188 protein-coding genes, 3 tRNA genes and 1 riboswitch (2 of these 192 only partly in view) are annotated in these 230,686 nt (G+C 49.5%); of the genes, 67 read left to right on the top strand and 124 right to left on the bottom strand.

Features of this window, described 5'->3' with window-relative positions:
* The 3 genes in view from era to ybeY are tightly spaced (at most 16 nt apart) and all read right to left on the bottom strand, a layout consistent with a single transcriptional unit that may run on beyond the window.
* On the bottom strand, positions 1–468 hold the 5' portion of the coding sequence (gene era, locus P304_RS0101240) for a GTPase Era (RefSeq protein ID WP_201766896.1). Its footprint begins 435 nt before the window's first position; 468 of the gene's 903 nt are visible here — the first part of the coding sequence; the start codon lies at positions 466–468; the stop codon falls past the left edge of the window.
* 16 nt (positions 469–484) lie between these two features.
* Positions 485–1,804 carry a hemolysin family protein gene (locus P304_RS0101235; protein ID WP_027389062.1) on the bottom strand — a complete coding sequence of 440 codons (1,320 nt, stop codon included), beginning with the start codon at positions 1,802–1,804 and terminating at the stop codon, positions 485–487.
* Between the two features lie 2 nt (positions 1,805–1,806).
* Positions 1,807–2,274 carry an rRNA maturation RNase YbeY gene (gene ybeY, locus P304_RS13380; protein ID WP_051321296.1) on the bottom strand — a complete coding sequence of 156 codons (468 nt, stop codon included), beginning with the start codon at positions 2,272–2,274 and terminating at the stop codon, positions 1,807–1,809.
* 93 nt (positions 2,275–2,367) lie between these two features.
* Between ybeY and P304_RS0101225 the strand changes: the two genes are divergently transcribed.
* Positions 2,368–3,126, top strand: coding sequence for an SDR family oxidoreductase (locus P304_RS0101225; RefSeq protein ID WP_027389061.1), 759 nt, complete (start codon positions 2,368–2,370; stop codon positions 3,124–3,126).
* Positions 3,127–3,134: 8 nt separating this feature from the next.
* Here P304_RS0101225 and hisIE read toward each other — a convergent pair whose 3' ends face one another.
* Complete coding sequence (hisIE, locus tag P304_RS0101220) at positions 3,135–3,788, bottom strand: bifunctional phosphoribosyl-AMP cyclohydrolase/phosphoribosyl-ATP diphosphatase HisIE (RefSeq protein WP_034763490.1); 654 nt, start codon at positions 3,786–3,788, stop codon at positions 3,135–3,137.
* A 180-nt stretch (positions 3,789–3,968) separates the two neighbouring features.
* Here hisIE and P304_RS0101215 point away from each other — a divergent pair, with 180 nt between their 5' ends.
* Positions 3,969–4,634: a Bax inhibitor-1/YccA family protein gene (locus P304_RS0101215; RefSeq protein ID WP_027389059.1), complete on the top strand. Its 666-nt coding sequence runs from the start codon at positions 3,969–3,971 to the stop codon at positions 4,632–4,634.
* Between the two features lie 212 nt (positions 4,635–4,846).
* The gene (locus P304_RS15840; protein WP_051321295.1) at positions 4,847–6,259 is read left to right on the top strand and encodes a L,D-transpeptidase Cds6 family protein; all 1,413 of its coding nucleotides are present in this window, start codon (positions 4,847–4,849) and stop codon (positions 6,257–6,259) included.
* Between the two features lie 67 nt (positions 6,260–6,326).
* On the opposite strand, the gene P304_RS0101205 is transcribed toward P304_RS15840, so the two are convergent.
* From P304_RS0101205 to P304_RS0101125, 17 genes are all read right to left on the bottom strand, one after another.
* Positions 6,327–7,709: a thioredoxin domain-containing protein gene (locus P304_RS0101205; protein WP_027389058.1), complete on the bottom strand. Its 1,383-nt coding sequence runs from the start codon at positions 7,707–7,709 to the stop codon at positions 6,327–6,329.
* 3 nt (positions 7,710–7,712) lie between these two features.
* Complete coding sequence (locus P304_RS0101200; protein WP_027389057.1) at positions 7,713–8,054, bottom strand: YraN family protein; 342 nt, start codon at positions 8,052–8,054, stop codon at positions 7,713–7,715.
* Complete coding sequence (locus P304_RS0101195) at positions 8,051–9,235, bottom strand: two-component system sensor histidine kinase NtrB (RefSeq protein ID WP_027389056.1); 1,185 nt, start codon at positions 9,233–9,235, stop codon at positions 8,051–8,053. Before P304_RS0101195 ends, P304_RS0101200 begins: the two co-directional genes overlap by 4 nt.
* Complete coding sequence (locus tag P304_RS0101190; RefSeq protein ID WP_027389055.1) at positions 9,232–12,258, bottom strand: tetratricopeptide repeat protein; 3,027 nt, start codon at positions 12,256–12,258, stop codon at positions 9,232–9,234. The genes P304_RS0101195 and P304_RS0101190 overlap by 4 nt, the downstream gene beginning before the upstream one ends.
* Before the next feature lie 152 nt (positions 12,259–12,410).
* Positions 12,411–15,860 (bottom strand): pyruvate carboxylase, encoded by a 3,450-nt coding sequence (locus P304_RS0101185; protein WP_027389054.1) that lies wholly within the window; start codon positions 15,858–15,860, stop codon positions 12,411–12,413.
* A gap of 171 nt (positions 15,861–16,031) precedes the next feature.
* Positions 16,032–16,802, bottom strand: a complete 771-nt coding sequence (locus tag P304_RS0101180; RefSeq protein ID WP_027389053.1) for a prepilin peptidase — start codon at positions 16,800–16,802, stop codon at positions 16,032–16,034.
* The gene (locus tag P304_RS0101175; protein ID WP_034763486.1) at positions 16,799–17,260 is read right to left on the bottom strand and encodes a hypothetical protein; all 462 of its coding nucleotides are present in this window, start codon (positions 17,258–17,260) and stop codon (positions 16,799–16,801) included. Before P304_RS0101175 ends, P304_RS0101180 begins: the two co-directional genes overlap by 4 nt.
* A gap of 59 nt (positions 17,261–17,319) precedes the next feature.
* The gene (trxA, locus tag P304_RS0101170; RefSeq protein ID WP_027389051.1) at positions 17,320–17,649 is read right to left on the bottom strand and encodes a thioredoxin; all 330 of its coding nucleotides are present in this window, start codon (positions 17,647–17,649) and stop codon (positions 17,320–17,322) included.
* 104 nt (positions 17,650–17,753) lie between these two features.
* Positions 17,754–18,722, bottom strand: a complete 969-nt coding sequence (locus tag P304_RS0101165) for a class II fructose-bisphosphate aldolase (RefSeq protein ID WP_027389050.1) — start codon at positions 18,720–18,722, stop codon at positions 17,754–17,756.
* Positions 18,723–18,819: 97 nt separating this feature from the next.
* Positions 18,820–20,118, bottom strand: coding sequence for a M48 family metalloprotease (locus P304_RS0101160; RefSeq protein WP_027389049.1), 1,299 nt, complete (start codon positions 20,116–20,118; stop codon positions 18,820–18,822).
* 19 nt (positions 20,119–20,137) lie between these two features.
* Entirely contained in the window at positions 20,138–20,782 is a 645-nt protein-coding gene (gene can / locus P304_RS0101155; RefSeq protein WP_027389048.1) for a carbonate dehydratase, read from the bottom strand.
* Positions 20,783–20,970: 188 nt separating this feature from the next.
* Complete coding sequence (locus P304_RS0101150) at positions 20,971–21,276, bottom strand: type II toxin-antitoxin system RelE/ParE family toxin (protein ID WP_027389047.1); 306 nt, start codon at positions 21,274–21,276, stop codon at positions 20,971–20,973.
* The gene (locus P304_RS0101145; protein WP_027389046.1) at positions 21,264–21,551 is read right to left on the bottom strand and encodes a CopG family ribbon-helix-helix protein; all 288 of its coding nucleotides are present in this window, start codon (positions 21,549–21,551) and stop codon (positions 21,264–21,266) included. Before P304_RS0101145 ends, P304_RS0101150 begins: the two co-directional genes overlap by 13 nt.
* 254 nt (positions 21,552–21,805) lie before the next feature.
* Positions 21,806–23,227: an efflux transporter outer membrane subunit gene (locus P304_RS0101140; RefSeq protein ID WP_027389045.1), complete on the bottom strand. Its 1,422-nt coding sequence runs from the start codon at positions 23,225–23,227 to the stop codon at positions 21,806–21,808.
* Position 23,228: 1 nt separating this feature from the next.
* Entirely contained in the window at positions 23,229–26,306 is a 3,078-nt protein-coding gene (locus P304_RS0101135) for an efflux RND transporter permease subunit (protein ID WP_027389044.1), read from the bottom strand.
* Positions 26,307–26,309: 3 nt separating this feature from the next.
* Complete coding sequence (locus P304_RS0101130; RefSeq protein WP_034763481.1) at positions 26,310–27,386, bottom strand: efflux RND transporter periplasmic adaptor subunit; 1,077 nt, start codon at positions 27,384–27,386, stop codon at positions 26,310–26,312.
* A 38-nt stretch (positions 27,387–27,424) separates the two neighbouring features.
* A complete protein-coding gene (locus P304_RS0101125; RefSeq protein ID WP_027389042.1) occupies positions 27,425–27,994 on the bottom strand; it encodes a TetR/AcrR family transcriptional regulator in 570 nt (189 codons plus the stop codon).
* A gap of 332 nt (positions 27,995–28,326) precedes the next feature.
* Here P304_RS0101125 and P304_RS15835 point away from each other — a divergent pair, with 332 nt between their 5' ends.
* From P304_RS15835 to P304_RS0101105, 4 genes are all read left to right on the top strand, one after another.
* Entirely contained in the window at positions 28,327–30,297 is a 1,971-nt protein-coding gene (locus P304_RS15835) for an ATP-binding protein (protein WP_084417466.1), read from the top strand.
* A complete protein-coding gene (locus tag P304_RS0101115; protein ID WP_027389041.1) occupies positions 30,294–31,658 on the top strand; it encodes a sigma-54-dependent transcriptional regulator in 1,365 nt (454 codons plus the stop codon). The genes P304_RS15835 and P304_RS0101115 overlap by 4 nt, the downstream gene beginning before the upstream one ends.
* Before the next feature lie 335 nt (positions 31,659–31,993).
* Positions 31,994–34,813: an OmcA/MtrC family decaheme c-type cytochrome gene (locus P304_RS0101110; RefSeq protein WP_027389040.1), complete on the top strand. Its 2,820-nt coding sequence runs from the start codon at positions 31,994–31,996 to the stop codon at positions 34,811–34,813.
* A gap of 83 nt (positions 34,814–34,896) precedes the next feature.
* Positions 34,897–36,276, top strand: a complete 1,380-nt coding sequence (locus P304_RS0101105) for an Ig domain-containing protein (RefSeq protein ID WP_027389039.1) — start codon at positions 34,897–34,899, stop codon at positions 36,274–36,276.
* Between the two features lie 61 nt (positions 36,277–36,337).
* Here P304_RS0101105 and P304_RS0101100 read toward each other — a convergent pair whose 3' ends face one another.
* Complete coding sequence (locus tag P304_RS0101100) at positions 36,338–38,935, bottom strand: PEP/pyruvate-binding domain-containing protein (RefSeq protein ID WP_027389038.1); 2,598 nt, start codon at positions 38,933–38,935, stop codon at positions 36,338–36,340.
* A gap of 115 nt (positions 38,936–39,050) precedes the next feature.
* Between P304_RS0101100 and amrB the strand changes: the two genes are divergently transcribed.
* The 3 genes from amrB to amrS are packed head-to-tail and all read left to right on the top strand — an operon-like array spanning position 39,051 to position 41,438.
* Positions 39,051–39,875 carry an AmmeMemoRadiSam system protein B gene (gene amrB, locus P304_RS17195; RefSeq protein WP_027389037.1) on the top strand — a complete coding sequence of 275 codons (825 nt, stop codon included), beginning with the start codon at positions 39,051–39,053 and terminating at the stop codon, positions 39,873–39,875.
* A complete protein-coding gene (gene amrA / locus P304_RS17190; protein WP_027389036.1) occupies positions 39,868–40,422 on the top strand; it encodes an AmmeMemoRadiSam system protein A in 555 nt (184 codons plus the stop codon). The genes amrB and amrA overlap by 8 nt, the downstream gene beginning before the upstream one ends.
* Positions 40,407–41,438 carry an AmmeMemoRadiSam system radical SAM enzyme gene (gene amrS / locus P304_RS13365; RefSeq protein WP_051321293.1) on the top strand — a complete coding sequence of 344 codons (1,032 nt, stop codon included), beginning with the start codon at positions 40,407–40,409 and terminating at the stop codon, positions 41,436–41,438. The genes amrA and amrS overlap by 16 nt, the downstream gene beginning before the upstream one ends.
* 8 nt (positions 41,439–41,446) lie before the next feature.
* Here amrS and P304_RS15830 read toward each other — a convergent pair whose 3' ends face one another.
* The 9 genes from P304_RS15830 to P304_RS0101035 form a co-directional block, all read right to left on the bottom strand.
* Positions 41,447–43,816 (bottom strand): putative bifunctional diguanylate cyclase/phosphodiesterase, encoded by a 2,370-nt coding sequence (locus P304_RS15830; RefSeq protein WP_051321292.1) that lies wholly within the window; start codon positions 43,814–43,816, stop codon positions 41,447–41,449.
* Positions 43,813–44,898 carry a substrate-binding domain-containing protein gene (locus tag P304_RS13355; RefSeq protein ID WP_160164992.1) on the bottom strand — a complete coding sequence of 362 codons (1,086 nt, stop codon included), beginning with the start codon at positions 44,896–44,898 and terminating at the stop codon, positions 43,813–43,815. The genes P304_RS15830 and P304_RS13355 overlap by 4 nt, the downstream gene beginning before the upstream one ends.
* A 230-nt stretch (positions 44,899–45,128) precedes the next feature.
* Positions 45,129–46,292 (bottom strand): murein transglycosylase domain-containing protein, encoded by a 1,164-nt coding sequence (locus tag P304_RS0101070; protein WP_034763476.1) that lies wholly within the window; start codon positions 46,290–46,292, stop codon positions 45,129–45,131.
* Between the two features lie 134 nt (positions 46,293–46,426).
* Positions 46,427–46,678 (bottom strand): ribbon-helix-helix domain-containing protein, encoded by a 252-nt coding sequence (locus P304_RS0101065; RefSeq protein ID WP_027389034.1) that lies wholly within the window; start codon positions 46,676–46,678, stop codon positions 46,427–46,429.
* A 239-nt stretch (positions 46,679–46,917) separates the two neighbouring features.
* Positions 46,918–47,238 carry a HigA family addiction module antitoxin gene (locus P304_RS0101060; RefSeq protein WP_027389033.1) on the bottom strand — a complete coding sequence of 107 codons (321 nt, stop codon included), beginning with the start codon at positions 47,236–47,238 and terminating at the stop codon, positions 46,918–46,920.
* Positions 47,239–47,255: 17 nt separating this feature from the next.
* Complete coding sequence (locus P304_RS0101055; protein WP_027389032.1) at positions 47,256–47,537, bottom strand: type II toxin-antitoxin system RelE/ParE family toxin; 282 nt, start codon at positions 47,535–47,537, stop codon at positions 47,256–47,258.
* 590 nt (positions 47,538–48,127) lie between these two features.
* Positions 48,128–49,096 (bottom strand): DNA-processing protein DprA, encoded by a 969-nt coding sequence (locus tag P304_RS0101045; RefSeq protein ID WP_027389030.1) that lies wholly within the window; start codon positions 49,094–49,096, stop codon positions 48,128–48,130.
* Positions 49,093–49,329 carry a hypothetical protein gene (locus P304_RS16995; protein ID WP_027389029.1) on the bottom strand — a complete coding sequence of 79 codons (237 nt, stop codon included), beginning with the start codon at positions 49,327–49,329 and terminating at the stop codon, positions 49,093–49,095. The genes P304_RS0101045 and P304_RS16995 overlap by 4 nt, the downstream gene beginning before the upstream one ends.
* The gene (locus P304_RS0101035; RefSeq protein ID WP_027389028.1) at positions 49,326–49,988 is read right to left on the bottom strand and encodes a hypothetical protein; all 663 of its coding nucleotides are present in this window, start codon (positions 49,986–49,988) and stop codon (positions 49,326–49,328) included. The genes P304_RS16995 and P304_RS0101035 overlap by 4 nt, the downstream gene beginning before the upstream one ends.
* A gap of 324 nt (positions 49,989–50,312) precedes the next feature.
* Between P304_RS0101035 and P304_RS0101030 the strand changes: the two genes are divergently transcribed.
* Positions 50,313–51,218, top strand: a complete 906-nt coding sequence (locus tag P304_RS0101030) for a tyrosine-type recombinase/integrase (RefSeq protein ID WP_027389027.1) — start codon at positions 50,313–50,315, stop codon at positions 51,216–51,218.
* Complete coding sequence (locus P304_RS0101025; protein ID WP_027389026.1) at positions 51,218–52,306, top strand: IS91 family transposase; 1,089 nt, start codon at positions 51,218–51,220, stop codon at positions 52,304–52,306. The genes P304_RS0101030 and P304_RS0101025 overlap by 1 nt, the downstream gene beginning before the upstream one ends.
* A gap of 305 nt (positions 52,307–52,611) precedes the next feature.
* On the opposite strand, the gene P304_RS15825 is transcribed toward P304_RS0101025, so the two are convergent.
* Positions 52,612–55,593, bottom strand: coding sequence for an N-6 DNA methylase (locus tag P304_RS15825; RefSeq protein ID WP_051321290.1), 2,982 nt, complete (start codon positions 55,591–55,593; stop codon positions 52,612–52,614).
* A 112-nt stretch (positions 55,594–55,705) separates the two neighbouring features.
* Positions 55,706–56,212 (bottom strand): GNAT family N-acetyltransferase, encoded by a 507-nt coding sequence (locus P304_RS0101015; protein WP_027389025.1) that lies wholly within the window; start codon positions 56,210–56,212, stop codon positions 55,706–55,708.
* Positions 56,213–56,409: 197 nt separating this feature from the next.
* Between P304_RS0101015 and P304_RS13345 the strand changes: the two genes are divergently transcribed.
* The gene (locus P304_RS13345; RefSeq protein ID WP_084417462.1) at positions 56,410–56,643 is read left to right on the top strand and encodes a phage integrase N-terminal SAM-like domain-containing protein; all 234 of its coding nucleotides are present in this window, start codon (positions 56,410–56,412) and stop codon (positions 56,641–56,643) included.
* 235 nt (positions 56,644–56,878) lie between these two features.
* Here P304_RS13345 and P304_RS0101005 read toward each other — a convergent pair whose 3' ends face one another.
* The 9 genes from P304_RS0101005 to P304_RS13340 form a co-directional block, all read right to left on the bottom strand.
* A complete protein-coding gene (locus tag P304_RS0101005) occupies positions 56,879–57,187 on the bottom strand; it encodes a type II toxin-antitoxin system RelE/ParE family toxin (RefSeq protein ID WP_027389024.1) in 309 nt (102 codons plus the stop codon).
* Entirely contained in the window at positions 57,175–57,432 is a 258-nt protein-coding gene (locus P304_RS0101000; RefSeq protein WP_027389023.1) for a type II toxin-antitoxin system Phd/YefM family antitoxin, read from the bottom strand. The genes P304_RS0101005 and P304_RS0101000 overlap by 13 nt, the downstream gene beginning before the upstream one ends.
* 436 nt (positions 57,433–57,868) lie before the next feature.
* Positions 57,869–58,639 carry a tRNA pseudouridine(38-40) synthase TruA gene (truA, locus tag P304_RS0100995; protein ID WP_027389022.1) on the bottom strand — a complete coding sequence of 257 codons (771 nt, stop codon included), beginning with the start codon at positions 58,637–58,639 and terminating at the stop codon, positions 57,869–57,871.
* On the bottom strand, positions 58,640–60,331 hold the full coding sequence (gene recN, locus P304_RS0100990; RefSeq protein ID WP_027389021.1) for a DNA repair protein RecN: 1,692 nt from the start codon (positions 60,329–60,331) through the stop codon (positions 58,640–58,642).
* A 4-nt stretch (positions 60,332–60,335) separates the two neighbouring features.
* Complete coding sequence (locus tag P304_RS0100985) at positions 60,336–61,193, bottom strand: NAD(+)/NADH kinase (RefSeq protein ID WP_027389020.1); 858 nt, start codon at positions 61,191–61,193, stop codon at positions 60,336–60,338.
* Entirely contained in the window at positions 61,190–61,675 is a 486-nt protein-coding gene (gene ispF, locus P304_RS0100980) for a 2-C-methyl-D-erythritol 2,4-cyclodiphosphate synthase (RefSeq protein ID WP_027389019.1), read from the bottom strand. The genes P304_RS0100985 and ispF overlap by 4 nt, the downstream gene beginning before the upstream one ends.
* Positions 61,676–61,684: 9 nt before the next feature.
* Positions 61,685–63,142 carry an RNA-binding domain-containing protein gene (locus P304_RS0100975; protein ID WP_027389018.1) on the bottom strand — a complete coding sequence of 486 codons (1,458 nt, stop codon included), beginning with the start codon at positions 63,140–63,142 and terminating at the stop codon, positions 61,685–61,687.
* 22 nt (positions 63,143–63,164) lie between these two features.
* Complete coding sequence (locus P304_RS0100970; RefSeq protein ID WP_034763473.1) at positions 63,165–65,318, bottom strand: CHASE2 domain-containing protein; 2,154 nt, start codon at positions 65,316–65,318, stop codon at positions 63,165–63,167.
* Positions 65,319–65,329: 11 nt separating this feature from the next.
* Positions 65,330–65,599, bottom strand: coding sequence for an ArsR/SmtB family transcription factor (locus tag P304_RS13340; RefSeq protein WP_051321289.1), 270 nt, complete (start codon positions 65,597–65,599; stop codon positions 65,330–65,332).
* Between the two features lie 229 nt (positions 65,600–65,828).
* On the opposite strand from P304_RS13340, the gene dnaG reads away from it, so the two are divergent.
* The 7 genes from dnaG to P304_RS0100930 all read left to right on the top strand — a co-directional run bounded on the left by dnaG (position 65,829) and on the right by P304_RS0100930 (position 76,511).
* Positions 65,829–67,664 carry a DNA primase gene (gene dnaG / locus P304_RS15820; protein WP_051321288.1) on the top strand — a complete coding sequence of 612 codons (1,836 nt, stop codon included), beginning with the start codon at positions 65,829–65,831 and terminating at the stop codon, positions 67,662–67,664.
* Positions 67,665–69,554, top strand: coding sequence for an RNA polymerase sigma factor RpoD (gene rpoD, locus P304_RS0100955; RefSeq protein ID WP_201766895.1), 1,890 nt, complete (start codon positions 67,665–67,667; stop codon positions 69,552–69,554). It abuts the gene before it with no gap.
* Between the two features lie 68 nt (positions 69,555–69,622).
* Entirely contained in the window at positions 69,623–71,317 is a 1,695-nt protein-coding gene (locus P304_RS0100950; RefSeq protein WP_027389015.1) for an FG-GAP repeat domain-containing protein, read from the top strand.
* A gap of 34 nt (positions 71,318–71,351) precedes the next feature.
* A complete protein-coding gene (locus P304_RS0100945; RefSeq protein ID WP_027389014.1) occupies positions 71,352–72,503 on the top strand; it encodes a pyridoxal-phosphate-dependent aminotransferase family protein in 1,152 nt (383 codons plus the stop codon).
* Positions 72,500–74,071, top strand: a complete 1,572-nt coding sequence (locus P304_RS0100940; protein ID WP_027389013.1) for an NAD(P)-dependent oxidoreductase — start codon at positions 72,500–72,502, stop codon at positions 74,069–74,071. Before P304_RS0100945 ends, P304_RS0100940 begins: the two co-directional genes overlap by 4 nt.
* On the top strand, positions 74,055–75,206 hold the full coding sequence (locus P304_RS0100935; RefSeq protein ID WP_027389012.1) for an ATP phosphoribosyltransferase regulatory subunit: 1,152 nt from the start codon (positions 74,055–74,057) through the stop codon (positions 75,204–75,206). Before P304_RS0100940 ends, P304_RS0100935 begins: the two co-directional genes overlap by 17 nt.
* Before the next feature lie 18 nt (positions 75,207–75,224).
* Complete coding sequence (locus P304_RS0100930; protein ID WP_027389011.1) at positions 75,225–76,511, top strand: adenylosuccinate synthase; 1,287 nt, start codon at positions 75,225–75,227, stop codon at positions 76,509–76,511.
* Between the two features lie 105 nt (positions 76,512–76,616).
* On the opposite strand, the gene P304_RS0100925 is transcribed toward P304_RS0100930, so the two are convergent.
* The 8 genes from P304_RS0100925 to P304_RS0100895 form a co-directional block, all read right to left on the bottom strand.
* Entirely contained in the window at positions 76,617–77,465 is an 849-nt protein-coding gene (locus P304_RS0100925; RefSeq protein WP_027389010.1) for a hypothetical protein, read from the bottom strand.
* Positions 77,452–78,924 (bottom strand): FapA family protein, encoded by a 1,473-nt coding sequence (locus tag P304_RS0100920; RefSeq protein ID WP_160164991.1) that lies wholly within the window; start codon positions 78,922–78,924, stop codon positions 77,452–77,454. Before P304_RS0100920 ends, P304_RS0100925 begins: the two co-directional genes overlap by 14 nt.
* 409 nt (positions 78,925–79,333) lie before the next feature.
* Positions 79,334–81,019: a thiol reductant ABC exporter subunit CydD gene (gene cydD, locus P304_RS13330; RefSeq protein WP_051321287.1), complete on the bottom strand. Its 1,686-nt coding sequence runs from the start codon at positions 81,017–81,019 to the stop codon at positions 79,334–79,336.
* 79 nt (positions 81,020–81,098) lie between these two features.
* Positions 81,099–81,362, bottom strand: coding sequence for a Txe/YoeB family addiction module toxin (locus P304_RS16460; RefSeq protein WP_084417458.1), 264 nt, complete (start codon positions 81,360–81,362; stop codon positions 81,099–81,101).
* Positions 81,355–81,609: a type II toxin-antitoxin system Phd/YefM family antitoxin gene (locus P304_RS0100910; protein ID WP_027389008.1), complete on the bottom strand. Its 255-nt coding sequence runs from the start codon at positions 81,607–81,609 to the stop codon at positions 81,355–81,357. The genes P304_RS16460 and P304_RS0100910 overlap by 8 nt, the downstream gene beginning before the upstream one ends.
* A 134-nt stretch (positions 81,610–81,743) precedes the next feature.
* Positions 81,744–82,058 carry an addiction module antidote protein gene (locus P304_RS0100905; protein ID WP_027389007.1) on the bottom strand — a complete coding sequence of 105 codons (315 nt, stop codon included), beginning with the start codon at positions 82,056–82,058 and terminating at the stop codon, positions 81,744–81,746.
* A gap of 168 nt (positions 82,059–82,226) precedes the next feature.
* Positions 82,227–82,439 (bottom strand): DUF3892 domain-containing protein, encoded by a 213-nt coding sequence (locus tag P304_RS0100900; RefSeq protein WP_027389006.1) that lies wholly within the window; start codon positions 82,437–82,439, stop codon positions 82,227–82,229.
* 163 nt (positions 82,440–82,602) lie between these two features.
* Positions 82,603–83,334 (bottom strand): hypothetical protein, encoded by a 732-nt coding sequence (locus tag P304_RS0100895; protein WP_027389005.1) that lies wholly within the window; start codon positions 83,332–83,334, stop codon positions 82,603–82,605.
* Positions 83,335–83,779: 445 nt separating this feature from the next.
* Here P304_RS0100895 and tyrS point away from each other — a divergent pair, with 445 nt between their 5' ends.
* From tyrS to uvrC, 4 genes are read left to right on the top strand one after another with little or no spacing between them, the layout of a single operon-like run.
* Complete coding sequence (tyrS, locus tag P304_RS0100890) at positions 83,780–84,985, top strand: tyrosine--tRNA ligase (protein WP_027389004.1); 1,206 nt, start codon at positions 83,780–83,782, stop codon at positions 84,983–84,985.
* A gap of 9 nt (positions 84,986–84,994) precedes the next feature.
* Positions 84,995–86,269 (top strand): dihydroorotase, encoded by a 1,275-nt coding sequence (locus P304_RS0100885; RefSeq protein WP_027389003.1) that lies wholly within the window; start codon positions 84,995–84,997, stop codon positions 86,267–86,269.
* Positions 86,259–87,830, top strand: a complete 1,572-nt coding sequence (locus P304_RS0100880) for a tetratricopeptide repeat protein (protein WP_027389002.1) — start codon at positions 86,259–86,261, stop codon at positions 87,828–87,830. Before P304_RS0100885 ends, P304_RS0100880 begins: the two co-directional genes overlap by 11 nt.
* Before the next feature lie 12 nt (positions 87,831–87,842).
* Positions 87,843–89,612, top strand: coding sequence for an excinuclease ABC subunit UvrC (gene uvrC, locus P304_RS0100875; RefSeq protein ID WP_160164990.1), 1,770 nt, complete (start codon positions 87,843–87,845; stop codon positions 89,610–89,612).
* A gap of 75 nt (positions 89,613–89,687) precedes the next feature.
* Here uvrC and P304_RS0100870 read toward each other — a convergent pair.
* Positions 89,688–89,764 (bottom strand) — tRNA-Ile (locus P304_RS0100870).
* Between the two features lie 237 nt (positions 89,765–90,001).
* Between P304_RS0100870 and hisF the strand changes: the two genes are divergently transcribed.
* The 10 genes from hisF to P304_RS0100815 all read left to right on the top strand — a co-directional run bounded on the left by hisF (position 90,002) and on the right by P304_RS0100815 (position 99,784).
* A complete protein-coding gene (gene hisF / locus P304_RS0100860; RefSeq protein ID WP_027389000.1) occupies positions 90,002–90,787 on the top strand; it encodes an imidazole glycerol phosphate synthase subunit HisF in 786 nt (261 codons plus the stop codon).
* Positions 90,784–91,692, top strand: coding sequence for a tRNA modification radical SAM protein MnmL/YtqA (gene mnmL / locus P304_RS13325; protein WP_051321286.1), 909 nt, complete (start codon positions 90,784–90,786; stop codon positions 91,690–91,692). Before hisF ends, mnmL begins: the two co-directional genes overlap by 4 nt.
* Before the next feature lie 64 nt (positions 91,693–91,756).
* On the top strand, positions 91,757–93,370 hold the full coding sequence (locus P304_RS15815) for a sensor histidine kinase (RefSeq protein WP_027388999.1): 1,614 nt from the start codon (positions 91,757–91,759) through the stop codon (positions 93,368–93,370).
* Positions 93,367–94,311, top strand: a complete 945-nt coding sequence (locus P304_RS0100845; RefSeq protein ID WP_027388998.1) for a sensor histidine kinase — start codon at positions 93,367–93,369, stop codon at positions 94,309–94,311. Before P304_RS15815 ends, P304_RS0100845 begins: the two co-directional genes overlap by 4 nt.
* Positions 94,308–94,760 carry a response regulator gene (locus tag P304_RS0100840; protein WP_027388997.1) on the top strand — a complete coding sequence of 151 codons (453 nt, stop codon included), beginning with the start codon at positions 94,308–94,310 and terminating at the stop codon, positions 94,758–94,760. The genes P304_RS0100845 and P304_RS0100840 overlap by 4 nt, the downstream gene beginning before the upstream one ends.
* Positions 94,757–96,325: a response regulator gene (locus P304_RS15810; protein WP_027388996.1), complete on the top strand. Its 1,569-nt coding sequence runs from the start codon at positions 94,757–94,759 to the stop codon at positions 96,323–96,325. Before P304_RS0100840 ends, P304_RS15810 begins: the two co-directional genes overlap by 4 nt.
* Before the next feature lie 24 nt (positions 96,326–96,349).
* Positions 96,350–97,372, top strand: coding sequence for an NAD-dependent epimerase (locus tag P304_RS0100830; protein ID WP_027388995.1), 1,023 nt, complete (start codon positions 96,350–96,352; stop codon positions 97,370–97,372).
* 112 nt (positions 97,373–97,484) lie between these two features.
* Positions 97,485–98,219 carry a flagellin gene (locus P304_RS0100825; RefSeq protein ID WP_027388994.1) on the top strand — a complete coding sequence of 245 codons (735 nt, stop codon included), beginning with the start codon at positions 97,485–97,487 and terminating at the stop codon, positions 98,217–98,219.
* Between the two features lie 55 nt (positions 98,220–98,274).
* Positions 98,275–98,360 (top strand) — tRNA-Leu (locus tag P304_RS0100820).
* Positions 98,361–98,437: 77 nt separating this feature from the next.
* On the top strand, positions 98,438–99,784 hold the full coding sequence (locus P304_RS0100815; RefSeq protein WP_027388993.1) for an MFS transporter: 1,347 nt from the start codon (positions 98,438–98,440) through the stop codon (positions 99,782–99,784).
* On the opposite strand, the gene P304_RS13310 is transcribed toward P304_RS0100815, so the two are convergent.
* The 6 genes from P304_RS13310 to P304_RS0100785 are packed head-to-tail and all read right to left on the bottom strand — an operon-like array spanning position 99,720 to position 107,052.
* Positions 99,720–100,544 carry an NADH-quinone oxidoreductase subunit B family protein gene (locus P304_RS13310; protein WP_051321285.1) on the bottom strand — a complete coding sequence of 275 codons (825 nt, stop codon included), beginning with the start codon at positions 100,542–100,544 and terminating at the stop codon, positions 99,720–99,722. The two genes, P304_RS0100815 and P304_RS13310, sit on opposite strands and share 65 nt — an antisense overlap.
* 14 nt (positions 100,545–100,558) lie before the next feature.
* The gene (locus P304_RS0100805; RefSeq protein ID WP_027388992.1) at positions 100,559–102,085 is read right to left on the bottom strand and encodes a hydrogenase large subunit; all 1,527 of its coding nucleotides are present in this window, start codon (positions 102,083–102,085) and stop codon (positions 100,559–100,561) included.
* Entirely contained in the window at positions 102,082–103,521 is a 1,440-nt protein-coding gene (locus P304_RS0100800) for a proton-conducting transporter transmembrane domain-containing protein (RefSeq protein ID WP_027388991.1), read from the bottom strand. Before P304_RS0100800 ends, P304_RS0100805 begins: the two co-directional genes overlap by 4 nt.
* Position 103,522: 1 nt before the next feature.
* Positions 103,523–104,161, bottom strand: coding sequence for a hydrogenase (locus P304_RS0100795; RefSeq protein ID WP_027388990.1), 639 nt, complete (start codon positions 104,159–104,161; stop codon positions 103,523–103,525).
* A gap of 3 nt (positions 104,162–104,164) precedes the next feature.
* On the bottom strand, positions 104,165–105,082 hold the full coding sequence (locus P304_RS0100790) for a respiratory chain complex I subunit 1 family protein (RefSeq protein ID WP_034763466.1): 918 nt from the start codon (positions 105,080–105,082) through the stop codon (positions 104,165–104,167).
* Positions 105,079–107,052 (bottom strand): proton-conducting transporter transmembrane domain-containing protein, encoded by a 1,974-nt coding sequence (locus P304_RS0100785; RefSeq protein ID WP_034763463.1) that lies wholly within the window; start codon positions 107,050–107,052, stop codon positions 105,079–105,081. The genes P304_RS0100790 and P304_RS0100785 overlap by 4 nt, the downstream gene beginning before the upstream one ends.
* Positions 107,053–107,290: 238 nt before the next feature.
* Between P304_RS0100785 and P304_RS13305 the strand changes: the two genes are divergently transcribed.
* The 3 genes from P304_RS13305 to P304_RS0100770 all read left to right on the top strand — a co-directional run bounded on the left by P304_RS13305 (position 107,291) and on the right by P304_RS0100770 (position 110,994).
* Positions 107,291–108,163: a phospholipase A gene (locus P304_RS13305; RefSeq protein WP_160164989.1), complete on the top strand. Its 873-nt coding sequence runs from the start codon at positions 107,291–107,293 to the stop codon at positions 108,161–108,163.
* A gap of 20 nt (positions 108,164–108,183) precedes the next feature.
* Positions 108,184–109,896, top strand: a complete 1,713-nt coding sequence (locus tag P304_RS0100775; RefSeq protein ID WP_027388987.1) for a histidine kinase — start codon at positions 108,184–108,186, stop codon at positions 109,894–109,896.
* A gap of 108 nt (positions 109,897–110,004) precedes the next feature.
* Entirely contained in the window at positions 110,005–110,994 is a 990-nt protein-coding gene (locus P304_RS0100770) for an NAD(P)H-quinone oxidoreductase (protein WP_027388986.1), read from the top strand.
* Between the two features lie 67 nt (positions 110,995–111,061).
* Here P304_RS0100770 and P304_RS0100765 read toward each other — a convergent pair whose 3' ends face one another.
* On the bottom strand, positions 111,062–112,483 hold the full coding sequence (locus P304_RS0100765; protein ID WP_027388985.1) for an aldehyde dehydrogenase family protein: 1,422 nt from the start codon (positions 112,481–112,483) through the stop codon (positions 111,062–111,064).
* A gap of 260 nt (positions 112,484–112,743) precedes the next feature.
* Between P304_RS0100765 and P304_RS0100760 the strand changes: the two genes are divergently transcribed.
* Positions 112,744–113,100, top strand: a complete 357-nt coding sequence (locus tag P304_RS0100760; RefSeq protein ID WP_027388984.1) for a hypothetical protein — start codon at positions 112,744–112,746, stop codon at positions 113,098–113,100.
* Positions 113,101–113,258: 158 nt separating this feature from the next.
* On the opposite strand, the gene amt is transcribed toward P304_RS0100760, so the two are convergent.
* Positions 113,259–114,497, bottom strand: a complete 1,239-nt coding sequence (amt, locus tag P304_RS0100755; protein ID WP_027388983.1) for an ammonium transporter — start codon at positions 114,495–114,497, stop codon at positions 113,259–113,261.
* A gap of 250 nt (positions 114,498–114,747) precedes the next feature.
* Between amt and P304_RS15805 the strand changes: the two genes are divergently transcribed.
* Positions 114,748–116,247 carry a sigma-54 interaction domain-containing protein gene (locus tag P304_RS15805; protein WP_051321283.1) on the top strand — a complete coding sequence of 500 codons (1,500 nt, stop codon included), beginning with the start codon at positions 114,748–114,750 and terminating at the stop codon, positions 116,245–116,247.
* A gap of 10 nt (positions 116,248–116,257) precedes the next feature.
* Here the strand turns inward: P304_RS15805 and thiH are convergent, their stop codons facing one another.
* Genes thiH through thiC form a run of 4 tightly spaced genes read right to left on the bottom strand, consistent with a single transcriptional unit; the run spans position 116,258 to position 119,659 of the window.
* Positions 116,258–117,367 (bottom strand): 2-iminoacetate synthase ThiH, encoded by a 1,110-nt coding sequence (gene thiH / locus P304_RS0100745; protein WP_027388982.1) that lies wholly within the window; start codon positions 117,365–117,367, stop codon positions 116,258–116,260.
* Between the two features lie 3 nt (positions 117,368–117,370).
* Positions 117,371–118,147, bottom strand: coding sequence for a thiazole synthase (locus tag P304_RS0100740; RefSeq protein ID WP_027388981.1), 777 nt, complete (start codon positions 118,145–118,147; stop codon positions 117,371–117,373).
* A gap of 3 nt (positions 118,148–118,150) precedes the next feature.
* Positions 118,151–118,348, bottom strand: a complete 198-nt coding sequence (thiS, locus tag P304_RS0100735; RefSeq protein ID WP_027388980.1) for a sulfur carrier protein ThiS — start codon at positions 118,346–118,348, stop codon at positions 118,151–118,153.
* Between the two features lie 3 nt (positions 118,349–118,351).
* Complete coding sequence (gene thiC, locus P304_RS0100730) at positions 118,352–119,659, bottom strand: phosphomethylpyrimidine synthase ThiC (protein ID WP_034763460.1); 1,308 nt, start codon at positions 119,657–119,659, stop codon at positions 118,352–118,354.
* A gap of 50 nt (positions 119,660–119,709) precedes the next feature.
* A riboswitch (TPP riboswitch) is annotated at positions 119,710–119,799 on the bottom strand.
* 378 nt (positions 119,800–120,177) lie between these two features.
* Here thiC and P304_RS17555 point away from each other — a divergent pair.
* From P304_RS17555 to P304_RS0100720, 3 genes are all read left to right on the top strand, one after another.
* On the top strand, positions 120,178–120,348 hold the full coding sequence (locus tag P304_RS17555) for a 4Fe-4S binding protein (RefSeq protein WP_084417456.1): 171 nt from the start codon (positions 120,178–120,180) through the stop codon (positions 120,346–120,348).
* Between the two features lie 81 nt (positions 120,349–120,429).
* Positions 120,430–121,029: a DUF445 domain-containing protein gene (locus P304_RS0100725; RefSeq protein WP_027388978.1), complete on the top strand. Its 600-nt coding sequence runs from the start codon at positions 120,430–120,432 to the stop codon at positions 121,027–121,029.
* Positions 121,030–121,039: 10 nt separating this feature from the next.
* Positions 121,040–122,011, top strand: coding sequence for a vitamin K epoxide reductase family protein (locus P304_RS0100720; RefSeq protein WP_027388977.1), 972 nt, complete (start codon positions 121,040–121,042; stop codon positions 122,009–122,011).
* Positions 122,012–122,060: 49 nt separating this feature from the next.
* Here P304_RS0100720 and P304_RS13295 read toward each other — a convergent pair whose 3' ends face one another.
* Positions 122,061–123,485, bottom strand: coding sequence for a M23 family metallopeptidase (locus P304_RS13295; RefSeq protein ID WP_051321282.1), 1,425 nt, complete (start codon positions 123,483–123,485; stop codon positions 122,061–122,063).
* A gap of 18 nt (positions 123,486–123,503) precedes the next feature.
* A complete protein-coding gene (locus P304_RS0100710; RefSeq protein ID WP_027388976.1) occupies positions 123,504–124,460 on the bottom strand; it encodes an acetyl-CoA carboxylase carboxyltransferase subunit alpha in 957 nt (318 codons plus the stop codon).
* A gap of 158 nt (positions 124,461–124,618) precedes the next feature.
* On the opposite strand from P304_RS0100710, the gene P304_RS15800 reads away from it, so the two are divergent.
* Positions 124,619–125,635, top strand: coding sequence for a UbiX family flavin prenyltransferase (locus P304_RS15800; protein WP_051321281.1), 1,017 nt, complete (start codon positions 124,619–124,621; stop codon positions 125,633–125,635).
* Here the strand turns inward: P304_RS15800 and P304_RS0100700 are convergent.
* Positions 125,615–127,384 (bottom strand): hypothetical protein, encoded by a 1,770-nt coding sequence (locus tag P304_RS0100700; protein ID WP_027388975.1) that lies wholly within the window; start codon positions 127,382–127,384, stop codon positions 125,615–125,617. The genes P304_RS15800 and P304_RS0100700 overlap by 21 nt on opposite strands.
* A complete protein-coding gene (locus P304_RS0100695) occupies positions 127,377–129,158 on the bottom strand; it encodes a flagellar assembly protein A (protein WP_027388974.1) in 1,782 nt (593 codons plus the stop codon). Before P304_RS0100695 ends, P304_RS0100700 begins: the two co-directional genes overlap by 8 nt.
* 202 nt (positions 129,159–129,360) lie before the next feature.
* Here P304_RS0100695 and P304_RS0100690 point away from each other — a divergent pair, with 202 nt between their 5' ends.
* The 3 genes from P304_RS0100690 (at position 129,361) to P304_RS0100680 (ending at position 132,043) form a co-directional block, all read left to right on the top strand.
* Positions 129,361–130,140 carry a TIGR00282 family metallophosphoesterase gene (locus tag P304_RS0100690; RefSeq protein ID WP_027388973.1) on the top strand — a complete coding sequence of 260 codons (780 nt, stop codon included), beginning with the start codon at positions 129,361–129,363 and terminating at the stop codon, positions 130,138–130,140.
* The gene (locus P304_RS0100685; RefSeq protein WP_034763458.1) at positions 130,125–130,754 is read left to right on the top strand and encodes a ribonuclease HII; all 630 of its coding nucleotides are present in this window, start codon (positions 130,125–130,127) and stop codon (positions 130,752–130,754) included. Before P304_RS0100690 ends, P304_RS0100685 begins: the two co-directional genes overlap by 16 nt.
* Positions 130,755–130,825: 71 nt before the next feature.
* Positions 130,826–132,043: a BamA/TamA family outer membrane protein gene (locus P304_RS0100680; protein WP_160164988.1), complete on the top strand. Its 1,218-nt coding sequence runs from the start codon at positions 130,826–130,828 to the stop codon at positions 132,041–132,043.
* Positions 132,044–132,054: 11 nt separating this feature from the next.
* Here P304_RS0100680 and P304_RS0100675 read toward each other — a convergent pair whose 3' ends face one another.
* From P304_RS0100675 to tkt, 4 genes are read right to left on the bottom strand one after another with little or no spacing between them, the layout of a single operon-like run.
* Positions 132,055–134,202 (bottom strand): sensor histidine kinase, encoded by a 2,148-nt coding sequence (locus tag P304_RS0100675; RefSeq protein ID WP_027388970.1) that lies wholly within the window; start codon positions 134,200–134,202, stop codon positions 132,055–132,057.
* 9 nt (positions 134,203–134,211) lie between these two features.
* Positions 134,212–134,766 (bottom strand): DUF4390 domain-containing protein, encoded by a 555-nt coding sequence (locus P304_RS0100670; protein ID WP_027388969.1) that lies wholly within the window; start codon positions 134,764–134,766, stop codon positions 134,212–134,214.
* On the bottom strand, positions 134,763–135,488 hold the full coding sequence (locus P304_RS15795; protein WP_051321280.1) for a 7-carboxy-7-deazaguanine synthase QueE: 726 nt from the start codon (positions 135,486–135,488) through the stop codon (positions 134,763–134,765). Before P304_RS15795 ends, P304_RS0100670 begins: the two co-directional genes overlap by 4 nt.
* A 3-nt stretch (positions 135,489–135,491) precedes the next feature.
* On the bottom strand, positions 135,492–137,489 hold the full coding sequence (tkt, locus tag P304_RS0100660; RefSeq protein ID WP_051321279.1) for a transketolase: 1,998 nt from the start codon (positions 137,487–137,489) through the stop codon (positions 135,492–135,494).
* A gap of 186 nt (positions 137,490–137,675) precedes the next feature.
* Here tkt and P304_RS0100655 point away from each other — a divergent pair, with 186 nt between their 5' ends.
* On the top strand, positions 137,676–138,842 hold the full coding sequence (locus P304_RS0100655) for a methyl-accepting chemotaxis protein (protein ID WP_027388967.1): 1,167 nt from the start codon (positions 137,676–137,678) through the stop codon (positions 138,840–138,842).
* A 29-nt stretch (positions 138,843–138,871) separates the two neighbouring features.
* Here the strand turns inward: P304_RS0100655 and P304_RS0100650 are convergent, their stop codons facing one another.
* The 31 genes from P304_RS0100650 to P304_RS0100495 form a co-directional block, all read right to left on the bottom strand.
* Positions 138,872–139,894, bottom strand: a complete 1,023-nt coding sequence (locus P304_RS0100650) for a DUF354 domain-containing protein (protein WP_201766894.1) — start codon at positions 139,892–139,894, stop codon at positions 138,872–138,874.
* 32 nt (positions 139,895–139,926) lie between these two features.
* A complete protein-coding gene (locus P304_RS0100645) occupies positions 139,927–141,030 on the bottom strand; it encodes a radical SAM protein (RefSeq protein WP_084417453.1) in 1,104 nt (367 codons plus the stop codon).
* A gap of 48 nt (positions 141,031–141,078) precedes the next feature.
* Entirely contained in the window at positions 141,079–142,053 is a 975-nt protein-coding gene (locus P304_RS0100640) for a GDP-mannose 4,6-dehydratase (protein WP_051321278.1), read from the bottom strand.
* The gene (locus P304_RS15790) at positions 142,016–143,143 is read right to left on the bottom strand and encodes a glycosyltransferase family 2 protein (protein ID WP_027388963.1); all 1,128 of its coding nucleotides are present in this window, start codon (positions 143,141–143,143) and stop codon (positions 142,016–142,018) included. The genes P304_RS0100640 and P304_RS15790 overlap by 38 nt, the downstream gene beginning before the upstream one ends.
* Positions 143,136–144,350, bottom strand: coding sequence for a radical SAM protein (locus P304_RS0100630; protein WP_027388962.1), 1,215 nt, complete (start codon positions 144,348–144,350; stop codon positions 143,136–143,138). Before P304_RS0100630 ends, P304_RS15790 begins: the two co-directional genes overlap by 8 nt.
* A gap of 58 nt (positions 144,351–144,408) precedes the next feature.
* Entirely contained in the window at positions 144,409–145,536 is a 1,128-nt protein-coding gene (locus P304_RS0100625; RefSeq protein WP_027388961.1) for an FkbM family methyltransferase, read from the bottom strand.
* Positions 145,520–146,464: a glycosyltransferase family 2 protein gene (locus tag P304_RS15785; protein ID WP_051321277.1), complete on the bottom strand. Its 945-nt coding sequence runs from the start codon at positions 146,462–146,464 to the stop codon at positions 145,520–145,522. Before P304_RS15785 ends, P304_RS0100625 begins: the two co-directional genes overlap by 17 nt.
* Entirely contained in the window at positions 146,457–147,482 is a 1,026-nt protein-coding gene (locus P304_RS0100615; protein ID WP_027388960.1) for a 6-hydroxymethylpterin diphosphokinase MptE-like protein, read from the bottom strand. The genes P304_RS15785 and P304_RS0100615 overlap by 8 nt, the downstream gene beginning before the upstream one ends.
* A complete protein-coding gene (locus P304_RS0100610) occupies positions 147,479–148,225 on the bottom strand; it encodes an acylneuraminate cytidylyltransferase family protein (protein WP_027388959.1) in 747 nt (248 codons plus the stop codon). Before P304_RS0100610 ends, P304_RS0100615 begins: the two co-directional genes overlap by 4 nt.
* Positions 148,212–149,342, bottom strand: a complete 1,131-nt coding sequence (locus P304_RS0100605) for an AroB-related putative sugar phosphate phospholyase (cyclizing) (RefSeq protein WP_160164986.1) — start codon at positions 149,340–149,342, stop codon at positions 148,212–148,214. Before P304_RS0100605 ends, P304_RS0100610 begins: the two co-directional genes overlap by 14 nt.
* Positions 149,311–150,039, bottom strand: coding sequence for an SDR family NAD(P)-dependent oxidoreductase (locus P304_RS0100600; protein WP_051321276.1), 729 nt, complete (start codon positions 150,037–150,039; stop codon positions 149,311–149,313). The genes P304_RS0100605 and P304_RS0100600 overlap by 32 nt, the downstream gene beginning before the upstream one ends.
* Positions 150,029–150,961 carry an NAD(P)-dependent oxidoreductase gene (locus tag P304_RS0100595; protein WP_027388956.1) on the bottom strand — a complete coding sequence of 311 codons (933 nt, stop codon included), beginning with the start codon at positions 150,959–150,961 and terminating at the stop codon, positions 150,029–150,031. Before P304_RS0100595 ends, P304_RS0100600 begins: the two co-directional genes overlap by 11 nt.
* Positions 150,958–151,959, bottom strand: a complete 1,002-nt coding sequence (locus P304_RS0100590; protein WP_027388955.1) for a Gfo/Idh/MocA family protein — start codon at positions 151,957–151,959, stop codon at positions 150,958–150,960. Before P304_RS0100590 ends, P304_RS0100595 begins: the two co-directional genes overlap by 4 nt.
* Before the next feature lie 69 nt (positions 151,960–152,028).
* Positions 152,029–153,612 (bottom strand): AAA family ATPase, encoded by a 1,584-nt coding sequence (locus tag P304_RS0100585; RefSeq protein WP_027388954.1) that lies wholly within the window; start codon positions 153,610–153,612, stop codon positions 152,029–152,031.
* Between the two features lie 78 nt (positions 153,613–153,690).
* Positions 153,691–154,284: a D-sedoheptulose-7-phosphate isomerase gene (locus P304_RS0100580; protein WP_027388953.1), complete on the bottom strand. Its 594-nt coding sequence runs from the start codon at positions 154,282–154,284 to the stop codon at positions 153,691–153,693.
* A gap of 80 nt (positions 154,285–154,364) precedes the next feature.
* Positions 154,365–155,489 (bottom strand): glycosyltransferase family 2 protein, encoded by a 1,125-nt coding sequence (locus P304_RS13270; protein ID WP_051321275.1) that lies wholly within the window; start codon positions 155,487–155,489, stop codon positions 154,365–154,367.
* Positions 155,486–156,205, bottom strand: coding sequence for a 6-hydroxymethylpterin diphosphokinase MptE-like protein (locus P304_RS0100570; protein WP_027388952.1), 720 nt, complete (start codon positions 156,203–156,205; stop codon positions 155,486–155,488). Before P304_RS0100570 ends, P304_RS13270 begins: the two co-directional genes overlap by 4 nt.
* Positions 156,202–156,936, bottom strand: a complete 735-nt coding sequence (locus tag P304_RS13265; RefSeq protein WP_051321274.1) for an FkbM family methyltransferase — start codon at positions 156,934–156,936, stop codon at positions 156,202–156,204. Before P304_RS13265 ends, P304_RS0100570 begins: the two co-directional genes overlap by 4 nt.
* 12 nt (positions 156,937–156,948) lie before the next feature.
* Positions 156,949–157,968, bottom strand: a complete 1,020-nt coding sequence (locus tag P304_RS15780) for a GSCFA domain-containing protein (RefSeq protein WP_027388951.1) — start codon at positions 157,966–157,968, stop codon at positions 156,949–156,951.
* Between the two features lie 256 nt (positions 157,969–158,224).
* Positions 158,225–160,219 (bottom strand): FkbM family methyltransferase, encoded by a 1,995-nt coding sequence (locus tag P304_RS0100555; protein ID WP_027388950.1) that lies wholly within the window; start codon positions 160,217–160,219, stop codon positions 158,225–158,227.
* Between the two features lie 32 nt (positions 160,220–160,251).
* The gene (locus P304_RS15775) at positions 160,252–163,038 is read right to left on the bottom strand and encodes a S8 family serine peptidase (RefSeq protein WP_160164985.1); all 2,787 of its coding nucleotides are present in this window, start codon (positions 163,036–163,038) and stop codon (positions 160,252–160,254) included.
* 107 nt (positions 163,039–163,145) lie between these two features.
* Complete coding sequence (locus P304_RS0100545; RefSeq protein ID WP_027388949.1) at positions 163,146–163,925, bottom strand: FkbM family methyltransferase; 780 nt, start codon at positions 163,923–163,925, stop codon at positions 163,146–163,148.
* 25 nt (positions 163,926–163,950) lie between these two features.
* Positions 163,951–165,939 (bottom strand): radical SAM protein, encoded by a 1,989-nt coding sequence (locus P304_RS0100540; RefSeq protein WP_027388948.1) that lies wholly within the window; start codon positions 165,937–165,939, stop codon positions 163,951–163,953.
* Positions 165,936–167,348 (bottom strand): B12-binding domain-containing radical SAM protein, encoded by a 1,413-nt coding sequence (locus P304_RS0100535; RefSeq protein WP_027388947.1) that lies wholly within the window; start codon positions 167,346–167,348, stop codon positions 165,936–165,938. The genes P304_RS0100540 and P304_RS0100535 overlap by 4 nt, the downstream gene beginning before the upstream one ends.
* 20 nt (positions 167,349–167,368) lie before the next feature.
* Positions 167,369–170,971 carry a glycosyltransferase family protein gene (locus tag P304_RS0100530; RefSeq protein ID WP_027388946.1) on the bottom strand — a complete coding sequence of 1,201 codons (3,603 nt, stop codon included), beginning with the start codon at positions 170,969–170,971 and terminating at the stop codon, positions 167,369–167,371.
* On the bottom strand, positions 170,959–171,486 hold the full coding sequence (locus P304_RS13250) for a NanQ anomerase/TabA/YiaL family protein (protein ID WP_051321272.1): 528 nt from the start codon (positions 171,484–171,486) through the stop codon (positions 170,959–170,961). Before P304_RS13250 ends, P304_RS0100530 begins: the two co-directional genes overlap by 13 nt.
* Before the next feature lie 12 nt (positions 171,487–171,498).
* Positions 171,499–171,897: a hypothetical protein gene (locus tag P304_RS17185; RefSeq protein ID WP_236613284.1), complete on the bottom strand. Its 399-nt coding sequence runs from the start codon at positions 171,895–171,897 to the stop codon at positions 171,499–171,501.
* A 35-nt stretch (positions 171,898–171,932) separates the two neighbouring features.
* Positions 171,933–172,508 carry a GNAT family N-acetyltransferase gene (locus P304_RS13240; RefSeq protein WP_051321271.1) on the bottom strand — a complete coding sequence of 192 codons (576 nt, stop codon included), beginning with the start codon at positions 172,506–172,508 and terminating at the stop codon, positions 171,933–171,935.
* A 1-nt stretch (position 172,509) separates the two neighbouring features.
* Entirely contained in the window at positions 172,510–173,838 is a 1,329-nt protein-coding gene (locus P304_RS0100505) for a glutamate-1-semialdehyde 2,1-aminomutase (protein ID WP_027388945.1), read from the bottom strand.
* A 5-nt stretch (positions 173,839–173,843) separates the two neighbouring features.
* A complete protein-coding gene (locus P304_RS13235; protein ID WP_034763454.1) occupies positions 173,844–174,557 on the bottom strand; it encodes a cytidylyltransferase domain-containing protein in 714 nt (237 codons plus the stop codon).
* The gene (locus P304_RS0100495) at positions 174,554–175,546 is read right to left on the bottom strand and encodes a Gfo/Idh/MocA family protein (protein WP_027388944.1); all 993 of its coding nucleotides are present in this window, start codon (positions 175,544–175,546) and stop codon (positions 174,554–174,556) included. The genes P304_RS13235 and P304_RS0100495 overlap by 4 nt, the downstream gene beginning before the upstream one ends.
* A gap of 73 nt (positions 175,547–175,619) precedes the next feature.
* On the opposite strand from P304_RS0100495, the gene P304_RS0100490 reads away from it, so the two are divergent.
* From P304_RS0100490 to P304_RS13225, 4 genes are read left to right on the top strand one after another with little or no spacing between them, the layout of a single operon-like run.
* Positions 175,620–177,611 (top strand): motility associated factor glycosyltransferase family protein, encoded by a 1,992-nt coding sequence (locus P304_RS0100490; protein ID WP_027388943.1) that lies wholly within the window; start codon positions 175,620–175,622, stop codon positions 177,609–177,611.
* Between the two features lie 54 nt (positions 177,612–177,665).
* Positions 177,666–184,658, top strand: coding sequence for a non-ribosomal peptide synthetase (locus tag P304_RS0100485; protein ID WP_027388942.1), 6,993 nt, complete (start codon positions 177,666–177,668; stop codon positions 184,656–184,658).
* Positions 184,659–184,703: 45 nt separating this feature from the next.
* Positions 184,704–185,216, top strand: coding sequence for an NUDIX hydrolase (locus tag P304_RS15770; protein WP_051321270.1), 513 nt, complete (start codon positions 184,704–184,706; stop codon positions 185,214–185,216).
* Between the two features lie 3 nt (positions 185,217–185,219).
* Positions 185,220–185,900 carry a lysophospholipid acyltransferase family protein gene (locus P304_RS13225; RefSeq protein WP_051321269.1) on the top strand — a complete coding sequence of 227 codons (681 nt, stop codon included), beginning with the start codon at positions 185,220–185,222 and terminating at the stop codon, positions 185,898–185,900.
* On the opposite strand, the gene P304_RS13220 is transcribed toward P304_RS13225, so the two are convergent.
* Both P304_RS13220 and yidD read right to left on the bottom strand, forming a co-directional pair.
* Positions 185,830–188,064, bottom strand: coding sequence for a heavy metal translocating P-type ATPase (locus tag P304_RS13220; RefSeq protein WP_034763451.1), 2,235 nt, complete (start codon positions 188,062–188,064; stop codon positions 185,830–185,832). The genes P304_RS13225 and P304_RS13220 overlap by 71 nt on opposite strands.
* 19 nt (positions 188,065–188,083) lie before the next feature.
* Positions 188,084–188,476, bottom strand: coding sequence for a membrane protein insertion efficiency factor YidD (gene yidD, locus P304_RS15765; RefSeq protein WP_160164984.1), 393 nt, complete (start codon positions 188,474–188,476; stop codon positions 188,084–188,086).
* A gap of 147 nt (positions 188,477–188,623) precedes the next feature.
* Between yidD and folP the strand changes: the two genes are divergently transcribed.
* The 3 genes from folP to P304_RS0100450 are packed head-to-tail and all read left to right on the top strand — an operon-like array spanning position 188,624 to position 191,114.
* Entirely contained in the window at positions 188,624–189,463 is an 840-nt protein-coding gene (gene folP / locus P304_RS13210) for a dihydropteroate synthase (RefSeq protein ID WP_051321267.1), read from the top strand.
* Positions 189,451–190,233 carry a diadenylate cyclase CdaA gene (gene cdaA / locus P304_RS0100455; protein WP_027388941.1) on the top strand — a complete coding sequence of 261 codons (783 nt, stop codon included), beginning with the start codon at positions 189,451–189,453 and terminating at the stop codon, positions 190,231–190,233. The genes folP and cdaA overlap by 13 nt, the downstream gene beginning before the upstream one ends.
* Entirely contained in the window at positions 190,230–191,114 is an 885-nt protein-coding gene (locus P304_RS0100450) for a CdaR family protein (RefSeq protein WP_027388940.1), read from the top strand. The genes cdaA and P304_RS0100450 overlap by 4 nt, the downstream gene beginning before the upstream one ends.
* Positions 191,115–191,118: 4 nt before the next feature.
* Here the strand turns inward: P304_RS0100450 and P304_RS15760 are convergent, their stop codons facing one another.
* Together P304_RS15760 and P304_RS0100440 are read right to left on the bottom strand one after the other, a co-directional pair.
* A complete protein-coding gene (locus P304_RS15760; RefSeq protein WP_051321266.1) occupies positions 191,119–192,600 on the bottom strand; it encodes a GGDEF domain-containing protein in 1,482 nt (493 codons plus the stop codon).
* 70 nt (positions 192,601–192,670) lie between these two features.
* Entirely contained in the window at positions 192,671–193,291 is a 621-nt protein-coding gene (locus P304_RS0100440) for an arylesterase (protein ID WP_236613283.1), read from the bottom strand.
* Between P304_RS0100440 and P304_RS0100435 the strand changes: the two genes are divergently transcribed.
* Together P304_RS0100435 and P304_RS0100430 are read left to right on the top strand one after the other, a co-directional pair.
* Positions 193,283–193,975, top strand: a complete 693-nt coding sequence (locus tag P304_RS0100435) for an ABC transporter ATP-binding protein (RefSeq protein ID WP_027388938.1) — start codon at positions 193,283–193,285, stop codon at positions 193,973–193,975. The genes P304_RS0100440 and P304_RS0100435 overlap by 9 nt on opposite strands.
* On the top strand, positions 193,972–196,473 hold the full coding sequence (locus P304_RS0100430; RefSeq protein WP_027388937.1) for an ABC transporter permease: 2,502 nt from the start codon (positions 193,972–193,974) through the stop codon (positions 196,471–196,473). Before P304_RS0100435 ends, P304_RS0100430 begins: the two co-directional genes overlap by 4 nt.
* Positions 196,474–196,485: 12 nt before the next feature.
* Here the strand turns inward: P304_RS0100430 and P304_RS13200 are convergent, their stop codons facing one another.
* The gene (locus tag P304_RS13200; protein WP_034763447.1) at positions 196,486–197,247 is read right to left on the bottom strand and encodes an N-formylglutamate amidohydrolase; all 762 of its coding nucleotides are present in this window, start codon (positions 197,245–197,247) and stop codon (positions 196,486–196,488) included.
* A 7-nt stretch (positions 197,248–197,254) separates the two neighbouring features.
* Positions 197,255–198,067 carry a transglutaminase-like domain-containing protein gene (locus P304_RS0100420; protein ID WP_027388936.1) on the bottom strand — a complete coding sequence of 271 codons (813 nt, stop codon included), beginning with the start codon at positions 198,065–198,067 and terminating at the stop codon, positions 197,255–197,257.
* A gap of 238 nt (positions 198,068–198,305) precedes the next feature.
* Here P304_RS0100420 and P304_RS0100415 point away from each other — a divergent pair.
* The 3 genes from P304_RS0100415 (at position 198,306) to guaA (ending at position 201,563) form a co-directional block, all read left to right on the top strand.
* Positions 198,306–198,382, top strand: a tRNA-Pro gene (locus tag P304_RS0100415).
* 151 nt (positions 198,383–198,533) lie between these two features.
* Positions 198,534–200,003 (top strand): IMP dehydrogenase, encoded by a 1,470-nt coding sequence (gene guaB / locus P304_RS0100410; protein WP_027388935.1) that lies wholly within the window; start codon positions 198,534–198,536, stop codon positions 200,001–200,003.
* 3 nt (positions 200,004–200,006) lie between these two features.
* Positions 200,007–201,563 (top strand): glutamine-hydrolyzing GMP synthase, encoded by a 1,557-nt coding sequence (gene guaA / locus P304_RS0100405; RefSeq protein WP_027388934.1) that lies wholly within the window; start codon positions 200,007–200,009, stop codon positions 201,561–201,563.
* Positions 201,564–201,739: 176 nt separating this feature from the next.
* Here guaA and P304_RS13195 read toward each other — a convergent pair whose 3' ends face one another.
* The 10 genes from P304_RS13195 to P304_RS0100355 all read right to left on the bottom strand — a co-directional run bounded on the left by P304_RS13195 (position 201,740) and on the right by P304_RS0100355 (position 212,304).
* On the bottom strand, positions 201,740–203,644 hold the full coding sequence (locus tag P304_RS13195) for an EAL domain-containing protein (RefSeq protein WP_051321265.1): 1,905 nt from the start codon (positions 203,642–203,644) through the stop codon (positions 201,740–201,742).
* A complete protein-coding gene (locus tag P304_RS0100395) occupies positions 203,641–204,156 on the bottom strand; it encodes a MogA/MoaB family molybdenum cofactor biosynthesis protein (protein ID WP_027388933.1) in 516 nt (171 codons plus the stop codon). The genes P304_RS13195 and P304_RS0100395 overlap by 4 nt, the downstream gene beginning before the upstream one ends.
* On the bottom strand, positions 204,146–204,811 hold the full coding sequence (queC, locus tag P304_RS0100390; RefSeq protein WP_034763444.1) for a 7-cyano-7-deazaguanine synthase QueC: 666 nt from the start codon (positions 204,809–204,811) through the stop codon (positions 204,146–204,148). Before queC ends, P304_RS0100395 begins: the two co-directional genes overlap by 11 nt.
* A 4-nt stretch (positions 204,812–204,815) precedes the next feature.
* Complete coding sequence (locus P304_RS0100385) at positions 204,816–205,439, bottom strand: site-2 protease family protein (protein WP_051321264.1); 624 nt, start codon at positions 205,437–205,439, stop codon at positions 204,816–204,818.
* 46 nt (positions 205,440–205,485) lie between these two features.
* Complete coding sequence (locus tag P304_RS13190) at positions 205,486–207,153, bottom strand: methyl-accepting chemotaxis protein (RefSeq protein ID WP_051321263.1); 1,668 nt, start codon at positions 207,151–207,153, stop codon at positions 205,486–205,488.
* 170 nt (positions 207,154–207,323) lie between these two features.
* Entirely contained in the window at positions 207,324–209,012 is a 1,689-nt protein-coding gene (locus P304_RS0100375) for a SulP family inorganic anion transporter (RefSeq protein ID WP_034763441.1), read from the bottom strand.
* A 78-nt stretch (positions 209,013–209,090) separates the two neighbouring features.
* Complete coding sequence (locus P304_RS0100370; RefSeq protein WP_152514452.1) at positions 209,091–209,450, bottom strand: MGMT family protein; 360 nt, start codon at positions 209,448–209,450, stop codon at positions 209,091–209,093.
* Positions 209,425–210,759, bottom strand: a complete 1,335-nt coding sequence (gene dnaB / locus P304_RS0100365) for a replicative DNA helicase (RefSeq protein ID WP_027388928.1) — start codon at positions 210,757–210,759, stop codon at positions 209,425–209,427. The genes P304_RS0100370 and dnaB overlap by 26 nt, the downstream gene beginning before the upstream one ends.
* Before the next feature lie 12 nt (positions 210,760–210,771).
* Complete coding sequence (pth, locus tag P304_RS0100360) at positions 210,772–211,341, bottom strand: aminoacyl-tRNA hydrolase (protein WP_027388927.1); 570 nt, start codon at positions 211,339–211,341, stop codon at positions 210,772–210,774.
* A 21-nt stretch (positions 211,342–211,362) separates the two neighbouring features.
* Positions 211,363–212,304 carry a ribose-phosphate diphosphokinase gene (locus P304_RS0100355; RefSeq protein ID WP_027388926.1) on the bottom strand — a complete coding sequence of 314 codons (942 nt, stop codon included), beginning with the start codon at positions 212,302–212,304 and terminating at the stop codon, positions 211,363–211,365.
* Between the two features lie 162 nt (positions 212,305–212,466).
* Between P304_RS0100355 and P304_RS0100350 the strand changes: the two genes are divergently transcribed.
* Both P304_RS0100350 and P304_RS13185 read left to right on the top strand, forming a co-directional pair.
* On the top strand, positions 212,467–213,486 hold the full coding sequence (locus tag P304_RS0100350) for an aspartate-semialdehyde dehydrogenase (protein ID WP_027388925.1): 1,020 nt from the start codon (positions 212,467–212,469) through the stop codon (positions 213,484–213,486).
* Between the two features lie 66 nt (positions 213,487–213,552).
* On the top strand, positions 213,553–213,978 hold the full coding sequence (locus P304_RS13185; protein ID WP_051321262.1) for a thiol-disulfide oxidoreductase DCC family protein: 426 nt from the start codon (positions 213,553–213,555) through the stop codon (positions 213,976–213,978).
* 11 nt (positions 213,979–213,989) lie between these two features.
* Here the strand turns inward: P304_RS13185 and hisJ are convergent, their stop codons facing one another.
* On the bottom strand, positions 213,990–214,730 hold the full coding sequence (gene hisJ, locus P304_RS0100340) for a histidinol-phosphatase HisJ (RefSeq protein WP_027388923.1): 741 nt from the start codon (positions 214,728–214,730) through the stop codon (positions 213,990–213,992).
* 133 nt (positions 214,731–214,863) lie between these two features.
* On the opposite strand from hisJ, the gene P304_RS0100335 reads away from it, so the two are divergent.
* From P304_RS0100335 to P304_RS0100315, 5 genes are all read left to right on the top strand, one after another.
* The gene (locus tag P304_RS0100335; RefSeq protein WP_027388922.1) at positions 214,864–217,491 is read left to right on the top strand and encodes a CBS domain-containing protein; all 2,628 of its coding nucleotides are present in this window, start codon (positions 214,864–214,866) and stop codon (positions 217,489–217,491) included.
* A 113-nt stretch (positions 217,492–217,604) separates the two neighbouring features.
* Positions 217,605–218,687: a 3-deoxy-7-phosphoheptulonate synthase gene (locus P304_RS0100330; protein WP_027388921.1), complete on the top strand. Its 1,083-nt coding sequence runs from the start codon at positions 217,605–217,607 to the stop codon at positions 218,685–218,687.
* A gap of 166 nt (positions 218,688–218,853) precedes the next feature.
* Positions 218,854–219,015 carry a hypothetical protein gene (locus P304_RS17155; RefSeq protein WP_169720913.1) on the top strand — a complete coding sequence of 54 codons (162 nt, stop codon included), beginning with the start codon at positions 218,854–218,856 and terminating at the stop codon, positions 219,013–219,015.
* Between the two features lie 33 nt (positions 219,016–219,048).
* Entirely contained in the window at positions 219,049–219,813 is a 765-nt protein-coding gene (locus tag P304_RS0100320; RefSeq protein WP_027388920.1) for a hypothetical protein, read from the top strand.
* A 280-nt stretch (positions 219,814–220,093) separates the two neighbouring features.
* Entirely contained in the window at positions 220,094–221,086 is a 993-nt protein-coding gene (locus P304_RS0100315; protein ID WP_027388919.1) for a Fic family protein, read from the top strand.
* 163 nt (positions 221,087–221,249) lie between these two features.
* On the opposite strand, the gene recB is transcribed toward P304_RS0100315, so the two are convergent.
* Together recB and P304_RS0100305 are read right to left on the bottom strand one after the other, a co-directional pair.
* Positions 221,250–224,858, bottom strand: coding sequence for an exodeoxyribonuclease V subunit beta (recB, locus tag P304_RS0100310; protein ID WP_027388918.1), 3,609 nt, complete (start codon positions 224,856–224,858; stop codon positions 221,250–221,252).
* Between the two features lie 18 nt (positions 224,859–224,876).
* The gene (locus P304_RS0100305) at positions 224,877–225,770 is read right to left on the bottom strand and encodes a hypothetical protein (protein ID WP_027388917.1); all 894 of its coding nucleotides are present in this window, start codon (positions 225,768–225,770) and stop codon (positions 224,877–224,879) included.
* 227 nt (positions 225,771–225,997) lie between these two features.
* Between P304_RS0100305 and P304_RS15755 the strand changes: the two genes are divergently transcribed.
* Positions 225,998–228,871 (top strand): sensor domain-containing protein, encoded by a 2,874-nt coding sequence (locus tag P304_RS15755; RefSeq protein ID WP_051321261.1) that lies wholly within the window; start codon positions 225,998–226,000, stop codon positions 228,869–228,871.
* Positions 228,872–228,879: 8 nt separating this feature from the next.
* On the opposite strand, the gene P304_RS0100295 is transcribed toward P304_RS15755, so the two are convergent.
* The 3 genes from P304_RS0100295 to P304_RS0100285 all read right to left on the bottom strand — a co-directional run.
* Positions 228,880–229,230 carry a hypothetical protein gene (locus P304_RS0100295; protein WP_027388916.1) on the bottom strand — a complete coding sequence of 117 codons (351 nt, stop codon included), beginning with the start codon at positions 229,228–229,230 and terminating at the stop codon, positions 228,880–228,882.
* A gap of 2 nt (positions 229,231–229,232) precedes the next feature.
* The gene (locus P304_RS0100290; RefSeq protein ID WP_027388915.1) at positions 229,233–229,862 is read right to left on the bottom strand and encodes a hypothetical protein; all 630 of its coding nucleotides are present in this window, start codon (positions 229,860–229,862) and stop codon (positions 229,233–229,235) included.
* 100 nt (positions 229,863–229,962) lie between these two features.
* Positions 229,963–230,686: the 3' portion of a KpsF/GutQ family sugar-phosphate isomerase gene (locus tag P304_RS0100285; protein ID WP_027388914.1), read on the bottom strand. 245 nt of this gene lie beyond the right edge of the window; the window shows 724 of its 969 coding nt (coding positions 246–969); its start codon lies off the right edge, out of view; its stop codon occupies positions 229,963–229,965.

Here is a 230,686-nt window from a genome sequence, read left to right as displayed (position 1 = left end):
CGTGGCACTGATCGGGACGATATGGCGAAACGGATAGGTCTCTTTCAGGCGTTCTATTGCCAGTAAAATTGCCTCTTTTTTCGGTGCGAGATCGATTTTATTGATAATCAGGATGACGTTGCGCCCTTTCGGCATGCGTGCAAGCTCGTGGCGGATAAGGTCGAACTCTTCGCCGCCGGTTTCGCGGTAATCAACCATGAGCAGGATCAGGTCGGTATCGTCAAGCACAGAGAGGGCACTTTTCAGCATGAATGTGTTGATGGAGTGCTTGCCACGGTGGACTCCTGGCGTGTCGACAAAAATCACCTGTGCGTCCGGTGTATGCCACACACCAAGGATGCGGTTACGCGTGGTTTGCGGTTTATCGCTGATAATGCTGATTTTCTGGCCGAGGATAGTCGCCATAAGGGTCGATTTGCCAACGTTCGGGCGACCGATGATGCCGACAAAGCCTGATTTAAATGACATGTAATTGATCCTTTATCTAATCTTCTCTGAGTGGGTCGGGCAGAAGGCACTCACTGGTATCTTTACGGCAGAAGAGGAGCATCTTGATTTTGCGCTCATCCACTTCTTCAACAATAAATTCAAAATCGCCATAGATAAAATGCTGCCCTTTGTGGGGGAGTCCGTCGTTGATGGTCGTAATCAAACCGCCGACACTGTCGAAGTCGCCATCTTTTTCGAGCGGGTGCTCAAATTCTTCCAAATCGAAAAAGGCCTTGAAATCGTCGATATTAATGCGTGGGTCAATCGTCCAGTTGTTGCCGTCGATCTCTTTAATAAGGTCTTTCTCGCGGATGTCATATTCGTCACGAATTTCGCCAACTATTTCTTCCAGAAGGTCTTCCATAGAAACAATGCCGCTAAACGACCCGTATTCATCAACCACGAGAGCGAAGTGGAAGCGCTTCTCTTTAAATTCCTGGAACAGTGCGTCGACTTTTTTGACTTCTGGAACGTAGATGGGTTTGCGCAAAAGCTTTTCAATACTAAAATCTTTCACCGGAGTACCATCACGCAATACTTTCAAAAGATCTTTCGCAAAAAGAATACCAACGATATTATCGTCGGAACCGCGAAAAATTGGGATGCGTGAGTGGCCGCGTTCAATGATGCGGCTGACAATCTCGTTAAAAGGCAGATCAGCACTCAGCATAAATACATGGGGTTTGGGGAGCATGACTTCTTTGACAATCGTGGCGCTGAACTCGAAGATTGACGAAAGCATGTCTGACTTATCCATATGAATCACGCCCTCTTCAGAGCTGGCGTTGATGATGTATTCAATTTCCTCTTCGGTGATGCCAGGGCCATAGTGCTCGGTTTTACCACCACTCAAAGAAATAAATGTTGTGGTGAGCCACGTAAAGAAAAGTACCAGTGGGTATAAGGTAAAATAGATTACCAACAGAAATTTAATTGCAGGAAGTGCGAGTCTTTCAGCGTTATGTTTTGCGAATGTTTTGGGGATAAGCTCGCCAATAACAAGGATAATAAGTGTCATTATCCCGGTGGCGATACCAATACCAACGCTACCAAAAAGATCAATTGCCACACCCGTTGCAACGGCGGAACCAAGAATATTCACCAGATTATTTCCGATGAGAATAGTCGTCAGGATACGATTGGGGTGCCGCAACCATATCCTAAGGGCGTTGGCACGTCCGTTTGATACTTCTATAATATGGCGACATTTCAGCGTACTGAGCGAGGTAAGAGCCGTCTCACTCCCAGAAAACATTCCCGAAAAAATCAAGCAAAGAAAAAGGATGATCGATTCAAAGTATAAGGCACTTTCCATGATTATTGCACCGTCGGTGTTGTTTGGTTGGATTCGACGAGTTTGAGCAATTGCGTTTCGAGTTCGCGCATGCGTTGCTCATCTTCCAGTGAAGTTTCGTGGTCGTAGCCAAACACGTGGAGGATTCCGTGGATTACCATAAATTCGAGTTCCTGCTGATAACTTACGCCATGCGTGACGCTATTTTCCCGAACGCGGGGGAGCGAAATAGCAATATCGCCGATTTCAACTTCTTCGGCCAGTGGCGGAATGGCGTCGGCGTCAAAATACGCAAAGCTCAGAACGTCAGTCGGGGTGTCTTTGTGGCGGAAGTCGCGGTTGATCTGCTGAATGCGCGCGTCGTCGCAGAGGAGAAAATTAACGGAAAAACGAGCATCTGGAGCAAGGTGCTGGATCACCTGCTGCGCGGTACGTGTGACGATGGTGCACGAGGATGGATCGTCACACGTGTCGTCGATGTTGACTTGCATGAAAACCTCTGAAAAATTTTATAAAAGCAGGTATGTTCATATACCAAAACACAAAAAGGTTGCAATCAAAATCGTGCGGAGCGGAGTGACGAAATGGAACACAAAAATGGAGCGATTATCACAGGTGGAAGTGAACGTCTGGGGCGTGAAATGGCGTGTGCTTTGGCAAAGCGGGGATACGCGGTAGCGTGCAGTTGGCGGAGCAATCAACATGGTGCGGAAGAGACGGTTGCTCTCATCGAAAGAGCGGGCGGGAAAGCGATTTCATTTCAGTGGGATGCCGCCGCAGTACACGGTTCACAGCAAGAGTTGTTTGAATCGCTATCGACGGCGCTGGGCGCTTCGGTTACCGTGCTGGTCAATAATGCCAGTTTCTTTGAGCCTTCGTCACTCGCAAACGTAACTTTCGCGCATGTACTGGACAATTTTCAAGTACATCTCTTCGCGCCAATGTTTCTAGGGCAGGGATTCTACCAGTTTTTGCAAGCGCACGACAGCACTGGCGGACATATGATCAACATCTGCGATCAAAGAATATACCAGTTAAGTAAGACGCGCGCGGCGTATGAGCTGAGCAAAAAAAGCTTGGCTGAATTCACCCGCATGGCGGCTCTCACTTTTGCCGACCGGATGCGGGTGAACTCGATTTCGCCAGGACCTATTTTACGAGCCACCACAGAAAGCGACGAAGAGTTTCGTCGCTTGATTGAACGCTACACACCACTTGGACGCCAAGGATCAGCACAGCATTGTGTCGCTGCACTGGAGTTTTTACTGCAGTGTGATTTTATTCATGGAAGCGATATTCCGGTTGATGGCGGCGAGCATTTAGTGGGTCGTGCGAATGCCTGAAACAGCGCTTATGGCTGGCGACTTGCTTTTTCGGCAATGCCGCTGGTACCGAAGCGGCGCGCCAGTTCGTCTTTCACGGCACTGAACGAAATCCCCTTGTCAGCCAGTGCGATAGCAAGGTGAAACACGACATCAGCCGCTTCGGCAATCATTTTATTGGCGTCGTTATCCTTCACGGCACAGACGAATTCCACTGCTTCTTCGCCAATTTTTTTGAGTTGCGTGTCTTCCCCTTTTTCAAACAACGATTTGACGTACGAAGAACCGCTGCTGGCATGACGACGGTTTTCTATTACCTCGTCAAGACGGTCGAGGACAGAAAAAACTACGTTTCCCGGCTGTACGATATCAAAAAAACAGCTGCGCGCACCGGTATGGCAAGCAACCCCTTTTTGCTGGTCAATCTGGATAAGCAGGGCATCGCGGTCGCAGTCTACCCGGATTTCCTTGACCAGTTGCAGTGCGCCACTGGTTTCACCTTTGAGCCAGAGCTGCTGACGCGAGCGCGAATAGTAGTGGACGTATCCAGTCTCGAGCGTTTTGTCAACCGCTTCGCTGTTGGCAAACGCTACCATCAGAATTTCGCCAGTGCGCCATTCCTGTGCGATAACGGTGACAAGGCCACTCTTGTCATATTTCAAAGAATCTGAAAATTTCGACACGATTCACTCCTCTATATGGAAATGCGCGTGAGTGTAGCTGAGTGTGCAATTTTTGCCAAGCGTGCACCATCGCTCTCTTTTATTCACAAATACTTAACACGAAAAAAAATCCGATTTCGCTTGACAGGGGGGTGGGTTATGTAATACTTCAGCCGAGCAAAAATGCTATGGAGGTTGATAATGAATACTGGATCGACTCGGAGTATCCCTTTTCCACAATCACAGAGCGAGCTTTCGACCGATGCGTTTGTGGCCGCAACTTGGAACTATCTGAACAAAGGGCTGATGATTGCGGCTCTCGCTTCGTTGGTGCCTGTGCTCGGTGGCGTAAGCGGCGTGCTGTCGCTGGCCAGCATCGGAGCCGTTATTGTGCTTGGTCTCATGCTCGCGTTCAAGTCAGAAAACCCGTATGTGTACTATGCGTTTACGGCAGCAATGGGGTATGGTGTTGGGGTAAACGTGACATTTTACTTGACAACCATCGGACCCGGAGTGGTTTTCCAAGCGCTTCTATTGACCGCCGCGATCACCGCAGGCATGAGCATGTGGGCTATGCGGACGACGAAGGATCTTTCGCGTTTAGGATTGCCGCTGTTTGGCCTGTTGATTGCGCTGATTGTCGGGAGTCTACTGAATATTTTCTGGCTGAAAAGCTCTATGATGGAGATGGGAATATCGTTTCTTGGCGCCGGAATTTTTTCGCTTTACATTGCGTATGATATGTATCTGATTCGCAACCGCGCCTATCCGTCACCTGTGCGGGCGGCCTTTGCGGTTTTCCTTGACATCGTGAATCTGTTCTTGCACCTTTTGCGACTCCTTGCTTCGCTTTCTGGGCGCGATTAATTCTTTCTTGCTTTTTCGGATAAAATTGAGTAGTTGTAGAGACGTCGACTTTGTCGACTTGTTTTTCCTGCCTGGCCGGATGTATATCCGGCCTCTTTTCTTTTCTGCCGAACGGTTCTCGTTGCATTCGTACCTTCCTTTGATATATAACCAGCCGCATTTCTTCTTGCTGCACTGTGGTGCACGAAAATCTACTCTTTTGTGGGATGTGTATGACTGTCCGGATCTATTCACTGCTCATCGCTTTTAGCTGTTTGTTTCTTCCGGTTACTGCCGAAGCGCGATTTTCGTCTGAGTATTGGTATCAACAAGCGTTGTTTCAGTATGGTGAAAGTAATTTTCGTGTTGCAAGTAACGCGATATCGAATGCCGTAAAAGATGGCGAGAGAGACTACAAGTATTACTATCTTGCCGCCTTAGTCGAGTTGCGTATGGAGCGCTACCAGAGTGCCATTCAGAATCTTGAACTAAGCCTGAAGCGCCTTGAAAAGGGGCGCGACCCACACAATACGCAATACAATCTGGCGTACGCCCACTGGAAAAACGGCTCATATAATGAAGCGGAATCGATTTTAGCTCAACTGGGCAGTGCTCAGGCCAAAAAGCTGGCTGGATATTTGACGATCGAAAAAGGGATACGGTTAGTGCGGGAAAATGAAGGGGAGCTTTCAGAGCGCAAGCAGACGCTTGTGGCTGAGTTGCTTTCTCTCTATGAGTCAGAACGCAATCAGATGAATTTCATCGACGATGCTCTTGCGATTGACATGCCACTGATTGGTTCTGAGCGTTTTCCGGTGGCCGTTGTTGATATGCCGGAAGGGGAAAAATTCTTTTGGACGGCCAAGAGTGAGCGGATTACCTATTTGATCCGCTATAGTAAAAATACTCCGGAAATTCTTGGCGCTTACCACTCGGATACCGGTAAAGAGCCGGGCGAAAAGAAGGTACAAGGCGATAACCGCACCCCGACAGGCGTCTACTTTCCGGTAAAGAAACTCCCTTCATCGGCACTGCCGCAAAAATACGGGGTCTATGCCTTCCCGATTAACTATCCGAATGCGATTGACGTATCGCTTGGGAAAACCGGTAATGGTATCTGGCTGCACGGAATTAACGAGGAAAACAATATAACGCCTTATAATAGTGAGGGTTGTATTGTTTTTAGCAATGAAAATATATTCTTAATTTCGCGCCATATTGAATTAGGCAAAACTCCTGTAATTTTAGCCGAATCGTTCCAATACACGACTGCCACGGAACAAGGAGCGGTGCGTCAGGCACTTCATGCAACTTTGGATGCGTGGAAACGCGACTGGGAGTCGCGTGACCATGGTCGCTACATGTCGCACTATTCACGGAAATTCGCTGTCGACCAGTATAATTATGATTCGTGGAACAGCTATAAAGAACGGGTAAATCGCGGCAAAACAATGGTGCGTGTGACGTTGGAAAATGTGCAACTGTTTCGCTACCCATCTATGGAGCATGGTAAAGAGTTGGCATTGGCGAAGTTCCGCCAACGGTACGTTTCAAATAATTACTCGGACGTAACGGATAAGCTCTTGTATTTGGTAAACGAAAAAGGGAAGTGGAAGATTCTCAGCGAAGAGACGTTTACGTTTTAACGGACAAGTACAGACAACACATATAAAAATCCCGGTCGCACGAAAGCGTCCGGGATTTTTTTTGATTTTACCTGCCAATAAATAACAATTCGCGTCCATAGCAGTATCGTTGCGCACCGAAGCTGGCAAAGGCATTCTGCATGAAGATTTGGAGTGTTTGATTGCGGTAGGTGGTGATATTTTCTCCCATCGTGCCATCACGATAGAGGCGGCAAGCGTGTGCAAAAAGCATGTTTTCGCGCAGTGGGCAGACGGGCGGAAGTGGTTCAGAGGCCGTGTTAGTGGTTCCAAGGCAGCCACCAGCAGTACGCCACATGCTTCCAAAGCAAGGATAGAGCGCTTGCAGCCCTTTTTCGCGCCATGATTCATCATTGCAGAGGGTAGCTATTTCGGCAAACGCAATAGCCGCCGTACTTTGAACGCCCAGTAGTGGTGCGCTGTCAGAGCGATGGAGCAGTGGCGGAAAGGTTCCATTGGCCTGTTGCAAGTTGGCGAGCGTCTGCGCTATGGGGGTAATATCGTTCACGCTGAGGTCAGCAATCAGAGCGTTGCGTATCCCTTTTGCCAGCAAGGCAAGATAGCGAAAGTTGTTTTCTAGGCCGATGGCATCGGATGTTGAGTAGAAAGCAAATAACCCGTTTTCTTGATAGAAATTGGCGGTGATGCTCTGGCGCAGAGCGGTGATTGCCTGATGCGCGGGGGCGCGATCAAATTCGGAAAAATTAATGAGCGCTTCAAGGATATCGAGTTGGTCAGAGAGTTTTTTTACGCCAATGATATGTTCTTTTTCTTTGGCCAGAAAATAACCGCCGAGTTCCGGATCCCACAACGTTGCGGTCAGCACATTCAGACAGGTTCCGGCAAGTTCGCTGATAGATTCGTCCTGCCGTGCATTGCCCAGCTCGACGAGGAAATTAAGCATATCGCCTTGACCATACAGGGTGCTGTCCGATGCATCCATCATTGCTGGCATCGTCGAAACAAAACGGTTGGCGTCCTGAAAAAGTTGTTCGATCCCTTTTTGGGCAAAATCTTCGGGGATAGCTGGCAGATCGGCAAACAGATAGTGGGGCAGCACAACGGCGTGACCTGCCGTGTGCCCAGCGTTGATATATGTCCGGCGACATTCCAGCAGTGGGTTGTAAAGATCCTGCTCCATTTCCGGCTCTAATGTTTTGAGCACTCTGCCATGCGGTGTGATAACGACGAGGCAAGGATAGGTTCCAGAGCCAAAAATCATGTCGATATCGGGGCGCTCTTCAGCCACAACCAGCACGGGAAGGAAGTTTCTTTCGATCTCCTCAAAGGTGTACGCTTCCTGCTGATCTGGCGTTAAACGGGGATCAACGCAGCGACGATTGATTTCCGATGTAATCTGGAGGATAACTGGGCGAAGTTCGGCATCGGCGCGCCGAAGATTGTCTACATTCCACGAATGCCATGTAATCATACGTTAACCTCTGAAAGCGTCTTGGTAAAGGGTTGTTTGATTTCCATTGATGGCGACGACATCGAATCGGACATCGCCAGACCACGGGTATCTCATAAGATATGCCGCAGCGCAACGGCGCAGTCGCTCCTGTTTTTGATGGTTGACCGTATACGCAGCGCCGATTCCGCCAGCAGCGCGGTAGCGCACTTCAATAAAAACCAACACCGACCCTTCGGTAGCAATAATGTCTATTTCACCACGCCGTGAGCGAAAATTTCGCTCCACAATACCATATCCTCGCCTTTCCAGATAGCGCGCCGCCTCCTCTTCGTGCTGCGCTCCGGTCGCGCGAGTCGACTTCATTCGGAGGCACGTTCAGGGATCGGCAGCTTGATGGTAAAGCGCGTGCCGTGGCCAAGTTCTGACTCAACACGGATCACCCCCTGGTGCGCTTCGATAATGCGGTTCACAATAGAAAGGCCAAGCCCTGTCCCTTTGGCGCGGCTGGTGTAAAAGGGGATAAAGATTTTATCAAGCGTTTCCTGATTCATGCCGCAGCCATCATCGGACACTTCAAGTAAGGTATGGTTCTCTTCGGCATAGACACGTATGGCGACAGCACCATCCCCTTCGATAGCATTCATCGCATTTTGCAGCAGGTTCAGGAGTACTTGATTGAGGAGGTCGAAGTCGCCATAAAGAGGTGTTCCTGGCGTGATGGTGTGGGTCAGGTTGATATGTCGCCGATGTTTCAGATGCTCGCAAAACGTTAGCACCTCGTTTACCAGTTCTTGCGGGTCAATCAACTCTTTGCTCAGGCTGACATTGCGGGTAAATAAAAGCAGGTTGCTGATGACAGTGTTGAGGTTGCGTACCCCACTGACGATGTTGGTGGCGAGTTGTTGTTTTTCAGGTTCCTGCTCAAGATCGCGCCGCAAGAGCGAAGCAAAAAGCTCGATAGAGCCAAGTGGGTTGCGAATTTCATGGGCAATATTGGCCGCCATTTCCCCCATGGCGGTGAGTTTTTCGTTGCGCTTGGCCTGTTGTTCCAGTTCTATGATGCGCGTCATATCGCGAAAAAATAAAATGCCGCCCGCATCTTCTTCCAGTGGCGTCAGACTGTATTCGATAACTTTTTTTGCACCACTACGCAGGTGAAGGGTGGCGGTTCGTGAAAAGTCTTTCAGTGTTTGGTGGGCGATGTTGCCTTCGGTGCGAGTCAGATCGTGAAATTCGGGTAAGTCGCTTATCGCAGTACCAACGACCTGTTCAGGCGTAAGCCCAGTCATATCGCCAGCGGCACGGTTGATCAACGTAATGATTCCTTGGCTATCGACGCTGATAACACCGTTGGAAATGCTTTGCAGGATATTCGTCAGGTAGCGGTTTTTGGCATCAAGGGCGATATTGAGCGATGCCACTTCTTCTTCGAGCTTTTGGTAGGAAGCACTGAGTCGAGCTGATTGCTCGTTAAAGTACTCCATTGCACGCATTAACTCTTGAATGTCGATGGGAGTCGTAGCGCCTTCTGGTGATGTGCTCATGGGGCGTTTCTCCTCACGCGGTTACGCCACGCAAAATCGTCAATCTCTTGCTTGGCGCGCAGCCCGTACACCCCGGTTGGGTCAAGTTCAAAAATCCGTTGGTAGACTTGTTGTGCTTCAGCGGTTTTTCCTGTTTGTTTCAGGGCGGTCGCTTCTTTTTCTAGAAAGAAGAGGCGGTCGTTGGTATCACTGGCCATTTGTGCTTGGGCACGGGCAAGGCTAATCGTATCTTGACGGTTTTCCGTCGAGTCATACAGCGTGAGCAGTTGCTTGGCCGCATTCGTTTGCACTCGGTCGGGCGTGTCGCTACCGACAATCATAGCGAACTGTTCTATTGCTTCGGGATATGTCCCGTTGCGGGTCATTATTTCCGCTGCTTTTAAGCGCAATGCACGCCCTTCATCTCCCACCAGTTTATCGGCTCCCTGCAAGTAGGTGGTCAGTGCCTCGTCAGGTCGATTCGTTTGTTGGTAGGCTTGGGCAAGCACTTCATATGCTTCGGGCAATAAGATGCCATTCTGGCGCCGTGGGGCGAGTATTGAGATAAGGCGATCGTATTGCTTTAGTCCCCAATAATTCAGGGCGCGTAAATCGTCGAGCTGTGGGTCATAGGCACTCGGGAGTTTGGCATCCATATCGTTGATATGTTCTAGGCCGCGATCATAGAAACCAAGGCGGCTGTAGCTTTGCGCGGCCATTTTTCCGGCATAAAAATACTCTTCGGGATCTTCTTGAAGGTATTGATCGTAGATGCCGAACTGGTCAATGGCTTCGGGATAGTTGCTGGCGGTATAGGCGGCGAAGACATTGGCTTTGCCTGCATTGATCAGGAAATCACGCGAAACAGAAGCGTATGGGGTGTGGGCGTGCTGTGAAAAAATAGTATCGAAGTAGCCAGATCCATCTTGATAGTTGCCGTTATTAAAGAGGAATTCGCCTTGCTTAAACAAGGCCATGACTTTCAAGTCACGGAATTGTGCGGCTAAATATCCTTCGGGGAAACGTTCAATGGCGTTGTTGATGCGACGAAGTGCATCCTGGAATCGCAGATCGCGTATCTCTTGTTCGGCAAGATTCAGGGTAAGTTCGCGCAGAGTGCGCTCGGCAGAGTCGCTGTGAGCGCCAGTTGGGTAGAGCGCTAATTGCTGGTCAAGGTGCGCCAGCGCGCGATATGGATCTTCTGTTTGGAGATTGAGACCCATATTGTAGTGCGATTTTTCCGCCAGCGCTTGAGCTTTGCGGTAGATGTCGCTCTCTTCTTCGCCAAGGTAGCTTTGCACTAACATGTCAGCGAGCATATAGCTGTTGTGCGCCTCGCCCCTGTTCGCGGCGGCCACAGCCTTTTCGTAGAGCGCTTCATCACGCAATGCCGTTGCTTCGTTTTTGTACGGTGAGTCGGGGTAGAATTGAATGATTTCGCCCACGTGAGCAATAGCGTTATCGTATTCTCCAGTTTTCACTTCGGCTCGTGCTGTCCGCATGAGGATGCTATCTCGCAGTTCTGCACCGTGCAGGCCAAGGTCGACGATGGCAAAAAGCCCCAACGCCCCTTCGTAATCGCCACTATCGTGCAAGATGTCACCATGAATAAGTTGCGCTTTTGACGCCGTAATCTGTTCCGAAAAACGTCCAGTCAGTTCGCTGATATAGACTTGAGCAACCTGCGGATTGCCGGCTTCTTTCAGTACTTCGACGAGGTGAAGCAGCGCCTCAGGTACCTCAGGAGCATCCGGAAAGATATTGATGACTTTTGAGTAGACGTGTGCGGCCTGCTCCAGTTTGCCACTCCCTTGGAAAGCTCGCCCGACACTGAGCATGTACGCGGCATCGTAAAGGGTAAATTCAGGATATTCCTGCTGCATTTGTTCAAAATAGCGGGTGCTTTTTTCAAATTCCCCCAACGCATAATGAATTTTTGCAAGCTGTTGTTGTGCCTCAATGCGCCAGTTATCTTCCGAGTAGTCGCTGAGGATTTTTTCGAGTATTTCGATCGCCCCTTTGGAGTCATTATCGGCCATGTTTAACCGTGCAATCGCTAGCCTCGCTGGCCCAGCGTATTCACTCATGCCGTAGAACTCGGCAATTGCTTCATAGTGATATTTCGCTTCGTAGAGCAGTCCAAGATCTTCATAGGCGCGAGCAATGCCAAATTCGGCCATCGGCACAAAGCTACTGTCGGGATATAACTCCATTGCTTTTTGATAAATGGTAATCGCGTCTTGGTATTGGACAGCGACTGGAACTTGCGGGATATTGCGGTAGCATTCGCCAAGGAGGAAGGTGGCTTCTTCGACGAGGGGCGATTCGGGAGAGTTGCGGATGATGCTGAGAAAATGCTCGAGCGCTTCTTTGTAGTTCCCTTCGCTTAGGCTCGCTTGACCGCGCCGCAGACTGATGGCATCTGGCGTGTTCAGCCCTTTTTGCCGATCATCGGCGCGATACGGGTTAATGATGCCGCGGCTTGAATCCTGCAATTCGAGTTGGCGCAATTCGTCACGGCTGAGTTGGGTAGGGATGGTTGCCTCGGTCGTTGCGGCACTTGTTGTTGCTGCCGTGGTGCGCGATGGGAGTACAAATTCACGACCGAGCGCTTGCAGCAGGTTATTCATATTGCGCTCAACTTCCGCAACCCGCTCCTGCTCGCTTTCAAAAACAATCTGAACCACGAACGGATCACTGCGGAAAGTGTCCTGAATGGTTACGGGGGTTTGTTTGAGGTGAATAATGAGTTTGCCGGAGTCATTCGTAATGTGACTCACGATTTGGGCGTTCGGAAGGGAGATTTGCGTGGTATCGCCAAAGTCGACGATAAAATCAGGAAATTCAATGACCGCCTTATTGACGATGGTGTAATCCAGTACGTTGTATGGAACGGGTTCTGGAAGTGTCAGGGAGATAACTTCACGCATAAAGCCTTGTGGGGCAGTGGTGTCAACCCGAAAGCTGATGCCGCCAGCCCACGATACAAATGGGAGAGTGCAGATGAGGATCGCGATAATGGTGCGGGTGCGATATCTTCCCATAATTAAAGAGGTCAACCCCCAAGCGGTGATATGGCTACGGTATACCACAACCGTGGGCACATGTGAACCAATTGAGTGGTCATACTTCTTCTAAATAACAAACGCAAAAAGGGCGATTTGCCGCAGCAAACCGCCCCTTGTTGTGCGTTGTTTTACTCGACGATGGCGAGCAAGTCTCCCGCATCTACAACTTCGCCCTCTTTGACAAGCAGTTTCACCACCTTGCCAGCTTTGGCAGCGGAAACCTTCGTCTCCATTTTCATCGCTTCCGTTACAATAACCGCTTGGTCTTTTTTGACAGCATCGCCCTCTTTTGCCAAGAGTTTAAAGACTTTTCCCGGCATTGAAGCGGCAAGGTGCGCGGGGTTGTCTAGGTCAGCCTTTTCGCGTGTCACGACACTTTTCGATGCTTCGACATCTTTGACGTGAACCGTTCTGGTGACGCCGTTGAGTTCGAAGGTAACAGGACGTGCCCCTTTTTCGTTGACTTCGCCCACGGCAACCAATTTCATAACCAGCGTTTTCCCTTCCTGGATCACGATCTCTTTTTGCTCGCCAATTTCGAGTCCGTAGAAGAACGTTGGAGTATCGAGCACGCTGACATCGCCGTAGGCGTCGAGTAGCTTATAATAATCTTCAATGACGCGTGGGTAGAGTACATAGCTCACGGCATCTTCATCGTTGGCTTTGATGCCGAATTTCTTTTCGAGTTGCAGTCGAGCCGCTTCAAGATCAACAGGCTCAAGAAGTTCGCCCGGACGGCAGGTGATCGGTTCTTCCCCTTTGAGAACAACGGCTTTTAGATCTTCAGGGAAGCCACCCATCGGCTGTCCCATCATCCCTTTAAAGTAGGAAACGGCACTATCCGGGAAGCCGAGTTTCGCCCCTTTCTCGACCAACTCATCTTTGGTTTCGATATTGTTGCGCACCATAAAGAGCGCCAAATCCCCAACGGTTTTTGATGATGGCGTTACTTTCACGATATCGCCGAGGATCATGTTCACCTGAGCGTATTTCTTTTTGATATCGTCAAACCGTTCGCCAAGTCCCATGGAAATAGCTTGTGGGCGGAGGTTTGAGTATTGCCCGCCGGGGATTTCGTGCTCGTACACTTCGGCGTTCCCAGCTTTCAGGCCGCTTTCAAATGGCGCGTAGTAGTCGCGGATGATTTCGAAGTAGTTCGAGAGCTTTTGCGCTCCTTCGATGTCAATTTTCGGATCGCGTTCATGTCCTTGCAGAGCGTAGAGTATGGCGTTCAGCGAAGGCTGACTGGTGAGTTCGGCCATCGAAGCGAGTGCCAGATCGACCGCATCAACTCCGGCTTCAGCCGCTTTCATAATGGTCGCTACGCCGTTACCGCTCGTGTCATGCGTGTGGAAGTGAATCGGAATCGAAATGGCATCTTTAAGTGCCTTAACAAGCTCCGTCGCGGCGTATGGCTTTAAAAGACCCGCCATGTCTTTAATGCCAAGAACGTGCGCCCCCATTTTTTCCAATTCTTTGGCCATATTGACGTAGTATTTCAGGTCGTACTTTGTCCGTTTTTTATCGAGAATATCGCCGGTATAGCAGACGCACGCTTCAGCAATCTTATTTTGCTTGCCCACTTCTTCGATAGCTATTTTCATGCCGTCAAGCCAGTTCAGCGAGTCAAAAATGCGGTAGATGTCCATCCCTTCGCGGGCGCTGACGCGGATGAATTCGCGCACGACGTTATCAGGATAGTTGGTGTACCCAACGGCATTTGCACCACGCAGCAGCATCTGAAAGAGCGTGTTCGGGACTGCTTCACGCATTTGGCGTAAGCGATCCCATGGCGATTCGTGCAAGAACCGGTAGGCTACGTCAAATGTTGCGCCACCCCACATTTCGTAGCTGAACATATTTGGCATAAGTGCTGCCGCTGCCCGCGAAACTTTCATCATATCTTTGGTGCGCATCCGCGTGGCAAACAGCGATTGGTGGGCGTCGCGCATGGTGGTGTCGGTAATCAGGAGTTGTTTTTGTTCGAGCATCCACTTTGCCAGCCCAGCCGGGCCACGCTCGTCCAAGATCTGCTTGGTGCCAGGGATAATTTGCGCTGCCTTCACTTTTACGATATCCGGCTCAAAGAACACAACGCCTTGTGGTTTTCCTTTGGGTATCCCTTCGGTTCCATTCACGACTACATTGCCGATGAAGCTCAGCAATTTTGTGGCGCGGTCTTTTTTCTCGCGGAATTGGAAGAGGTGTGGGTTACTTTCGATATAGGAAGTGTCGGTTTTTCCCGCAAGGAAGCAGGGGTCGGTTACGACATTTTCCATGAAGGCGATGTTGGTTTTTACACCGCGAATCCGGAATTCTTTCAGGGCACGGTTCATTTTCAACGCAGCTTTTTTGTGTGTCTTGCCCCACGTGGTAACTTTGACGAGGAGCGAATCGTAGTGCGGCGAAATAATCGCCCCTTCGAAGGCGTTCCCAGCATCAAGACGAACGCCGAAGCCATACGCACTGCGGTACGCTGTGATGCGCCCGGTATCGGGAAGAAAGTTGTTTGCCGGATCTTCGGTGGTCACGCGGCACTGAATGGCGTAGCCGTGGAGTGATATATCCATTTGGCTCTTCATGCCAATTTCGGTCGAATCAAGGCTGCTTCCGCGCGCGATATTGATTTGTGCCTGCACCAGATCCCAACCGGTTACCATTTCCGTCACGGTATGTTCAACCTGAATGCGCGGGTTCATTTCGATAAAGTAATGCTTCCCCTCTTGGTCAACCAGAAATTCGACCGTGCCCGCGTTAATGTAGCCAATGTTTTTGGCGAGTTTGACGGCGTCATCACAGATTTCTTTGCGTTGCATATCGCTCAGGGTCAAACTGGGAGCAGTTTCGATAACTTTTTGGTGGCGGCGCTGAATCGAGCAGTCGCGCTCATAGAGGTGAACAATATTGCCGTAATCGTCACCCAGGATTTGTACTTCGATATGTTTTGGTTTTTCGAGAAGTTTTTCGAGAAAGACAGAGTCGGAGCCAAATGCTTTGAGTGCCTCGGAGCGAGCAGATTCGATGCCGGAAATCAGTTCGTCTTTGTTGCGGGCGATCCGCATGCCGCGCCCACCGCCACCAGCTGCCGCTTTAATCATAATGGGGTAGCCAGACTTTTTCGCGAAAAGCAACGCGTCTTGTTCAGTTTTGATCGGCTCTTCTGTGCCGGGGATGACGGGTAGTCCTGCTTTGACAGCCATAACTTTCGCTTCAACCTTATCGCCCATGCACTGAATGGTGGCTGCCGAAGGGCCAATGAATTTAATTCCTTCGTCTTCGCAACGCTTGGCAAAAACGGCATTTTCGGCAAGGAACCCATATCCGGGATGAATCGCGTCAATCTTTTTTTCGATCGCCAGCGAGATAATCCCTTCGATGTCGAGGTACGCGCCGATAGGATCTTTCCCTTTGCCGATCAGATATGCTTCGTCAGCCTTATAACGATGGAGGCTCAGGAGATCTTCTTGAGAGTATATGGCGATGGTTTCCAAGCCGAGTTCAGTACAGGCACGAAAAACGCGAATCGCTATTTCGCCACGATTGGCAACCAGTACTCGCTTAATGGGACGACGTTTCATAAAACCCCCTTTGGATATAAATCGCATTCAACGATGGGGGTATCCTAGAAGAGCTGAGCGCTTTTTGTCAACATTGAATGGTGATTTTTGACATTTGAACTGCGAAATTGTGCATTTGAAATGCAAGTGGGCGGGATCGTGAATAGTTAAAATAACGTTTTAAATGACATTTTATTGCCACTGTAGGAGGCCAATAATGGCTCCAGCAGCAAGGAAAGGCCCAAACGGTATTTTAAGTTGCAGCGAAAATGTCCGCAGTTTCAGCATGTAGAGTCCAGCGGCAACTAATCCCAATACCGACCCGCCGAAAATAGAGAGGAAAACCGTCGGAATGTCACTGAATGCACCAATCATGGCCATCATTTTCACGTCACCCAATCCCAGCGCCTCGATACGGCGCACATAGAGATAAAAAAGGTAAATTGCCAGCAAGACCCCGCCACCCACCAATGCGGCGGGAATGGCAATCCCCAGTCGCCCTTGCCACCACGCCAGTCCAAGCCCGACGACGAGACCGCCAAGGCTGAAAATGTCAGGGATGATGCCTTCGTTTTCTTCATCATCAAGTGCGACAAAAAGATCAACGCCGGCACACGCAAGGAGAAAGAAAAGAAAAATAGCAGCGCGAATCAGAAGGTCAGAGTTACTCCAAAACTGCCATGCCAGCATGCCATAGGCGGCAGCAACGGCAAGTTCGAACAGTGGGTATCGACAGGGGATTGGCACGCTACAAGAGCGGCATTTTCCTTTAGCAAAGAGGTATCCGAAAACAGGAATATTCAACCATGGTGGAATGGAGGCATCACAAGCTGGACAGCGCGAAGGTGGCCACCACAAGCTGATTCCGCGCGGGATACGGTAGAAGGCCGCCATCAAAAAACTCCCCAGCGCTGCGCCGAGAAGCGTGAGGGTTATAATGAGAAAAAGTGTCTCTTGGCTCATTGGTATATGCGCTCCACTATTGTAAAATCTCCATCGACTCGCAGTATGACTGGCGTTTTTTCGATACGCATGGTGTTGCGAAAACTTTCGATCATGGCTCCCGTGCCGATAAGCACCTGACACGACCCCGTGGCGTTGCCATACGTGGCCTGAAAAGAAGGTATATCGGAAAAATTTGTTGGAATGAGTAATGTCAATTCGTCAGTGGAGCGTTGCTGGCAGTGGTTAAGGAGTGCTGGGGTGATGTTGCCAAGGAATAGCTCAAAGTTCTGCCCAAGGAAACGGACGAAATGAACTTGTTCTCCATTGAGTGAGTAAAAATAGATGCTGGGGGGGAGTGTCTTGGGGATGGCCGCTTGGCCGAGTCGATAGCTGTAAAGCTGATGGAACGCAATCGCAACGAGCAGCATGACGAAGGCACTTTTGAGATTGAGCTGGCTGAGTGCCCGAAAAATCACGTTTCCTCCCTGTGTATAAAAAAAGGCTTCCCGCAGAGGCGGAAAGCCTTTTGGAAAGATCAAATATGCTTCGTGATTAATGCTGCTAGCGCTTCTTTTGACTGGACGCCAACCGCTTGATCAACCATTTGCCCACCCTTGAAGATCATCATGGTCGGGATGCTGCGGATCCCATACTTGGCGCTTATGGTACTATTTTCGTCAACGTTGACTTTGCCGACTTTCGCTTTGCCTGCAAAATCGGCGGCGAGGCCGTCAATCGTTGGAGCGAGCATCCGGCATGGCGCACACCATGTTGCCCAGAAATCAACTAGCACGGGCACATCTGCACCAAGAACATCTACTTCAAAATTAGCATCGGTAAATTCGAGAACATTCTCCGCGGCCATACTCTACTCCTTTGTGTAATTGGGTATATAGAAAGCGTGTTACTTTCAGTTCCTAATGAACGAGTGTAGCGAAAGGGTCAAAAGGTTGTCAACGCTATTATCGGTCAAATTCGATTTGCTGAGCCGAGGACATTTTCATTCTTATGGACGATGACACTTCTCAGGGCTTCTCTGGCTTTTGCAAGGTATTTGCGCGGATCAAAATTTTTCGGATCTTTAATGAGCGCCTCGCGTATTTTCGCGGTGAAGGCCAAACGGCCATCAGAGTCGATGTTAATCTTACAAACAGCCGAAGCCGCTGCGCGGCGCAGTTGTTCTTCGGGCACGCCAACCGCGCCGATAAGGTCGCCACCATAATGGTTGATCATATCGACATATTCCGGCATGACGGAGCTGGCGCCATGCAACACAATCGGGAAACCAGGGATGCGCCGTTCAATCTCTTCCAGAATATCAAAACGTAATGGAGGGATAGGCTCATTGGGCTTAAACTTGAAAGCTCCATGGCTGGTGCCAATCGAAATAGCCAACGAGTCAACGCCAGTATTTTTCACAAATGTTTCGACTTCTTCTGGTTTTGTGTAATGACTTACCGCATGGGAAACCTCATCTTCAATCCCCGCGAGGACGCCAAGCTCCCCTTCAACCGTCACGTCATGCTTGTGGGCGTATTCCACCACGCGACGCGTTAATTCCATATTTTCTTCAAACGGCAAGTGCGAACCATCGATCATAACGCTGGAAAATCCTGTTTCAATACAGCTAACACAGAGCTCGTACGAGTCACCATGATCAAGGTGGAGTGCAATTGGGATTTCGACGCCTGCCTCCTTGGTAATTTCGACTGCGCCCATCGCCATGCAGCGCAGAAGCGTTGCGTTGGCGTACTCTCTCGCCCCTTTTGAAACCTGAAGAATAACCGGCGAGCGCGAATCGATACAGCCCAGTACAATAGCTTGCAACTGCTCTAAATTGTTGAAGTTATAGGCTGGTATGGCATATTTTCCTGCCATAGCATCCTGAAACATTTTCCGCGTGTTCTGAAGCCCAAGTGTTTTGTAGCTCACTGGCATACGTACTCCTCCTCACATGAAACATAGTGGGCGCAGGATACCACAAGCGAAGAATCAAAAGCGAGATAGGAAAGTAGCACGGCACAGGAAAAGCTGATTACAGTCTCCACTGCGCCAAACGATTTTGCGCATGCTGCCCATACTCGCCGCTGCCGCCTTTTTGCAGGTAGTCGCGATATTTTTGAGCGGCTTCAGTGCGGCGATTCATCCCTTCATACGAATAGCCCTGAAAGAATATTGTGTTGGGATTGCCCGGAAGGAGTTTTTCATACGTGCTAAAGCTCTCAAGTGCCTGTTCGTATTGCTTATTGTTCATGGCGATAAAGCCAAGCAGGTTATGTCCCTGCGGTTCATTGGGGTAGAGTTCAACGGCTCGTTTGACCTGTACCGTTGCTTCGGTTGATTTTTTTTGTGCGTAATAACATTTCGCCAGTAACATGCGTGCCGTGTAGTCCGTTGGCGCCAGCTTCACCGCACGTGCATACTGCTCCTGTGCCGCATCGAGTTTTTTGGCCGCCATTTCGCGGTCACCATGCTGCATAGCTTCAATGGCTGGAGCCATTGTACGTAGAGATTTTATGTTATCCATATAGCGCTCACGATGAATCGGACGCGTGCGGTCATACCGCCCCGTGCGCACCTCTGCCACGGCGGTATCATATCGCTCACGGCTCATGGGGTGCGTCGAAAAAAGGAGATCTATTTGTGAACGGTCGGAGCTGCCAGAAAGGTCATTTAACATGGACATCAGGTCGATAAACCCTTCTGGACTATACCCACTGCGCGTGGAATATTCTAGACCAAGCGAATCAGCTTCGCGCTCCTGATCGCGACTATAGCTCGCCAGTAATACCCCTGCGCCGATCGCACCGAGTCCGCCCACCAGTTCACGTGTGCGACCATCCTGAATGGCGATGGAAAGTCCAGCAACGGCTAAATTGGCGAGCATGCTGCGGCTCATCCGTTGTGCGGTATGGCGCGAAGCAACATGACCAAGCTCATGGCCGATCAGCGCACCCAATTCTGCTTCATTTTCCATTTTCAGCAAAATACCGCGAGTGATTCCAACGGTTCCGCCAGGAAACGCGTACGCATTGATATAGGTAGCGTTGACACACGTAAAGCTGTACGGCATTTCGGGACGGTGCGTGATCGGAGTCATCGCGGTGCCAACCCCCGCAATGTAGGCTGCCAACGCTTTATCTTGCACGGCACCATAATCGGCAGAAAACTGGTGCGGAGCGTTTTCGCGATCAATATTCACTTCTTGCGCGGGAGAAAGGAGCAAAAATTCACTTTTGCCCGTCACGGGGTTTGTGGCACAACCCGTCAGTGCTCCGGCAGCCAATGTGCCAGCGGAAACATGCAGAAAGCGGCGGCGTGAAAGAGTCATCATGTGGCACCTATGACAATTGTTAGGGAAGTTTTATCTGCGTCAAATGAAATACGCTATCAATCTGATCAAGTGCAGAAACAGTTACATTGTGATCGACAATCAGACCATCTTCAACGTGATAGAGCCAACCATGCACATGGAGCGGCTGCTTGCGCTCCCACGCATTCTGCACAATGCTTGTGTGGCAGACATTCGCCACTTGTTCAATAACGTTGAGTTCACAGAGGCGGTCTTGGCGTTCGCGAAGATTTTCTATCGCCTCAAGTTCGGTGCGATATTTCATGTAAATTGATTTGATTGGGCGGAGCCAGTGATCAATTAAACCATATTGCGCATTGGTCATCGCGGCATTTACACCACCGCAATTGTAGTGACCACACACAATCACATGCTCCACCTTGAGCACCTCGACAGCATATTGCAGCACCGATAAACAGTTGATGTCCGAATGGTGCACGATATTGGCCACATTGCGGTGCACGAACAGTTCGCCTGGCATCAGGCCAACAATTTCGTTTGCTGGAATACGACTATCGGAACAGCCTATCCAAAGGTAGTGTGGATTTTGTTGATTAGAAAGCGTCCGAAAGAAATCCGGGTTATCGCGTTTGATTCTTCCTGCCCACCGACGGTTATTCTCAAATAAATTCTGCAGAACATCCATGAAACACCTCGCGTACTCATTTCGAAACAGTGTTATTTTTAAAACGCAAGAATAAGCTGTTTGAAAAGCGCAAGTCAATTTGAAAGTGAAGCAAGAACAAGAAAGCCAACAAACAAAAAATAAAAAATAAGTAAAAAACTCACCCCGTTTATTGTGCTGCTCCGCAGCACGCCGCCGTCATCGGAGGCTCAGTTGCCCGAAGGCAACTGAATCTCTTGCTTTTGGTGTTTAATCGATAAAACAACTACTGCGTTTTGCTCAACGCGATAACTTGCAATAAAACCTGTTTTACCATACTCGATGACCCACTGCCTATATTCTAGTGGCATTTCATCTATGCAGCGTCCGACATACGGATGTTGTGCGATGCTTTTCAGTGATCCAATAATCTCGTGGGCTAATCGCTTCGCTGCTGCTGCATTGTGTTCGCGAATGTATTCGCGGTGATTCTCTAAGTCACGTACTGCATTCGCTGTGAGAATTAATTGTGGCATTTAGGTGCCTGTTGCTCTGATGTTTCTCCCCATGTTTCAAGCCAAGCAATTGCTTCTTCACCTGTGATGTGTTCGCCGGTTCGTTGGTATTCCTCCCAGGAATGAATAGTTGCCTGGCGAAACGCCTCTTGTTGTTCTTCTCGCTCTACATACTGCTTAATAGCCTCGCGCATTAACCAGTGGGCTGTGCGTTTTTTTACTTCAGCAATGTGCGTAAGTCGTTCACGTATTTCGTTGTCTAGTTTTAATGATACGCTTTTAGTTGCCGCTACCATCTGATACTCCTTATAAAGTAATGATTGGTATTACTTTATATTTCACGTGATTAATGTCAAACAATTATCGTTGTCCTGGATTGCTCAAATGCTGTCATCTCGAACGTATGTGAGAGATATAGATTTCTCGCTAACGCTCGAAATGACATATATTCGATGCTAACGGAAGTCAGATTTCTCCTCGCTTTGCTCGTTCGAAATGACAGAGTAATGCCTTGAAAGAGCAACATTTTGAGCGCCCTGAATAGTTACATTTATTTTTCCCATCCTCCACCAAGTGCTTTCACCAGCGCGACACTCGCTTGCAACTGTTGTGCCCGAATCTGCGTGACCGCTCGCTCGTGCGCCAGCGCTGTCCGTTCGCTGTCGATGACTTCCAGATAGCTGATTTGTCCTGCCTGATAGCGGTGTGCCGATAGGGTTGCGGCTTCCTGTGCGGCGCGGAGTGCTTCTTGCTGCGCGGCGTGTTGGCGATCCAGAAAGGCACGGTTTGAGAGTGCGTCTTCAACATCGCGAAAGGCAACGAGCACGCTTTGGCGATAGTTGGCTACCGCTTCGGTGTACGCCGCTTCAGTTTGTTCAAGATTGGCGCTGTTGCGACCGGCGTTAAAAATTGGCAATGTTACGGATGGTCCAAGTGCCCAGACGCGGTTGCCCCAGTCAAACAATCCGTTGAGTTCATCGCTGCTATATCCGGCACTGCCGGTTAAGCGGATCGAAGGGAAAAACGCTGCTTTCGCTACGCCAATGCGGGCATTCGCCGCCATTAACCGTCTTTCGGCGGCAGCTACATCAGGGCGACGTTCCAACAGTTCCGATGGTAATCCGGCCGCTATTACTGGAGCGGCTGGCAATGATGCCTGCCCAGCAAGACGCGACGAACTTGCTACGTTGCCAGTCAAAACCGCCAAGGAGTGTTCGATTTGCGCCCGCTGTCGGCGAACCGCTTCGACTTCGGCACGTGCTGATGCCAACTCGGTTTCCGCGCGCGCGACGTCGAGTCGTGCACTCTGCCCATTGCGATATCGACTTTCAACCAATTGCAGATTCTGCTCGCGCAGTGCTGTCGTCCGTTCCAGAAGCTCAACTTCGGCATCCAGTCCACGCAAGACAAAGTAGTTGCGTGCGACTTCGGCATGTACCGAAAGAAAAAGATTTTCCACATCGGCGGCACTCGCCTGATAGAGCGCCGTGGCTGCTTCGGCACTGCGGCGCACTTTGCCCCAGAGGTCAATTTCGTAGCTCATATCAAACGGCACATTGATAACGGTGCCCATCGTTCCATTGCCTGATGGCGAAAGGGCATCGGAACTACGGCTGCGCCGCGCCGATGGGTCAAAATCAAGGCGCGGCCATTGGTCACTGCCAGCAATGCGCGCTGCAGCACGTGCCTGCTCCAGCCGCGCCAGCGCTCCCTGAATTTCCTGATTTGCGTTACGCGCTTGGAGTTGCAGCTCATTGAGCGTGTTATCGCGATACATTTCCCACCACGCCCCCTTGGGGAGCGCTTCGGCGGGGACTGCCGCTTTCCAACGGCTGTTTTCGGAATATTCCGGTGTGCTGACGGTATCTGGACGTTGATAGTCTGGCCCCAATGTCGCGCATCCGCCCAGAACGGCTATCAGGAGCGTCAAAGAAATGGGACGCCACAGCGTGAGATTTTTTTTGAAATACATCTTAATTCACCCCACGGCCAAGTTCGACTTGGTTGCCTTCATACGCCACAATACGTCTTTTTCGCGAGAGGAGCATGTACGCGGTTGGTACCACGAAGAGGGTAAGAATCGTCCCAAAGCTCATCCCGCCAACGATAACCCAGCCAATCGCCTGGCGGCTTTCCGCGCCCGCACCCGCGGCAAACGCCAGTGGCACGGTGCCGAGCACCATCGCACCCGTGGTCATTAAAATAGGACGTAAGCGCAGCGATGCTGCTTCGATCACTGCTTCGAGCTTCTCTTTGCCATCTTGCCGCAGTTGATTCGAAAATTCGACGATCAAAATTCCGTGCTTCGTGATCAGGCCGATCAGCGTTACTAAGCCGATCTGGCTGTACACATTGAGTGTATTGCCCGTCAACCAGAGTGCCAGCAGCGCGCCAACGATACTGAGCGGAACGGAAAGCATGATGATAAACGGGTCAATAAAGCTTTCAAACTGTGCCGCCAAAACCAGATAGATGAATCCGAGCGCCAAAAGGAACGTAATGTAGAGGCTGGCACTACTCTCTTTAAATTCGCGCGAAGGACCGTCGTAGTCGACAATGGCATTGCCCGGCAGCACCCGTCCGGCAATCCCTTCGAGCTGGTTTAAGGCATCAGAAAGAACAAAGCCCGGCGCGAGGTTGGCTGTGATTTTGGCAGCTCGCAATTGGTTAAAGTGGTTGAGTTCTCTAGGTGCCACTGTCTCCTGTATGGTGACAAGGTTGGCTAGTTGGAGCATATTGCCGGAATTTGTGCGGACAAAGACACTGTTCAGGTCATCAGGCGTGACGCGGTCAGACTCTTCCATTTGCACAATAACGTCGTATTGCTTGCCGTCGCGCTTAAAGCGGGTCACTTGCCGTCCACCCATCATGGATTCGAGCGTCCGTCCGATGGTAGCAACTTCAACGCCACTTTCGAGTGCTTTTTCGCGATCCACTTGCACCGAAATCTGTGGTTTATTCAGCTTTAGATCCGTATCAAGGTTAATGAAGCCCGGCCACTGACGGGCTTCGACCATCACAGAATCAACCATTTTTTGCAATTCCTCATACGACGCCGACGTTTGAATAACAAACTGGATCGGCTGCGAACGGGCATTTTGCCCGAGCGATGGTGGATTGATGGCAAACGACATAATGCCGGGAATGCCACCGAATAGGCGCGGTTGGATCTCCTGTACAATCGCCTGCTGTTTGCGTTCCCGCACATCCCAGTCAGTTAAACCAGAAAACGAAATGATCTGCGAAACAACCGGAAAGCCCGTCACCACAAAGTAGCGTTCAATTTCGGGAACTGAAGCGAACACCTGTTCCATCTGTCGAGCGTATTTGTCAGTAAAGCCAACCGTTGCCCCTTCTGGTGCAATCCCTACGCTGACAATTGTTCCGCGATCTTCCAGCGGCGCAAGTTCCGACTTGAGCACGCTAAAGAACCACCAAGACGAAGCTCCAACCGCTAAGGCCGCCAGCATAACAACGACATTCGCGCGTAACGTGATATTCAAAATACGGCGATAACCATTGGTCATGCCAACCATAAAACCTTCGATGACGTTGTAAAATGTTGAGTGCTTCTTTTCGTGACGCAAAAGGCGCGAACACATCATCGGTGAAAGTGTCAACGCGACAAACCCCGAAATGATTACCGCACCTGCGAGTGTCAACGCAAACTCTCCAAAGAGCCGCCCCGTACGCCCTTCCATAAACCCGATTGGAGCATACACTGCGGCAAGTGTGAGCGTCATAGCGAGGATCGCAAAAGCAATTTCCCGACTTCCTTTAAAAGCCGCCTGGATTGGCTTCATACCAGATTCGATATGGCGATGTATGTTTTCCAGCATAACGATGGCATCGTCAACGACAAGACCAATCGCGAGCACCATCGCCAGCAGGGTTAGCGTGTTAATACTGAACCCGAACGCGTACATAATTCCCAATGAGCCAATCAGCGAAACGGGAATCGTGACCAGCGGAATTAAGGTCGCGCGGAAGCTGCGCAGGAAGAAGAAAATAACCAATATAACCAAGACAACAGCTTCGATGATCGTTGTAAAAACATTTTTGATAGAGCGATCAATAAAGATCGAACTGTCATACGCAATGTTGACCTTCATCCCCTCTGGTAGCGAGGCTTCGATAACAGGAATCATGGCGCGCACTTCATCCGAAATATCAAGCGGGTTGGCCGTTGCCTGACGCACCACGCCGAGTGCAACCGCCGCATTGCCTTTAAAACGGACGACTGTGCGCTCGCTGGCCGCACCAAGTTCCGCCCGTCCGACATCACCAAAGCGCACAGGGTATCCATCCGCACTGCGTAGAATAATCGCCTCAAACTCTTCCGGCGTTTTTAAATCGGTTTCAGAAAGCACGGTAAATTCGCGCATGGTGGATTCAATCCGTCCCGAAGGAATCTCTACGTTTTGCAGCCGCAGCGCTTGTTCGACATCCTGTACTGTCAGCTGGTAAGCGGCCAAACGGTCGCGATCAAGCCACAGGCGCATGGAGTAGCGTCGGTCGCCAAAGATCATGACGTTGGAAACACCATTGATGTTTTGCAAGCGGTCTTTGACATAGCGATCCGCATAGTCGGTGATTTCCAGCGGGGTATGGTTGGCCGAAGAGAACGCCAGATATATGGTTGGTTGCGCATCGGCTTCCACTTTACTGATTACCGGCTCCTTAATTTCGTCGGGGAGCATGGCGCGGACGCGGGAAACGCGGTCACGCACGTCGTTGGCCGCTTCGTCTGGGTCGCGCGTCAGTTTAAACTTAACGGTAATCTGACTCCGCTCTGGGCGTGACATGGAGGTCATGATGTCAATTCCTTCAATGCCTGCCAAGCTCTCTTCAAGTGTTTTGGTGATCTGTGTTTCGATAATTTCTGCTGAGGCACCCTGATAGGTGGTGTCGACATTGACGGTCGGTTCGTCAATTTTTGGATACTCGCGCACAGAAAGGCGGTCGTAACTGATAATCCCGACGAGAATCAGCACTAAGCTCATGACTGTTGCAAGTACTGGGCGCTGGATAGATATGTCAGAAAGTACCACGAGTTATCCCCCGTCTTTTGGCGCAGCAGCAGGAAGCACCATTACGTCGGCTCCTGGTCGCACTTTCAAGTGGCCAGCAGTCATAATAACATCGCCCGCTTGAATCCCTTCCAGTATTTCAACGCCACCTTGACGACGTTGTCCGATTTTGACGGGAGTGACGGCGACCTTGCCGTCAACAACGCGGAACACTAAGTGGGTGTTTCCTTCAGGAACCAGCGCTTCTTCGGGAATCATGATGGCGTTGGCATTGGACGTCAGGAGCAGCGACACGCGGGCAAACATTCCGGGGCGCAACAGGCCATCGTTATTGTCAATTTGAGCACGAAGCGCAATGCTGCGCCCAGCAGTTTCTACCTGCGGATCAATGGCGTACACTTTGCCGCTGAATGAGCGTCCAGAAAGGGCGTCAACGGTAACGTTAATCGTTTGCCCTACACCAATTTTATCGGCGAGCACTTCAGGGACACGGAAATCCACTTTAACTTTGCTGATATCATCCAGCGATACAACGGCTTGTCCGGGCTGAAGGTATCTGCCTACGCTGACTTGGCGCAATCCAAGCACGCCACTGAACGGGGCGTGGATTTGTGTTTTCGCCAGTTGTGCTTCGGCAAGCCGCAGATTGGCTTCGCCCAGTTGCCACTGCGAAAACGCTTCGTCTTTTTCGCGAGCAGAAGTCGCTCGGTCTTTTAAGAGTGCTTCGGAGCGGCGCAGGTTGGCTTCCGCCAGTTTGAGGGTGGCGGATGCGCGATCCCGTTCGGCACTGAGCACAGACTGATCTAAACGAACCAGCAGTTGACCTGCTTTTATTGCTTCACCTTCGCGAAAAGGGAGTTCGGTCACCCGTCCCGGGATTTCGGCGACAATGACAACCGACTCATTGGAGCGGATGGTGCCAATTGCGCTGATGTGGCGTTCAAGAAGTTCGGTGCTTGCGGTAATGGCCTCAACGGGCATTCCTTGGGGCTTAGGTGGCTCCGCGCTGATGGCTGAAGGGGCAAAAGAAAAAAGTGAAATCGCCAGCAATGTTGTCGCAGGGATTTTTGAAAGCAAGGCTTTACGGGGAGAAAACGTCATAATTCTTACCTCAGTTCTTGGTATCTAATGTACATGCCTCAGCGCTTGACAAGTGCATCCCAGCAAGCGAGGACGGTTTCGTTGGCAATATGGTCATTGACTTGAAAGCGACCGCTCAAGTGTTCTTTTGCCAATGCTACAATTGGTCCAAAGGCGATAGACTCCATAACCGGAAGCGGTAGATCTTTGAAAATTCCGCTGTTGCGTGCGGTTTGGAGTAGCAGGCGAATCCGTTCATGATCACCCACTTCCTCTGGCTTATGCTGGGCGTACGGCGAGTAGTAATATTGCTCCATAAAGCGGAACTGGCGTGGTTCGTTGATGAAATGACTGAGTAAGCGCCCGAAAAGTGCAATGAACCGTTCGCGTATCGGCAGCGCATCGTCGATCCCTTGGTTGATTTGTGTACTTATCTTGACGAAAAGCTCCTGGAAAAGCTCTTGGATTAGTTCGTCTTTGCCAGCAAAATAGCGGTAAATCGTCCCTACTCCAACGCCGGCTTTACCGGCAATTTGCGAGATGGGTGTGCCATGAAATCCATTTTCAGAAAAAAGCTCAAGGGCAGATCGAAGTAAGATCTCTCTTTTATTTGGTTTACGGCGTGCCATGGGAAAAACCTCCTTGGTAATCATGAATGAGTGAATGTTCGTTCAGGTTTTTTACGCTTTGCGAGAGATTCTTGTCAAGAGGATCGTTTCATTATTCTCAACTTTTCCACTATTTGAAGGGGTGGCATCTATATTGCCCACAGGAGGCTATAATCTTGTTTTTTTCATCACAAAGACTTGCTTGCAATTCGTTATCACTCGGGGTAACTTTTTTCACTGTTGATCTCCTTTGGCTTGGAGAAACGCTTCTTGAAAAAACAGGCGCATGACACCAGTTGGAGCATATATGAAAAGGGCACGAGTAAGACGGCAAGTATTGATTCCACTGTATTGTGCTTATTGGAGCTTTTATCGTCACGAACTACCGCATACAGTCGCGAGAACATGTCAGCGGGATGGAACATCGCCAGCAAAGAACTCAACATGTTCTAGAAAGTCTTATTACCAGCAGGACAGAATTTCTTATCTCAAGCATTGAATTTATCCGTGAACAAAAACGATTTCAGGATTCGATGGCGACTCTCGACAGAGAGAAGCTATTTGAACATAGCTCCTTGGTTCTTGAGCGCCTGAACCGGCACCAGCAGGTAACGCATTTTTACTACTACGATGTCGATGGCGAGTTATTCCTTCGCGTCTACCAACCGGAAAACACACGAGAATCCACCCCGCGTTATACCCGTGAACATGCCAGAGTTACCAATACCATTATTTCTGGCATGGAGCTTGGCGATTCTGGAACGTTTACCTTGCGCGTGGTTGCCCCCTGGCAAGTAGATGGTAAGATTATCGGATATATTGAGCTTGGTCAGGAAATTGATCCTATCCTCCATGAGCTTGGTGCTATTACGCAAGTAGACTTCGTCCTTGTGCTTTACAAGCAGTTCCTACAGCAGGATAAGTGGGAGCAGGGGATGGAGCTTTTAGGGCGTAGTGCAAAATGGAATTTGCACGAACAGAAAGTGGTTATCGATAAAACACTCTCACTCGATAGTCCCACGCTAAAAATGCTTTTAAATGCACCATCACTTCATCAGCAGCACGGTTTCACGTTCAATAATGCTACCTTTCATTACCGAGCGCGCTCCTTTCCGCTCTGGGATGTGACGGGAAAAGAAGTTGGAGAGTTTATCCTACTAAAGAACACTACTGAAGAAGATACGGCCTTTCGCAACTCGCTTTTTTTTGTGATTGGTTTCAGCCTCCTCCTCTCATCGGCTCTTTTTGTCTTTGCCTACCGCGTACTCGGACGTATAGATGAGCAACTTGTAAAAGCAGAAATTCGACTTCAGCATGAATTTTCCAAACAAAAAGATATGAACCAACAACTCCAACAAGAAGTCGAAGAAAGGCAGCGAGCCGAGTCAGGCATACGGATTCTCAATGAAACACTGGAAACAAAAGTGCAAGAGCGGACACAAGCACTTGATTTACTGAACCAAGACCTTGAGCGCAGCCGCAACGAACTTGATACGGCTTACCGCAATCTCCAAGCCCAACAGGCTACTATTCTTCAACAAGACAAAATGGCGTGTATCGGCCAGCTTGCGGCCGGGGTAGCCCATGACATCAATAGCCCAAATGGGTTTGTCAGCGGAAATTTGGAAATTCTCCGCGAGCACATTCAGAAGATGGCGCACTACAGCGCCGCCCAGAGCGAGATCATCCGCCACTACGCCCCTGCCGAACGACAACACTCCCTGCAACAGCAACACGAGCAGATGAAGATCACCGAAATCTATCAGGATGCAGCTGAACTCATCACAGAGTCGTTGGAGGGAACCGCACAAATCAACCGAACCGTTGTAAACTTAAAAGGCTTTTCCCGCTCCGATGACGGTGCAGCACGCTACACCGATATTCATAACTGCTTAGAAAGCACATTGGCCATTGTCGCCAATGAGCTTCGTTATAAAGCCGAAATCATACGCGAGTACGGTGAACTTCCCTTGCTGTACTGCTATCCCCAACAGCTCAATCAGGTCTTTATGAACCTGCTGATTAACGCATCTCAGGCCATTCAGGAGTGGGGCACTATCTGGATTCGAACCTGGGCGGATGACAGTAAGCTCTACATCGAAATCGAAGACACCGGCAGTGGGATGATCCCTGAACAATTAACCCACATTTTTGAACCGTTTTACACCACAAAGCCCGTCGGAGTCGGCACGGGATTAGGATTAAGTATTGTACAAGAAATAATTACCCGCCACCACGGAACCATTCAGGTCAAAAGCAAAGCAGGCTCAGGGACAACCTTTACGCTCAGTTTTGCCCGTCACAATGAGGATAATCTGCTATGAGCATAACGCCACTTCATATACTCTACGTTGATGATGAAGCCGCCTATCACCGACTCTTTAAGCGCGGGATTCTCAGCGACTCACGATACAAAACCGAAACGGCCACCAACGGAGAGGAAGCCCTCCAACGCATTGCCGACTCTCAAGTGGATGTGGTTATTACCGACATTCGCATGCCTCGCATGAATGGGCTTGCCTTACTCAGCGCCATCCGCGAACAATACCCCGACATTTTTGTTTTGATTGTCACCAGCGTCGACTCCGCTTCCGAAGCGGTACAGGCGTTAAAAGCTGGCGCTTACGATTACATTCTAAAACCACTTGATATGGACATGATCCGCAAGCAACTGGATAAAATCTATCAACACAAACAACTCCTGCAACAAGCCATCACTGCACAGAACGATGAGTTTCGCTTTGAAAATATTGTCGGACGCGATCCTGCCATGTTTAAACTGTATGAACAAATCGACTGCGTTGCGGCAACCGACAGCACCGTATTGATTCATGGCGAAAGCGGAACCGGCAAAGAACTCATCGCCGCCGCCATCCATGCGCGCAGTAACCGCAAAAATCACCCTTTCATCTGCGTCAATTGTGCTGCGTTCACCGACACACTCGTAAGCAGCGCGCTCTTTGGACACGAAAAAGGGGCATTTACCGGAGCACTATCGCGTCATATCGGTCACTTTGAAAGTGCTTCAGGAGGAACTATTTTTCTCGATGAAATCGGCGACATTCCCCAACAAACACAGGTTTCCTTGCTACGAGTGCTGGAACTCGGTAGCTTCTACCGTGTTGGAGGAAACAGTCCAATCAGCGTCGATGTCAGAATTGTTTGTGCCACCAACCGCGATCTAACTCTGGCTATGAAAGAAAAATTTTTTCGCGAAGACCTTTTTTATCGCATCAACGTTGTCTCCCTTACTGCGCCACCACTTCGCACCAGAAAAGCCGATATCCCGTTACTGGCACAGTATTTTCTGGAAAAATTCAATCAGAAAATCGGAAAAGCTATCCCGTGCATTGAGCCTGATGCTTTAGCGCTGCTCACACAGCACGAATGGCCAGGAAATGTGCGTGAGCTTATCAACACCATCGAGCGCGCCGTTGTCTTTTGCAAAGGCTCCTCGATCACCACTGAACACCTCCCCGCAACCCTTCAGGGCACCACTCAAGGGAAAAATACACCGCTTCTCTCACGTCAGGATACTTCGCTCGCCACTATGGAACAGGCACTTATCCTTTCGGTGCTGGAGTCAAAAAGCTGGAACCTCAGTCAGGCGGCTGACGCACTTGGCATCGCACGGGGAACCCTCTATAGCAAAATGGAACGATACGGCATACCGAAACACCTTTGACAGGTGTCGGATATTGAACAACATCGCCATAGGCAGCCTAACATATTATTCTTTAATGTTTTCCTCCCGCACAATCCGATAATGCCGCCCAAAACTGAACAACTCCTTTCGTATTGTCCATGTGTAAGTTATTGTTTTATATCTCATTATACTTCGGCAACATCTTTGCTTTGCATAGCCATGTGTGTTTCGTTTCTCACCTTCTTTATTTCTCTCTGCTTTCCTGCGCTTCCCCCACGGGGGAAGCTTGCTTTTACACGGTGAGACACACATGTACCAATGCACCGCAGTCTGCGGGTTTGGATATGCTTTACAAAGACATGAAGGAGGACAAGATGAGAAAAGCACATGACTTTTGGCGAAAAAACCTCGCCAAGTCACTGGCAATTGCCAGCGTCATTGGAATCACCAGCGGCAGCGCTCTCGCACAGAGCATTACCATTGCCGAAGGATGGAACCTGAAAGGCTCCGCACTCGATGGAGTCAACGTTTCCACCACGTTTAACAACAGCAATATTGCCACCGTATGGGGATGGCAGACGGCAAACCAAAAATGGTCTGCCTATTCACCCAGCACTACCATGAGCAGCAAACTTTCGGCTGCTGGTATTGACTCACTGGCAACCATTAATGCCGGACAAGGATTCTGGATCAACGCCAGCACCAACATTGGAGCGGTGACGTTGAGCGGAACCGCACCATCGTCTGCCAATCTCCAGCTTGCGAAAGGGTGGAACCTAATTTCCCCTATCGGCAAGTCGTTTGTTGCCGCAAGTGAGTTTACCCACCCCACCACCTATGCTTCCGTCTGGAAGTGGTCAAATAACGACTGGGAAACCTATTCACCAAACAGCTCGACAGCTCAACGCCTAAGAGACGCTGGGTTTAGAAAACTCGCTACTATCGCTGAAGGCGAAGGCTTCTGGGTGAATACACTGCATGCGGCTGGAGTAACTCCGCCAATGCCTGCAACCCATAAAGAAATGAGCTTAGCACCAATCCTTCCATCTCGTATAGACACCATCAACGTCATCACAGATGGAACAAAAAAACATGTTGAACTCACCCTCTCCATTGACGACTATCCAAGAGATTCCGTACGTGCCGAATTCACTATGGCAATGTGGGATAATGACAAAAAAACTTGGGTCAGCATGTTGCAGCAATCCGTTGGAACCCCACCAGCACAAACACGTGTTATCCGTGGTGGCAACCTCCGTCTTGAGGGAGCAACAGCTATAAAGAGAAATAATGGCGTCTTTAGTGCTATTCTTGTAGGAGCAGGAAGTAACTATGGTGGAGCAAACCCAATTGACTTCAGCAATGGACCAGTGTGGAACACTGCGGCAAGCGCCAACATTGATTCGTATGCTTCAACAGATAGCGCAGATTACCGCAGCTATGTCCAAGGCATCATGAACAATATCAATGCCTACTCATGGAACAATAACACCGTTTATCGGGTTGCCGTAACAAGTCGCACAAATGCAGATCAACCTGAGCGGTTTAATGCACTGGCCTACTTTAAGGGTGACGGGACAGTGGTAAATGATCCAGCCGCTGCAGGTGTGCGCGTGATCGATATGGCATCATGTACCAAATGCCATGGCGAACGGATGAACCTGCGTGCACATGGAGCGCAACGCCATGACCCAAATGTCTGCACAAACTGTCACAACAACTTCACCTTTGATCGCTCAGCCTCGAGCAAAACAGCGGGAGGATGGGCGAGCCTGAGCATGACCACCATCGCTCATAAAATCCACGCTGGCATCCCTGGATATACGGTTGACGGTAAACCATTCGAACAAGTGCGCTTCCCTGACCATACATTCCGCCGCAATCAACAATCGGTAGGAGATGGATACAAGCAGCAAACAAAGAATTGCGTTGCGTGCCATATCGGTGATGTGCCAGCAGTCAATACGTCATGGAATACCGTGTCAGTTAACGCCTGTGCAACATGCCATACTCCTGAAAACCTTAAGAGCAGAGCTGATGCAAAATTCTCATTTCACGATAATGCTTTCAACTCAACCCTTGCAAACAGCTGTACAGGCTGCCACGATGGAGCGACAGCGAAAACAGCCGCAGGCTATCATGGCGTAGACAGTGCCGTCACACTCACCAAACTCCGCAACAGGTATGTTTTTGATGTTATCCGCGTGAAAAATCCGGTAGCAGGCGAAACCGCGGAAGTCGAGTGGGGTATCAAGGACACCCAAACCGGAAACTACCTCAATCTCATGACAGCCCAATATGACACTACCGATGCAGTCCGAGTTGGTATCGGCTGGGGTAATGGCAATGACTGGGTAAATGACGGGTTCAACAAACGCACAAATGGTGCCGACGGCGACACCTTTTATGTAAGCGCCTTTGGCAACAGCACACTGAATGCGGACAGCACCAAAGCGATTACCAGTATTGCCAACATCCCAACGACGGCTACCGCAGGACGTAATGGCTACGTGGCAGTCTATATGGGAAGCGAAGATACCGCAAAAAGGCTTACTGTAGGCACGACCTCTGGCGTGCAACTGAATACCATCACACGTACTTTCACCTTAGCCAAAAGCGATATCACAACACTTGGAGAGCGCCGCAAAGTCGTCGATATTGCTAAGTGTAATGATTGCCACGGCTCGACTGGTCGCCATGGAACCTTCGCCAACAATGACATCAACGGCTGTGTCTCGTGCCACAATGCAGGTTCACTCAGCCGTAGTGGTAGCATTATACAAGGAACCGTCGACATGATGTACCTCATGCATGCGATTCACTCGATTGGCGAAAAGCGCGGCGAGTTCATCCGCCGTTATGCAGCATCGAACTATGCAGGCCATACACAGCCGAACAGCATCCTTGACTGTACCGCCTGTCACGTCAACGACAGTCATAAATTTCCGATTGACTTTGCCAAGCGCGCGGGTGTTTATGCCGATAGTCCAGATAGTGGAGTGAATGCACCAATGGCATCAGTATGCTACTCATGTCACCAGAACACTGCCGACACCACTGCCAATACTGGCTTAAAAACACACATGAGCCGTTTGGGTCTGAACACAAACATGTTTGGTACCGGCACGCACAAAGGGTATTTCGATAACCCTGAAGGCGAAACCTCATGTATCTCCTGCCATTTTAAGAACTAACAGAAAATGCCTTTCTGCGCTTCCTTCCTTGGAGGGAAGCGCTTTTCCGTTGGCACATTCCGTGAAATAACGAGGAGAAAACAATGAGTAGAAAATTTCTGGTATTTATGACAGCACTGGCGCTTGGTGGTGCTGCGTTCGTCACCGGTTGCGGTGGTGGGGGCAGCGGCGGTGGAACGCCACCGGTAGCCACAAGTTCTATATCCGGCGTAGTCGTTGATGGCTATATTTCCGGTGCAAAAGTTAAGGTTGAAGGCAGCAGCATTGAGGTGACAACCAATGATAGTGGCGAATACATACTGGCGGACGTCACATTGAATAGCGTTATCGTAGCGGATATATCATCTTCTAGTGATGTCGGATCTCTAGAAGCTGGAGTGCCTTTTAACTTGAAAACGAGGTATGAAGGTTCTGATGACACCGGCGAAATGAACCTGAGCCCGCTAACGACAGCATATATCTATACTCCTGAGGTGTTTGCTAACACACCCATGTTAAAAGATAATTTTAAAAAGCTCGACCCGGTGACAAACGCGAGTGCAAGAAAAGCAGCACAACAACTGCAAGCTGTTGCTAAAATGCTTAAAGCGGTTGGCGTTACAGATACAAGCGTCGCTTATGGAGCTCAGGCAACAGTATGGGCGAACAAAAACATTCTGAGTGACAGTTTTGATAGTGATGACGCGAAGGTTGTCGCAACCTTGATTACCAATAATAGCACCCTGGCAGACAGCATTGAGAAAGCAGCTCCGGCTATTGCTGCCTTGACGAATGTTATTGCTACATTAAACGCTGATAGCGTTGATCAAAGAGCAGTAGAAGTTGTTACCCGTGTTCTTGCAAAGAAAGCGGTTGCCGGCGACACTGTCGACCCTGCTTTGGTAACCAACGTGTATGCCAATGCGCAATCAGTCGTAAGCGTGATTGCGTCGCTCGAAATTGGTAGGCAAAAAGCTGCCGCTTTTAGTGAAACAGAATGGAATGCCATTATGATTGCGACAGATACCTCTGAAGCAATTAGCGACACGTCAGATCTGAAGAACAGCATCGAGTCGAGCATCAACTTTGCTCCTATCTTTACCGCTCCAGCAACACAACCGTTGACCGTTGGTGTGCCGTACACACTTTCTCTTACAACGTACTTCAGTGATACCAATGATACGCTGGAATTTCGTGCTGCTAACCTGCCGAACTGGCTAACCATCAATCAAACATCTGGTGCGGTCAGTGGGATACCAGAGGCTATTCATATTGGCTCTTTCACCGTCACGTTCACGGCAATCGACTCCAAAAGCGCCAGCTCAAACGGTCAGATTACCTTTACGGTGTCAGCAGCCTCAGATATAATCATTGAAACACCGCCCGCACCGGGAACTGGCGCAAACACTCCTGATGGTGTGCAAACTCCGCCAGAAATCCCCAACACAAATATCGAAACACCACCGGCTCCTACAACACTCTAACCCTTAAACCAGTAATGTATTTATTTATGTAGGGGCAGACCTTTGTGTCTGCCCTGCGTCTTTATTCGTTTACAAAGCAAAGTATCTGCTGCGACAGCACATCGGCGCGCAAGCAAAGCTCTTTGGAAAGCGAGCTGACTTTGATCACATTTTCATACCCTCGCGCCCGTGGTACCAGACCTTCTAAGTCGTTCGGCAAGGCTTGAAACCACTCTTCGCGCAACAGCACTCCCGCACGATCAGGGAAAATGGCGATATAAAAAATTTCATTTTCTACCAAGTCCTGAAAGAAATGGGTGCCGAACGAAAGTTCGGGGACAAATCCACCGCGCGACCAGCCCACTTCGGCCAGAACCGACATATTGTTGATTTCGGCAAAATTCACCGGAACGCCTAGCGCGGGTGTGCTCGTTCCCCAGCGCCCTGGGCCGATCAACAAGGTTGGTTCTTCGGTGCGGTCGGTGTTCATGTTGATTTCGCCGATAATCTTAGCGACTTCATGTTTTCCCGCCAAAGAAAGTTCGTGATAGCCCGGCGCGTTGACCAAAATGATGCGGCGAATGGGCTGAATCAGGCTGCCGCCGACAAATCCTCCGTGTTGCTTCAGGATGATGTGTTCTTCGACGATATCGTCGGGAATTTCTACTTTCTGACCGATTTTGCGCGTCTGCAACGGGCGACACTGCACGATATTCAGGCAGTAACTCCCGTCGTCACGAAAGTTCAGGGTGAACTCGATATCAACCGGATAATCGTACACTCGATCAAGGGTTTGTAAGAGTTTCTGCATCCGCTCGGCAAAATCGGTTTGTTCAAACAAAATATCAAACGTGGGAATCCAACTGATATGTGTCCGGCTCAATTTGCCGCGATGGGTAATTTCGCGCCGTTCGTGCAGCGCAACGCGCGCCAGCACCCGTTCGATATCTTCGCCCATCAGCGAGTTGAGCGGAATGGTCGTGAGGGTGTTGGCGTTTAGGTCGAGCACATCAACATCTTTTTGCGCAAAGCGGCGCGTGTCGTCGCCATCGTGATACGGCTTTTTGCGCGGGTGATCGAGTGCCACAATCCGCGCATAATCACCTTCGGCACGATCAACGGCGCGGGTGCCGAGACCCACCACAAGGCGCAACATCCCGGCATGGGGATCCATGGAACTATCCCAAACAAAGGTGTTATAGGAAATTCCCACGCCAGCAACGTCGGGGAAATAATAATGATTGCGGTAGGAGCCGATGACCCGCTGCACGAGCAAGCCCATCTGTTCGTCTTGTTCCGCCAAACCGCGCTGACGGCGGTAGACCAGCGCATCTTTGCCAATGGTACTGACGAAAATCCGCCGCACAATGTCTTCAAAATGTTCCAAACGCTCTTCGGGGGTAATCTCTTGGTTGGCGAGGAAAAAGCTGTCGTATTTTCCCGCGAAAGCGTTCCCAAAGCCATCTTCGAGCAAGCTCGAAGAGCGGACGATAATCGGATATTGGCCATAATAATCGAGCATATTTTCAAATTCCTGCCGGATGGCGCTCGGAAAGTGGCCGTGCAAAATGCGCGAGCGGAGCTGCTGGGCGGCAAAACTGCCATGCTGTTCGCTCTCCTTATGCTCCATAAAGAGGTTCCAGCAGTCGTTATGGATCAAATACCAGTAATAGAGGTTGGAACCAATATAGTACGAATCGTGCGGTTCCAGCACATCTTCCCAGTATTCAGGCTCGGTAGCGTGCAAAATACGTCTTGCCAGCAGCATGCCCGTAGATTTCCCGCCAATATACCCAGTGCCGACCATGCGCCGTTTGATTTCTAGCAGATCGGTTAACGAAAAGTACGTTTCGGCCAATTGCAATACCCGCTCATCTTTCCCCATCAAATGGCGACAGAGGTGACGCACCATATCCTTTTGTTCGCGCGGTGATGCACCGGAGGCAAACAGCTCTTCCGCCTGCAAAAAGAGCCGCTGCCAATGATCGAGTTGCCGCACAATCGCGCCCCCTTCGCGCGGCATAAAGCTGCTCATCAGTGCCGTTGCCTCGTAACTGCGTGCCATCGGGACGAATTTTTCATCCTCTTCGCGGTGTGGCAAAAACATTGTTGGTGAATTGCGGGCGTACACTTTCAAAGGGTGCACATAGTAATGGTCTTCGTGACGGTAAAAACTCAGAAAAAGCTGAGTTGTTTTGCGAATACGCTGAATCGTTTCGAGGCTGTGATGCTGATTGCGCAAGGAAAAATACGCCACCGTATCGAGCGAAAGTAAGTACGGGCAGGTGATTTGAAAAAAGTTGGCCACCATGTAGTCGGTCGCCCACGCAGACACAAGGTCGGAAAGGCAATCGAACACGTACATGACGCCGCGCCCTCGTGTCGAAAGGATGCGATGCACGGTGCTGGCAAACGGCTCAAAACCGAGGCGGGGATTGAGGTCGACAACTTCGACGCCAGCGAGCGCAGGATCAATTACGGGGTGATGCGCCCCAAAACGGAGGTACACCACGCGCCGTTTTTCGGCGAGTGCCTGATGCACAAAGGGGGTGACGACTCGCTGGTAACTTTCAAGGGAGTCGACTTTCCACACCACGTTATCGCCAAGGCGGAGTGAATCAAGTATCGCGTCAAGGCCGCTGAGACCCGTTGAAATTTTTTCTCTTTTGGCATAGCTCATGGTACTCTCCACGCGTGACACAGTCAGAACTTTTCGCCAAAACATATCATGAATTTCACGTGCAGGACAAAGAGAGTAAGGTTTTTGAAAGAGAATAAACCTTCTGGAGGTTTCTATGCCACACGATGCCACCTCAGCGTCATCCACTCGCCCCGCCGCCGTTGCCGGTCTTTTTTATCCTGAACAGCGCGACACCTTAACCGAAACGATTGAGCACTTCTTGGTGCCAACCAAACAACACCCCGCCCTTGCACACGCCAAAGCGTTCATTATTCCGCATGCGGGATATATCTATTCCGCGCCCGTGGCGGCTCCGGCCTATTCGATTATTGCCGCCAATGCCAGCACGATTCGGCGCGTCGTGCTGCTTGGCCCGTGCCACCGCGTTGCCGTGCGGGGAATGGCCGTGCCAAGTACCGCCAATTTTGCCACGCCGCTGGGCAATGTTTCGCTCGATCAGGCAGCAATAGCACAACTGCACGGTTTGCCGTCCGTTACTATTCATGATGGCGCCCACGCTGAAGAGCACTCGCTGGAAGTGCATCTGCCCTTTTTACAAACGATTTTGCCCAGTTTCACCCTGATCCCTTTGGCGGTGGGAGATACCACCGCAACGGAAATTGCGGAAGTGTTGGAACGGCTGTGGGGTGGCGAGGATACCATTATCATTATTAGCTCTGATCTTTCCCATTTCATGCCGTATACCGCCGCGCAAAATATTGATAGCGCTTCGGTGAACGATATTTTGCGGCTGATTCCGCTGACCGATTACCAACAGGCGTGTGGGGCACTGCCGATTAACGGCTTACTAGAGGTCGCGCGCCAACGGAAACTGACGCCGCACCTGCTCGATCTGCGCAATTCTGGGGATACCGCTGGCGACCGCACACGCGTCGTGGGATATGCCAGCATCGCATTTACGGAGGCCGAACATGCGTGAAAACACTGAAGCCTTAGGAGCCGTTTTGCTGACTCGTGCGCGCAACGCCATCGCCGCCGCGCTGGGTCAATCGTGCCTGGACGAAGATGATCATCCCGCCCTCCATGAGCCGGGAGCAACCTTTGTCACACTGACAATGGCCGGTGAACTGCGTGGGTGCATTGGTTCGCTCGAAGCGTGGCGCTTGCTTGGCGACGATGTGCGCGAAAATGCTCGCGCGGCGGCCTTCAGCGATCCGCGTTTTGAGCCTTTGACCGAGCAGGAATTTGCCGAAGTGCGCGTTGAAGTATCGCTCTTAACTCCCGCCGAGCCTTTCCCTGTTCAAGATGAAGCGGACGCGCTTAGGCAACTGCGACCACACGTTGATGGGGTAATTTTCACCTGCCGCAATCGGCGCAGCACCTTTTTGCCACAGGTTTGGGAAAGCCTCGCGACACCAGAGCTTTTCCTGAGTCATCTGAAACAAAAAGCGGGGTTTCCGCCTCATTTTTGGTCGCCCGAAGTGAAGCTCTACCGCTACGGGGTGCAAAAATGGAAAGAACAATAGATCATGCTCCAGCACGTTGGTGGCATGCGGTGGCGGACGGGAGCATTCAGTGCGACCTCTGTCCGCATGGCTGCACGCTTCGCGAAGGGCAGCGGGGCGCTTGTTTTGTGCGGGCGAATCTGCAAGGAGCCATGTCGCTTACCACCTATGGGCGCAGTTCCGGCTTTGCCATCGACCCGATCGAAAAAAAGCCGCTCTACCATTTCTATCCTGGGTCGCAAATCCTTTCATTTGGCACCGCGGGGTGTAACCTGAGTTGCCGGTTTTGCCAGAATTGGCAGCTCTCCCACGCGCAGAGTATGGACACCGTGCAGGAAAGCGCTCCACCACAGGCGATTGCCCAGGCGGCAAAACGCTCCGGCGCACAAAGCGTGGCATTTACCTACAACGATCCGGTGATTTTTGCTGAATATGCGATGGATACCGCCGATGCCTGTCATGCGCTGGGGATACACACCGTCGCCGTGACGGCGGGCTTTATGAATCTTACTCCAGCGCGCGAGTTTTTTTCCCGCATGGATGGCGCGAATATCGACCTGAAAAGCTTTCGCGATGAGTTTTATGTTCGCTGGTGTCGCGCACGTCTCCAGCCGGTACTCGACCTGATTGCGATGGTACGCCATGAAACGTCGTGCTGGCTGGAGCTGACAACGTTGTTGATTCCGGGCTTAAATGATACGACCGAAGAGATTACCGCGATGGCGCAATGGTGTTATCGGGAACTCGGCCCTGATGTGCCACTCCATTTTTCGGCATTTTTTCCAACACACCAATTGCAAGACGTTGTGGCCACTCCGGTGCAAACGCTTGTACGGGCGCGCAAAATCGCACTGGACGCTGGTATGCACTACGTGTATGTAGGGAATGTCAGTGATAGGGATGGCGAATCCACGTGGTGTTCCGGCTGTGGTGCGCGACTGATCGACCGTCACCGTTATACGATTCTGGGAATCAACGTAGAGGCAGATGGCACATGTGGTGCATGCGGAACGGTTCTTGCGGGGAGATTTGGGTGATGTGTCTTTTAATTGTTACGTGCTGAACTATTCAGCTTCTCTTGCAGGTACTGGACAAACGCTTCTTCTGGAAGCGGGCGGCTGAAATGGTATCCTTGCGCGATTTGGCATCCGGCATTTTTGAGCCATTCGATATGGCTTGGTCGTTCCACCCCTTCTGCGACGACAGCAAGTCCGAAGTTGCGCGATAGGCCGATAACAGCGCTGATAATGGTCGCGTTGTTACTGTCGTCATCAAGGTTCATCACGAATGATTTATCGATTTTCAGGGTTGATAGTGGCAGTCGTTTGATATGGCTCAGAGAGGTGTAGCCAGTACCAAAGTCATCGATGGCGATAGAAACGCCAAGTTGGTGGAGCCCTTGCAACGTCGATATAACCAGTTCAAGGTCTTCCATAACCATGCTTTCGGTGATTTCGAGTTCGAGCATAGCGGGTTCCAGACCTGTTTCGCGCAGAACTGTGGCGACAGTGTTGGCAAAGTTGCGCTGCTGGAGCTGTCGATAGGAAAGGTTCACGGCGACTTGCAGTGGCCGGCCTGCTTGTTGTTGCCACTTGGCACAGGCTTTTGCGGCTTCCCACAATACCCATTCGCCGACGGGGACGATGAGTCCAACTTCTTCCAGTATAGGAATAAAGTTGTCGGGCGACATGATGCCATGCTGAGGGTGTTTCCAACGTAAAAGCGCTTCCATACCGGTTATTGCGCCACTCTCCAGTTCAATTTTTGGCTGGTAGTAGAGGAGAAATTCGTGGTTATCAAGGGCACGATGCAGATCTGATTCAAGGCTGAGTCGCTCCTGAGCCTGAAAGCTCATAGCGGCGGTGTAAAACTGGTAGTTATTGCGTCCAAAAGCTTTCGCGCGATACATGGCGCTGTCAGCATGGCGCAAAAGTCCTTCGGCATTCCGGGCGTCATCGGGATAGAGGCTCAGTCCGATAGAACAGCGGAGGAACAGATCTTGCCCGCCGGCATGAAAGGGTGCCTGAAACGTGTCCAGAATGGCTTGCGCAATGTGGCCACCATTTTCCTGAGTGTCAATGTTTTCGATGTATGCCACGAATTCGTCGCCACCAAAGCGGCTGACGGTATCGCACAGTATTGGTACGCGCCGGAATCGTTTCGAAACGCCAATGAGTACCTCGTCACCAATATGGTGGCCAAGGGTATCGTTGATGACTTTAAAGCGGTCGAGGTCGATAAAAAGTACGGCCAGTTTCTTTGATTGCGTATTTTTCAGTGCGCTGCGCAGTTGTTCCATAAAGCGGGTGCGATTGGGGAGCCCTGTCAAGGGGTCGTGCGTTGCTTGATAGCGAATGCGATCTTCGTAGGCTTTTTGTTCACTGTGCATCCGCTCCAGCGCTTCTCCGGCAAGGTTGAATTCGGCGATCATGGTGGGGACAAATGGGGTGTGTTCGCGCCGGACGGCTAAACGTCGGGTATAGCGGATAAATGTCCGCAGCGCTCGCGAGATCAGTTGTTGGTATATTGCTGCACCAGCAACGATCAGGAGCGCGCTCAACAGTACTATCCACGTGAGTCGATGGTGAACGTCTTGGCGCAGGCTGGCGAAGAGGTCGGGCGGGGTTTCCAGCAGAATGCGAATAGAAGCAGATCCGATGAGTGGATAGCAGCGTGTGATATGGCTGCTCGGTGCGTTTTGGGTCGTGTCAGGGCAGAGTCGCAGTGCCGTATTTTCTGGAGTGCCACGTTGACTGGACGCAAGGAGTTGGCCTGTTTCGTCTATCAATTCGACACGAGCCAGTTGTGCTTTTTGGCCGATTTCAGCAAGGATGCGTCCATGATGGCTGAGCACGATGCCACCGTACAGTGTTCCCATGCTGCGGCCACTGACAGGGTCGACCACCGCTTTTTCTAGCAACATCAGGGTGAGTGGTTCTGACGAGGGCTCTGTGCGGAAGGAGAGGATGGTGGGTTGAGCAAAGCGGAACAGTTGTTTTTCAAATGTTTGCAGAAGTTGACCGAAGGTGAAATGTTCTAGGCTGACGTCGATTAAGGGGGTGCCGCTTAATTGGTCGGCGTAGGCCAGCACATCAAGCGAGTACGCCGAGTGGAGTGCATATTGTTCGGTCAACAATTGGGTGAGATGAGCCGAGTCACGGCGGTTGTCTGTAGGGAGTGCCGTGTACATTTTGTCCACTATCGTCTCTAACGACTGTCCAAGTGCTTGGGCGTGCTGCTGAAGGGTGAGTTCAATAATGCTTTCAGCCTGTTCAAACAAGCTGTTTGATTGTCGCTCGTAGCGCCGCACGGAATCGGTGTAACTCCAGTATGTAGCAGCGCCCACGATAATGAGGAGGAGTGCGATCGCCAGTACAAGCGTGAGCCATGAAAGGCTGATTGGGCGAAGTTTCATTGACTGGTATCCCCTTCATGTGTGGTGGTGTTTTGAGCGGGAGTCATTGCTGGTGGTGACGAGTAGCGGAAGGCTCGTTGCAGAAGTGGTTCAATATCTTTTGGCGTTGCACCGCGTTCAATAATGGTAAATTCTCCAGAGTAAATCGTTGGTACGCGATCTTTGTGTCCGGCTAGATCGAGTGCGATGGCTTCTGCCATCGCCACAGCCGCGTCATCGCTCATGCGCATGACGGTGACGGCGAGTTCTCCGGCACGGAGCGCTTCAAGCTCCGTATCGCCACCGCCCCACCCATTGACGAGAATGCTTTGAGTTTTTCCGGCTTTGCGAAGGGTGTCGAGTGCGCCAAGGGCAATGTCGGTGCTACAGGCATAAATAAAATTCACCTCTGGAAATTGTTCCAGAATCTCTTGCGTAGCTTGCGCGGCCTTTGTGCGCGAAAAATCGGTATAATACGTGGCAACAAGATGCAACGTGCGCGAAGGTTCCAGCGCTTTGATAAAGGTATTGCCACGTTGGGTGGAAATGGTTCCGTGCTGGTCGGCCATCAGTACGGCGTATGTAGCCCCAGACGGAAATGTTTGCTGAAAGTAGTTGGCGAGTAGTTGTGCCCCTTCTTCGTGGTCGAATCCACTGTAGAGAAAAGGTTGCGCTGATTCCCACGCGCGAAACGGAGTGGTGAGGTTTTGCACTATAACGGTGGCACTTTGGCTGCGAAGGATGCGTCCGACAAGGTTGATCGCAAGGGGTGAATCGACGGAAAGAATAAGATAGTCCGTCCCTTCACGGAGGGCGAGCGCTATGTGTTGTGCTTGGAGTTGGGCTTCGCCTGAAGGGGCAGAAAAATAGGTCTGGAGTGTGTATGGAATGTTGAGCGCCTGCATGCGCGCTTCGAATGCAGTGATATTACGCCGCCAGTAATCTGAGATCTGCTTAGCGGGATATACGATGGCGATTCGCACGGGTAATGCTGGGGGAGTTTCCAGCGGTTGTGGTTCCGCTTGAACTCTTGCTGTAAACTGCGCTTGAATATTGCGTTGCGCAGCGTGCTCGCGCAGGTAATCGCTTTGACTTTGCTGCATGCTGTGCCAGCCAGCGTGAGCGCTTGAAGTGCATACATGGACGAAAATACATGCTATGGCGAGCGATACACATCGTAACATTGTTATTGAAGATTCCTTTGAGATGTTGGAGGGATGAGAATACTGTGCTTATCGAAAAAAATCAATCTCAGAGCTATCTGTTCGCTTGGTCTCGTTTGCTCTGTTCGACAAACGCTTGTATAGTCTGCATACATCCTCCGAAGGTTGGCTTATAGAGTCACACTGCGATATTTTTCTTTGTACCCTACCACTTTTGGCAGGTAGTTGCGTGTTTCTTGATACGGAAGGTGGCGCAGGAGATGGCGGTATAAATCTGGCGGAGCCATACGATTGGCTCTGGATACCGCTTGATCCCGGTTCTGATGGAAAGCGCGCAGCACGTTGCCGCTGCCGGTGTTGTATCCAGCAATAACGCAATATTCACGGCTGACGGGGTTTTCGATCATGCGCAGATAGCGGGTATCAAGCAGATGCAGGTAGCCTGCCCCCATGCGAATGTTGTTTTCCGGCACAAAAAGATAGTCTCGTGTTGGCGTTCCTTCGCGTCCGTACAGGAGTTGATGGACATCGCGCCCGGCAGTGGTCGGGACAATCTGCATCAATCCATAAGCGGGAACATGACTCATGGCATAGGGGTTGAAACTGCTTTCTGCTTCCATAATGGCGTACATCAGGGCAGGCGATTGCTGGAAGCGGCGAGCGTTCTGCACCACAAAATTCTGGTATTTGAATTGCTGATTGGTCTGATATTCGCGCACCAGATTGAAAGTGACAAAATGGGTGATACTGCCGTGGCTACGCTCGGTTTTGAGTGACGTTTGCAGCAGGGAGTCGGCAAATCGTGCGGCGCGCCACTGCCAGCGGATGTATTCTTTTTCGTGATCGACGACAAGTTTATAGAGAAATGGTTCGCCATCAGTGTCGAATTCTTTGGCACTGAGCAAGTCGACCGTTGTGGGGTCTTCGGGAGTCAGCAGTGTTGCGATAATCGCCTGCCGTAAAGCGGCAACTGGATCGTGTGCCTGGCGTGTTTCGACACGAGCCAGACCGCTCTCGAAGCTGATAATGGCTCGGCTTTGATAGTTGGCGGTGTATTTGACATATTCTTTTTCCGTAGCGACTTTTTCGTCGCCCCACCGTTTTTTGATCTCGCTGATCATGGTTTGAATCTGGCGTCGCACCAGTTGATCGACTGCCGCTACGCCCGTCGAAGGGATATAGCCCGTCACAGCACCAGCAACGTCGCCACCAATCACGCGATTGGCCGTTGTAATACTCCGTTGGATTTCGTGGGGAGCACAGCCAACGAGCGGTAGTGTGGCCAGCCAGAGTAAAACATGGCGTCTAGAAACGAATTGTTTAGGTATTTGCATGTCGATGTCCCGTGGGAAACTTTTTATTATAAGCCGAGCATGGTAGTCCCCCGGTTGTGGGCATAACGATATATCTCATCAAGCCGATAGGATGCAGCATCTTGGATGCGGATATTGGCTTTGGTCATGCCGCATCAGACCCGGTTGCGTGCGATCACGTCCGCCGCCGTCAGTGGGTGGTACGATGCTTCGGGCGCTGCATAGGCGTGGGTCAGTTCGGCTTTAAGGCGCTCGAACGCTACTGCTTCCTTGTCTCGCCGGATTAAGTCTCGCACATATTCGCTGATGTTCTCGTAGGTGTCATGATCGCCCACATTCGTGGATACGAATTCGCTGAGTGCGCCACTGAGGCGAACCGTCATTGTCGTAGTCGTAGCTCTGCTCATGAAGCCTCCTGTATCAGCTTAGCGTATTTATAATGCTTAAAAATGAACACGCAAGCAACCACAGACTTAGAAGGGCTTTTACTCTGACCCCAACCATCGGAGCTTGATTGCAAGCGAGAGCCATCGCGAAGCTCTTTGGTTGTTTAGTGTGATGGTGATGGTAGCAGAAAGGTAGTCACTCCCAGCGCTATCTGGCGGTGGTTAAATACCCGCCTGCCGAAGCAGTATAGGTAGCAAGCTTAATGAGTGCCAGAGAGCGTTTCCATCGTTAATGGCGACACAAGTTGAATTTTGGCAAAACATGTGCTCCCCGCTTCAACTGCCGTGTCGAGATCGTACTTGGCCTGAAGGTTCATCCAATATCCTGCACTTTGCCCAAGCGCTTTTTCGAGCCTTAGTGCTAAATCCGCATTGACAGGCCGTATTCCGCGCAAAACAAGCGAAATTCGCATGGGCGATATGCCGATGTGATGGGCAAATTTGCGAGCAGTGATGTGCATTTCTTCCAGTGTTTCTCGTAGGTAATAACCCGGATGAACAGGCGATAATGTATTATTCATAATACGTTCCTCTTGTTTTAGTGATAATCCATAATTTGTACGTTTTCCGCATCTGATCCGTTCCACTGAAAGCATATACGCCATTGGTTGTTAATGCGTATGCTCCAATAGCCCCCTAAATCACCTTTGAGCGCTTCCAACTTATTGGAAGGCGGCAGTCGTAAATCATCTATCTTGATTGCCGAATCCAGCTGCACTAACTTAGCGTACGCCCGCTGCTGAATCTCTTGGGGGAGTTTTCGCGAGCGAGCGCGACTGAAAATTTTAGCTGTTTCCGAGCAAGCAATATTTTTTATCATATTAGCCAAGTGTAATCATTTTGTTTATGCCGTCAAGCGGAACTGTTGGCGAGAAAATATGATTGGCTATTGATAGCTGACGCACGATTGATATCGCAGCTCTCAATAAATACAAGTGCCATTGCACATTTTCCTACCGTGAACCCAGAAGAGAATCTGCCCAAATGTAGCTTTTCAGAACAATCTCATTTAACTTTTTTGATGGGATGAGAAGGTCTTCCATAATTTCGCTCGCAGCATCAAATTCTTCTCGCTCATGAGCTATGATTGCGCTGAGCATTTCCCCAAGAGTCTCTTTATCGTGCAGAACGGCATCGAAAGCAAAATTCTGCCCAGTTGCACTATCCTCCGCACAAGAACGCGCGGCGGACACAACGGCTAATGCAGTGATAGTAGGGAGTAGAATCGAGGAATACCTGTTGATTACGAGCAAGAGTCATGGCGAAACTCATTTTTTTGGTTCAGGATGGGGGAAATAATACCAGAAAGAAAGAGAAAAGTTAGTCATGCCTCAAAGTGGCTGTCCAGTGGTGTTCTGCGATGGTGTTTGTCCGGTGGTGTTTTTCCTCCTAATATTTTTCGAGGTGGCACTAGCTTCTCCTTTTATCTTGATCTGCGACCAAGTTGAAAAGACTCTGTTCTTTCGGTGATGAAGCCCGCCACGACTGCTTGGCAACGACCTCTCTTACTTTATCAAGCGAGGGAACCCCTTCCCGATTGCCACGTACAGGCATGCCGCCCTGTTTTATGAAATAGGGATTGGCCTCAGCAGAAGTACCTGGCTCTGTGAAATCGATTACAAACAGTGGCCTTTTGCGTTTAAGAGTTTCCTCTCCGGCCGCGAACGTGCCACCGGTCAGCCCCGATTCAACGAGAATCATCGCATCAGAGAGGCCGATGATCGTGCTGTTTCGCTTCATCGCGTTCCGGCCACTCCATGTGAGGCGCGGAGGGAATTGGGATACCACCAGGTGATTGCTGGCCGATAATAAGTCGGCAATGTCTCGCTTTCTCTGGAAACGAAGAATTCCCTCAACGAGGACGAAGATCGTAGTGCCGCCATTCTCCATGGCAGCTCTGTGGGCCGCCATATCAACACCATGCGCATAGCCACTCACTACGCATATTCCCTCTTTGGCAAGCTGCAACGCACATCGCCCAGTGATCGCCAGTCCTTTATCTGAAGCTTTTCTCGAGCCACAAAACCCCACGCCAGGTTCGTCAAAAAGTGACTGGTTCCCCTGGATAAAAAGCACAGGTGGTGCATCGGACTGAAGAATTTTCTCAATCCGCTCAGGGTAGGAAGATGCCCCCTGCCAGATGACACTCACGTCATGATGTTCAAGCTCTTCAGCAGTCTTGACCGCCTCACCCCGGGCTTCCACTATATTTTGGGCAACATCAGGCTTTACGCCAATCTCCGCAGCAAGAGAATGAGCAGACGAACAGATCTCCAGGGCAGCATTCTCACCATGAGCCACAGCATAGGTGAGTAGACGCCGAAGGGCTGCTTCGCCTGATCCTTTCGCTTGGATGAATTGGAGAATGGGTTGAATCATTGGTTATCGCTATCCCTCATTGACTTTACGCAAACCAAGCCAAAAACATTTCGAACCCCGGCACCCATCAGGGCTTTTGCGTAGGCCCACATCGTGATGCCCGATTGGTACAGATCATCAATGATCACCACATCCCGTCCGTGAACACTCGCGGGGTCGAGAGCGACAGGATTGGCTGTCTGGTAGATCTTTGTCCATACTGTGACTTTCTGCTGGATGGTCAGCTGTTTCATCTGTGGTTTTGAACCAAAAGACGAGGCTCGATGAAGTCGACCCCTTTACGTTCTGCCACATGTTTCGCGAAAGCCCAGGCTAATTTGCTCGCCCCTTCCTGAGCAGGAATGGGAGAAACAACCGGACTCTCTGGAGTACCAATACCCCGCAATGGCAAAAGGTCAAAGGCGTCCAGCAAAGACTGCGACATCACAGTACAGTACTCCTGCTTTTTCTCCTGGGTCAGTTCGCCCAGGTGATACTTGAGTTGAAACTCCGCTTCTCCCAACACACTTCGCGGCCCAATAGTATCGGACCCATCGGTGGTAAAGTTAAAATCCCCTGCAATACAATAATCGACTTCAGAGCCAGAAAAATGATCTTGCAGCTGATTGCCCAACTTCAGCCAAACGCATTGATTGCCAGCGAACTGTGCCCACTGCTTAATTTCATCAACATCAACCTGATCCACTCTGTTTTCGGGCACCCAAATATTCTCGGTGTTATTATTCCCCTGTTTCCAACCCGTCGGGCTTGCCTGCTCCAGTTCAGGAAAATGATGTTTGACCACAGCAGCCACATCTTGAGAGACGAAGAAATTGAGGCTGCCATCGTCATTTTCGTTGACGCGCAACCAGAAAGCACTTCGGTTCCTATTGAAGACCGTCGACTCGGCCATCAGTGTCCTCCATACCTTTTAGTGTTTTTGTGGTTTATCTTCGCACCACAGCAACCACATCTTGAGAGGCGAAGAAATTGAGGCTGCTTTCTAACGCCCCTAATCTGGCGCCAAAGAATATCGGCGTAGCTTTTGCGTAAGCAAAAGGCATGTCGATATGCTTTGGTCGCTCAGCATCGGTTTGTTGGACGAAGCCGCTACGCGGCAGATAAATTCCAGAATAAACCCATCTAAGCACAATTAACCAGTTGTAATTTCAAGATATTCGGTAATAGGTAGCAGCAGAGCGGTTGCCGCTCTCTATCAATTGCCGAGGAGATTACAATGAACACCACTCTGCTGCAAGATCCGAATTTTAGCAAACTGTATCAGAAACATCTCAAATGCCTCAAACTTGGCGGTCTGCAACCGAAGACCATTGATGCTAGGGCGATCCGGCGCATCGGCAATTATTTCGATGGCAATGTTGGTGACCTCTCGCCCGATCAGCTGCTTGACTATTTCACTGAGCTTCTGGATACGCACTCTTGGAGTGCGGTCAAGCTTGACCTCTACGGGCTGAAATTCTTCTACTCCGAAGTGCTGCGCAAACCTTGGGACAACATTCTCCTGATCAAACCGCCCAATGCATCAAGAATTCCTGATATTTTGTCGGTGGAGCAGGCCGGACAGTTATTCGCAGCAACCAGTATTTTGAGCTACAAGGTTTTCTTCTTCACCTGCTATAGCATTGGTTTACGCCTTGGTGAGGGTATCCGGCTTACGGTAGACGATATCGACGCTGGCAATATGCGGGTGCATATTCGCGATGCCAAGGGAAATAAGGATCGACTGGTGCCTTTGCCTGATAAAACATTGCAGCTGTTGCGGGAGTTCTGGGCGGTGCACCAGCATCCCCGCTTTCTTTTCCCCAGTAGAAAACGAGGCCTGAAGAATGCCCACTTGGTTGATTTGCCTCTGGACAGGGGAGGCATCCAAACCGCTATGCAAGGCGTGGTTCAGCACCTTGGCCTAAAGAGGATCACATGCTATTCCCTGCGCCACAGTTATGCCACCCATATGCTGGAAGCTGGAGTCGACCTGCTCGAGCTGCAGCAGATTCTTGGCCATGTCAGCATTCTAACCACTGCCAGATATACCCACTTGACCGCCACAACAGCCAACAACACCAGAACGGTTGTCAACTCTGTCGTGAACTCTTTAGACATCAAGTGGAGGGGACGTAAATAATGCGGCTCTCCATAATTATCAATGAATTCAAGGAGAGTTTCTTGCGCGCTTACAAGCAAAACCTCCTGCCAAGCCATATCAAGGCACTGGAATCAATGGTTCGGTGCAGACAAGAACATGGGCCGCACATGGTGGCCTGTTGCACAGACCACCAATGCTTAGAACGGGTCTACATCCCCCATTCCTGCGGCCACAGAAACTGCCCACACTGCCAAAATTACGAGAGTCAGCAGTGGTTGGAAAGCCAGCTTGAAAAGCGGCTACCGTGTCAATACTATCTGATAACCTTTACCCTGCCAAGCCAGTTGCGTGATCTAGCATGGAAACACCAGCAAGCCGTTTACACTCAGATGTTCGAATCCGTGCAAGCTCTCCTAAAAACCTTCACCAGTAATGACAAAAAACTCGGAGGATCAGCGGGATTTACTGCCATTTTGCATACCCATTCCAGAACCTTGGACTACCATCCCCATATCCACGTGATCATGCCGGGAGCAAGCATCACTCTGGAAACCAGGCTGTGGAACAAGAAATTTGGGAAATATCTCTTTTGTCATAAAGCATTGGCCACAGTGTTCCGAGCAAAGCTGCTCCAAAGTCTGGTCGAAAACAAACTGTCCGTTCCGTATGATTGCCCAAAACAGTGGGTGGTTGACTGCAAGGATGCAGGCAACGGTGAAAAAGCATTAATCTACCTTGGCCGCTATTTGTATCGCGGTGTGATCCGTGAAAAAGACATTCTGCACAACCAAAACGGCATGATCACCTTCCGCTATCGCCACGCAAAAAGTGGCGAAAACCGCACCAGAACTGTCAAAGGCGAGTACTTTCTTTATCTGCTCATGCTCCACGTGCTCCCTCGAAGATTCCGGCGAGCAAGATCGTATGGATTCCTCCATGCAGGGAGTAAAAAGCTGATCCGCATCCTGCAGCTGGTGCTGCGAGTAAAGCCATGGCGCTGTAACAACAAACCACGGCCAGCAATCGTTTGTCCGTCTTGCGGAGCAGATATGACAATCCTCGCAACCATGGTTTCCCACCCACAGATTCTGTACCAGCGGACAAACCAAGAGACGTTATCTATGTAAACCGCACTACGTGCCAGAGAGAGTCAATCAACCTACATGCTATGGGATAGCTGTGCCTAAAAAACAACCAAAAGGGCGATAAAAAACGATAAAATAACAAAATAATGGCAGCAAATAATCCGCAACTACTTCCAACCTCGCGACGATTCAATTTACTGATCTAGCAACCCAAGATCCTAAAAAATATTTTCATGTAACATGGCGGTCGCCGCTGGGCTTGTCCAACAAACGGTTCAGATCGTGGCTCGCTTCGCGATCACGATCTAACCTTATCCGTTAGGCGCTGTATCTATGCTCGATTAAAATTAAGAGAATGCTAAGTCTATTTCTTTTCTAAGAGCTTCGATTTCTTCGCGTTTGCTGAGTATATCGATCATTTTTTTCCTGCTTGTTTTTGCCATTTCGTTTTGTTCTGCCTTAGATCTTTTAGGGACAAGCAATGCGAGTAAATCCGCTTCAGATAGCCTTGCGTGTCTCTTTCCAGATTGCAGACATCTATACACTTCTAACATTTCGGGTGTGAGTAATAGAAACCTCAAATAATCAAGATCATAAACTTCGCTTGTCGTTTTATAAGTTAGCCACTCGGGACTACCGATCCATTCCTGCTCTGGTTTATTTATTAACACCTTGCCTAAATAGGGCTCCAATTTTGAAATTGCAAGTTCGCTTTCACCAAATTCAATTTTGTCTGATCCTAGCTCATCAATTTCTTCCACACCTGAAACAATCGACATTTTTGACTCAACATTAGCAAGATCGACTAACAACCTCGGACTCGAGAGCAAACCTTTAGGTAATTTATTTGGTTTATAAGGAACAAGAAGATCACCTAGCTTATTTATCCCAGCTTCTTGCCCGAATACATTTCCTTTTCGTTTAACCCATAAGTGTAGATATTTTGGATCTAAGCGAAGACTAGGACGAACTGCAAGTTCGCTCAATTTAACCCTAAATCCAAAGCGCAACGACTCTTTCTCACTACTTTTAAAATTATTAAAGACGCTAGTTTCACCAAATAAGTCATCTGGCTGCACTAAGTCTGGCAGTCCTTTACGCCTTTTATATCCAACGTTTTGAGGTTCAGCCAAGAATATTTCATCATCTCCGATATTCTCCGAGCTAACAACGCGTTTGAATATCCATGAGCTGCCATCCTTTACTATTTGATCTAAGTCGCTTTCGTAACTAGATAAAACATCCTCTATGGAATCCAGCTCCTTTTCTAGGCCCAGAAGCTCTGTAGCAGATACTAGCCGAGCTTCATCATTTGTAGACTTGAAACCCTTCACTAACGATTTGTATTCAGACTCCTGTGTCTGCCACGCATTACTCCAAGCTTCAACATCTTGATCTGTCTTTTTTTCGGCAAACAGAATACAGGTTTTGGTACTTGTGAAAGGCTTAAAAGCAACGTATGGGAGCGAAATTACTGCTTTTATATTGAAATAACGAAATAAAAATAAACGTATATCTGAACTACTTGATGAGTCAAGAATGGTCTCCGGAATAACAACTACAAACTTCCCTCCAGCCCTAAGGAGCTGGTACCAACGTTCGATAAACAGGTTTTCGCTTGAACTATTAGATCCGAGAACAAAGTCTCTGTTTAACTGTTTCTTTTCATCTCCACTTAGAGAGATTGAGAAAGGAGGGTTCGTAAAGATGAAATCAAACTCTTCATTACAATCCTTCGCGTAGGGAAATTTACTTCCTTTAGATTTTGTTATCGCCAAACCATGCGATCGATCATAAATGGCATAGCTCGCGAAGGGCTCTAATCCGCTCTTGACAAAAATATTAGTGCTTCCGTCACCGTGAAGAATCATGTTAACTTTGGTGGCTAGCCCAAGATCAGCGTTTGGTTCGATTCCGTATATAAATTCACGCGCCCAACCATTGGGACTATCCTCGCCAAACCAAATGGATGAATACTCTTTTAGCCGCTTAGGTAGCTTCCCCTCCTTGCGGAGTGGAAATAATGCACTCGTTCCCACCTTCATAGCTTCTATCATGAAGGTTCCTGAACCGCACGACGGATCTATAGCTTTTGGTATTCTAGGCCTACCTTGAGGATCTCTTTCATTCATAAATGTTTGAACTACATTTTCTTTAAATCCAGAAATCTCAATGCAGAATTTTACAATATTTATGTGCGTAAAGAATTGTCCTTTAGTTTGAGTAAAATCCTGAGAGACAATTCCTTCGAAAAAATCACCCAAAAGATCATTGTCGCCTCTATGAGTATTTCGCGTCAGTGATTTATCTTGAAGCTGCTCAACAACGAACGCGACCTTAGCTGCAGATATTTTTTTTGCCTCAAACGGCACAGTCTCTTCTAGTTCAGCATTGCTGTAGCCCAGATAAGTTTTAGCAGCCTCTTTAAATAATGCAGTCATCTTTACGACCACATCTTCAGGAGATTCTACTAATCCGTTTTCATATGCAGCCCGCTGAAAACGATATGTTGCATTTGGGGCCGCCTCTAACTCATCGTAAACTCTACATAAGAATAATCGTACTAGAATTACAAAGACATCATTGTTATTAGTGCCACCACCACCCCAAATCACGTCATGTAACTCTTTTCTCAGACGATCAAATTCATGCCTATTTACGTCTGTTCTAAGTGGCCTCTGTTCTTCAGTGGGATGGTCAATATTTGCATATTCAATATTTTTTGGAATATCAAAATTAGTAGGAATAATTGAGTTTGAGGGCTGGCCCTCCTTATCCCAATCATCCCATGACGAATGCTCAGAAAGATTTACAATAAGGCATTTGTCAAAAACATTTCCAACATCAAAGGATGATGTGTAATAAACACCGAAGGCTGGAAGAGGTGATTCTTGCTTTGAAAGGTTGAACAACTGCCCTTTGAGGTAATCCCTGTCAGACTCAAACTTTTCAGGTGCCTTGCACTCTATAAATAGAAAAACAGAATTTCGCTTATCTTTCTCAGGCCAATCTGACGGATATTTAACCAGAATATCGACCCTTGCCGATTTTCTGCTTGGTCGACCGATGCTATATGTCTTTTCAAGTTCAATAATTTTTTCTTTGGAGTTATAGCCAAGCTCCTTTACCAGTCGCACCAATAAAAATGCTCTAACCCACTCCTCATCACCTAGCGAAGAGATATCTCTGTGCACGAGCAAACTTGATTCGTTGTACTTGATTTTCCCACCAGAGAAGTCCTTTTTTGGAGAAATAGACTCAACTACATCACCCTTTGGATCCATGTGCTGGATGTAGTCTAAGATGGCTTTCTTTTGATCTTTATTCATTTAACCTGCTTCTTGATTAAGATTCTGATTCATTTTGCGCGGGCGCCTAACGTTGCTTTTCAGCGGGCGCGGCTTTTTGCGTTCCGCTGAAAAAACTTTGTTATGCGCTTAATCATTCTATGGGGTAGACATAAACGCCGTGTTCTTCGCCGATAAAGAACACTGATTTTGTCTTCTTGGCACCGAGCTTCTGCGCCACTCGTATGGAGGCATGGTTCCTCGGATGAATCAGAGAGATGAGCCTCCTCTTTCCCAATGTATTTTCCCCATACTCTTTACAGGCCTTCGCGGCTTCGGTTGCATAGCCATTGTTCCAGTACACGGGTAGCATGCGATATGATATCTCGGTTTCCACTTCACCATTAATTTCTTGATGTAGAAGACCGGCGATGCCGATAAACTGTTCTCCTGCTTTGAGCAGGACCTTCCAAAAGCAATAACCGTATTCTGTGTATTGATGGAGGATTTTCTCAACCATTTGCTGGGTCTCGTCGTAACTGAGCACCTTCGGAAAGAACTCCATCACATTTTTGTTCCCAGTCAGCAAATATACCAAATCAACGTCGGCGGCGGTCACCTTAATTAACTTCAAACGTTTGGTTTCCGTGACCAGCCGCATTGTCTTCTACGCCTTTGCATAACATTGCAATAAATAGAATTTATTCCGCATATCGCACCCCTATATCCGGAAAATTTTCCATGTTTCGTGATATTAAGGCTGCAGACACGGAAAATTATATCTTGCATCTTTCCGTGTTACAACGAAAAATATAAAAAAGTTTTATTTTCTATATATTGCGATATTAGGGGATAAATATGGAAAAAATCCATAAACTTCGTCCTGATCCAAGCTTGAAACTTATGGATCAGGTTCGTGCGGTGTTGCGATACCACCATTATGCCTATCGTACAGAAAAGTCCTATTGTCATTGGATTTTGCGTTACATTCACCATTTTGGTGAACAAACACATCCGAGGGAGCTTGTGGCAAAAGATGTGGAAGCTTTTTTATCGCATCTTACTTTTGCCTGTCATCTCGAACGTACGTGAGAGATCTAGATTTCTCGCTAACGCTCGAAATGACACATATACCTTACTTAGGGATGTCAGATTTCTCGTTTTGCTCGAAATGATGCGTATTCGATGCTCGCGGAGGTCAGATTTCTCCTCGCTCTGCTCGTTCAAAATGACACGAGAGCGCTTTGAAAAAGTTCTCCCATTATGACGCTGAATGGTTGCGTTTTTCTTTATCACCGCTCGTGCTTGTAATGATTTAATGAACGTTTCATTGAATGCGCTCTTCTAAAATGTATGCTCTCAATTTTCTTTCCGAACGCATTACGTACAACAAATAAACTTTATCGTCGGCGATGCGGTAAAATATACGACAAGGACCTTCGATTATTTCAAGGTATTCAGTATCTTTTAGTTCTTCTGGTGTTTTTCCGGATTTTGGAAATTGTTCAAGGCGTTTGACCGATTCAAAAACATTTCTAACCAGTTTTTTAGCTGCGCTTGGCTTGTCGAGAGCGATGTATTCAGCAATTCCATCAAGATCAATAAGTGCAGGCTCTGTCCATATTATTTGAGCCATTTACTCATTTTCTCCTTCGCTTCATTTGCAGAATACACTCTGCTTTCAAGTAAGGCTTTTTCTCCACGTGCAATGCCTTCGAGGATTTGCATACGGTTTTGCATATACTCGTACTCATCCACATCTACAAGATAAGCGGAAGGTTGCCCATGCTCTGTGATGAGAACAGGTTCTTTTGTTTGGTGTAGTTCAGCAAGAATCTTTGTCGCTTGCCTTTTCAAGGTTGTAACTAATTCTGTTTTCATAAATCCCCCAACTCCTTCTAAAATAATATTAACCCATAAAGTGATACTATTCTGATACATTATTTTGGGCAAGGATTTTAAACGCTAACGCAAAAATAAGCGGCGCGAGCTTGCGAGCTTGCGAGCGTCCGGCGACCGTAGGGGGCAAATTTAATGGCGCTGTTAAGCATCTACAGTGTGTAACCCAATAACTTTACAAGGCTGACATACTTTGAATCACTGTATCCACACTGGAAGGTCGGATTGGCTTTTAACAGCCACCGCAAAACCGATCTCTGCAATAGTCGTAGAGGTATAACTATTCAGCACTTTTGCCTGTCATCTCGAACGTAGGTGAGAGATCTAGATTTCTCGCTAAGGATCGAAATGACACGAGAGCGCTTCGAAAAGCCTCTACCGTCATTAAGCTGAATGGTTACGTTTGTTTTTCTAACCGTCACTCCCACACATAATCAACGTACTCCACACTCTCCAACAGTAACCCAGCCGCTGGAGCGGTTCGTCCGGCCAGCGCTCGTTGTTTCCCGGCCAGCACTTCTGTCATGGTGCGCGGGAATCTTCCCGTCTGTATATCCACAACGGTGCCAACAATACTCCGTACCATGTGTTTCAAGAATCCTTTGCCGCGGATGCGGATAGCAAGCTGCGTGGGGCTGAGGTCGTGGACGCTGAGCTCGGTCAATACGCGCACGGTGCCAAGGGTAGTTGGCCTCCGGCCACGAAAACAGGCAAAATCGTGTTCGCCGACCAGCACTTGCAATTCGCGTTCGATGCTCGCGCGGTCGAGGTTATGGTACAGGTGCCACGCAAAGCGTTCCGTCAAGGGGTCTGGAACGGGGGTGCCGTGTTCGATGGTGTAACAGTAGGTTTTGATGCTGGCGCTAAAGCGGCTGTGAAAGTCGGCTGGCATTTCACGGGCATCCATCACGCGGATGTCGCGCGGCAAGTTGACGTTCAGCGCACGGCGCACGTTTTCGAGTGGGATGGCGCTGGTGGTAAAAAAATTACAGACCATGCCACGCGCGTGGACGCCGCTGTCGGTACGCCCGGCGGCCAGCAGCCGAATGGGATGGTTGCAAACCTGAGCGATGGCGTGCGACATGATATACTGAATCGTCAGGTGTTCTTCGCTGCGCCCGCTCTGTATCTGCCAGCCGCGATAGGCGGTGCCATCATAGGCGACTCGAAGTGCGATATTGCGTTCCATCTAGCGCTGGGCACGCCCAGCTTTCGCTGGCGCTCCCCCCATTTGTGCGACGTACTGCCGCGCATGTTCCAGCGAGGCATCGGTAATATGGATACCGCCGAGCATCCGCGCGATTTCTTCGATTTTCCCTTCGGCGTCAAGGGGGATGACTTCGGAACAGGTTTGATCGCCGACGGTTGCTTTGACAATGCGAAAGTGGCGGTCACTTTTGACGGCAACTTGCGGCAAGTGCGTAATGGTGAGCACTTGATTGCGGCTGGCGAGTTCTTTGAGTTTTTCCCCCACCATTTCGGCGACGGCACCGCTGACGCCGGTATCGACTTCGTCAAACACAAAGGTGCTGGTCATCCCTTGCCCAGCGAGTACCCCTTTAATGGCCAGCATAATGCGGCTCATTTCGCCACCACTGGCGACTTTGGCGAGTGGTTTGGGGGCTTCGCCACGGTTGGCAGAGAGGTAGAATTCAATGGCATCAAGGCCGCTGGTTTGTGGTTCGGGGTGCAGCGTTTCGTTGACGCTGAACTGGCACCCTTTCATTCCAAGATCGGCGAGTTGGCGGATGATAGCGGCGCTGATGGCGGCTCCCGCTTTCTGCCGTGCGTGGCGTAGGGCTTCGCCGCATTGTTGCACGAGGGCGAGGGTGGCGGCGGCTTCAGCGGCGCAGGCGTCTACATCAAGGGTATGCGCGAGGTTTGCTTCGCGCGCGCGCAGCGTTTCGGCATAATCCAGAATGTCAGCGACGCTCCGGCCATATTTCAGTTTTAAGGTATCGAGCTGACGAATGCGCGTTTCGACTTTTTCGAGTTCCACGTCGTCGCCCGATACGTTGCGCGCGGTACTGCGCGCCACACTCGCCATATCCTGCAACGTGGCCATAACGGTATTAATTTCGGCGAGGTACGGAGCAAATGCAGGGTCGAAGGATTCAAGCGTCCGCAGTTGTTTTTGTACCCCTTGCAAGCGCGGAATCACGGCGTCGTGATCTTCGCTGAGGGCGCATTGCACTGCTTCGGCGGCATCGGCAATGTCTTGCGCGTGGGTCAGAATTTTCAGGCGAGCTTCGAGTTCGTCGTCTTCATCACACTGGAGTTTGGCTTTATCAATTTCAGTGAGTTGACGGCGAATATCGTCGAGCGCCCGTTGGTTTTCGGCAGCGCCTTTACGGGCTTCTTCGTATATTTGGCGCGCGCGTCGCCACGCTTGGTGGTGCAAACGGTACTGTTCAGGGAGTTGTGGGTCGTCTAAAAAGGTATCGAGCAACTGGACGTGCCGCGCGTGATTGAGCAGGCTGTGGTGCTGGTTTTGGGCATGAATATCAACAATATAATCGGCAATTTCTTTGAGAAATCCAACGGCTTGCACGGTGCCGTTGACGTAGACGCGGTTTTTCCCCCCTTGCGCCACGATGCGGCGGATAATCAGTTCGCCATCGTCCGCAGGAATATCGTTTGCGGCGAGCACGGCCTGCAATGCGTCACTTTCCAGCCCAAACACTCCCTGCACTTCAAGGCTTTCTTGCCCGGTGCGGATCGACTCTTTCTGCGCTTTTTCGCCGCAGAGGAGGCCGAGGGCATCGATGATGATCGATTTTCCGGCTCCGGTTTCACCTGTCAAAATATTGAGGCCGCTGTCAAATTCGATGGTAATGTCTTCGATGATCGCAAAATTTTTGATGATCAACTCGTGCAACATTGTGTTAGATCTCCGCCCACTTCATTTTTTCTTTCAACACGGCATAGTAATTCTTTTCGGGGTTTGTCACCATCTTCAATGTGGCGTCTGATTTGTAGATATGAATGACGTCGCCGGTTTGTAGGGCGACTCCGAGTTGCCCGTCAAGAGTAAGCATGACGTCAGAGCTGCGCGCTTTTACGCGAACGGCCAGTTCCACGTTGCGCGCGGGGATGACAATGGAACGGTTTGCCAGCATGTGCGGGCAAATCGGCGTGATAATCATATTGGTTAGCGACGGGTGAATGATCGGCCCGCCAGCAGCCAGGTTGTAAGCGGTTGAGCCGGTGGGCGTAGAAACGATGAGGCCATCGGAGCGGTAGCGGGTCAGAAATTGTTTATTGACCATGAGTTCAAGGTCGATAATGCGCGCCAGCGCCCCTTTGTTGATGACGACGTCGTTGAGGACGTGGTATTCAGCAAAGCGCTCTCCCATGCGATGCAGGTGGCAGCGCAGCATCATCCGTTCGTCAATGCGGTAATCGCCGCCCAGAATGCGGTCGAGCACGAGGTACATTTGATCAATGCAGACTTCGGTCAGAAAGCCGAGGTTGCCGAGGTTAACGCCAAGGATAGGGGTATCGCTCCCTACCATCAAACGCGCCACGCCCAAGATGGTGCCGTCGCCGCCAAGAGCAATCAACAGCTCCACATGGTTGACGAGCGCCGCTTTGGGCATGCCGTTATCCAATTCAATAATGCGGGCGGTATCTTCGTCTACGTTCCATTCAATTTGCTTTTTTTCAAGGTAGCGGATCAATCCTTCGACAATTTGTGGCGCTTTCTGGGCATCTGGTTTGGCGATAATTCCGACGTGTTTCATGGTTCACCTTTTTTGAAAATGATCACGACAGCCTGGGCGGCAATGCCTTCTTCGCGTCCGACAAAGCCAAGCTTTTCGGTTGTGGTAGCTTTAACGCTTACCGATTCAATATCGAGCTGGAGATCAAGTGCAATATTGTGCCGTATGGCATCGATATACGAACGGAGTTTAGGCCGTTCCGCCATGATAACACTGTCAAGATTGCCAACGCGGTAGCCTTTTTGATGAATTAAGGCCACGACAGCGCGGAGTAAGATACGGCTGTCAGCGCCACTATACGCGGGATCGGTATCAGGAAAGTGAGCGCCAATATCGCCGAGGGCGAGCGCGCCGAGCAGGGCGTCGCTGATAGCGTGGAGCAGGACGTCGGCATCAGAATGGCCAAGCAGGCCAAGGTGATGCGGGATAGTGACTCCTCCAAGAATGCACGGGCGCCCTTCGACAAGGCGGTGAACATCATATCCGGTGCCGATACGGAACATATCTTCTCCTCACTGTATAGCAGGGCTGGCTAATGTGTAGTGCGTGTTGCGAGCACTGCCCCGTTTTTCCAAGATTCCTTTCACAACATAATTCCGTAGAATTTCGCGCGCACGGCTCTCTTTAATAGAAAATAGTGCCATGACGTCACGCACAGTGATGGTTGTGTGCTGATGTAAATAGTGGCGTATGGCGAGTTCAGGCTCGACCTCTGTCTCGCTATTTCTTCGTTTATCCGGCGGTATGACGGCAGTATCCGACGGTATGGCGGCAGTATCCGACGGTATGGCGGCAGTATCCGACGGTATGGCGGCAGTATCCGACGGTGCAGATAGTTTTTGTGGTCGGTAGAACTCTACATCGACAAAGTCACCTTGTTCTTCTATGCGCGGCGCTTTTAACCCCGTCGCAAGACAGATATTTTTGATTCGTCCCAAGCCACTGCCCCACTGTTCAATATAGCCAAGCTCTTTAAATACTCGGGCTATGACACGATTTCTGATTTCGGAACGTCCTTCTCGAATTGACTGAAGTGTCAGCGTATTTGGGAAGCCTCCGGGAGACACAATGTTGACGATATCGTCGTACACGCCAACCTTAATATCTCGACCGTAGTTCGTATAATCCCGATGGATAAATGCGTTTATAAGTGCTTCTCGCAGCGCAGCTTCCGGTAACTCATAGGTGTCTGTGCGCTGTAGTCCCCGTATTTCTCCGTGAAGATGAATATGGTTTTTAATGAAAGCTTCGGTATTTGCGAGTTGAGTCAAAAGATCACCTTGGTACTCTTTGCGATCAACAAAAACGCTCATATCATTCCCTTTGAAGCGCGCGCATTTCACCGCTACATGCTCTTTGAGGCCGAGCAAAATGGTAAGCCCATGTGTTGGGAAAAGCAGCCCTTGCTCTTCTTGAACGAGTTTGAGATTGATGAGTTTTTGCTCATCTAGAGGTTTTCCATAAGCAGAAAAGTGAATTTTTAGTGAACTTAGGTCTAGTGTATCGAGGGAAAACTCAGTGTCAATTTCTTCATCAAAGCTGCGATTGACGCGTTGCCGTTCAAGTTCGACAATATGGGTTAACGAAGCCTTCCGATTTGTGGCACCAACACGAATATAGGTTCCTTCGTTTTTGCCGGCAGCTTTCAGGTAGTAGGGCATGAGGTTGCCGCGAAAAATTTCAACGACTAAAACCAACTTTCCGTCAATATTGGTGATGTATATTTCGGGAAGCAACGGTGGATAACATCGATCCATAATAATCGCGGTTATCTGATCTTGTAGGGTAAAGATATTTTCTTCAGCAATACCAATGACGTTACGTTGATCATCAACGCCGAGAACAAGTTTTCCCCCGGCAGTATTCGCGAACGCTATTGCTGTTTGAACTATTTGTTCATGCCGTGGGAGTTGTTGCTTGAGTTCAAGCGTTTTGCTCTCTCCGAGTTGTATCTGATCGTATAACGTCATTGTTAGTAGGGGTCTCCGAAAGTTATTTCGTCGTCATAGTGAACGAGCCATCCCAGTCATCGGGTGGTGGGGTTTGCTGGTAAAGGACAATGCGCTCTTCATAGAGTTCATAGAGGACGCTTTTCGGGTCTTTGGCGCGCAATTGGTTCGCCAGTGCCAGCGCATCGTCCCAACGTCGGTTGTTGTAGTGATCCAGCATTGCCGTGTAGAGTTCGATTTCGTCAGGATGGTACGGTGTTGGTGAAACCTGGTAAATTTTGACGGGCAGATATTTTCCTTTGACTTTAACGGCGTCAAGGAAACGGATGTGATAGTTTTCAGTTAAAAGCGCCAGCGTGTATTCGCTGATGACGATATTGCAGCCGTAGGTTTTATTGATCCCTTCGAGTCGCGAGGCGAGGTTGACGTTATCGCCCAGAACGGTGTAGTCAAAGCGCTGGGTTGATCCCATGTTGCCGACGCGGACAAGGCCGCTGTTCAATCCGATACCGATGTTGATTTCAGGGAGTCCGCGCGCATGCCACTCTTTTTTGAGTTCGTCGAGCTTGATGAGCATATCGACCGAGGCAAGTAGGGCGTTATCGGCGTGTTTGGGATCATCAAGCGGGGCGTTCCAGAATGCCATGATGGCGTCGCCAAGGAATTTGTCGACGGTTCCAAAGCGATCCATAATGATGTTGGTCATTGGTGTCATATATTCGTTCAGAAAGCTGGTGAGTTCTTGCGGTGATAAACGCTCCGAGATGGAGGTGAAGCCCCGAATATCTGAGAACATGATGGTCATGCTCTTTTCTTCTCCACTCAAGCTAAGCGATTCGGGATTGTTCGCCAGTTGTTCAACAACAACGGGCGATAGGTACTGTCCAAACGCTGAACGGATGTAGGCTTTTTCCTGTTCTTCCCGAATGTAACTCAGGAAGGTATTAAAGCTGAAGATCAACAGCGTTGCGCTGATGACATAGACGAAATTGATTAAGAGTCCTTGATGTTGAAAGAGCCAAAAACTGAGTGCGAGCACGGCGGCACTGAGTGCAATCAAGGCCATACCGCTCCACAGGGCACGGAATCGTTGCGCAATGACAATCGTGAGTAGGCCAGCAAGAAACACGTATACCATTTCTGCGCCACCCATCCAATCGGGACGGACAAGGAAATCACCCGAAATAATGGTGTCCAGTAAGTTGGCGTGAATTTCAACTCCTGGGAATACTGGCGAAACTGGTGTCGCGCGCAAGTCGAGCAGTCCAGCGGCAGAGGTTCCAACAAGCACCATTGCGCCATCGAGTAAAGCCGGATCAAAGTTTCCATTCATCAGATTGATGACCGACAAGTACGGGAATGTCATGCTGGTGCCACGATAATTGACGGAAACGCGCCCCATCGCATCGGTGGGGATTTCCCAGTTGCCAACCTTCACGTTTGTGATGCCGGTTTCGGATGCACGGATAATGTAGCTCCGTGCGCCAACGGCTACGCGCAGCATCTCCATGACCAGTGAGGGGTAAATGCGGTCGCGATAGGAAAGAAACAGTGGAACCGAGCGGACTTTGCCGTCGCTGTCGGGAATCACGTTAAAGAATCCTGTGCCGGTGGCCTGTTCGGCTAACACTGGGATATTCGGTGTAACGTTTTGTGCGAGATAGGTAAATCGGCTGGGATCTTCGCCACCAGAAACTACGGTTCCGGCACGGATGGAGCTTGCAAGGTCATATGAATCTATTTCTGAGGTCATCAAGAAGGGATATCCCAGCACGAGCGGTACTTGAGAGATGATGCTGGCAAAATAGGTATCGTAGTCGTACTCATCAAATTGCGGGTCTTCGATGCCGATTTTTTTCAGCACACGCGGTGGCGAGGTGCGGTCATCTTCGGCAAACACAATATCCATTCCGGCGACAGCGGCTCCCCCTTCGTAGAGGCGGATAACGATTTCGGCCATTACATCGCGCGACCACGGCCATTGACCGTATTGGCGCAGGCTTTCTTCGTCGATATCCAGAATGAGTGTTGCCGATTCCGGTTGCTGGTGATTGTATTGTTGGAACGTATCAAATGAGAGGTGCCGTACGTCACTCAGGAGTGGTAAGTCAAGTGGCGTAATTGCTGTGAGCAGGAGAAGAATCAGATACGGAAGCGTTTTGACCCCATTATCCCGTAATTTTTTCCCCAGCTTCATAGCTCCCCCTCTTATTCTTTACACATCAGGTCGCACAAGCGCTGTACCTTATCGCCGACTACGGAGTAAAAAACATGCATCCCTTGCTTGCGCGCACTCACCAGCCCAGAAGCTTTGAGGAGAGAAAGATGTTTGGATACATTCGCTTGAGTCGTATTGACATGCGCGGCAACATCGCCAACGCATTTTTCCCCTTCAAGGAGAAAGTGGAGAATCTGGAGGCGAGTGGGATCAGAAAGACATTTGAACTTGACGGCAACTGCGTCAAATTTATTCGCCATAAAGCACCTCAACGAACGTAGGATGTGCGCATAGTACTGCAACAGTTGGGAAAAGACAAGAGGTGCTCTGGCATGCTCTTGCCTGCATAAGGGCATTGTTGTCGCAGTGTGCACAAGAGTAGGCATTGCTTCTTATGGAAGAAAAGTGCTAGAAATCTGCCCTTCTTGCGATGAGTAGATGCTATGATAAGCAGACAGATGGATGCAGCAACGGTGAGCCAAGGAAACTATGAAACGAATTCGTCGCGAATCAGTCGAAAGAGTCCTCGATCGGGTGGATATTGTTGATATCCTTTCGCCGTATGTGAACCTAAAAAAAGGCGGCAATAGCTATAAAGGATGTTGTCCGTTTCATCAGGAAAAATCCCCTTCTTTTCATGTTACGCCCGCGAAAGGGGTCTATCATTGTTTTGGCTGTGGAGCCAGTGGCAACGCGCTGACATTTCTGGATGAAAAGATGGGGCTGGGGTTTGTTGACGCTATCGAACACCTTGCCGAACGCTATGGGGTGACGCTGGAGTATGAGCAGGATGCCAATGAAGGCGTCGACCCGCGTCAGCCGTTGTGGGAACTGAATCAAACGATTTTGATGAGCTTTCGCAGTACTCTGGAGCATGCTCCACACGCACAAGAGTACTTGGAGCAGCGCTCTATTCCCCGCCCATTGATCGATCAGTTTGCCATTGGCTATGCGGATGGAACGCGCGAAACGCTCTTAAAAGCTTTTGCAGCACGGCATGATGATTTGGCGCGTTTGGGTTTGATCGCTCAGAAGGATGAAGATCAATCGTGGTACGACCGTTTTCGGCAACGGCTGATGTTCCCTATTTGCGACGGACAGGGCAATATCGCGGGATTTGGTGGGCGCGACCTTTCGGGACGCTCTCCAGCAAAATATATGAATTCACCTGAAAGTATTCTGTTTAAGAAAAAAGAACTTCTCTATGGGTACCACATTGCGCGTCCATCGATACGAAGTCGCCGTCGTGCGATTCTTGTAGAAGGGTATTTCGATGTGATTCGTGCGCATCAGTACGGCTTTACTGAAACCGTAGCAGTGATGGGAACGGCGCTTGGGGAGGAGCATCTCCATTTGCTGGGGGCAAAAACCGATCTCTACCTTGTATTTGATGGCGATGATGCAGGAACCAAAGCCGCGTTGCGCACGGTTTCGTTATTGGGGAAGTGCCTGAATCCTTTGCGAGCCGTTTTCCTCCCTGCTGGCGACGATCCTGACACGTTTTTATTGCGGCAGGGGGAGAGCGACTTTAACGAATTGATCGGAAAAGCGCGTGATTTGGGTGAATTTTATATTGATTACCAACTGGAAACTGCGCGTGGCGATATTAACAGCACCACTACGGTGTTACGTGAGCTCAAGGTATTGCTCGAATCGATTCAAGATACCATCAAGCGTCAGGCATACTACAATTATCTCACGCGCCGTTCAGGTATTGATGTGTATGCGACAGCGATTCGTCCCAGTACCCCCCCGCAAGCGCCGCGGAACGAATCGCCGTATCGTACGGCACATTCTACAAACTCGTATGAAAAAAAGCGTCCGTATTATTCTCAAACCCCATCCACACATGGTGGGATGCAAAATGTACTGCAAGGAAAAATAACTGTTGATAAAAACTACCTTGAGAAATACCTTCTGAGCGTGATGTTTTCGTCCGATACAGCTTTTGAGAATCTGGTGGATAAAATAGGCACCGATATTCTACATGAGCCATATAACTCCCTGTTGCACCAAGCGACCGACCTACACAACGACGGACTGACGGTGAACGCCATTGTTCAGCAACTCTCCGATGGGTCGTTTGCTGGATTGTTGCGTCATGTGCATCAAGTTGATACGGGGATGGATGGCAGTGATCGAGTGTTGGAGGACGTCATTGCGAAGGTATTTCGCCTCTATCAGGAGCGACAGATAGAAGAGCTGGAAGGGCAGATTCGCGTATTAGCAAGCGACCCTTCACCGGAGGCCCAAAAAAAGTTGAGTGCTGTTTTGCAAGAACATCTTCAGTTGAAAAAGGAAATTGACCCCGGAGGCAAAATATAGATGAGTACATCGATGATGGAAAAAAAGTTTCTCGAATTGATCCAGTATGCCAAAAAAAGAGGGTTCATCACGTATGATGAACTCAACAACTATTTGCCTGATGAGGCGGTAGTTGATCCAGAAAAGCTTGATACCGTGATGAGCGAGCTGTCCAAGCTTGGAATTAAGGTCGTGGCGGAAACGGCAGAAACGATAATTGCCCGCAAAGGGACAACAAGCGATGAGGTCGATCACGAAGCTGACCATGACGAAGAGGAAGACTTTACTCCTCTTGTGATGGACGAAGAACGAGACACGCCACATGCTGAAGAAGAGGAAGAAGAAGACGAGGCGACCCTCGACCTGAGTCCTGACACTTCTTTCCGCACTGATGATCCTGTTCGCCTCTACCTCAAGGAGATGGGTTCGGTTCCACTTCTGACCCGCGAAGGGGAAGTGGAAATCGCGAAGCGGATCGAAGCGGGATATGAAAAAATGATCAGCGCGCTGATTGTTATCCCAAAAGCGGTTGCAGAATTAGTTGAACTTGGGGATCGCCTCAAGGCAGAAGAGATCAGCCTGAAAGATGTGATCATGCTTGACGACGAAGTTGGCAGCATGGGGATTCTTGGGCACGATACCGATGCGGTTAATGATGACGAAGAAGTAGACGAGGATGGCGAAGAGCACGTCCGCCCGGTTCGCTCTGAAAGCGCGGTGGAAACGCGCACATTCATTATTGAATCGATCGAAAAAATTGCCGTACTCAGTGCAACACTGCCTGACTTGCGCCTTGAATCGCCAGCTTTAGAGCAGGCGGCTATTCGTGAAATGATCCAAATGCTGACTGATATTCGTCTGACAAACGAAACGGTTTCACGCATCAGCAATATTATGAAGTCTCTCTATACCGATATTCGCCGTGCCGATGCCGAAATTGCCAAGTGCGAAAAAATGGCCGATACAAACCGCGAAATTTTGCTGCGCATTGCCGACGGTGAGCCGGTAACAATTATTACCGGACGCAGAAAGAAAGGTGCTTTGCGCGAAGCCGACTTGTGTAAACTCGCCGGAACGGTAAAGGGTGCCTACGCTAAATTTGAAGAAGTGGAGCGGATTACCGGAATTCACTACAGCGAATTTATGGTCATCGTTCAGCGTGTTAACGAAGGGGAAGCAGAGTCCAAAGCCGCAAAAATGCAACTGATTGAAGCGAACCTTCGCTTGGTCGTATCGATTGCGAAAAAATATACCAACCGTGGTCTTCAGTTCCTTGACCTGATTCAGGAAGGAAACATCGGCCTTATGAAGGCGGTCGATAAGTTCGAATATCGCCGTGGCTACAAGTTTTCGACCTATGCTACGTGGTGGATTCGTCAGGCCATTACCCGCGCGATTGCCGATCAAGCGCGCACGATCCGTATTCCGGTGCACATGATTGAAACCATCAATAAACTGGTGCGCACCAGTCGTACCCTGGTGCAGGAACTTGGTCGCGAACCGACGCCCGAAGAGATTGCGGAACGGATGGTTTTGCCGGTTGAAAAAGTTCGCAAAGTGCTGAAAATCGCGAAAGAACCAATCAGTCTTGAAACTCCGATTGGTGAAGAAGAAGATTCCTCGCTTGGCGATTTTATCGAAGATAAAAATTCGATTTCTCCCGCCGAAGCGGTCATTACCTTTAACCTGAAAGAGCAAGTGCGCGACGTGTTGCACACGCTAAGCCCGCGTGAGGCAGAAGTGCTCAAACTCCGTTTTGGCATTGATACTGACTCCGACCATACACTCGAAGAGGTTGGTAAAAAGTTTAATGTAACGCGGGAACGGATTCGCCAGATCGAAGCCAAAGCACTTCGCAAACTGCGTCACCCGACCCGTTCAAAAGTGCTGCGTAGCTTCTTGGAGCCGTAGAACGTTGCTGAATCTTGCTGAGGCAATTGCTCTGTTGAAATACTCAAGATTATGGAGAGATATACACGATGCAATCACGTTTTTGGCTTTTCCTGCTGCTCATACTGATCCCAACCATGAGCGTTGCGTATACGACCGATCATCTGGCACGTGAGTTGGGAGCACTCTTCCCAAAGGCTTCCGGCACGGTTCTTTCCTCTCTTGGAGCCACGACAACGGTACGAATTACTGAAGGAGAAGTCCGCTCCGGTCAATATCTCCGCGTGTATGCCGTTGGCGAAGCGATTCGTCACCCCCTTACTGACGAATACCTTGGGCAACGCGAATCCCTGGTCGGGCTTGTGCAGCTCACTCGTCAGAGCATGGGCAATGATTGGTTAGCGCGTCGTGTGGCTAGCAACCAAGAACTTCGCAATGGCATGCGTATCCGCTCTGGCGAACGGGGCGTCAAGCTTCTCTATTTGGGCGAAGCGCACAGTAGCCTGAATCAGGAAATGGAGCTTAGTCTCGCCAAAACCGGCACGTTTGAGCTGGTAAACACGTTACACGTTGAACGGACGAAGCAAGAGCTCGGCATTACGGAACTCACCCCTGAAACCTTCCCGAAACTTACCCGCCGTCTGAATGTCGACGTGGTGCTTGACCTCAGCGAACACCGTACCGGTGGCACGCAAAGTTTGCTTTATAAACTCATTGATGGCGCGAGTTTCCTTACACTGGCTGAAGGTGACTTTGCACTGCGCGAGTTCTACACTGAGCAAGTGACGAGTGCTGATTCTGCCGAAGCCGCTATTCTTGGTGCGTGGCAGACACGGCGTATTGACCCGAACTTCCGCGTATTCGATCCGATCGACATCAATAACGACGGTATCCCGGAAATGGCGCTGTTGGGCGATGGAACGGTTGCGCTGGTCTCTTTAGAACAAGGTGAGATGAAGATTCTTTCGCAGGATCGCTCCGCGTCGGGCGCACCCCTTTCCATTGTTGCTGCCGACATGGATGGTGATGGCGTTCAGGAAATTTATGCCAGCGTATTTGACGGAAAGCGAATTTATACGTTGCAGTATCATATTCTGTCGCAAGGGATAGCACGTCAGAAGACATTTTTTGATGTCGTTATCTATCGCACCTACCTAGAAAATGGCACGAGCGAAATTCTATTGCAAAAAGTGGCGCCAACCGAACTTATGGGCGGATCAATTCATCGCTTTACACTGCAAGGCGGGGAGATCGTTACCACGGAAGAGCTTTCCAAACGTAACGTTGAATTAGTTGGTGCCGCGCGTGTGGGCGACCAGTGGTTGAACTATACCGCCGATGGGCGCATTGCGTTATTTGACAATAGCTATCGCCAGCTTGGCGCAACCCCAGCTGATTTTGGCGCATTTTTAGTGCCAATGGTGCTCAGTGACGATATTCGACTGTACGCCAAACGGCGGGTGCTCCCGATTGTTGCCGGGGGAACACCGTACATAGTTGGCATGAACAACGAACCATTTCTTGGTTTTCTCAGCGTTGCCACGGCCTTTAAGGGTTCAGATCTGCGCTTGCTCCAGCAAAGCGGTGCCTCATTCCATGAAGTCTATCGCAGTGTCTACATTTCCCGTGCGGTGATGAGTGATGCAGCTTTTGTCGACGTCAATGGCGATGGGCGGCGCGAAATTGCGGTGTTGATGAACTATCGCAATAGAGCGGGAGCGCCGACAGGTGGCACGGCTTTTCTTTTTTTCCAAATCGATTCCATTGTAGAAACGGCGCGTTAATGCGCCTATATCCCTTTGTTTGAGGCGAGAATTCATGCAAAAGTGTTACCTGATGGCTCCTGGCCCAACTCCGGTTCCCGAATCAGTTTCTTTGCGGATGGCACACCCCGCTATGCATCACCGCACACCCCAATTTTCCGAGATTTTTGCCCGCGTTGAAGCGGGTTTGCAATACTTGTTCCAGACGAAAAACGATGTCCTGATGCTTGCTTGCAGTGGCTCTGGTGCCATGGAAGGTTCTGTTATCAACTTTCTGTGTCGCGGTGAAAAAGCCTTGGTTGTCAATGGCGGAAAGTTTGGCGAGCGTTGGGGGAAAATTGCCCAAGCGTATGGATTGGAAGTTGTCTGGATCAATAGCGACTGGGGCGTGCCGGTCAATCCTGATGATATTGCCGTGGCGCTCAAAAATGATCCTTCTATCGGGGGCGTTTTTATTCAGGCGTGCGATACGTCTGCGACGGTGGCGCATCCGATTCGTGAGGTTGGCGAGATCGTGCGTCAGTACCCGAATGTTGTGTACGTGGTAGATGGGATTACGGCCGTTGGTGTGGCTGACCTTGCCATGGATCGCGACGGGATCGATGTGCTGGTGGTTGGTTCGCAAAAAGCACTGATGCTGCCGCCTGGTCTGGCCTGCGTAGGTGTGAGTGAAAAAGCATGGCAGAAAAACAGCCGCGCCGATCTCCCCCGCTTTTACTTTGACTTCAAAAAAGAGCGCAAAGCACTCGCTGATCAGACAACCGCCTATACGCCAGCCGCCTCGCTGATCATCGGGCTTGATGAAGTGTTGGAGATGATTCGTCAGGAAACGTTGCCTGTCTTATTTGCGCGGCATGATATCTTGGCGCGTGCCACACGTGCGGGGCTCGAAGCGCTTGGACTGAAATTGTTAGCGCCGCAGGCGCCGGCCCTTTCGTGCACAGGTGCCTTTTTGCCTGAATCGGTCGATGGGAAAAAATTTGTCAAATATGTGCGCGATACAATGGGCGTGACCTTTGCTGGCGGTCAGGATCATCTAACTGGTAAAATCATTCGCATCAACCACATGGGCTACGTCGACACCTTTGATGTGGTGATATCGATCAGCGCCATGGAGATGGCACTTGATCATTTCGGATATTCATTTAGGATGGGTGATGGTGTCAGCGCCGCCCAAAAAATCCTCCAAGAAAGGTATCAGAGATGAATATAGTCGTCTGTGATCGGCTGGAAGCTCCAGCAGAAAAAGTCCTACAACAATCGGGACATACCATTGTCCTGCTCGATTCCCCTTCAGAAGAAGAAATCCGGCAACACCTGTGTCAAGCCGAAGCGATTATCGTACGGAGCCATACTACGATCAGTGCTGCGTTGATTGCGGCGGCACCAGCTTTGAAAGTGATTGGGCGGGCTGGAGTCGGCTCTTACAATATTGATGTAGAAGCTGCGAGCAAAGCCGGCGTTGTCGTCTTGCATTCGCCGGATATTTCCAGCACAGCGGCCGCTGAACTTGGATTATGTCTGATTATTGCGGCAGCGCGCCGCTTATGGGAAGCATCGCTTGACCTGCAAAACGGGGTTTGGGATCGCGCTCGGTTGGTTGGCACGGAACTCGGTGGGAAAACACTCGGCATAGTTGGATACGGCAATGTGGGACATAAACTTGCAGCGTATGCAACCGCGCTTAACATGGACGTCATCGCCTGTGATCCGTATGTGCGCAATAGCGGCGATGCCATAGCTTTGCTACCGTTTCAGGATCTCCTTGAACGTTCTGATGTGGTAGTAGCGGCTTGTGCACGTACTCCTGAAACCGAAGGGATGTTTCACGCCGATGTGTTTGCCCAGATGAAAAAAGGGGCCATCTTCGTCAATATCGCGAACGGGAAACTGGTGGTAGAAGACGATCTTATTGCCGCGTTGGATACTGGTCAGCTGACAGCTGCTGCCGTTGATGTGTACCAAAATGAACCAGCTGGAGCGGAGAATCGCGCCGTTCAACATCCGAAGATTTTCACCACACCGCATATTGGTGCCGCGACGACCAAGGCGCAAGAAGGTGTGTGTGTCGATATCGTGAGTAAAGTTTTGAATTACCTGCAAAGCGGTTACGTTGCTGGTTCGATCAACTTGCCGGTTATTGCCGAATCAAACGAAGTGAACATCGCTGGTTACCTTGATCTCGCTGGCAAGCTGGCATCTATTCTGGCGCAACTTGACCGCAAGACGAAAAATTTCACTATCGAATTGAATGGGAAAATTGCTGATATCACGACGAATGCTATCGAAAACGGTGCTATTAAAAGTTTCTTAAAAGCGATGAAAGTGTCTGACGTCAACGACATCAATGCGCCGTTTTTACTCGCCGATCAAGGTGTGGCGTTCACGACGTCACGGGGTGATGCTGGCGGTTCGTTTGTCAATGAGCTGGTGATGTCGACCGATAACGCTTCCATTACGGGCACATTACTGGCAGATAAGTTCCCGCGCATTGTTGAAGTGAACGGCTATCGCATCGAAGCGGTACCGGCCGGGATTATCCTTTTCTTCCGCAACTATAACCGTCCAGGGGTCATAGGGGATATCGGCACATTGCTTGGACAAAAAGGGGTTAATATCGCCAATATGAAGCTTGGTATTCGCGGAGCAGACGAAGCGCTGTGTATGGTCAATATCGACTCTCCCGTCAGTGCTGATGTCCTTGCTGAAATTGCATCGCTGAATAATGTTATCGACTGTCTACAGTTGGAGCTGACTGATGCCGCATCGCAATGAACCGCGCGATATCCCACGCGGGTTTCTCGCCTATACCGATCACCGCGCGAAAACGCTCGCTGCGATTCAGCACTATTCGCTCGAATTGTTTGCGCAGTGGGGTTACCAACGGGTGTATACGCCATCATTAGAGTATGAAGACGTGGTCTGCCGTGCTCTCAGCACGGCTACACTGGCCGACACCTACCGTATTATCGATACGAATAGTGGCCGTGTCTTACTGCTACGGCCAGATTACACCCCCGGTGTAGCTCGGGCGTATGCGGCTTCAGCGGAACAACTCGGTGCTTTTACCCGTTTGTGCTACAGCGGCCCCGTGTTTCGTGCGGTCGATATTCACGAAGGAAATCAGGCGGAAAACATTCAGGTGGGCTGTGAATTTATCGGCTGTGATTCGTTGGTCGCCGACCGAGAAATTCTCCATCTTGCTATGGCTGCCATTCAGCAAATTCTCCCCGAAGAGCCATTGCATATTGTCATCGGTCATGGGCAATTCATTGCGGGGATTTTGCAGGCCTTTGACATTGACACGTACAGCCAACAGCAAATTTTGCAGGCTCTCCATAAAAAAGATATCGCTGAGCTTCAGCGTGCGATTGACGCTTCAGGGACGCAGTACAGTAATCGTCAGGTACTCCTTATGTTGCCAGAACTTACTGGCGGTATAGAGGTGATTGCCCGTGCGCGTACACTGGTGCGTAACTCCCTATCACTGCAGTCACTTGACGAACTTGAAGCTTTTGTACAGCAAATAACCTGCACGGGCGAAGTCACTATTGATCTGACGGAACTCTCGTGTCTTGATTATTATACCGGATGTTATTTTGAGATATTCTCGGCCACGCGGAGTTTGCGACTGGCTGGCGGAGGGCGTTACGACTCGCTGCTGGAGAAATACGCCTGTAAACTGTCCGCCGTCGGATTTGCCGTGTATGCGAATGCACTCGTAAAGTGTGCCGTCCAAAAAGCAACACCACTGGCTGACACGCTGGTCGTCTCACGCTCAGGTGACACGATGGGCGCCGCCGCCGCGGTTGATGCGTTACGACGCGAAGGGAAGACAGCTTTCTGGGTACCAGTGGATGGTACTCTCTATCACCGACATCTTGCCGTTAATCTTGTAGAAATTGCATAGAATCAAGGAGTTTTACGTATGTCTAATCTGGTAATTCTTGGTGCCCAGTGGGGCGATGAGGGAAAAGGGAAAATTGTCGACCTGCTTTCAGAAGACGCTGATGTCGTTGTCCGCTATCAGGGTGGCCACAATGCCGGTCATACGGTAAAAGTTGGCGATGTACAGACCATTCTCCATTTGATTCCGAGTGGGATTCTCCATCCCGGAAAGATGTGCATTATTGGTCAGGGTGTGGTCGTTGATCCGAAAGCGTTACTGGATGAAATCGCGTACCTTGAAGAAAAAGGGATTCAGGTTGCGGGGCAACTCCTTGTGTCTGAACGGGCGAATTTAATTATGCCGTATCACCGTGCGATTGATAAATCGAACGAGTCGCATCGCGGTGAAAAGAAGATTGGAACCACCGGACGCGGTATTGGCCCATGTTATGCCGATAAAATGTCGCGCATTGGTATCCGTCTGTGTGACTTGCTCGAAACCGAACTGTTTGCCGAGCGCCTTGCCGACAACCTGCAAAACTTCAACTATATTTTGAGTAAACTCTATAATCTGCCAGAGCTGAAGTTTAATGACATCTTTAACGAATACCAAGAGTATGGCCGTCAACTGCAACAGTATGTTGCCGACACCAGCCTCTATTTGGCAGACGCACTGGCCGCAGGCAAGAACGTTCTGTACGAAGGTGCACAAGGGACGATGCTGGACGTTGACAACGGAACCTATCCGTATGTTACCTCTTCTTCGTGCTGCGTGGGCGGCAGCCTGACTGGAAGCGGTGTTGGTATTCGTGGCGTTGATAATGCGTTAGGTATTATGAAAGCCTATACCACACGCGTTGGTGAAGGGCCGTTTCCAACCGAATTATTGGAATCCACTGGCGAATTCTTGCGCAAAGAAGGGAACGAGTATGGCGCGACGACTGGACGCCCACGCCGCTGCGGCTGGTTTGATGCCGTGGTCGGGCGCTACGCCGTGCGGACGAACAGCCTGACGGGTGTGTGTATTACCAAGCTTGACGTACTCGACAAGCTCCCTGTTATTAAAATCTGCACCGGCTACCGCGTTGGTGATGAATTGCTGCATGAATTTCCTGCAAGCTTAACGAAGCTGCGTAAAGTTGAACCGGTGTATGAAGAAATGCCGGGCTGGCAGTGTTCTACCGTTGGGACGCAGTCGGAAGCCGATCTTCCCGCAGCGGCGCGCACGTATCTGGCACGCCTTGAAGAACTGTTGCAGTGTCCAATCACGATTGTTTCTACTGGGCCAAAGCGCGATCAGACGTACATTAAAACGAAGATGATCTAGTATCAATTCTGTCTGATTTTATTTATCATATTACCTCACCGCTTCGCACATCTGGTACGAAGCGGTGGGTGTTTTACCGTGACACTATATGTTTTGGTCATGATCCTAGTCGATACAAATAACCCCTTCTTGTTCCTTTATAACGAGTTTTCCTTTACTGGGTTCAAGTGACCGCTCATTATGATTTAGTCGGACAATGACGTTGTTGTGGATCTGATCATTCACAATGATTGAGACCGACTTTACGTTGTTTTTGCTTTTTTGCGAAAGATCCATAAGGTGGTTTCGTTTTTTACACATGAACGCATACGTTTCAAATATCTTTTTAACTTTTGACTTTTCGGCCGGCGTCATGCTTGTTCCGCTTTTTTGCTGAACGGTGAGCGATGAAAGTGTTGCACCTAGGCGCATGATGTTTTCGTCGAGGTGGTGCATTTCATCAGTAACTTTCTCCGCCTGCCGTTTGCGTTCCAGACCCGCATAGTCAACACAGACGAGTGCCGTGGGGAGTCCGCACGCGCCGCCGGCTTTTTGCACTGTCAGGCGGTTGCCTGCCGTAACCACAGCGCCGTTGACGCATCCGCGAACGATCAGGTTTCCGGTACAGGCAATGTTTGCCAGCGAATAAACATCGCCACCGACTTCCAGATTGCCAACGCAAAAGAGCGAGGCCTCTGACTGGACAAAAGACTCAATGAAGGTGTCACCGTGAAGCGTCAGGTGTCCATGCCACAGCTCAAGCATTTCCAGCTCGTAGCCCCGGGATGACTTGCGTATGGCACACGGTTCTTCGGAGTACACCGCTATTTTTCTCTTTGAATCCAGCAGACGCAGGGCGCTGATAAGGCGGCTGGTAATGACGGTATCTTGTGGCAGCAGGACACTTTCTCCACTGAACACATCGTGAACTAGGCGCATGCCGACTTTGAGTTGATTTGGGCTAAGGAGTTTCATTGTGCCCCTCCGAAGCTTTCAGGGTGGCAATGACAATAGCGCAGGTGGCAGGATCATAACGGAAAATGATGTCGTGCAGTACCGTATCAATTTTGCGCGTTGAAGCGTACATAAACACCACGGTTCCTTCTGCAACACGTTTAACTTCAATTTTTCCGGTTTTATCTTTCAAAAAGTCCAGTACGAGAGTTTCTTTCTGGGCAACCTCATCATGAATGGCACGCATTTCGGTACGCAGTTTGCCGACAAGGGTATTGCCTCGGATCATTGCGGAAACGTCCGTCTTGCTTGTGTGAGGAGCATTGTGCGCGATTTGCGCTTCGGCCACCTTACTTTCCCGGCTGACGATAACGCTCTCAAAAAGACGCTCGGCAAGTGCGGAACGATAGAGATTAATAGTCTGATGGATGGCAAAGTGGTGCGAAATGATCAGGTGTGAGTTGCTGCCAGCGCTGGCCATGACAGTGTCAATTCTGATGAGCTTTGACGCGCGGATGGTTGACGAACACACCTCTTTGATAGTGGCATTGGCACAGGTAATGTCGCAACAGAACACCGACGAAATAAAGGCATTTTGCGCGGCAAAGATCGTTGTATGTTCGGTACGCATTGCCGTGAAATTCCCGGTCGTGCGTGCTGAGCCGTGGCAAATCCCTTTGACGTGGATATGGTGCCCACGCAAGTCTGCACCCGGCTCGACATCTCCCTGAATGGTGATGTTGCCATTGGTTACGACCTCGCAGCCGCTTCTGACCGCTCCCATGATCGTGACATCTCCAATAGTACGAATATGCCCTGTTTCAATGCTTACATCATGGTTGATTACCAACGAGCGCTCAACTGAAAGAAAATTATTCCGCAACCGCACCGAGCCATTCTGGACGGCAAAATACTCTCTGTGTGTTTCGTTTTCTTCTTTACGCACCGAGGAGGGATCAAACTCAATCCGGTGCACTAGGGAGCCATCATTTGCACGTAAAGGATTGCCAAAGACATCGACACCGGGCTCGCCACGGGTGGGAAAAGTGACCGAAGCCAGCAAATCGCCGCGCGACACCAGCGTGACAAAGTCGCGTTCCTTGTAATCAAAACGGCCTCCCGGCAATTCCTGCCCCGCTTTCAGGGTGGTCGGGAAAAAGACAGCGAGTTCCGAATCCCGTCCATGCTGTGGCGGGATACCATGAGCAATAACCTCACGAAAAGGCTTTTCCCATTTTGTGGCGCTTTGGAGTGCAATTGCGACCAGCTCTTCCAGCGTCTCATGCCAGATAAACCGTTCCTGAATCCGCATTTCCCGAAGAGAGTCAAGCACAGCATCTTTCAGGTGTGATGGGGCAACACGCTCCAGAATCAGCGGATCGACACAGAGAGTGGCGCTATTTGTGTCTTCAGAGTACACAACGGTGATGTATTCCATGCCTTTTCCTTGCTTGGCGCCATAATGAGGACAGCGACGCATCGTCGCTCTATCGAATAAATAAAACAGTATTTGGAGAGCAAAGAGGCCGGGAAAATACATCGCTGCCAGTATGCTGTTCGATGTCAATACCTGCACATTACTGAGTTCGCAAACCAGTCACAGGCACATTGATCTTGAAGCTTCTGCAGCATCAACACCCGCATATGCAGAACTGCGCAAGCTCGCTACGGGCACGATGAGACTCAGAAAAACATACTGAGAAGGAGTGGAGACAACATCTCGCAAAAATCTCTTCCTCATAAAACACTGTCATTTTCCTGTTACCATGACTGGTCAAGAGTGTCAAGGGAAATGCAGCTGTGAAATCGAGTAACATTTTTATCCCTGATTCAGGTTGGAAAAAAGCGCTTTACAATCATTAGCGGTAAAATGTGAAGCTTGCTGTAAGCTAACTCTCGAAAGAAGGCAGAGTAATAACCCGACCGGCATAGTGCGCCGCCTGCTCGCGGTGTGTCACCATGATAGTTGTTTTTCCTCGTGCCAATTCTTGCAGCGCTTCTAGGATGATAGCTTCATTTTCATGATCAAGCCCGGCGGTTGGTTCATCAAGCAGGAGGACGGGCGCATCTTTTAAGAAGGCACGGGCAAGTGCCACGCGTCGCCCTTCTCCGCCGGAAAGCAGACGACCTTGTTCTCCGACTTCTGTGTGAATCCCCTTGTCGAAATGTTGGCAAAAGTCGATTACACGAGCTTTGCTCGCTGCGCGGTGCACCTCTGCGGCAGTTGCGTCCGCTTTGGCTAGCAAAATATTTTCGTAGATAGTTCCATAAAATAGCGCGGGATTTTGTGAAACCCACACCACATTGTCACGCCAACTCGCCAGTGAAAGGTGATGAAGGGGAGTGCCGTTGATGGAAATTTCCCCATGCTGAACCGGAATAAATCCCAGTAATAGCTGGAGTAAGGTTGTTTTTCCTGCGCCACTTTCGCCAGTAATCGCCACCCATTCGCCGGAGCGAAACGTTTCGCTAAAATTGACAAGTGCCGGTTGTTCACGCCCCGCATAGGTGTATGAAACATTATCGCACACAAGCGTAATGCCATCGTTCGGGTGCGGAACCGTAAGATGCCCTTCTGTCGGCGCTTCCGCTGGTGTGTGCAGCAGTGCGACAATTCCATCCGCCGCGCCAAGCGCTTCGGCACGCGCATGATAGTGCGTTCCCAATTCGCGCAGCGGTTGGTAAAATTCTGGAGCCAGTAACAGGATAAAAAGCCCAGTTTGCAGCGTGAGTTCCCGCCCGTACAGTCCAAAATCTACATAACCCAAATAATGCAATCCCAGATAAACGGCGCTCATAGCAATAGCAACAGCGGTAAAAAATTCAAGTATTGCGGAAGAAAGAAAAGCAACACGCAGTACCGACATCGTCCCTTTGCGGTACTCTTCAGAAGCCGCGGCAATCCGCTGCGATTCTGCTTTCGAGCGTCCGAGCAGTTTGAGCGTTGTCAGGCCGCGCAATGTGTCAAGAAAACGAACACTCATCCGCCCGAGCGTTACAAAGTGTTTTTCGTGTAGCGATGCCGCATTACGCCCGACGAGTGTCATAAAAAAGGGGATCAGCGGCGCCGTAATCAGTAAAATACTCCCTGCCGCCCAACTGACCGGAAAAATGGCGCTGGCAATCAGCACAGGAACAATCATCGCGATATATTTTTGCGGCACATAGTGAGCTACGAAGTTGTGCAAGGCCTCGGTGCGCTCCAGTGTTATGGTTGCCAGTGTTCCTGCCGGAGTGAGTGCGATGTAAGCAGGGCCAAGTCTGGCAAGCTGCGCAAGAATATCATTGCGTACGTGCGTGCGGACAACTTCGCCAGCGCGCTGCCCCGCAAGCTCGCGCCCCGCATTGGCCAATGCGCGTAGGACAATGGCTCCCGCCACGAGTGCCAGAGAAGGTAAAAGCGCAGGCAGCGGGACGCGGTCAATAAACCCTTGCGCAATAATACTGGCGAAAAGCCATGCTTGAAAAATCACTAAAATAGCAGAGGTTGCGCCACAGGCGATTGCACCGAATATCCAAAAACGTGCCGGAGAGCTTATCTTTTTGAGCCAGATTTGCGGAGTTGGTGTTGTCATGTTTTCCCGAAATGGTGATTATTTGCGTTGCCGCTATTTTTATTTGCGCCGTGTTGGCTGTACTGTGGAAGAGCTGAATTTAATAGTGATAACGACACGAAATGATCGTAATTGCATGGTCATCAACTGCGTAGACTAATCGATTCGTATCATCTATACGCCGCGACCAAAAACCAGCTAAGTTTTCCTTTAATGGCTCTGGTTTGCCAATACCTTCAAAGGGTGAGCGTCTAACGTCGTTTATAAGCTTGTTTATTCGTGTAAGCGTTTTTTTGTCTTGGGTTTGCCAATACAGGTAGTCGCTCCATGATTCGTCAGTCCATGACAGGAAACGACTACTCATCAATCACGTCTCTGCGGGTTACCTTGCCTGCTTTGAACTGTTCAATTGAGCGATTCAAATGCTCAGCATTTGCCGGTGAGCGCAATAGGTGTACCGTTTCCATCAGACTGTTGTAGTAGGTTAGCGACATAACAACAGCATCTTCCGAATCACGGCGAGTAATCACTGCGGTATCTGCGTCATTAACAACGGAATCCAATACCGCTTTCAGACTATTTCTTGCTTCTGTAAAAGACACGATTCTCATAGAGCCTCCACCTGTACATTTTACAGGACAAGTATAGCCTTAAGCCTTAACATGTGCAACATAATGAACATGTCGATGGTGGCAGGTAACGCCCAATCTTATCCGCGCCACGAAGCGACATCGGAGGGAGCGCTTTACTGGGAATGATTTGAGACATTCACCGCTTCCGCGTGCAACTTCAAACCCAGCGCTGCCATGACTTTAAGGATGGTGTCGAACCCGGGAGTTCGTTCTCCTGAAAGCGCTTTGTAGAGGCTTTCACGCGATACGCCTGCGTCGCGTGCGACTTGTGACATACCTTTCGCACGGGCGATGTCACCAAGGGCTTTTGCGATAAAGGCAGCGTCCCCATTTGCCTCCTCCAGGCATGCTTCCAGATATGCGGCCATTTCTTCAGGGGTACGGAGATGCTCTGTAACATCGTAACGGGAAGTAACTGTCTTTTTCATACGTTATCCTAAAGATTACGAGCAAGGTGTAGAGCGGTTTTAATGTCTCTTGACTGGCTGCTAGCCGTTGTATCACCTGTTGCCGCTCCTCTTGAGGTCGGCAAACGTGGAACTGGCAAATACTTGATATGGAAGCGAGTGCTGCGTATTGTTAGTACGGTGCTTCTCTCATTGTTTATTTACATTATTGGAGTCAGTCGCATCTGGGTTAGAACGAACATAAGCTTCACCGTTTATTGTTACGACATGATGACTGGGGTGTTTCCCCGCTTCTATTTCACGAACCAACTGTTCTCGATCAACAACACCCCGCCCAGGAATTGTATATGAGTCATTTTCACCATTTTTTCCGTCTTTATTGCCGCGAATATTCTTAGCCATAGGATCCCCACCTCGTCGTTTTATCTAACTATAACCATCTATCTTATGGTCATGGCCTGTAGCGATTAATGTTGGCACCTTATTTTGAACTTCAATCGAGTTCTAACGCCAAGCTTAACTGAGGAAGGCCACAATGCGGCCTGACGTTGACTGGAGCGACGTATTAGAAGACGTTTTTTGTTATCCACTCAGCGCCCTGCAATAATTCGTCAACCTGTTCTTTTGTAGGCTCTGCATCTTTCTTATGCGAACAAAGGTTGCGCAAATCAGCCAAGTAACTGATTTTGCGCCATGCGGGCGTGTCAATAACCGACGCCGCTTTTAACGGATCATTGAGATCGGCAATCGTCGGATGTTTTTTTGTAATTTTTACTCCATGAGCATTTGCAACCTTTTGCAAATGTCCTTCTATTACCACTCCCACTAGTGCTCCAGCCGCACGCAAACTTACCTTTGCCAATTGCCGTGCCACTTTAACCTCGCTATCCTGAATCTCAGCGTATAACTCACCCTCGATATTTCCCAGTACCGAATCAACGCGCTCGCCTATAGAATTTAATATCGTAAGCTGGTTGAAGAAACAAGTGAGCACTTGATTCCGTATATTGAAATCTGGGTAGCTATGCCTATTTGGAGCAACGCCCTTAAGGAAATCCTGAATCACATAAGTGCCATAACCAAGGGATTTTCGTTTTGGGTCGATTTCGTAATAGCCACGGAATTCAGTATGTCTATCAGGTGCGAGGGTAGCTACAGCCTTCAGTGCTCTTGTGTACCAGCGCTGGTATTTGTATTGAAACTGCTTATCTTCCTCATTTTGGAAGGCGACAGCTAGCTTTGCTCCCTCTTGGTAGAGGGCGTCTAATTCTTTGTGGATAATCGCGCGTTTAGTCATAGCGTCTCAGTCTTCTAACATTGCAATAAGGAGAATCTTTTCCGCATATCATACCCCTCTATCAGGAAAATTTTCATATTCTGTGACCCTAAAGCAACAAACGCATAAAATTGTATTCCGCATCCTTCCGTGTTGCAACGATAAATGTAAAAAAGTTCTTTTTGCCTCTATCGCGAGAGTAGGGGCAAAATATGAAGAGTGCGACAATTTACGTCCCAACAAACCTTAACGCTCATGAATCAGGTTCGTTCCGTCTTGCGTCATCCTCTGCCGTGGTCTGGCGGGCAATAAACAGCGCATCACACGGCACAGGCAAGTCATGCACCCACAATTTACAGAGCGCGATTCCCCGGACTGGTCGCGTGCCAGCCACATAATTCCCTTGAGTCGCACCCCTGTTTTTCGTTACCATGCCGAGAATAATTCCTTACGGAGGCATGGCCTGATGTTTTTACCGATAGACGAGCAATTAGCACTTATGAAGCGCGGTTGCGCAGAGCTGATAAATGAAGCGGAACTTCGCGAGAAACTGAAAAAGAATCGTCCTATGATCGTCAAAGCGGGCTTTGACCCGACTGCGCCGGATTTGCACCTCGGGCATACCGTGCTGATCCAGAAGCTGCGCCACTTCCAGCAACTTGGCCATCACGTTCACTTTCTGATTGGTGATTTCACCGGAATGATCGGTGATCCGACTGGTAAAAATGAAACGCGCAAGCCTCTGACGCGCGAAGATGTGTTGCGCAATGCCGAAACCTACAAAGAGCAAATTTTCAAAATCCTTGACCGTGAAAAAACCACGGTTGTTTTCAACTCCGAATGGCTGACGAAGCTTGATATTTATTCGTTTATGGAGCTTGCGGGCAAGACGACTGTGGCGCGGATGCTAGAGCGTGATGATTTTCAAAATCGCTATAAAAGCGGGAGTGAAATCAGCATTGTTGAGTTTTTCTATCCTTTATTTCAGGGCTACGATTCCGTCGCCATGAAAGCCGATATCGAACTGGGCGGCACCGACCAAAAGTTTAACCTGCTCATGGGGCGTGTACTGCAAAAACGCTACGGCCAAGAAGAACAGTGCGTGCTGACCATGCCGATTTTGGAAGGGACAGACGGCGTGCAGAAGATGTCGAAGTCGCTGGGCAACTACATCGGCATTAACGAAGCGCCAGACGCCATGTTCGGTAAAATCATGTCGATTTCTGACGATCTGATGTTCCGCTACTACGAACTGTTGAGCGATCGCACGCTCGACGAAATTGCCGATATGCGCCAGAAAATGGCCAGTGGTGAGCTGCATCCGAAACACATCAAAATGGCGCTTGGCAGTGAACTGGTTGATCGTTACCATGGTGCTGGAGCTGGCGCCGATGCGGCAAGTAATTTCGATAAAGTATTTGCCAATAAAGAAAATCCCGACGAGATGCCGGAGTTTGACTTTTCCCTGGCACAAGAAGACCGCCGTCTGAGTGCCTTTATTGCTTCCATCGCTTTTGCCAAAAGTAATGGCGAAGCGCGACGGTTGATTGGTCAAGCTGGAGTGTCGCTTGACGGAGAGACGGTCAGCGACGAAAATTATGAATTTACAACGGCAGGGACATTCGTTCTGAAAGTGGGCAAACGCCGCTTTGCACGTATCACAGTAAGGTAAGGAGAATCTATGCTACTCATTCAACAAGGCCACCTTGTCAACCCTGCGACGAAGAGAAGCGAAGTTTGCGACATTCTAATTGATGGGGACACCATCACCAGCATAGCTCCTTCGATTGAAGCACCAGCGGGTGCGACCGTCATCGATGCGCGTGGCAAACACATTTTCCCCGGTTTTATCGATCTGCATGTTCATCTGCGCGACCCTGGCTTAGAATATAAAGAAGACATTCATACCGGTTCGGATGCGGCGGCTAAAGGGGGATTTAGTACCGTCTGCTGCATGCCGAATACGTTACCCGTCAATGATTCTAAAACCGTCACGACCTATATCGTGAATAAGGCCAAAGCGTATGGCAAATGCCGCGTGTTGCCGTATGGTTCGATTTCCAAAGGGATGAAAGGTGAAGTGCTGACTCCGATGGCAGAACTGCTGGAAGCTGGCGCCATCGGTTTTAGTGACGACGGCAAAAACGTCGATAATGCCGAAATGATGAAAATTGCGCTCGAATACAGTTCCATGTGGAACGCGTTGATTGCCGCACATACCGAAGATCCGCACATCGGCAAAGGTGGCGTGGTGCACGAAGGGTTTTACTCGTCAAAAACCGGCCTGAAAGGGATTCCTGATATTACTGAATCGTTGGGCGTCGCACGCGATATCGAGCTGGCCTACTATACTGGTAATCGCGTCCATTTCTGTCACGTATCAAGCAAGCGGAGTATCGAGTTAATTCGTCAGGCGAAGGCCAGTGGTCTGCCTGTCACCGCTGAAGTGACACCGCACCATTTGTTCCTCAATGATAGTGCCATCGAAACCTACGATACCAATTTCAAAATGAACCCACCGCTCCGCTCTGAAGAAGACCGCCTTGCCTGCATAGCAGGACTGCTGGACGGGACGCTTGACGCCATTGCCACTGACCACGCACCGCATGCCATTGGCGATAAAGAGAAAGAATTCGACAACGCACCCTTCGGCGTTATCGGGCTGGAAACGGCATTACCTGTGACGCTTGACCTTGTGCATCAAGGAAAAATGACGTTGGAGGAGTTGATAGCTGCACTTACCGTAAAACCAGCGGCCATCTTGGGGCGTAGCGACCTTGGCGACGTTAGCGTGGGGCGCATAGCCGATCTTTCGCTATGGGATTTATCCGCGACGGATACGATTGACGATAGCTACTTCGCATCTAAATCGCATAACTCTTGCTTCAAAGGGCGCCAGGTTGTTGGGCGTAACACGTTGACACTTTTTGGTGGAAAGCCGGTTTATGAACGCTAATTTCACGCGCCTGTTTTCCTCTGGCCTGCTGGTGATGCTGCTATGGAGTGGCACCGTATTGGCGAATGTCGACAACTTGCAAGTAGCACGGAAGCTTCTGGCAGACTCGCTCTTCAGCGAAGCGGCGACCCTTCTGGTGGAATATGTCAATGAACACAGTGACGATGCGCATGCTATCCATATGCTTGGCCTCGCTGAGTTCGGGATGGAAAATTACCGCGAAGCGTTGCGCTGGTTTCTTATTTCGGACAACAAAGATACTACCAAGGCGCTCAAGGCCATCAATGCCAATTACATGGCACAGTCGTATGAGTTTTTAGGTGACTTAAAGAGTGCATTGGCTGCCTATGATGTTTTCCTGGAAGGCCAACCGGATGACGAAACCCGTCATGGAGCCGCGAGCATTGCTTACGAACTGGGTGAATATCGCCGCTCACTTGCCTATCTCGATACCATTAGCCGTAACTACCCGCACATGGAAACTGTTATTTTCGACCGGATGCGCAACCTGTACCATCTGGGGCAGATCAACGAAGCGCTTGAAGTGGCGCAAAAGGTTCAAATCAATAAGCTTGATCCCGAAAATGCGCTCGAATTACTTTACTACCAGTATAATATCGCCTTAGAACAGAAAAATTTCCGTGTTGCTTTCGAACGGCTTGAAGCTATTTTGCCGCGCCTTTCCGCGCCCAGCCGTGAGGTTTGGCAGCAGTATATTGCCTTGGCCGCACAGCAAGGGAAGGGCGATAAATTGCTCCAGCAAGGGGAGCGGTATCTCCGCGCATTTGGAACGGATCGCACTGTCATGGCGACGCTCACCAGTTATCTGCGGAATAATTTTACCACAACCGCTCCCAGTGTGATGGCCAAATTCAGCCCGTTGCACGACGACTTCCGTCGCCTGTACTTGCGCAAGCTCTATGCGATTGGCAGTCATCAGGAGTTAGTAAAAGAGGTAGAACAAAAAGCGATCGCCGATAGTGATATCGTCTTAATGTTTGTCGATTCGCTCGGCAAACTTGATCGCCGGAGCGAAGCGCTCCGTTACATTAACATCAGCCTGAGCCACGCGCGCGATACGCAGGAACGGCTGGCACTGCTAAACATCAAATATGATGTCATTGTCACCAACCAAGGAGATCGGCTTGCACTTTCGCAAGAAATTTATGAACAGTTCCCTTCGGGTGCCAGCTACTACAATTATCTTGCCGACCTCTATGCGGCTGGAAAATATCAAGACGTTGTCACACTCCTCCAAGCCAAACCCTATAGCGGTGCTGATGCCGCATTGGTAGCGTATATGGAAGGGAATAGCGCTCTTGAATTGCGAGCCTATCCAACCGCGCTGGCGGCATATGGACGGGTCAAGACTGAAGACAACACGCTTCGGCTCAATACATTGCACCGCACTGCATATGTGTACGATACACAAGGAAATATGGCAGAAGCGATACGCTTCTATCGCCAAGCACTGGAACTGGCAGGCGACGCTCCCGCCATTGCCCAAGAGATTCAAAACCGCATTGATAGTATTCAAGCGGCGCAATCACCGAAACCATAAACCATCATGCTGATGGCAGAAATGATTCAAACGGCTCCCGACGAGCCAGGCATTTACAAAATGTTTGGCTCTGGTGGAGTCATTTTGTATGTCGGGAAAGCGAAGTCGCTGAAAAAACGACTGAAAAACTATCTGAGCAGCGACCTTTCGCCGAAAATCAGCAAAATGGTGGCTCTGGTAGAGCACGTCGAGTGCGTGCGCGTGTTTAACGAAAACGAAGCCTTCATCCTCGAAAACACGCTTATTAAGCAACACCAGCCGCGCTACAATACCTTGCTGCGTGACGATAAAACCTACCCTTTTATCCGCATCGATTTCCGTCACCCATATCCCCGCATTGACACGGTACGCCGCATAAAAGCCGATGGAGCACGCTACTTTGGCCCGTATGTTCACGGCAGCAGTGTGTTTCGCCTCTTACGTCTGTTGGCGCATCTGTATAAGCTGCGCAGCTGCTCCAATACCGAGTTCGCACGGCGTACCAAGCCGTGTATCGAATACGAAATCGGCAATTGCCTCGCGCCTTGCGTATATGATGTTGCGGCGGCCTACCGTGCCGAACTTGATGAACTGATTGCTTTTCTCAAAGGAAAGAGTAAGCGGACAATCGAGCGAATGGAACAGCAGATGCGCCATTTCGCGCAGGTACTCGACTTTGAGCGTGCCGCCGAAGTGCGTGACCGCCTTGCGTCGCTCTCTACCGTGCTTGCGAGCCAGACCGTACTTGATCAACGCAGCTATGATGCGGATGTGTATTGGATTGAACCCTTGCCGCGTCAGGAGCGCTACCTTGCTTCCATGCTGATTGTCCGTGATGGCAAGCTTTCCGGAAGCCTTGTCAAACGGCTGGCTGGAGCACAAAGTGACGACGATGCGGTCGAATCCCTTATCGGCCAGTACGCCGCCGGATTGCAGCCACCACAGATGATTATCTGCAACCTTGCGGCACCCGAAAGTGTTCACCATTTCTTGCGTGAAAGCCGGATCGAATTTATCACACCGCAACGGGGTTATAAAAAACGGACACTAGAGCTGGCGCAGATGAATCTCAGCCGCCATCGCGAAAAAGTTGAGGCCGACCTGAGCGAACAATTGCGGCAGATGTTTGGCCTTACTCGCCTGAGTCGCATTGAATGTTTCGATATCTCCGCTTTTCAGGGAAGCTATCCCATTGGTTCGATGTCCGTGTGGGAGGAAGGGGAACTTCATCCGGCGGCCTATCGCTTATTCAAGCTCGAAGGATTTACGCAGAACGACGACTATCAAATGATGTACACCACGCTCTTGCGACGTTTTACGGGAACGTTGGCGCACGAGCCCCATCCCGATATTCTGGTGATTGACGGCGGCGCATCGCAACTCGATATGGCACTGAAAGCATTAAGCGAAGCGGGCGTTTCTCTACCGCTTACCGTTGCTATCTCAAAAGGACGCAGTGCCAAACGGCGTGGGGAGGCAAAGTCAATATTTGACGAAATTCATCTTCCCGGACGCAAAAATACACTCGCCATTAAGCCAAACTCACCACTACGGATTTTCCAACTCGTACGCGACGAAGCGCACCGCTTTGGCATTACCGCTCACAGCAAAGGGCGCGACCGTGAAAGCCAGACCAGCACGCTACTCTCACTTTCCGGAATCGGCCCTGGAACCCTAAAGCAACTTCTGATGCATTTTGCCAGCTTTGAGGAAATGGCCGCTTACCCAGAGCGTGTTTGCACCCTTATCGGGGAAAAGAAGGGAAAGATACTGCTTGATCATTTGGCGAAAAATTTAGGGTAGGCTCAATACGGCACAACTAAAGCAGCCACCTGATACGCTTTGGCGCGTTCTGGTGGCTGTTCGTAATGTGCATGATGGTGGGCCCGCTGTGACTCGAACACAGGACCGCTCGGTTATGAGCCGAGAGCTCTAACCAACTGAGCTACGGGCCCTCTAAAAGGAAGCTCTTTATGCCGGAGAGTGCAAAAAAACGCAAGGAATTTTTCGTGCCAGTATGCTTTCAGGAGCGCTTCAATACTCCCAATAGGTTCAGCTCGGCAGTGTCCTCGTCGAAAAAATGTTACCTTGAGAAGGGTTCCTCTGTGCGGGAAATGATTTCTTTGATAGTATCCACCCTGTTTTGAAGAAAGACAGAAACAGCGCATCATATTCAGAGTAGAAGGTGGTCTATGCTCACAAAAAGAATTATCCCCTGCCTCGACGTTGCTGCCGGGCGGGTTGTTAAAGGGGTCAATTTCGTCAACTTGATTGATGCCGGAGATCCCGTCGAAGTTGCCAAACGCTATAATGCCGAAGGGGCTGACGAAATTACGTTTCTTGATATCACGGCTTCGAGCGATAATCGCGGTATTCTGCTGGATGTCGTGCGGCGCACGGCAGATCAGATTTTTATTCCGCTGACCGTTGGCGGAGGAGTTCGTACCATCGAAGATATCCGCGCCTTACTGGGAGCTGGTGCCGATAAAGTGAGCATCAACACCGCCGCGGTGCATACTCCCGAATTAGTGCGTGAAGCGTCTAAAGTTTTTGGTTCGCAGTGCATTGTTGTGGCGGTTGACGGCAAGCAAGTTGCTCCGGGGAAATGGGAAATTTTCACTCACGGCGGACGCAATCGCACGGGTATTGATGCCGTAGAATGGGCACAGAAAATGGAAGCGCTCGGTGCTGGCGAAATCCTTCTGACCAGTATGGATCGGGATGGCACAAAAGCGGGCTACGATTTAGACTTTACCCGTGCCGTATCTACCAGCGTCGGCATTCCTGTCATTGCCAGTGGTGGTGTTGGCACACTCGAACATATTGCCGAAGGCTTCACCAAGGGGGCGGCGGACGCTGCACTTGCGGCATCAATTTTTCACTTTGGCACCTATACCATTGACGAAACCAAAGCCTATTTGCAAACACAGGGAATTCCCGTTCGCTACCCCGTCTATCGGGTCGAGGTCGCTGTTTGAGTGCCAAAGGATATCTTAGCCTGAGTGAATACTATCGGCAGCGGTACGGCAAAAAAGTTTATAAAGTTCCTATTGATGCCGGCTTTAGTTGCCCGAACCGCACCTCTCGTCAGGAAGGTGGTTGTGTTTACTGCTCCGGCAGTGGCGCCGCCGCCGCCATTGCCGCCGAAAATAGTCACGACATTGCTACTCAGGTGATCCGCAATATTGCTTACCTGAAACGACGCTTTAAAGCCGAAAAATTTGTGGCCTATTTTCAGGCCTACACCAACACCGTTGGCACTCCAGCGCAACTCAGCGAGCTGTGGCAAGCTACGCTTGACCAGAGTGCTGACTTTATAGGTCTTTCCGTGGGGACACGACCAGACTGTTTGCCGGATGAAATACTCGATGTGCTCTGCGAATTTTCACGCCGTGGCTACGAAGTGTGGGTTGAACTTGGCGTACAAAGCCTGAAGGACGAATCGCTCCAGTTTATCCGCCGTGGACATAGCGTTGCCACTGCACTCGATAGCATTGCTCGCTTACGCCATCGTTCACTGAACGTCTGCGTGCACGTTATTTTTGGCCTCCCAACAGAAACACTGGACGAGGCGGTTGCGCATGTGCAGCAGCTTGGCGAAGCAGGAATAGATGGGATTAAAATCCATATGCTGCATATTCTGGAAGGAACTGACCTTGCCACGCTCTATCATGCGAACCCTTTTCCCATGCCGACGCGGCAAGAGTACGCTGCCGCTGTCGCCAGCGCTATCGCCACGCTCCCTGCACACGTTGTGGTGCAACGACTCACGGGGGATGCTCCAGCTCACGAAGTGTTAGTCGCCCCACTTTGGATTGCTGATAAAATGGCCACATTGCGTGAAATTGAATTGGCAATTGAGCGTTTATATGCGGTAGTATAGCTACCACTTAGCAGCGAAGCAGACGCTTTTTACATAACACTTACCCCTGAACTTGGAACTCATCATGCGTAATTCTGACCATTCATCTTTTCCTGATGTGGCATTAGAAAGTAGTACCGCTCAAACGCAAGGGGTTGGCATTGCTGCTTACCAAGCCGAGCTTGAAGTGCAAAATGAAAATTTACGGCTTGCACAACGCCACATGGAACAGGCGCGGGATGCTTTCGCCCGGCTGTACAACTTTTCGCCCAATGGATATTTAACCCTGAGTAGCAGTGGAATTATCCTGCAACTGAACCAGACTTTTGCCGATATGCTTGGTTTGTCGATCAGTGACCTTACCTACCAGCCGTTTGTAAATTATCTTTCCGAAAATGAACGGCGCATATTTCTCGCTCGCTATCCATCGTTTTTCAAAAGCCCACGTGATAAAAATATCGAAACAACTTTGCGTGGCTGCAATGGTCGTGTGCATGTCCGTTTAACTGGCAGAAGTGAATTCGCCGCCTTTTTTTCGCCAAAGCGTCAGGAGGAAGGGACGGTACTCCTCCTTGCGGTTAACGACATTACAGAACAGCACCGCTTGGACGAAGCACGCCGCGACAGCGAGGAAAAATTTCGTCTGATCGTCGAAACCACCACCGACATGATTTTCCAAATTGATCATGCCAGCATATTTACCTATGCCTCTCCTGCCACTCCAAGCGTCATTGGGTGGGAAGTCGAACAAATCGTCGGGACGAGCTTTATCAAACTGATAGCCCCAGAGTCACTTGAAGTTGCCATGAAGGCTTTTGCGCAAGTTATGGAAGGAACCTCAATACAGCTTTTAGAATTGCAAATTCTCCGGAGCAACCATTCAACCATAACCGTTGGTGTGAGTGTTGCCCCTCAGATCCGTAACGGTTCTGTTATCGGGCTGCAAGGGATTGCACGCGACATCTCCGTTCGCAAAAAACTGCTTGACGATCTTTCACGATCCAACACCGAACTCGAACAATTTGCGTATGCGGTGTCGCATGATATGCGGCAGCCATTGCGAATGATTAACAGTTATTTGCAAATCCTTGCCAAAGAACTGGGTGGTGATATATCCCAAACGGCGCGTGACTGCATTCATTATGCTACTGATGGTGCCGTCCGTATGGATCAAATGATTGTCTCACTGCTCGCTTACTCGCGTATCGGGCGCAAAAGTGATCCGATCGGCGTGGTCAGTCTGCGGGAAACACTCGACGAAGCCCTCACGTTTCTTGCACCCGCCATTCTAGAAACCCAAGCTATCATTGAAATCAACGGAGAGTTTCCCGCTTTCACGCTGAGTCGTGACGAGATGGTTCGATTGTTTCAAAATCTGGTCGACAACGGGTTGAAATACCAACCGGTTGGGCGCATACCACACATCACCATCACCGCCAGAGAAAGCGATAAAAATTGGATTTTTTCCGTCGAAGATAACGGAATTGGCATCGATCCTTCACAAGCACACCGACTTTTTCAGGTATTTTCCCGCCTTCAGTCGCGAGCGAAATACGACGGCAATGGCGTCGGCCTTGCGATATGTCGTAAAATTGTCGAAAAGCACGGTGGTAAAATCTGGATTAAGTCATTTGGCGATGGGCATGGGACGACCTTTTATTTTACCATTCCCAAAACAACGAATCCCGTAACAATATGAGCAGTAACTCGCTTGCCCGTTTGCAACACCTAGAACGGTGGATGTCCATTTTTTTTACTCTGCTCGCAGCAGTATGGAGCAGCTTAGTTATTATTATGGTACTCAAACGGCAGCTCGACACCAACCTTCTCGGATATGGTTCACTCTGGGTCGTCGGCATTCTTGTTTTGTGGTTTAGCTGGTGGCGAGCCAGCAAACGACTTTCGACCGAACAAATCATCAATGAGCGCGAAACCCTCATTCTACAACTGAACCGTGCGAATGCTGAACTGCAACGATTTGCCGAAATCTCCGCCCACCACCTTCAGGAACCGACCCGTCGCATCGCCGCCTATACCAAACGACTTCGCCAACACATGCACGGCACAACATTAGACGACGAAACGACCCTGACCATCACCTATATTGAAGAAGGGGCGGAACAACTGCGCGCTATCGTGCGCGACATACAGCTCTACCTCGCCGCCAGTGAACCACGGGGCGAAATACAACCGCTCGACCTTTGCCAGTTAGTGAACAAAATCCAGCACGAAAAAAGCCACCTGCTATCAGCATGCAACGCAACCATTACGTGCCACAGTACAATACCCCTGTTTCTTGACGCCGGGCGCGCCAAAGATATATTTTCTATTTTAATCGATAATGCAGTACGGTATCAGCGCGAAAACATTCCGCCAATTATTTCTATCCGAAGCTATCAAGAAAAGACTGCATTGCGAATAGAAGTAAGCGACAACGGACGAGGCATCCCGCAAGAGTATCACCAGCGAGTGCTGCGCGTGTTCGAAAAACTTCAACATGCTGACCGTGAAGGAACGGGAGTTGGATTAGCCATTGTACGGCGAATTGTCGAGAGTTGTGGTGGACGCATATGGCTGGATTCTCAGCATGCGCATGGAATAACTGTGTACCTTGAATTACCCAATAGGAAACCAAAATGAATCATGCTCAAGTAAAACCGTTTGTAATTCTGCTCGTTGAAGACGAACCCGCCGATGCTCACCTCGTAAAAATGGCATTACAGGAGAACCGGGTTTTAACTGAAGTTCACCATGTATCGGATGGTGTGGAAGCACTTGAATTTTTGCGCCGACAAGGGGAAACGTTTTCTCGTGTGCCACGCCCCGACTTAATCCTCCTTGACCTGAATATGCCACGCATGGATGGGCGCGAACTTTTAGCCGCTCTTAAAAAAGACGAAGATTTTTGCGGCATTCCTGTCGTCATGCTTACCACGTCCGACGTCGAACGCGATGTTATTGCATCCTATAAACTCGGCGCAGCGGGATACATTACAAAACCCGTTGACTTTGAACAATTTGCCATCGCCATTCGGCAACTCGAAGGGTATTGGTTTACCTTAGTAAAACTCCCAGAGAACAACACATGAATGCTAACTTTACGGTTCGCGTACTGCTCGTTGAAGATGAACCTGGCGACGCGGGACTGATTCGGCAAGCTCTCAAGAACTCCCCCGTAGGGCATTTTGACATTGAGTGGGTCACCTCACTCGCGGAAGCCGAAGCCGTGCTGGCGCATCATCGTCCCGACGTAATATTGCTCGACCTATCGTTACCTGACTCGTTCGGGTTACCCACCGTGCAACATCTCAGAGCCCTGTCGCTTGCGACGATGATTCCTATCATCGTCCTCACTGGAAACGACAACGAATCCTTTGCGCTTGAAGCACTCGAAGTTGGCGCGCAAGACTATCTTGTCAAGGGGACTTTTTCAAACGACTCGCTTATCCGGGCTATTTACTACGCCAAAACGCGGGCGCAACTCGAAAAAAAACTTGTCGACTTCAACGCAACGCTCGCCAAACAAGTAGAACAAGAAATACGTGAACGCAACCTTGCCAGCGCAACCTATAAAAACCTGTTCGATGCCGTTCCCGATGCAATCATTATCCACCGCTTTGACGCCCAAGGTAACTCGACCTTTATCACCGAAATGAATCAAAGTGCCTGCCAGATGTTTGGTTACACACCAGAAGAAATGATGCAGCTTACCCCAGCCGACCTCGGCCTGTGTTCACAAAGTACTGGCAATAATCGAGCCTCCTGCACCGCACGCGCGGTGCCGCGCGATGCCGAAATGGAACTCACCCGCGCTGATGGCTCCAAGTTTCTAGCGGAATACACCTGTTATTGCCAGCCGCGCCTTCCGGGCGCTCCTGCATTTGCTGTCGTGCGCGATGTAACCGAAAAAAAACGTATGGAGCACGAACGAAAACTCAGCCAGCAAATGTTGATACAGCAATCGAAAATGGCAGAATTAGGCACTATGATTGGTGCTATCGCCCATCAATGGCGCCAGCCACTCAATATCATTAACCTCCTCGTTGCTGACTTGCCTGAAATGTACGCCTATGGCGAAATCGAGCCGGAAGAACTCACTGGCATATCAGAAACTGTCGCCGAACAAGTCCGTTTTATGTCGCAAACCATCGAAGACTTCCGGAATTTCTACAAGCCATCGTTAGAACCACAGAATTTTGATATGGAAATGGCAGTTCGCGAAGTGTTGAGCATGCTTTCGAAACAATTCGTTCTTGATAATATTCAAGTCGATATCGAAGTGACCCTCACGCCGCCCTTGCCCGCCATTGGCTATCGCAATGAATTCAAACAAGTCGTTCTGAATCTTCTTAATAATGCCCGTGATGCTTTTATTGAACGAAAAATAGCCTATCGCCGCATCGTTATCACGTTTAATCAACATTCCGAAAAAGTCGCGCAAGTCTGTTTTCAAGACACCGCCGGCGGCATAGCCGAAGAACTCCTGCCCGATAAACTCTTTGAGCCTTTCACCTCTACGAAAGGCGAAGGCGGCACTGGGATAGGACTCTCGCTTGCTCGCATGATTATGGGAAAAATGCACGGCAACATCGAAGGGGCGAACAGCGGACGTGGAGCAAAATTCTGCCTCTCGCTACCCGCTCGTAACGCATAAATATGGAAAATACAGGGGAAATTCATGCTCATTCTTGTAACCGGCTGCGCCGGATTCATCGGCTTTCATACCGCGAAAACACTCCTTGAACGGGGCGACAGCGTTGTCGGCTTTGATAGCGTTAACGATTACTACGACACTGCTCTCAAAGAAACACGTCTTAAAATTCTTGCCGAAACTGCCACCCGCACTGGCAATACCTTTCTTTTTATACGTGACAACCTTGCCAACCTGAAAGCTGTGGAACAGTGTTTCGCTGACCACCGTTTCGACCGCGTCATCCATCTGGCCGCGCAAGCCGGAGTTCGCTACTCGCTGGTCAATCCCCACGCCTACGTCGAAAGCAATATCGTCGCGACCACGAATATCCTGGAAGCCTGCCGTCATGCCGAAACACCACACCTCACCTACGCCAGCACCAGCAGCGTGTATGGCGCGAATACCCGAATGCCCTTCAGTGAACACAATGGAGTCGACCACCCGCTCCAATTTTATGCCGCTACCAAACGTGCCAACGAACTGATGGCACACAGCTACAGCCACCTCTATAAACTTCCCACCACCGGACTCCGCTTTTTTACTGTTTACGGCCCTTGGGGACGACCCGATATGGCGCTCTTTCTTTTTACTAAAAACATACTTGCAGGTGAACCGATCCAAGTCTTCAATCATGGTAACCATACCCGTGACTTCACCTACGTCAGCGATATTGTCGAAGGGGTTATCCGCGCCAGCGACCAAATCGCTGCACCGAATCTTGCATGGAACAGCGACACCCCAGACCCTGCGACCAGCAACGCGCCCTATCGCATCTTTAACATCGGCAATAACAACCCAGTAAAACTTAGTGAATATATTGACGCAATCGAAAAAGCGCTCAATAAAAAAGCGATCAAAGAACTCCTGCCACTGCAGGCTGGCGATGTACCTGACACCTTTGCCGACGTGAGTGAGCTGGAAAAACAAATCGCCTATAAGCCAAGCACCCCAGTGCAAGAAGGGGTTGCTCGCTTTGTGCGCTGGTATCGGGAGTATTATCAGGTGTAACTGACCTTTTCTTCTTGGCATGAGAAGAGGCAAGCCTTTGACTTTTTGACAGAGAGTACTATACTCTCCCTATGATTCTCTCGGGCGCACGCATTTCACAAGGAGGTGTCCCATGATCACCAGCAAACATATATCAGGAGCTTTTGAGCGCAATTACCAGCAGTCGTATCAAAACGTTGTTGATTCGGCCAAGCGCATTTCGTCAGGCAAAGCCCTTACCACCGACAGCCCGGTGAACGTGGTTATTGGGGAGAGATTTGCGGCCAAAGTAACCGAAAATTTTAATCTTCTGCGCAATGCGCAAGATGCCATTAGTATGAATCAAACCAAAGATGGCGGGCTGAGCAGTGTTGGAGATTCCTTGCAACGGATGCGTGAATTGGCGGTGCAGTATAAGAACGGGACATTGACCGATGATGATCGGCAAATCATCGCCTATGAAGCACAACAAATGGCAGAAGGCATTAACGATATTGCCAAGATGGTCGAATTTAACGGCCATAAAATACTTGGTGGTTTTGACAGTGCTTCTCTGGGTGTTAACGGTTTAAACCTTGGAGCAGAAAACTCTCTTGCCGTTATCGACCAAGCGCTTTCAACCGTGAATTCATCCCGCGCGACTATTGGTGCTCAAGTCAATCGCGAAGAGGCGAACATCAATAACCTTGCGCAAAGCGCTATTGCTCAATCGGCCGCAGAACAAAGCCTGCGCGGTGTAGATTTGGCACGTGAGATTACCAAATTAACGACTTCGCAGATGCTCATGGAAGCCGGAATGTATGCCCAAAAAGCGCACCAAGAAATCACTATGAACCGCTTGAGCGGCCTCCTTGGACTTTCCTCATAAACGAGGAAAAATCGCTTGACGAGTCCGCTGTTTTTCTGTAATCTCCTGCCTCGTCGCAGGAGTGGCGGAATTGGTAGACGCGCTATCTTGAGGGGGTAGTGTCCAACGGTCATGCGGGTTCAAGTCCCGCCTCCTGCACCACTTTAAACCTTAATTAACCGAGAGTTTCCGCTCTCGGTTTTTTTATTCTTCTCCGAACTCTGACGCAGGAATATCGCATGTCACCGACCAACACTCCCCAACCACTAGATGCCAAACTCTTACAAACTCGCATTATGCCTATTCTCGCCTTTGCTATCCTTTTTTCTGTACTCAACGGCGTCATGTTCAATGTCGCTATACCCGATATTGCTGCTACGTTTTCCCTCTCCCCTTCAACCGTGAGTTGGGTTGTCAGCGCCTACGTGGTCATGTTCGCTCTTGGCTCGGTGCTGTACGCCAAGCTGGCAGAGCGTTTTGCCATCCGCGATCTGATCAGTGTTGGCCTTGGTCTTTTTAGCCTCGGTTCAGTGGTTGGATATGTGGGCGATTCGTTTGCTTGGTTGATGATCGGGCGCTTAATTCAGGCAAGTGGCGCTTCTGGCATCCCCGCGCTGGGGATGATGCTAGCCACGCTCTATGCCCCAGCCCACTTAAAAGGGACGGTATTGGGAATGTTTGCGTCAACCGTTGCCTTTGCGGCAGGCATCGCGCCATTGGTTGGAGGTTTTCTGGCGGGTAACTTCGGCTGGAAAGCGCTCTTTTTTCTGCCACTGGCAACACTCATTGTCATCCCAGCATTTCGCCGCTTTCTCCCGGACGAAATAAAACACCCCCGCCCGTTTGATTTCTTTGGCGCGACCGCTTTTGCGGTCGCTATTACGGCACTGTTATTTGCCGTCACCAAGGGGCGTTGGGATTTATTGCTGGGCGCTGTTATCGCCGCAGCACTATTTGCCTGGCATATCCGCCGTGTCAGCGCCCCGTTCTTGCCACCAGCGCTGTTTGGTCTGCGTCGCTATCGCAGTGGACTCATCATTGTGATTCTCGCTATCGCCCCCGCGTTTGCCATGATGTTTGCCGTGCCCATCATGCTGCGTGATGTCCATGCGCTGGATACAATGGCGATCGGCCTTGTCACGTTTCCTGGAGCGATGAGTGGCGCGCTCGCCGGATATTTTGCCGGAAAATTTTCCGCCAGACTGACACCGTATCGCATTGTACTGGGCGGAATTGTCATTTTGGGAAGTGGACTCATCGCGCTGATGGTATTGCACCGTTTTGATCCATGGGTGACGGCACTTTGTTTAGTATGCGGCAATGGTGGCTTCTCCATTATCCATTCATCACTTGCCAATACCATTTCTGAGACATTGGAACGGGTAAATACGGGTGTTGGGATGGGACTGTTTAACCTGACTTTTTTCCTTTCAGGTGCACTGGGAACGGCTGCGGCGGGGCGGGTACTTTCGATACCACTTCCGAGCATTCCGGTTGATGCCTACACTGTCCTTTTCGGCGTCATTGCGCTGGTGAGTGGGTGCGCGTTTGTCGCCTTTCGCCGAGTATTTCGGCAGGCTCTGTGAGCCTTCCCAGCAAACGCAGAATCCCATCTAAAGTTGTGTATGGATGTGGTGGGCAACCGGGAATATAGAGGTCGACTGGTACGAGATCGCCAACACCGTTGTGTGTTTCTGGTGAATCGTGATACGGGCAGCCGGAAATGGCGCAGGCGCCAACGGCTATCACGATTTTCGGGTCTGGTGTGGCGACGTAGGTTTCTAGCAACGCGTGACGCATGTTTTCACTTACCGGACCGGTTATCAGTAGCCCGTCGGCATGGCGTGGCGAGGCGACAAACTGCACCCCAAACCGTCCCATATCAAAAACAAGTGTTCCCAGTACGTTGACATCTGCTTCGCAGGCATTGCACCCACCAGCGGACACTTGCCGCAGCTTTAAGGAGCGACCAAGGATACGGCGAATCGCCCCTGGCAAGGCCGCTTCCGGCAGCAACGGACGGAAATGGTTCGTCGCAGTGACGATAAGCCCCTCGCGCTGTCGTGCTGCGAGACGATGTTCGCGGCTCATTTGTAGCGCTCCAGATGGGCACGCCTGCGCGCATTCGTTGCAGAAAACGCACCGCCCCATATCGAGTTGCCAGTGTGGTGTTGTCGTAATCGCTGCCGTCGGGCAGGCGTTACGGCAGACAACGCACCCGACAGTGCAACGTGTTTGATCGAACAACGGCGCGCCGCTATACCGTTCGGGCAATGTTGGTTGTTGTTGCGGCCACGGGGCAGTGCGATAGCCCTGACGCCAGCGTTCGTGGAGCGTGTGAAGCATACAGTCACCTTTCCCTATAAATCGTGCCCACAGTACGACAAGTTAAAACTCTTATTGCACAGTGGAAAATCAGAAATTTCTTCGTTGCGTAGTGCCATTGCCAGTCCGCTCCAATTGTGAAATGACGGATCGACCACTTTATACCGAGCCCACTTGCCATGTTCATCCGTCAGTCCGACATGCACGACGACTCCGCGCCACCCTTCAACCAAGGTGCAGGCAATCTGTTCGGGTTGCAATATGAGCGGCGCATCTGCCACGCAAAGCGCGCCACCGGGGAGTTTCTGTAAGGCACCCTCGATGCGTTTCAGGCTGGTGGTGATTTCTTGCTGCCGAATGCTAGCGCGCGCAAACACGTCGCCACCGCTCGCTGTAGCCGCTTCACCTGCTTGTAGTCGCATTGACTCATAGAGAGGAAAGTCACTGCGTGCATCGCCACGAATGCCACTTGCCCGCGCCGCCATTCCCACTAACCCGAGTTCGCGAGCTGCGTGCTCGCTGACAACGCCAACCCGCTCTAATCGTCCCAATACCGATGGTGTTTCAAAAAAGAGGTCGAGCGACCCGTGTGTGTCGCGCCCGACAGTCGATAGTGTTGCCAATATCGTTCCTGCCAACCCGTCAGAAATGTCGTGCTGTACCCCACCAGGCCGCAATAGTCCGCGACCAAAGCGGTTCCCGCAGAGTGCCGCTGTGAGGTTCAGGTAATCGCCACGCAGACGTCCATTGAATGATGCCACTGGGAGGAATCCCACGTCGCCTGCCAACGCGCCGATATCGCCAACATGGTTGGCAAGCCGTTCGAATTCAAGCGCGATAGCACGGATCGTTGCGGCACGCGGCGAAATTTCAGCATGACTTAACGCCTCTACCAGCGCGCACCATGCGGTACCGTGGCCAATGGTGGTATCTCCTGCCAGCGTTTGCGCTTGCCACAAACTCAGGGTTGATACCCCGTTCCTTTCAATCAATCGTTCGGCATCGCGGTGTTGGTAGCCAAGTGAAATTTCAAGGTGCAGTACTTCCTCCCCATAACACTGGAAGCGGAAATGCCCCGGTTCAATGACCCCTGCGTGTACGGGACCAACAGCAACTTCGTGAATATCGTGCCCCGTCACGTGATAATACGCCATTTCGCCAACACTGGGATGACCAGCCGGACGATGCCACACATCGGCTCCTGTACGCCAGGACGCATGAAAGCGCACTGGTTTTAACCACGGGTGGCCGAGTGGTTCTAGTCCGTATTGTTCGGCGATTTCCCTTTCAAACAATTGCAGTTGTGGTATATCGGCGGCCAGTGAATCAAAACATTGCCCGATGATGGTCGAGCCAATTTCTAGCGTTGTTTCGCCGGTGTGGAGCAGGGCAAAGAGTTGAAACTCGTCGCTCTTTGAGCGTGGTGCGACAAAATAGGCTAACACGCGCGCCCCTTCGCTGATCATGATTCGCATCACTTCGCTAAATGTGGCGTAAGCCGTAACGGGAACCGACTGGCGTGGGATGGCCACACCGTTCCAGTACGGGATAAAGCTACTCATGCGCTACCTCCTAGCAAGGCAGCGGCTTGATACAGCAATGCCACCAGCGGTTCGGGCTGATAGATACCGAGTGTGATGGTTGCGAGAAGCAGCAGCAATGGTGGCAGTGTTGTGCGCCACGAATCACGATAGGGATTTTCGGCTACACTGGCATCGGCATTGCCAAACGACATCCGGAAAACCGTTTGCGCCATCCCGATGAAGACTATCGCTAGCGTGGCCAGAAAAACCAGTGCGATCAGAGGTTTATCAGCGCTGAATATGGCGCGGACAATGGTGAATTCGCTGAAGAAAAGTGCTGCTGGGGGTGTTCCGGTGACGGCGAAGAAGCCGGCAATGAAAATCGCACCTGACATAGGCAGGACGGCCAATGCGCCACGTACTTGCGAAAGGTGTTTGCTGCCAAAACGGCGATGAATATTCCCTGCTGCCAGAAAAAGCGTCCCTTTGACAAGCGCGTTGCCGATCAGATGAATCATCCCGCCAAAAAGTGCCGCGCCACCAATGGCAACCGAAATGGCCAAAATTCCGACGTGTTCGACGCTTGAATAGGCGAGCATCCGTTTGAAGTCAGGCTGGCGCATCACAAAAATGGCTGCCACCACTAACGAAAGAAGTCCCAAGGCGAGTAGTGTTTGCTGTGCCGTTGCCATTTGTCCTGCGGCATTCATTAGCTGTACTCCGCGTAAAATTGCCAGAAACGCGACGCTTGTCAGGCCGCCCGCTAGCAGCGCGCCAACGAGCCCAGAAGCTTCGCCATAGGCATCGGGCTTCCAACTGTGGAGTGGCGCAAGTCCCATTTTCGTGCCGAATCCGACAAGCATAAATACATATCCCGCCAAGAGCCATGGCGGCGAGAGCGCTGCCGCATGATGCAGCAGTTCGTCGAGAATAAGCACCGTTGGTAATTGCGCGTGCAAAGCGCTATAGCCGATAAAGAGGATGCCAAGCATGGCGAGTGCAATTCCTACCGAACAAATCAGCATATATTTCCATGTCGCTTCAATAGAGCGGCTATTGCGGTTGTAGTAAATCAGTGGCGCACTGGCGATGGTCGTAGCTTCAACGGCAAACCACAGTAATCCCAAATGACGCGACACAATTGCCAGCATCATGGAACTTTGAAAAATTAGCAGACAAAAAATAAAGATCCGATTGCCCCGTTCCTGACGATAGGCCAGATACTCCACCGCGTACCACGCGCACATGGCAAACAATAGTGACGTGGCGAATAAGACAACCTGCCCGAGCGGATCAAGGCCAATCCACAGGGTATCCACTTCGGCAGGGAGTAGACCAAGCGCCAGCGGCACACCAATCCCGGCAAAAAGGAGCCCGCTGAGCAGGAGCAGCCACGAGCGAAACTGAAAGGAAGGGACGGTCAGTACGAGCACTGAAAAGAGTAATGGCAGCAGGATAAGGAGGTATATCCACATATCAATCCCTCAACGAACAGAGGTTTTCGGTATTGATCGACGAAAACTCGCGGTTGATATGGTTCATCACAATTCCCATCACAAATACACCCACTAAAACGTCAAGCAAAATACCCGCTTCGATTGCCAGCGGAATCGCATCAACCAGTAGGAGACCAATCAGAAAAACTCCATTTTCAAAAACGAGATACCCCACAACTTGCGTAATCGCCTTGCGCCGCGTAATCAGTAACAAAAAACCGGTTCCAAGTACCGCAAGAGCCGTCGGTATTAACAGCGAAGTGGCATGGGCATCAATGAGTGGCAACGATTGCGCAAAAAGAAAGGCAAGAGCGGTAATAACTGCTCCCAGCAGCAACGTAGGGATGTAACCAATCACCGGTTCCACTTCACGCCGGATTTTAATATCGGCCATCGCGCGGGAAAGATACCATGGAATAATCACCCCTTTGAGGGCGAGCGCAATTGTGGCGAGCGAGACGCTGTGAAGACTTATCCCTTGGCTAACCAACACGAGCACTGCCAGCACCACCCCCTGTAGCGCAACCGCACGTATCAGTGCGCCAAGACGCGAAGATCCGAGCAAAAGAAAATTTATCAGCAGGACACTCAGCAGCAGCAGTTCAGCAAATGACGTCATGATTCACCTCATCAACAACATGCAGGCAACGATGCTGATCGCCATGATGCCAATTAAAACTTGCGGAATTCTGATCAAACGCAGTCGAGCAATGGTTGATTCAACTGCCCCGACCAACACGGCTATCGCCATCATGCCGACGAGGAAGAGAAGGGTATCGAAAACCAACTGATCCGTGCGCCATGGAAAGGCAATATTTCCGACTAAGGCTGCGAGTACAAAGAGCTTCATGGCAGCGCCGTGCAATACCAGCGCAAAGGAGGGGCCACTATGATCAAGCACCATAACTTCGTGAATCATGGTAAGTTCTAAATGGGTATTGGGGTCGTCGAACGGGATGCGGCAACTCTCTACCAGCATCACAACAAACAGGCAAAAAGAGAGTACCCCAAGCGAAGCGGTGTGGTGTTCCCAACCAGCGCGAATTACCGCGTGATTGTACATGGCGCCCAACGACGAATCACCAGCGAGGAGAATCAGCGTCATCAGGCAAAAGAGCAGCGTTGGTTCGACCAGTGATGCGTAGCTCACTTCACGAGCGGCACCCATGGCTTCAAAACTCGAACCGGTATCAAGGGCGGCTGTTGCCACAAAGAAACGTGCCAGAGCGAATAGGTAAAGAAAAAGGATCACATCGCCTTGGAAAGAAAACGGTGCGTCAAGCGGCCCTAGTGGTAAGAATAGCACCGCCAGTAACGGCACAAAGAAGCCGAGCACTGGGCCTGTTTGGAAAATCCATGTCGTCACGCGACTGATTACCATCCCTTTGTGCCACAATTTCCAGATATCGAAATACGGTTGCAGGAATGGTGCACCATAACGTCCCGCAAAAAATGCCTTTGTTTTATTGATGATGCCTAAGAGCAGCGGTGCAAACAGCAGCAGAAGGGTCAGATGTAAGACGATGCGAGCGAGTATCATGCGACCCCTCCCCAGAACGTCCAAAAGAGCAAAGCAGCAAGCGTTAACGCAATGTAGAGCAAGTAGATCCCAACAAATCCCCGCGTTAACCACGATTTAATCGCACTGCATCCGCGCTGGAATTGGCCCGTAGTCGGAAGGAGTACGCTATCCAAAATTTTATCGTGTGACTCTGTATGGAATGCTATAGCGGCGGGCAACACCCCTTCGGCAACGCCACGGGAACGGTGAAAGCCGACTCCCCAGCGGAACAGATGAACCAACGTTTGGGCGAATGATGACGCGGTGTATTGCATGCGCACCGTCGGATGAAGATAGCCGCAGCCCCAAGTCGAGCTGCGCGGAGCATAACGCGCCCGACGTACCAGCCACCAGATTGCTATCCCCGCCACACCCCACACGAGTAGCCCTGTAACGCTGAACCATGTTAACGACGAGGTGATTGCCGCCAGCACTCCAGTGACGTCATTGGTCGCTATAAGCAACGGGTTCACTAGGAGTGATGGCAACAGCCCAATCAGCACACACGCCAGCGTGAGCAGTCCCATCGGCAGGCGCATACTCCAGCCCGGATCGTGCAGCTTTTCGGGAGCAATCTGGCGCGATTCGCCAAGAAATACGGTGCCGAACACTTTCACGAAACAGGCCAGTGCCAATGCGCCTGCCATCGCTAGGATACCAGCGGCCAACAACGCAGGAAGTGAGATAGCGTGTGAATAGGTGAGCGTTTCAAAGAGACCAAGGTAGACAAACCACTCGCTAATAAATCCATTGAGCGGTGGCAGCGCGCAAATGGAAGCTGCGCCACCAAGAAAGGCAATTCCTGTCCATGGAGCATGCCGCAACACGCCGCCATACGCATTGATCTCGCGCGTCTGCCCCATATGAATAACGGAACCGGCACTCAGGAAAAGCAAAGACTTAAAGAGACCATGATTCAGCACGTGCAATAAGGCGCCCGCCAGCCCGAAAATCTGCATGGCAGGATGATCATAAATTCGCCCGAGATAAAAAAGCGCTACCCCGATGAGGATGATACCGATGTTTTCTACGCTGTGATAGGCCAGCAATCGTTTGATGTCGTGTTGTGCTAGCGCGTAGGCGACACCAAAAAATGCCGAAAATGCGCCGAGAACCAGCAATGTCCAGCCCCACCACGGTGGAATAACTGCGACCCAATCATTCAGTCGAATCAATCCGTAAATCCCAGATTTAATCACCACGCCAGAAAGGAGCGCCGAAATATGACTTGGAGCGGACGCATGCGCACTGGGGAGCCAGATATGCAGCGGCATCAACCCTGCTTTTAGACCAAAGCCAAATAACCCAGTCAGCAAAAGTACCGGCGCGGCGTATCCTGCTAAGAGCAGCGGCTCGGCGGGGAAAAACCAATGTCCCTGTTCTGCCCCCATCAGGGCAAAAAGGGCGATTAAACTCAGCGTTCCGGTGTGGGTCGCTGCCAAATAGACAAAACCGGCTCGCTCTACTCCGTTATCGCGGTGGCGCAGTGTCATAATCAGGAAAAACGCCGCCAGTGCCATCACTTCCCACATAATCAGAAAGAGCATTGCATGGGCGCTAATGAATATCATCACCATGCTGCCAAGTAACATTCCAAGTGTAAAGCGGAGCGTGTGGGCGTTGTTTCCTTCTGTGGTTACCGAAAAATACCCCCAGCCATACCAGCTGCACATTCCGCCGACAAAGAAGAGCGAAAGGAGAAAAAATGCCGCAATCGCATCGAGGGAAAACCACGGGAAGGTTGCAATGGGGAGTGATAGCGCCGAAGAGTCGCATACAAAAAAAGCAACGATAGCAGCCAAGCCGCACGCCGAGCCAAGAAGGGCAATACAGAGAGACATCGTTTCAGCTTGGCGTTGCCGAGCCGCTGACGCATTCCAAAAACAGAGTCCTGGAATACCCGAAAAAGCGAACAACAACGCGCTGAAAATGACCATTTCAAGAATCATTTCCCTCTTTATCCCGCCTCTCTGAAGAAATTATAGAACATCTTTTGAATAAGAACTAGATGGCGATTCTTGCGCTCAGCGCGAGAAAAGTCAAGAGGGAGAATGAACCAAAACAAGCAGGAGCAGCATGACCGATCATTCAGCAGCGCGTACTCTCCTAAAATTTTGCTGGACAGTCGGGAGCACTCTATGTTTCATGATCAAACATATGCGTAAAATTACTGAAATGAGGTGCACCGTGCGCCATCCAAGCACACCCGCTCTGTTCTGGTGTTTGATCATTGTTTTGTTGGCTTTCCCAGCACATGCTCTGGCTACGTCAGAACGTGTCGCACTGGACGGTGCCGGGTCGCCTGCTGCTGATACTACGGAAACGACGGAATACCTGTTTATGCCAGTCGATGAACCGGCATTTACCACGCATGAACCACTGTACTTTACGGTGGGGGGGATGCGGGATTTGAATTCACGTTTTCAATTGAGTTTCAAGTATCGCCTTCTCGATCCGGATAGTTTGCCAGTCGAATGGTTTCCGCCGTTAGCAGGCATGTATCTAGGGTACACACAAACATCGCTCTGGAACATCGGCGCAGAATCGGCTCCCTTTCACGACACGAGCTACCGTCCAAGCTTTTTCTGGCAAGGAGCTTCGCAGGGGAAAGGGTTGACGCCCAATCTATTGCGCGGTGGTTTTGAACACGAATCGAATGGCAAGGATGGCGAAAGCTCCCGGAGTACGAACACAATTTTTGCCCAGCCTGTCTGGCACACAACGTTTCGCGATGGGCGATCACTGGCGTTTGCTCCAAAATTCTATCTCTATCTCGAAAAAGAAGACAACGCTGATATTCAACGCTATCGTGGATATGCGGACTGGGTAGTTCGCTACGGCAACGAGGAGGGGTGGATACTGTCAACCAAGTTGAATATAGGTACAAGTGGGCGTGGCAGTGGGCAGTTTGACCTTTCGTATCCGTTGCGTCGACCACTGTTTGCCCGTACGGGTGGTTTTTTGCACTTTCAACTTTTCACTGGACATGGTGAAAGTTTGCTCGATTACAACCTTGATAAAGATACACAATTGCGGATAGGATTTTCGATAGTACGGTAAATTATCTCTGAGGAAATATTGTGACGCTGCAAAATCTTGTTCTCCATATAGACCCGCTCTCGAATCTGCATCTGCTGGTGAGCTTGTTGCAGCACTGCGCGGTATATGCGACGATTATTCTACTTCTCGGGAAACATCCGCTTTTACGAAGCGAGTTTGCGAGTAATATCCTGAATCGTTTTGATATACGGTTGTTTTTGTTTTTTTTCGCCGTACTTGGTATTGGTGAAATGCTTGCCATCCCCTACCACGGAACCTACCTGTATTCGAATGGGGCGCTTGTGCTTGCTGGTGGGTATTTATACGGTATCGGGATGGGGTTGGCGCTGGGGACGACAGCGGGAATATTTCACCTGCTCACAGCAGACTGGCTGGCTATTCCGCTGTGCTTCCTCAGTATTGCTATGGGACTTGCCGCTGGATGGGTTGGTTCGCACGGAAATTTCCACCCGCTGAAAGCGTCTATGCACATCTTTGTGATAAGTTTCGGAAAATTTCTTCTGTTCCCTACTATTTTATCTGCTTCGCCGGTGGCGCTGTTTTTGTTCACAAAAAGTGGACCAGCAACCTTGCTGGTTGAATTTTCCGGCGCATTGCTGCTCATGTATGTCCTGCATTTTCTGGAAGCGCAACGCCACAAAGAGCATAGTTTTGCCGCATCGAATGCGCTTCAGATTGCGAGTCGCACGATTACTGTTCTCAAAGGGGGAATTTCGCCGGAAGCGGCTCAAGGGGTATGCGAGATTATCCGTCGCCATATTCCGGTCGACAGCGTGGCGATCACTGACAGGAAGGAGATTTTGGCGATTGCCGACGATTCGCCCACCCTACATGAAAGTCGCAAGGGGCAGTTTCTCTTCACTCGCCATGCACATCAGGCTATGCAACTTGGCGAGATTGTAACTATTCGTGATGAGCTTCAGCGCAAAGGGAAGCAGGAAAAATACGTGTATCACGCGCTTTATGTGCCGTTGTTTGCGTCTGAGCAAGTGACTGGCTTGCTGATCTTGCACAATTGGGGCGAACGACATTTTTCTCCGTATATCCGTGAGCTTATCAATGGACTGCAACAACTTATCGGTATCCAAATAGAACTCGCAAAACTGCAAAAACATAAGGAACTTTCGGTACAAGCGGAGCTGTTGGCTTTACAGCGGCAGATTAACCCGCATTTCTTTTTTAATTCGCTGAACACTATTATGTCGCTCATTCGTATCGATCCGCCTAAAGCACGTCGCCTTCTCTTGAAAATGAGCGAAATTTTCCGTGTTACGTTTAAAAGTACCTCAGGAACGGTGCCGCTGAGTTCTGAAATTGAAATTGTTAAAAGTTATCTTGAGCTAGAGAAAGCCCGCTTTGGTGATAAAATCCATATTGTCTTTACTATTTCCCCACAGGCACTTCGCTTTCATCTGCCGCAGCTTATCATTCAACCTTTGGTTGAAAACAGCATTGCGCACGGTTTTAAGAATGTTCCGGGTGATTGGCATATTGCGATTGATGCCACGATTGATAGTGGCATTTTCCTGCTGAATATCTCCGATAATGGCAATGGTATTCCGCAGGAACAATGTCAGCAGATACTTGAAATGGGTGTTGGTAATATGTCTGGCGTCGGGCTGAGTAACGTCTATGAACGGCTGCGAAACTACTACGGAAAGCGGCTGACATTCACGGTTGACTCTTCCCCTGGAAACGGCTTTAAGGTGAAAATTGCTATTCAAGAAGAGTAGCATTCTCCTTTTTTCTTGCAAAAGTGCCGTAGACTTTTACGCGCTATGGTTGGTATAGTTCAGAACAGAGTTTCATTATCAGATAGTACATTTTCGGAGGTTTATTCGATGAAAGCAGTTTTACTCTCAGGCTTTGGTGGCCTAGACGTCCTTCGTGTCGGCGAAGCAGAAAAACCTGTTCCCGCGGCAGGGCAGGTGTTGGTTAAAGTGGTAGCATCTTCGATTAACCGTCCTGACATTGTGCAGCGCGAAGGGAATTATCCGCCACCCAAAGGTGATTCGGAAATTTTGGGATTGGAAGTGGCTGGCACCGTAGAAGCACTTGGCGATGGCGTGACGAACTGGAAGGTGGGCGACCGCGTGATGACACTGGTCGGTGGTGGCGGATATGCGGAATATGCCGTCGCGTATGCGAATCACCTCATGCCGATTCCAAGCAGCATGAGTTTTGAAGAAGCCGCGTGTGTGTGCGAATCCTACATTACGGCGTTTCTGAATATCTTCATGATTGGCGAACTCGAAGATGGACAAACCATCATCATTCATGGCGGCGGCGGCGGTGTCAATACCGCTGGCATCCAACTTGTCCGCGCCTTGGCACCAAACTGCAAAATCATCGTCACCGCTTCGCCGGAAAAAATAGATCGCGTACAAGAACTGGGCGTCGACCTTGTGATTAACTACAAGGAAAATCCTGACTTCACCGGTATTATTAAAGAATATACCAATAAAGCGGGCGTCGATCTTATTCTTGATCATATTGGGGCAAAATATCTTGCACCGAACATGAACTCACTTGGCTACAAAGGGAAACTCGTCATTATTGGTGTGACCAGTGGCATTAAGGCAGAGTTAAATCTGGCTCTGATGATGGTAAAGCGTCAGCAGATTATCGGTTCTGTGCTTCGCTCACGCCCCGTGAAAGAAAAAGGGGAAATCGTCGCCGAATTCACCCGTCGCGCGTTGCCGAAATTCGCGGATCGCACCATTGTGCCGCTGATTCATGCGACATTCCCGATCGAACAGATTGTTGACGCGCACCGTACTATGGATGAGGATGCCCACTTTGGGAAAATTGTTTTGAAAATAGCGCAGTAATATTTCGCGGAATGAGATTGGGTGCAGGCGGTGGAGTTCCTTTTATCGCCTGCACCCAGTGTTGTTTTCAGTTTAAATTAAACATCACGGTTTTTAATTCTGTCATCTCTTCGACACTATATCGTGCCCCTTCGCGACCGGTGCCACTGAGCTTCACGCCACCATACGGCATCTGATCGACGCGGAAGGTTGGCATATCGCCTACCATGACCCCGCCAACTTCGAGGTGATCGATCGCATAAAAAGCGGTTTTGATGTCACGCGTAAAAATACCGGCTTGAAGCCCGAATTGCGAGTTGTTCACCCGTTCAATAACTTCGTCCAACGTATCGTATGCCATGAGTGACACGACTGGGGCAAATGCCTCTTCGCTGACGATATCCATAGCTTCGGTGGTATTTTCGAGTACCGTAGGTTCAAGCATCGTACCGCTCCGTTTTCCGCCACACAAGAGTGTTGCCCCTTGCCGCACGGCATCATCGATCCACCCCGCGACGCGCTCAACTTCGCTAGCATTGATCATCGGCCCCACCAATGTTTTTTCATCCGCTGGGTTGCCCACTTGTGCGGCCTGCACTGCGGCAATAAAAGCATCGCGGAACTCCTGATAGCGACTGCGGTGAATGTAAATGCGCTGAATGCTGATGCACACTTGCCCAGAATTCGCAAATGCGCCAATCACACAACGCGGAAGGGCCTGCGTCACATCTGCGTCCTCATGAATAATCGCCGCTGAGTTTGATCCAAGCTCCAGCGTCACCTTTTTAATCCCAGCTTTCGCGCGAATCTCCAAACCGACGGCTGGAGAGCCGGTAAATGTAACCATATGGACTTTATCCGATTCCACCAGCGCATTCCCTACCACGCGACCAGAGCCAACTAATAATTGAATGCCACACGCCGGAAGGCCGGCTTCGAGTAGAAGCTCAACAAGACGGTGTGAGGTGAGTGGTGTTGAAGAAGCAGGTTTCAGGAGGATGGGGCATCCCGCTGCAATCGCCGGCCCAACTTTGTGCGCGACAAGATTAAGCGGGAAATTAAACGGTGTAATGGCTGCAATCACCCCTATTGGGTACCGCTTATAGTAGCCAAAGCGATTCTTACCGGAGACAGCAGCGTCATACGGTATGAGCTCGCCGCACAAACGACGCGCTTCGTCCGCCGCAAACTTGAACGTCTCTGCACTGCGGTCAACTTCGCCACGGGAAAAGGCAATCCCTTTCCCCGCTTCGGCAGTAATGGTAGCCGCAATCTCTTCGCGGTGAAGCACGAGAAGCGCAGAGAGACGATCCAGTATTGCGCCACGTTCCGCCGCCGTTAATCTTGCCATGGCTTTTCGCGCATCCCACGCTGCATTGATGGCATCCGCTACGACAAGTGGTGTGGCAGCATACATTTCACCTACCACTTTTCCGTCATATGGGCTGCGTACTGTTATTGTTTCCGATGTTTCCTGCCAGTGTCCATTGATGAACAGTTTTTTTGCCATAGGAATACCCCCTTGCTCTACATGTTAGGCAGTTTTTATCAGAAATTACCCAAAAGAAACAGTATTGGGATGAGAGGTGATGAGGCAATTCTGTGCATATATTACTCACGTGTAATAAGTGATTACACTGCACAGCGCATATTATTTCGCTCTAAGTCTATGTATATAAGGAATATATATCTTTGGCATGCTGTGTGCTTTATAGGAGGTCAAGAGCAAACATGCAGTGAATGCTCAATACCACCCAGAGGTGACTTATGATGAAAAAAGTACTTCTCACAAGCCTTGTTGCTTTTACCGCACTCTCAACAATCGCACTCGCGTATCCCGGAAAAGGGAATGGCGGTTATGGTGCAGGTGGATGTGGTTGCCCACAAGGTGGGCCGAATGCGGCTCAGCAGCAAGCACCAGAGCTGAGTGATGCTGATGCGCGTACGGCAATAGACGAGTATGTGAATGCAAACCTGAAAGGGTACACCGTGGGAGCTGTTCAATCATACGCAACACCTCGGGGCGCTATGTTTACTGCCGATGTAACCGATGCCAGTGGAAATAACTTTGTTCTTCATGTGAATCCATGGGGCACCGTGCGTGGGCCGTTTTTACCAAGAAGCTAACGGTTTTTCTTGAGTTTTCTTCTCTTTCCTCCTCCTTCTTCTTTCTTATATAGCATCCCTCCTTCTTTCTTTTGCCACCTTTCGGGGTGGCATTTTTTTTGGCGCAAAAAAACCGGAGCACACGAAGCGCTCCGGCAGTCGATAAAAACTTCTATCGACTAAAACAATTTCCGAGCCCCTTTACCGAATTCGGGATACGCTTCCAGTCCGCATTCTGCAAGGTCAAGCCCTTCAACTTCGACATCTTCATCAACGCGCAGACCCACAACCATCTTGAGAATTCCCCAGACGATGAGAGAAGTGATGAAGACGAAGGCGCCAATCAGGACAATACCCTTAATCTGTGCAAAGAGCGAAACATCAGCGTTAAATATCCCGACGGCTAGCGTTCCCCAGATGCCATTGACGAGGTGTACGGACAAAGCACCAACGGGATCGTCTATGCGCAATTTATCGAAAAGAGGAACGGCGATAATGATGAGTATGGCAGCGACAATACCGACAATGATGGCAATAGCCGGAGAGACATCTGGGCCAGCGGTGATCCCGACAAGGCCACCCAACGCTCCGTTCAGCACCATTGTTATATCAACTTTCTTGTACATAAGTCCGGTAAGGATAGCCGCAGTGATGGCGCCTGCTGCTGCTGCCGTGTTGGTTGACGCAACGACAAGACCAATAGCATCGATATCTTCAATCGTCCCCATGGCGAGCTGCGAACCACCGTTAAAGCCGAACCAACCAAACCAGAGAATAAATGTCCCCAGAGTTGCCATGGGAATGTTTGAACCTGGAATAGCGCGAGCTTTCCCGTTTTCGCCATATTTTCCTTTGCGAGCACCCAGCAAGAGAACGCCAGCCAATGCTGCCCAGCCGCCAACCGAGTGAACAATCGTTGAACCCGCAAAGTCAGAAAATCCTTCCAAAATCATCCCTTCTTCAGTGAGCGATCCACCCCATGTCCAGTGCCCTTGAATAGGATAAATGATCATCGTCAGCACTGCCGTAAAGAACAGGAAGGGCCAAAGCTTCATCCGCTCAGCAACCGAACCGGATACAACCGAAGCTGCTGTTGCTACGAATACCACTTGGAAAAAGAAGTCTGCATAAACGGAATGCGTATCGTAGCTAATACCACTTAGGGCAAAGCCTGTGCCGAAGAGAGCATTGCCGTCGCCGTACATCAAATTATACCCAAGAATATAATAGAGCACGGATGCGATAGAGAAAATCAACACGTTTTTGGTTAAAATAGTCGCGGTGTTCTTACTGCGCGTAAGCCCCGATTCCAACATGGCAAATCCGGCTGCCATGAACATAACCAAAATTCCGGCAAAGACCATGAGGAAAGAACTCAGGATGTATTGCACATCCGCACCTGCTAGAACCTCTTCCATCGTACACCTCCGATAATGTTTTTGAACGATACTCTCTATAGCAACCGGAATGCCAATGGTGTAACTAGTTTTTATATAGTTGTTTACTGTGAAGTGAACGGAAATAGCCGGTGACAAATACGACAATAATGACATTTCTGCCATTTGGCCCTGTTGTGCTATAAACCACTTGCGAGATAGGCGAATACACGCTAAAGATACCATCTGCGAATGACAATACTGACAATTGCTCCATGTTAAGGAGAACATCTTGAATACGGAAATGCGTTTCTTAAAAACGGCTCTCTCTTTGATCCATTCATCCCGCAACATAAAAATGAGCGTCAATACTGTGTTACGGCTCCTCAGCGAAAACTATGGTGCGCGCTACCCATCGCTTTTCCTCAAGGATATGGTTACCGGACACTTTACCTTGGAAGTATCTCCAGAAATTGCGCCTGACCAAAAGAGTGACATTTCACAACAAATAAATGAATGGCCACTCCTTTCGAGTCTCAATGTCTCTGGTGTCGTCATTTTGTCGCCTGACGACCTTGCAGCTTCTGGAAACCCTTTTACCGAGTTTGCTCGCGTGTCGGATACGAGTGCCCATTTTGTCATGCTTGCGGTAGAAGAACCGACCCGCAGCCTTCCCGCTGCTTTCCTGACCTGCTATCTTCCTGCAACGCCAGACTTTGGTCGAGCGATAGAGGTGATGCGACTTTTTACAAAAATGCTTTTTTTTCCACTGAGTAATTATGGGTATCGACTGACGTGGGATGAAAGTAATGAGCGGGGCAACGCGACCAACGCCCTTGATGGCATTATCGGGCAGTCGACCCCTATGCGTGAAGTCGCCGATCTTGTGCGGCGTATTGCCGCTAGTCGGGCAAGCGTCCTTATTACCGGCGAATCTGGCACCGGCAAAGAGTTGATTGCTCGCGCTATCCACGACCTTTCTATCCGTTCCTCTTGCCAATTTGTGGCGGTAAACTGTGCCGCGCTTTCCCATACCGTTATAGAAAGCGAACTCTTCGGGCATGAAAAAGGAGCTTTTACCGGCGCTGTTTCGCGCCGCATTGGCCGTTTTGAAAAAGCCAACGGCGGCACACTGTTTTTGGATGAAATTGGGGAAGTGTCACCAGAATTTCAAAGCAAACTTTTACGCGTTCTGCAAGAAGGGGAATTTGAACGGGTTGGCAGCAACGAAACCATTAAAGTAGATGTGCGAATTTTATGCGCGACCAATATTAATCTTGCCGAAGCGGTCAGTAAGCGAATATTCCGTGAGGATCTTTACTATCGCATTAACGTCGTAAACATTGCGTTGCCACCACTGCGTGACCGGGGTGAAGACATATCACTTCTGGCGCAACATTTTATGAATCAACTCAACCAAGAGCAGAGTCCAAACAACGTGGTTAAAATTCGACCGCATGACTTTGCACTCTTACGAAACCAGCCATGGTACGGCAATGTCCGTGAACTGCAGAACGCGGTTCATCGCGCTTACCTTGAACAACAAGACGGATGGGCACGCTTCCATTTTGTGCGACCATTGCGGGGCGAATTCGCCTCACTGGTAGCGGTTATGCCTGAAACAGAAGTTCACCATCCTGACGATGACGTCGCTTACGAAAGAGAAAAAATTGAGCAGGCGCTTCAGCGCGCTCGTGGCATCCAAACCGAAGCCGCACGAGTGTTGGGCATCACTGTGCGGCAATTGCGGTATCGGATTGCGAAATATCAAATGAGCGTGCGTAAATTTTAGCCGACGCTACTTACGCCAGCAGCTTATCCCAATCTTTCCAGACTGCTTCGTACCCATGTTTAGCAAGGGTTTTTGCCACTTCGTCCGGTGTGCGGTCGTCTTCGATATGGAACTGCACTTCCGCAATGCTCTCGGCGTTGGTGTAGCCACCGGGATTGGTACGCGATCCGGCTGACATTTGCGTTACCCCATATGGGAACACGAGGTCGCGGAATTTTGCCGATTCACGGGTCGAAAGCACCAGCACAGCATCGACCGTAAAGAGACGAAAGGCACAGATGATTTTAAAGAGGTCTTTATCCGAAACCGGATCATTGGGTTGATAGCCTCCAGCGGCTTCACGTAGTCGTGGAAATGATACTGACACTTGCGTGCGCCAGTAGTTTTTCATCAGGTATTGCGCATGCAGTGCGACGTTGGCCGCATCGAGACGGAAATTGCCTAACCCCAGCAATACACCGATGCCGATTTTACGCATTCCAGCCTGAGCACCGCGATCCGGCGTATCGAGTCGCCACGCAAAGCGACTTTTCTTGCCACCCGGATGGACGTGTTTGTAGAGATTCTGCTCGTAGGTTTCTTGGTAAATTGTTAACGCATCAACACCGTTCTCTACAAGTGTGCTGTAGTCTTCTGTGCTTAGCGGTTGTACCTCAACGCCAATCGAGCTAAAGCGCGGCTTGAGTTGTTTGGCTACTGCCGCCAGATATGGGGTATCGCAGTACCGCTCATCTTCACCGGAAACCAGCAGGAGATGGCGAAATCCTTCGGCGGCAATCGCAGCGGCTTCTTGCTCTACCTCGTCAAAGGTCAGGCAGACACGTCCAACATCGTTGCCATGGTTGAAGCCGCAGTAGACGCACGCGTTCGTGCAGTAATTGCTGACATAGAGCGGCGCGTACATCAGGATAGTGCGTCCAAAGCGTTGTACTGTCAGTTGGCGTGCTTTTTCCGCAATTTTTGGCAGAAATTCATCGGCGGATGGCGAGATCAGCGCGATAAAGTCGCGCACGTCGAGTTTTTCTTTGCCGAGCGCCCGCTGTACGTCAGCCGCCGTGCTGTTCTCGATCCAATGGAGCAACTCGCCCTGATTGATCGTTTTGAAAACGTCAGAGTACATATGTTAGCTCCACATCAGCCCAGCGAGGGGGCTTGACGCTTCGGCGATGGAAGATTCTGGTGCTAATGCTGCCAGATACGCTTCACGTCCTGCTTGTGTCCCTTTGGCAAAGGCGCGTGCCATGGCGACGGGATTTCCTGCTACGGCAATAGCGGTGTTGACCAAAACGGCATCGGCACCCATCTCCATCGCTTCGGCGGCGTGGGATGGCGCCCCCAGTCCGGCATCGACGATGACGGGTACTTTCGCTTGTTCAATGATGATTTGCAGATTTTCGCGTGTTTTAATCCCTTTATTGGAACCAATCGGACTGCCAAGTGGCATGACGGTGGCACAACCAGCTTCTTCCAAATGCTTGCAGAGGATCGGGTCGGCATTAATATACGGCAACACGATGAACCCTTCTTTGACAAGAATTTCTGCCGCTTTGAGTGTTTCAATCGGATCTGGGAGTAGATAGCGCGGATCGGGTGTCACTTCCAGCTTGATCCAGTTAGGACATCCGGCACTGCGGGCATAACGGGCAAGGCGGATAGCTTCTTCGGCACTGCGCGCTCCAGCAGTATTGGGGAGCAGCAAGATGCGGCTGATATCGATGGAAGCAAGCATGTCGTCTTGCGGTGCATCAAGGTTGACGCGACGCAGCGCGACCGTTACCACTTCGCTCTCAGATGCGTCGATAGCTTGGCGCATGATCTGGTTACTGGCAAATTTTCCGGTACCCACAAAAAGGCGTGAGCGAAACTGGCGGCCAGCAATGGTCAAAAAATCTTGTGACATAGATCAGCCCCCGCCAACAAGAGTAATGACTTCTACCACGGAGTCGTTGGTAATGCGTGCTTCTTCAAAGTTTTCGGGATAGAGCAACGTGCCATCAACTTCGACCGCGAGGCGCGTTGCCGTGATGCCAAGTTTTTCTTTCAGTTGATTGACGGTGAGTGTGTCACTCAGCTCGACGGGTCGTCCGTTAATCTGTGCCATAATTCACCCCTTGTTTGCGGTTTCTATCATTTGATGTGAAATATTCATTGAGCAAAATTTTGGCCCACACATGGTGCAGTGGTCTGTTTCACAATTTCCCTTCATCTCTTCCGGCAGACTTTCCATGCGATACTGGCGTGCACGGTCGGGATCGAGCGAGAGTTCAAACTGACGGTTCCAATCAAACGCAAAGCGCGCTCGGCTCATTTCGTCGTCGCGTTGGCGCGCACCGGGGCGGTTGCGGGCAATGTCACCAGCGTGAGCCGCAATTTTAAAGGCAATAATGCCGTTGCGGACATCTTCGCTATTTGGCAAGCCAAGGTGTTCTTTGGGAGTCACATAGCACAACATCGCTGCGCCGTGATACGCCGCCATCGTGCCGCCAATCGCACCGGTAATGTGATCGTAGCCAGGAGCGATGTCGGTTACGAGTGGGCCGAGTACGTAGAAAGGGGCTTCATGGCACACTTCAATTTGCTTCTTAATGTTGTATTCGATTTGGTCGAACGGGACGTGTCCTGGCCCTTCAATCATCACCTGCACATCTTGCTCCCAGGCACGCAGGCAGAGTTCGCCGAGTACTTCGAGTTCGCTGAGCTGCGCTTCATCAGAGGCATCGGCTTGACAGCCGGGGCGGAGCGAATCGCCGAGCGACAGCGTAACGTCGTATTTTTTGCAAATCTGAAGTAATTCGTCATAGTGGGTGTAGATTGGATTTTCCGCGTTGTGGTGCTGCATCCATAGCGCCATCAGCGAACCGCCACGGCTGACGATTCCTGTTGTCCGCTTGACTGCCATTGGGATATGGCGTTGCAAAATGCCGCAATGAACGGTCATATAATCGACCCCTTGTATTGCTTGCTCTTCGATCACGCGCAGGATGCCAGCGGCGGTCAATTCTTCAACTCGCTCCACTTCTTCCATAGCCTGATACATTGGCACGGTGCCGATAGGAACGGGGGAGTGGTCGATTATTGCTTGGCGGATAACGTTGATATTATCGCCGGTGGAAAGATCCATAACGGTATCAGCACCGTAGCGGATTGATTTGCGCAGCTTGTCCAGCTCTTCGTCAAGGCCACTGGAAAGCTTCGAGTTGCCGATGTTGGCATTGACTTTACATTTGGCATTGATCCCAATGGCAATCGGCACAATGTTTTTATGGTTAATATTGGCAGGAATAACCATCCGGCCACGGGCAACTTCGCTGCGGATAAACTCTGGGTCGAGCTGCTCAGCTGTCGCAACGATTTTCATTTCGGCTGTGATTTCCCCTTTGCGGGCACGGTGCATCTGTGTCACGTTCGTCATAAAACCTCCTTGAATGCAAAAAGCCGCCTCATACGAGACGGCTTGCGAGTGGTGTGTACTCTCCGTTTTCCTACGCCAGTACTACCTGGATCAGGTGCAAGGGTGCGTCTCAGCCCTTGCGGGCGCCCCTAACGGTTTATTATCAATATCCCCAAGTACCTAGCACATCAAATTTCGGGAATCAAGTGCAATGTACTTTGTCCATAAAATTACTCTCTGAAATGAAATTTTTCAAAATAGATAAGCAACTTGCATACCACTTTGCTCAACCAATACTCTCCTTGGATGATACAAACGTAGAATGTAGCTAATAGGTACAAAGTAAACTATATCTAACATGGAGAAAGCGACGTTTAATGTACGTGCAACTCATTTTGCATAAACTAATTAGAGTGCTCGTGCTGATTGTATACACTTTGCCCGTAAAATGCCGAAAACTACTTGACAAGCGTGTGCGTGCCGACTATGTTCAAACACGATTTTGGGGTTATCCCATGAACTTAAACAGGAGGCTTTTTATGGCTTATGTAATCAGTGATGCATGTGTAAATTGTGGCGCATGCGAACCAGAGTGCCCAGTATCTGCTATCTCTCAAGGCGACACTCAATACGTTATCGATGCTGATACATGCATTGATTGCGGCGCATGCGAAGCAGTATGCCCAACTGGTGCTATCTCTGCAGGCTAATACTGCACTTTCATTTCAATTAACATGAATGTACGGAAATGGACCTAGCGATAGCGGGTCCATTTTTTTTGGAGAAATCGCGTGGAACTCAAACTTTTGCTTATGCCATTGATAGGTTTATTTATTGGTTGGGGAACGAATGTTCTTGCGGTGAAAATGCTTTTTCGTCCCCACCGTCCACTGCATATTCTCGGCATAAACTTTCAGGGAATTCTCCCGAAGCGACGCACAGAGATTGCTCGAAAAATTGCGGAAACAGTACAGGACGAGCTTCTTTCGATCCATGAAATTACCCGTATTTTTGAACGGTTCGATATTAAGGAACACATTGATACGGCGATAGAAGAGTTAGTGCGGAATAAACTAAAGAATCGCATCCTTGAAAAAATTCCGATGCTGGCGCCTATGGTCGAAAGTTTACTGCCAAAAATTCAACCTGCGATTGTTGAAGAGCTTTATCTGCAAGCGGTTCAAATCAAAAAAGCGATGATTGAGCAGATTCATGACGAAGTTGATATTGCGGAAATCGTGGTGGAGAAGCTTGATCTTTATGACCTTAACGAGTTTGAATCATTAATATTAAAGGTAGCGCAGAAAGAATTGCGCCATATTGAAGTGCTTGGCGCGGTACTGGGTTTTGCGATCGGGAGTATTCAGGCGTTGATTATTTACTACCTCTAAGGGGAATTGAATGGCTCGTTTACTGGTAATTAATTTCAGCATCCTTGGTTTTGCCTTTTGTGTGTTAAATGCTTTCGGCGCTGATATTGCCTGCATTACGGATGGCTGTCAGATCTACTCGAACTACACTATTTTCGGTTTTTCTGTGTACTTCTACGGTGCCGCAGGGTTCGCACTGATTGCGATAACCGGACTTCTTTTCCCGCGTGGACGAACCGCTCATGCGTTGTTTGTCTTGTTGGTGGCGCTCATGGTAGCGGGTGACGCCCTGTTTTTGATATACCAATATTTTTACTGGTTCTGTATGAGTTGTATGGTGGTTGCCGCGCTTATTGGGTTGATTGGGTTGGCAGCGCTTTCGGTATCTGCGCACCTGAGAAGTAAGTGGTTTTACAGTATCTTCAGTATCTGGGCGTTTTTCTTTTTTGTCGCTACCTTTGGCTTAATCAAAGAGATTTTCCTTACCCCAATTCCAAGTTATGGTTCCAAAGAGGCTTTGGTTCAGATTTACGTTTCGCCATCGTGTCCGGCGTGTAAAACCTTGGCACTCAATGTGTTACAGCGTCCTGAGCTGCTCCAGCAGAGCGCATTTTATCTCGTTCCAAAAAGTGATGACGATTCACTGCTCATTGCCGGTTTTTATCAGGACGTAGCAACGGGAGCGACAGAGAAAATGGCGCTCGAGACATTGTTCAGCAACCCTCTGCGTGTCAGCGAGACGGCTATTACGTCCGAGCAACGATTTATTGAGCAGGTGAATACGATGGCAATGGCGCGCATCGGTGCCAAATCTATCCCGGTTGTCATTGCACCAGGATTAATTTTTGAGCCGAGTACCCCTTCGGTGAATTCTATAAGCCCAACACCTTCTTTTCTGCAAGGAATCTTGCAGCAGGCGCCACCAACGAATGCCGTCGGTTTTAGCGCAGGGTGTTCATTCCAGCAAAATAGTACTGACTCAGCCGATTGTAACGAGAATTGATTAACTGATTATCGCTTTCGACCCTTCGCTGAATGCCGATCAAAAGGCATTAGCGACGGGTCGCGTCGGCGGTCTTGACGTTCAACTCATTCAATTTTGCTTGGAGTGTACCGCGTTGTGAGCGAAAGTCAGCGAGATACTTCGCGGGAACTGGATCAACAGAATGCGAAGGGATATGCATTGGGTCTATATATTTGTCGCCTTTGGCGATGCGGAAATCCAAGTGCGGCCCAGTTGATCTGCCGGTTGATCCCACGTAACCAATCAGTTCGCCTTGCTTGATGCGCGCCCCTTGGCGTACGCGCGGAGCATAACCGCTCAGGTGCAAATATTGCGTCTTATAGCTGTTAGAATGTGTTAGCGTAATCATGTTGCCGGCGTTTCCGTTGTAGCCACGATAGTCGACTATCCCGTCGGCGACGGCATACACAGGAGTTCCTGTGGGCGCCGCTAAATCAACCCCACCATGAAAGTGACGTTGGCCAGTCACAGGATGGGTTCGATTGCCAAAATCACTACTCACGCGCGTATATTGCACAGGCGATTTCAGGAACATACGGCGGATTGATTCCCCTTTTTCGTTGTAGTAACCAAATTTTCCATTCGGATCCGTGTAGGCGAAAGCAGTAAAACGGCCGCGCTGAGTGACAATTTCCGCAGCTAAGATAGTGCCGGTACCATCAAGCTGATCTCCAATCCATTTTTCTTCGTACACTAATTTGAAGCTGGTTCCTGGGGTAATATCACGGCGAAAATCGAGTTGCCACGAAAAAATATTTTCAAGGTCGGCGACGAGTTTTGCTCCAAGTCGCTTTTCGCTAAAGGCCTGAGAAAGAGAAGATCCTATAACTCCCATTGCAGAGTTAATCAATGTGTCGTACTGAAGCGTCTCTTTGCGAACCGCAAACTCGCTCTTGGCCGGATCGCGCTCAATGTGAAATAATTCGGAGTTGCTCACATGGTACGTAAATAATTTAAGACTGTCATCCGGGTTTTTTTCTACCACATAGCTGTTCCCGATCCGGATGCGGTGGGCAGCAAAAACACCGCGCATTTGTTGTACGATGCCATGAATTTCACGGCTTGAAAGCCCTTGTGAACTGAGAATAGACGAAAGGGTGTCACCACGTTTGATGGTGGCTTCAAAGATTCTTTCGTCTTCGGGGGAGGGGATTTCCGTGCCAGGAAGTGTTGTATCATCTTCTAAATCAAATTCAGATTGGGTCTTGATAGGTGTTTTGGGTTTTAACGCGGAGACGGGTGCCTGTAGTGCTTTGGTTATGACCGTCTGCTGAGGGGCTTCCGCTGTGGTGGACTGTTGTGCTGCTGGCTGGATCATCCAGATGATACCGAAGCCGAGCATGAGTCCGAGGCTGGTGACCGAAAGAACCCTAACAACTTTTGCGGTAAGCTTCCTTGGTTTTGGTTTTTGATGTGGTGGTGTATAAAAAGCCCAAGGCTGCTTTTGGCGCATAACGAATCTCCCGTTGTTTTATTCTTCGAAGGCTCCGATCTGTCTGAAGCGTGCATATCTGTCGGCTACTAATTTTTCTTTCGACATCTGCTGCAGATCGCTTAAGTGTTTTATCAGAGCTTCGCGTAAATTTCCATAGACAACTTTCCTGTCACGGTGAGCCCCTCCGAGCGGTTCAGCAATGATTTCATCAATAATACGGTGTTTGAGAAGATTCGGTGCGGTGAGTTTAAGCGCAGATGCGGCTTTGGCTCCCTGTGTTCCATCTTTCCACAGAATAGCGGCACACCCTTCTGGGCTGATAACGGAGTAGATCGAGTGTTGCAGCATAAGGACGCGATTAGCGACTGCAAGCGCGAGTGCTCCCCCGCTTCCCCCCTCTCCAGTGACAACCGTAATAACAGGCACTTCCAGCGCTGCCATTTCAATCAGGTTGCGGGCAATGGCTTCCCCTTGGCCGCGCTCCTCTGCGCCAATGCCAGGATAAGCGCCAGGCGTGTCGACCAGTGTGATAATCGGTAGGTTGAATTTTTCGGCAAGTTTCATGATGCGAAGGGCTTTGCGGTATCCCTCGGGATTTGGCATACCAAAATTGCGGCGGATGTTTTCCGACGTATTGCGCCCTTTTTGATGGCCAAGGAGCATAACTGGGATGTCATTCAGGCGACACATGCCTCCGACGATGGACTTATCGTCGGCATAAGCTCTGTCGCCATGAATTTCTACGAAGTCAGTAAATGTATTAACCGCATAATCAAGCGTATACGGTCGTTGGGCGTGACGTGCTACTTGTGTGCACTGCCATTCGTTCATATTGCGGTACACTTCTTCTTTGAGGGTGGCGAGTCGAGTGGTGAGCTTTTCTACTTCGGTGCCGAAATTCAGCCCTTCTTTTTCCGCGAATTTCTGGAGCTCTTCGATCTTTCTTTCGAGTTCAACAATCGGTTTTTCAAACTCTAACGCACTGGCTATCATGTGCAGGAACCTCCTGTAACGGATGGATAATTTTTTTATTCACAGCGAGTGGCAATCTACCTTACTCATGGTATAAATGTGAAGAAAATGTTTACAGATGAACAAAAACTCACCTCCTAACAACCGATAGAGTGCGTGAGAAGCAAGATGGAGGCGGGATGAAGCATATCGCAGTAGTGATAACTGGTGCCAGCGGCAGCCAATTAGGGTTGCGGATGATTGACCTTCTCCAGCAGGCTGGGCGCACGGTAAGTGTTGTCTTAACCATGCAAGGCGCTACCAACATGCTTCTTGAAAGTGGGTATTCACCAGGAGCACTCGCAACGCTTGACGCAGAAACACAGTGGCGCGAGGCGGCACGTATCGTTCATGCTACGAACCTTTACCATCCGTCAGATTATTTTTCACCCCTTGCGAGTGGCTCTCATGCTCCTGATGGTTTACTTGTCCTTCCCGCGAGTATGGGGTATTGTGCTCGTGTCGTACAGGGGCTTGGAAGCACATTGGCCGAACGCGTATTTGACGTCTGTCTTAAAGAGGGAAAATCGATATTTCTGGCACCTCGTGAGAGTCCATTACACGCCATTCATTTAGAAAATCTCACCAAACTTGCTCGGCTTCGCGTTAAGATTGTGCCGTTTGCGCCCGAGTTTTACACTGGAATAGGGACGCTTTCGGGGCAAATTTCACAGTATTTAGGGCGTTTTGCCGCACTGTTAGGGGTCGATATTCCCCACCGTAAGTGGGGTGATGGTGCTGGCAACGTGCCACCGCATACCTGTTTTGTGTGCAGTTCGGCGAATCCCGTTGGATTGCAAGTACCGTTTACCATTGATGCCGAAGCGCTTACTTCACATGCTCACTTGCGAATAGGCGCCGCGTATCAGTCTTACAATGGGTTTATTCATGGTGGGATTTTGAGTGCGTTATTGGATGAGGCGATGGGGAAAATAGGTTCGATGGCGGGCTATATGATTGTGACGCATGACTTGCAAATTACGCTGCATCAGCCGCTGCAGGCGTTAGAGCCAGCAGTATTGACGGGCAAGTTATTTCCGAAAAAATGGAAAGTGGCTCATGGGGAGGCGATGATTACGACGCCAGAAGGGAATGTTATTGCGGAGGCTCGCGGCCGTTTTAAGATTATCGGGACGTTACCCCTCGGTGTAGGGTAGAAATTCGATCCCTTTGTCGCGTGTTTTTACGATAATAACGGCTTTGCGATCCTGATCAATTACGGTGTGCGACGAGTTTTTACCAAACTTCAACACATTGCCTTTGGGGAGATTTCTTTTGACGGTGATGGATGTCATGGTTTCTACGTGCTGAACGCGGTAGATGAGGTCGTCGAGCTTATTCAGGAGTTTAAGCATTTCGAGAAGTTGTTTTTTATAGTGCTTTCTTTCTTCATTCAGCCGATCGTAGCGGTCAATGATATTTGAAAAAACAGCTGGGATGCGATGGGACGCTTTGCGCATCTCTTCAATTTTGGCCACCATGCCACCTTGTTGTTTTTCGAGGTCAGCAATTTGGCTTTGCTTATTAATGTAATTCTTTTTTGTATTTTGTATTCCTTTAATGAGCGTGGCTTTTTTGCTGAGTGCAGCTTCGTATCGCTCTTTGACGGAGTCGATGATCAGCGGGTCAATAATAATAAAATTGCTGCCATCGCTGACATTTGTGATGATGACCTGATAACCGCCGGTGGTTACACTGGAGTTGACCATTTCGTTGATAAAAATTTGCGGTGATCGGATCACGCTCTGCATGCTCTTTCCCGTGACTTCAACCATAGCGGTGCACTCTACCAAGCCAGCTTCTAGCATATGAATAGTGGCATTATCAGCTTTTACCGTCCCTTTGGAAATTTTAATCGTAGCGTTATTGACCGCTTCGACGGTTGCATCTTTATGGAGTACGCCATTGATGGTTACATTTTCTCCGCGGATAATGGCTCGTGCGCCGACATGTCCGTTGATGACAATATTTTTCCCTTCGACGATTCTTCCGGCTGCAACCGCGTCGTGCTGACCATCTGGGGCTTCAATGCGAATGTCGCTGTCGGTGGCGGTAATGTCGCCAGTCTCTCCCAGGGAGACGCCAGAGCGCAGAGTAAGTTGCTCAACTATCGTAAGCGTTTGGTCGCGTAAGGCGAGATAGCCATCACAAAGCGCATAGTAGCGCGCTGAAGCCTCTGTTTTTTCTGTGCGGATACTTGGTGATACTTTGCGGAAAAAGAGTGGTTGTGTATTGTGTGGACGGGTGATTTCGCCATATGGGCTGATGTGTAGGAAGCGCACGGGTATTTCCGGAACCGTAATAAGCAAATCACCGCTGCGTGTAATGAAGGTATCTTGGCTGTTTTCCAGTACATCAACAATGGAGCGCTTTTCCCCTTGTAGAATATCGTACTGGTCAAAATGGTATTCCGGCTCAGCAAGCGGGGTGTCGCTTTTGTGAGCAACCTGCCCGCGGGCTATCGGAAAAAGCGCGTCATCAAATGGTTTACGTGTGGCTGAAGCTTGGAATATTTTCGCCGCTACGGTGTACAGAATATCATCATCAAATAAACCATAAACAATTCCAGCAAGAGCTAATTCCCGGTGAATGGCAGCTAAAATCTCAACGGGCGAAACGAGGGCGGTGTCGACTTTGGTTTCGCGTTCAATTCGCATCATCAGTTCGATACCCATAAGGCGGAGCGTAAAGCGCAGCTCAATTGGGCTGAACCCCTTTGTGAAAACGTCGATAGTGTAGTGCCGTATAAAACGTTCGCCATCTCGAAAGGGGGTCGAGGTATGGGAAAGGGTAAAGTCCATCTGTTCAACTGGCAGCGATTGTTCATCGGCAATTTGCTTGAGTGTCAAAGCAATATTGTCGGTGACAACATTTTCGCGCAGCATGCCAAAATTATCTTTAGCCATGCGATATCCGAATTTTTTTCTGCGGACAAGCGGTTACGCTGCCAGAACCGTCGAGGTGAAACATAACCGGGTGATCTTGTCCGAAAAACCGCACCCGACTCCCTTTCCCAGCTCCTTTGGCTATTTTTATGACCGTGGAGCGGCTCCCGGCCAGTAACTCTTCTTTCTTCTCTTTTAATGCTTTGAACTGCGTACTGAGGTCTTTGTAGGTTTCGTTATGGCGCTCGAAAATCGACTTTTTCTGCTGAAATATTTGTAGCTGCCGTGCTGCATTGGCTAATGGAGGTGTCCCTTGAGCTTTGGAGTTGCGAATGCTTTTGACAGCGGCTTCAACACGTGGTTTATCCATCTGCATCTCCGTAGCGACTTTTTTGATTTCACGCGTCAGTTGAATCAATTTGTTTTCCATTTCTTTGATTTCTTCGTCAAGTTTATTCAATAATTTACTGGTTACGGGAACTTGATAGGGGTCGACGATGATAAGATTTTCTTCGCCCGACATGGCCGCAATTTCGACAATCGGACCTGCCACAATCAGCTCAGTATTCCTCATTGTTCCTTGCCCGAGAAAAGAACGGCAAATAATTTTCGCATTAATGACATCGCCAGCGATGGTAACTTTGTCGCTGGTAATAGCACCCTGTTGGAAGCTTTTGGCTTCGACTAAGGGAGACTCGACCGCGCCACTCCCCATAGTAATAATGACTTTATCGTCACCGATCAATTTCGCTGTGCGGTGAATGCTCCCTTCCACTTCAACAATGCGTCCATGCAGCGTGGCATTCGACGAAACATTCCCTTTGATTTTAATATGTTCGCCTTGCACCGTACGGCCTGAGCCGACTGCTTCAGTGAGGACCCCTTCGTTGCTGACGTTTACATCTTTACGATCATCCTTATCGAAGTAAATATCACCAGTAACGCCGAGGTTAATGCCGCCCTGCACCGTGATGTCATCACGGATATCGGCTACTTTTTGGGCATCGATAGAGAAGTTTCCTGCCTTCAGTGAGTAGAGTTCAAGCGTTGGGCCGCGGTCAATCAGTTTTAGTTTCGGTGAAATGGTTTTAAACGGAAATATTTCTACTTCTTGACCTTGATATTGTTTGGCGATTTTTCCCAACGGAGAAATGCCGGGCTGCCCCAGCGTAGGGCGGTGAAACGTTAAAAGTTTTTTATTGGCTTCCACGTATTGGGTGAAGTTTTTTTTAGAATAGTCAATGCCACCATTCGCGGTTTCTTTGCCAACTGCGTTATACTTATCAAAGTGGTACGATACCTTGGAGTCAGTTCCATTGACAATTTTTTGTCCATAGGCAATGGGATAAGCCAGAAACTTCTCAGGGATAGAGCCCGTCGCAAAAGATTCCATAATGTTGGTCGTAATAATGCGCAGCTCTTTGGCAGGGACAATGCCAAAAACAATGCGGCGGAGTGCTAATAGTTTGGTGATTTCATTCGTGATGTAGTCGAAAAGTTTCGGGTCACTCGCATCGAATCGACTCGTGCGGTACACAAGGAGTTCGAAAAGATCAGGGTCCTCACTGCTGGGGCGAATGTCCATAATGGGGCGATGCGCAGACTTTGGTGGCCGAGGGGTAATCGAAATTTTCCATGATTTTGCATAGTTGCCATCACTCGTTTGGAACGGCTTACTCTCTTCATATATGGTAAAATCGAGGTCATCAGGCAGTATATTGAAATTCATAGCATGATCGTTGAGTGTTGCCGCGATATTTTCGGTCATTACCATCGTTGAGGTTGGTTCACTCATGGCTGCGATGCTCCCTCGGAAAACATTCAAAAATTACTCGCGCTAAACGTGCTTTATTTATACCAAATAAGTCACAATATCTACCGGAATTATTCACTCTTCGGCATTTTACCGTGGCGCGAATAGAGACTGTAGCCTCATTTTTTGCTTTTGTGCCTTGCCCTGCTTATGCCAAAATGGGAACGAGAAGGGAAGTGACGAAATGCGAATAGTTTTTTTTGGCGACATTATGGGGAGAGCCGGGCGCAAAGCGGTATCGCACTTAAGTGAAGACATTATTGAACATTATCAGCCGGATATCGTTATCGCGAATTGTGAAAACAGTGCCGGAGGCTTTGGGGTAACGCGCAAGGTCTATGATGAACTTCGTTTTCACCGTATAGACCTTTTTACAAGTGGCAATCATATCTGGGATAAAAAAGAGACCGCTGACAAGCTGGATGAATATCCACTCATTCTTCGCCCCGCAAATTACCCTGCAGGAACGCCTGGAAAAGGGATGCTGATTTTTGAAACTTCATCAGGGGAAAAAATAGCCGTTATCAATTTGATTGGTCGCGTATTTCTGGGGAATTTTGATTGTCCGTTCCGGATGGCAGATACGCTCCTTGATGCTATTCCCGCCGATGTTCGGACGATATTTATCGATTTTCATGCCGAAGTGACTTCCGAAAAAGCGGCGTTATTTCACTATCTCAAAGGGCGCGTCAGTGCCGTCATTGGCACACACACGCATGTGCAGACCGCTGACGAGCGGATCAATGCGGGGACGGCTTTCTTGAGCGACGCGGGTATGTGTGGCGGAATGGGTGGCGTGATCGGGATGCGCTATGACTCCGTGGTGAATCGTTATCTGTATCAAATCCCTTCAAAGTTTGAAGTTGAGCTCTCCGATATTCGCCTGCACGGGGTGTTCGTTGAAACGGATGCTGAAGGGAAAGCACTCCGTATTGAACGGATTGCGAGATGTCTGGACTCATGACGATGGCGACGCCCTACTGGGAATTTGATCAGGCTGTGCGTCACGCACGCCAGTGGTCATACATAGCCGGAATTGATGAGGTTGGTCGGGGGCCTCTCGCTGGGCCCGTGTGTGCTGCTGCGGTTGTGCTGCCGCCAGCCTGCGACCACCCGGCTATTCGCGATTCCAAAAAGATGACGGAAAAAAAACGGGTGGAGATGGATGCGTTTATACGAGAAAATGCTTTGGGGTACGCTATCGCCTGTGTTGATGCAACCGACATTGACCGCATAAATATCTTGCAAGCGACGCGGCACGCTATGGCTCAGGCGGTCGCCGGCCTTGTTGGACATATTGATGGACTCCTAGTTGATGGGATGGACGGAGCGTTTGCACCACAGTATTCGTCAGTAAAAGTTATTGGCGGGGATCATTGTTCTTTGTCGATAGCGGCCGCTTCTATCATAGCAAAAGTGTACCGTGACGGTTTGATGGCCGCTTTTGACGAGCAGTATCCCGAATATGGTTTTGCTCGGCATAAAGGGTATGGAACGGCGCTTCACCTGCAGGCGATCCGTGAGTACGGGCTTTCGCCGATTCACCGCCGCTCTTTTCGGATAAAATCGCAGGAATAGGTGTACAGCAGCTTGCCAGATCACGGGAAAGTCGGTATAAACGGTTGAATTCTTTCGTGAGGAGCCTCATGGTGAGTCGTCACTCTATCCCTCTCTTTCCTGTGGCACTAGCGCTCTTGGGCGGGTTGTTTACCCCCTCGTCAGCCTCTCCCGTATCGACCTACGACATACATAACCCGAATCGCGGTATATCCGTCAGTCTTGGCGCGTATGCGCCCGATAGTAAAGGCGAAAGCGATACGCATGGCCTTTTTCAAGTCGTGTATGAAAACAGAGATATTCTGGGTACGCTTGATGAGCTGCGGGCAGAGCTGAACAGCGAACGGATAGAACTTCGACTGGTCAACCGGTATAACCCCCTGTTTATGTACACGTTTCTTGAGTTTTCGGCTGACCTTGGTGAGCAGGAGCAAGTGGAGTATGTGTACGGCAAAAAGCGGCAGCAAGAAGCGTATGGGCGAACCCAATATGGCATTGAGGCGGGAGCAGGCATTCCAATTGGGAAGCATGCCAATATCGAAGTCGGACTTGGGTATCAGCGCAAGAGCTACAAAGATGCGGCGACGTTTCCTGCCGCCGATCCGGCGGCTGATGCTGATGCGATTGTATCAACCGCTTTTGATCGCCCCGTCAATCATCAAGTGTATACCGCTTCGGTTCGTGCCATCGTAGGCGATCTTGCGGAAGACATGCATTACCACCCCAAAACATCCAATCGCATTGAAGCGGAAGCGGTCATTGGTCAGCGGAAAAACTATTCTACATGGGGACCTGCCGAGGCGCATTATACCCTTTCGGGAAACCTGAAACAGTTTATCAAATACACATTCAGCTGGCGTGGGTATCATAATTATCGCTACAGCACCGTGGGGTATAAAGTTATGGCCGGTCATGGGCAAGGGCTTGACCGTGATACAAAGTTCCGTATTGGCGGTACGGTGCTGTATGATGAAAATCGTCCCTATATTCCCGGCTGGTACCAGAATGAGATCGCTGCCGACTCCTACTATCTGGGTGGTCTTTCGTATGCGCAAAAAGTTGCTCGATTTGAAAACTCGTATATTGTTGCTTTTGTTGAAGGGACGGTATTGCACTTTAGGAATGATCATGCAGAGAGCGGCACGTTCTTTGCCGACAGCACGGTTACGGGTTTTTCCCTTGGGGTTTCTTCGCCCTTCTTGCTGGCAAGTCGCCTGATGGTAAGACTTGACTATTCACCAAGTGCGGATCATTCCGAAGAAAATGGCGCAGCGACAGGGATTTTAGCGCGGGTTGATAAAAAATTCTAACGTGCGGGTAGCTACTGAGTGCTGGCGAGGGGAAGTTCAATCACGAAGGTGGTTATGCCCGTCGGGGAGTTGATGGCGATAATCGTGCCAGAGTGGTCTTCGATAATTCGGCGCACAATCGCCAGTCCTAAGCCACTTCCACCATCTTTGGTAGTAAAGTAAGGTTCGAATACTTTCGCTAAATCACTTTCTTTGATCCCTTCCCCCGAATCGGTAATGTGTATTTCGAGACTGAATTTTTTACGTATGATGGTTGTTTTGCACCAGCCAGTACCTTCCATTGCCGCGACACCGTTTTCAAACAAATTCACAAATACACGGCGCATTTGTTCGTGGTCAAATGGAAGCAGTGGTAAATCTCCCTCGACGTTTACCTCAAAATGGATATCGGGATGCGAATTGGCGTAGAGGTCAAGTACTTCCTGGATCGCAAGGAGAATGTCCCCCTGCTCCAGTGTGGCCTTGGGCATCCGAGCGTATTGGCTGAATTCATCGACCATTAGGCGAATGGTATCGACATGCTGAATAATCGTTTTGCTACTTTTCTCAAGCAATGATTTGAACTCTTCCGGCGAAAGCGCGTCATATTTTTTTAATAAACGCTCGGTACTCAGCTTAATTGGCGTCAGCGGATTGCGAATTTCATGGGCAATCTTGCGGGCGACATCGCGCCAAGCCATAAGGCGTTGGGAGCGGATGACGGCGCTCATATCGTCAAATACAATAACTTCACCAAGGTAGCGTTGTTCTTCTGCTGCATACAGCGCGATAACTTCAAAGAAAAGGGTGCGATCTTTGCCACCTGAATGGACAACCGATTCACCTTTCAGTTCACTTTCCCCTTCTTGGCGCAAGGTTTCTATGGAGCGTAAAAGGATGGCAAGGGGGCTTTGTGGTGACCATTCGTCAGGGAACGGAGTGGCTGAATCTGACGGTGGCTCTAATTCAAGGATGCGTGCTGCGGTGGTATTGATAAAGGTAACTTCACCCGCTGGGTTGCGTGAGATAACCCCAGTCGAAATGCTCCGCAGCACGACTTCTTGAAAGAGGCGGGTTTCCTCTAGGATGATATTTGTTTTTAACAGTTCACGATTAGAGCGCTCCATGGCTTCTTTATACAGCCGGAGATCTTGGGTCATCCGATTGAAAGATTCAATCAGTGTCGAAATTTCATCTTCAGCTTTAACTTGCACTTGGATGTTCAAATCACCTTCGCTGACACGTCGCGTTGCCGCTGCAAGTTCTTGTATCGGCACGGTGATGCGGCGCGCTATATACGTTCCACTCCAAATTGATCCAAATAGGACGAGGAGCGAGAAAAATGCGAGTGCAAGGTAATATCCCCACTTGAGTGGATCGCGATGAATTTTCAGTGAGCGATAATCAATGGTGGCATTCTGTAGGGCGATCACTTGATCAGCCAATCCGGTAGGTGCTGCAATGGCCACTACGATATAAAAAGGTTCGGCATGCTGGGGGAATTTTTTTTGATGTACGCTGACAACATGGCTTGCGCCGCGTGCGGTATACGAGGTGGGATACATTGGGAGCGCGATTGCATCACGAATGATTTCAGGTGATATGCCGCTTGAAGCAATCTGATCGCCTGTCGGTGAGAGCAGCGCGATGTAATCGACACCGCGTTGTGACTTTTGCGCGTACAAATAGGCGTCCAAGCGATCAAGGTTGGTGAGTCCTGTCGAAGGGAGATTGGCGGCAATGTAGCCACCTTTTTCGGTAACATCGTTTTCCAGTCGGTCGTAATAGTGCCTCGCAATATCAAGCCCGTGCTCGAGTCCACGGTCAACTTGATCGTTCATCCATTTTTCTATGGTATTGCCAATAATGCCGCTGGCAAAGAGTGCCAAAAGTATAATTGGGATGAGCGGAAGAGCGGTAAGGATGAGCACTAATCTGGTTTGAAACTTCGCGCCAAAATGCCCTTGGCGCCGTTCAATCATAAGTTTGACATAACTACGAAAGGCAAAGAAAGCGAGGATAATAAAGAGGAGCAGGTTGATGTTGGCAAAGAAAAATACACTTAGGTTAGGAAATACCCCCTGCTCTTTCGCTTCCACAAAGAAGAGGATGTTGAAGGCGACAATTGCCGCCAAAGCCCCAACGGCACCAAGATAGAGGGAAGTGGGTCGTTGTTGCATGTTGTACTGTCACTCAATTTTCGAAAGGTTAATCCGTACGTTTGCCGTCTCAAATTCCCAGTCGGCAAAGGTATTCACAAATACCCGCACGGGAAACCAATTGGAAAACTCCTTTAAGTAAGCGAATGCAATAAGGTACGAATTGTCTGTGTCAGCCTTGGATAAGTGCACGGTATGTGTGGCGAAGGCTTCCATTGCCTCGCTCTTTTGCAAATATTCCATGCTGATCAGTGGCGACCCATTTTCTTGTGCGTTGACAAGGTAAATTCGCCGCAATCCGTCATATTGGATTGCCTTCTCAACATCAAAGTTACGCAGAGTACGGTCGAACCACAGTGTTCTCGCTTGTTTGATGGCAACGCGATAGCGATAACGAATTTCAACTCCGCCATCAAGCGCGTCAAGCAGATCGCGAGAAAAAAGATTCTCTGTTTTCATCATGACGTGTATTTTTTCATCCGTCGGTTGCGTTATGGAAATAATGACATAACGTGTTTCCGCACTAGCGGTTGCAAACAATAGAAAGAGAAGGGAGAGGCTTATCGCAGCAATTTTTTTTGTCATGGGATTTGCAGGACTCCGTGTACTTGGGGAATTAAACGAACATCCAGTCCAGCTCCGCGCCATAGGGCTACCAGTTGGCTCGCGTGCCGAACGGCAGAAAACGCCCCTTCTTTGGTGCAGGGCTGGAAAATGATTGGCGTCGCTATATTGTGTTCGCAAAAATAATCGAGCCAAAATGCGGCATCATCAAGGAAGTCTTCCGTAATCACTATTTTGAGTTGGTCGTGCGGGTGTGCGCCATGCCGCTTCGCTAGGAGTGTAACCAGTGCGTCCGGCGTTTGCTGCAGCGACTGGCGCCAATATTCATTTTTTAGATCAACCGAAAGGATGTCGATCAGCGTGTTGTTTTCCTGTAGCCATGCGATGTTGGTTCCATTTGTTTCCAAGTAAAATTTTCCGGGAGCATGTGTTGCCATCCATTGCGCTATTTCAGTAAGAAACTCAGGCTGCATGGTTGGCTCCCCTCCCGTGAAGCTAACCGAATGGACGCGCGGCAAAAAGTGGGCAAGAAACCCCGTGAGTTGGTCAAGCTGACACGGGTTGTCGTGTGTTACCCCGAAAGCGCTGAAGGTATCGGTGACATGCGACAATGATGCTGGCGTATCGCAGTATGCGCACGAAAGGTTGCACCCCTGAAAGCGAACGAAAACTTGGGGCACTCCGATGAGCACCCCTTCGCCTTGTGTTGACCAGAAAATTTCGTTGAGAGTGGCTTGTGCCATGAGTTATATGCCAAATTTCGTCTGAATTTTGGCACGAACGTGTGTTGCGGTGAACCCGAAGTGCTCCGCAAGTTGTTCGGCAGGGCCACTTTCGCCAAAGGTATCGATACCGATAGCCAAACCATCAAGCCCAACATATTTGTACCACCCTGCAGTAGTGGCCGCTTCAAGAGACACACGATTCCGTACAGCTGTCGGAATCACTTCGTCGCGATAGTGCTGCGATTGCTCTTCAAAAAGTTCGACACAAGGGATGTTGACGACGCGAACACCGACGTGAGCTTCTGCTTCTATCGTCTGAGCAACAGAGAGCGCGAGTTCTATTTCGGAGCCAGTAGCGATGATAACAAGCCCAAGCGTGCCGTTTTCTTGACGTAACACATAGCCGCCGCGTTCAATAGAGCCACCCTGTTGGTAGTAGTTTTGCGTAACGACTGGCAGATCTTGACGGGTTAGCGAAAGGAGCGTTGGGCGTTTTGTGCGCAGGGCAAAATCAAACGCGGCACCCGTTTCAGGAGCATCCGCAGGGCGGATAACAAGCAAATTCGGTATAAGGCGGAGCGACGGAATGTGTTCAACTGGCTGATGCGTCGGACCATCTTCACCAAGGTAGATAGAATCGTGAGTAAAAATAAACATCGTACCAATATTTTGCAGTGCCGCAAGGCGGATGGCACCCCGTTCGTAATCAGAAAACGTCAGGAATGTCGCGCCAAATGACTTGATGCCAAAAAGCTGTAAGCCATTCGTAATCGCCCCCATCGGGAATTCGCGAACACCGAAAGGCAACGATCTTCCGGCAGGATTTTGCTTGGTATAGTCGCCAACATGTTTCATAAAGCCCGTCGTGTTATTGCTCGGCTCAAGGTCGGCAGAACCGCCTACGAGCGCCGTGCACGCTTTTCCTGCGGCTTCTAGTGCCATCCCAAACGCTTTACGTGTCGCCATTTTACTGTTGAGGTCAGGATACTGTACGGCAGGAAGTACTCCGTCAATAAATTCAGCAACCAAAGGGGCGAGCGCAGATGATTGGCGTGCCTGAGCAACTGATTTATTCCATTGTTGGCGTGACTGGCGTAACGCTGGGTAGTGGCTGCGGAAATCAGCCAGTGCTGATTCTGGAAGGTAGAACGGCTCTTCGGGAAGTCCGAGTTTGACTTTTGTGGCGGCAATTTCGGCATGCGGCAATGGAGAGCCATGCGTCTCTTTGTCGCCTTCCATAGTCGCGCAGCCATGTGCCATGGTCGTGTGACCGATGATAATAGTTGGTTTTCCATTCCCGTGACGAGCAAGCGTGAGTGCCGCATCAATTTGCTGGCGGTTATGGCCGTCAACTTCGACAACATTCCACTGGAAGGCGCGGAACATGGCAGGGATGTCGGTGCTGTCGTTACGGGAAATTTTCCCAGAAATTTGAATTTTATTGCAGTCGTAGTACACGATCAGTGAATCAAGGCCATAGTGTCCGGCCAACTGGGCACTGCCCAAGGCAACTGGTTCTTGCAAATCGCCATCGCCAACAAGCACATAGGTCGCGTTGTCAATAATCCCTTTGCCAAGATGCGCTTGAGCAATACGGGTGCCAAGCGCCATACCAACGCCCATGGCAATTCCTTGTCCAAGTGGGCCGGTGGTGGCTTCTACCCCTGGCGTATAACCGAACTCAGGATGTCCTGGCGTTTTACTGCCAAGCTGGCGAAAGCGAGCGAGCTCGCTTGTATCGAGATAGCCGACCATCGTCAGGAGTGAATAGAGCAACATTGATTCGTGTCCGGCTGAAAGAATAAAGCGATCACGCCCCCACCACGCCGCATCGTCAGGGTCAAAACGGAGGTGCTTTTTGAAGAGCGTATACGCAAAATCAGCAGAAGAAAAAGCTCCGCCAGTATGACCTGAGTTTGCCTGTCGGACGCCGTCCATAATGAGTCCTTTCAGGATGGCAACCAATGATTCGTCCGTGTTGAGTGCTGCGGAAACGCAATCTTGAGCAATGCTATTCATTGTAACTCCTAAGCATAATATATAATCCGAGAAAACGCGTACTTTATGGAACCCCGCCTTGATTGTCCAGCATGTTTTTTGACTCGCTTCGGTATGAGGAAAAGATTGATTTGCACTGCAATACGCAGTAACATTTAGCAATTAGATACATGCGAATGAGAGAAAATTTGTGATGGGGAGGTTCTCGTGAAGAGTCACCGTTCTTTTGTGTTTGCTACTGTGGGAATTTGGTGTGTAGCAATCGTTGTTGGTGGAATCGCTTATGGAGTAACCGGAACGTCGCTGCTCAGTGCACCATTCGCGGTGTTTCTTTTGACTATACTCGTCGGCATGTCGCTTAACATAGTGCTATTTCGGAGTATCCTTGGGAGTTCGGCTCTGCGACTCGAACGGTGCGTTCAGTTACTCGCCAATGACGACCACGATGCTCAACTACGCGAGTGCGAAGAGTTTTCGCACGCCCTTGCCTTTCAGGAGCAATTTGCTTCTTCGGCTCAAGCTGGCAGCGTCAATGAAGAGCGGGTACAATCACTTTCCAACCAACTTGGTGAATTATCTGCTATGGCAGACGAGATCACTCACAGCGTCCGTCAGCAAACAGAAACTCTCGCCAAAACCGCTCACGCAATGGCGGATATGGCGTCGGCGTCTTCCGTCGCTATACCAAGCTTTCGGGAGTTAATCGAGAAAACCAACCTTGCTAATCAGCGCACTCACGAAGGGAGTGGCCACCTTGATAAAGCGGTAGTGAGTATCGGGCAAATCAACGAAAAAACCGGTAACCTTGGTGCAACTATCGAAGAGCTTTCGCAGTCTTCTAGTAAAATCACAGGGATTTTATCGAGTATCAACGATATTGCCGATCAAACAAACCTATTGGCGCTGAATGCTGCTATAGAAGCAGCCAGAGCTGGTGAAGCAGGCAGAGGTTTTAGCGTGGTAGCCGACGAAGTGCGTAAGCTGGCCGAACGGACGCAACTGGCAACACGGGAAGTTTCCAGCATTGTGGATAACCTGTATCAGGAAACGCAGAGTGCATCGTCAGAAATGGGAAAAGCACGGAGCCTAGTCGATGAAGGGGTAGCGGTCATTGCCACAACGAGTGGGATTTTTAAGGACATTATGGATCTGTCGCAAGAAATTGACCAAAGCAATGGGATGGTCGGCTACGCTGCGATAGAACAAGATCGCAATATCCAAGCGCTGAATAAAGATCTACAGGAAATAACGGCGGAAGTATCGAATGCGTTGCATTCTATCGGAGAATTCGAAAGGGTTGTGCGCGAAGTTCAACAGCAAGTCAGCGATTTAAGAAATGACAACAGTGCTAGGACGAGACGGCTGGCGCGCTAATTGATCAAGCAGGATGTCCCAGATCTTGATTATTTTAAAATTTCATCAACAATTTCATCAGGATTGAAGCGCATTGTGCCAAATAAAATTGAAGGGTCTTTGCGCTTGCTTAGCATATTGCAAGAGGTATCAATCAACTCTGCGACGGTATCAACCTTCACCATTAGCCCTTCGTCAATTAAAAGCTTATCATAGTGGGACACAAATGAACGCGTAGAAATAGTTGGTGTGCCGAAATAGCACGACTCGGAATTAAGCGTTCCGCCGCCACCAATGAACAGATCAGCAAAAGCAAGGAGATGCTGTACTACCATTTTGTCTTTCAAAACTGCGGCATATGGAAACTCACGCTCAAGTGGTTCTGTTTCATAGCGAGGGATTATAATAATGTTAGCATGCAATAACTGGTGAATTTTACCAAGCCCTTCGTAGAGAATCGGGTATTTCTTCTGTACGTAGCTCGCTTTGTATTCCTCTTCGCGAATAACGATAGTCGGCCTGTTTGGGTCGAGGTCGTATTGCAGTAAAACACCTTCGAAGTACTCACGTTGCGGCACAAAATCATGCAGCCACGCAACCACATCAAGGAATGGGTACGAATGTATTTGGTCACTTTCAAGGCTGAATCGTTCAAAAATTTCCTGCGGCACCATGTACGGGCGAAATGCCTTATTAGAAAGTGGGAGAGTCAAACGGGCTTGTGGTAACGCTTTCCTGAAATTCGTTGTATGGTCAGAAAGTGGAATATCATAGAAGTTTATGATCGGTATACCTAATCCAAACGCCACACGGTTTGCATCAACACTGCATAAGCACACTAAGCGGGAAATATCGTGGCTTTCAATAAATTCCATCAGGCTCAGTTGACGATGAATTGATGCCTTTAGCTTGTCATTGAGGTTAGCGCCACCAAAAGTGCCACGGTTGAAGAATTCAATATTGTACAAAGAGAGAAGTGCGACAACTTCACTATAGCCAGCCCCTTCCCGCGCGGTAACAAGCACTTCACGGCCACGAAGCTTGACTCTTTCTATAAATGTCTTAAAAAACATCACACTTTTGGGAGTAACTAAGTCAAACCAGATCAAATGATTCCTCGCTTTTGATAGTCTTCGTACCACCAAGGGCGTATGGGAATAACGTCAAGATCACTGAAAATGAAACCATATTTCCCCCCATGATAGTCGATCATACCAACCGCTTTAACTGGTGGATCAATAAGCTCACATTTATTGGCACAGGTATAAAGGCAGTCAGGCTGACACTCTTTTTGAGAAATCTTTGCCAGCACTTCATGCGCCTGAGGTGTTTCCAACGCCGAACTGAAGCCTCCGGCTTCACGAATGTTACCAATTTTCAGATATGGGAGCCATAAAAGACAAGGGTACAGATTTCCGTATGGATCGATATCAATATTGCGCGATCCCATATAACAGTTAAACTCAATATTTTTTCCGTCAAATACCGCTTTTTGCAGAAGATATTTACTGGCATAACGACCAGAGTGGTAACCAATGGTGCGTAGTTGACGATCTATCTCTTGTAATTCGTCTTTACTAAAAACAAAACTTTCACGACTCAAGGCATTTTGCGTTAGGTTATCCGTTTTATTCCGGTATCGTTCCGGATTGAAGCGTCCATAGCCAAGATAAAGCCCGATGCCGAGTTGCTTAGCAAAGTTGTAGACCCATTCAATGAGGTGTAGGTTTTCACGGTAAATTGTGAATTGGAAACGAAGTACAACTCCAGGGATTTTCTTCAGCCGCTCAATTGTTTCCAGCGATTTATGAAACCCATCTTTATGTAGTCGAATTTTGGAATGCGTAGCTTCGTCACCATCAAGCGAAATGTCCAGTCGGATGAGTGGTGATTTGCGCAATACATAACGAGCAATTTCTTCATGCCGATCAGGGAACCAGCCAGTGATAGGCGAGTCGATAATGACGTCGGGATGAAAAGTATGCACACTATCAACAACGCGTAGGTAGGTATCGCTCATATGCGGCTCACCACCGGTCAGGTGAATCTTCTTTAGGTCGAGATATTGTGAGGAGAAAATCGAATCTATTTCACGAGTATTTAACTCTTCTGCTTGTCGGTCAGGGAGCTTCCACATGGAGCAATACCTGCACGGACCTGGGCAAAACTCAGTTATAGTGTAGGAAATATCTTCGATTCTGAAACCCATAAATTATGCTCCTGTTCTGTTCATTTTTACATGCAGCGCTAAAAAACCTTAGTATGTTTTGAGAAGTGACTCAAAGTAATCAATGGTTTTTATTAACCCTTCGTCGAGGTGTATGGTAGGACTCCAGCCCAGTTTTTGTTGTGCGAGGTCAATAATGGGTTTTCGTTGCATAGGGTCATCCTGCGGCAATGGTCGGTAATCAATGCTGGAGCGAGAGTTTGTCAGCGCAATGACTTTTTCCGCAAGCTCGCGAATAGTAAATTCTGATGGATTGCCGAGATTGACCGGGCCAGTGAGAGCGTCATCACTCCGCATCATCGCAATCATACCGTGTATTAGATCATCCACATAGCAAAAACTCCTCGTCTGCCTGCCATCACCGTAGATGGTTATATTCTGGTTGCGAAGAGCCTGCACTATGAAGTTACTGACAACACGACCATCATTGGGGTGCATCCGAGGGCCATACGTGTTAAAGATCCGGATAACTTTGATTTTGACATTGTGTTGCCGATAATAGTCAAAGAAAAGGGTCTCGGCACATCTTTTGCCTTCATCGTAGCACGCTCGCGGGCCAATAGGATTTACGTTGCCTCGGTATGATTCTGGCTGGGGATGTATCTCTGGGTCACCATATACTTCACTGGTCGAAGCCTGTAATATTTTAATTTTTAGGCGTTTGGCCAGCCCGAGCATGTTAATGGCGCCCATTACGCTGGTTTTTGTCGTCTGAACCGGATCAAATTGATAATGCACCGGCGATGCGGGACAGGCGAGGTTATATACTTCATCAACCTCTACATAAAGAGGGAACGTGATGTCATGCCTGAGAAGTTCAAAGCTCTTGTTTTCCAACAAATGGGTAATGTTCTGGCGGCGTCCGGTAAAAAAATTGTCAACACAGAGCACTTCGCTTCCCTGCGCTAAAAGCTGTTCGCACAGGTGAGAACCGAGGAATCCGGAGCCTCCTGTGACTAACACTCTTTTATTGAGCACGTCCACCTCCTGTGGGGCGATTTCCATAAAGATTGGTAAGGTTATCGACTATCGCGCCGATGCGCTGGAAGCGGTTTTTCAGCACAAACCATCGGACGGCCAGTGATTTTTCGCGAATCTGCCACTTTCTTTGCTTTTCAACACTTTGTACCTGCCTCATAAGAGCGGTAAGCATATCTTTATTTAGTGTAAATTGTTCACGAATGAAAGATAACGGAGCGACATAAAGAATGGCTTCGGCGTACCTCTCAAGGCTAGGGTAATAAGGTTCAAATTCTTCTCGTTGTTGAATAAGTTTTTCCAAGATGGCAATTTGTAGAGAGTGCTGTGATGGGTGAGTATGGTATTTTGAGTTTCCGGTTGGGCGGTGCCCGCCTATTAAAAAATTCTTTGAAAAGTTATTCTTACCATGCCTGCGGTAATTTACTTTTGCCCGGTCAAAAAGCATGCTTCCGCCAAGAAGATTAGCAAAGTGAACCATGTAATAGTCAGCACAAACACGAAATTCTTCGGTGCGTTTGGTTTGGATAAGGCGAAGTACATCAGTACGAAACATCATCGCACTGGTCGTTGTCCAGCTCCACGTTGGTGTATGAATGACTCGTGGAGCGATATACGCGAGTTCGCAACTGTTATTCTGCATATCCATGTGGAAATCGTTCAGGAGTTCGGAGCGGGCAGACACCTGGCGATTGCGCAGACAGGTAAACGCCACGGGTGGCTTTTCGAAAAGGTGCAGCGAAAGGTGGGCGGAAACCGCATCGGCATCCAGAAAGTCGTCAGCATCAACGAATACGATGAATTCCCCTGACGCCACTTCCAATCCGCTGAAAAATGCTGCAAGTTGCCCCTGATTCTTGGTATGCGCCATAACCGTGACCTGTTCCCGAAATTGTGCCAGAATCTCTTGTGAGGTGTCAGTGGAGTTATCGTCCACAACGATAACTTCATAATACGGGTAGTCTTGTGTCAGGCACGATTCAATACACTCACGCAGAAAGTCAGCATAGTTATAATTCGTTATAATTAGCGAAACACGCGGCAGGCGCGCCTTACCGATGGAGCATTGGGTTGTCCGATGTGCTTGCAATGCTTGAAGAGCGGATGTGTCACTCAACGATTTTCTCCTGATGTTGGATAAAATAGGTCGGATCATCGATCAGTTCACCTAGAATGGCGCACGCTTCACTGGTGCCGAAGATAGAAGCGTAGTCATTATGGAAACCATCGCAAATCAGGCGCAGTGAGCAGGTATGGCAGGTTTGGTTATATTCATATTTACAGTGTTTTTCTGCACGCAACCGGGCGTTCTGGCGATAGAGCAAATCCTTAGAGATATCAGCGCTGAAAAGCTTGAGCAGGTGTTCCCGCACATCAATCTCTCGCATGTAATGCGCTTTTGTGCCGTGTCGAGCGGTGTCGCCGAATGCGATGTCATTGTATTCGTAAATGTCATAGAGCAAAATCGGAATAGGCTCATCAAGCTCCGGAGTGCTTGAGCGCTGATTCAGGCGAGTTGTCCACGTCCACGAGTTGAAATCCCATTCGCGGGGATCGTAGCTCAGTTGCTGGAAATTATAAAAATTCTTCCGATGCCGCTCTTCTGCTATGCATAAAGGAAGGTAGCGAACATTGGTTTCAATGCCACACCATTCAAGCTGGTCGATAGCGGAGGTAAGTTTGGCTTTGATGGTGTGGTAACTTGGAACATTCTCTGAATTGCGCACATTTTTGTCTTGCTGATCCGCAAATGGGTTGAATGCGATGAAGTTCACCACGCGGGCTCCTGTTTCCTTAGCCAGCGTGACAATGTCTTCAAGCTCGTGCACGACCTCTTTGGTCAGAGTACAGTTGAGTCGGAATGGGATGCCAAGCGTTTGCAGATTATAAAGGGCGCGCATCTGCTTTTCACTTCCACCAGGCAATCCGACGACTTTCTCATACACATCGCCAAGTCCATGAACGCTGACAAGAAAATCATGCACTCCTGCGCAGAGGAACTGTTCGCAGAGTGAAATATTGGATAGAACAATAGCGTTGGTAATAAGTGTTGGTTTCAGGCCGATACTGGCACAATACCCAACAAGTTCAAATATTTGCGGATAAATTGTCGGTTCACCTCCCTGAATGTCAACGGAGGTATTTCCATAGACGGTGCGTAAGGCGCGACAAATTCGTTTTGCTTTTTCAAGATCCATAAAGGGATGTTCTGGATGGTGTTTGTCGGCAATTTTATCGACAAAATAACAAAAAAAGCATCTGAGATTGCACGTTTGTCCCAGCCATAAAACTCCGCGCTTTGTGAGTGCCTTTTCCCGGCTCACTGCGGCTTTGACGTGGAGAGCTTTTTTGCAGCTATACAGTGCGCGTGCTTGTTCAATTTTAGTCATAGGATTCACGGTACAACTCTCTGGGGATAGCGTAAAAAATGGTTTCGTTGAAGATTTTCGAATAGTGCCCAAGACGGAAAATATAGTCTGAACAGAGCGAATTAAGGTAGAGCGGAATTTCAAACAGATGTTCCTTGAGGTGATAGATCGAAATTGCCATTTGCGGGCGATCCTGTTGAATCATGTTGGCAGCCCCTTGGAGAGCCATGAGTTCTGCCCCTTCGATATCGAGTTTCAGAAAGTCTACCTTGGCGATTCTCTGCTGCACAATGTATGTGTCAAGCGAGGTAGCGCTCACTTCCCGGACGTTACCCGTAATCCCCGAAGAAACCACTCGGGATGATGTTCCTGACTCTTTGAAATGGAGTATTTCCTCACTGCTCCACAGTGCTTTTTCACACACGGTTAAAGGAAGCATGTGCTCAAGCACCGTCCGAAAGCGGCTGGTTTGGTATACTTCTATCAGAGGCTCAAAACCATAAAGTGCCTGTAACGGGCTACGCTGATAGAGGTGTTCAATCATGTGATTTGTCGTATTTCCTTCAAATACTCCGCCGTCAATAGCACAGGTAATAGTATAAGGGTTGACATAATCAGTGTATTGTTTTGGCCACGGACGCACCCACTCCGGAGCAAGTTCTTGGGCATAGACTGGGCTATCTGAACTGCGATATTTTACCAGTGTATCAAACAGCTGCCGGTCAGGTTCTGCGAAGAGTAAGGCTCTGGTTTGCTGAAATTTATCTCGATGTGCAGTACGGAAAGCTTTATCAAAGGTGTGTTCACAGGGTAAATATCTCTGGAGCGCTTCAATAATGGTAAACGGCAGCCGCACCTGAGTAAGATTATGAGATAATTTTCGTACAAGAGTCTGATCTACGACTCCGAGTAATATCTGCGGTGACTGGTCATTATATATGTGACAGAAGGTCGCGAGATTGCAGAAGGAGGGTGCTCCTTCAAGCAATGTGCTGTACTGGTCATCGATAATGAAACTCACGCGGATATCCGGACGGCGCGTTACAAGAAGCGCTTCAAGGGTTTTGCCGTAGCCACCATATCCATAGATGGCGACAGATTTCCCAGATGGGAGCTGGTCAATGTCAGGTATTTTTTGCACGTTTCACCATAGTCTGTTTTCGGTAAAAATTCCAGAGACTCAAAGATGTTTCCATTTTTTTCAAAAACGGTTGCTCCATTTCGAACCAGAGCACTTTCATGTATAACTGCACTAAATTCAAGTCGATAGTGCGATGGGTTGAAAATTCCCATGCCAGATTATAACTATTGCCGAGAAATGTTCTCCCCGTGCTGATCTTCTGCATCGCGATATCCTTCAGCGTATTACGCTTTTTAAGAAGCTCGTAGAGATAGTCGTGGCTGTTTTTTTTTCCGTAATGCCCGTTAGCGTGATGAATACGGTATCGTGTGAGTTTCTGATCAAAAAATGTCGAGCGTGTCATCATTGCTGCCTGAAAGACAATGGCATCATCAGCCTGAATGCGCCAGTCTTGTTCGTGAGGAAGAGGAAAGATTTTTTCAGCCAATGCGCGGGTAAGCGATAGTGTAGACGTAACATTTCCCGGATACTTCGAAAGATAATAAACGAGGAAAAGGTTATACCCATCGTAGCGGTAGCGTTTTATTGTGTCAGTGCACGGAGAGCCTTGTGTGTCGATGCTCTGATGATCAGTGTGCACAAAGCTATTTCCTGCCTCGTGACACTCGACAAGCTTTGCAAGTTTGTTGGGCATGAACAGATCGTCGCTGTCAAGGAAGCAAATGATGTCTCCGTTTGAAGCCGCATATCCAGCGTTAAAGGCACTTGCTTGCCCTCCGTTGAGCTTGAAAACTGGTCGTATGCGGTGATCGCGCTCGGCATAGGTGTTAATGACGTCTCGCGAAGCGTCGGTAGAGCCATCGTCAACAACGATCAGTTCGAAATGTGGGTACGTTTGCTGCAATACCGATTCGATGGCTTCGGGCAGATAGTCAGCGTAATTGTAATTATCAAGAATAACAGAGACCAGCGGAGCATGTTCACTCATGGGCTGATCCGTGAAGAAGGCTTTCAAGGTCACAGCGGGGAAAAGAGGTCAGCTTTGAAAAGCGCGAGGCGTTGCGTATGGTGAAGCTCTGTTCGGGGAGTGACGGCAGCACTGCGTTGAAGAATTGTTGTTGTTTCTCCAAATTGGGATAGCTCCAGACTTCACCAAGAGGCCGGTAGTCGGGGTGAAAGTGGTTTTTTTCCCCTTGGCTGCGCAGTATGTCAATGGTGCCGAAGAGTTTGCCACAGTTGCCATTGGGAATGATAAAGTCGAAATCAACGCCCAGCAGTATAGCTTCCGCGAAACCCATATAATAAGCGAATTGTAATTGTGACCCGACTACGGTGTGTGCATGGGTAACGCCGTTCACGATGTCGCGTGAAAAAACCGTATTGGTGGGAATATGAGTAAATTGGTAAACGCAGGTTGCGCTGCTGACGCGAAGAAAGGCGAGCGTCGAGAATTCAAAAAACTTTACTCCCGGCAAGGAATTGATAACTTGCGCATTGTTTTTGGCGACTAGGTAATCCTCTACAAAGTAGTACGTTGGTCGCCAGTCAGTTTCCGGATACACCAGATAAATCTTGTTTGAGGCAAAGGTAATTTCATTTTTCAGCAAGCTCAGATCTGACGCGGTCAGGCTGGGGCCATTACCAATGATGAAACAGCGCTTCCCCGCATGCTTTTGCTTTAATGAAGTGAGCTTTTGGATGTTGTCGATGGTATTGTACGTGGGTGGATTGACCAGCTTCTGATCTATAAGAAGTAAGGGAATAATCAGATTCTCCCGGCTTGCCACCTCACCTCTTTGATGGCGACCCATAAGCAGGGCGGTAAATTCCAACTGCCTGAGTAGAAAGCTTTCCCACGACAGTATGGCGAGCCCGTGGTGCATGCCCGCAGCCAAGTCATCAACATAGTGCGTGACGACCAGGTCGTTTGCATTTGCATACGCAAGCGCCTGCTCTGCAGCCTGTCCTGTGCCGAATATGGCGTAAGGAGAGTTCTGATTTTTCATTTTGATGTGGAGTTGTTCATTGACGGTGTCCAGTAGCGAATACTCTCAGTGTTTTCTGTGGTATGGCACTGTGTAGCGCTCAAAAGTTTTTCCGCCATTATAAAGTCATTTTCAATACTTACCTTGACGGCTCTCCACGGATCCATTGGCCAGAAAAGCCGGTTCCTTCCGCAGTAGCCGCCACCAAATTCCTGATAGAGTTCCCGGAACACCCTGGCATTCCATATCGCAATGGCCCAATTGCAGATAAATACGGGTGGGTTGTCTTGGGTTGGTGCCAGTGGGCCGTCGGGTACAATGTTAATGGCGGCCCCATCGCAGAATGTCTGCATACGTGTTTCGGTGCCACTGATGAGTGTGTCGACCGTAGCATTGTGCGAATACGCCTGTATTGCGCGCGAGATATCTTCAGACGTAATCAGTGGGCATACCGGGTTAATGAGAACCAGCGTGTCGGGATCTTTGGCGTTGATAAAGTCAATTGTGAAATCGTCTCCAGAAGCGGTGTCAGATCCGAGTTCCGCCGGGCGGCGATAGACGTGGCAGTTCAGAGAATGGGAGAGTTTTTCGATGTCATCAGAGTCAGTGTTCACATACACATCATGCAGTTCCGAGCATTTGAGCGCTGCTTCAATGGCGTACGCGATCATGGGTTTGCCGGCAAGGAGTCGTAGGTTTTTTGCCGGAACACGTTTACTGCCACCCCGTGCAGGTATATGCGCAATGATTTTACCGGTGTCCATGTTTTTTTGCCTCGTTAAAGAAATAGGTAAATTTTTTCGAAAGGATATCTCGCAACAGAGCCTGATCACCTACGCTGTGCAGAAACATTTTGCCGGGGCCACGCGACAGCACAAAACGTAACGATGTACCAATATTTTTTTTATCTTTTCCCAGCAAGGCCAGAAAACGATCCAGATCGACTTCCGGAAAGTCACATGGCCACCAGATTTTCTCAATTACGTTACGCATGGCACTTGCCTCCTGCGCTTCCATAAAGCCAAGCGCGACAGAAACTTCGTTCGCGATGTCCATACCGAAACTTACCGCGATTCCGTGTGGGATGGCGTAATCAGTGTAACTTTCCAGAGCGTGCCCGAATGAATGTCCGTAGTTGAAAATGTTTCGCGGGCCACGATCAAATTCGTCACACTCTATCATGGTTTTTTTGATGCCAAGGCTTTGTTGTATGAGCCCTTGCAGCGTTTCTGTGTCATGAAGAGCTCGGGAATATTCCCGTTCAAAGCGTTCCATTGCATCGTAGCCGGAAATTAAAAAATAGTGCAGTATTTCGCCGAGGCCGGAGCGGATCTCGCGCTGATCCAGCGTTTGTAAGAAACATGTATCCAATAAGATGAGCTTTGGCGGATGAAAGCCGCCGAGCTGGTTTTTGTAGTGAGCGAAATTCAGTGACGTTTTGCTACCGATGCAGCTGTCCGCCTGCGCCAGAAGATTAGTCGGAACGAATATCCAGTCAACACCACGGAAAAGAATGGATGCAATAAACGAACAGGTGTCCTGTGTTATTCCGCCACCGATGGCAATCAGGCGATAGTTGCGTTTGAAGTTATCTGCGAGCAACTCGGCAATGAGAGGTTCAACCTGTTGGTAACTCTTTTGATTCTCTGTCGGTGAAATAAGAATCACTTTGTTGTTGCCAAAAATGTTATCGAAGCGCGCGGCGTAAATTTCCGCAACGTTTATATCCAGAAGAACCACATCACCTAGTTGCAAGAGAGTTTGCAGCGCGTTGCGGATATCGGAGACGAACTGAACCTCATATTCTCCTTTATAGCTGAGGATTTTCATATGCTTGGGGTGGGCGGCGTTACACAATGGTAAATCCTCCGTCAATGACAATATTCTGTCCGGTGATGTAGCTGTTCTTGTTACTCACAAGAAAGCTCACCAGTTGCGCAATTTCGTGAGGCATTGCCATTCTGCCAAGTGGGATTTGCTGCGCGAGTGCTTCTTGCTCCTGAATGCTGAGCGAAGCCTGGGTGAGTTCTGTGCGGGTAAATCCTGGCGAAACGGCGTTCACCAGAATAGCGCGGGAACCCAGTTCAGCGGCTAATGTGCGCGTAAGTCCGGTCAAAGCCGATTTTGTGGTCGCGTACAGTGTGCGGTTTGCCTTGCTGATGGTTGACCAGATTGAGGCGATCATGACGATGCGGCCACCGCAGGGCATACGTTGCAGAATCCGTTGCGATAAAAAATATGGTGCATCAAGATTGACGGCTGAAACGGTAGCGTAGTCAGCCTCTGAAATCTGTGCTATTGGATGGATGCGATTGATTCCGGCGTTGTTCACCAGCGCGGTAACAGGCTCGTGGGCGTCGAGTTCACGAAGGAAGTTCTGGAAACTTATACTGTTGCTAAAGTCTACCAGAAACCACTTCCAGTGAGAGATCTCAGGCGGGATCGAATTTACAGACGTAGCCGTTGCATAGATGGTAAATCCATCAGCATAGAGTTGCTCGGCTATCGCCCGCCCTATCCCGCGCGAGGCTCCGGTGATAAGTGCGACCGGAAGTGATGGCAAACGATTATCTTCCATAGTGATTCACCAAAAGGTTGAGTGCCGACTCGCCCATAGCAAAAACAGCTTCCTGTGCGTTGCCTCCAATGTGTGGGGTGCACAAAACATTCATCGTGTTTAACAGTTCGTCGTCATAGAAGGGTTCAACCTCAAAAACATCTAGCGCCGCACCTGCAATAAGCTGTTGGCGAAGTGCCTCCTTCAGGTCTTCTGTCTTTACGATACCACCGCGAGCGGTATTGATGAGAAAGGCATCGTTCTTCATGCGCTTAAGGGAATCGAGTGTAACCATGTGTTGAGTTTGCGGTGTAAGGGGAGTGTGGAGCGTGATAATATCGCAACTGCGAAAAATTTCGTCTTTGGTTGCAGACTTTGCCCCAACGCCCGCATAGTACACGTCGAGGTCAAGAATGTCATTGGCAAGGATTTCGCACTGAAATGGTTGCAGAAGATGAATAACTTCCTTGCCAATATTCCCGACACCGATTATGCCAATTTTTTTTTCGGTGAGGCATCGCCCACCATTTTTGACCCATTGACCGGCTTTTAACGATGTTGCGCTCCGGTAGCAGTTCCTGATCAGCGAGAGCATAAAGTTTAGTGTTAGTTCGGCAACGGAACGGCGATTTACGCCAAAAGCTGCCAACACACGGACGCCTCGTTGTTCGCACGCAGCGACATCAATATTATCTAAACCGACGCCAAACTTCGAAATAACCTTTACACGAGGACATTGTTGCAAAAGTGCGGGTGTAATCTTATCTAATCCAACTATGGCGGCATCGCAATGCTGGAGCATGGCAATAATATCTTTTTCTGGTAGTCGTCCGACTGGAGGGACAAGGTGCATTCTGTCAAAGATGGCACTTGCCTTTTCCACCAGATCCTGGCGGCCTGCAAACGCTGCGGATGTGATGCCGAGTGTATACGGAAGTTTCATTCAGACATGCTCGATCGTTCATAAATTTTTTCAACGAGTGCCAGTGCTTCCATCGCTTCTCGACTACTGCCGTGCGTTACCGATGTTTTTTGCTGAATAGCCTGCTCGAAGTCTGCCAGCTCAAGCTTCCAAGAGTCGTCATACTCAAACCAGATAGTTTCCTCGCGTGGTTTGCCCATCGCGTGGGTAACATCCTCAAACTCCCGGTAACCAATGACAAGTTTCTCAGGGGCGTAACTCCGTGTTGAAGAGAGTATGCCGTCAAGGTTGATGTATCCATTTTCGCAGCATATCTCGAGCAGAAATTTGTGACGCCACTGTGTGGCGGAAGAGTGGAGCATGGCAGTTACTTGATCGTCTGTTTGCATAATGGCAAAGGCATTATCTTCTGCCTCGATGTTCCAGAAAAGCGTTGTAACAAAACTGTTTACCTTAGTAAATGGCTTTCCTGAGAAATGGAGCATAAGATCGAGCATGTGAAGCCCTTGGTCAATTAAAATACCGCCGCCGCTGTATTGTTTATAGTTGCGCCAGTTTTTGTCATAATCAATACTGCCCGCTTTTCCATACACGCCACGCATCCACAGAATGCGACCGAGGTCGTTTCGGTCGATGCGTTTTTTGGCTTCCATGACGGAGTAGTGAAAGCGGTGGTTAAGGCCATATTTGAGTACGAGACCGGTTTGCTGTTCAGCTTCGACGACTTTTTGTAGTTGAGCCACGTTGATGGCTGGCGGCTTTTCGCAAAAGACATGCTTGCCTCGTTTGAGTGCCTGTATAGTGTATTCTGCTGCGCAGTAATTGTATGTGCTGATAAAGACGGCATCAATATCCTGCTCAAGCAATTCATCAAAGGTACGGCATTCGACGGCACTTCCTACCGAAGCATTTGGATTAATATCAAATACTGCCTTAAGTTCAGAGGTCTTTGACTTTGCAATCTCTGCCGCACGAATCTGACCCATTTTGCCCAGTCCAGCAATTCCCATTTTTAGCATCGTATGTCCTTCATTATGCTTTTTCCCGTTTGCCCCGAGTGGAAAAGGGCATCTTAGAGCAAAGTTAACCTAACATCCCCACACATCAATCCCATCCACCCGCTTGTGCCAGATTTTCTGCTCCCAATCACGAGACTTCCTATCAAAAATGATCAAATGCATCTCGCCCGCACCAACCGTCCGTGCGTACTCCGAAACCTGCGCAATACCTTCTTCTATCGTCTTTTCCAAATTCGCACGCAAAAGCTTCGTTTCCAATACCACCCGTTGTACCGGCCCAAAAAAACCTTTATCAGACGTTGGCCATTCAACAAATATGTCAGTTCGCTTGCGACCCAAAGCGTATTCACGATTAATCCGCCCGCCACCGTTGATAAGACGCTGCAGAAACGCTTGCAACAGCAACTGCGGCCCGGCTTCTTTGTAATCAAATCTCTCAATCCAAGAATCGCTATTTTCACGGAAAAACTGCTGAAACGCCGTCATCAGTTTCGCAAAGTTGATCGTATTATCGCTGTTCAAGTACCAGGCAAGATCCTGTTCTACAATCGACTGCTGTTTCGCAATCGTAAGCTCGCGCGGAATAACTTCTTGATAAATATCGTTTGATATATGCACAAACGGCTTGCGAACAATCAGCCCTAAATCCTGAACATACTCCAAATCCCTGTCATCAAAATGAGCGTCGCTAGCATCAACTTGCGAAAGAATCGCCGAAATAACATTATACACCCGCTGTTCACGCAACTTATCTGTCAACTGATCCAGATGCGTCGCCCGCGACTGAATCAACTCCTCGCGTGCTTTCATGTAATGTTCAAATTCAATCTTTATTGAACGGTCGCGAAGCGTGCGATTTTCTGATGTCATTTGGTACGCGAGCGCATTGACTAACCACGGCTGCCCTTTCGTATCGCTCCAAAGCTTTGGAAAAATCGCCTTGTCAAACACCTGCCCCGTCTCTTTGGTATGTTCCCAATAGAGCTGTTTGCACTCTTCAAACGTAAAACTCTCCATCACCAAAGACGTGGCTTTAATATTAAAAGCACTCCCGCCAGTGATGATTTCCTGATCTTTAGTATGAATACGGTAATCTTTAATATCGCGCACACCGCATAAAATCATCGCTTGCGGGAACGCTTCTGGACGTTGCGCATACCCCGCACGAATCTGCCTGAGCAGCGAAATCAATGTGTCGCCTATAAGTGCATCAACTTCGTCGAGCAGGAGGATGGTGGGTTTTGGCGAATGCTTTGCCCAGTATCGTAGCAGCTGAGTCAACTGATCCTGCGATTGATGCTGCCGTCCCTCCTGCGTCCACCACACATTGACATCTACACTGCCAGTATAATCTTCTATACTCCGCGCAATCGCACTACACGCCGCTGCAATACCATCCGAAGCATTGCCCCGTGCCGCCTGTGCCCCCTCGATATTGGCATATGCGCAAACGTATTTCCCTTCTTGGTTCAATCTATGCATCATTTCTAGCAACGTTGAAGTCTTCCCCGTTTGCCGTGGCGCATGGAGCAAGAAGTACTTCTGCTGATCGATAAGCAGACGAATCTCATCCCAATTCAGGCGACTCAGTGGATTGATATGATAGTGCAAATTTGCCTTAGTCGGCCCAGCAGTATTGAAGAATTTATGCATAAATGAACCTTTCATGCTGGTGCATAGTGACCTATCAGTTCCGTATGATTGCCCCAGATAGAGTGGGTTGAGTATCCTTCATCGCACGGTATAGCGAGTTGATGAACCTTCTTTGAGCGAGAGGTAATACGAATAGATGGCGTGATCCAGAATCATATGCACATCCTCCACAAGACCATATTCACCTTTTTCACTCTGAATGTGGAAACTTATATCTGCCAGATCTTTGAGTTTTCCTCCGTCAAATCCGGTGCACCCGATGAGTGTGGCACCAATGTTTTTGGTATATTCTGCGGCTTTGATAATGTTTGGTGAGTTACCACTGGCGGAGATTGCAACCAGAACATCATCCGGGCGAAGAATGTCCAGCAGCTGTACGTAGAAAATATTGTCGTAGCCGACGTCATTAGCGATGGAGGTAGTGACCGCGGGGTTGTCGGCCAGACTTTGCACATGAAAACTGCGTATACTCCGCAATTTCAGGCCAACTCCAAGATCATTTGCGAAGTGAGATGCGGTAGATGCGCTTCCGCCATTACCTGCGAAATAAATTGTAGCCTGTTTTGTATGAGCCTGTTCGAACACCTGAATGATTCTGGCTACCGTGGTGGTGTCCAGTGCACTTAAAACGTCTGCTAAACGAGAAAAATACGTTTTGATAAAGGTTTCCATCGTGCAACCCTCCTTGGTTTACTTGGGATATGGCCCCGGCGGGAGCCCTTTGTGAGTAGAGGCTGTTTTGCGCAATATTACTATTTCGGATACGGCCCTTCAGGGAGTCCTTCATACAAATCTATCAGAGGCAGTGCCTCTCCAAAGAGGTCTAAACACCTTTTACGCATCATTTCCTGCTTACAGTCTGATGAGAGTATTATTGCATCTGCCTGTGAGGTGTCCCAATCAATGGGATTTTGGGGTGTGAGTCCCCAGAAGGCCTTCGTCTTGTCAGGGAAATCGTCTAAAATTGCTGTTATATGCTCTTTTTTGTAATCAGACATAAAGTCGCTTAGCCACTCTGTATACTGTCCTGCTCCAAAAAAAGCTATGCGGGGATAAGCTCTTGTCACCTCGCTTAATCTATTTTCAAGCATCAATCTATGCAGCACTTGAGAGTGATTCTTTCTTTCAGGCTGCTGTGATGAGAAGCGAAAATCCAAACCGGTTTTTTCGTAAAATTGGTTTAGTACAGGAAAGAGAACATTGTGATGAAATTTATTATGACTATAGGATGAGTTGCCAAAAACAGCATTGTTGTGTTTACGATAGTAACTTAAAGATTCCGGTATGGAAATAACTCCATTAAACAGCCAGCATGTTCTAGTGAGGTATGCATCAGCACTTATTCTGAGTTGAAGTGGAACTGGCATCACTTTTTCCAAGACTTCCCTACGGAAACAAAGACCGGAGGTGCCTACAAAAATCCCCAAAATGCCTTGGGATGCACTGAGCCTGAAACAATCACCTGAATACATGGCATGATGAAAGGGGTAAGTTTTGCCGTTGTCCCAGACTGTGGTCATGTGCTGCAGCACTCCATAACTACTGCCCAGAAAGTTATCCCATTTCACAATGGTTTCGAGTTTGTGGGGCAACCACCAGTCATCACTGTCTAGAAAAGCAATTATTCTACCCTTTGACGCCTCAAATCCTGCATTGAAGGCTGAGGCTTGCCCGCCGTTTTTCTTATATATCTTTGTTATTCTTGGATCAGAGAAGGATTCCAGTACATTTACTGAATCATCTGTCGAGCCGTCATCGACAATTATGAGTTCATAATTGGTGTAAGTTTGCTTTAGAACGCTCTCCACGCACTGGGCTATAAAACGGCCGTAATTGTAATTATTGATAAGAACAGAGATAAATGGACTCGCGTTCATACGAGAATATCCTCCAATTGAACAAGTGGAAAAAGATCAAGCATTGTTTTTCTAGATGCGTTGAATATTTTTCTGTTGTCTTTCTCAAAAGCTGCCTTAGCGCATTTGAAGGCATCATACTGTATGTCAAGCCTAGGCACAGTCCATTCTTCTCCTTTTTTTCTATAATCATTGTGAAAATGGTTGACTTCATCATTCTGAACCAGAATATTTTCTCCTGCATCCGTTGTTTTATTTGCTGGCATTGATTTGTCGAAACTGAAATCCAGCCCGAGAAGAAAAAGCTCCTTTATGCCGAGGTGATATGCTGCTTGCATTAAAGTGTATGTTACTGTGTGACCGCCGTAGGTGCCTTCAGCTATGTTACCAGAGAATTTTGGTTGTCTTATGCCGTTTATGACAGGAGTAGGCAAGTCTTTAAGCCAAAAGATATCATCCCTGTCCTGGATAAAAGGCTTAATGACACTGCTGAAAATTTTTACTGCACGCACACTTGCTATCGCTTCAGCATTATTTTGGGCAACGAGTCGGTCTATTACGGAATAGTAATCTGGGCGCCATTCGGTTTGGTCAAAAGCAAGATATATTTTATTGCACGAGAGAGAGAGATTACCCTTAATCATATCAAGGTCAGAAATCGTGAGGCTTGGTCCGGTCGCGACGAGAAAGCCTCTACAATCCTTATGCGCGTCCTTATTAATCGCAATCCTACTCATACTGACTTGCTCGCGGGGTTTAGCTTGTTAATACGCTCTTCAGTAAATTTTTTTCTTTGCTCAAAAGAGGCAAAATGTGATGATTGCTTTAGTATGCCCTTATCTGATGCAAATACAACATCTACCTGCCCTAATGCATCATCGAGTGGCCGGTACGTTGCTCCAAAAATGTCATAGGGAGAGAAACCTTTTTGACTCATAAATGCAACTGCATCAAGAAAAGTTGGCGACTCTTTGTAAAACTGGAATAGAGAGACTTCCATAATCACGACTTCCGTCTCTTTAAGAGTTTCTTCTGCGCCTTTAAGCACTTCAAGCTCAAAACCTTGAACATCTACCTTTATTATGAACGGTCCTTTAAGGCCGTATTTTTTTGTCTCACCGTCCAAGGTCACCACGGGAACAGTTCTTTCCACTCCATCTACATGAGCTCCCTCAGACTCCTTTAAAACAGAGGAGCCGCTCATATCGGGATGCACATTCATTATAATGCTTCCTTCTCTGCTCCCAGCAGCTGCCAGTGTGTAAACTGCCGGATACTCAGATGCAATTTTATCGAGAACCCCTTTGTACTCCTCCAACGGCTCTACCATAAGATAACGTACGGAGTCAAAGGCTCCGTACAGTCCGTTTGTTCCGTAAGCCACTCCCACATCTATAACCGTCTGAGGATTTACACCTTTATTTTTTATATGGGTAAGCACTGATAAAAGACTGTTACGTTTAAACATTTTTCCTCCCGCTTACAATTGTGTCGAGTTGGTGCAATCAGGCATATATACTTTAAGAAACGAGTCTATTATACACCCTGCTCCATGTTCGCTGATATGTCTCAAGTCGCTCTCAAACATCTTCTCTCTTGGAGAGCACATGGCTAGTTCATAACTTGGGAAATAATACACATTTTCGTATGACTCCGAAAATATATCCGCAGCAACTCTCAGTATTGATTTTGAAAGACTGTTGGCAACGAGTACATCTTTTCGAGAAAAAGTGGCAAGTAAAGGAACAGGAGAAACAGTGACAAATATTTTGAAATCCTTTTTGCTGAATGCCTTAATATATCCATAAATCCGATGAAGGTTGTTTATGTTTTCCTCAAGCGAGATCGTTTTGAAAGAGTACCTGTCAGCTTCATTCATCATAATAGCCGGCGAAAAAGTGTTTAGATACCTTTCGCTGAGGTTATCATACCAAGCTTCTGTCATCCCAAGAGTAAAGACCAGTACATCCGCATTGATGAACTGCCGAAAACATTCAAGAATAATGCTCCTCCTGTTCTTTACTGCGGCGTAATCCTCTTTATTGAGATGCACCGACTGACCACAGGTGTAACCATTTGTATCTGAACCAAAAATTGTTTCATACGGATTTTCTTTAATTCCGAGAGCGTACTCTATTTCATAAAGAATTGTGTATGAATTGTACTTGTTAATATATTGCAGTGTCGGAAAAGCTTCACGTTCGCCAAGCATGTGCGTGAACGCAGGAACGGCGATGCCACGTCTATTGAGCGCCTGCTCGAGCCTTCTAGCAAAACATGAACCTACAGTGAAAAAAACATTATCTTTCTTCAGTTGCACTTCTGGCTTTATACTAACAAAAAGCTCTTCTTGCTTCAGTCTGTAACTGGCAGTAAAGGCAGCATCATTACCTGTTTCCTTATGCCACAAGGAGTATTTGTTTTTCTTTCTATCATTAAGCACGTCCTTCATGCTCCTGAAACTGTAAACATCATTTTTTATTCCGGCATTGTTACCCATATGAATTTCCTCATAATAAAGAGATCTGTTCTGCGTCCATGTGCTGATCCGTTTTCTGCAAGATGTATTTGTTTTTTACTTTTACTGTAACCACTTAGGGAAAAATATAACCATTAGGCGCTGTCGCTAACTTCAGGGTTTTTTATACCAAAATAAACAAGCTCATCTCAAACTTTTCCACATTTTTGTACATAAGTGTGTAGCGCCGCATTCAGTGAGAGAACGGACTAATCGTAACATGAATTATAATATGAAACTAAACGCCAAACTCCTTTAATTTTGCCTGAACAACTGATCTCAATTGATTCTCCCCAATCTGAGTGAAATAAATTGACCTTGACCATCTTTGCTTAATTGCAGGATAGTCAGGTTGCTGTTTTGACGAAAACGGCTCACTTATAATGTATCGAAAGCCGCAATCCTCAAGGACGCGTAGTATTGCTGAAAGTGAATTGGACGCGTCTCCGTAATGGTATTCGATTAACCCCTGACGCACCAAGCTCAAAGAAGATGCACTTGAGGTTACAACACTTTTCTCGGCACCCTCAATATCAAGTTTTAAAAAGTCGATAGGTCTATCAATAAACTCTCCTAGAGTTCTTGTTTCAACTGCTACCGCAGAGTACGAGCGTCCCTCCTCTTGAGATCGGGTTAAAATTGAAGACGCCATTGGCATTTCGCTATCACAATAGAAGGTTGCCGTGCCCACCTCTTCTGCTAAAGCGTAGGGATACAATCGAATATTTTTCCAGTTGTTTAATGCAATATTTCGTGAACAGATCTTGAATAGAGTAGGGTTAGGCTCAAATGCAATGATGTGCGCTTTTGGATAAAGCCACTTAAAGTAGGCTAGTGCTGTCCCTATATTTGCACCACCATCAATAATGAGGGGCATATCCGTTGTTGATTCAAAACGGTCAGACTCGTTTAAAATTATTTCTTTATATAATGTTAACGTGTCAAGTGCGCTAGCATAATAGAGCTTTGAGTTGAGGAAGTTGATGGGCTCCCGGGTTGCTTCACAAGAATGCGGTGTCTTAGATAACTCTAAAATCTGAGCACATAAGTCTATTCCCATCCGTTCGCTCATTGCGGACAAACGATTACGAACGAACATCATTTCAACGTTAGCATCAGCTAGCGCCCTTTGGCCTAATTGGGCATCTTTTGGGCACTTGCTGGACAATTTAGATATAAAAATGTCAGAGAAATTGCCTGACCCAGCAAGCCAGTGCAGCGAATCTAACCATTGCTTAACAGCATAAATTAGCAAGTTCGTGGGCAAGGTATCGATTATATGCAAGATTTCAAGAGCATGATCAAATTTACCCGTCATCAAATATAATTTGAATAGGGCAGCTTGTCCTACCTGAGAAAGGCGGTTCTGGTTCAAATCTTTCAAGCAAAAATCAATGGATGTTTGGTAATTTTTTAGTGGGATATAGTGGTGATTTGCCAGCTGGTAAAAACCATCCTTAAGGCTAGGGTTTTCCAGATATGCAGACTCAATAAGGTCTACGCTATCATGCGGTAAGCCAATATTTGCCCTCACCAATGCATATTTGAGCTTCCATTCTGGAGACATTCTCTTTCCGACTTCGTCACGCCTCATCCAGTCATGCAATATGGAATATTTTTTCTGCGGCCAGAAAAAAGGCCAAGCGCATCTCGAAAAACCATCCATAAGTGTGGAATCTTGTCGGTACGCCCCTTCTACTAGCTGAGCAGCCTCGCCTGTTGAGCCATGCAACATTGCAAGCTCAGCAACTAATAACATATATCCCGCGGTAATTCTGCCGTTTATGATGTCTTTACGTGCCAGTGAGTACAGTGACTCCACTTGGTCTGGGCAAGCTTTAAATCGCCACGCGATGCTAGCATATCCATTCACAGCGTCCTGATGGTTTTTATAAATTTGCTCGACTTGTTGAAAAGCGCCTGCCATATCTCCTTGGATAGCTATACACTCTGCGTGTTTTAATCTATGAAACCACGATTGCCTGCCGAGTTGTGCATCCATTACAAAAAGGCGGTTAGCGGTATCAACATCTTCTTTGACATTCAGCATATAGTACGCAAGACGCGAATATCCATCCTTGATGTGAGGTTGAGTAGAGTACATGTCATGTATCAATTTCTCAATATGACAGACTTGCACTGTAGGGTGTTCTGCTAGTACACCGTTAAAATCTTGCAGCCATCTGTGGTCAACTCGTGGAGCCTGAAATAATAAATGCTCTATAAATTGCATATCCCTCCCGATTAGAAGTTATTGTATAGCACTTAAGGTGCTTGCCACGCCGAAGCGGGAACATTAGGGATCACGCCGTTTGGAAGAGTAGCCTGACCATAGGTTGTTATATCTTTGCCATCCATCGTCCATATTGATATGGAGCCACCATTGACTCTTCTGAAAGCGATATCAGACTTTCCATCTCCATCGAAGTCACCCGTTCCGATAATTTCCCACGCCGAAGCGGGAACATTAGGGATCACGCCGTTTGGAAGAGTAGCCTGACCATAGGTTGTTATATCTTTGCCATCCATCGTCCATATTGATATGGAGCCACCATTGACTCTTCTGAAAGCGATATCTGACTTTCCATCACCATCGAAGTCACCCGTTCCGATAATTTCCCACGCCGAAGCGGGAACATTAGGGATCACGCCGTTTGGAAGAGTAGCCTGACCATAGGTTGTTATATCTTTGCCATCCATCGTCCATATTGATATGGAGCCACCATTGACTCTTCTGAAAGCGATATCTGACTTTCCATCACCATCGAAGTCACCCGTTCCGATAATTTCCCACGCCGAAGCGGGAACATTAGGGATCACGCCGTTTGGAAGAGTAGCCTGACCATAGGTTGTTATATCTTTGCCATCCATCGTCCATATTGATATGGAGCCACCATTGACTCTTCTGAAAGCGATATCTGACTTTCCATCACCATCGAAGTCACCCGTTCCGATAATTTCCCACGCCGAAGCGGGAACATTAGGGATCACGCCGTTTGGAAGAGTAGCCTGACCATAGGTTGTTATATCTTTGCCATCCATCGTCCATATTGATATGGAGCCACCATTGACTCTTCTGAAAGCGATATCTGACTTTCCATCACCATCGAAGTCACCCGTTCCGATAATTTCCCACGCCGAAGCGGGAACATTAGGGATCACGCCGTTTGGAAGAGTAGCCTGACCATAGGTTGTTATATCTTTGCCATCCATCGTCCATATTGATATGGAGCCACCATTGACTCTTCTGAAAGCGATATCTGACTTTCCATCACCATCAAAATCAGAGCGCACACCTCCACTTTTTTCGGCCGCAGTATATTCACCACTCAGGTTTTCAGTATCCAGATCGGCGGCAATGGTTGCGGTTATACTTGCTGGCTTTCGCCACACGTATCCGTCAGAGCTGTGAGTAATGCTTTTAAAGTTGATGGTATATGATCCTACTGGTACGTCAGCGACGGTAGTTCCACTGCTTCTCCACTCCCCGCTGTTTATCTGCCATTGAGCGCCGTCATTGATTGCTCCTTGCGGGGTGATGCTGACGAATATAGAGCCTTTGCCAAATGAATTCGCAGCAGCCTGAACATCGATTCGTGGTTTTGCAATACCATTACGGGTATCTGTTATTGAAAGGCCGGTCGATTGAAAAGCAGAAAGTATCTCAGTTACGGTTGCGCTGGGTTTCATTGATTTGAGAACAGCCCATGCTCCCGCTACATGTGGTGTTGCCATGGATGTTCCGTTCCAGGACGCATAGCCACCACTGGAAATGGATGAGTTGATAGAGGAACCAGGCGCGAGTAGGTCAAGTATTGCTGCACTGTTTGAAAAGGGGCTTACAGTGTTGCTTTTCGTTGTCGATCCAACGCTGATTGCGGTTGATATACAGGCTGGGGCACTGATAGATGACGTATAACCATTGTTGCCGGAAGCTATTACTGTTGCAATACCGGCAGCCCGCAAAGAGTCGATGATCGTTTTCAGCGAGGTATTTGTGCCGTCACAGTGGGCACTATAAGAGCCGCCGCCAAGGCTCATATTGGCGGAGGCGATACTATATGTGTTTCGTAAAGCGTACACGCGTTCGAGGGCTTTTATCTGGTCAGAGCTGTAACTCAGAGCACACGGGGCAGGAGTGCTGCCACATTGGGCAGCGCTGTTAAAGCGGCTGAATACCTGAATGGCAATGATAGAGGCATCTTTTGCGACACCGGAAAAACTTCCCCCGGAACCTGCCGTAATGCCCGCCACATGGGTACCATGACCGCATCCGGCAATAGCAGTGTTGCAGTCCAGTCCGGAATTGACAGCCGTGGATGCGCTGACACTACCAGGACACAGGCTCAGGATGGTACTGCCACTCGTTGTTGAGTAACAGGCTTCAGAGACTACTTTTCCGGATAAAAATGCATGATTCTTATTAACCCCTGTGTCAAGAATGGCGACTGTTTGCCCGCTACCGCTATGGCCGCTGGCCCACACGGCATCAGCCTTTATGAGCGGTATGGACTGCGCGAGTGTCGGGGCAGACAGATAGTCCTCTTCCACGTCAATCACGTCTGGCATGTCCAGAAGTTCCTCAAGTAATTGAGCATCAACTTCCATGCTCGCATACGGAATAGTCTCGAATTCTTTGAAGCCCAGTCGCGAGGCTTGGTACGGGGGAATTTTATCAGACATTCTTCGTGCGAGTTGTTCCCGTTTGATCGCAACGCGCTCACGCTGGTCGACAACGCTCGAGCCGGATAGCTGGTGTTCAGGGTCGTGAACTACGTTTAAACGGACAATAACCCGTGTGGTGCCCTCGCGTTGCACTTTGTCGCGCAAACGTCCCACAGTCTCCTTAACCCGTTCAGGCAATTCCCCCGAGCTGTGAACCATGATGGCTGACAGCGTTGGCTGTTCTGGTACAGGAAGTTCATTCAGGAATTTATATGGACGCTGTGCATGGGCGAATGTTGTTCCAAAGCAAACAATACAAAACATGGCCAAACTGATACGCGCTATAAGGCCGGTTTGTAATTTAAATACTTGACGGATAGATGTCATCACCATATGCCTCCTAGGCACTATTCAAGTGTAACACATTGTCAATGACACATCGTTGTTGCTCCTCCTAGAGGAGCATTTTCTGAAAAATCGTTACTCTAGTGAATTCAGTCTGGAGAGAAATGAGGATTCAATTTTTGGTAAACCTCATTTCTGAATTTACATTGCAGAAACTCTTGACATTGCTCTTCAGTGCCCCATCGGCTATCCTCTCGGAATATTCCATTTTCTTTAACGAATACCACATCTACCTGTCCTCTCGCATTATCAAGAGGCCTGTTATGCCCGTTAAATAAGTCATATACAACGAACCCACAAGTCTTCATGTAGCAAACTACTTCATAAAACTCAGGGAGCCCAGGAGAAAAAGGAAAAAGTGACACCTCAAGCATCACTACTTCAGTATGATTGAGCACCTCCTGAGCTCCTTCAAGTACCAGCAATTCTGCGCCTTGTGTGTCGATTTTCAATAGAAAAGGGGCAAGCCACTCGTGCTTATTGTATAGGGTATCTAAACGGCAGCAAGTCACATTTCTCCGTAGCGCATCTTCGGTAGCATTCATCGGAACCAGCAAAGAGGAAGTTGTCATGTCAGGGGTAACCCAAATCTCTACCTGCCCATCAAATGCACCCGCAGCGCATGAATATAAGTGCGCATTTCTCCGCCTAAGAATAGGCTCAAGCATTGCGTTAAACTCAACGATTGGTTCTATCAGCGCGAGGAATGCTTCATTATTTAGTCCATAGATTTCAGGTGTTCCCGTTGCTACCCCAACATCTATGATTGTCCTTGGTGAAAAATTGAGTTTCTTAAGGAAATCTATAAACTCTCTATTTGATTGGCGCGTTTTTAAAATATTGGCTATGAAATTTTCATTTGACGGCATTCTGAATCCTTTGGGCAACGAGTTTTCATTGAAGTGATGTAGCATATAAATCAATTAGCCTGACTTTTTCCCCATATAGCAGGCGACAGCGATCAAAGAATATTTTCTGTTTGTCATTAGTGGATAATAAAATTGCATCAATCGACTCAATATTGAGAGCCGATGGTTTCGTTACGCACATATTAAAACAATTAGCATTGATATCAGGGTGATCATCAACAATGGCGATGATCTGAGGGCTCCTTCCTAAATAGAGAGTCGAAAATGTCTGAAGCCATCGTGTATGTCTCCCTGCTCCAAACAGTGCTATTTTTCTTATTCCTTTTTTTTGAAGCAAGAGCATGGAATCTACAGCTTGCATTACATCCGAGTAGGTATCACGCAACGCTTGGTGAATTCGACTTTTACTGCTCAGAGTTTTTTTGAAACAAAACGTCAAATAGCCGAAGTTGTGAACTAATAACCATTCCGGTGATTCTAAAAGTGTGATCAGCAATTTCCGAATTTCTATGTGATGATAAATGCCCGCATGCACAACCAAATGACCGTCTGAGATGACGTTTTCTGTAGCTTCAATCACATCCTGTTCAGTTGCATTTTCGTTGAGTACAACTACAGAAAAAGAACTTTTATCCTTATTCCGTAACGGGTTATTTGTATTTTGAACATATTTGTCTGCGTTAGGCAGGCAACAGTTTGTCATGTATTTTCTAATATGATCAACTGTTCTAGGATCTACAGCTCGGCATGGCCAGTATGATGTTGCAACAGCCACCATAACGGGCGTTAGTGGGCCATAACCATATTCTGCGACATGGGCAGGAGTTGATGATGTTAGCAGTTCAACTGTACCTGCTATTATCTTCCTATAATGTTCCAGAATGCGTGGTTGAAGCATTACACGCGAGTTACGTACAAATGCAAAACGAGGGAGTTCTGTTATATAACGGTTAATCCCTTTCATCTGTTGGATCTCACGAAGCGAAAAAGGACATGAGAAGAGCCCCATTTTTGGGGGACAAAAGAGATAATCTTTGTTTCCAACCACCCTTTCTCTTATCTTGTTCACTGAGGGGTCTGCTAAGATTTCCACAATATTTTTATCATTAAGGTTTCCTATGCTTTGCCCAGAGAAATTACAACCTAGTCTCACGTTGCCGGTGTGTTCTACTTGTATCTGGTTGTCGAGGTGTACACACCTTTGGTCAGTGAACTCATAGCTTGGGGTTTGAAAAGGAGAAAAGATGGGTGCCCTATTTACGTCTAAGCTATATTGTGAGTAATCAAAACAAAGCCCTTGTGAGGTAGCAAGGTCGTGGGTGCGAAGAATTTCACAGACCATCTCTTCCTCAAGGTGCGCGGGAATGTGATTTTCTCGGTAAAATGCTAAATCTTCTTCGTAAATTGATGGTGCACGCCACTTGCGTATAAGCAAGGTATCTGCCTTTCCCGCAGCAAGAGTAACAAATTCATTCAGTTTACCCAATAAAGGTCTTGTCATTACAAATGAAATTTGCAGAGTGAAAGGGGTTTTTTTCTTAATTTCGCTGAGTGTGTCAATTGCATGTTTAACTTTCAGGAAATTATCTCGTCCGCTGATTTTCTGGTACAGATCTCTAGTTGGGGCGTTAACACTAAGACTCACAGTAGAAATAAATCCCGACTCTACCCGGTGGTACCAATATGTGTCAAAGAGAGTCCCATTCGTTACAAGGTACATTTTGATCTCTTTGTTGTAACTTTCCACATATTGTAAAAAATCGATAAGCGGCCTCCAGAGAAATATTTCCCCGCCCGCTGGCTGGATTATTTTCAGCCCCCCCGCAGTAATAAGTGGTGATAGGTTGTCCAGCGCTTTCGGAGAGATATCGGCTTCACGTTTTCTGTGGGGCTGCCAGCAAAAACCGCACCGACTGTTGCACAAAAATGTTGCTTTTAAGCCAAGCACCCTAATCTGATTTAAGTTATTCATTGCCATCTGATAGTCTGGCGTATGACATAGATCTCTAGTCATAACGTAAGTCCACTAAATAAACGCTTTAGCCTAGGAAACGCAGAAAGGATTTCCTGAGGATCAAAGTCTTTAAATGTAATTCTAAATTGATTTGTGAAGTAGTAGAGCCAGAGTTGAGTCAGTGCAAGGTAAAACTCACTGTCATCATCAGTCATCCATGGTCTCATCCTCAAATCAATAAAATTAGTTGGAGGCACAGGTACGACTTCAACCCGAGAAAGGACAGCAAGCGAAAAATCTATGCCCTCTTTCTGATTGGTGTCAATGATGATTTTGTCGTCAGGCTGAGGGGCATACAGGTAGAACATTGAATTTGCTTTGCCACAGGAAAGTTGCTTCACTTGGGCGGCAACTTCGATACTTTGCCGGATATCATTGTCATCTTCTGTTGGCAGCCCGAACATAAATGCAGTTGTGAAATTAATTCCAAATGAAGTAAATTTTTGAATAAGTTTCAGCGCTTTATCGATATTAATGTTTTTATTTAGCAATTGGCGAATTTTATGTGAGCCTGACTCAATGCACATTGTAACGCTAATTTTATTCTGACAAAGAATGTCTTGGATGGACGGAGTGAAGTTATTCAGATGCCCGTAAACTCGCCCAATCTTGTAGCCATATTCGAATGCAGCCTGGAATATCTCTATAGATCTTGCCTCGTCCAATAAAAAATTATCGTCCATAAATACAAAGTTGCTGATGTTAAATTTATTGTGCCAATAATGCATTTCGCATATTACTGATTTCCCGCTTCGCAAAAAGAATTTGCCTTTAGCTGCGAATGTATTGTAGCAAAAAGCACATCTGTGAGGACAACCTCTTGATGTTATGATTGGAATGTGCCTATAGCGCTCAATGCCTTTTTCCCATAGATCCAGTCGGATTGCGGGCAAATCGTCGAGATCGCCGCAGAATGTGTAATTTGTTCCCTTTTTGATTGTGCCATTGGATAACGCTACACTAATATGCTGGTGTTGCCGGATTGACTCCAAATCACCATTCTGGATGAAATGTGCCAGTTGAACTACGGTTGATTCTCCTGCTCCTATAACAGTGTAGTCAGCTCCACCCTCAATAATGCAATTCTCAGGCAACGAGGATGCTACCGGGCCACCCCACACCACCGGTATTTCTGGGTATCCATTTTTCACTTTGCGTGTGAAACGAAGGGCGTTTTGAATATTTTCACCCAGATAGGCGGACATCCCCACAAAGAGTGGACCTCTTATAAGTGAAGACTCAATAATATCATCGTAATCCGGCTGAACTTGAGGGTCCACGAAGGTTACCTTAAATCCGCTTTCAAGAAGTGCTGAGGCAATTGATAGAATTCCTAGTGGGGGACCAAACGAAGAGTATTCCCTTTGGAGTAAAGGGTACGAAGTGTTAATGAGTAATATTTCAAGCATTTATAAAAGCCTTTCATGTTTCAAGTGCTGAGGTAGGATATAAAACTTAGGTCAATTGTTTCTTGCGTGGGAACAACACGTTGCGCACAATCAGCCCAGTAATAATAGTACGGATCATTATCCTTGGCGAGACTGCCATAATACGACGCAATATCTTGACGACCCAACGCAGCAAATAGCAGCGAAAAAACATTATAGCGAACAGCAGGGTGATGATTACTGAAGTAGGTATTGTTTATGTCGGTAACCTTTTTTAGAAATTCTAATGCTTTTTGGGCTTTCCCGTTGAGTGCATAAGCCAAAGCGCAGCGCATGGTTACGTCAGGCATGTAGGCATTTTGCAACTTCATTGCTTTGATAGCTGCTTCCGAAAGGGTTATGTCATCAAGAAGCCATGCATGAATGGAAAAATTGGCAAGTACGTTGCATGAAAATCCTTTTATTTCAATTGTTTGAATTACGTTTTCTAAAATTTTCTCCTTATCACCCGCTACCAGTCGCCAGGGAAGAGTGAAAATCAAATCACTTTCCTTTGGGAAGGGGTTCACCGCATACTCACGCTGTATTGCTTCATTCAAGAGATGTGTAATGGCGATATCAGTATTACTGCAAGTAGAAGAATATATTTTTCTCGATAATATCCCATAGACTTCACCTAAAATCTCTTTAGTCACAAAAAAACCAAATCTGCCCGTTACGTGATGATTTTGTAATACTTTATCTAAATAATCCAGATAGCATTCTGGCGTCCTGTGAATAATGCTTTCTAGGAATTTAATTCTTAACGCACTCAACTGCTTATCTATGGATTGTTCCGTGTTATTTCCCCAAGAGCGGCACATTTCTTCGGCAATATAAGTCGTATCGCCAGAGTAAATTGTCTCTACGATCTCAAGCAGATTAATCTCATCGCTGTAGAGAAGGCAAATAGCACCTAAACGTCCTATTATGTCTCTGTTTGGTAGTGTCGAATATGGAACACAAGCAATAAAACGCTTTACAAGCGAATGGTGAGCCTGTGATGCAAGGTAAGCAATACATCTAACCTGCCTACTGGCATCTTGGCACTGCGAAAACATACGTTCTAGCTGACCGATGTCCAGTTGAGAAATTTGTTTTAGTTTGCAAGTAACCATAGCAGCAAGATGGGGGGCGTATGAAAAAGTATTTAGTACATGCTTCGAGAACGTCATTGCTTTCCAAAGCAGTAAAGCTTCTGGATGGCGATTATTGTTTAAAAGATGATTCATAATGCGCAATGTCGTAATTGAATCGACCTTAAGTGAATCGGCCGCGTAAGCAAAGGGGCTTATTATGATGTCTGCAACGAAATGAAGGGCATTGACGTTTGATTTCAAATGGTATCGTTCAGTTAACGACTCTCTCTGAAAAAAATCTCTCAATATTTCTGCGTCGCCGCCACCACAATGGACATAGATTAAGAACGGAGATCTATGTAATAGCTTTGCGATAAATGCTAAATAATCAGCACTTAAGGCTTCAATCCTTCCGTTTCCTCCAACAAATACACTATCTACTGGAAATCTACTGCGCACGATGATGGATTTTTCTTTCATTTGCTCTGCTGCACTAGATTGCATGTTAATGGTACTAATGATACCCTTTTCGTGATTGTGCGTCATCATTAAGTCCCGTGAAAACTCACTGCCATGCATATTAACCGTAGCAATCATTTCTAATGCACAACTTACATACTCGTCGAAGGCGAGTAATCCTTGCGACAACGAATTTTGATAAAAAGACATATAGTCATCCGGATCTACAACATCAAAACGAAATGAAACGACCCCTGCTCCATTGTTAGCGACCAAGTATTCATTTACACTCTCGCCACTTGGCAGAGGAAATGTATTGAGATAAACATCTATGATATGTGCATAGATGTTAGCATCGACCCACCCTTCAAAATAAAAGCGATCAGCAATGCCAAGCTCGTATGTGATCGTGCGGATATTATCTTCCCCGCCACCACCGCAGGCGAGATAAATGCATTGTGGATACATTTGCATAATAGTGGCGACCGCTTCAAGATATGGCCGACTTTCAAGTTTGATATAGCGCCCGATGCTTCCGAGAATAATAGTCCCCGGCGGAAACTGTTGTCTTCTTGTTTGGGCTGCGCGCAGATCATCAGCTTTTTCACCACCAAGGAAACTCTGATCTTGGGCAAGGGCAAAGCGATGAAAAATGAATGGCTCGTCGTGAAGTTTTGAGCCGATGTGCGTAATGCGTTTATCAATACCCGAAACATCGTACTTAAAATTCCCATGGCACCAATATATCTGAATTGGTGCGCTTCGGCTGGCAAAAAGAAAATTAAATGTTTCACGGTTGTTGCAGGCAATCATGACATCTATTTGCTGGTCTATCATGTGATTGCGGAGCAGTAAGCATTTTTCAAAATGGTTGTAGTAAAGTCCATATTGTTGATTGGCGTTACACAGGGTATGGGCGTTTATATACTGTGCGCCGGCTTGTCGTACCATGTCTATATACTGCGGATCAGAATGGCTTTTTTCGATATATCCAATGTCATACACATAGTACTGATGCTGAGCTTGATTGTCTGCACACAGTGTTTGCAAATGCGATACCAGCAGCTTGCCTGGTGAATTACCAACAAGTCGATCGTAGACATAAGCGATTTTCAACGAACCGCTGCCTTTACACTCTCGGGAAACCGGAGCAATCGGGATTTTCTGACACAACAGCTCGACATAGTGCGATAAAGGTATCTCTACCTCATCGTTAAACTTTTTCCATTCATCCTGAGTATGAGTCAAATTAAAATACACGTGCGAAAGCGGGTAGTGTAGAAAGAAAACAAGCTCCCTTCTGTCTTCGTCAATGGCACGCAGAAATAGCTCCAACCATTTTTCATATAGCTGAAGCCAGTTGGTTTCTGCGTTATACACATTCCACAATATGGAAACAGCCCAGAAAATATTAGCTTTCTGTGTGAGTTCGTCTTTTTCCCAGAAGGCACTGGAATAAACATAATCACGGAAGATAAAAATTGCATCATCAAGGTTTTTATATAAAAAATGACAAAGGCGACGTATTACGTTAAGGTCGTTGTGGCCTTGTACCACCTCATGGGTAATCACATCGGCATAGCGCTGAGTAAAGAGCACTCTAGTTTCATCCCAATTATGTCCATCAAGTACATCTAGAAACAACAAGACGTTTGAAAGAATAAATTTATCCATCGTATTGTTTGGCAGATTTTGGTGCGCGATTGTGATTTCGTGCCGGAACTGCTGGCTGATTGACGTTACTTGGGGGCGTATGTTTCCGTCGCGTAATATTTGCAATGCCCAAAGGAAGTCATAATTAAACTCTTGCTTGCGGCAAAGTGGAATGAAAACCTGATCGCGTATAATCGCGAACAACTCCGCATATATGGGGGCAAATTGAGGTTTTTGAAAAACACTATGTACGGTTTCTATCTTGTGAAAGGCTCCGAATATCTCGGATAAATTACCAGCGTTGGCACTAAGAAGTGTTTCAGTTAGATCTAAAATATATGATTCAAATTTACTTTGCTGAAGAAACTTGTCCCATTTAGCCCATTTCTGGTGACCAAAACTTATTGAAAGCATGCACCCTCCTGCTGCTTATTCACTTGTTGTATAATATGCGAGGTGGGTGACAGCAGCTTTTGGTGGATTTTTACAACCAATTTTTTTATATGCGGATCTCTCTGATTATGTATTTTTGGTTTGTGGGCTTCGCCGGGGAAGAATATTCCGCATATCCCAGGATTCAGATCAATCATTTGGGTTTTGATGCTAGATGACGTAGCGTAATACTGAAAGTCCTTTACTGCGTCGTATTCGCCGTTGCGCTCCAATAAATCCGCTGCTGCGTGTTCTATGCGTTCGCCTCCGGCAATGCAATACTGGAGGTCGATATAGTGTAAATGGCTTTCAAATCGACATTCATTAAAGGGAAGTGTGTAATAGCTGTGCAAATTTACGTACATATCACGCCCTATGATTTCGTATATCCCCTCCGGTGCAGTATCGGCAAATTGTAAAATCCAATCGGTAGCAGACTGCCAGATTGCGTTACTGGATAAAATATCTGGAATATTCTGGATGGAAAAACAGTGCATGTGTGGCTCCGTTCAGGATTGGAGGTGAATTTGAATGTAAGACAAGGTGCGACGAATTATTTCCGTCAATGTTTTCGTGTACCTCAAAACTTCCTCAAAAACTTCTACAAGGTCTTCTACTATATACTCGTAGGCAATAGTGTTTCGCAGATCCTTCATGATTCTCAGCGTTTCAATATCATCATAAAGCCCTCGCTTTATGATCACAGATTCATTGGCTTCGTAGTTGCGCGCAATTTCGTTTCGCAAGTCACGTATTTCAAACCACTCATCAACGCTAAGAATATCAATGTGTTCGAGTTGTTTGAGGATATCGATAAACGGCTTGTCGATATTTTCCCCAAGATAAAGGAACGCTGGCTTAAAAAGCTTTGCTCCCATAGTATCTTGCAACGTTGAAAAGCGATACACGAGTTGGTCGCTTATGGAAAGCTTTTATAGAGCAGTCATATTCTTGACACGTTATCGGCATTTTTCTGTGCAAAATACTCTTTGGCCAGAATCCCCATAATCACGCGATCTTCGTATTTCCCATCAACAAACATCTCCTGCCGCGCACGTCCTTCTTCAACAAAACCGACTTTTTGATAGGACTTTATTGCCGCAACGTTCCCACTATTCACACCAAGAAAAACGCGGTGAAGGTTCAGGCGGCAGAAAGCAATTTCAAGCATCAGCGCGGTCACCTCAGTCGAAACACCTTTGCCCCAAAAATCTTTTTCGCCAATCACAATAGAAAACTCACCACGCCGATTTAAGGCGTCGACCGTGAGTTTCACATTGCCGATATGTTCATCCGTTTCCTGCCAGAAAATAGCGAGAAAAACATGGGGTGGCGCCATGTGAACTTGGACAAAACGACGAATACTTTCCATGTCTTCGGGGTAACGACCAGCAACCAGCGTGCGTGTGACTCCCGGGTCACTCATCCAGCGCACGTACCGTTCACTGACAAGCTCCAGCACCATTTTTGTCAGATACGTCTTTACGCCTGTGGCGTATGCGGGGTGAGCCGTGGGCATATTAATTCACCTTCCGAAATACCGGCTTGACCGGATTACCAACCAAGTATTTCTCCCAGCCATCTTCTAACGCCTGACGATACACTGGCAGCGCTCCGGCAAAGGCCTGCAGTGTCTGCTCAATTTCTGCTTCGCCATGACTCCACGTCGTGTAGAAAATCCCCTGCCACAGCAGACCACGGGCAATTAGCTCTTGCATCAGCAAGGTTTTCATCCCAAGGTCAATATTTCCCGCACGATTGCAGGTGTGCGTGTGCAGCATTGCGATATGGTTGCGCAGTTGAATGTAATCGTTTAAGCCATGCGCCGCGATCAGCGCCTCCAGCTCATATTTCAGCACAGCAGCACGGCGATGATTGTCGGGAATAATACCATTATTTTCCATCTCCGAAATCGTCGCCATCATCGCCGCCAAAGACACCGTTTCGGCGCCATGCGTGGTGGAAATCAGAAAAAGTCGTTCCCGACCTGCTTCAATCCCCCCTTGTTGCATAATTTCGCGACGCCCAGTTAATGCGCAGGCTGAAAACCCGTTGGCCATCCCTTTGCCCCATGTGGCAAGATCTGGAGTGATATCATACACCGCCTGAGCACCACGAATATTCCACTTAAAACCAGTAATCATTTCATCAAGAATAAAAAGAGCGCCATACCGTTGGCATAAGTCCTGAATAACTGGAAAAAAATTTGGTGTCGGTTCGATCCCGTTCATCGGCTCTAAAATCACACAGGCAATATCATCCCCATGTTCAGCGAAAATTTGCGTCAAACCGTCCGTATCGTTGTAATCAAAACCCAACGCGAGCGACTTTCCCGCAGAAGGGATCCCTTTATCGCAAGCGGTTGTTCCAATAAACCAATCATCATAACTGAAAAAAGGGTGGGAGCGGCAATAGACAACGTGACTTTTACCCGTATAGCCACGCGCCAGTTTTATGGCCGCCGTGGTCACCGTCGATCCATTTTTGGCAAACTTCACCATGTCATACTTGCCGCCGAAATGGTTCAGAATAAACTGCGCGGCTTCGTATTCCGTTTGCGATGGGCGCTGAAAGTTCAGCCCTTTTTCCAGCTCCGCGCGTACTGCCGCCAGTACTGGCTCGTAGGCGTGTCCAAGCGAAACCGATGTTAAACCCATCGACCAATCAATGTATTCGTTGCCATCCAAATCCCACACGTGTGCCCCTTGGCCACGCGCAATCATTCCTGGCGCTAAGTACGGAAACTGATCGGCCGCTTTAGAGTAGGTGTGCGCTCCCCCGGGGACAAGGGTTTGATAGTGCATTTGCGCTTGGCGTGAAAGGTGGTAACGGTCAGAAGGTTGAGACATAGCAGCTAACTCCGGCGGATCATTGCGGGTTGTTGAATCAGGAGCGAAATGATATCAAGCCATGTAAAGTATGGATTTATATCGTAAAGCGCAGCGTACACTAGCTCTACAAAGGCAAAATCTTCGGGATAATCCACCGTCCAGCGCAGTCCGCTAAAATCACTTGGGCCAACCACATTAAGACTCGTAAAATTGCCACACGCACTATCACCAACATGAGTGCGAATAAACGGCGTTACGTGTTCACGGTCGAAAGGTGATTCGGTCAGCGCGTGAGCGGCAAAGAGCGCTTCGGCGCGTACCACTTCTACGTCAAGGCCATCCGGCCACGTGTAGCGTAGCGTATTAGAAACATAATCAGCCGGAGTTGCTACCATTGTGCTAATAACGGCATCAATCACGTCTGGATCATGGAGTGGACAATCGCCGGTGAGCCGGACAACGATTTCACCCCCATAGTGCTTGGTAGCCAGAACAAAGCGTTCGAGTACATTATCAAGTGATCCACGAAAAACTTCAAAACCAGCGGTGCGCACCGTCGTAGCAAGCTCGTCATCCGCAGGATCGGTGCTTGTTACCAAGACAAGTTGGTCAATGTGTCTACTACGTGCGACGCGCTCCATCTGGTGCAAAATCATCGGCTTACCGAGTATAGGTTTGAGCACTTTTCCGGGGAGGCGATTGGAAGATGAACGGGCTTGGAGAAGAGCAAGTATCACACACAACCCCAATGTTGTTTGGCGCGGTCAAGTTCACGAATCAACCCAGCGGCCTCGGAAAAAGGGTTCTGACACGCTTCCGCCTTTTGGACTCGCAAAAAGAAGTCGTCCATCTGAGCGGTGTACATATCGTCAACATTGAATTGATACGCGGCAGACCTTACTGTATCCTTTTCGTCCTGTCCACGCCAAACTTGAACCATGTTCGCATGAAAATCCCAGCCGATTGTCCCTTTTTCACATATCACTTTTGCTTGCCGTGTATAACGGTGTTGCAAATAATCAAGGTGAATCGTACCCAGCGTTCCCGCGCAGCGAACGGCCAGCTCCGCGATTTCTTCGGTTTCGATGCCAAGGTGCCCCACATTACTGTTGCGTAAAAACTCGATCTGCAAAGAACCGAAGATAGACTGTGCCAGATCAATTTCGTGAATGGCATCCAGTAAAATACCACCACCAAGATCTTTGCGTGCGCTGTATGATTGACGATAATCTTGCCATGGGCGCCACTGTCGCAAGTCGAAACCAAACTCAAAGCGGAAATGGAGCACACGACCAAACTCCTGCGACTGCACCATGCGACGCACTATTTGCAACCCAGGATGAAAACGCATATTACAACTGACCATTGTGGGGATTTTTTTACTCTCGATCTGTGCCTCTAACGTGTCCAGTTGCTCGGTTGCCGCCACACACAGCGGTTTTTCGATAAAAACCGGAACCTGCCACGCCAGTACCCGCTCCAGCGACGTCAAATGATCACTATTTGGAGTGCATATCAATACCGCTTGCGGCACAGTGGTCAGATCGTCCAGAGTGTGATAGAAATTGATACCATGATAATGAGGTTCTTGTGCAACGGTAACATTGTATGCCGGATCGCATACCAAGATATGAGGGACGCGCCCAGTCAATAAGCGCGCGTACCGTCGTCCAATAGAACCAAAGCCGAGAATGAGCACCGTATCAGGATAGTTACAGGTTTGCATAAAACCTCCCGAAAAGATTGGCAGAATATGTGCATAAATTTACCAAAGAGAATCATCACACAGGGGGAAAGCGATGTCGATAGAGGAAAAAATTGTTACCGCAGATAAAATCGGCTATGACCAGCAAATCTATAAGAACAACCTCAAAGCGCTCAAGCAATGTCGCCCAGATCTCGCCAAACTCATCGAAAAAACTCCTCTCACCAATCGTTATGGCATCTCCCTCTATGAGAATAATATTCCCCGTCTTCACCTGCGTGATGGTGACGAGTGGAAATCACTGAGCGGCCCATTTGGCGAAAACCCTGTCACCTATTGCGAGCAAGAATGTTTTGATCAGATGAAGCCCTACTCGCGCACCATGATTTTTCTTGGTCATGGCATCGGATATCATCTTGCTGGATTCTTCAACCATCCCGATAAAATGGAAACCAGCAGTATTGTAGTGATTGAACGCGATCCCGAAGTGCTGAAAATAGCCATAGGATGTGTTGATTTAATCCCCTATTTTGCGCAGAAAAATATTCACTACATTGTTGGCATCGAAAGTCAGGAACTCTACCCGCTTTTTTGGAATCTCATCATGGAATTCCAGTGGCTGATGCTTCAAGCCCGCTCAACCTCGTACATGATTATGCCGAACCTTTTTTCTATCGCGAAAGACTACTACCTCGGCGCGGTCAAAGCTTACAACCAAGCACTCACGCAAACGATGGTGTTTTTTGGCAACGATCCGCACGATGCTCTCGTCGGAATCGAAAACATGATCCTCAATCTCAAACACATCGCCGATAACCCCGGCATCAATAGTTGTTTTAATAAGTTCAAAAGCGTACCCGCCATTATTGCCGCCACCGGTCCTAGCCTGAAAAAACAACTCCCGCTGCTCAAACAAGTCTACGACCAAGGTCAAGCCATAATCCTCGCTCCCGAATCGTCACTTGGACCACTCACCAGTGCCGGTATCCGTCCGCATATCGTGACCTCGCTCGAACGGGTCGACAACGTGCTGAAACTGATCGAAGGCTTTGACTTTGGCGATGATATGTTTTTTGCTGCTGCCCCCATCGTCGTGCCAGAAGTGTATGAAGCGTGCAAAGGGCGTAAGCTGATTTGCTATCGTGGCTATAAGCAGTTTAGCTGGCTCCAGATTGATCGCGGCCTGCTCTACATTAAAGGCTCAGCGGCCAACATGGGCTTTAACATCGCCACCACCCTTGGCTGTGATCCGATTATCCTGATTGGCCAAGATCTGGCCTACGGCCCCGGCGGGCAAACCCACGCCGAAGGGATGGTACTCGGTCATCATCAAGGGATCTATGTCCCTAAAAATCGTAAAGACTTGGTGCAGCTCCCGGGCTATTATGGTGGCGAGGTTCCGTCGAACGCCATCTGGCAACTTTTCTTGAACCACTATAAAACAGATATTTATGATGCCGTTAAACAAGGAACGACCGTCATTAACGCCACCGAAGGCGGGGCGTATATTGAAGGCGCTGACCATATCCCGTTTCAAACAGCGATTGAAGCGCACCTCGCCACACAGCCCCACCATGAAATAGTCGAAATTTTAACCAAAGCTGCCGATAGCGCTGTTTTGACCCCCAAAGACGATCTCCTGCGTGTCGCCAGCCGACTCGAACAGGCGATTGCCGTGACCGACGCTAACCTCGAAGCGTTGACAAAGGCCAGCGACCATGCTCAGGAAATTCTTTTGAAATACAAGGATTACGTCTACGACAACGCAACAGCAGAGGATTACAATCCCAAGGAAATTTTCAAAGATTACCGCGACCTCGAAATCAAGCGCGCTGCCACCAGAGCCATGCGCGACGAGCATTACGTCGCCCTCGTACTCCCCATCATCCAAGCCCCAATGATCCGTTTTGAGTCGCAATACCTCAACATGCCAGACGCCTTTGACAATCCGCGCGAAGGGCAAATCAACTCCATTCTGACCAGTGACAGTTACTACGACGAAGTCATCCCACTGGTCAAAATGGTACGCGACACACTCGCCGCCGGGAAAGAACAAGCCTTACAAGACGCCGCCAGTTATACGTAAGCCGCCGTAATCCAACACGAAACACCTTCACGCATTCCAAACGGGCAGGAAAGCATGATTTCTAAAGCGAATGTCAAAAATATTTACCCCTTAACGCCACTGCAAGAGGGGATTTTATTTCATGATTTGTACGATGGCGGCGCCGCATATTTCGAGCAACTCTGCTACCGATTACGCGGATCGTTTGATGTTGAATGTTTCCGGTTTGCATGGGACGAACTGGTACGCCGTCACGATGTGCTGCGCACCATCTTTGTGCATAAAGATACCCCGCGACCACTGCAAATCGTCTTGAAAGAATGGCGTATTGAGTTCACCGTTGTTGATAGTCGGGCACTCATTCCCCATGAAGCGCAGCAGCGTATTGACATACTCAAGCAAAACGATCGTCGCCGCCCATTCCTCCCCTCCAAAGAGCCACTGACCCGCATCACCGTTATTTTACTGTGCGCCAATGAAGTTGAAGTGATCTGGAGCCATCACCACATCATTCTTGATGGCTGGTCGGTGGGCATTCTCCAAAGCGAATTGCTTGATATCTACGCGGCGCAACTCCATGGAAAATCGCACGTACTCGCGCCACCCATCCCATTTTCCCACTACGTCACGTGGATTGAAAAGCAAGACACCGCCGCCTCACAACACTTTTGGCAGGAAATGCTCGACGGATTTCCTCAAGCAACTGGTTTGCCGCAATGCCCCACCACAGAAAATCCAAACGCCTCACGGATGGATTTCATCTGGCAGCTTGACCCCCAGCGCACGGCACAGCTCACTACTATTGCGGCAACAAGCGGCGTCACCCTGAACGTACTGGTGCAAACCGTGTGGAGCATCCTGCTGAGTCGGTATAATGGCACCGATGATGTCGTCTTTGCCGCCACCGTGTCGGGTCGTCCCGAAGGGTTGCGCGGTGTCGAAACAATGGTCGGGCTCTTTATTAACGCTGTGCCGGTGCGGATCCGTCTCCAGCCGACGGCGACATTGCCACACGTACTGCACACCGTTCAGCGCGACACACTGGCCGCCGCGCGCCACCATTGGTGTTCGTTGGCCGAAATCCAGGCCGCCACCCCACTGCGTCAGGGGCTACTCGATCACATCCTGATTTTTGAAAACTACCCTCTTGACGAGCGACTGCACACCACTGAGGCGACAGCAGCCTGCGGCTTTACCATGCTCCGTGCTGAGCTTCACGAAAATACCAACTACCCCTTTGAGCTTTCGGTTGTGCCGAGTACCGCGCTCACCTTTCGCATGGGATATGACCCAAATATCTACGCCCCGGCACTGATAGAACGCATCGCTTGGTCGTTGGAATTCCTTTTTGATCAAGTCGTGGAGCAGCCAGCGCGTTTAATAGCCGAGTTTTCTGTACTTGCGCCGCAACATATTCACGAAATAACTGCGGAGTTCAACACACCTCCGAAACCCTTTGCGCACGTAACCGTGGCCGATCTCCTGACACAACAAGCCCTGGCCACGCCCGACCGGATAGCATTAGTCTGTGAATCGCGCCGCCTTGCCTATCGCGAACTCCACCAATCCGCCAACCGCGTTGCCAATTTCCTGCTCCAGCAGTTTTCGGTAAAGGCTGATCAAGTCGTTGCCATTTTGATGGATCGTTCAGAACGGATGGTTGCCGCCCTCTACGGAATAATTCAGGCGGGAGCCGCCTACTTGCCGCTTGACCCGACATTTCCCGCCGCGCGCACAGCGTACATGCTGCAAGACAGCGGCTGCCGCATCGTAATGACAGAAGCCAAGCATCGCCATCTTCTGTTCAGTCAAGCTGACCAACTGGCAATTGTCGAACTCGACACTCTCCCTGATACCGCCACCACCGAGCCCCATCGCATTATTGCCCCTGAGAATCTGCTCTACCTCATGTATACCTCGGGCTCCACCGGACTCCCTAAAGGGGTGATGCTGGAGCACCGCCATGTAGTGAGTTTTCTACAAAATATGACCCAAACATATGGGCTCACCGCAGAAGATACGCTTCTCGCCTTAACCACGATTACCTTTGATATCTCGGTGCTAGAGCTGATTTGCCCACTGATGCTTGGCATGACCATCGTTGTAGCCAATGACACCGACGCCAATAGCCCATCGCAAGCCGTGGCGCTGCTGCAACGCGAGCGGGTTACTGTTTTGCAGGTAACCCCTTCACGACTCAAACTGATGCTTGAAAGCAGCGATATCGCCGCTTTCGCCGAGCTGAACGCCTTACTGGTCGGCGGCGAGCCATTACCGGAATCAATGTTTCAGCAGTTGCAAGCACTCCACAACACAGCATTATTTAACGTGTATGGCCCCACCGAAGCGACCATTTGGTCAACCACGAAACGGCTGAATGGAGCCGCCACGCTCACCATCGGCACGCCACTCATTGACGAAGAGGTGTTGATCCTTGCACCCGATAGCACGCTTCAGCCCGTTGGCGTTTGGGGCGAAATTTGCATTGGCGGTCAGGGCGTCGCGCGTGGCTATTGGCAGCGTCCAGAGTTAACCAGCGAACGCTTTACACAACACCCACTTCGTCCCGCCGAACGGATCTACCGCACCGGCGACAGCGGGCGCTGGCTTCCCTGCGGCGAACTGCAATGTGGTGGGCGGCTCGATACTCAGGTAAAAGTGCGCGGTTACCGCATCGAAATTGGAGAAATCGAGCACGCCCTTCTGGCACTTGCCGGCGTACAAACAGCGGTGGTGCGTGTTGTTGACATGAATGGCGTCAATGAAATCGCTGCGTACCTTGTGTCTGACCAAACCCCCATGCCGACACCACACGAATTGCGCGCGCAACTCAGCACCACACTTCCGGACTACATGCTCCCCACGTGGTATATTCCTATTGATGCCATACCACTGACGCCCAACGGCAAAACCGACCGTAACGCCTTGCCGCACCCCAGTCACGCCGCACCACGCCACAGTGATACCTCTGCTACAACCGAACCGTACTCCGAAACCGAGCGACGCCTCGCCCAAATCTGGCAGCGTATTCTGGGAATCGACCATGTGGGACGACACGACTCTTTCTTTGATCTTGGTGGGCACAGCATCAAAGCCATCCGCATGGGCACCGCCATCGCCAAAGAATTTGGCCAAGAGATCCCTCTCTCGCTGATTTTCGCCCATCCCACCATTGCCACCTTTGCCCAGACTCTCACGAGCCAAAATAGTACTACCGATATGCTCCAACCACTGGCACAACGGGAGTGGTATCCCGCATCAGCTGGGCAACGGCGCATGTGGGTGTTGCAGCAGATGGCGCCTGAATCGCCCGCCTACACCATGCCGCTCACCCTCAAGCTCGGTGGCCGTATTGATCGCCACGCCCTGCAATCGGCCTGCGCCATACTGGTGGCGCGCCATGAATCGTTACGGACGATCTTCGCTGAGCGCGACGGCATGCCAGTGCAAGTCGTGCTCCCATCACTGCCAGATGTTTTTTCTTTCCATGATCTGCGCGAAGTCAACCAACCGTGGGATACGGCGATGCGCGCTGCGGCAGACGAAATTGCCATACCGTTCGATATGACCCAACCCTCACTCTGGCGGGTGCACCTCTTCCAGACTGCAACCAACGAAGCGTTGCTGCTGCTGACCATGCACCACAGCATTGGCGATGGCTGGTCGTGGAATATCCTCCTGCGCGAATGGGTCACGGCCTACCGCGCTATCGCTGGAGGAGCAACGCCGACCTTCGCGCCCCTCGCCATTCAGTACAAGGAGTGGGCGGATCACCAACATTCCGCGATGGCCACCACACGTTTTGCCGCCATGCGGCGCTACTGGCAGAGTCTCTTTGCCGCAATACCCGCGCCGCTGGAACTCTCGCTCGATTTTCCCCGTCCCCGCATTCGCCGCGAGGATGGAGCGTCGACGACATTTACCCTTGAGCCAGCCGTGGTATCAGCACTCCATTCACTTGCGGCAAAACGCGAAGCCACCCTGTTTATGGGATTGCTGGCCATACTCAATACGTTACTTTTCCGCCTGAGTGGCCAAAGCGATCTCACCGTTGGTATTCCCGTCGCCGGTCGACCGCACCATGCTCTCGAAGGGGTTGTGGGTTTTTTTGTGAATACCTTGGCGCTACGCAACCAACTTGAAGGGACGGCTCCGTTTACAGAACTGCTCGACCAAATTCGGAGCAACGCTCTGGCGGCCTATGAGCATCAACTCTACCCTTTCGATACTTTGGTCGGTGAGCTTGCGCTGCCGCGAGACACTGCACGCACCCCGCTGTTCGATGTTATGGCAGTATTGCACGAAACCGGTGCCGAGCTCCCAACGCCGCCTGACCTCAGCATTACCGCCGTACCAGCGCTCTTGGAATATAGCCGTTTTGATCTGACGTGGAATTTTTCACCTCAACCCGATGGCAGTTTGCAACTGCTGCTTGAATATGCCACCGCACTGTTCCGACCTGAAACCGCGCAAAGGATGGCCGCCCGTTTTGTGCAATTAGTCCGCGCGGTTACCGAAGCTCCTGCCGCATCGCTGCAAGATTTGCAGCTCCTCCCCGCCAGCGAACAGGCCGAGTTGCAGCAACAGGCGGCAGGCACCACGCATCCGGACCCCGTCCATACAACCATGAGTGAACAATTCCGGCACCACGCCGCACAGGCTCCCGACGCCGTTGCGCTTATCGCCGCTGACCGTACGATTTGCTATGGCGAACTCGATCGTCTTTCGGATCTCTGCGCCGCCTCCCTGCAATATCGCTATGCGATGGGCATTGAAGAGCCAATTGGCGTGATGACTGGGCGCAATTCACACCTCATCATCGCCCTACTGGGCGTGTTAAAAAGCGGTGGTGTCTACCTGCCGATTGATTCCACGCAACCCGAAAGTCGCATTCGGCACATCTTGAGCGATAGCGGCGTGCGCCGCCTGCTGGTCGATCATGAAACGAGCCCACGTGCCGCAACCTTTCAGAGCGACGTGACGCTCATCAACATCGAATCGATCGTGCAAGGCGAAACTCCGGCAAACGTGCCCCATTCGCCAGTAGCTTCGTCAGCGGCCTATATCATTTATACCTCTGGCTCAACTGGACTCCCGAAAGGCGTTTTGCTGGAGCATGGTGGTTTTATGAACATGATTTGCGATCAGATTCGCACCTTTGGCATTGCCCCCCAGGATCGCTGCCTCTTGTTTTCATCGTTCTCATTTGACGGAGCGATGTCGGAAATTTTCCTCGCCTTGCATGCTGGCGCGACCCTGGTGATCGCCAGTCAGGAACAGGTGGCCGACCCCATACTCTTTTCGGCGTTTCTCCAGCAACGTGAAGTTACCGTAGCGACCTTACCGCCCGTCTACCTCAACGCATTGCGCGCCAATGGTGTATCGCTTGATCCACTGCGGATACTTATCACGGCGGGCGAAGCCGCCATCGCGCACGACCTGTTGGCGGTAGCACGTGACCGAATCGTGTTTAACGCCTACGGACCGACCGAAGCTTCGGTATGCAGCGCCATTCACCGCGTCGATCCGACCCATGCTTACCATGATGCCATCCCCATCGGAAACCCAATGGCGAACAGCGAGCTCTTGATTCTTGACGACCAACTCCAGCTCGTTCCCTACGGTGTTACTGGGGAAATTTGTGTCGCGGGGCCAGGATTGGCACGCGGTTACATTGGGAGTCCAGAGCGAACGGCAGAAAAGTTTGTGGCACATCCCTATCGTTCTGGTGCACGCCTGTATCGCACTGGCGACCGAGGATTTCGTACCTATGACGGCGCCGTTCAGTTTGTCGGTCGTCAGGATGATCAAGTGAAACTCCGAGGCTACCGGATAGAGTGTGGCGAAACCGAACGTGCCTTGATCAACCACCCTTTGATTACGGGTGCAACGGTGCTCGTGCAGGGCGAGGGAAGCGAACGGGAGCTCGTTGCGTTTCTGCTTGCTGAGTCCACTTTAGAAACGGCTGAGGTGAAAATATTTCTAGGCCAGTATCTCCCGGCGTATATGATCCCATCGCGCTACCATACCCTTGCCACCTTCCCACAAAACAGTAACGGCAAAGTTGACCGCCAAGCTCTGTTGCGGATGTCACGTACGGTTGAAAATACGCCCCAAACGTGCACGCCACCAACGACCCCAATGGAGCGTCAGTTGGCCACGCTATGGGAACAAATTTTACAGCGCACCAACATATGCCGCGACGATTCTTTTTTTGATGTAGGTGGGCAGAGCATTGCCGCGATGCACTTGGTAGCCGCCATCAAAAACCAACTCAATCTGACGCTCCCCTTGCCATTCGTGTTTCGTTTTCCAACTCTCCGAGCCATGGCGCAGCAGTGCGAACAGATTCGCTCCTTTTGTGCCTGTAGCCGTGAAGAGGAACCACTCTGCTTGCAAGCAGGATCAGGTATATCCATCTTTGCCTTCCCTCCCATTACCGGCTATCCTATGGTGTACTCTGGGTTGGCACGCTCACTTGGCGATCATACTTTCTATGGCTTTACGTTTTTAGAGCGTGACGATCGCTTGCAACGCTACCGGATGGAAATCAAACGCCTTCAGCCCCAAGGAGCAATTACGCTGCTGGGCTATTCGAGTGGCGGAAATCTGGCTTTTGAAGTTGCTAAAGAGCTGGAAAAGCATGGACGTACCGTTGCGCGGTTGATACTGCTGGATAGTTGGGTTCGCCTTGCTTCGCGCACTCTCTCTCTTGACTCAGCGTGTGCCGAACACCTTGATATGCCGCTTTCTGGTGAATATGCCATGGCCATGGAGCACCCGCAGCTTCGCGCGCTCGCCCAGCAAAAACTGTATGCCTACCTCCATTATATTGACACGACAACTACCGAAGGGGTGGTTGCCGGCGATATTGTGTTACTTCAGGCGGAAGCGTCCGAACTACTGGAGGGGATGTCGCAAACATGGGGGCAGCACACTGCGGGAGCCTTTCATGTGTTGGCAGGGAGTGGCACCCACCTGACTCTGTTGGACGATCCTTGGGTGAAAACGAATGGGTCGCTCGTCAAAGTTGCGCTTGATGAATCGATGAAAATCGGGCAGTCTTAGCGGCGCACAGAATCACTATCCGCCTTGATTGTAGGGAGACATACGATGGGAAAATACCTTGAACTGAAATATGCTGAGGGGGGCTGGGAATATGTCAGCCGCGTCAATTGCCGTGGTGCGGTCATTATTCTGGTGTATCACCAAGATCGCGATGAATACCTGATGGTGGAGCAATACCGTCCGCCCGTGCAGCAGCGCGTACTGGAATTTCCTGCCGGGCTCATCGATGGCAATGACACCCCTATGGCCACGGCGCTGAGAGAACTTGAAGAAGAAGCAGGGATTACGCTCACGGATGAACAACTTATTCCGCTTGGCATCGTGTATAGCTCCGTTGGTATGACCGACGAAAAAATCTGGTTTTATGCCGTTACCATCACTCATTCCACGCCGATGCGTCCCCTTAATCTGCAAGGGGCTGAATCACATCATGGTTTGGTCACGCGCTGGGCAAACGAAAACGATATTTTGCAGAGCGTGGCCGCTAAAGCTATTTCGATTTATGCCCGTTTTCGCGCGTGGCAACACAACCCCAATCTCATTTTTCCGGAGCACTGATCCATGTCACCACTTTATTTGCTCTATATCAAATTTACCTGTTGGTGTGTATGGCACTATTTGACCACTCTTAACCGGTGCCAGTTTATTGGGCTGGAACATATTCCCCCAGCCACGTCACCTGCACTTTTCTTGGCAAACCATATCAGCCAGTACGAAACACTGGCCATCCCCGCCGCTGTTGTGTTGAATCAACGGCGCTTTTCCATCCGTGCTGCTGCCAAAGAAGAACTGCTTCACGCTCCTGTCATCGGCTGGATTATGCGCAGTTTTAAAATTATCCCAGTCAAGCGTGGTCGCGCGGCAAAAGCCTTTGCCAGTATTATCAGTCATGTACAACAAGGAATTTCCGTCATGATTTTTCCGGAAGGAACTCGCTCGAAAGATGGGAAACTCGGCAGCGCCAATCGCGGCATGGGGAAGTTAATGATCGATACCGGTGTCCCGATCGTGCCGATTCATGTTTCAGGATTTCGCGACTGGAAGCCCTTCCGGCTTGGACAACGCGCCATCGTCCGCTTTGGTGTTCCCTATATTCCTGCCATTCCCGAAGAAATTACGCCGGAAGCGGAGCGGGCGGTACTGCAAAAACTTGCCGACGACGCCATGGCGACTATCGCGCAATTGGCACCCGCCGTAGACGCAACGCATTCCCCAACACTGATACCGAACTCAGACTCATAGCCGCCGCTGCAATCATTGGGTTGAGCAGTGGCCCGCCAAAAAGTGTCAACACGCCAGCGGCAATCGGAATGCTGGCGGTATTGTAAAAAAATGCCCAGAAAAGATTTTGCCGGATATTGCGGATTGTGGCACGACTGAGATTCAGGGCAAACACCACATCGTGCAGATCACTTTTCATGAGCACGATATCGGCGGACTCTACCGCCACATCGGTTCCCGAACCTATCGCCATGCCAACATCCGCTTGCGCCAATGCCGGGGCATCGTTAATACCATCGCCAACCATGGCAACTTTTTTCCCCTGTTGTTGGAGTTGTTGCACATATCCGGCTTTCTCAGCGGGCAACATACTCGCTACAAAATCATCCACTCCGGCTTGAGCGGCAATGGCAGCGGCTGACTCCGGCCCATCGCCGGTCAGCATCACCACTTCCAATCCCATCGCACGGAGGGTGGTAATCGCGGCACGGCTCGTCTCTTTTATCGTATCGGCAATCGCAAACCACGCGACGGCAATTCCATCGATTGCCAAGAATACCAATGTTGCCCCTTGCTGCGCATACGGTTGATAGGCCGTTGCGAACGGCGCAATATCGACATGCTGTTCTTCCATCAAACGGCGGCTACCCAGCAGGACGGTTTGCGAGGAGGTTGATGCCTGAACGCCACGTCCGGGAATTGCTTCAAAAGTTGTCAATGTAATGTTTGTTGCCACATTTTGTTGCTCCGAAACGGCATGGCGAATCGCCACATCAAGCGGGTGGGAACTGCGACTGATGACAGCGTGCAAAAGTGGAATGGTATGCGTCAAAGACAGGGAAGTCTGGCCGTCAGACCCGCCAAGTCCTATCACGCGTGGTTGACCGCTGGTAATAGTGCCGGTTTTATCAAGCACTATAGTTGTGACCCGACACGCGGTTTCTAATGTTTCACCCCCTTTGAACAACACGCCATTTTCGGCACCACGTCCGGTTCCCACCATAATAGCGGTTGGAGTTGCTAAACCAAGCGCACAGGGACAGGCGATAATCAGCACCGCAATCAGCACCGAAAATACAAACGAAACGGGCGCACCGGCGACCCACCACAGAGCCGCCGCCCCAAGCGCAATAGCCAGCACCGCCGGAACAAAATAGCCGGATACCTGATCGGCTAAACGGGCAATGGGAGCGCGCCCTTGTTGTGCTTGTTGCACCATCCAGATAATCCGCGCCAGCGTTGTGTCGCTGCCAATGCGCACCACCTTCACATCTATCGAACCGACAAGGGCGATACTGCCACCTGTCACGACTGCGCCAACTGCCTTTTCGACCGGAATACTTTCGCCGGTCAACATCGACTCATCCACGGTGGTTGCTCCCGCGATCACTACCCCATCGACTGGGATTTTTCCGCCAGGACGGACGCGGACAATATCATTGAGCTGCACGTCTTGAACGGGAACTTCACACTCTGCACCATTGCGCACGACCAAGGCGCTTTTTGCTCCCAGATTCATCAGTGTTTCAATAGCCAGTGAAGTTTTTTGCTTTGATCGCTCTTCCAGGTATTTCCCGACCATCACCAAGGCCAGAATAACGGCTGCCGATTCAAAATAGAGGAGGTGCACCCAATGGGTATGACCAGCGGCTATCTGCCACAAGCCAAACAGGCTGTAGCCGAGCGCTGCACTGGTTCCAAGGGCGATGAGTGAATCCATATTCGGTGCGAGTTTTACGAGGTTGCGCACGCCAATGCGGTAAAAACTCCGTCCGGTTACTACGACGGGAAGTGTCAACAAAAGCTGCGCGACGGCAAAGGAAAGCGGCGCTGTGTCTGGCGAAAGCCACGCTGGCGCGGGAAGACCTGTCATGCCAACGCCCATCGCGAGGATAAAAACGAGTGCGGCAAATACCAGCGCAATCGCCAGATTCGTCCCGCTCCACGTGTTGGCGGTGGCCATATCGGCATCGTCTGGAAGCGATGGTTCATACCCGAAATCACGGATCATCTGCGCAATGCGGTCGGGAGTCACCAACGTTTCATCGTACACAAAAAGGCCACGATTGGTTGCCAGATTCACTGATGCCTGCTGTATGCCGGGAAGTTTTTTTTGTACTCGCTCAACGCGTCGGGCACATGCCGCACACGTCATGCCCGAAATTGCAAATTCTATTTTTTCCATGCGCGATATCCTTGCTGTATTACTTGCTTTGTAAGAGGTTGCGTTCGATAGGGTCGTACACATACCAACGACCGTTCCGGAAAATCCGACTCGGGTTGTCGCTCATATCGGCCTCGTGCAGCATGCGATCCGCACCCATAAACATCCCGCGCCATAATCCAAAGCGGTCAATTGCTTCCAGCGTATAATGACTGCACGAAGGATAGGATGGACAGCGGCTATGATCGGTGCGCGACAAGGTTTCTTGATACACTCGCAGTAATCCTTTCCCCAGCGCCTTTCCCGGTGAAAGTGATGTAGATGGTGTTTGCGAAGGTGGCACTGTCGTATCCCAAGGGCTTTTCATGGCATCATCCGCAGATGCGGACACACTTCCAAGAAGTATCACCAGTAGACTCAGCCAAACACGCATGGCGTTCTCCTCTCTGAAATTACCGAGTATGTACCATAGAATGGGGTGTGAAACGCCGATAAAAATTTTCTGCTTGTGATTTTTCACATGCGTTTTGCCTCGGTATTGTGGTATTTTTTCACCCATTACATCTCCGGGAGCCCTATTGTGACCCCGTTTCCCCGACTTGCCGCTATTGTCAATATTACGCCCGACTCATTCAGCGACGGTGGGCGCTACTATTCGCCCGACCATGCGCTCGAACATGCTTGGCAGTGCATCGCTGACGGCGCAGATATTATTGATCTGGGTGGCGAATCAACTCGTCCCGGTTCCGTTCCGGTCTCAACTGACGAACAGTTGCACCGTATCATGCCCGTGCTGGAACCGCTTGTGGCTCGTGGTATCGCTGTTAGTGTCGACACAACCTGTGCCGAAGTTGCCCGTCAGGCTATTGTGGCGGGCGCTATAATGATTAATGACGTCAGCGGCGGTATGGACTCGCCGCAGATGATCCCTTTGGTGGCGAATAGTCAAGTGGCATACTGCTTAATGCACCGTCGCGGCGATTCGTCCACGATGCAACACCATACACAGTATGGCAATGTGGTTGCTGAGGTGCATCAATGGCTCTTGGCACAAGCCAAGGTTTTCCTGCAATGTGGCGGTATGCCAGAAAACCTCTACCTTGATCCGGGGATTGGTTTCGGAAAAGACGTTCGCGGCAATATACAACTGATTCTACACATGCACGCGCTCCGCAAGGCGGGCTTTCAAACCTACCTTGGGGCAAGTCGCAAAACATTTATCGGGGAGGTTTGCGGAGAACGCGATCCGCAACAACGAATTGCTGGCAGCCTTGTCGTCGCGCTGGAAGCTTGGCGTCAAAACGTAGACATTCTCCGCATTCACGACGTTGCTGCTACGCGTCAGGCACTCCTGATGGCGCAAGCTCTTCAGCAAACCATGGCAGAACCAAGGAAGGATCTTTCTGAATGCTTGACCTGATTTTCAGCATGACATGGCGCGATGCCCTTGATATTTCCCTTGTCTCGGTAATTATCTACCGTGTGCTGACATTTTTGCGTGGTACGACGGCGTTTCAGGTGCTGGCTGGTTTAATTCTGGTCTTGCTGGTTTCGTTTTTTTCCCAACTCCTTGAACTCCAAACTATCTACTGGCTTGTGCGTAACATTACGGGTTACTTAGTGCTCGCGATTCTGATTCTCTTCCAGCCCGAAATTCGCAAGTTTTTGGTGAGTATTTCGCAAAATGAGATGTTCCGCTTTTTTACCAAGTCGGACGAAAAACAACTTGAAGTCTTGGACGAAATTGTCAAAGCCTGCGCTAACCTCTCTTCGCGTCAGATCGGCGCGCTGATTGTGATTGAGCGCGAAGTAGACATTCAGGGACATGCCGATATTACCGTTGAGCTTGATGCACTGGTGGTGAAAGAGTTGTTGATCAGCATCTTTCAGCACCAAAGCCCGATCCATGATGGCGCCGTACTGATCCGTAAAAATCGCATTCACGCGGCGGGATGTTTTCTAACCGTAAGTATGAATCCTGATATCGATAAAATCCTCGGCACGCGCCACCGCGCCGCCATTGGTGTAACGGAACAAACCGACTGCGTGTGTGTCATTGTCAGTGAAGAAACGGGTGCTATCAGTATTGCTATCAACGGGAAGATTATCCGTAAACTTGATAGTGCGACGTTGAAAAAAGTGTTGCGCAACATCTTTACCCCGAAAGTGACGAAGGGGGTGAAAAAATGAAAGAATTTTTCATTGATAATTTGCTGGCCAAAGTGATTGCCGTATTTTTCGCAATTATTTTGTGGGCGATGGTAAAAGGGAGCGATCAGGGCGTTTCAACCCTCAGCATCCCTCTGACGTTCATTGATGTGCCTGCGGAAAAGTCGGTTATCAGCTCCGCTAATTTTGTCGAAGTTCGCCTCGCTGGTCCGCGCAGCCTCCTTTCCAGCAACGTGTTGCGCCAAAGTCGTGTTGAAATTTCGGTCGCCAACGCCCCACTGTCACAGGAACAAAACATTACCATTGAACCCAGCATGGTGCGCGTGCCGTTTGGGCTTGAGGTACAAAGCATTCGCCCGTCAATCCTTGAGTACCGCATCGAAAAGGTTGTCGCCGTCTTAGCCACGATTACTCCCACCCTGATTGGCACGTTGAGTGAAGAGTTTGATCTGGAACGGGTTACGATTAAACCGCAGGAGATTACGCTGGCGGTTCCCGCGACCGAAGTCGCGAACTACAAAGTCGTCAAAACAACCCCGATCGATATCAGTACACTCAAGGATTCGGCGGTTATCTCCACTTCCATCATGATCCCATCATCGATATCATTTTCGGAACAGGAGATTACGGTTGCGATTGACATCAAGGAAAAATCACTGCAACGGACGTTGACCCAAGTACCCGTTATCACCGAGAAGGCATTTCTCCCTTCGCCGCCCTTCATTAAGGTCACGGTCGAAGGTCGCCATTCCGTGGTCAGTGCCATCAATCCTTTTGCGCTTGAAGCCAAAGTTGATACGAGTGGCACGGTAGAAAGTATTCGGGGGCTGGAAAATATTTCGGCCAAAATCATTGCGATTGAACCACGCCAGATCGTACTCATCGACAACGAATCTGAGTAACCAATTACCGTTCCCCGTGAGCCGAAATGCAGTTTCGCCCTTTATGTTTCGCCTGATAGAGTTGTTTATCCGCAAGACCAATAATGTCCCCTGGCAGCAGATTGGGGTGGCACGGGATAGAGATAATTCCAATGCTGACCGTTATCACGTCAGCAACCTGTGAATGGCGGTGCGGAATCGCCAACGCAGCAATTTTTTGCTGAATAAAGGTGGCCACCGCCATTGCTCCCGTTTTATCTGTTTCCGGCAGAATGCACGCAAATTCCTCGCCACCGTATCGCGCCACGACATCGCCTGCACGATGGACACTTTCCTGTAATATCCGCGCAATTTGCTGTAAGCAGGTATCGCCCGCAATGTGGCCATAGGCATCATTAAAGTTTTTAAAGTAGTCAATGTCGATCATAATCAATGAAAGTACACCATAATGCCGTGCCAAGCGGGCACATTCCTTTTGCAGTGTTTCATCGAAGTGACGTCGATTTGGGATGCCTGTTAATCCGTCCGTGTTGGCAATCATGCGCAGTTTTTCTTCGGCTTCCATAATCCGTGTGAAGTCGCTGTCGATCTTCATCATCATCTGATTTAGCGCCTGGTTGAGACGACTGATTTCATTGGTGCCATCTTCTGTCAGTTTATTGCGTGCTTTGCCATTCGCCACATCAATGGCGAATTGTAGCGTCCGCGACAGGGGTTTTTTTATGACGTAATGCAGGATAAGAATAACCAAGATGAGTGCGGGAAAGGAGACCATAAAACTAAGCACCAGAATGCTCAGAATATTTTCATTCTTTTGATCAATAATCACATCATTATTCAGTGTTACCCGTATCCAGGAAGCAATTTCGCCATTTTTCCAGTTCAGGTGACAACGGGTGCAGTCAGACATGACTGGCAGCTCATAATAAAAGTGGGACTGATTTTTCTCGATACGATAGGAAAAGTGCTCACGAAAGCGCAGATCGGTATCGCGCAGCACATGACATTGGCCGCAAGAGCGCCCGGCTTTGTTGTGTTGTGCAATATGCTCGCGTGCCTGCGGCGTCTGATGAACATCACGCAAATACCAATCATTGCGCTGATAGCGCCCTTGAGTGGATTCGTACAGGTGAACATTGGGATTTTCCAGCACCCCATCACGCAGAATAAAGGGTTTCCCTACCGTTACATAGTTGGAATGGTAGTTCATCAAGCCATTGCGGCCATACATGGCAACCGATTCGATTTCGTTCACTTTCGTAAAGCTATCGATAACGCGTTGAAAGGTATTGCGTTGCCCTTTATTGATAGAGTCTTCCGTGTTTTTTAACAACATATCGAGAAAGCTTTTCCCGTGAAGAACTAACCGCTCTTCGGTCATATTTTCTTGAAGCTGGAGGTAGACGAAAAAGGAAGCACTGAACAGCGTAAAGCCACAGACGCAGAGATAGGCAACTGCGCGAACGGTTATCGAATGCAGAAAGGGGACGGTAAACTTATGTGACATAGCGACCCTTTCCCAAATCAGCTTCTCTGCGACGAGGTTTCAAACGAAACTCACATTTTGTCGGGAATGCTTACTGTATCGCTTCATAGAGCAACGGCCATACTTTTTCAAGCAAAATTGGCTGTGCATCGGCTGTTGGGTGAATGCGATCACTTTGCATCAGTTGCGGAGTATCACCGACTGACTCCAGAAAGTTCTGTACCAATAATGCATTAAAACGTTTGGCTACTTCCGGGTAGAGCGCCGCAAAACTCTGTGTGTATCGCATCCCGTAACTGGGAGGGATTTGCATGCCAACAAGGATGGCTTTTGCTCCAGATTCTTGTGAGGCTTGAATGATAGTCGTGATATTTTGACGGATGCGCTGAAGCGGCGTACCGCGCAAACCATCATTACCGCCCAACTCGACAATCACTACCGCTGGGGCATGTTCAGCCAGTAAGTCATGAATACGGCTGACGCCACCTGCGGTTGTTTCGCCACTTATACTGGCATTTATAACTGTATGGGGGAAGTGTTGCTCTCTGAGTCTGTGCTGTAGTAAGCTCACCCAGCCTTCTTCCTGACGTATTCCGTAGGCAGCGCTCAAGCTATCACCAAGCACCAAGATGATTGGTTTTGGTGTCGCAACCGCTAGCGCAGGAGAGAATGCCATCAATATCATGCAAAAAAAGAGGATTCCATGTCGCATATTTCCCTCACTTCCGCTGCCATCGCCTGTCATAATGTGAGTAAAACATTTACCGGCAGCACTGAAACACTTTCTATCCTAGCTGGAGTAACACTCGAAATCAAGCAGGGCGACACTATCGCCATAACGGGCATATCAGGTTCAGGGAAAACTACCTTGCTCAGTATCCTCGCTGGACTCGACCGCCCAACTGCTGGCGAAGTGTGGCTGAATTCTCAGCGCATCGATCAGCTTGACGAAGAGGCGCGCGCCGCAGTTCGGCGCGGCACGGTCGGCTTTATATTTCAATCGTTCCATCTGCTGCCACACCTCACGGCGCTGGAGAATGTTCTGCTGCCACTGGAACTCACCGCTCACCGCAACCCGCACGAGCAGGCGACGGAAATGCTGCGGCGCGTCGGATTGGCCAAGCGGCTCCACCACACGCCGCAACAACTTTCTGGCGGTGAACAGCAACGGGTGGCGATTGCGCGAGCGTTTGCTATTCATCCGGCCATTCTTTTTGCCGATGAACCAACCGGAAATCTTGACCATGATAATGGTCATTTGATTGCCGACCTGCTGTTTACGTTGAATCGCGAGCACGCCACGACGCTGGTGCTGGTAACCCACGACCTTGATCTCGCCAAGCGTTGTCAACGTCATGTTGCGATGCATAACGGAACCGTTCAGGAAGTCGTATGAATCTCTCCTTACAACTCCGGCTCGCCTTCCGTTTTCTCTATCGCGAGCGCAAAAGTCGTGCATTGCAAATTCTAAGTGCCGCGTTGGTTCTCGCCGTTACGGCACTCTCAACAGTTCTTTTTCTTGGCGATCGCGTTTCCAGTGCTATGCGGTATCAGGCGCTCTCAATGCTCGGTGCCGACATCACCATCACCTCGCCACAACCGCTTGCCACGGAAATAGTCCAAACCGCCTATGAAAAGGGCCTGCGCTTTGACCAAATTGCGGAATTGCCAACCATGCTGTTTTACCGCGATGAGATGGTGCTTGTTTCACTCAAAGCCGTTTCCAGTGGCTATCCCCATCGTGGAGCGGTACTTGTCAGCACGGCTTTGCATGACGAACCACACCGCGCCAGCACACCACCGCCTGCCGGAACGTTGTGGGTAGAACCCGGGGTTTTATCTCTGCTTGGCGCGCAACTTGGTGACTCCGTCGAAATCGGAACACTCGCTTTGCAGGCTACTCACCATATTGAGCAAGAACCAGATCGGGCTACTGGCGGGTTTTTGTCCGTCAACCCACGGGTTATCATCGGCTGGGGCGATCTACACGCTGCGGAGTTAGTGGTTCCCGGCAGTCGCATTCAGTATCGTTATCTCTTTTCGGGTGATGCCTCGCAGGTCAGCGAGTTTCAGGCATGGGTAACAGCCCAACTTGGCCCGCATCAACGGATACTGGAGTTGAGCGAAGAACAGCCGGGAATCGCTTCAGCACTCACGCGAGTCCGTCACTATTTAGCACTCGCGACGGTTGTTACGGTACTCCTTTCCGGTATAGCTATTGCGCTGGCTGCGCACGAATATACCCGCAGTCAAGCACTTGGTATGGCGTTATTTCGTTGTATTGGCGCGAGCCGCGCTGAAATCACTCGCCATACCGTTTTTCAGGTTCTTACCATCGGCGTAGTTGCCAGTACGGTTGGGCTTCTGCTTGGATATGGCCTGCAGATGAGTTTTATTGCGGCATTGCGGCCATTACTCCCTTCTATCATCCCCGCCGCATCGCTGTGGCCAGTTGGTATTGGTTATGCTGCTGGAATAGGTGTGCTGGGCGCGTTTTCGCTCCCTTCACTGTTCACGTTGCGCACTATTCCGCCCATCGTATTGATGCGACAGCAGGCATATCTGGCAAAACCAACGCTTCTGCTTTTGCTGGTGGCCGGGGGCATCGCCATTGGTGGGTTAACATTTTTTGCCGCACCCACTGTGCTTGTCGCAGCTCTGTTTCTCTTGGCCATCATGGGGTTATTCCTTGGCTACTATCTGATCGTTACGTTGTTGTTACGTCTTGCTAAAAAGAGCAGCACGCGCATTCCTACACTGCTGAAAGCGGGGCTTCGCAGTTTGGTGCGTCATCCGGCAGCCGCAAAGACTCAGATTATTGCCTTTACTATCAGCTTTAGTGCACTGGCCATCGTCACGCTCTTGCGTACCGATCTCCTTGCTACGTGGGTCGCGCAAATCCCTGACGATGCGCCAAACTACTTTGCCATCAATATTCAGCCCCACGAAACAGAACCTTTTCTGCGTGTGCTGAGTGAGAATGGAATCGATGCGGTTACGCTTTTTCCTGTTGTGCGGGGACGTCTTACGGGGATTAACGGAATGCCTGCCCGCCAGGCTGTGCCGGAAAGTGCACAGGAAGATAATACGTTGCGGCGTGAACTGAATCTGACATGGGGTGATACACTCCCTGCGGGAAATCTGGTTACCGCAGGAACATGGGAAACAGACCGAATGGATGCTCAGATGCCTCACGTCTCGTTAGAGTCAGGCGTGGCGGAACGATTGCACCTCGCGTTAGGTGACACGTTGGAATTTACGATTGGCCATCAGACTGTGCCGGCGATCGTCGGCAGTATCCGCAGTGTCGAGTGGAACAGTTTTCAACCAAACTTCTACGTTATCTTCCCTTCAGGGACACTCGATACTTTTGCCACGGCGTATATGACCAGCATCTATATTGATCCATCCAAACGCCATCAGGTGCGGGAACTGTTGCGACCATTTCCTTCCGTAACCCTTTTTGACGTCAATCATATCGTGGCACAGGTTGATGCACTTCTGCGTCAGACGATGCTGGTGGTTGAAGCGGTTTTTCTCTTTGTGCTTGCAGCGGGAGTAATTCTTTTATTTGCCAGTATTTTGGGAAGTTCTGCAGCGCGCCTTCAAGAAAATGCACTCCTCAGAAGCTTTGGCGCTTCACGACGCTACCTGTACGCGACAAATATTGGTGAGTTTGGCATTCTGGGGTTCTTTTCGGGAATATTAGCGGCACTGAGTGCCGAAGCGTTTACCGCATTGCTGTACGGCAAACTCTTTGATTTGACGTGGTCGCCACAGTGGATCATGTGGGTTACGCTGATTCCTGCTGCAACGGTGATTATTATTGGGGCGGGATTTCTGGCCAGCTATTCTGTTTTACGGTCTAACCCGTTAGATCTCTTGCGAAACTGATGGTATCGGGTGCTACGTTACTGAATTCAGCGCGTTTGCCAGGCAAGCGGCCCAATGGGTTGTCTGGGCTTCCGTAGCGATTTCGTCACGCCGGATTTCCAGCATGACGTGCTGTATGCCCCGTTTGCTGGTGTGATGCGGTAGGGTAAAGTCGATGTCGCTGTCAATCTGGTAAGGCTGGTTGTTGCCTATCTCTCCTGAAATGTACTCCGGTAGAAGCGTGAGGAGTTGGTCGGCTAGCCGCCGGTCTTTGCCGTAGCATACACCAATGCTCCACGGGCGGTGCTGACCACCTAGACTCGGAGTAAAGCTATGCAAACCTACCAGGAGAGTTTTGGCCGGATTGCGAACTTGGAGCAGTTCGTCAATGGCCTGTTGGTACGGGAAAAACAGCTCACGTTGACGACGTAGCTGTTCGGCCTCGCTCAAGTGTTGATTGCCCAAAATGGGCACCCCGTCACTGATGGTTACTATCGAACCGCTGCTGCCCGGCATCCGGTTGCAGTCAATCACAAGGCGCGAATAGTTGGACAAAATCACCGTGGCGTCAAGTTGCGCTGAAAGGAGCCGAGCGACATTGGCCGTACCCGCATCCCACGCAATATGTTTTTCGAGTTGCGATGGGTCAAGCCCGAGCTGCTGTAAGCAACGTGGAACACGATTGGAAGCATGATCGCAGACGATTACGATAGGGCTGCTACCGTTCGCACGTAGTATGTCAAAGGCTGGTGGCTCGTCGTGTGCCAAGAGCGGATGAGAGGTGTTGGTGTTCATGAGGTTTTTATGAATTTGGTATTTCGTCCCTGTGAACGATAAACCGTTTCAGGGTATTGGCGCCAAATGTATTGCTGATGGCGGCGTCGGCGGCGTCGCGCCCTTGCGCAATCAGGATTCGACCACAGCGCCGTTCGTTATTGCGTGGATCAAAGATATGCCAGCGTCCTCCGAGATACACTTCCATCCAGGCCGCAAAATCCATCACGCTGTACGGTGGTGTCATGCCGATATCGCTGAGATAGCCGGTACAGTAGCGAGCGGGGATATTCATGCAGCGGCAAAAAGCGATGGCGAGGTGGGCGAAATCACGACAGACGCCAGTGCGGTCGTTAAAAACTTCCCATGCTGTTTTTGTCGGGCTGGAGTATTCGTAACCAAAACGGATGTGAGTATGCACAAAATTACAGATGGCCTGAACCCGCTCCCATCCAAAGGGAGAATGGTGAAAGAGCTGCCAAGCGATCTCTGAAAGGCGGTCGGTTTCGCAATAGCGACTCCCAAGGAGATAGACGAGCGTGTTGGCGGGTAAATCTTCTATTGGATGTTGTTGAGCGAATATATCGACTTCGTCTGGGAGTCCGGAGTCACGGATAACGGCGCTTGTCGATATGCGGATATCGCCCTCTGGGGCGACCAAGCGGCTGCACCAATTGCCAAAGCCATCGCGGTATTGGTCGAGAGGAACCGCTGGAACGGTCGTAATGTGATCGACGCTGACGAGGTCGGCTACCCGTGAGGAGTGTACATTGAGCGTTAAAATCATCGGTGTCGGTTGTGGGCAACTATATTCTAATTCATAACCAACTCGAATTTGCATGGTCTGCTCCTCTGGATGCATACTGTTAACGGGTTTATTGAGCACGAGGATCTTGTGGAGCCGGTACGATAACGTAATCAGAAAGAAACAAATCAACACATGGTACGCTCAAGATGTCACACTATTGAAAAAAAAGAAAAGTATGTTTTTCGTCGGTTGAGTTACAGCGTTGCGCGATAATTTTACGGCATTAGAATCTTGACATGGTGACCTGACGGGGAGTATAAGGCTCCTTCGTCGGAGCGTAGCGCAGCCTGGTAGCGCACACCCTTGGGGTGGGTGGGGTCGTCGGTTCAAATCCGGTCGCTCCGACCATCGGTATGAATTCGGAGGTTTGGAGAAGGGAATCTTCTCCAGGCCTTTTTTTCTTTTAGTAAATGACGGTAATGTTCGGTACACTCTGCTTTTTTGTGAGTAACACCAGAAGTTTATTACCCGGAAACAATTTGATGACGGAGGTTCCAGCATGCTCCAGGCGAACATCAAAGAGTGCCTGACTTTCGACGATGTCTTACTGACACCTGCGTACAGTGAAGTCCTGCCACACGAAGTTGACACCACGACCCAATTAACGCGCAACATTACCCTGAAAATCCCTATTGTGGCCGCAGCAATGGATACGGTCACCGAAGCCCGTTTAGCGATTGCTATTGCTCAGGAAGGCGGTATCGGCATTGTGCATCGTAATATGTCGATTGAGCAACAAGCCGATGAAGTTGATAAGGTAAAACGTTCTGAGTCTGGGATGATTGTCGATCCGATAACGATCCATCCCGACGCCATGATTGCTGATGCCGAAGCCTTAATGTCCAAGTATAAAATCAGTGGTGTCCCGGTAACAGTCGATAATAATCGCCTCGTTGGGATTTTAACCAATCGCGACCTCCGTTTCTGCAAAGATCACACCCACAAAGTTTCTGAATATATGACGTCAGAAAAACTCATCACCGTCCCCGTCAACACCAACCTTGAAGATGCTGCGGATATCCTGCACCGCCATCGCATCGAAAAACTCTTAGTGGTCGACGAAGACATGACACTCAAGGGTTTGATTACTACGAAGGATATAGAAAAGCGCCAGAAATACCCGAATGCCTGTAAAGATCAACTCGGTCGTCTGCGTGTTGGCGCGGCGGTAGGAACGGGGAGCGACACGTTTGAGCGTATCGAAGCCCTGGTCGCTGCCCAAGTTGATGTTATCGTGATTGATACCGCTCATGGTCATTCCAAAAAAGTTTTGGATGTTGTCAAAGAAACGCGCCAGAGGTTCCCCGCTCTGGAAATCATCGCGGGCAATATTGCCACGAAAGAAGCGGCGGCGGCGCTCATTGAAGCTGGTGTCGATGCGGTTAAAGTCGGGATCGGGCCGGGGTCGATTTGTACGACGCGGATTATTGCCGGTGTTGGCGTGGCGCAGATTTCGGCTATCGACGATGTGGCACAATACTGCGACCCATTAGGGATTCCTGTCATTGCCGATGGTGGCATCAAATATTCTGGTGACGCCGTCAAAGCGCTCGCCGCAGGGGCGAATTGCGTGATGATTGGATCACTTTTTGCGGGAACAGCGGAATCGCCAGGCGAAATCGAGCTGCTGCAAGGCCGGAGTTATAAAGTTTACCGTGGTATGGGATCCGTCGGTGCGATGAAGCACGGCAGTAAGGATCGCTATTTCCAGGGGAATGTTAAAGAGGATAAGAAGCTCGTCCCTGAAGGGATCGAAGGGAAAGTCCCTTTCCGTGGCACGCTCGCGAATAGTACACACCAGATCATGGGTGGTATTCGCTCAGGGATGGGGTATTGTGGCTGTGCCACTATCGACGACTTGCGTAAAAATGCCGTTTTTATCCGCATCACGAGCGCTGGCCTGCGTGAATCGCACGTTCATGATGTTATTATCACTAAAGAAGCACCTAACTATTCGACTGAGAAATAATCCATGCACGATATTAACGCCAACAAAATCCTGATTCTCGACTTTGGCTCACAGTACACGCAACTGATTGCGCGGCGCGTCCGTGAAGCGCAGGTATATTGCGAAATCCTTCCGTTTAATACGGCTTTTGAAACTATTCGTAACTTTGGTGCGCGTGGCATCATCCTTTCCGGCAGCCCGTCTTCCGTCTACGCCGCGGAAGCGCCATTGCCCGATCAACGCATTTTCGATCTTGGTTTGCCGATACTTGGCATTTGCTATGGCATGCAGCTTATTTGTCACCTGAATGGTGGCGTGGTGGCGCACTCCGCAAAGCGGGAGTATGGGCGAGCCGAGTTGACGATTGACGATAATTCCGACCTGTTTGCCAACCTTGATATTGTGGGCGATAAATGTACCGTCTGGATGAGTCATGGTGATAAGTTAGAGCAAATGCCGCAAGGATTTAAACCGATTGCACATACCGCAAATTGTCCGATAGCAGCTATTCGTAATGCGGAACGCCGCATTTGGGCGATCCAATTCCATCCTGAAGTTGTCCATTCCTATCAGGGTGAAGTGATGTTGTCGAACTTTGTCCATCGCATTTGCGGTTGTGAATCGTCATGGAATATGGCGAACTTTATCGAATCGCAAATCGAAGGGATTCGCGAGCGAGTTGGTAATCGTCGCGTCCTGTGTGCCCTTTCCGGTGGTGTTGATTCCTCGGTTGCCGCAATTTTGATTCACAAAGCGATAGGCGATCAACTGACGTGTGTTTTTGTCAATAACGGCCTGCTGCGCAAAAATGAAGCCGAGTACGTGGTCAACACCTTCCGCAACCATTATAAAATTAACCTCCATTACGAAGATGCTTCGGATCGCTTTCTTGATAAACTCGCGGGCGTGACCGATCCCGAAAAGAAACGGAAGATCATCGGCAACGAATTTATCTACGTTTTCGAAGACTGCAAGAAACAGCTGGGAGACTTCGACTTTTTGGCACAAGGGACGCTCTATCCCGACGTGATCGAATCGGTCAGCGTCAAAGGCCCTTCGGCGGTTATCAAAAGCCATCACAACGTTGGCGGCTTGCCAGATGATATCAAGTTTGAACTTCTTGAGCCATTCCGTGAACTCTTTAAGGATGAAGTGCGGCTTGTCGGGTTGGAACTTGGCATGCCGGAAGAGATTGTCCACCGTCACCCCTTTCCAGGGCCAGGACTTGGCATCCGCGTACTGGGCGAAATTACTCGTGAGCGGCTAGAGATTCTGCGGAATGCGGATCATATCGTGATTGAAGAGATTAAGATGGCGGGACTCTACCGCGAAATCTGGCAACTTTTTGTGGTGCTGCTCCCGGTTAAAACCGTTGGCGTGATGGGTGACGAACGGACATACGAAAACGCCTGTGCCGTACGCGCCGTGACCAGTGTCGATGGTATGACAGCCGACTGGGCGCGTATTCCGTATGACGTGCTGGCGCAAATATCGAACCGCATTATCAACGAAGTCAAAGGGATCAACCGCGTGGTATACGATATTTCGAGTAAACCGCCGGGAACCATTGAGTGGGAATAAGCGCTAACGCTCAGTAATCTGGGCTTTTGAAAATGTCGAATACAAAGTGTGGCAGTGTCTTGGTCGGTTTTTGCCGATTAAGGCGCTGCCTTTTTTTATGGCACCGCGAGTTATTCACCAACATCACACCCATTTACACCCATTTTTCAAGGGACAAGATGAACGCCCCGTGTGCTTTATGTATTGCCCACACACTTCGCAATGGGTTCAGGCTGATGCAGATGGAATCCTTGAAAATAATCAATTCCCATTGCGAGGCCTTTTTCCAGTACCGCTTCAGAGTGGACAAACTCCGCAACGACTTCGATATTGAGCTGTTTGGCGAAGGCGACAATAGTGCGTACGGTTGCTTCGGAGCGGTCGTCATGATCGATATGCCGCACCAGCGAGCCGTCAATTTTCAGGTAGTCCGGACGGAGTTTGATAATGGTGTCAAAATTTGAGTAGCCACTACCAAAGTCATCGATGGCGATTTTACAACCTAACCCGCGAACGGTTTCAACAAAGGCAAAGAGTTGCGAGGTGAAGCGGATTTGTGTGCTTTCCACGATTTCAAAAACCAGCGTTGTTTTGCGGCCATAGTGTTTTGCCAGCAGGGCATAGAGGAGCGACATAGTTTCTTCGTCTTGAATGTCTTCGCTCGACAAGTTCAGTGAGAACTCACCTTCTGTGATCGTTTCGAGAAAGGCAAACAGTTTGCGTATCATCATCTGCGAGAATCGGTCATACGTGCGGGCTTTTTTGGCATGTTCCAGTAAGTTAAATGGTGAATGCAGAACGTTGTTCGGCCCTTCTATGCGCATGAGGCATTCTACTTTGAGTTTATCCGGTTCCGCGAGCGATAGAATTTTCTGGCCAAACACCTGAATGCCATTTGTCTCCATGGCATATTTAAGAATGGCCGTTGCTTCAGCACTGCGTGCAATCAATTGCTGTACTCCGGGGTCGGTATTGTAATCGACGAATGATTTCCCCATTTCACGGGCACAGCTTTGGGCAAACTCTGCTGCCATGATCAGGTTTGATGAATCGCGCGCCATACTGATACGAATGGCGATTTCCAGCGCCGTATCGTCAACGATAATGTCGTGTGTCGCAAAAAACGCTATCAGCGCGTTTGCCAGATTCGCCATGTTAAGTTTTTCGTCAGGCATCGAATGCAAGAGGGCAAACTGATCCCCATTGAGGCGATACAGTGAGACTTCCACCGGAATAAGGTTGCGCAGCGTTTGGCCGATCTGAGCCAAGGTGCGGTCGCCAAATTCAAAACCGTAGGTTTCGTTGATTTCACGAAAGCGGTCGATATTCAACATGCACATGACGTGGGGAACGGGAGCGTTCAGGTCGCGCAGAAGTTTCTGGCGGTTGGGTAAGCCGGTGAGTTGGTCTGTGCTTTGTTCCTGAATGATTTTCCATTGATCCATCAGCGGTATAATATCGCTACGGATAGCTATGTATTCACCTATTTCGCCATTTTCAAGTCTGAGTGGGAGGATGGTGGTATCGACGGTGAACTCTTTTCCGCTTTTGCTGCGACTTGTGATTACCCCGCGCCACGTTTGACCACATTTTATGGTTTCCCATAACTCGCGAAATGTTTCTGGTGGGGTATTCGGATGGCGGACAATATTATGGTTTTTCCCGATAAGTTCAGCTGCGCTATAGCCAGAAAGGCGGCAAAAAGCATCGTTCACATGCGTGATGATGCCGCGTGTATCGGTCTTGGATACAATCAGCGCTTCGTCAATGGCGTTTTTGTATTGGTCAAGCAGGGCACTCTGGCGAAAAAATTCTTCCGTTGCACGTGCTATATTCGCGACTTCTTTGGGGGCGTTCAGGGCTTCCTGGAGCAGATCGGCTTTGCGAGTCAACAGTGCGGTTGCAATCCCTTCGAGGGGGCGCACGAGGAGCGTATGGATGCCGAACGAAAAGAAAATTACGCATACTAATGCGACTACGGCATATCCATAGAGTGGCGGCTGCGTGTTAGAAACGCTTGTGACAGAGTACGCAAAAAAAGTCACAAAGAAAATCGCAATAACCATGAAAAGCAGCCATGTTAAACGTGATCGAAGTGTCATGAGTGGTGCGCTCCATGTACGGGAACACCGCAATCTTCAGGATCGCCACAGAGTTTTTTGAGGGCGTGCAGCAGCGCGGGTTGAATGGCGGCAAGGTTTTCTACGGCACCTTTACGCGAGCCTGGTAGGTTAATGATCATAGTCGTGCCGACAATGCCGACGAGCGCACGCGATATCATGGCGTGTGGCGTTTTGAGCATACTTGCGGCGCGCATCGCTTCGGCCATGCCGGGGATTTCTTTTTCAATGACGACGCGAGTCGCTTCAGGAGTGACGTCGCGTGGCGATACACCCGTTCCACCAGTGGTGACGATCAGGTGATATCCGGTGGCGATAGATTCTTGCAATGCTGACACGATCATATCATGTGTGTCAGGGAGTATGCGCGCCATTGGCTCCATCTCAATGCCTATGCTGCTCAGTATTTCAATCAGTGCAGGGCCGCTGGTATCTTCGCGTTGCCCAACATACCCTTTGTCGCTCAGGGTAATGACCACTCCTTTAAATTTCACGGGTAACCTCCTGCAAAGCACGTTGAAATCGTAGGCAGCTTTCACAGGTGCCGCACGGTTCACTGCTACCGCGGTAGCAACTCCAGAGTAAATGAGTAGGGATGTTACTCTCAAGTAATTCACGCATGATATCGGTTTTGTTCATCCGCTTCGTAGCACTGGTGACGCGCACTTTTTGTAGGGTCGAGTAGCGTAGAGCGTCGTTGGCGGCAGCAAGAAATTCCTCGGAATTATCAGGAAACGTCACGGCTTCTTCGGCATTAAACCCGACGATAATCTGTGTACACTGCAATGCTTCCGCATAGGCGGCGGCAATGTTTATGAACAAACCATTGCGGTTCGGAACCCAAACCGCTTTGGCGCTGGCATGGCATGCATGGGAGGAGTTGATGTCAACATCATCAGGTATCTTTCCGCTGTGCAGGCCGGAGCCGTCCACTTCTGCAAGAAACGGGAGTGGTATGATCTGATGCGGTACGCCCACGTGTTTGGCAATGGCGTTTGAGGCTGCCATTTCGCGTGGTGCGGCTTGTTGGCCGTAGTCAAATGTCAACGCCAAAGCGACTGAATTTGGGTGCTCGCGAAGGTGAAGCCAAAGTGCAACGGTAGAGTCGAGTCCGCCTGAAAGTAGTGCAATAGCGCGCGAATCACTCATAAAACTAATACACTCCAAATAGTGTTAAAATAGTGTTGATAATCGGGCGGATCACCTGCTGTGTCAGCCCGAGAAATACCAATGCCAGTATAATAAAAAAACCGTAGGGCTCAATTTTACCAAATTCATATGCTTGCCTTGGAGGGAGCATGCCGTACAGGATACGTCCACCGTCGAGTGGCAAGAGGGGTATCATGTTAAATACAGCGAGGGCAACATTTACTAAAACGCTAATCTGCACCATTGTAAATACGGTTGACGCAATGGACAAAGCGGTTTCGCTTTGAAATGACATGCCTTTCATGGCGTGGAAAATAAGCACACTGACTATCGCCAGCAGGATATTCGATGCCGGCCCTGCCAGAGCAACGTACACCATGTCGCGACGCGGATTGCGAAAATAGCGGGGATTAACCGGAACGGGTTTCGCCCACCCAATCATCTGTGTAATAACTAAGGTGAGCGTTCCAAGTACATCGAGGTGTTTCAATGGGTTGAGCGTCAGTCGCCCTTCGTTGCGGGCGGTTGGGTCGCCAAAGTACCACGCAACATAGCCGTGAGCGAACTCGTGGAACGTCACGGCAAAAAGAATGACGGGTATCGAATATATCAAGTTTTCAAAATTCACAGTTGCCCCTTGCTAAGAACCATTTGAAGGCTCCCAGCATAGTCGACTACGAGCGGATTTGCAATCCCCTCGGGGGTTTGTGGCCGTCAACAATAAAGCCACCAAGATGGTGTTTTACGTCGGCGGCAAGTTGGGCAAGATTATTGGCCGCACCTGCCACTTCTTCGGAGGCTTTTGCCGACTCTTCAGTAGCGGCAGAGACGCCCTGAATGTCATCACTGATTTGTTCCGACGTGCTATACATCTCATCCATAGAGATGGCATTGTGGCCGATTATCTGTTGTAGTGCGTGGATATTTTCCAGAATCACGTGGAAAGCACCCTCCGCTTCTTGAGAGAGGGCGGAACCGTGTTGCACTTTGATATTAACGTTTTCCATGGCACGTGTCATTGCCGTGATGCCATTTTGGATAGTTTTCACGATATCGATGATTTCTGCCGTCGAAACGGTGCTGCGCTCGGCAAGCTTGCGCACTTCGTCAGCAACAACCGCAAAGCCACGACCGGCATCGCCTGCACGAGCCGCTTCGATAGCGGCATTCAGCGCCAGCAGATTCGTTTGGTCGGCAATATCGTTGATAACCTGAATAACTTGGCCAACACGCACGGCGCTCTCCTCAAGAGAAGAAGCTGACTGCGCGGCACTGGTCACATGGCCAACGATTTCTTGCATTTCGCCGGAAGAGCGGCGAATAACTTCGCCCCCTTTATCCGCCGCGCCCAGAGCGGTTTCAGCATTGCGTTTCATCTCTTCGGCATTTTCCCGCGAAGTACTAATGGCTTGCGACATTTCTAAAGCGGCTGCCGCAATTTGAGAAACACTTTCGGCTTGCATGTTCATGGTGCTTGACATCTGGGTTGACGCACTGCTGAGCTGTTCGCTCGCCGATGCGACCCCTTCTGAGGTGGAACGAACATCGATAATGATGGCCTGAATTTTTTCAATAAATTTGTTGATCTGTGTCGTTGCTTCACCAATTTCGTCACGTGATATAACGGGGATGCGCTGCGTCAAGTCTCCTTCGCCGCTGGCTAACTCTTTGGTTTTCTTCGCCAGAGAGGTTGAAGAAATGATGATTGCCCGGAAAAGTAGTAGCATCGGGGTCATCAGAATCAGGAGTAGCACCCCGACGATGATGGCGAATTTGGTCACTTCCGCCCAAAACGTTTTTTGAATATCGTCAATATATACGCCTGTGCCGACTACCCAGTTCCACGGTTGAAAGCCAATGACGTACGATACCTTTTTTACGGGTTTTTCAAAACCCGGCTTCGGCCACATATAATCCACATGTCCTTTGCCACTTTGACGGACAACCTGAATAAATTCCATAAAGAGTTTTTTGCCGTTCGGGTCGCTAATGGCACTCAAATTCTGCCCGTCTAATTTGGGATTTGTGGGGTGCATGATCATCACGGGTTGCATGTCGTTAATCCAGAAATAATCACCATCGCCATAGCGTACGGACTTAATTGCGCGCAAGACAGCTTCTTTGGCTTGCGCTTCGGTCATTTTTCCTTCTTCAGTGAGCTTCCAGAAATCTTCGATGACTTTATGGGATGATTCGGAAAGATTCTTCACCATTTCCATTTTTGACTCGTATAAGCTGTTGTAGAGAGAGTAGAGTGAAAATCCAACGAGTGTGAAGGTTCCACTGGCAGCCAAAACGAAAAATACCAAGAGTTTACCCTTGATGCTGTGAAGAAAATCCATGTTAAATTCCTTTATGGTTTGTGTCAAAAATCTGACGGATAATGCAGTTGCCGGATCACTTTGTCAAGCAAGAAAATGAAACAATTTTGCTAGTTTTTTCCTTTTTTATGTAAAGTGTTTTGCAGTGACCTTCTTTTGGTTGCCTGTATTCGTAAGCGTATACGTATCTCTTAGGCGCGTAGTAGTTCATGTGCGCGCTCTAGCGCCCGATCAATATGATCTAACACATTCTCGTTGCCAATCTGTGCGATAAAGCCGAAGCGCTCAAGTTTCTTTTTCAGCTGAGGGCGTACGCCCGAAAGCACGACTTGCGTCCCTTGGCGTCGACACCGTTCGTAAAACTCTTCGAGCGCATGCATGCCGGTGGCGTCGATAACTGGCACATGTCGCATCCTCACGATAAACACCGGAGTTGGTTTCTGCAGAATGTCCAATGTCCGCCCCAAACGATCAGCAACACCAAAGAAAAACGGCCCGTTGATTTCGTAGACTTCAACCCCATCGGGAATTGATTTATGCCGGATGTCATCAGGATCGGCGTCATTTTCCTGTTCGTTATCATAACTTTGCAGCTCGAGGCGGCTGATGTGCGAAACCTCGCTAATTCGTTTAATAAAGAGGAGCGAAGCCAACAAAACCCCTACTTGCACGGCAACCGTTAGGTCGATGAGGACGGTTAAAGCAAAGGTCGTAACGAGCACCAGCACGTCGCTGCGTGGAGCTTTCATCAAATGCTTGATACTCTCAATTTCACTCATATTCCACGCCACAACAACCAAGATAGCGGCCAATGCGGCCAGCGGAATTTTTACTATCAAAGGTGCCAAAAAGAGCATGATCAGGAGGAGAAAAAAGGCGTGCAGCATCCCCGCCACCGGTGTACGTGCACCCGACTTAATGTTCGTTGCTGTTCGCGCGATGGCTCCTGTGGCAGGAATCCCTTTGAAAAGTGCGGACGCGATGTTAGCGATCCCTTGCGCGATAAGCTCGGTATTCGATTTGTGACGATGCCCTGTCATACCGTCTGCCACCACTGCGCTGAGGAGCGATTCAATAGCTGCGAGCAGTGCGATGGTTAAAGCATCGGGAAAGACGGCACGAATTTTTTCGAAACTCCATACTGGGAGCGAAGGAGTCGGCAACGTACTTGGGATAGCCCCAAAACGGGATTCAATGGTTTCTACTGGCAATTGAAAGAGCCAGACGGCAACCGCGCCGAGAATAACAACTACAATTGGGCCGGGAATTTTGGGTGTGTAGCGGCGACAAGCCAGAATCAAAAGGATGCCAACAATTGCCAATACGGTGGCTTCCAGGCTGATAGTGTGAAGTGATTGACTATAGGTAGTCAGCTTGCCGATAAAATCGGCTGGCAGTGTTTCAATCTGCATACCAAAAACATCTTTAATTTGTGAAACAAATATAATCAACGCGATACCCGCTGTGAAGCCTGTAGTCACCGGATAGGGGATAAACTTAATCACCGTGCCAAGTCGAAAGAGCCCCATCAGCACCAGCATTATGCCCGCCATAAACGTGGCAAGTAACAATCCATCGTATCCATGACGCATGATAACAGCATAGATAATAACGACGAATGCTCCTGTCGGCCCGCCAATCTGGTGGCGACTTCCACCCAGCGCGGAAATCAAGAAACCAGCAATAATTGCGGTATACAAACCCTGTTCGGGAGCAGCGCCCGAGGCAATAGCAAACGCCATTGCGAGCGGCAATGCGACAATCGCTACCGTGATGCCCGCACTCAGATCAGCAAAAAAAGCTTCGCGGGTGTACCCTTCGCGCCAGCACTGAAGGCTTTTTGGGGATTCGATGGTAAGGAACGACTTCAACAAAGACATGGGAAAAGACCTTTCTCTGTCACTTCGGGCAGAAGGGAAATGAAAAGCAAATCCGGTATACGCCGATTATTGAAATTTTCAAGTAGGGAAATGGAAAATTTGCCGAGGGTCTTTCAGGGCGCTATTGTGAAACTCAACCCCTTCGGCAGTCAACAAAGTGAGTTTTTTTGCGATCTGCTCCCCTTCTCTTTGCCCCGAAAAGCCACCAATACACAGGTTTGACGTAATCACACGATGGCAGGGGACATCCGGCGCGAAAGGGTTGCGGCGAAGTGCTTGCCCGACGGCTTGTGCCGAACCGCACCCCAGATAGCGAGCCAGTAACCCGTACGTGGTTACTGACCCTCGCGGAATCAACAAAAGGGCGGCATAGACGCGCCATTGAAAAGGGGTGATGGGCTTGTGGGTGGGTTTAATAATGCTGCTCAAGATTTTCAAAACGTGTCAACTCCTTCCGGAACAGGAGCTTTGCTGTTCCTGTCGGCCCGCTTCGCTGCTTGCCGATGATCACTTCAGCAATGTTCCGATCCGCCGTATCGGGGTGATACACTTCGTCACGATAAATAAAGAGGATAATATCGGCATCCTGCTCAATCGCTCCTGATTCGCGCAAATCCGATGGCATAGGCCGTTTATCGGCACGCTGTTCCACGCTACGGTTCAACTGGCTGAGCGCCAACACGGGAATGTGCAGTTCTTTGGCTAACGACTTCAACGAGCGGGAAATTTCCGAAATCTGCTGTTCGCGGCTTTCTTTATTCCCGCCACCGACGAGTTGTAAGTAGTCCACAATCACCATATCAAGCCCTTTATCGGCCTGCAGACGGCGGCATTTGGCGCGAATTTCCAGCACGGAAATACTTGGCGTATCATCAATGAAAATATCGAGTTCGCTCAGTTCTCCGGTCGCAAGCGCCAGATTCGACCAATCTTCCTTGTTTAAATTCCCCGTCCGCACCCGTCCCGCGTCAACACCGGCTTGCGAGCAGAGCATCCGCATAACCAATTGTTCTTCGCTCATTTCCAACGAAAAAACCGCAACTTTATGATTGCCATAGCGCTCCTGCGCGGCGTTTTGTGCAATGTTCAGCGCAAAGGCGGTTTTCCCCATCGCCGGACGTCCGGCAATAATAATCAGGTCAGAAGGCTGAAAGCCGCTCGTCATATTATCCAGATCAATAAAGGCGCTTGGCACGCCAGTGATTTTGGTCTTTTTTTCATAAAGCGCTTCGATCCGCAAATAGACGCTTTTAGTGATTTCAAAGATGTGGTGAAAGCTCTTTTTGACGCGGCCTTGCGAAATCGCAAAGACACGGTTTTCGACATAATCGAGCAGGTATTCCGAATCCTGATCGCTTTGATACCCTTTTTCCACCACCTCGGTGCCAACTTCAATCAGCTGTCGCGAAATCGACTTTTCCTTCACGATTTTGGCGTAATAGGTGACGTTCGCGCTACTGACCGTTTGCGAAGTCAGCGCGACGAGGAACGTCAACCCGCCGCATCGCTCCAGCAGTTGTTTCCGTTTGAGCGCTTCTGAAAGGGTTAAATAGTCAGCAGGCTCGCCACGGTTAAACATTTCGCACAACGCTTGGAAAACATGGCGATGCGATTCAAGGTAAAAATCCTCGTAGCCAATCACTTCAACGACTCGCGCGATGGCTTTATCGTCAATCAGGCATGAGCCAATCACCGCTTGTTCGGCTTCTAGGCTATGGGGCGGGACTTTGATGATACTGTTTTCCATAGAACCTCGGAGTTATTTCCCTTTGCCGTTAAACGTATTCATAGCAACCGTCAACCCATCGCGCACAACGCATTCTACCGCATCGGCGCTGCGTAGCACAAATGATTCAAGTGCCCCTTTTTCTTCACCCGAAAAACCACTCAGCACATAATCGGCAACCGCCATTGGCGGTGTCGGGCGACCGATACCACAGCGGACGCGAATCGATTCCGCACCACCACACTTGCGGACAATATCGCTCACGCCATTGTGTCCCCCGGCGCCGCCACCGCGCCGAAGGCGCAGCGTGCCAAACGGCAGGTCGAGATCGTCATGGATCACGATGGTGTCCGTAATGGGAAGTTTGTACCACGTTAATATTTGTGAAAGCGCATTACCACTGAGATTCATAAAGGTTTGCGGCTTAACGAAAACCACCCTTTCGCCAACGAGTGTTGCTTCGGCTATGCGTGCACTGAATTTGTCGCGAAACGAAACGACCGAAGCCCTTTTTGCAAGGGCTTCGATAACATGAAATCCAATATTATGCCGTGTCTGGCTGTACTTGTCGCCCGGATTGCCGAGTCCAACGATTATCTGCATATCACGCAACAACTCGCTTGGTTACACAAAGAGCGAACTAATACTTTTTGAATGGTTAATCCGGTTGATCGCGGTAGCAATCAGTTTCGCTACCGTCACCACCCGCACCTTATCGCAGCCACCATTGCCACCTTTAAGCGATATTGTATCCGTTGTTAAAACCTCTTTAAACGGCGTCTGATTGATCCGCTCAATGGCAGGGCCACTGAAGACAGGATGGGTGCAAACCCCGTAAATATCGTTGGCACCGCGCTCTTTCAGAGCGTGGACCGCGTGACAAATGGTTCCCGCGGTGTCAATAATATCGTCCACAATCGCAAGATTTTTCCCCTCAACATCGCCGATGACGTTCATCACTTCGGCCACGTTGGGAGCGGTACGTCGCTTATCAATCATTGCTAAACCTGCATCAAGTGCCTTAGCAAACGCCCGCGCCCGCTCCATGCCACCAGCATCGGGGCTGACAACCACAAGGTTATCGAGTTGTTTTTTGCGGATATGATCAACCAGAATCGGCATAGCATACAGGTTATCGACGGGAATATTGAAGTAGCCCTGAATTTGCCCCGCGTGCAAGTCCATCGTCAACAGGCGTGTGACACCGACCGTTTGCAGTAAATCGGCCACCATCTTGGCGGTGATCGGTACGCGTGGCTCAGCTTTGCGGTCTTGTCTGGCGTAGCCAAAATACGGGATAACGGCAGTGATGCTGTTTGCCGAAGCACGCTTCAGCGCATCGCACATGATGAGAAGTTCCATCAAGTGTTCATTCACGGGGCTGCACGTTGATTGCACCACGAAAACATCACGACCGCGAACGTTTTCGTTGATTTTCACGCGCGTTTCTCCGTCGCTGAAACGTCCGACAAAAGCATCGCCCAGCGGCATTCCTAACTCGGTGCAAATCATCCCCGCTAATTCGCGGCTGGCATTCCCTGAAATCACTACAATGTCATTTTTCATCACTCAAGCTCCTCATCTCAAAGTACCGTTATCAGAAAAAATCAAAGATGGTTTATGCCCGACTCCGCAGATGCAAGCAAGAAAAAAGAGCTGAAATTTTTGTTATCCATGATATAAACGCCCCTGTTTAAAAATCTGAAGTGCCCTTTTTGGAGGAACACCATGTCTACGCTACAGAAAAAAGATCGCTACAACGTGGCCGTTGTCGGTGCCACTGGCGCGGTCGGAGAAGTCTTTCTTGACATCCTTGCAGAACGCAATTTCCCTATTGAAAACTTAACACTTCTTGCCTCGCCACGCTCTGCTGGAAAAAAGGTGACGTTCAAAGGGAAAGAATACACCATCGATGCCCTGACGAAAGATTCATTTAAGAATATTGATATTGCCCTGTTTTCGGCGGGTGGTTCGATCAGTAAAGAATTCGGCCCGATTGCCGCAGCGGCTGGTGCTGTTGTCGTCGATAACAGCTCGGCGTTCCGTATGGATGCAGGCGTGCCGCTGGTGGTTCCTGAAGTCAACCCGCAAGATGCCTTTAAGCATCAGGGGATTATCGCCAACCCAAACTGTACCACCATTATTATGGTCGTTGCGCTCAAGCCGCTGCACGACTACGGCACCGTTAAACGGGTTATCGTTTCTTCCTATCAGTCTTCTTCTGGAGCTGGTGCCAAGGGGATGTACGAACTACAAGATCAGGGACGCCAACATCACGAAGGGCAACCACTCACGATTAGCACGTTCCCGTATCAGCTTCTTTACAACGTCATTCCGCACATCGATACACCGCAGGAAAATGGCTATACGCGTGAAGAAATGAAGATGTTCTACGAAACCCGTAAAATTATGGGATTAGAAGATATCCGCGTATCGGCCACTTGCGTGCGCGTGCCGGTCATTTCGGCGCATTCAGAATCCGTTACCATTGAAACCGAAAAAGAGATTACTCCAGCCAAAGCGCGTGAACTGCTGAATGCGGCTCCTGGGGTAAAAGTGGTTGACGATTTGCCCAACAAAATCTATCCGATGCCGCTCTTTGTGGCCGGCAAAGATGACTGCGAAGTGGGACGGATCCGCAAAGATCTGGCCTTTGATAACGGCTTGACCTTCTGGGTTGTTGGTGATCAGCTTCGCAAAGGGGCGGCGCTGAACGCCATTCAGATTGCGGAATTACTGATTAAGTAATTCACTCGTACCACCTGTCGTTTCATCGGAATGGCAGGTGGTTTTTCTTTTGGTAGGTCGGTGACTATGCATGACAACGATGCCAATCCGCATTGGCAGCTAAAAATCCTCTACGATGGCGCTTGCCCATTCTGTCGCCGTACCATCGAATTTTTCCAAAATCGCAACCACCATGGCTTGCTCGCGTTTCAAGACATCGCCTGTGCTAGCTTTGTGCCAAGTGACTATGGCACCACGTGGCGGGAGCTGAATCGCACCGTCCACGCCATCCGACCTGATCGTTCGCTGATTACCGGTATGGATGTTTTTCGTCACGCGTACCGCGCTGTTGGGCTTGGGTGGCTTGCTGCTCCAACCGGATGGCCAATTTTGCGCCCTTGTTTCGATATCGCCTATCGCCTTTTTAGCCGCTACCGCGTGCCGCTCAGTCGTTTTTTTGGTGGCTACGGAATACCGCATGATGATGATTGTAATTGTGGACGGAAGCACTAATTGCTCTTTGGCTAATGCGTGTCCGACCCATATTGCAGCCGCACTCCCCGTTTTTGCAGTTCGGCAATAATCGCCCGCGTTGGGTAGATTTCCTGACAGGGCTTTTTTAATCCGCTCGTGTTGATTTCAACCGTTAACCCTCTCCCCGCCAACGCTTCAAGTGCTGGCAAAGCCGCTTCGAGCGCCACAGCAGGATCAATCGGGAAGTCAGGGCGGAATTTTTTGACCAAGTCAAAGTGGCCAATAGCAACAGGAAACGGGAAGCGCCACGGAGAGCGGATAGCACGAGCCAAGGTTTGATAATAGTCGTGATAGAGTAACACCACATTTCCTGAAAAATGGTCATCAAGTAACCGTTTCATTTCCGCCGCCGAAAAATCAACACAGCGATCATGCAAACAGTGCAGTGACAAAAGTGCGTGATCCATCCGGTGACCATAACGGTCAATAAAATCTTGTATAGTGGTTTCGTATCCGGGGAGATAATCAAACTCAAAACCAATGCGAACATCACACCGGGCGGCATATTTTTCGCGCAAGCGCTCCACTTCGTCGAGATACGGCTCAACATCCTGTGCGCGAATCGCACTATCTCTGAGGGGCGAAGGGTCGATACACCCTTCAGGGAATGGCGCATGTTCGGCAAAGCCGACCAGCGTTGCGCCCTGTTCCATCCGTTCCAGAAGGATCTCTTCGGTTGAGCGACCACTGCCGTGAGGGCAAAAGCCGGAGTGTACGTGCCAATCCTGCATATATTCTCTCCTGATAGGTGTTTCGCGCTGGAATTCCACACCGCGAGTGTACTATGGTGAAGCACAAAAGGAAACACTGGCGAGCGCGCGCTCGTGAGTTTCGCGAGTGAGACATTACCGCAGGAAGGGTCACGTGCAAATAATCGTCAGTCATGCGAATCCTGATTTCGATGCCTTCGCGTCCATGGTAGCTGCAAGTAAGCTCCATCCCGACGCGGTAGTGGTGATTGTCGATTCGCCCAGCATTACCGTGCAGCGCTATTTAGCACACTATCCATTTCCGAATCCGCCTCAACCATCCAGCACTATCGACCCCACAGACGTTACGGAATTGATAGTTGTCGACACCTCACAACCGCAACGTTTAGGCTCTTTTGCTACGCTCTACGGCATGGTTCCTACCACCATTTATGATCACCACCCGCTTCCTGAAACAGAACTTCCCCCGAATGCTTTGATCGAAATGAACATCTGTAGTTGCGGCTCCAATGCGGCTTTTATGACACAACTCTTGCGTCAAAAATCCCACGCTATAACGCCAGCACTGGCAACACTTTTAATGACTGGCATTCACGAAGATACCGGTCATCTGCTCTACCGCTCGACCACGCCGCTCGACTATCAAAGTGCCGCTTACTTGCTGGAGTGTGGCGCGGAGATGGAAGTGGTAGATCGCCTCCTCGCGCGCCATTGGCAGGATGCCGAAATTCATATTCTCAGCGACCTTTTGCGGCATAGCGAAACGCGCATGATTCTCGGCGTCAATGTTGCGCTGTGTTACGCCGATTTTCATCAATACGTTCCTGACGTATCGGGGATGCTGGGAAATATTATGACGATGAAGGAATCCGACCTCCTTTGCGCTCTTTTGCGGATGGAAGGGCGGATTTATGCCATTGTCCGTAGCAAATGTTTTGTTTCGGCGCGTGAAGTTGCCGCCATATTTAACGGCGATGGGCACCGCGATGCGGCCAGCGCGACCGTGCATCACATGACACTTTTGCAGGCAGTTGAGGCTTTTTGGCTGCAAATGAAGGCCGTTGTCGCGCGGATGAAGCAAGCGGCTACCATCATGAGTGCGCCGCCGAAAGTCATTACCCTGCATAGCACCATAGCCAGCGTATGTGCCTTTTTGGGGCGTGAAGGGCTTAACTGTCTGCCCGTCGTGAACCGTAATGACACGCTCTATGGCATCGTCGGCAAAACCGCCGCCTTTAAAGCACGCGAACATGGCCTTGGGATGGAAGAAATTGCCTCTATTGCCGAAACCGAAATCACCTCGCTCCCTCCCGAAGCACCATTTGACGCGATTGAAGCCGTCCTCTTGCGCGGATTGCAAGGGTTGATTCCCATCGTGAACGCCGAGAAAAAAGTGGTTGGCGTTATTACCCGCACCGACCTTTTACGTGAATATCGCTACGAAACCGACAGTAAAACCGTTGCTCAAAAACGGGAAGCCGAAGCGGGGCCGCAGCAGAAAAATGTCTATCGCCTGCTTGGGGAAGTGGCGGGCGCGCACGTGCGCCAACTGCTTGAATCAATTGCCGCTATCGCCAATGAAGCGGAGCGCAATGTGTATCTGGTTGGTGGTGTGGTGCGCGATTTGATGATGCGCCGCCCGAATCACGATATTGACCTCGTTGTCGAAGGTGAAGGGATCACCTTTGCCACACAGATCGCCCAGAAACTTGGTGGGCGAATCAACACGCACGAACGTTTTGGAACCAGCATCGTCATCCTTGCCGATGGTAAACGGGTTGACATCGCCTCCAGCCGCTCGGAGTATTACGAACACCCTGGCGCGCTCCCCACCGTTTCGCTCAGTTCCATCAAGCGCGACCTCTACCGCCGCGATTTTACCATCAACGCGATGGCGATTTCGCTCAACACCTTTGCTTTAGTTGATTTTTTTGGCGGCATGCAAGACATCCGCGACCGCCGCATCCGTATTTTACACAGCCTATCGTTCATCGACGATCCCACCCGCATGTTCCGCGCCGTCCGTTTTGAACAGCGCTACGATTTTCCCATTGGCGACCAAACCCTGCGGCTGATAAAAAGCGCACGTGACCTTGATTTACTCCAACACGTCAGCCATAAGCGGCTGTATGACGAATTACGCCACATGTTTACCGAAGCGCGACCCACCAAGTGCTTGCGTCGACTGTTTGAACTGCGCCTTATGCAAGGGCTGCATCCTGAACTGGTGTACGATGCCAAAACCATGACGCTCATCGACACACTGGAAGAGTTGTTAATTGCCTATGACTTTTTAGCACCCGCACTAGAGCGCAAAGATATCCTGTATCTGACGTTACTCCTGCGAACCATGGATACCGACACGCGCGAATCATTCCCCATCTTGCGCGAAACACCCAAAAAATATGCCGCCATTGTCCGCTATGGCTATGGGCAGGCTGGAGATATCATCTTTTCCCTCGGGCGCGAAAAAGAGTTTTGGAAACAATTACAGATTGCCAGCAAACCACCCGTCGAAATTATCCTGCTTGCACTGGCACGGGGAAAAAACACCCTCGGCGCGCAATTCCTGCAAGAATACCTCTGCCGCTATCGCTACCAACGGCCACAACTCAAAGGGAACGACCTCATCGCCCTTGGTGTGCCGGTCGGCAAAGCGATTGAGCGAGGATTATTTGAGCTCTGGGCTTTTGTGGCCTGCAGTCAAACACCACCAGCGCGCGATGAAGAAGAGCGGTGGGCGAAACATCAGCTTGTGCCACGGCTGACCGCTCAAGAATGAAGCATCCCATGGGTGCATTTCCACTTGATTGCCGCTGTGTTTTCGCGATACCGTGAGCAGATTGATTCTTTCGGCATTGAACAATAAAATTTTATATTCCACGGAGATAGCCCATGATTCGTACCACCGACCTGAACGTCACCAGCCTTACCCCGATTATCACCCCCGCCAATCTGAAACAAGTGTTCCCCCTTTCCGAAGACGGCGCGACCTTCGTCACCCAGTCGCGGCAGAGCATTCGCAACATCCTGAGCGGCAAAGATCACCGTTTGATGGTCGTCGTCGGCCCTTGCTCCATTCACGACCCGAAAGCCGCGCTGGAATATGCCGAACGTTTGGCAAAACTCAACCGTGACGTGCAGGATCGCCTCTTTCTCGTCATGCGGGTATATTTTGAAAAACCGCGCACCACCATTGGATGGAAAGGGCTGATTAACGACCCCGACCTGAACGGAACGCACCAAATTTCCAAAGGGCTGGGCGTTGCCAGAAAACTGCTGTGCGATATTACCGATCTGGGTATTCCCATTGCGACCGAAATGCTTGATCCAATCACCCCGCAATTTGTCGCCGATATGATCAGCTGGGGCGCCATTGGTGCACGGACAACCGAAGCGCAAACGCACCGTGAAATGGCCAGTGGCCTTTCGTTCCCCGTCGGCTTTAAAAACGGCACCGACGGCGGTTTGCAAATCGCCATCGACGCGATTAAAGCCGCACAGCATCCGCACCACTTCCTCGGCATCAACCTTGACGGGCGGACATCCATCGTCAAAACCACCGGCAACCAGTTTGTCCACATCGTGCTGCGTGGCGGAAATACCAAGCCGAACTTCTTCCCTGAAGATATCCGCGAAACCGAAGCAATTTTGCAGAAATCCGGCCTTGTCCCCAACATCATGGTGGACTGCTCGCATGCCAATTCGTTTAAAGATCACGAACGGCAAGCCGAATCGCTGGCATCCGTTCTGGAGCAAATCCGTGGCGGCAACACCTCGATTTTCGGCATCATGATGGAGAGCAACCTGAAAAGCGGTAACCAACCCATGATGCCCTGCGCATCGAAACTTCGCTATGGCGTTTCGATCACCGATAAATGTATCGATTGGGAAACCACCGAACGGCTACTGCGTGATGCGCGGCTGGTGCTGGACGAAATCGATGGACGTTCGGCACGGCAGGAACCGACGGGGTGAAGACAGTGGAGATGTGACGGCAGTGTGGTGGCGGTTGGCGGGTTCGAAATATCTGCCATTCACCGGACTTCTGCCCTCCAGACGCACCACCGCTGTCATTTCGACGAGCGAAGCGAGGAGAAATCTGTAACTAACAAACAATGGCAGAAGTTGTTGAGGTGGCAGTATGCCCAAAGCTAAATTAGACTCAGAAGAACAAGAGTTGCTTGAAGCATACGAGTCCGGATCGTTTAAATCGGACTTGGACGCCGATCGTCGTGAGTACCTTGCCAAGGCTCTTCATAAGTATGTCTCCGGCGGTTTCAATAATATCTCTGCTAACGGATAAGGTTACGAATTACTCATTATGGTGGCCTGACAAATGAATACGAAATCTAGTAGCATCCAAGCCGAATTGCTTTCCGTTATTGAAAAATACGTTCAGTTTACGTCCACTATTGAGCCTTTTACATCGCCTAGCGCGACCGCACAATACATGCTTATGGCACGGTCATGCAACGCATTTTCCGCAGCAGTTTCACTTTGCATGAGTGGCTTTTTCGTGGAGTCCTACAATTCAGCGAGGGTTGGCCTAGAAACAGGGTGGCTATCGCTGATCTTGCGACAAGATTCTGCAAAAGCATTGGAATGGCTTACTTTAGTCCCATCGGATTCATCTATGGAAGTTGCTGAGAAGCAATACCGGAATACATTCGGGTCACCTGCTTGGATACGGAAAGAAGTTTCGCAGGAGGGCAAAGAGCAGCGGGATAATCTCTATCAAATCCTGTCAACAAAAAGCCACGCCAACGTGGCGGCGACTTTCTTTATGTGCCCATCGGAAAGTGACTCGAATGATCTGTGCTTATATGGCCCCGAGCCTCTGGATAGTGAAGAGCATCGCTGTAAACATCTACGCGGCATTTTCTACTGCTTGAACAGTCTCATTTACGAAATTCAGTCACAATGTAACGTTGATTTGTGTGTCACTTGGAAGCACGACGAAATGGGGTTGTTTAATATCGCTGGCGTTGGGTTCCCAGATAAGGATACTGGCCTAAGAGTGGTGCCCAAAAAGGTTAATGCTGCTTATCAGGTAATGGTTCTCCAGAAGCTTGCCAAACTCCAGCAAAAGGCAGCAAGGTGACAATTAAACGAATAAAACTAGATTTTGCAAACGAAGCGAGCCACGATCTGAGCTGTTTGTTGGATGAGCCAGATGGTCAAATTCTAGAAAATAGCTTTTTGATCCCAAGGTTGCTCCGTCGGGTATTTGAACCATCGCGAGGCGGGAGGATGTGACTGGCTATTCTTTGCGCAAGATTTTGCAGATTCATCGTTCACTTATCGCGGTGTGGAGCATGAGTCAATTGAGAGCACACTCGCCTTAAAGCCATGCGTAGTGAGTAAAACTGAAAAGGAATCTCGTGAGTACTTACCACCCACCCTACACTATCACGGAAGAAATATTAAACCGTGTGGCTGCTCTCAGTGAAGCCATTGGCCGTTTATCGGTATTTACTGACCAAGCCAGGGTACTCCGGCTGCGGCGCATCAACCGTGTCCGCACCATCCACGGTTCGCTGGCTATCGAGGGCAACACTTTGAGCGAAGCGCAAATTACGGCGATTCTGGAGGGGAAGCGGGTTATTGCTCCACCGCGCGAAGTGCAGGAAGTAAAAAACGCTTTGGCCGTGTATGACCGTTTTAGCGAGTGGCATCCTGCGGCAGAAAAGGATTTACTCGAAGCGCACCGCATTCTGATGTCTAGCCTGATCGACGAAATAGGCTGCTACCGTCGCGGTGGTGTCGGAGTTATGGCTGGGCAAGAGGTGATCCACATGGCGCCACCCGCCGAACGTGTACCGCTTTTGATGGCTGATCTCTTCGGCTGGCTAGCGGCTACTGATGCTCACCCGTTGATTGCCAGTTCTGTTTTCCATTACGAGTTTGAGTTTATCCACCCATTTGCGGATGGAAATGGCCGCATGGGGCGGTTATGGCAGAGTTTAATTCTGGCGCGTTGGAAGGCTGAATTTGCGGATATTCCAGTAGAAAGTCTAATTTTTGAGCATCAGGCCGAATACTATCAGGCTTTACGGGAAAGCACGCAGCAAGCGGATTCGGCACCGTTTATCATCTTTATGTTGCGCATGATTCAGGAAGCGCTCGAAACGTCAACCCCCCAAGTCGCCCCTCAAGTCACCCCCCAAGTCGGCGAACTGTTGGCCATGATTCAGGGGGAAATGAGCCGCGAAGATCTCCAAAATGCGCTCGGCCTTTCTGACCGCAAATCATTCCGCGACCGCTATCTGAAGCCCGCTCTTGATGGCGGTTTTATTGAAATGACCATCGCCGACAAGCCAAACAGCCGTTTGCAGAAATACCGGCTGACCGACAAAGGTTTGCATTTTTCGTAACTATTAAAGTGCTTGAAACAGTGCTCTTTCAAGGCGCTACGATGTTATTTCCAACGAGTGAAGCAAGAGAAGTCTTAGATCTCTCACATACGTTCGAGATGACGGGACAATATGCTGAAAAATTACCTTTGTTCTTTTCAACTCAACAACCAAACCGCCCCACTCACCCCAAAGCTCGGCTCAGTGTTTCGATCTGCTCTTCGGCAGGCATCACGGTAAAAACTCCTTTGCCATACGCCATGCCGCGCAAAAACAGGTAATAGACTCCACCAAAGTGGTCACAATAGCGGTAGTTTGCCAGTCGGTGCTGCAAGTAGCGGTGGAGTGCCACGCTGTACAGCAGATACTGCAAAGCGTATTTTCCGTTTTGCATGGCGTGGTGCAGGCTGGCAATTTCATACGCCTGTTCGTGATTCCCCAAGAGGTTGCTTTTATAGTCGATGAGGGCGTAGCGCCTGTTTATTTCGCACACGAGGTCAATACTTCCGGTGACAAAGCCTGCCCGCACCTGCAAGCTGAGTTCGGCAATACTTTGGTAAAGCTGCCCTTCCGGTGAGTCCGGTGCGGCGAGTGTGGCAAAAAGCTGGCTCCACGCATGCTGGCTTAACGAGCAAATGGGAAAGTGAAATTCGAGTTCGCTGAGTCGCGCTGCGCGTGGAATCTGCTGCAGCGACCATGATGATGCTCCATCTCCAAAGGACGGCAGAGGAGCCTGTACGACGTGAGTTATCAGTGCGAGAAGTGCGTTGGCAATGCTTGATTGGGTGTCGTCACGGATGCCATAGCGGGAAAGGTATGGTGCCACGCTGGCGGTGTTCAGCATGGTGGTGTCGGCAAAGTCGATGGCGGCGAATATGTCATGCAGCAGCAATCCCATCGTCCGGCCGCTAGGGAGCACGTCGTCGCGCGGGGTCAGCGCTGGCGTGTCTATCGCGTCATCAAGGGCATCGTTGATTTCATCGATGCGGTTCCAACTGGTGCGCGCGTGCGCCAGTGCGGTAAAGCTGGTTTGGTGCCAACTGGGTGCAATGGTGTGGCGTTTGGCTCTGCGGTAGTGCAGTGGCGTGTTCGCCACGGTATCCGTCGCGTACTGGATGGGCATAGTATCAGGAAGCGCGTCAATGCTGATGGCACCGGCGGGGGTAGAGGCAAAGAGTGTTTTCGCTATGTGCTGTTGGAGTTCCTGCGTATTCAACGCTGGAAGCTCACTCTGCCCGAGTAAAAGATAGCTTTGCGCTGATTCGTAGGTATCTTCTATCGGAGGTTGCACGAGGTAGCAGCGAACGATGGCACGTGTTAGCGCCACGTAGAGCAAACGTATTTCTTCCGCATGGTTTTCTAGTTGATAGCGCGTAAAGTGCTGTTCCCAATTGTTGCTACCCAAATCGACGGTTGGGGCAAAGTCATGTTCTGGGAGGTGAATTGTCATGCCGCTCGCCAGCACCCGTTGTGCGATGGTGTTGCGTGGCTCCCATCCGCAAGGGATAAAAACAATGGGGAATTCCAGTCCTTTGGCACGATGCACGGTAATAATTTGCACCCGCTGATGATCGGATTCGAGCCGTAGCATCCGCTCATCGTCGTTGTTGTCACGCTCGCGATCATACCAGCGCAAGAGTTCGATACCGCCAAGGTGTCCCGCCTGCTCGGCTTCGTGCACCATTTCAGACAGGTGACGCAAGTTGGCAAGGCGGCGTTCGCCGTCGGATCGCTGTGCGAGGCGAGCAAAAAGCGAATGTCCGTCGCTTGACAGTGTGGTATCTGACCAAAAGCGGGAGAGTGCGTGGAGCACGCCAGAGTTTTGCCACAATCTATGACACGCTTCGGCGGCCTTTTGTAGTGACTCCATCCGCAGCGTGAGTTCTGTCAGTGTCAGTCCCCAACTTTCGCAGAGCATGGCGCCGCGCAGTAGATCGTGACGGTGCGGATGCCACAGCGCATGCAGCAGGTGGCGCAAATCTTCGCTTTCAGTTGTCTGAAAAACGCTGCTATCGACAAAAAGGGTGGCTGGGATGCCAATGGTGGCGAGTACCTGGCGCATCTGTTCGGCTTGCTGGTTGGTGCGCACAAGAATGGCGATATCACCAGCGCTTATCTGATGCCGTTCGCCATTGCGTGCTTGATAGTGGGTTTGGCTGGAAAGAAGGCGGCTAATCTCGCTGGCAACACCTGTTAGCACTGTCGATCGCTTTTGTTTTGTGATTTTTTCCTCGGTTGTCCAAATATGCAATGCGCTCTGTGGCACGCTGTTCATAATAAGCTGGCCGGGAGCGCCAACTGCTGATGCCTGCGATGGGAAGTACTCAATAGCAGCCGTATAATCGCTTCCGCGCAAGAGTTCGCTCGCACGAAACGGGTCGACGTGCTGCGAGAATATGGCATTAACCGCACTGATCATAGCCGCTGAACTGCGGTAATTTGTCGTCAGGCTCCAATGCGATTTGCACTGACTTTTGGCGCGTAAGTAGGTGAAAAGATCAGCACCGCGAAAGCGGTAAATGGCTTGTTTCGGGTCGCCGATCATCAGCAGTAGATGGGATGGCGTGGCAAATATGGCATGGAAGAGTTCATATTGCCGTGGATCGGTGTCTTGAAATTCGTCGATCAGCGCTGCTCGAAAGCGGTGTTGGAGGTGCGCGAGTAAGATGTCACGATTGTCGTTGTGAAGGTTTTGCCAGAGGAGCGCTATCAGATCATCAAAGAATACGACACGCTCTTTTTGTTGAGCATCGCGAGTGCGTGATTGCACATACTGACGCGCTTGCAGTTTGATCGGGAGGAATGGGTCGGAAGAAGCTGGAGAAGCTTGTTGTAGTGTCTGATAGAGCGTGACTATCGGATCAAATTCTTTGGGTGGCTGCGGCAGAACATGCCCTTTTTTGAGTCGAGACGCCAGTTTGTCGGGAAGAAAGTCTTCGAGTTGCTGCCACTCATCGCTGGTTTCCAGAATGTCGCGTAGTTCTTGGACGACAAGAGCGGGATCGCCGTGTGCGCTCCATGCCTTGAGCCGTTTCGCGCGCAAAGCGAGGGCGCCATCGCGCAGCAATGATGCAAAAAATTCTACTAGGGGCGATTCACCATTTTGTGCCGCATCGCGAGCGGCTTGCCAAATGGTGCAATGCTGTACATGTTCGGCAGCGAGGGTTTCGGGATCGGGCACCACGCGAGCGCTTTCTGGCCACTGCTTGCCCCAACTGGCAAGCGTTTCAGGGTGAAGCGTATGCGCCGATTGTGGAAGCTGCTCAATGGGAAGGAATGCAACGGCGTTGCGCCAATAGTTCTGATGCAAGCGAAGTTGTAACGGAGTGGGGTCGGACTCTAGCTCCATGCGAAAAGGGACGTTACATTCCAGTGGATACTCTTGCAAAATTCGTTGGCAGAAACCGTGAATCGTATAGATTGCCGCACGATCAATGGTGCGTGCGGCGTGCCACAGACGCGTAATGGCGGTTTGTCGTGTATGGCTATCGCTTTGAATGTAAGGGGCTAAGACTTCTGCTAGCGCTGGATCTGCCTTTGCGAGTGTTGCTTCCGTCAGGAGTTGTGCTGCCTCGGCAATACGCGCACGTATCCGCTCACGCAACTCTTGGGTAGCGGCGCGAGTAAACGTCACGACCAGTATTTCTTCTGTGTTGTGTTGTGTTTCGAGGATCAAACGGAGGTAGAGTAAAGCAATGGTAAAGGTTTTCCCGGTGCCGGCACTCGCTTCGATCAGGTGAGTGCCGGTTAACGGAAGGGTAGCTGTGTGAAGGGGCTGGCTGCGTGACTCCATAATGTGAGTCATCCGAATTTAGAAACGGTAGCCAAAGCTAATGGAAAATGTCGAGTCGCGACCTTTCACTTCATAGTTATCAATGCGCGCTGTTCCCGTAGAGTGGAATTGATCCATTTCCCCTTTGGCGAAATACTGTTCATAGCGTGCCATGCCGCTAAGAGTAAAGCGGTTATCGAAATCGACATTGACATTCCCTTGCACCCCGTAGAGGTATCCAAATGCAGTGCCTTCAGCGGTAAAGCTGCGTTGTAAATGGTTGTCTTTGTCGAAACTCGCTATGCCGCCAAGCGATCCGCTGAGGTCAAATGAGACCATTTCGCGATCGATTAAACGGTACCCCAAGGTGTAATACAGGCTGTGGCGATAAAGTTCATACTCCAGTGTTTTGCCGCTTAGATTGATGTTTAGTGCGGGGATATTCGACACTTGTTGTGTGTCGTACACATGGTAGCGATCGTAGTTTAACTTGTAGCCCAACGCACCGAAAACACGACCGCGCGTTTCGCGTTCTTCAAGATGAATAAAGAGAGACTGATCCAGTTCTGAACGTGATTCTGAGTAAATGGCAAGATTTCCAGTTGTTCCCAGCCAATCGGAGTCACGCATGATTCCATCGCGTGAAGAAAGGGCATAGCCGCCGCGGATAGCAAGTGACATGGGGCGACCCCAAATTTCATGCGGAATGTGCAGCTCCGGAACAAAATAAAGTGCTTCTTTCTCAAACTCCAGCTTAGAGGCCGCCCATGGGTACGAAGTACCGTTTAAGGTTGTTGGAAAGTCGGATATTTTGAAATAATGATCACCACGGACGTATTCCACTCCGGCATTCAGGCTATAGCCCCACGCGGGTGTAATGCTCACAAAAAAGAGACTACAAAGAACAAGCCACTGTCGATACAGCGTTTTCATACATACATACCTTTAGTAATTTATTCATTCAGAAAAAATCTATCAACGCGCGGAACATACCACAAATTTTGCCCGCACGCCAAGGAGAATTCATTGCTCGAATCGTTCAATAATCAGTTTTTGCGTGACAATCAAGATGCTTATCTCCTAAACTTCTCAGGCGTGAGAAGATCGTCCTGAATGCGATCTTTGGTTCGCTGGCATAGTGAAATTCATACGAGGAAAATGTGACACCATTCGACAAACGTACCATTTCTTCCGCTCAGTATAAGGCTCCTTTAGAACAATACAACTTCAGCCACTTGCGAGTGCGTAGTCTTCTCGCTCTCGCCACGTTACTGGTTGCTACCTTGTTGTTACTTGGTATTGTTATCTGGCAGGTTGCGGAGAACGAGCAGAGTATATTGTGGAAAATTTTCCCTTTAATTGCCGTTTGTTTTGTCATTATTACTGTCTATGCTTCATTTATGTTGAATCGCATGTTTACTATGGCGAAAAAGCTTCAGTACTCAGCCTCCTCTCTCATTGAAAGCGAAGGGGTTTTTCGCACTCTCTTTGAAGACTCGGCAACTCCCGCTCTGATTATTGCTCGCGGTATGTTTGTGGATGCCAACAGTGCGGCGCTGAATATTTTAGAGTGCCATGACAAAAGTCAACTCATCGGTTTGAGTCCGCAACGGATATCGCCGCATGTGCAGCCTGATGGCAAACTCTCCAGTGCCAAAATTGAAAGTCTTTTGGCGGCAGCTCTGGCAGGGAAATCGCTCCTTTTTGAATGGTGTCACCGAAAGTTTGATGGCACAGATCTACACGTCGAAGTGCTCTTTTCGCCCATACAGTTGCATGGCCATCCTGTCCTTCACGTTACGTGGCGCGATATAACGCTCCATAAGCGGCTCGAAACGCAGTTTCAAAATATTTTTGCCTGTTCGCCATTCGGTATTCTGGTTTTCGCCAGCGTGGATGAGGATTTGGTGCTGGAAAACATCAATCCAGCGGCACAACGCATTCTCCACCTTGATACTGCCATGATCGGTCGCACGGTTGACGGCAATGAACCGCACCTACTGGATGACGATATCCTCCAGCGCTTGCGCGCCATTGCGCTTTCCGGCGAAGCGTGGCACACCGATCACTTCCGGCGCGAAACGGTGCATGGCACGCATGACTATAGCCTGCATGCGTTTGCGCTTTCGCATAAAACCGTTGCACTTACGCTGTATGATACGACGCAACAACATTACCTGACGGAAGAACTTGAGCAACGGCTGCGGTACGAAAAAGCGCTTTCGCTTATTTCGCATGCGCTGTTGGTGCAACGTCTTGACGATCCTTTGTCGGAAATTCTGCACATCCTTCTTGATGCAGCGCATGCCGGGCGCGTCTATATTTTTCTGAATTTTGAAGATCCACATGACGGCCTGTGTACCGGGCAAACGCATGAGGCGTGTGCACCGGAGGTTACGCCGGAAATAAATAATCCTCTCTTGCGGCATATTCCGTACAGCGATCCTATGATAGCTCGCTGGCGCACCGAACTTGAACAGGGACGTCCCATCCTTGGTCTGACTGAGACGTTTCCTGATGAGGAACGGGAAATTCTTGAAGCGCAAGGAATACGCTCTCTTCTGGTTATTCCGCTCATGCGTGGTTCAGAATGGATGGGTTTCATCGGCTTTGATGATGTCCTCACGCAACGCCAATGGGATGCCATCAGTCTGCGCCTGCTCCACACGGGCGCCGAACTTATTGGAGCGTACTTTGAACGGAAATATTCTGAAGGGAAAATACACAACCTTGCCTTTTTTGATCCTCTGACCAAACTCCCAAACCGCCGACTGCTGGTTGACCGTTTGCAACATGCCCTTGCCAGTTCGGAGCGGCATAACGTATTTGGTGGACTTATCTTTATTGATCTCGACCATTTTAAGAAAATTAACGATACGTATGGTCATCAAACGGGCGACCTCTACCTGCAATCCATCGCACAGCGTTTGCTGGTTACGGTTCGCAAAAGTGATACCGTTGCGCGAATGGGTGGCGATGAGTTTGTAATCCTGCTGGAAGATTTACATCACGAAAGTTCAAATGCCGTGACGGGAGCTGAGTTGATTGCGGAAAATGTGCTCGATATTATCAAGCAACCCTTCCTGCTTGGCGACAATGAATATGCTGGTAGCGCAAGCGTTGGCGTTACACTTTTTCGTGGCTTTGATGACGGGGTTGAAGAGCTTTTGCGTCGCGCTGATAGCGCTATGTACCGTGCGAAAGGTTTTGGACGTTCAGCCATACGTTTTTACGATCCCGCTATGCAAGCGGCTCAAGATGAGCGTATTACCATGGAAAATCAGCTACGGATGGCGATTCGTAACAACGAGTTACGCCTTTTTTATCAAGTGCAGATGGATTCGGCGCATCGGCCAGTTGGTGCCGAAGCGCTTTTGCGTTGGGTACACCCGGAACATGGCATGATTCTGCCGGGCAGCTTTATTTCGCTTGCTGAAGAGACAGGATTGATTGTTCCGATTGGACAATGGGTGCTCGAAGAAGCATGCCAGCAGATAAAGCTATGGGAGGCAACGGCATGGGGGCAACATCTACCGCTCGCAATTAACGTCAGTGCGCGGCAATTTCGCCAGAGCGATTTTGTCGATCAACTCAAAAGTGTGCTGGTACGCACCGGCGCAAATCCGTGTTGCCTCAAACTGGAGCTAACCGAAACGCTGGTGATAAATGACGTCTCCAATGCTATCGCTAAAATGCACCAACTGAAGCAAATTGGGATTGGATTTTCGATGGATGACTTTGGTACGGGGTATTCCTCGTTGTCGTATTTGCGACAACTGCCGCTGGATCAGCTGAAAATTGACCGTTCGTTCATCTGCGATATGTTGGTCAAACCGAGCGATGCGGTTATTGTGCAAACGATTATTGCTATGGCAAAAAGTCTTGAATTGGAAGTCATTGCGGAAGGGGTAGAGACGGAGGAGCAACGGGAACTTTTGAGTGGTTTCGGGTGTACTCTTTTCCAAGGCTATCTTTTCAGCCGACCGCTACCGCTTGGCGAGTTTGAAGTACTTTTGCGCCACTCGCCATGGTAAGTGTAACCTTACAGGGTACGGTCGACTAGCAACGATTCTCCGCGAAGCATCTGGAGTTGCTGATACGTCTTTTTAAGACTTGCGACGCGGTTGTGCATCGCCATCATCTGCTCAAGGTGGCTTTTCTTCTGGTTCACGACAGCCAGTAACGTGCGGTTGGCGGCCAGTAAACTTTCTGCTTCTGGCACCGGAGTCCCTTTATCCATCGTTGCTTGCTTCATCTGATGAATCAGTTCGCGCCGCTGTTCCAGCAAGTGATCAATTTCGGTATCATCACTCACTTCGTCGTCAGCAAAAAAAAGCTGAATGCGTCGAGAAAGCTCAAGTAATTGTTGTACGAGAATCTGACGCTCATCCATGACTACCTCCCACTGTTGTAGACAATTTGGTAGAGATCGATGAAGGCTTCACGAATAATCGTTACGGAACCAGAAAGGCGCTCCCGCAAGAGTACCGAAAAATCTTCATAGGCCGAACGCTCTAACGCGTCCACGCCGTGCTCCACATGTAAAATAAAATGGTCGATTTCATCTAGCAGGCTCTTACCTTCGACAACGATGGTCGAAAGATCTATTTGGTAGAGTTCTGCAACCTTCATCAGTACTGGAAAAACCCATCCATCGAAAAGCTTCACGACATCGTGAAACGTCCCCATTGACTCTTGGGAATGTTCTTTCGAAAAAATGGTGTCGGCGGCGGTGTCGAGCGCAACCAAAACACGAGCGGTATATTCCTGAACATCGGCAAGGCTTTTGAGAGCCAATTCACGAGGAGTCGCCGTTTCCACTTCAAGCCGCGTTACCTCTTTGGAAGGGATCAGGCACAGCTCTTCTGGAGTACTCTCGACATGCTCCACGCCATTCACCAAGAAAGAAACCAGCACGTGCTGGTCGGTGATGTGATTCGTCTGAAGCTTCACAAAAAGTGCCCCGAGGTGACGGCAGCCGCGCTTATCCAGCTTTGCTGAAACTCCATTGACCAAAATATCCATGGCATTCCCTCCCTTCCATTTACACTCTATCGGCAAAAAATACGTAAAGGGTTAACAATTGCAGCGGCATGATTGTACTAATGCATTTTAGACGCCAAATTTATGCGATCCCTTCGCGAAGTAACTGATGCAGATGAATAAACCCTTCAGGGCACCCTTGGCTATCAACACAAAAGAGGCTGGTAATGGAATGTTTTTCCATGATAGCTAACGCTTCTGTTGCGAGTTTTTCCTTGGCGATCCTTTTGGGGGTGCGGTTCATAATTTCTTCCGCTTTTTTGTCAAAAAGTGCCGCTCCGTGTTGTTGCATCAAACGGCGGAGATCGCCATCAGTAATCAAACCAGCCAATTCGCCGTGTGGCGAAAGAATCCCGACAACGCCAAATCCTTTGGCGGACATTTCGTACACAACTTCGGAAAACGTTGCTTGCAAAGGGCGCAAGGGAAGTTTTTCTGCACTGTGCATGACATCGGAAACACGTGTCAGCAAACGTTTTCCCAGTGCGCCGGAAGGATGAAAAAAAGCGAAGTCGTCAGGCGTGAATTGCTTGCGCTCGAGCAGGGCAATCGCTAACGCATCACCCAGAACAAGTGTGTTGGTAGTAGATGAAGTAGGAGCGAGGTCATGCGGACAGGCTTCGCGTTTCACACAAAGATTCAGGCAGACGTCTGAAACCTCTGCCAGTCGTGACGTTCCCACGGCACTCATCCCAATTACGGGTATTCCTTGACGCTTTACTGCATTGATCACCTGAAGCACTTCGTTGGTCGTACCGCTATTGGAGATGGCAATCAGTGAATCTTCTTTCATGATCATGCCCAGA

It is taken from the genome of Chrysiogenes arsenatis DSM 11915, from assembly GCF_000469585.1.
GTDB classification, from domain to species: Bacteria; Chrysiogenota; Chrysiogenetes; order Chrysiogenales; family Chrysiogenaceae; genus Chrysiogenes; species Chrysiogenes arsenatis.
This window is presented reverse-complemented; position numbering and strand designations above follow the sequence as displayed.

Coding starts and splice junctions, on each gene's coding strand:
- P304_RS15780 (WP_027388951.1), bottom strand. CDS start 157,968: ATGGGTAACAATGCCGGAATAAAAAATGATGTTTACAGTTTCAGGAGC.
- P304_RS13195 (WP_051321265.1), bottom strand. CDS start 203,644: ATGACACTTCGATCACGTTTAACATGGCTGCTTTTCATGGTTATTGCG.
- P304_RS0100570 (WP_027388952.1), bottom strand. CDS start 156,205: ATGAGTAGGATTGCGATTAATAAGGACGCGCATAAGGATTGTAGAGGC.
- P304_RS0101070 (WP_034763476.1), bottom strand. CDS start 46,292: ATGCAAATACCTAAACAATTCGTTTCTAGACGCCATGTTTTACTCTGG.
- P304_RS0100485 (WP_027388942.1), top strand. CDS start 177,666: ATGATTTCTAAAGCGAATGTCAAAAATATTTACCCCTTAACGCCACTG.
- P304_RS13250 (WP_051321272.1), bottom strand. CDS start 171,486: ATGCACTGTTTTTCCATCCAGAATATTCCAGATATTTTATCCAGTAAC.
- P304_RS0100350 (WP_027388925.1), top strand. CDS start 212,467: ATGTCTACGCTACAGAAAAAAGATCGCTACAACGTGGCCGTTGTCGGT.
- ybeY (WP_051321296.1), bottom strand. CDS start 2,274: ATGCAAGTCAACATCGACGACACGTGTGACGATCCATCCTCGTGCACC.
- P304_RS0100895 (WP_027389005.1), bottom strand. CDS start 83,334: ATGACTAAACGCGCGATTATCCACAAAGAATTAGACGCCCTCTACCAA.
- P304_RS0100880 (WP_027389002.1), top strand. CDS start 86,259: ATGAACGCTAATTTCACGCGCCTGTTTTCCTCTGGCCTGCTGGTGATG.
- P304_RS17155 (WP_169720913.1), top strand. CDS start 218,854: ATGCCCAAAGCTAAATTAGACTCAGAAGAACAAGAGTTGCTTGAAGCA.
- P304_RS0100950 (WP_027389015.1), top strand. CDS start 69,623: ATGCAATCACGTTTTTGGCTTTTCCTGCTGCTCATACTGATCCCAACC.
- P304_RS0101180 (WP_027389053.1), bottom strand. CDS start 16,802: ATGAGCCAAGAGACACTTTTTCTCATTATAACCCTCACGCTTCTCGGC.
- guaA (WP_027388934.1), top strand. CDS start 200,007: ATGCACGATATTAACGCCAACAAAATCCTGATTCTCGACTTTGGCTCA.
- P304_RS13310 (WP_051321285.1), bottom strand. CDS start 100,544: ATGCTTCACACGCTCCACGAACGCTGGCGTCAGGGCTATCGCACTGCC.
- P304_RS0100690 (WP_027388973.1), top strand. CDS start 129,361: ATGCGAATAGTTTTTTTTGGCGACATTATGGGGAGAGCCGGGCGCAAA.
- P304_RS0100545 (WP_027388949.1), bottom strand. CDS start 163,925: ATGCCGTCAAATGAAAATTTCATAGCCAATATTTTAAAAACGCGCCAA.
- tyrS (WP_027389004.1), top strand. CDS start 83,780: ATGTTTTTACCGATAGACGAGCAATTAGCACTTATGAAGCGCGGTTGC.
- P304_RS0100710 (WP_027388976.1), bottom strand. CDS start 124,460: ATGATAGCCAGTGCGTTAGAGTTTGAAAAACCGATTGTTGAACTCGAA.
- P304_RS0100845 (WP_027388998.1), top strand. CDS start 93,367: ATGAGCAGTAACTCGCTTGCCCGTTTGCAACACCTAGAACGGTGGATG.
- uvrC (WP_160164990.1), top strand. CDS start 87,843: ATGGCAGAAATGATTCAAACGGCTCCCGACGAGCCAGGCATTTACAAA.
- thiH (WP_027388982.1), bottom strand. CDS start 117,367: ATGTACTCTGACGTTTTCAAAACGATCAATCAGGGCGAGTTGCTCCAT.
- P304_RS13185 (WP_051321262.1), top strand. CDS start 213,553: ATGCATGACAACGATGCCAATCCGCATTGGCAGCTAAAAATCCTCTAC.
- ispF (WP_027389019.1), bottom strand. CDS start 61,675: ATGTTCCGTATCGGCACCGGATATGATGTTCACCGCCTTGTCGAAGGG.
- P304_RS0100330 (WP_027388921.1), top strand. CDS start 217,605: ATGATTCGTACCACCGACCTGAACGTCACCAGCCTTACCCCGATTATC.
- hisF (WP_027389000.1), top strand. CDS start 90,002: ATGCTCACAAAAAGAATTATCCCCTGCCTCGACGTTGCTGCCGGGCGG.
- P304_RS0100585 (WP_027388954.1), bottom strand. CDS start 153,612: ATGCATAAATTCTTCAATACTGCTGGGCCGACTAAGGCAAATTTGCAC.
- P304_RS0101190 (WP_027389055.1), bottom strand. CDS start 12,258: ATGGGAAGATATCGCACCCGCACCATTATCGCGATCCTCATCTGCACT.
- P304_RS0100595 (WP_027388956.1), bottom strand. CDS start 150,961: ATGAAACTTCCGTATACACTCGGCATCACATCCGCAGCGTTTGCAGGC.
- P304_RS15815 (WP_027388999.1), top strand. CDS start 91,757: ATGCGTAATTCTGACCATTCATCTTTTCCTGATGTGGCATTAGAAAGT.
- P304_RS13340 (WP_051321289.1), bottom strand. CDS start 65,599: ATGGCGAATAAATTTGACGCAGTTGCCGTCAAGTTCAAATGTCTTTCT.
- P304_RS0100675 (WP_027388970.1), bottom strand. CDS start 134,202: ATGCAACAACGACCCACTTCCCTCTATCTTGGTGCCGTTGGGGCTTTG.
- P304_RS0100615 (WP_027388960.1), bottom strand. CDS start 147,482: ATGAAAAATCAGAACTCTCCTTACGCCATATTCGGCACAGGACAGGCT.
- P304_RS0100940 (WP_027389013.1), top strand. CDS start 72,500: ATGAATATAGTCGTCTGTGATCGGCTGGAAGCTCCAGCAGAAAAAGTC.
- P304_RS0100600 (WP_051321276.1), bottom strand. CDS start 150,039: ATGGAAGATAATCGTTTGCCATCACTTCCGGTCGCACTTATCACCGGA.
- P304_RS13225 (WP_051321269.1), top strand. CDS start 185,220: ATGTCACCACTTTATTTGCTCTATATCAAATTTACCTGTTGGTGTGTA.
- P304_RS0100555 (WP_027388950.1), bottom strand. CDS start 160,219: ATGCAATTTATAGAGCATTTATTATTTCAGGCTCCACGAGTTGACCAC.
- P304_RS15830 (WP_051321292.1), bottom strand. CDS start 43,816: ATGAAACTTCGCCCAATCAGCCTTTCATGGCTCACGCTTGTACTGGCG.
- amt (WP_027388983.1), bottom strand. CDS start 114,497: ATGGAAGAGGTTCTAGCAGGTGCGGATGTGCAATACATCCTGAGTTCT.
- P304_RS0100440 (WP_236613283.1), bottom strand. CDS start 193,291: ATGCGACATGGAATCCTCTTTTTTTGCATGATATTGATGGCATTCTCT.
- trxA (WP_027389051.1), bottom strand. CDS start 17,649: ATGGCCGCGGAGAATGTTCTCGAATTTACCGATGCTAATTTTGAAGTA.
- P304_RS0100540 (WP_027388948.1), bottom strand. CDS start 165,939: ATGACTAGAGATCTATGTCATACGCCAGACTATCAGATGGCAATGAAT.
- amrB (WP_027389037.1), top strand. CDS start 39,051: ATGCCACACGATGCCACCTCAGCGTCATCCACTCGCCCCGCCGCCGTT.
- P304_RS0100375 (WP_034763441.1), bottom strand. CDS start 209,012: ATGTCTTTGTTGAAGTCGTTCCTTACCATCGAATCCCCAAAAAGCCTT.
- P304_RS0101145 (WP_027389046.1), bottom strand. CDS start 21,551: ATGGTAGCGGCAACTAAAAGCGTATCATTAAAACTAGACAACGAAATA.
- P304_RS0100495 (WP_027388944.1), bottom strand. CDS start 175,546: ATGCAAACCTGTAACTATCCTGATACGGTGCTCATTCTCGGCTTTGGT.
- hisJ (WP_027388923.1), bottom strand. CDS start 214,730: ATGCAGGATTGGCACGTACACTCCGGCTTTTGCCCTCACGGCAGTGGT.
- dnaB (WP_027388928.1), bottom strand. CDS start 210,759: ATGGAAAACAGTATCATCAAAGTCCCGCCCCATAGCCTAGAAGCCGAA.
- P304_RS0101015 (WP_027389025.1), bottom strand. CDS start 56,212: ATGCGGCTGGTCACGGAAACCAAACGTTTGAAGTTAATTAAGGTGACC.
- P304_RS0100420 (WP_027388936.1), bottom strand. CDS start 198,067: ATGCAAATTCGAGTTGGTTATGAATTAGAATATAGTTGCCCACAACCG.
- P304_RS0100815 (WP_027388993.1), top strand. CDS start 98,438: ATGTCACCGACCAACACTCCCCAACCACTAGATGCCAAACTCTTACAA.
- P304_RS0100450 (WP_027388940.1), top strand. CDS start 190,230: ATGAAAGAATTTTTCATTGATAATTTGCTGGCCAAAGTGATTGCCGTA.
- P304_RS0100580 (WP_027388953.1), bottom strand. CDS start 154,284: ATGGAAACCTTTATCAAAACGTATTTTTCTCGTTTAGCAGACGTTTTA.
- cydD (WP_051321287.1), bottom strand. CDS start 81,019: ATGACAACACCAACTCCGCAAATCTGGCTCAAAAAGATAAGCTCTCCG.
- P304_RS16460 (WP_084417458.1), bottom strand. CDS start 81,362: ATGAGTAGTCGTTTCCTGTCATGGACTGACGAATCATGGAGCGACTAC.
- P304_RS13240 (WP_051321271.1), bottom strand. CDS start 172,508: ATGCCCACGGCTCACCCCGCATACGCCACAGGCGTAAAGACGTATCTG.
- P304_RS0100935 (WP_027389012.1), top strand. CDS start 74,055: ATGCCGCATCGCAATGAACCGCGCGATATCCCACGCGGGTTTCTCGCC.
- P304_RS15760 (WP_051321266.1), bottom strand. CDS start 192,600: ATGTCACATAAGTTTACCGTCCCCTTTCTGCATTCGATAACCGTTCGC.
- P304_RS15825 (WP_051321290.1), bottom strand. CDS start 55,593: ATGAATAAAGATCAAAAGAAAGCCATCTTAGACTACATCCAGCACATG.
- P304_RS15795 (WP_051321280.1), bottom strand. CDS start 135,488: ATGGCACAAGCCACTCTCAACGAAATTTTCTGGTCAACACAAGGCGAA.
- P304_RS15770 (WP_051321270.1), top strand. CDS start 184,704: ATGGGAAAATACCTTGAACTGAAATATGCTGAGGGGGGCTGGGAATAT.
- P304_RS0100760 (WP_027388984.1), top strand. CDS start 112,744: ATGAAAAAAGTACTTCTCACAAGCCTTGTTGCTTTTACCGCACTCTCA.
- truA (WP_027389022.1), bottom strand. CDS start 58,639: ATGGAACGCAATATCGCACTTCGAGTCGCCTATGATGGCACCGCCTAT.
- cdaA (WP_027388941.1), top strand. CDS start 189,451: ATGCTTGACCTGATTTTCAGCATGACATGGCGCGATGCCCTTGATATT.
- P304_RS0100645 (WP_084417453.1), bottom strand. CDS start 141,030: ATGGGTTTCAGAATCGAAGATATTTCCTACACTATAACTGAGTTTTGC.
- P304_RS0100790 (WP_034763466.1), bottom strand. CDS start 105,082: ATGATACTCGCTCGCATCGTCTTACATCTGACCCTTCTGCTGCTGTTT.
- P304_RS0100320 (WP_027388920.1), top strand. CDS start 219,049: ATGAATACGAAATCTAGTAGCATCCAAGCCGAATTGCTTTCCGTTATT.
- P304_RS0101140 (WP_027389045.1), bottom strand. CDS start 23,227: ATGTATTTCAAAAAAAATCTCACGCTGTGGCGTCCCATTTCTTTGACG.
- recN (WP_027389021.1), bottom strand. CDS start 60,331: ATGTTGCACGAGTTGATCATCAAAAATTTTGCGATCATCGAAGACATT.
- P304_RS13295 (WP_051321282.1), bottom strand. CDS start 123,485: ATGCGCCAAAAGCAGCCTTGGGCTTTTTATACACCACCACATCAAAAA.
- P304_RS0100945 (WP_027389014.1), top strand. CDS start 71,352: ATGCAAAAGTGTTACCTGATGGCTCCTGGCCCAACTCCGGTTCCCGAA.
- P304_RS0101025 (WP_027389026.1), top strand. CDS start 51,218: ATGCGGCTCTCCATAATTATCAATGAATTCAAGGAGAGTTTCTTGCGC.
- P304_RS0101215 (WP_027389059.1), top strand. CDS start 3,969: ATGAATACTGGATCGACTCGGAGTATCCCTTTTCCACAATCACAGAGC.
- P304_RS0101105 (WP_027389039.1), top strand. CDS start 34,897: ATGAGTAGAAAATTTCTGGTATTTATGACAGCACTGGCGCTTGGTGGT.
- P304_RS0101110 (WP_027389040.1), top strand. CDS start 31,994: ATGAGAAAAGCACATGACTTTTGGCGAAAAAACCTCGCCAAGTCACTG.
- thiC (WP_034763460.1), bottom strand. CDS start 119,659: ATGACGAACGTGACACAGATGCACCGTGCCCGCAAAGGGGAAATCACA.
- P304_RS0100930 (WP_027389011.1), top strand. CDS start 75,225: ATGTCTAATCTGGTAATTCTTGGTGCCCAGTGGGGCGATGAGGGAAAA.
- P304_RS0100885 (WP_027389003.1), top strand. CDS start 84,995: ATGCTACTCATTCAACAAGGCCACCTTGTCAACCCTGCGACGAAGAGA.
- P304_RS13270 (WP_051321275.1), bottom strand. CDS start 155,489: ATGAACGCGAGTCCATTTATCTCTGTTCTTATCAATAATTACAATTAC.
- P304_RS0100910 (WP_027389008.1), bottom strand. CDS start 81,609: ATGAGAATCGTGTCTTTTACAGAAGCAAGAAATAGTCTGAAAGCGGTA.
- P304_RS13220 (WP_034763451.1), bottom strand. CDS start 188,064: ATGGAAAAAATAGAATTTGCAATTTCGGGCATGACGTGTGCGGCATGT.
- rpoD (WP_201766895.1), top strand. CDS start 67,665: ATGAGTACATCGATGATGGAAAAAAAGTTTCTCGAATTGATCCAGTAT.
- pth (WP_027388927.1), bottom strand. CDS start 211,341: ATGCAGATAATCGTTGGACTCGGCAATCCGGGCGACAAGTACAGCCAG.
- P304_RS13190 (WP_051321263.1), bottom strand. CDS start 207,153: ATGGATTTTCTTCACAGCATCAAGGGTAAACTCTTGGTATTTTTCGTT.
- P304_RS15810 (WP_027388996.1), top strand. CDS start 94,757: ATGAATGCTAACTTTACGGTTCGCGTACTGCTCGTTGAAGATGAACCT.
- P304_RS15800 (WP_051321281.1), top strand. CDS start 124,619: ATGAAGCATATCGCAGTAGTGATAACTGGTGCCAGCGGCAGCCAATTA.
- P304_RS13200 (WP_034763447.1), bottom strand. CDS start 197,247: ATGAACACCAACACCTCTCATCCGCTCTTGGCACACGACGAGCCACCA.
- P304_RS0100920 (WP_160164991.1), bottom strand. CDS start 78,924: ATGCGTCGCTGTCCTCATTATGGCGCCAAGCAAGGAAAAGGCATGGAA.
- P304_RS16995 (WP_027389029.1), bottom strand. CDS start 49,329: ATGAAACAGCTGACCATCCAGCAGAAAGTCACAGTATGGACAAAGATC.
- P304_RS0100985 (WP_027389020.1), bottom strand. CDS start 61,193: ATGAAACACGTCGGAATTATCGCCAAACCAGATGCCCAGAAAGCGCCA.
- P304_RS0101035 (WP_027389028.1), bottom strand. CDS start 49,988: ATGGCCGAGTCGACGGTCTTCAATAGGAACCGAAGTGCTTTCTGGTTG.
- P304_RS0101130 (WP_034763481.1), bottom strand. CDS start 27,386: ATGACGTTTTCTCCCCGTAAAGCCTTGCTTTCAAAAATCCCTGCGACA.
- P304_RS0100975 (WP_027389018.1), bottom strand. CDS start 63,142: ATGACGTTATACGATCAGATACAACTCGGAGAGAGCAAAACGCTTGAA.
- P304_RS0101115 (WP_027389041.1), top strand. CDS start 30,294: ATGAGCATAACGCCACTTCATATACTCTACGTTGATGATGAAGCCGCC.
- P304_RS0101005 (WP_027389024.1), bottom strand. CDS start 57,187: ATGGCTCAAATAATATGGACAGAGCCTGCACTTATTGATCTTGATGGA.
- tkt (WP_051321279.1), bottom strand. CDS start 137,489: ATGAATAGCATTGCTCAAGATTGCGTTTCCGCAGCACTCAACACGGAC.
- P304_RS0101150 (WP_027389047.1), bottom strand. CDS start 21,276: ATGCCACAATTAATTCTCACAGCGAATGCAGTACGTGACTTAGAGAAT.
- P304_RS0101000 (WP_027389023.1), bottom strand. CDS start 57,432: ATGAAAACAGAATTAGTTACAACCTTGAAAAGGCAAGCGACAAAGATT.
- P304_RS0100650 (WP_201766894.1), bottom strand. CDS start 139,894: ATGTTTTTTAAGACATTTATAGAAAGAGTCAAGCTTCGTGGCCGTGAA.
- P304_RS0101200 (WP_027389057.1), bottom strand. CDS start 8,054: ATGAAGTCGACTCGCGCGACCGGAGCGCAGCACGAAGAGGAGGCGGCG.
- P304_RS0101030 (WP_027389027.1), top strand. CDS start 50,313: ATGAACACCACTCTGCTGCAAGATCCGAATTTTAGCAAACTGTATCAG.
- P304_RS0101065 (WP_027389034.1), bottom strand. CDS start 46,678: ATGAGCAGAGCTACGACTACGACAATGACGGTTCGCCTCAGTGGCGCA.
- P304_RS0100800 (WP_027388991.1), bottom strand. CDS start 103,521: ATGTGGATATACCTCCTTATCCTGCTGCCATTACTCTTTTCAGTGCTC.
- P304_RS0100695 (WP_027388974.1), bottom strand. CDS start 129,158: ATGAGTGAACCAACCTCAACGATGGTAATGACCGAAAATATCGCGGCA.
- P304_RS0101205 (WP_027389058.1), bottom strand. CDS start 7,709: ATGATTACATGGCATTCGTGGAATGTAGACAATCTTCGGCGCGCCGAT.
- yidD (WP_160164984.1), bottom strand. CDS start 188,476: ATGCGTGTTTGGCTGAGTCTACTGGTGATACTTCTTGGAAGTGTGTCC.
- P304_RS0101055 (WP_027389032.1), bottom strand. CDS start 47,537: ATGATAAAAAATATTGCTTGCTCGGAAACAGCTAAAATTTTCAGTCGC.
- P304_RS0100905 (WP_027389007.1), bottom strand. CDS start 82,058: ATGAAAAAGACAGTTACTTCCCGTTACGATGTTACAGAGCATCTCCGT.
- P304_RS13355 (WP_160164992.1), bottom strand. CDS start 44,898: ATGCAGCAAAGTCAAAGCGATTACCTGCGCGAGCACGCTGCGCAACGC.
- P304_RS0101100 (WP_027389038.1), bottom strand. CDS start 38,935: ATGAGCTATGCCAAAAGAGAAAAAATTTCAACGGGTCTCAGCGGCCTT.
- dnaG (WP_051321288.1), top strand. CDS start 65,829: ATGAAACGAATTCGTCGCGAATCAGTCGAAAGAGTCCTCGATCGGGTG.
- P304_RS0100640 (WP_051321278.1), bottom strand. CDS start 142,053: ATGGAAATCGCCCCACAGGAGGTGGACGTGCTCAATAAAAGAGTGTTA.
- P304_RS0100900 (WP_027389006.1), bottom strand. CDS start 82,439: ATGGCTAAGAATATTCGCGGCAATAAAGACGGAAAAAATGGTGAAAAT.
- thiS (WP_027388980.1), bottom strand. CDS start 118,348: ATGGCACAGATTAACGGACGACCCGTCGAGCTGAGTGACACACTCACC.
- amrA (WP_027389036.1), top strand. CDS start 39,868: ATGCGTGAAAACACTGAAGCCTTAGGAGCCGTTTTGCTGACTCGTGCG.
- P304_RS0100355 (WP_027388926.1), bottom strand. CDS start 212,304: ATGAAAAATGACATTGTAGTGATTTCAGGGAATGCCAGCCGCGAATTA.
- P304_RS0100490 (WP_027388943.1), top strand. CDS start 175,620: ATGTCGATAGAGGAAAAAATTGTTACCGCAGATAAAATCGGCTATGAC.
- P304_RS0100720 (WP_027388977.1), top strand. CDS start 121,040: ATGGCTCGTTTACTGGTAATTAATTTCAGCATCCTTGGTTTTGCCTTT.
- guaB (WP_027388935.1), top strand. CDS start 198,534: ATGCTCCAGGCGAACATCAAAGAGTGCCTGACTTTCGACGATGTCTTA.
- P304_RS0101195 (WP_027389056.1), bottom strand. CDS start 9,235: ATGAGCACATCACCAGAAGGCGCTACGACTCCCATCGACATTCAAGAG.
- P304_RS0100700 (WP_027388975.1), bottom strand. CDS start 127,384: ATGGCTAAAGATAATTTTGGCATGCTGCGCGAAAATGTTGTCACCGAC.
- P304_RS0100770 (WP_027388986.1), top strand. CDS start 110,005: ATGAAAGCAGTTTTACTCTCAGGCTTTGGTGGCCTAGACGTCCTTCGT.
- P304_RS0100765 (WP_027388985.1), bottom strand. CDS start 112,483: ATGGCAAAAAAACTGTTCATCAATGGACACTGGCAGGAAACATCGGAA.
- P304_RS0101060 (WP_027389033.1), bottom strand. CDS start 47,238: ATGAATAATACATTATCGCCTGTTCATCCGGGTTATTACCTACGAGAA.
- P304_RS0101160 (WP_027389049.1), bottom strand. CDS start 20,118: ATGATGACTCTTTCACGCCGCCGCTTTCTGCATGTTTCCGCTGGCACA.
- P304_RS17555 (WP_084417456.1), top strand. CDS start 120,178: ATGGCTTATGTAATCAGTGATGCATGTGTAAATTGTGGCGCATGCGAA.
- P304_RS15785 (WP_051321277.1), bottom strand. CDS start 146,464: ATGAGTGAACATGCTCCGCTGGTCTCTGTTATTCTTGATAATTACAAT.
- P304_RS0101185 (WP_027389054.1), bottom strand. CDS start 15,860: ATGAAACGTCGTCCCATTAAGCGAGTACTGGTTGCCAATCGTGGCGAA.
- queC (WP_034763444.1), bottom strand. CDS start 204,811: ATGAGTGATTCGCGCGCTATTGCACTACTTTCAGGCGGACTCGACTCT.
- P304_RS0100295 (WP_027388916.1), bottom strand. CDS start 229,230: ATGGATGAGCGTCAGATTCTCGTACAACAATTACTTGAGCTTTCTCGA.
- P304_RS15840 (WP_051321295.1), top strand. CDS start 4,847: ATGACTGTCCGGATCTATTCACTGCTCATCGCTTTTAGCTGTTTGTTT.
- P304_RS13345 (WP_084417462.1), top strand. CDS start 56,410: ATGGAAAAAATCCATAAACTTCGTCCTGATCCAAGCTTGAAACTTATG.
- P304_RS0100685 (WP_034763458.1), top strand. CDS start 130,125: ATGTCTGGACTCATGACGATGGCGACGCCCTACTGGGAATTTGATCAG.
- P304_RS0100610 (WP_027388959.1), bottom strand. CDS start 148,225: ATGGACACCGGTAAAATCATTGCGCATATACCTGCACGGGGTGGCAGT.
- P304_RS0100430 (WP_027388937.1), top strand. CDS start 193,972: ATGAATCTCTCCTTACAACTCCGGCTCGCCTTCCGTTTTCTCTATCGC.
- P304_RS0100840 (WP_027388997.1), top strand. CDS start 94,308: ATGAATCATGCTCAAGTAAAACCGTTTGTAATTCTGCTCGTTGAAGAC.
- P304_RS0100590 (WP_027388955.1), bottom strand. CDS start 151,959: ATGCTAAAAATGGGAATTGCTGGACTGGGCAAAATGGGTCAGATTCGT.
- P304_RS0101225 (WP_027389061.1), top strand. CDS start 2,368: ATGGAACACAAAAATGGAGCGATTATCACAGGTGGAAGTGAACGTCTG.
- P304_RS0101125 (WP_027389042.1), bottom strand. CDS start 27,994: ATGGCACGCCGTAAACCAAATAAAAGAGAGATCTTACTTCGATCTGCC.
- recB (WP_027388918.1), bottom strand. CDS start 224,858: ATGGAGTCACGCAGCCAGCCCCTTCACACAGCTACCCTTCCGTTAACC.
- P304_RS0100970 (WP_034763473.1), bottom strand. CDS start 65,318: ATGAAGCTGGGGAAAAAATTACGGGATAATGGGGTCAAAACGCTTCCG.
- P304_RS0101045 (WP_027389030.1), bottom strand. CDS start 49,096: ATGATTCAACCCATTCTCCAATTCATCCAAGCGAAAGGATCAGGCGAA.
- P304_RS0100530 (WP_027388946.1), bottom strand. CDS start 170,971: ATGCTTTCAATAAGTTTTGGTCACCAGAAATGGGCTAAATGGGACAAG.
- P304_RS0101235 (WP_027389062.1), bottom strand. CDS start 1,804: ATGGAAAGTGCCTTATACTTTGAATCGATCATCCTTTTTCTTTGCTTG.
- P304_RS0100825 (WP_027388994.1), top strand. CDS start 97,485: ATGATCACCAGCAAACATATATCAGGAGCTTTTGAGCGCAATTACCAG.
- P304_RS0100305 (WP_027388917.1), bottom strand. CDS start 225,770: ATGAAAACGCTGTATCGACAGTGGCTTGTTCTTTGTAGTCTCTTTTTT.
- can (WP_027389048.1), bottom strand. CDS start 20,782: ATGGATGTTCTGCAGAATTTATTTGAGAATAACCGTCGGTGGGCAGGA.
- P304_RS0100535 (WP_027388947.1), bottom strand. CDS start 167,348: ATGCTTGAAATATTACTCATTAACACTTCGTACCCTTTACTCCAAAGG.
- P304_RS0100670 (WP_027388969.1), bottom strand. CDS start 134,766: ATGACAAAAAAAATTGCTGCGATAAGCCTCTCCCTTCTCTTTCTATTG.
- P304_RS0100740 (WP_027388981.1), bottom strand. CDS start 118,147: ATGTCACAAGATTTTTTGACCATTGCTGGCCGCCAGTTTCGCTCACGC.
- P304_RS0100795 (WP_027388990.1), bottom strand. CDS start 104,161: ATGACGTCATTTGCTGAACTGCTGCTGCTGAGTGTCCTGCTGATAAAT.
- amrS (WP_051321293.1), top strand. CDS start 40,407: ATGGAAAGAACAATAGATCATGCTCCAGCACGTTGGTGGCATGCGGTG.
- P304_RS0100925 (WP_027389010.1), bottom strand. CDS start 77,465: ATGAAACTCCTTAGCCCAAATCAACTCAAAGTCGGCATGCGCCTAGTT.
- P304_RS0100505 (WP_027388945.1), bottom strand. CDS start 173,838: ATGTCTCAACCTTCTGACCGTTACCACCTTTCACGCCAAGCGCAAATG.
- P304_RS0101165 (WP_027389050.1), bottom strand. CDS start 18,722: ATGCCAGTGAGCTACAAAACACTTGGGCTTCAGAACACGCGGAAAATG.
- P304_RS0100805 (WP_027388992.1), bottom strand. CDS start 102,085: ATGAGTAGCTTTATCCCGTACTGGAACGGTGTGGCCATCCCACGCCAG.
- P304_RS0100435 (WP_027388938.1), top strand. CDS start 193,283: ATGTCGCATATTTCCCTCACTTCCGCTGCCATCGCCTGTCATAATGTG.
- P304_RS0100785 (WP_034763463.1), bottom strand. CDS start 107,052: ATGATTCTTGAAATGGTCATTTTCAGCGCGTTGTTGTTCGCTTTTTCG.
- P304_RS15775 (WP_160164985.1), bottom strand. CDS start 163,038: ATGACATCTATCCGTCAAGTATTTAAATTACAAACCGGCCTTATAGCG.
- P304_RS0100830 (WP_027388995.1), top strand. CDS start 96,350: ATGCTCATTCTTGTAACCGGCTGCGCCGGATTCATCGGCTTTCATACC.
- P304_RS13265 (WP_051321274.1), bottom strand. CDS start 156,936: ATGTTTAAACGTAACAGTCTTTTATCAGTGCTTACCCATATAAAAAAT.
- P304_RS0100290 (WP_027388915.1), bottom strand. CDS start 229,862: ATGGATATTTTGGTCAATGGAGTTTCAGCAAAGCTGGATAAGCGCGGC.